At 66.6% G+C, this 221178-nt stretch carries 217 protein-coding genes, 2 tRNA genes and 6 pseudogenes (2 of these 225 only partly in view); 113 read left to right on the forward strand and 112 right to left on the reverse strand.

The annotated features are described in order from the left end of the window. Positions 1–2138: the 5' portion of an MMPL family transporter gene (locus AC6I6X_RS01115; RefSeq protein ID WP_497928677.1), read on the reverse strand. Its footprint begins 1030 nt before the window's first position; only the first 2138 of its 3168 coding nucleotides appear in the window; its start codon is at positions 2136–2138; its stop codon lies off the left edge, out of view. A 290-nt stretch (positions 2139–2428) separates the two neighbouring features. Then, positions 2429–3163: an MBL fold metallo-hydrolase gene (locus AC6I6X_RS01120; protein ID WP_497928678.1), complete on the reverse strand. Its 735-nt coding sequence runs from the start codon at positions 3161–3163 to the stop codon at positions 2429–2431. A gap of 109 nt (positions 3164–3272) precedes the next feature. Between AC6I6X_RS01120 and AC6I6X_RS01125 the strand changes: the two genes are divergently transcribed. From AC6I6X_RS01125 to AC6I6X_RS01145, 5 genes are all read left to right on the forward strand, one after another. Further along, a complete protein-coding gene (locus AC6I6X_RS01125) occupies positions 3273–4334 on the forward strand; it encodes a zinc-dependent alcohol dehydrogenase family protein (protein ID WP_497928679.1) in 1062 nt (353 codons plus the stop codon). Between the two features lie 59 nt (positions 4335–4393). Further along, positions 4394–7321: an ATP-dependent helicase gene (locus AC6I6X_RS01130; protein ID WP_497928680.1), complete on the forward strand. Its 2928-nt coding sequence runs from the start codon at positions 4394–4396 to the stop codon at positions 7319–7321. A gap of 137 nt (positions 7322–7458) precedes the next feature. After that, entirely contained in the window at positions 7459–8598 is a 1140-nt protein-coding gene (locus tag AC6I6X_RS01135) for an acyl-CoA dehydrogenase family protein (RefSeq protein ID WP_497928681.1), read from the forward strand. Continuing rightward, positions 8595–9485 (forward strand): alpha/beta fold hydrolase, encoded by an 891-nt coding sequence (locus AC6I6X_RS01140; RefSeq protein ID WP_497928682.1) that lies wholly within the window; start codon positions 8595–8597, stop codon positions 9483–9485. The genes AC6I6X_RS01135 and AC6I6X_RS01140 overlap by 4 nt, the downstream gene beginning before the upstream one ends. 27 nt (positions 9486–9512) lie before the next feature. Next, entirely contained in the window at positions 9513–10040 is a 528-nt protein-coding gene (locus AC6I6X_RS01145) for an Lrp/AsnC family transcriptional regulator (protein ID WP_497928683.1), read from the forward strand. 47 nt (positions 10041–10087) lie between these two features. Here AC6I6X_RS01145 and AC6I6X_RS01150 read toward each other — a convergent pair whose 3' ends face one another. The 3 genes from AC6I6X_RS01150 to AC6I6X_RS01160 form a co-directional block, all read right to left on the reverse strand. Next, on the reverse strand, positions 10088–10537 hold the full coding sequence (locus tag AC6I6X_RS01150; protein WP_497928684.1) for a MaoC/PaaZ C-terminal domain-containing protein: 450 nt from the start codon (positions 10535–10537) through the stop codon (positions 10088–10090). A gap of 1 nt (position 10538) precedes the next feature. After that, positions 10539–12497, reverse strand: a complete 1959-nt coding sequence (locus tag AC6I6X_RS01155; protein ID WP_497928685.1) for a 3-hydroxyacyl-CoA dehydrogenase/enoyl-CoA hydratase family protein — start codon at positions 12495–12497, stop codon at positions 10539–10541. A gap of 163 nt (positions 12498–12660) precedes the next feature. Continuing rightward, positions 12661–13722: a phosphotransferase family protein gene (locus tag AC6I6X_RS01160; protein WP_497928686.1), complete on the reverse strand. Its 1062-nt coding sequence runs from the start codon at positions 13720–13722 to the stop codon at positions 12661–12663. A gap of 273 nt (positions 13723–13995) precedes the next feature. Here AC6I6X_RS01160 and AC6I6X_RS01165 point away from each other — a divergent pair. Further along, positions 13996–14382: pseudogene (locus AC6I6X_RS01165) on the forward strand (acyl-CoA dehydrogenase family protein); the annotation flags it as partial. 346 nt (positions 14383–14728) lie between these two features. On the opposite strand, the gene AC6I6X_RS01170 reads toward AC6I6X_RS01165, so the two are convergent. Next, a complete protein-coding gene (locus AC6I6X_RS01170) occupies positions 14729–15481 on the reverse strand; it encodes an HAD family hydrolase (RefSeq protein WP_497928687.1) in 753 nt (250 codons plus the stop codon). Next, positions 15481–16665: a lactate 2-monooxygenase gene (locus tag AC6I6X_RS01175; protein WP_497928688.1), complete on the reverse strand. Its 1185-nt coding sequence runs from the start codon at positions 16663–16665 to the stop codon at positions 15481–15483. The genes AC6I6X_RS01170 and AC6I6X_RS01175 overlap by 1 nt, the downstream gene beginning before the upstream one ends. A gap of 198 nt (positions 16666–16863) precedes the next feature. On the opposite strand from AC6I6X_RS01175, the gene AC6I6X_RS01180 reads away from it, so the two are divergent. The 3 genes from AC6I6X_RS01180 (at position 16864) to AC6I6X_RS01190 (ending at position 19705) form a co-directional block, all read left to right on the forward strand. Beyond that, a complete protein-coding gene (locus AC6I6X_RS01180) occupies positions 16864–17640 on the forward strand; it encodes an SDR family NAD(P)-dependent oxidoreductase (RefSeq protein ID WP_497928689.1) in 777 nt (258 codons plus the stop codon). After that, positions 17637–18641, forward strand: a complete 1005-nt coding sequence (locus tag AC6I6X_RS01185; protein ID WP_497928690.1) for a TIGR04024 family LLM class F420-dependent oxidoreductase — start codon at positions 17637–17639, stop codon at positions 18639–18641. Before AC6I6X_RS01180 ends, AC6I6X_RS01185 begins: the two co-directional genes overlap by 4 nt. A 74-nt stretch (positions 18642–18715) precedes the next feature. After that, entirely contained in the window at positions 18716–19705 is a 990-nt protein-coding gene (locus AC6I6X_RS01190; protein ID WP_497928691.1) for an AIR synthase family protein, read from the forward strand. On the opposite strand, the gene AC6I6X_RS01195 is transcribed toward AC6I6X_RS01190, so the two are convergent. Both AC6I6X_RS01195 and AC6I6X_RS01200 read right to left on the reverse strand, forming a co-directional pair. Next, entirely contained in the window at positions 19669–20805 is a 1137-nt protein-coding gene (locus tag AC6I6X_RS01195; protein WP_497928692.1) for an NAD-binding protein, read from the reverse strand. The genes AC6I6X_RS01190 and AC6I6X_RS01195 overlap by 37 nt on opposite strands. A gap of 51 nt (positions 20806–20856) precedes the next feature. Next, the gene (locus tag AC6I6X_RS01200) at positions 20857–21663 is read right to left on the reverse strand and encodes a crotonase/enoyl-CoA hydratase family protein (RefSeq protein ID WP_497928693.1); all 807 of its coding nucleotides are present in this window, start codon (positions 21661–21663) and stop codon (positions 20857–20859) included. Positions 21664–21898: 235 nt separating this feature from the next. On the opposite strand from AC6I6X_RS01200, the gene AC6I6X_RS01205 reads away from it, so the two are divergent. Further along, positions 21899–22096 (forward strand): hypothetical protein, encoded by a 198-nt coding sequence (locus AC6I6X_RS01205; RefSeq protein WP_497928694.1) that lies wholly within the window; start codon positions 21899–21901, stop codon positions 22094–22096. Positions 22097–22099: 3 nt separating this feature from the next. Here AC6I6X_RS01205 and AC6I6X_RS01210 read toward each other — a convergent pair whose 3' ends face one another. From AC6I6X_RS01210 to AC6I6X_RS01220, 3 genes are all read right to left on the reverse strand, one after another. Next, complete coding sequence (locus AC6I6X_RS01210; protein ID WP_497928695.1) at positions 22100–23332, reverse strand: lactate racemase domain-containing protein; 1233 nt, start codon at positions 23330–23332, stop codon at positions 22100–22102. Between the two features lie 44 nt (positions 23333–23376). After that, positions 23377–24231 carry a phosphatase PAP2 family protein gene (locus AC6I6X_RS01215; protein ID WP_497928696.1) on the reverse strand — a complete coding sequence of 285 codons (855 nt, stop codon included), beginning with the start codon at positions 24229–24231 and terminating at the stop codon, positions 23377–23379. Positions 24232–24370: 139 nt separating this feature from the next. Next, on the reverse strand, positions 24371–27085 hold the full coding sequence (locus AC6I6X_RS01220) for an AAA domain-containing protein (RefSeq protein WP_497928697.1): 2715 nt from the start codon (positions 27083–27085) through the stop codon (positions 24371–24373). A gap of 164 nt (positions 27086–27249) precedes the next feature. On the opposite strand from AC6I6X_RS01220, the gene AC6I6X_RS01225 reads away from it, so the two are divergent. Beyond that, a complete protein-coding gene (locus tag AC6I6X_RS01225) occupies positions 27250–27795 on the forward strand; it encodes an SPW repeat protein (RefSeq protein ID WP_497928698.1) in 546 nt (181 codons plus the stop codon). 10 nt (positions 27796–27805) lie between these two features. On the opposite strand, the gene AC6I6X_RS01230 is transcribed toward AC6I6X_RS01225, so the two are convergent. Continuing rightward, complete coding sequence (locus AC6I6X_RS01230; protein ID WP_497928699.1) at positions 27806–28057, reverse strand: hypothetical protein; 252 nt, start codon at positions 28055–28057, stop codon at positions 27806–27808. A 189-nt stretch (positions 28058–28246) separates the two neighbouring features. On the opposite strand from AC6I6X_RS01230, the gene AC6I6X_RS01235 reads away from it, so the two are divergent. The 3 genes from AC6I6X_RS01235 to AC6I6X_RS01245 all read left to right on the forward strand — a co-directional run bounded on the left by AC6I6X_RS01235 (position 28247) and on the right by AC6I6X_RS01245 (position 29533). Continuing rightward, the gene (locus AC6I6X_RS01235; protein WP_497928700.1) at positions 28247–28798 is read left to right on the forward strand and encodes a hypothetical protein; all 552 of its coding nucleotides are present in this window, start codon (positions 28247–28249) and stop codon (positions 28796–28798) included. 61 nt (positions 28799–28859) lie between these two features. Then, positions 28860–29321 (forward strand): nuclear transport factor 2 family protein, encoded by a 462-nt coding sequence (locus tag AC6I6X_RS01240; RefSeq protein ID WP_497928701.1) that lies wholly within the window; start codon positions 28860–28862, stop codon positions 29319–29321. Next, complete coding sequence (locus AC6I6X_RS01245) at positions 29318–29533, forward strand: DUF8527 family protein (RefSeq protein WP_497928702.1); 216 nt, start codon at positions 29318–29320, stop codon at positions 29531–29533. The genes AC6I6X_RS01240 and AC6I6X_RS01245 overlap by 4 nt, the downstream gene beginning before the upstream one ends. A gap of 51 nt (positions 29534–29584) precedes the next feature. Here the strand turns inward: AC6I6X_RS01245 and AC6I6X_RS01250 are convergent, their stop codons facing one another. Together AC6I6X_RS01250 and AC6I6X_RS01255 are read right to left on the reverse strand one after the other, a co-directional pair. After that, the gene (locus AC6I6X_RS01250; RefSeq protein ID WP_497928703.1) at positions 29585–30541 is read right to left on the reverse strand and encodes a zinc-dependent metalloprotease; all 957 of its coding nucleotides are present in this window, start codon (positions 30539–30541) and stop codon (positions 29585–29587) included. A gap of 135 nt (positions 30542–30676) precedes the next feature. Then, entirely contained in the window at positions 30677–30979 is a 303-nt protein-coding gene (locus tag AC6I6X_RS01255; protein ID WP_497928704.1) for a hypothetical protein, read from the reverse strand. 108 nt (positions 30980–31087) lie between these two features. Between AC6I6X_RS01255 and AC6I6X_RS01260 the strand changes: the two genes are divergently transcribed. The 8 genes from AC6I6X_RS01260 (at position 31088) to AC6I6X_RS01295 (ending at position 37063) form a co-directional block, all read left to right on the forward strand. Next, positions 31088–31315, forward strand: a complete 228-nt coding sequence (locus AC6I6X_RS01260; protein WP_497928705.1) for an LSM domain-containing protein — start codon at positions 31088–31090, stop codon at positions 31313–31315. Then, a complete protein-coding gene (locus tag AC6I6X_RS01265; protein ID WP_250139943.1) occupies positions 31312–31488 on the forward strand; it encodes a 50S ribosomal protein L37e in 177 nt (58 codons plus the stop codon). Before AC6I6X_RS01260 ends, AC6I6X_RS01265 begins: the two co-directional genes overlap by 4 nt. Positions 31489–31672: 184 nt before the next feature. Further along, positions 31673–32866 carry a threonine synthase gene (locus AC6I6X_RS01270; RefSeq protein WP_497928706.1) on the forward strand — a complete coding sequence of 398 codons (1194 nt, stop codon included), beginning with the start codon at positions 31673–31675 and terminating at the stop codon, positions 32864–32866. Between the two features lie 427 nt (positions 32867–33293). After that, positions 33294–34292, forward strand: coding sequence for a M3 family metallopeptidase (locus AC6I6X_RS01275; protein WP_497928707.1), 999 nt, complete (start codon positions 33294–33296; stop codon positions 34290–34292). A 148-nt stretch (positions 34293–34440) separates the two neighbouring features. Then, positions 34441–35187 carry a class I SAM-dependent methyltransferase gene (locus AC6I6X_RS01280; RefSeq protein WP_497928708.1) on the forward strand — a complete coding sequence of 249 codons (747 nt, stop codon included), beginning with the start codon at positions 34441–34443 and terminating at the stop codon, positions 35185–35187. A 92-nt stretch (positions 35188–35279) separates the two neighbouring features. Further along, complete coding sequence (locus tag AC6I6X_RS01285; RefSeq protein WP_497928709.1) at positions 35280–35981, forward strand: phosphoglycerol geranylgeranyltransferase; 702 nt, start codon at positions 35280–35282, stop codon at positions 35979–35981. Positions 35982–36061: 80 nt separating this feature from the next. Next, positions 36062–36733, forward strand: coding sequence for a helix-turn-helix domain-containing protein (locus tag AC6I6X_RS01290; RefSeq protein WP_497928710.1), 672 nt, complete (start codon positions 36062–36064; stop codon positions 36731–36733). A 123-nt stretch (positions 36734–36856) separates the two neighbouring features. Next, positions 36857–37063, forward strand: a complete 207-nt coding sequence (locus tag AC6I6X_RS01295) for a hypothetical protein (protein WP_497928711.1) — start codon at positions 36857–36859, stop codon at positions 37061–37063. An 81-nt stretch (positions 37064–37144) separates the two neighbouring features. Here the strand turns inward: AC6I6X_RS01295 and AC6I6X_RS01300 are convergent, their stop codons facing one another. After that, positions 37145–37939, reverse strand: coding sequence for an SIR2 family NAD-dependent protein deacylase (locus AC6I6X_RS01300; RefSeq protein WP_497928712.1), 795 nt, complete (start codon positions 37937–37939; stop codon positions 37145–37147). A gap of 86 nt (positions 37940–38025) precedes the next feature. On the opposite strand from AC6I6X_RS01300, the gene aspS reads away from it, so the two are divergent. After that, positions 38026–39330, forward strand: a complete 1305-nt coding sequence (gene aspS, locus AC6I6X_RS01305; protein ID WP_497928713.1) for an aspartate--tRNA(Asn) ligase — start codon at positions 38026–38028, stop codon at positions 39328–39330. 263 nt (positions 39331–39593) lie between these two features. Here the strand turns inward: aspS and AC6I6X_RS01310 are convergent, their stop codons facing one another. Then, positions 39594–40922 carry a WD40/YVTN/BNR-like repeat-containing protein gene (locus AC6I6X_RS01310; protein WP_497928714.1) on the reverse strand — a complete coding sequence of 443 codons (1329 nt, stop codon included), beginning with the start codon at positions 40920–40922 and terminating at the stop codon, positions 39594–39596. Positions 40923–41032: 110 nt separating this feature from the next. Between AC6I6X_RS01310 and AC6I6X_RS01315 the strand changes: the two genes are divergently transcribed. From AC6I6X_RS01315 to AC6I6X_RS01330, 4 genes and pseudogenes are all read left to right on the forward strand, one after another. Then, the gene (locus tag AC6I6X_RS01315; RefSeq protein WP_497928715.1) at positions 41033–41866 is read left to right on the forward strand and encodes a pantoate kinase; all 834 of its coding nucleotides are present in this window, start codon (positions 41033–41035) and stop codon (positions 41864–41866) included. Between the two features lie 266 nt (positions 41867–42132). Then, positions 42133–45030 (forward strand): DUF1508 domain-containing protein, encoded by a 2898-nt coding sequence (locus AC6I6X_RS01320; RefSeq protein ID WP_497928717.1) that lies wholly within the window; start codon positions 42133–42135, stop codon positions 45028–45030. A gap of 53 nt (positions 45031–45083) precedes the next feature. After that, positions 45084–45341: pseudogene (locus AC6I6X_RS01325) on the forward strand (RNA-guided endonuclease TnpB family protein); the annotation flags it as partial. Between the two features lie 76 nt (positions 45342–45417). Next, on the forward strand, positions 45418–46194 hold the full coding sequence (locus AC6I6X_RS01330) for a 4-phosphopantoate--beta-alanine ligase (protein WP_497928718.1): 777 nt from the start codon (positions 45418–45420) through the stop codon (positions 46192–46194). Between the two features lie 21 nt (positions 46195–46215). On the opposite strand, the gene AC6I6X_RS01335 is transcribed toward AC6I6X_RS01330, so the two are convergent. Next, the gene (locus AC6I6X_RS01335) at positions 46216–46539 is read right to left on the reverse strand and encodes a hypothetical protein (RefSeq protein ID WP_497928719.1); all 324 of its coding nucleotides are present in this window, start codon (positions 46537–46539) and stop codon (positions 46216–46218) included. Between the two features lie 131 nt (positions 46540–46670). Beyond that, positions 46671–47324, reverse strand: coding sequence for a hypothetical protein (locus AC6I6X_RS01340; RefSeq protein ID WP_497928720.1), 654 nt, complete (start codon positions 47322–47324; stop codon positions 46671–46673). A gap of 123 nt (positions 47325–47447) precedes the next feature. Here AC6I6X_RS01340 and AC6I6X_RS01345 point away from each other — a divergent pair, with 123 nt between their 5' ends. Together AC6I6X_RS01345 and AC6I6X_RS01350 are read left to right on the forward strand one after the other, a co-directional pair. Further along, positions 47448–47732 (forward strand): HalOD1 output domain-containing protein, encoded by a 285-nt coding sequence (locus tag AC6I6X_RS01345; RefSeq protein WP_497928721.1) that lies wholly within the window; start codon positions 47448–47450, stop codon positions 47730–47732. A 242-nt stretch (positions 47733–47974) separates the two neighbouring features. Next, positions 47975–48955, forward strand: coding sequence for a tyrosine--tRNA ligase (locus AC6I6X_RS01350; RefSeq protein ID WP_497928722.1), 981 nt, complete (start codon positions 47975–47977; stop codon positions 48953–48955). Between the two features lie 24 nt (positions 48956–48979). On the opposite strand, the gene AC6I6X_RS01355 is transcribed toward AC6I6X_RS01350, so the two are convergent. Continuing rightward, the gene (locus AC6I6X_RS01355) at positions 48980–49798 is read right to left on the reverse strand and encodes a DUF7504 family protein (protein ID WP_497928723.1); all 819 of its coding nucleotides are present in this window, start codon (positions 49796–49798) and stop codon (positions 48980–48982) included. Between the two features lie 223 nt (positions 49799–50021). Here AC6I6X_RS01355 and AC6I6X_RS01360 point away from each other — a divergent pair, with 223 nt between their 5' ends. Together AC6I6X_RS01360 and AC6I6X_RS01365 are read left to right on the forward strand one after the other, a co-directional pair. Next, a complete protein-coding gene (locus AC6I6X_RS01360; protein WP_497928724.1) occupies positions 50022–50684 on the forward strand; it encodes a 5'-nucleotidase C-terminal domain-containing protein in 663 nt (220 codons plus the stop codon). Positions 50685–50902: 218 nt separating this feature from the next. Continuing rightward, entirely contained in the window at positions 50903–51838 is a 936-nt protein-coding gene (locus AC6I6X_RS01365) for a biotin--[acetyl-CoA-carboxylase] ligase (RefSeq protein ID WP_497928725.1), read from the forward strand. 41 nt (positions 51839–51879) lie between these two features. On the opposite strand, the gene AC6I6X_RS01370 is transcribed toward AC6I6X_RS01365, so the two are convergent. Next, positions 51880–52653, reverse strand: a complete 774-nt coding sequence (locus AC6I6X_RS01370) for a hypothetical protein (RefSeq protein WP_497928726.1) — start codon at positions 52651–52653, stop codon at positions 51880–51882. Positions 52654–52758: 105 nt separating this feature from the next. Between AC6I6X_RS01370 and AC6I6X_RS01375 the strand changes: the two genes are divergently transcribed. Beyond that, a complete protein-coding gene (locus tag AC6I6X_RS01375; protein WP_250139919.1) occupies positions 52759–52929 on the forward strand; it encodes a DUF1059 domain-containing protein in 171 nt (56 codons plus the stop codon). A 118-nt stretch (positions 52930–53047) separates the two neighbouring features. On the opposite strand, the gene AC6I6X_RS01380 is transcribed toward AC6I6X_RS01375, so the two are convergent. Together AC6I6X_RS01380 and AC6I6X_RS01385 are read right to left on the reverse strand one after the other, a co-directional pair. Next, positions 53048–53527, reverse strand: a complete 480-nt coding sequence (locus tag AC6I6X_RS01380) for a universal stress protein (protein WP_497929630.1) — start codon at positions 53525–53527, stop codon at positions 53048–53050. Between the two features lie 90 nt (positions 53528–53617). Beyond that, a complete protein-coding gene (locus tag AC6I6X_RS01385; RefSeq protein WP_497928727.1) occupies positions 53618–54640 on the reverse strand; it encodes an amidohydrolase family protein in 1023 nt (340 codons plus the stop codon). Positions 54641–54842: 202 nt separating this feature from the next. On the opposite strand from AC6I6X_RS01385, the gene AC6I6X_RS01390 reads away from it, so the two are divergent. Continuing rightward, positions 54843–55142 (forward strand): DUF7130 family rubredoxin-like protein, encoded by a 300-nt coding sequence (locus AC6I6X_RS01390; protein ID WP_497928728.1) that lies wholly within the window; start codon positions 54843–54845, stop codon positions 55140–55142. A gap of 71 nt (positions 55143–55213) precedes the next feature. Here the strand turns inward: AC6I6X_RS01390 and AC6I6X_RS01395 are convergent, their stop codons facing one another. Next, entirely contained in the window at positions 55214–56446 is a 1233-nt protein-coding gene (locus AC6I6X_RS01395; protein ID WP_497928729.1) for an HD domain-containing protein, read from the reverse strand. Between the two features lie 89 nt (positions 56447–56535). Here AC6I6X_RS01395 and AC6I6X_RS01400 point away from each other — a divergent pair, with 89 nt between their 5' ends. From AC6I6X_RS01400 to AC6I6X_RS01415, 4 genes are all read left to right on the forward strand, one after another. Then, complete coding sequence (locus AC6I6X_RS01400; protein ID WP_497928730.1) at positions 56536–56784, forward strand: hypothetical protein; 249 nt, start codon at positions 56536–56538, stop codon at positions 56782–56784. Between the two features lie 173 nt (positions 56785–56957). Beyond that, on the forward strand, positions 56958–58049 hold the full coding sequence (locus tag AC6I6X_RS01405) for an AI-2E family transporter (RefSeq protein ID WP_497928731.1): 1092 nt from the start codon (positions 56958–56960) through the stop codon (positions 58047–58049). A 72-nt stretch (positions 58050–58121) separates the two neighbouring features. Next, positions 58122–58766: a hypothetical protein gene (locus AC6I6X_RS01410; protein ID WP_497928732.1), complete on the forward strand. Its 645-nt coding sequence runs from the start codon at positions 58122–58124 to the stop codon at positions 58764–58766. After that, the gene (locus AC6I6X_RS01415) at positions 58763–59413 is read left to right on the forward strand and encodes a DUF2238 domain-containing protein (protein ID WP_497928733.1); all 651 of its coding nucleotides are present in this window, start codon (positions 58763–58765) and stop codon (positions 59411–59413) included. The genes AC6I6X_RS01410 and AC6I6X_RS01415 overlap by 4 nt, the downstream gene beginning before the upstream one ends. 152 nt (positions 59414–59565) lie before the next feature. Here AC6I6X_RS01415 and AC6I6X_RS01420 read toward each other — a convergent pair whose 3' ends face one another. Beyond that, a complete protein-coding gene (locus AC6I6X_RS01420) occupies positions 59566–60684 on the reverse strand; it encodes a Gfo/Idh/MocA family protein (protein ID WP_497928734.1) in 1119 nt (372 codons plus the stop codon). A gap of 108 nt (positions 60685–60792) precedes the next feature. Then, entirely contained in the window at positions 60793–61758 is a 966-nt protein-coding gene (gene lipP1 / locus AC6I6X_RS01425) for a LipP1 family hormone-sensitive lipase (protein ID WP_497928735.1), read from the reverse strand. Positions 61759–61953: 195 nt separating this feature from the next. Here lipP1 and kynU point away from each other — a divergent pair, with 195 nt between their 5' ends. After that, the gene (kynU, locus tag AC6I6X_RS01430) at positions 61954–63252 is read left to right on the forward strand and encodes a kynureninase (RefSeq protein ID WP_497928736.1); all 1299 of its coding nucleotides are present in this window, start codon (positions 61954–61956) and stop codon (positions 63250–63252) included. A 26-nt stretch (positions 63253–63278) separates the two neighbouring features. On the opposite strand, the gene AC6I6X_RS01435 is transcribed toward kynU, so the two are convergent. The 8 genes from AC6I6X_RS01435 to AC6I6X_RS01470 all read right to left on the reverse strand — a co-directional run bounded on the left by AC6I6X_RS01435 (position 63279) and on the right by AC6I6X_RS01470 (position 71866). Further along, positions 63279–64247, reverse strand: coding sequence for a sugar phosphate isomerase/epimerase family protein (locus AC6I6X_RS01435; RefSeq protein ID WP_497928737.1), 969 nt, complete (start codon positions 64245–64247; stop codon positions 63279–63281). Between the two features lie 194 nt (positions 64248–64441). Beyond that, entirely contained in the window at positions 64442–65524 is a 1083-nt protein-coding gene (locus AC6I6X_RS01440) for a Gfo/Idh/MocA family protein (protein ID WP_497928738.1), read from the reverse strand. 123 nt (positions 65525–65647) lie between these two features. Continuing rightward, complete coding sequence (locus tag AC6I6X_RS01445; RefSeq protein WP_497928739.1) at positions 65648–65851, reverse strand: DUF8005 family protein; 204 nt, start codon at positions 65849–65851, stop codon at positions 65648–65650. After that, complete coding sequence (locus AC6I6X_RS01450) at positions 65844–67055, reverse strand: ABC transporter ATP-binding protein (protein ID WP_497928740.1); 1212 nt, start codon at positions 67053–67055, stop codon at positions 65844–65846. The genes AC6I6X_RS01445 and AC6I6X_RS01450 overlap by 8 nt, the downstream gene beginning before the upstream one ends. A gap of 19 nt (positions 67056–67074) precedes the next feature. Next, positions 67075–68073: a carbohydrate ABC transporter permease gene (locus tag AC6I6X_RS01455; RefSeq protein WP_497928741.1), complete on the reverse strand. Its 999-nt coding sequence runs from the start codon at positions 68071–68073 to the stop codon at positions 67075–67077. A 1-nt stretch (position 68074) separates the two neighbouring features. After that, entirely contained in the window at positions 68075–69094 is a 1020-nt protein-coding gene (locus tag AC6I6X_RS01460) for a carbohydrate ABC transporter permease (protein WP_497928742.1), read from the reverse strand. Further along, positions 69094–70569 (reverse strand): extracellular solute-binding protein, encoded by a 1476-nt coding sequence (locus AC6I6X_RS01465; protein WP_497928743.1) that lies wholly within the window; start codon positions 70567–70569, stop codon positions 69094–69096. Before AC6I6X_RS01465 ends, AC6I6X_RS01460 begins: the two co-directional genes overlap by 1 nt. 220 nt (positions 70570–70789) lie before the next feature. Next, positions 70790–71866, reverse strand: a complete 1077-nt coding sequence (locus AC6I6X_RS01470) for a TrmB family transcriptional regulator (protein WP_497928744.1) — start codon at positions 71864–71866, stop codon at positions 70790–70792. Between the two features lie 202 nt (positions 71867–72068). Here AC6I6X_RS01470 and AC6I6X_RS01475 point away from each other — a divergent pair, with 202 nt between their 5' ends. Beyond that, a complete protein-coding gene (locus AC6I6X_RS01475; protein ID WP_497928745.1) occupies positions 72069–72908 on the forward strand; it encodes a DUF8054 domain-containing protein in 840 nt (279 codons plus the stop codon). Positions 72909–72926: 18 nt separating this feature from the next. Here AC6I6X_RS01475 and AC6I6X_RS01480 read toward each other — a convergent pair whose 3' ends face one another. Then, positions 72927–73892: a carbohydrate kinase family protein gene (locus tag AC6I6X_RS01480; protein WP_497928746.1), complete on the reverse strand. Its 966-nt coding sequence runs from the start codon at positions 73890–73892 to the stop codon at positions 72927–72929. A 165-nt stretch (positions 73893–74057) separates the two neighbouring features. On the opposite strand from AC6I6X_RS01480, the gene AC6I6X_RS01485 reads away from it, so the two are divergent. Further along, the gene (locus AC6I6X_RS01485) at positions 74058–74654 is read left to right on the forward strand and encodes a hypothetical protein (protein ID WP_497928747.1); all 597 of its coding nucleotides are present in this window, start codon (positions 74058–74060) and stop codon (positions 74652–74654) included. A gap of 102 nt (positions 74655–74756) precedes the next feature. Here the strand turns inward: AC6I6X_RS01485 and AC6I6X_RS01490 are convergent, their stop codons facing one another. Continuing rightward, positions 74757–75833: a methionine synthase gene (locus tag AC6I6X_RS01490; protein WP_497928748.1), complete on the reverse strand. Its 1077-nt coding sequence runs from the start codon at positions 75831–75833 to the stop codon at positions 74757–74759. Further along, on the reverse strand, positions 75830–76834 hold the full coding sequence (locus tag AC6I6X_RS01495; RefSeq protein WP_497928749.1) for a 5-methyltetrahydropteroyltriglutamate--homocysteine methyltransferase: 1005 nt from the start codon (positions 76832–76834) through the stop codon (positions 75830–75832). Before AC6I6X_RS01495 ends, AC6I6X_RS01490 begins: the two co-directional genes overlap by 4 nt. Before the next feature lie 200 nt (positions 76835–77034). Here AC6I6X_RS01495 and AC6I6X_RS01500 point away from each other — a divergent pair, with 200 nt between their 5' ends. Further along, on the forward strand, positions 77035–77865 hold the full coding sequence (locus AC6I6X_RS01500) for a VOC family protein (protein WP_497928750.1): 831 nt from the start codon (positions 77035–77037) through the stop codon (positions 77863–77865). 50 nt (positions 77866–77915) lie between these two features. On the opposite strand, the pseudogene AC6I6X_RS01505 reads toward AC6I6X_RS01500, so the two are convergent. Beyond that, positions 77916–78161: pseudogene (locus AC6I6X_RS01505) on the reverse strand (pyrrolo-quinoline quinone); the annotation flags it as partial. 54 nt (positions 78162–78215) lie between these two features. On the opposite strand from AC6I6X_RS01505, the gene AC6I6X_RS01510 reads away from it, so the two are divergent. Further along, a complete protein-coding gene (locus tag AC6I6X_RS01510) occupies positions 78216–79607 on the forward strand; it encodes a GntP family permease (protein WP_497928751.1) in 1392 nt (463 codons plus the stop codon). On the opposite strand, the gene AC6I6X_RS01515 is transcribed toward AC6I6X_RS01510, so the two are convergent. The 9 genes from AC6I6X_RS01515 to AC6I6X_RS01555 form a co-directional block, all read right to left on the reverse strand. Beyond that, on the reverse strand, positions 79604–80176 hold the full coding sequence (locus AC6I6X_RS01515) for a HemK2/MTQ2 family protein methyltransferase (protein ID WP_497928752.1): 573 nt from the start codon (positions 80174–80176) through the stop codon (positions 79604–79606). The genes AC6I6X_RS01510 and AC6I6X_RS01515 overlap by 4 nt on opposite strands. Continuing rightward, positions 80177–81388, reverse strand: a complete 1212-nt coding sequence (locus AC6I6X_RS01520; RefSeq protein WP_497928753.1) for a mechanosensitive ion channel family protein — start codon at positions 81386–81388, stop codon at positions 80177–80179. Between the two features lie 91 nt (positions 81389–81479). Continuing rightward, positions 81480–82316 carry a 16S ribosomal RNA methyltransferase A gene (locus AC6I6X_RS01525; protein ID WP_497928754.1) on the reverse strand — a complete coding sequence of 279 codons (837 nt, stop codon included), beginning with the start codon at positions 82314–82316 and terminating at the stop codon, positions 81480–81482. A gap of 121 nt (positions 82317–82437) precedes the next feature. Then, a complete protein-coding gene (locus tag AC6I6X_RS01530) occupies positions 82438–83034 on the reverse strand; it encodes a DUF655 domain-containing protein (protein WP_497928755.1) in 597 nt (198 codons plus the stop codon). 102 nt (positions 83035–83136) lie between these two features. Beyond that, complete coding sequence (locus tag AC6I6X_RS01535; RefSeq protein WP_497928756.1) at positions 83137–84393, reverse strand: MgtC/SapB family protein; 1257 nt, start codon at positions 84391–84393, stop codon at positions 83137–83139. A gap of 137 nt (positions 84394–84530) precedes the next feature. Further along, positions 84531–84887, reverse strand: a complete 357-nt coding sequence (locus tag AC6I6X_RS01540) for an RNA polymerase Rpb4 family protein (RefSeq protein ID WP_497928757.1) — start codon at positions 84885–84887, stop codon at positions 84531–84533. Between the two features lie 10 nt (positions 84888–84897). Continuing rightward, positions 84898–85206 (reverse strand): 50S ribosomal protein L21e, encoded by a 309-nt coding sequence (locus tag AC6I6X_RS01545; protein ID WP_497928758.1) that lies wholly within the window; start codon positions 85204–85206, stop codon positions 84898–84900. 152 nt (positions 85207–85358) lie between these two features. Further along, positions 85359–86213, reverse strand: coding sequence for a ZIP family metal transporter (locus tag AC6I6X_RS01550; RefSeq protein ID WP_497928759.1), 855 nt, complete (start codon positions 86211–86213; stop codon positions 85359–85361). Between the two features lies 1 nt (position 86214). Beyond that, positions 86215–87606, reverse strand: coding sequence for a selenium-binding protein SBP56-related protein (locus AC6I6X_RS01555; protein WP_497928760.1), 1392 nt, complete (start codon positions 87604–87606; stop codon positions 86215–86217). Between the two features lie 178 nt (positions 87607–87784). Here AC6I6X_RS01555 and AC6I6X_RS01560 point away from each other — a divergent pair, with 178 nt between their 5' ends. Beyond that, positions 87785–88951, forward strand: coding sequence for a cystathionine gamma-synthase (locus AC6I6X_RS01560; RefSeq protein ID WP_497928761.1), 1167 nt, complete (start codon positions 87785–87787; stop codon positions 88949–88951). Positions 88952–89050: 99 nt separating this feature from the next. Here the strand turns inward: AC6I6X_RS01560 and AC6I6X_RS01565 are convergent, their stop codons facing one another. Next, complete coding sequence (locus tag AC6I6X_RS01565; protein ID WP_497928762.1) at positions 89051–90046, reverse strand: hypothetical protein; 996 nt, start codon at positions 90044–90046, stop codon at positions 89051–89053. 159 nt (positions 90047–90205) lie between these two features. Then, positions 90206–90430, reverse strand: a complete 225-nt coding sequence (locus AC6I6X_RS01570) for a DUF7979 domain-containing protein (RefSeq protein WP_497928763.1) — start codon at positions 90428–90430, stop codon at positions 90206–90208. A gap of 249 nt (positions 90431–90679) precedes the next feature. Between AC6I6X_RS01570 and AC6I6X_RS01575 the strand changes: the two genes are divergently transcribed. Continuing rightward, positions 90680–91363, forward strand: coding sequence for an MBL fold metallo-hydrolase (locus AC6I6X_RS01575; RefSeq protein ID WP_497928764.1), 684 nt, complete (start codon positions 90680–90682; stop codon positions 91361–91363). Positions 91364–91383: 20 nt separating this feature from the next. On the opposite strand, the gene AC6I6X_RS01580 is transcribed toward AC6I6X_RS01575, so the two are convergent. Further along, positions 91384–92502, reverse strand: coding sequence for an RNA ligase (locus tag AC6I6X_RS01580; RefSeq protein WP_497928765.1), 1119 nt, complete (start codon positions 92500–92502; stop codon positions 91384–91386). A 135-nt stretch (positions 92503–92637) separates the two neighbouring features. Between AC6I6X_RS01580 and AC6I6X_RS01585 the strand changes: the two genes are divergently transcribed. Next, positions 92638–93078: a hypothetical protein gene (locus AC6I6X_RS01585; protein WP_497928766.1), complete on the forward strand. Its 441-nt coding sequence runs from the start codon at positions 92638–92640 to the stop codon at positions 93076–93078. An 86-nt stretch (positions 93079–93164) separates the two neighbouring features. Continuing rightward, positions 93165–93839 carry an RNA ligase partner protein gene (locus AC6I6X_RS01590; protein WP_497928767.1) on the forward strand — a complete coding sequence of 225 codons (675 nt, stop codon included), beginning with the start codon at positions 93165–93167 and terminating at the stop codon, positions 93837–93839. Between the two features lie 81 nt (positions 93840–93920). Here the strand turns inward: AC6I6X_RS01590 and AC6I6X_RS01595 are convergent, their stop codons facing one another. Together AC6I6X_RS01595 and AC6I6X_RS01600 are read right to left on the reverse strand one after the other, a co-directional pair. After that, on the reverse strand, positions 93921–94187 hold the full coding sequence (locus tag AC6I6X_RS01595; protein WP_497928768.1) for an elongation factor 1-beta: 267 nt from the start codon (positions 94185–94187) through the stop codon (positions 93921–93923). Between the two features lie 11 nt (positions 94188–94198). Beyond that, the gene (locus AC6I6X_RS01600; RefSeq protein ID WP_497928769.1) at positions 94199–94378 is read right to left on the reverse strand and encodes an HVO_2753 family zinc finger protein; all 180 of its coding nucleotides are present in this window, start codon (positions 94376–94378) and stop codon (positions 94199–94201) included. A gap of 374 nt (positions 94379–94752) precedes the next feature. Between AC6I6X_RS01600 and nreA the strand changes: the two genes are divergently transcribed. The 3 genes from nreA to AC6I6X_RS01615 all read left to right on the forward strand — a co-directional run bounded on the left by nreA (position 94753) and on the right by AC6I6X_RS01615 (position 96715). Next, positions 94753–96063, forward strand: coding sequence for a DNA repair protein NreA (gene nreA, locus AC6I6X_RS01605; protein WP_497928770.1), 1311 nt, complete (start codon positions 94753–94755; stop codon positions 96061–96063). Positions 96064–96130: 67 nt separating this feature from the next. Then, complete coding sequence (locus AC6I6X_RS01610) at positions 96131–96385, forward strand: preprotein translocase subunit TatA (protein ID WP_497928771.1); 255 nt, start codon at positions 96131–96133, stop codon at positions 96383–96385. Positions 96386–96493: 108 nt separating this feature from the next. Further along, positions 96494–96715 carry a hypothetical protein gene (locus AC6I6X_RS01615; RefSeq protein WP_497928772.1) on the forward strand — a complete coding sequence of 74 codons (222 nt, stop codon included), beginning with the start codon at positions 96494–96496 and terminating at the stop codon, positions 96713–96715. A gap of 140 nt (positions 96716–96855) precedes the next feature. On the opposite strand, the gene AC6I6X_RS01620 is transcribed toward AC6I6X_RS01615, so the two are convergent. The 6 genes from AC6I6X_RS01620 to AC6I6X_RS01645 all read right to left on the reverse strand — a co-directional run bounded on the left by AC6I6X_RS01620 (position 96856) and on the right by AC6I6X_RS01645 (position 101203). Continuing rightward, a complete protein-coding gene (locus tag AC6I6X_RS01620) occupies positions 96856–98025 on the reverse strand; it encodes an AI-2E family transporter (RefSeq protein ID WP_497928773.1) in 1170 nt (389 codons plus the stop codon). A gap of 89 nt (positions 98026–98114) precedes the next feature. Beyond that, positions 98115–98894 carry a PHP domain-containing protein gene (locus AC6I6X_RS01625; RefSeq protein ID WP_497928774.1) on the reverse strand — a complete coding sequence of 260 codons (780 nt, stop codon included), beginning with the start codon at positions 98892–98894 and terminating at the stop codon, positions 98115–98117. A gap of 105 nt (positions 98895–98999) precedes the next feature. Then, positions 99000–99464: a DUF302 domain-containing protein gene (locus AC6I6X_RS01630; protein WP_497928775.1), complete on the reverse strand. Its 465-nt coding sequence runs from the start codon at positions 99462–99464 to the stop codon at positions 99000–99002. Positions 99465–99584: 120 nt separating this feature from the next. Next, positions 99585–100025: an RDD family protein gene (locus AC6I6X_RS01635; protein WP_497928776.1), complete on the reverse strand. Its 441-nt coding sequence runs from the start codon at positions 100023–100025 to the stop codon at positions 99585–99587. Positions 100026–100210: 185 nt separating this feature from the next. After that, on the reverse strand, positions 100211–100909 hold the full coding sequence (locus tag AC6I6X_RS01640; RefSeq protein WP_497928777.1) for a CPBP family glutamic-type intramembrane protease: 699 nt from the start codon (positions 100907–100909) through the stop codon (positions 100211–100213). A gap of 6 nt (positions 100910–100915) precedes the next feature. Further along, a complete protein-coding gene (locus tag AC6I6X_RS01645) occupies positions 100916–101203 on the reverse strand; it encodes a DUF5789 family protein (RefSeq protein WP_497928778.1) in 288 nt (95 codons plus the stop codon). Positions 101204–101327: 124 nt separating this feature from the next. Between AC6I6X_RS01645 and AC6I6X_RS01650 the strand changes: the two genes are divergently transcribed. Both AC6I6X_RS01650 and AC6I6X_RS01655 read left to right on the forward strand, forming a co-directional pair. Next, positions 101328–102236, forward strand: coding sequence for a cell division protein CdpA domain-containing protein (locus tag AC6I6X_RS01650; RefSeq protein ID WP_497928779.1), 909 nt, complete (start codon positions 101328–101330; stop codon positions 102234–102236). 165 nt (positions 102237–102401) lie between these two features. Further along, positions 102402–103133 (forward strand): GNAT family N-acetyltransferase, encoded by a 732-nt coding sequence (locus AC6I6X_RS01655; RefSeq protein WP_497928780.1) that lies wholly within the window; start codon positions 102402–102404, stop codon positions 103131–103133. Positions 103134–103217: 84 nt separating this feature from the next. Here the strand turns inward: AC6I6X_RS01655 and AC6I6X_RS01660 are convergent, their stop codons facing one another. Further along, entirely contained in the window at positions 103218–103703 is a 486-nt protein-coding gene (locus AC6I6X_RS01660) for a metal-dependent hydrolase (RefSeq protein WP_497928781.1), read from the reverse strand. A gap of 79 nt (positions 103704–103782) precedes the next feature. Beyond that, entirely contained in the window at positions 103783–104310 is a 528-nt protein-coding gene (locus tag AC6I6X_RS01665) for a CinA family protein (protein ID WP_497928782.1), read from the reverse strand. 99 nt (positions 104311–104409) lie between these two features. On the opposite strand from AC6I6X_RS01665, the gene AC6I6X_RS01670 reads away from it, so the two are divergent. Then, on the forward strand, positions 104410–105510 hold the full coding sequence (locus tag AC6I6X_RS01670; RefSeq protein ID WP_497928784.1) for a pyridoxal phosphate-dependent aminotransferase: 1101 nt from the start codon (positions 104410–104412) through the stop codon (positions 105508–105510). Positions 105511–105562: 52 nt separating this feature from the next. Here AC6I6X_RS01670 and AC6I6X_RS01675 read toward each other — a convergent pair whose 3' ends face one another. The 3 genes from AC6I6X_RS01675 to AC6I6X_RS01685 form a co-directional block, all read right to left on the reverse strand. Then, a complete protein-coding gene (locus AC6I6X_RS01675; protein WP_497928785.1) occupies positions 105563–105970 on the reverse strand; it encodes a universal stress family protein in 408 nt (135 codons plus the stop codon). A gap of 54 nt (positions 105971–106024) precedes the next feature. Continuing rightward, positions 106025–106390 carry a hypothetical protein gene (locus AC6I6X_RS01680; protein WP_497928786.1) on the reverse strand — a complete coding sequence of 122 codons (366 nt, stop codon included), beginning with the start codon at positions 106388–106390 and terminating at the stop codon, positions 106025–106027. A gap of 119 nt (positions 106391–106509) precedes the next feature. After that, on the reverse strand, positions 106510–106764 hold the full coding sequence (locus tag AC6I6X_RS01685; RefSeq protein WP_497928787.1) for a hypothetical protein: 255 nt from the start codon (positions 106762–106764) through the stop codon (positions 106510–106512). A gap of 217 nt (positions 106765–106981) precedes the next feature. Between AC6I6X_RS01685 and AC6I6X_RS01690 the strand changes: the two genes are divergently transcribed. Together AC6I6X_RS01690 and AC6I6X_RS01695 are read left to right on the forward strand one after the other, a co-directional pair. Then, positions 106982–108157, forward strand: coding sequence for an ArsA family ATPase (locus AC6I6X_RS01690; protein WP_497928788.1), 1176 nt, complete (start codon positions 106982–106984; stop codon positions 108155–108157). Positions 108158–108314: 157 nt separating this feature from the next. Continuing rightward, a complete protein-coding gene (locus tag AC6I6X_RS01695; protein WP_497928789.1) occupies positions 108315–108536 on the forward strand; it encodes an Lrp/AsnC family transcriptional regulator in 222 nt (73 codons plus the stop codon). A gap of 140 nt (positions 108537–108676) precedes the next feature. Here AC6I6X_RS01695 and AC6I6X_RS01700 read toward each other — a convergent pair whose 3' ends face one another. The 5 genes from AC6I6X_RS01700 to AC6I6X_RS01720 form a co-directional block, all read right to left on the reverse strand. Then, on the reverse strand, positions 108677–108919 hold the full coding sequence (locus AC6I6X_RS01700; protein ID WP_497928790.1) for a TrmB family transcriptional regulator: 243 nt from the start codon (positions 108917–108919) through the stop codon (positions 108677–108679). 157 nt (positions 108920–109076) lie between these two features. Then, on the reverse strand, positions 109077–110438 hold the full coding sequence (locus tag AC6I6X_RS01705) for a glycerate kinase type-2 family protein (RefSeq protein WP_497928791.1): 1362 nt from the start codon (positions 110436–110438) through the stop codon (positions 109077–109079). Between the two features lie 8 nt (positions 110439–110446). Next, positions 110447–111415: an SDR family oxidoreductase gene (locus tag AC6I6X_RS01710; RefSeq protein WP_497928792.1), complete on the reverse strand. Its 969-nt coding sequence runs from the start codon at positions 111413–111415 to the stop codon at positions 110447–110449. Between the two features lie 124 nt (positions 111416–111539). Further along, positions 111540–112331 (reverse strand): endonuclease V, encoded by a 792-nt coding sequence (locus AC6I6X_RS01715; protein WP_497928793.1) that lies wholly within the window; start codon positions 112329–112331, stop codon positions 111540–111542. Positions 112332–112403: 72 nt separating this feature from the next. Continuing rightward, positions 112404–113354, reverse strand: a complete 951-nt coding sequence (locus tag AC6I6X_RS01720; protein ID WP_497928794.1) for a rhomboid family intramembrane serine protease — start codon at positions 113352–113354, stop codon at positions 112404–112406. Between the two features lie 123 nt (positions 113355–113477). Between AC6I6X_RS01720 and AC6I6X_RS01725 the strand changes: the two genes are divergently transcribed. The 4 genes from AC6I6X_RS01725 (at position 113478) to AC6I6X_RS01740 (ending at position 116395) form a co-directional block, all read left to right on the forward strand. Then, the gene (locus AC6I6X_RS01725) at positions 113478–113918 is read left to right on the forward strand and encodes a DUF5788 family protein (RefSeq protein WP_497928795.1); all 441 of its coding nucleotides are present in this window, start codon (positions 113478–113480) and stop codon (positions 113916–113918) included. Further along, on the forward strand, positions 113918–115669 hold the full coding sequence (gene polX, locus AC6I6X_RS01730) for a DNA polymerase/3'-5' exonuclease PolX (RefSeq protein WP_497928797.1): 1752 nt from the start codon (positions 113918–113920) through the stop codon (positions 115667–115669). The genes AC6I6X_RS01725 and polX overlap by 1 nt, the downstream gene beginning before the upstream one ends. A 28-nt stretch (positions 115670–115697) precedes the next feature. After that, on the forward strand, positions 115698–116168 hold the full coding sequence (locus AC6I6X_RS01735) for a DUF5615 family PIN-like protein (RefSeq protein ID WP_497928798.1): 471 nt from the start codon (positions 115698–115700) through the stop codon (positions 116166–116168). 68 nt (positions 116169–116236) lie between these two features. Then, complete coding sequence (locus AC6I6X_RS01740) at positions 116237–116395, forward strand: hypothetical protein (protein WP_497928799.1); 159 nt, start codon at positions 116237–116239, stop codon at positions 116393–116395. Positions 116396–116445: 50 nt separating this feature from the next. On the opposite strand, the gene AC6I6X_RS01745 is transcribed toward AC6I6X_RS01740, so the two are convergent. Continuing rightward, on the reverse strand, positions 116446–117210 hold the full coding sequence (locus tag AC6I6X_RS01745; RefSeq protein ID WP_497928800.1) for a PHP domain-containing protein: 765 nt from the start codon (positions 117208–117210) through the stop codon (positions 116446–116448). A 165-nt stretch (positions 117211–117375) separates the two neighbouring features. Here AC6I6X_RS01745 and AC6I6X_RS01750 point away from each other — a divergent pair, with 165 nt between their 5' ends. Continuing rightward, complete coding sequence (locus AC6I6X_RS01750; RefSeq protein ID WP_497928801.1) at positions 117376–117663, forward strand: DUF7565 family protein; 288 nt, start codon at positions 117376–117378, stop codon at positions 117661–117663. Positions 117664–117862: 199 nt separating this feature from the next. Here AC6I6X_RS01750 and AC6I6X_RS01755 read toward each other — a convergent pair whose 3' ends face one another. Together AC6I6X_RS01755 and AC6I6X_RS01760 are read right to left on the reverse strand one after the other, a co-directional pair. After that, complete coding sequence (locus tag AC6I6X_RS01755; RefSeq protein ID WP_265108032.1) at positions 117863–118300, reverse strand: transcription elongation factor Spt5; 438 nt, start codon at positions 118298–118300, stop codon at positions 117863–117865. Further along, positions 118300–118476 (reverse strand): protein translocase SEC61 complex subunit gamma, encoded by a 177-nt coding sequence (locus tag AC6I6X_RS01760; RefSeq protein ID WP_497928802.1) that lies wholly within the window; start codon positions 118474–118476, stop codon positions 118300–118302. Before AC6I6X_RS01760 ends, AC6I6X_RS01755 begins: the two co-directional genes overlap by 1 nt. Before the next feature lie 162 nt (positions 118477–118638). Here AC6I6X_RS01760 and AC6I6X_RS01765 point away from each other — a divergent pair, with 162 nt between their 5' ends. Continuing rightward, positions 118639–118842, forward strand: a complete 204-nt coding sequence (locus AC6I6X_RS01765; RefSeq protein WP_250139847.1) for a hypothetical protein — start codon at positions 118639–118641, stop codon at positions 118840–118842. A gap of 131 nt (positions 118843–118973) precedes the next feature. Here AC6I6X_RS01765 and AC6I6X_RS01770 read toward each other — a convergent pair whose 3' ends face one another. The 3 genes from AC6I6X_RS01770 to AC6I6X_RS01780 all read right to left on the reverse strand — a co-directional run bounded on the left by AC6I6X_RS01770 (position 118974) and on the right by AC6I6X_RS01780 (position 122681). Then, positions 118974–119954 (reverse strand): S1C family serine protease, encoded by a 981-nt coding sequence (locus AC6I6X_RS01770; protein ID WP_497929631.1) that lies wholly within the window; start codon positions 119952–119954, stop codon positions 118974–118976. Between the two features lie 348 nt (positions 119955–120302). After that, entirely contained in the window at positions 120303–121541 is a 1239-nt protein-coding gene (locus tag AC6I6X_RS01775) for a mandelate racemase/muconate lactonizing enzyme family protein (RefSeq protein WP_497928803.1), read from the reverse strand. A 72-nt stretch (positions 121542–121613) separates the two neighbouring features. After that, a complete protein-coding gene (locus AC6I6X_RS01780) occupies positions 121614–122681 on the reverse strand; it encodes a glucose 1-dehydrogenase (RefSeq protein WP_497928804.1) in 1068 nt (355 codons plus the stop codon). 463 nt (positions 122682–123144) lie between these two features. On the opposite strand from AC6I6X_RS01780, the gene AC6I6X_RS01785 reads away from it, so the two are divergent. Further along, the gene (locus tag AC6I6X_RS01785) at positions 123145–126855 is read left to right on the forward strand and encodes a CARDB domain-containing protein (protein ID WP_497928805.1); all 3711 of its coding nucleotides are present in this window, start codon (positions 123145–123147) and stop codon (positions 126853–126855) included. A gap of 80 nt (positions 126856–126935) precedes the next feature. On the opposite strand, the gene AC6I6X_RS01790 is transcribed toward AC6I6X_RS01785, so the two are convergent. Continuing rightward, positions 126936–127589 (reverse strand): bifunctional 4-hydroxy-2-oxoglutarate aldolase/2-dehydro-3-deoxy-phosphogluconate aldolase, encoded by a 654-nt coding sequence (locus tag AC6I6X_RS01790; protein WP_497928806.1) that lies wholly within the window; start codon positions 127587–127589, stop codon positions 126936–126938. A gap of 163 nt (positions 127590–127752) precedes the next feature. Further along, positions 127753–128811: a TrmB family transcriptional regulator gene (locus tag AC6I6X_RS01795; RefSeq protein ID WP_497929632.1), complete on the reverse strand. Its 1059-nt coding sequence runs from the start codon at positions 128809–128811 to the stop codon at positions 127753–127755. A 173-nt stretch (positions 128812–128984) separates the two neighbouring features. Here AC6I6X_RS01795 and AC6I6X_RS01800 point away from each other — a divergent pair, with 173 nt between their 5' ends. Then, positions 128985–131036, forward strand: a complete 2052-nt coding sequence (locus AC6I6X_RS01800; protein ID WP_497928807.1) for a DUF7997 domain-containing protein — start codon at positions 128985–128987, stop codon at positions 131034–131036. 122 nt (positions 131037–131158) lie between these two features. On the opposite strand, the gene AC6I6X_RS01805 is transcribed toward AC6I6X_RS01800, so the two are convergent. Next, complete coding sequence (locus tag AC6I6X_RS01805; RefSeq protein ID WP_497928808.1) at positions 131159–132283, reverse strand: ABC transporter ATP-binding protein; 1125 nt, start codon at positions 132281–132283, stop codon at positions 131159–131161. A 236-nt stretch (positions 132284–132519) separates the two neighbouring features. Between AC6I6X_RS01805 and AC6I6X_RS01810 the strand changes: the two genes are divergently transcribed. The 3 genes from AC6I6X_RS01810 to AC6I6X_RS01820 are packed head-to-tail and all read left to right on the forward strand — an operon-like array spanning position 132520 to position 135777. Beyond that, the gene (locus AC6I6X_RS01810; RefSeq protein WP_497928810.1) at positions 132520–133740 is read left to right on the forward strand and encodes an extracellular solute-binding protein; all 1221 of its coding nucleotides are present in this window, start codon (positions 132520–132522) and stop codon (positions 133738–133740) included. A 10-nt stretch (positions 133741–133750) separates the two neighbouring features. After that, entirely contained in the window at positions 133751–134779 is a 1029-nt protein-coding gene (locus AC6I6X_RS01815; protein WP_497928811.1) for a carbohydrate ABC transporter permease, read from the forward strand. Then, positions 134776–135777 (forward strand): sugar ABC transporter permease, encoded by a 1002-nt coding sequence (locus AC6I6X_RS01820; protein WP_497928812.1) that lies wholly within the window; start codon positions 134776–134778, stop codon positions 135775–135777. Before AC6I6X_RS01815 ends, AC6I6X_RS01820 begins: the two co-directional genes overlap by 4 nt. A gap of 230 nt (positions 135778–136007) precedes the next feature. On the opposite strand, the gene AC6I6X_RS01825 is transcribed toward AC6I6X_RS01820, so the two are convergent. The 4 genes from AC6I6X_RS01825 to AC6I6X_RS01840 all read right to left on the reverse strand — a co-directional run bounded on the left by AC6I6X_RS01825 (position 136008) and on the right by AC6I6X_RS01840 (position 141268). Beyond that, positions 136008–137777 (reverse strand): glycoside hydrolase family 13 protein, encoded by a 1770-nt coding sequence (locus AC6I6X_RS01825; protein ID WP_497928813.1) that lies wholly within the window; start codon positions 137775–137777, stop codon positions 136008–136010. A 285-nt stretch (positions 137778–138062) separates the two neighbouring features. After that, on the reverse strand, positions 138063–139301 hold the full coding sequence (locus tag AC6I6X_RS01830) for a mandelate racemase/muconate lactonizing enzyme family protein (protein WP_497928814.1): 1239 nt from the start codon (positions 139299–139301) through the stop codon (positions 138063–138065). A gap of 91 nt (positions 139302–139392) precedes the next feature. After that, the gene (locus tag AC6I6X_RS01835; RefSeq protein ID WP_497928815.1) at positions 139393–140679 is read right to left on the reverse strand and encodes an alanyl-tRNA editing protein; all 1287 of its coding nucleotides are present in this window, start codon (positions 140677–140679) and stop codon (positions 139393–139395) included. A gap of 49 nt (positions 140680–140728) precedes the next feature. Next, entirely contained in the window at positions 140729–141268 is a 540-nt protein-coding gene (locus tag AC6I6X_RS01840; RefSeq protein WP_497928816.1) for a transcriptional regulator, read from the reverse strand. Positions 141269–141411: 143 nt separating this feature from the next. Between AC6I6X_RS01840 and AC6I6X_RS01845 the strand changes: the two genes are divergently transcribed. The 3 genes from AC6I6X_RS01845 to AC6I6X_RS01855 all read left to right on the forward strand — a co-directional run bounded on the left by AC6I6X_RS01845 (position 141412) and on the right by AC6I6X_RS01855 (position 143176). Next, positions 141412–141496 (forward strand) — tRNA-Leu (locus tag AC6I6X_RS01845). Positions 141497–141943: 447 nt separating this feature from the next. Beyond that, positions 141944–142507 (forward strand): DUF420 domain-containing protein, encoded by a 564-nt coding sequence (locus AC6I6X_RS01850; protein WP_497928817.1) that lies wholly within the window; start codon positions 141944–141946, stop codon positions 142505–142507. Between the two features lie 81 nt (positions 142508–142588). Then, positions 142589–143176, forward strand: a complete 588-nt coding sequence (locus AC6I6X_RS01855) for a methyltransferase family protein (RefSeq protein WP_497928818.1) — start codon at positions 142589–142591, stop codon at positions 143174–143176. Between the two features lie 140 nt (positions 143177–143316). Here the strand turns inward: AC6I6X_RS01855 and purF are convergent, their stop codons facing one another. After that, positions 143317–144789 carry an amidophosphoribosyltransferase gene (gene purF / locus AC6I6X_RS01860; RefSeq protein WP_497929633.1) on the reverse strand — a complete coding sequence of 491 codons (1473 nt, stop codon included), beginning with the start codon at positions 144787–144789 and terminating at the stop codon, positions 143317–143319. Positions 144790–145107: 318 nt separating this feature from the next. Further along, positions 145108–146000 (reverse strand): annotated as a pseudogene (locus AC6I6X_RS01865) (ribonucleotide-diphosphate reductase subunit beta). A gap of 156 nt (positions 146001–146156) precedes the next feature. Between AC6I6X_RS01865 and AC6I6X_RS01870 the strand changes: the two are divergent. Next, positions 146157–147932 carry a MutS-related protein gene (locus AC6I6X_RS01870; protein WP_497928819.1) on the forward strand — a complete coding sequence of 592 codons (1776 nt, stop codon included), beginning with the start codon at positions 146157–146159 and terminating at the stop codon, positions 147930–147932. Between the two features lie 41 nt (positions 147933–147973). On the opposite strand, the gene AC6I6X_RS01875 is transcribed toward AC6I6X_RS01870, so the two are convergent. Further along, the gene (locus AC6I6X_RS01875; RefSeq protein WP_497928820.1) at positions 147974–148528 is read right to left on the reverse strand and encodes a DUF6735 family protein; all 555 of its coding nucleotides are present in this window, start codon (positions 148526–148528) and stop codon (positions 147974–147976) included. Between the two features lie 172 nt (positions 148529–148700). On the opposite strand from AC6I6X_RS01875, the gene AC6I6X_RS01880 reads away from it, so the two are divergent. After that, a complete protein-coding gene (locus AC6I6X_RS01880) occupies positions 148701–149366 on the forward strand; it encodes an HAD family hydrolase (RefSeq protein WP_497928821.1) in 666 nt (221 codons plus the stop codon). A gap of 115 nt (positions 149367–149481) precedes the next feature. Here AC6I6X_RS01880 and AC6I6X_RS01885 read toward each other — a convergent pair whose 3' ends face one another. Continuing rightward, positions 149482–150009, reverse strand: coding sequence for an SRPBCC family protein (locus AC6I6X_RS01885; protein ID WP_497928822.1), 528 nt, complete (start codon positions 150007–150009; stop codon positions 149482–149484). Between the two features lie 117 nt (positions 150010–150126). Between AC6I6X_RS01885 and AC6I6X_RS01890 the strand changes: the two genes are divergently transcribed. From AC6I6X_RS01890 to AC6I6X_RS01915, 6 genes are all read left to right on the forward strand, one after another. Continuing rightward, positions 150127–151416 carry a DUF7405 family protein gene (locus AC6I6X_RS01890; RefSeq protein ID WP_497928823.1) on the forward strand — a complete coding sequence of 430 codons (1290 nt, stop codon included), beginning with the start codon at positions 150127–150129 and terminating at the stop codon, positions 151414–151416. Positions 151417–151780: 364 nt separating this feature from the next. Further along, positions 151781–152500 carry an ABC transporter ATP-binding protein gene (locus AC6I6X_RS01895; RefSeq protein ID WP_497929634.1) on the forward strand — a complete coding sequence of 240 codons (720 nt, stop codon included), beginning with the start codon at positions 151781–151783 and terminating at the stop codon, positions 152498–152500. Continuing rightward, positions 152490–153776, forward strand: coding sequence for an FtsX-like permease family protein (locus tag AC6I6X_RS01900; RefSeq protein ID WP_497928824.1), 1287 nt, complete (start codon positions 152490–152492; stop codon positions 153774–153776). Before AC6I6X_RS01895 ends, AC6I6X_RS01900 begins: the two co-directional genes overlap by 11 nt. After that, positions 153773–155014: an ABC transporter permease gene (locus tag AC6I6X_RS01905; RefSeq protein WP_497928825.1), complete on the forward strand. Its 1242-nt coding sequence runs from the start codon at positions 153773–153775 to the stop codon at positions 155012–155014. The genes AC6I6X_RS01900 and AC6I6X_RS01905 overlap by 4 nt, the downstream gene beginning before the upstream one ends. A gap of 111 nt (positions 155015–155125) precedes the next feature. Further along, the gene (locus AC6I6X_RS01910) at positions 155126–155926 is read left to right on the forward strand and encodes an NAD-dependent epimerase/dehydratase family protein (RefSeq protein ID WP_497928826.1); all 801 of its coding nucleotides are present in this window, start codon (positions 155126–155128) and stop codon (positions 155924–155926) included. 133 nt (positions 155927–156059) lie between these two features. Further along, entirely contained in the window at positions 156060–156281 is a 222-nt protein-coding gene (locus AC6I6X_RS01915) for a DUF7535 family protein (RefSeq protein ID WP_497928827.1), read from the forward strand. Between the two features lie 26 nt (positions 156282–156307). Here AC6I6X_RS01915 and AC6I6X_RS01920 read toward each other — a convergent pair whose 3' ends face one another. Then, a complete protein-coding gene (locus AC6I6X_RS01920) occupies positions 156308–157315 on the reverse strand; it encodes a glutathione S-transferase family protein (protein WP_497928828.1) in 1008 nt (335 codons plus the stop codon). 306 nt (positions 157316–157621) lie between these two features. Here AC6I6X_RS01920 and AC6I6X_RS01925 point away from each other — a divergent pair, with 306 nt between their 5' ends. After that, positions 157622–158041, forward strand: coding sequence for a DoxX family protein (locus AC6I6X_RS01925; protein ID WP_497928829.1), 420 nt, complete (start codon positions 157622–157624; stop codon positions 158039–158041). A 73-nt stretch (positions 158042–158114) separates the two neighbouring features. On the opposite strand, the gene AC6I6X_RS01930 is transcribed toward AC6I6X_RS01925, so the two are convergent. From AC6I6X_RS01930 to AC6I6X_RS01945, 4 genes are all read right to left on the reverse strand, one after another. After that, positions 158115–159311 (reverse strand): iron-containing alcohol dehydrogenase family protein, encoded by a 1197-nt coding sequence (locus AC6I6X_RS01930; protein ID WP_497928830.1) that lies wholly within the window; start codon positions 159309–159311, stop codon positions 158115–158117. Position 159312: 1 nt separating this feature from the next. Then, on the reverse strand, positions 159313–160278 hold the full coding sequence (locus tag AC6I6X_RS01935; RefSeq protein WP_497928831.1) for a ring-cleaving dioxygenase: 966 nt from the start codon (positions 160276–160278) through the stop codon (positions 159313–159315). A gap of 224 nt (positions 160279–160502) precedes the next feature. Further along, positions 160503–161519: a calcium/sodium antiporter gene (locus AC6I6X_RS01940; RefSeq protein WP_497928832.1), complete on the reverse strand. Its 1017-nt coding sequence runs from the start codon at positions 161517–161519 to the stop codon at positions 160503–160505. A 161-nt stretch (positions 161520–161680) separates the two neighbouring features. Beyond that, positions 161681–162091 (reverse strand): high-potential iron-sulfur protein, encoded by a 411-nt coding sequence (locus tag AC6I6X_RS01945; RefSeq protein WP_497928833.1) that lies wholly within the window; start codon positions 162089–162091, stop codon positions 161681–161683. 194 nt (positions 162092–162285) lie between these two features. Here AC6I6X_RS01945 and AC6I6X_RS01950 point away from each other — a divergent pair, with 194 nt between their 5' ends. Beyond that, the gene (locus tag AC6I6X_RS01950; RefSeq protein WP_497928834.1) at positions 162286–163644 is read left to right on the forward strand and encodes a 4Fe-4S ferredoxin N-terminal domain-containing protein; all 1359 of its coding nucleotides are present in this window, start codon (positions 162286–162288) and stop codon (positions 163642–163644) included. Positions 163645–163721: 77 nt separating this feature from the next. After that, complete coding sequence (locus tag AC6I6X_RS01955; protein ID WP_497928835.1) at positions 163722–164789, forward strand: DNA methyltransferase; 1068 nt, start codon at positions 163722–163724, stop codon at positions 164787–164789. A 445-nt stretch (positions 164790–165234) separates the two neighbouring features. Here the strand turns inward: AC6I6X_RS01955 and AC6I6X_RS01960 are convergent, their stop codons facing one another. After that, positions 165235–165897: a potassium channel family protein gene (locus AC6I6X_RS01960; RefSeq protein ID WP_497928836.1), complete on the reverse strand. Its 663-nt coding sequence runs from the start codon at positions 165895–165897 to the stop codon at positions 165235–165237. 153 nt (positions 165898–166050) lie between these two features. On the opposite strand from AC6I6X_RS01960, the gene AC6I6X_RS01965 reads away from it, so the two are divergent. Continuing rightward, a complete protein-coding gene (locus AC6I6X_RS01965; RefSeq protein ID WP_497928837.1) occupies positions 166051–167475 on the forward strand; it encodes an NCS2 family permease in 1425 nt (474 codons plus the stop codon). Positions 167476–167561: 86 nt separating this feature from the next. Then, entirely contained in the window at positions 167562–167807 is a 246-nt protein-coding gene (locus tag AC6I6X_RS01970; RefSeq protein WP_497928838.1) for a glutathione S-transferase N-terminal domain-containing protein, read from the forward strand. 147 nt (positions 167808–167954) lie between these two features. On the opposite strand, the gene AC6I6X_RS01975 is transcribed toward AC6I6X_RS01970, so the two are convergent. Continuing rightward, complete coding sequence (locus AC6I6X_RS01975) at positions 167955–168920, reverse strand: transcriptional regulator (RefSeq protein ID WP_497928839.1); 966 nt, start codon at positions 168918–168920, stop codon at positions 167955–167957. Between the two features lie 170 nt (positions 168921–169090). Between AC6I6X_RS01975 and AC6I6X_RS01980 the strand changes: the two genes are divergently transcribed. Further along, on the forward strand, positions 169091–170410 hold the full coding sequence (locus tag AC6I6X_RS01980; RefSeq protein ID WP_497928840.1) for a TiaS agmantine-binding domain-containing protein: 1320 nt from the start codon (positions 169091–169093) through the stop codon (positions 170408–170410). Positions 170411–170516: 106 nt separating this feature from the next. On the opposite strand, the gene AC6I6X_RS01985 is transcribed toward AC6I6X_RS01980, so the two are convergent. After that, positions 170517–170651, reverse strand: coding sequence for a DUF7577 domain-containing protein (locus AC6I6X_RS01985; RefSeq protein ID WP_497928841.1), 135 nt, complete (start codon positions 170649–170651; stop codon positions 170517–170519). Between the two features lie 284 nt (positions 170652–170935). Here AC6I6X_RS01985 and AC6I6X_RS01990 point away from each other — a divergent pair, with 284 nt between their 5' ends. From AC6I6X_RS01990 to AC6I6X_RS02000, 3 genes are all read left to right on the forward strand, one after another. Beyond that, entirely contained in the window at positions 170936–172048 is a 1113-nt protein-coding gene (locus AC6I6X_RS01990; RefSeq protein ID WP_497928842.1) for an OBG GTPase family GTP-binding protein, read from the forward strand. Positions 172049–172170: 122 nt separating this feature from the next. After that, the gene (locus tag AC6I6X_RS01995) at positions 172171–173886 is read left to right on the forward strand and encodes a Na+/H+ antiporter NhaC family protein (protein WP_497928843.1); all 1716 of its coding nucleotides are present in this window, start codon (positions 172171–172173) and stop codon (positions 173884–173886) included. A gap of 48 nt (positions 173887–173934) precedes the next feature. Further along, positions 173935–174729, forward strand: coding sequence for a VOC family protein (locus AC6I6X_RS02000; RefSeq protein ID WP_497928844.1), 795 nt, complete (start codon positions 173935–173937; stop codon positions 174727–174729). An 86-nt stretch (positions 174730–174815) separates the two neighbouring features. Here the strand turns inward: AC6I6X_RS02000 and AC6I6X_RS02005 are convergent, their stop codons facing one another. After that, positions 174816–176018 carry a hypothetical protein gene (locus tag AC6I6X_RS02005; RefSeq protein ID WP_497928845.1) on the reverse strand — a complete coding sequence of 401 codons (1203 nt, stop codon included), beginning with the start codon at positions 176016–176018 and terminating at the stop codon, positions 174816–174818. A gap of 901 nt (positions 176019–176919) precedes the next feature. Here AC6I6X_RS02005 and AC6I6X_RS02010 point away from each other — a divergent pair. The 4 genes and pseudogenes from AC6I6X_RS02010 to AC6I6X_RS02025 form a co-directional block, all read left to right on the forward strand. Next, a pseudogene (locus tag AC6I6X_RS02010) lies at positions 176920–177021 on the forward strand (surface glycoprotein); the annotation flags it as partial. Positions 177022–177240: 219 nt separating this feature from the next. Continuing rightward, entirely contained in the window at positions 177241–179343 is a 2103-nt protein-coding gene (locus AC6I6X_RS02015) for a BGTF surface domain-containing protein (RefSeq protein ID WP_497929635.1), read from the forward strand. 327 nt (positions 179344–179670) lie between these two features. Beyond that, on the forward strand, positions 179671–181884 hold the full coding sequence (locus tag AC6I6X_RS02020) for a DUF7827 domain-containing protein (RefSeq protein WP_497928846.1): 2214 nt from the start codon (positions 179671–179673) through the stop codon (positions 181882–181884). 233 nt (positions 181885–182117) lie between these two features. Beyond that, on the forward strand, positions 182118–182294 hold the full coding sequence (locus AC6I6X_RS02025; protein ID WP_497928847.1) for a hypothetical protein: 177 nt from the start codon (positions 182118–182120) through the stop codon (positions 182292–182294). A gap of 79 nt (positions 182295–182373) precedes the next feature. Here AC6I6X_RS02025 and grxC read toward each other — a convergent pair whose 3' ends face one another. Together grxC and AC6I6X_RS02035 are read right to left on the reverse strand one after the other, a co-directional pair. After that, positions 182374–183693: a glutaredoxin 3 gene (gene grxC, locus AC6I6X_RS02030; protein ID WP_497928848.1), complete on the reverse strand. Its 1320-nt coding sequence runs from the start codon at positions 183691–183693 to the stop codon at positions 182374–182376. A gap of 60 nt (positions 183694–183753) precedes the next feature. Beyond that, entirely contained in the window at positions 183754–185067 is a 1314-nt protein-coding gene (locus AC6I6X_RS02035) for a TIGR00341 family protein (protein WP_497928849.1), read from the reverse strand. Between the two features lie 123 nt (positions 185068–185190). Between AC6I6X_RS02035 and AC6I6X_RS02040 the strand changes: the two genes are divergently transcribed. The 4 genes from AC6I6X_RS02040 (at position 185191) to AC6I6X_RS02055 (ending at position 187445) form a co-directional block, all read left to right on the forward strand. After that, the gene (locus AC6I6X_RS02040) at positions 185191–185487 is read left to right on the forward strand and encodes a DUF357 domain-containing protein (RefSeq protein ID WP_497928850.1); all 297 of its coding nucleotides are present in this window, start codon (positions 185191–185193) and stop codon (positions 185485–185487) included. A gap of 188 nt (positions 185488–185675) precedes the next feature. Next, entirely contained in the window at positions 185676–186656 is a 981-nt protein-coding gene (locus AC6I6X_RS02045; protein WP_497928851.1) for a transcription initiation factor IIB, read from the forward strand. Positions 186657–186759: 103 nt separating this feature from the next. After that, the gene (locus AC6I6X_RS02050; RefSeq protein ID WP_250139793.1) at positions 186760–186939 is read left to right on the forward strand and encodes a DUF7836 family putative zinc-binding protein; all 180 of its coding nucleotides are present in this window, start codon (positions 186760–186762) and stop codon (positions 186937–186939) included. A 269-nt stretch (positions 186940–187208) separates the two neighbouring features. Then, positions 187209–187445 carry a UPF0058 family protein gene (locus tag AC6I6X_RS02055; RefSeq protein WP_250139792.1) on the forward strand — a complete coding sequence of 79 codons (237 nt, stop codon included), beginning with the start codon at positions 187209–187211 and terminating at the stop codon, positions 187443–187445. 351 nt (positions 187446–187796) lie between these two features. On the opposite strand, the gene AC6I6X_RS02060 is transcribed toward AC6I6X_RS02055, so the two are convergent. Further along, on the reverse strand, positions 187797–188276 hold the full coding sequence (locus AC6I6X_RS02060) for a DUF555 domain-containing protein (protein WP_497928852.1): 480 nt from the start codon (positions 188274–188276) through the stop codon (positions 187797–187799). Positions 188277–188510: 234 nt separating this feature from the next. On the opposite strand from AC6I6X_RS02060, the gene AC6I6X_RS02065 reads away from it, so the two are divergent. Further along, positions 188511–189443, forward strand: a complete 933-nt coding sequence (locus tag AC6I6X_RS02065) for a DNA-3-methyladenine glycosylase family protein (protein ID WP_497928853.1) — start codon at positions 188511–188513, stop codon at positions 189441–189443. Between the two features lie 193 nt (positions 189444–189636). Here the strand turns inward: AC6I6X_RS02065 and AC6I6X_RS02070 are convergent, their stop codons facing one another. Both AC6I6X_RS02070 and AC6I6X_RS02075 read right to left on the reverse strand, forming a co-directional pair. After that, the gene (locus AC6I6X_RS02070; protein ID WP_497928854.1) at positions 189637–189885 is read right to left on the reverse strand and encodes a hypothetical protein; all 249 of its coding nucleotides are present in this window, start codon (positions 189883–189885) and stop codon (positions 189637–189639) included. Next, positions 189885–190874 (reverse strand): MBL fold metallo-hydrolase, encoded by a 990-nt coding sequence (locus AC6I6X_RS02075; RefSeq protein ID WP_497928855.1) that lies wholly within the window; start codon positions 190872–190874, stop codon positions 189885–189887. Before AC6I6X_RS02075 ends, AC6I6X_RS02070 begins: the two co-directional genes overlap by 1 nt. 467 nt (positions 190875–191341) lie before the next feature. Between AC6I6X_RS02075 and AC6I6X_RS02080 the strand changes: the two genes are divergently transcribed. Together AC6I6X_RS02080 and AC6I6X_RS02085 are read left to right on the forward strand one after the other, a co-directional pair. Then, positions 191342–192397, forward strand: a complete 1056-nt coding sequence (locus AC6I6X_RS02080) for an enolase-like domain-containing protein (RefSeq protein WP_497928856.1) — start codon at positions 191342–191344, stop codon at positions 192395–192397. 100 nt (positions 192398–192497) lie between these two features. Further along, the gene (locus AC6I6X_RS02085) at positions 192498–192776 is read left to right on the forward strand and encodes an acylphosphatase (RefSeq protein ID WP_497928857.1); all 279 of its coding nucleotides are present in this window, start codon (positions 192498–192500) and stop codon (positions 192774–192776) included. An 86-nt stretch (positions 192777–192862) separates the two neighbouring features. On the opposite strand, the gene AC6I6X_RS02090 is transcribed toward AC6I6X_RS02085, so the two are convergent. Further along, complete coding sequence (locus AC6I6X_RS02090; RefSeq protein WP_497928858.1) at positions 192863–193639, reverse strand: SDR family NAD(P)-dependent oxidoreductase; 777 nt, start codon at positions 193637–193639, stop codon at positions 192863–192865. Between the two features lie 118 nt (positions 193640–193757). Here AC6I6X_RS02090 and AC6I6X_RS02095 point away from each other — a divergent pair, with 118 nt between their 5' ends. Next, a complete protein-coding gene (locus AC6I6X_RS02095; RefSeq protein WP_497928859.1) occupies positions 193758–194069 on the forward strand; it encodes a hypothetical protein in 312 nt (103 codons plus the stop codon). A 378-nt stretch (positions 194070–194447) separates the two neighbouring features. On the opposite strand, the pseudogene AC6I6X_RS02100 reads toward AC6I6X_RS02095, so the two are convergent. After that, positions 194448–195351, reverse strand: a pseudogene (locus AC6I6X_RS02100) (thiolase family protein). A 166-nt stretch (positions 195352–195517) separates the two neighbouring features. On the opposite strand from AC6I6X_RS02100, the gene AC6I6X_RS02105 reads away from it, so the two are divergent. After that, positions 195518–196945: an NAD(P)H-hydrate dehydratase gene (locus AC6I6X_RS02105; protein ID WP_497928860.1), complete on the forward strand. Its 1428-nt coding sequence runs from the start codon at positions 195518–195520 to the stop codon at positions 196943–196945. After that, on the forward strand, positions 196938–197444 hold the full coding sequence (gene moaC / locus AC6I6X_RS02110; RefSeq protein ID WP_497928861.1) for a cyclic pyranopterin monophosphate synthase MoaC: 507 nt from the start codon (positions 196938–196940) through the stop codon (positions 197442–197444). Before AC6I6X_RS02105 ends, moaC begins: the two co-directional genes overlap by 8 nt. A gap of 53 nt (positions 197445–197497) precedes the next feature. Here the strand turns inward: moaC and AC6I6X_RS02115 are convergent, their stop codons facing one another. The 5 genes from AC6I6X_RS02115 to AC6I6X_RS02135 form a co-directional block, all read right to left on the reverse strand. Further along, a complete protein-coding gene (locus AC6I6X_RS02115) occupies positions 197498–198241 on the reverse strand; it encodes a beta-ketoacyl-ACP reductase (protein WP_497928862.1) in 744 nt (247 codons plus the stop codon). Positions 198242–198357: 116 nt separating this feature from the next. After that, on the reverse strand, positions 198358–199908 hold the full coding sequence (phaC, locus tag AC6I6X_RS02120) for a class III poly(R)-hydroxyalkanoic acid synthase subunit PhaC (protein ID WP_497928863.1): 1551 nt from the start codon (positions 199906–199908) through the stop codon (positions 198358–198360). Further along, complete coding sequence (locus AC6I6X_RS02125) at positions 199905–200453, reverse strand: poly(R)-hydroxyalkanoic acid synthase subunit PhaE (protein WP_250139778.1); 549 nt, start codon at positions 200451–200453, stop codon at positions 199905–199907. The genes phaC and AC6I6X_RS02125 overlap by 4 nt, the downstream gene beginning before the upstream one ends. A 42-nt stretch (positions 200454–200495) precedes the next feature. Continuing rightward, positions 200496–200981: a hypothetical protein gene (locus AC6I6X_RS02130; RefSeq protein WP_497928864.1), complete on the reverse strand. Its 486-nt coding sequence runs from the start codon at positions 200979–200981 to the stop codon at positions 200496–200498. 2 nt (positions 200982–200983) lie between these two features. Next, on the reverse strand, positions 200984–201298 hold the full coding sequence (locus AC6I6X_RS02135; protein ID WP_497928865.1) for an AbrB/MazE/SpoVT family DNA-binding domain-containing protein: 315 nt from the start codon (positions 201296–201298) through the stop codon (positions 200984–200986). Between the two features lie 357 nt (positions 201299–201655). Between AC6I6X_RS02135 and AC6I6X_RS02140 the strand changes: the two genes are divergently transcribed. From AC6I6X_RS02140 to cdd, 8 genes are all read left to right on the forward strand, one after another. Further along, positions 201656–202300 (forward strand): MaoC family dehydratase, encoded by a 645-nt coding sequence (locus AC6I6X_RS02140; protein WP_497928866.1) that lies wholly within the window; start codon positions 201656–201658, stop codon positions 202298–202300. A gap of 158 nt (positions 202301–202458) precedes the next feature. After that, a complete protein-coding gene (locus AC6I6X_RS02145; protein WP_497928867.1) occupies positions 202459–203856 on the forward strand; it encodes a phosphohexomutase domain-containing protein in 1398 nt (465 codons plus the stop codon). A gap of 187 nt (positions 203857–204043) precedes the next feature. Beyond that, entirely contained in the window at positions 204044–205096 is a 1053-nt protein-coding gene (locus tag AC6I6X_RS02150; RefSeq protein WP_497928868.1) for a BMP family lipoprotein, read from the forward strand. Positions 205097–205100: 4 nt separating this feature from the next. After that, positions 205101–206765: an ABC transporter ATP-binding protein gene (locus tag AC6I6X_RS02155; protein WP_497928869.1), complete on the forward strand. Its 1665-nt coding sequence runs from the start codon at positions 205101–205103 to the stop codon at positions 206763–206765. After that, positions 206762–208015, forward strand: a complete 1254-nt coding sequence (locus tag AC6I6X_RS02160; protein WP_497928870.1) for an ABC transporter permease — start codon at positions 206762–206764, stop codon at positions 208013–208015. Before AC6I6X_RS02155 ends, AC6I6X_RS02160 begins: the two co-directional genes overlap by 4 nt. Next, entirely contained in the window at positions 208008–209054 is a 1047-nt protein-coding gene (locus tag AC6I6X_RS02165; protein WP_497928871.1) for an ABC transporter permease, read from the forward strand. Before AC6I6X_RS02160 ends, AC6I6X_RS02165 begins: the two co-directional genes overlap by 8 nt. Positions 209055–209151: 97 nt before the next feature. After that, complete coding sequence (locus AC6I6X_RS02170) at positions 209152–210294, forward strand: CaiB/BaiF CoA transferase family protein (protein ID WP_497928872.1); 1143 nt, start codon at positions 209152–209154, stop codon at positions 210292–210294. Between the two features lie 68 nt (positions 210295–210362). Beyond that, a complete protein-coding gene (gene cdd, locus AC6I6X_RS02175; protein WP_497928873.1) occupies positions 210363–210761 on the forward strand; it encodes a cytidine deaminase in 399 nt (132 codons plus the stop codon). Between the two features lie 22 nt (positions 210762–210783). Here the strand turns inward: cdd and AC6I6X_RS02180 are convergent, their stop codons facing one another. Then, positions 210784–211224, reverse strand: coding sequence for a DUF488 family protein, N3 subclade (locus AC6I6X_RS02180; protein ID WP_497928874.1), 441 nt, complete (start codon positions 211222–211224; stop codon positions 210784–210786). A 59-nt stretch (positions 211225–211283) separates the two neighbouring features. Here AC6I6X_RS02180 and AC6I6X_RS02185 point away from each other — a divergent pair, with 59 nt between their 5' ends. Next, positions 211284–212105, forward strand: coding sequence for a nucleoside phosphorylase (locus AC6I6X_RS02185; RefSeq protein ID WP_497928875.1), 822 nt, complete (start codon positions 211284–211286; stop codon positions 212103–212105). Positions 212106–212111: 6 nt separating this feature from the next. Here AC6I6X_RS02185 and AC6I6X_RS02190 read toward each other — a convergent pair whose 3' ends face one another. From AC6I6X_RS02190 to AC6I6X_RS02205, 4 genes are all read right to left on the reverse strand, one after another. Continuing rightward, the gene (locus AC6I6X_RS02190; protein ID WP_497928876.1) at positions 212112–212879 is read right to left on the reverse strand and encodes a mechanosensitive ion channel family protein; all 768 of its coding nucleotides are present in this window, start codon (positions 212877–212879) and stop codon (positions 212112–212114) included. Between the two features lies 1 nt (position 212880). Next, positions 212881–213693, reverse strand: coding sequence for a diadenylate cyclase DacZ (dacZ, locus tag AC6I6X_RS02195; protein ID WP_497928877.1), 813 nt, complete (start codon positions 213691–213693; stop codon positions 212881–212883). 360 nt (positions 213694–214053) lie between these two features. After that, positions 214054–214138: transfer RNA gene (locus tag AC6I6X_RS02200), tRNA-Leu, on the reverse strand. Positions 214139–214184: 46 nt separating this feature from the next. After that, complete coding sequence (locus AC6I6X_RS02205; RefSeq protein WP_165874869.1) at positions 214185–214358, reverse strand: hypothetical protein; 174 nt, start codon at positions 214356–214358, stop codon at positions 214185–214187. A gap of 247 nt (positions 214359–214605) precedes the next feature. Between AC6I6X_RS02205 and AC6I6X_RS02210 the strand changes: the two genes are divergently transcribed. After that, positions 214606–214914 (forward strand): transcription initiation factor IIB family protein, encoded by a 309-nt coding sequence (locus AC6I6X_RS02210; protein ID WP_497928878.1) that lies wholly within the window; start codon positions 214606–214608, stop codon positions 214912–214914. Positions 214915–215158: 244 nt separating this feature from the next. Here the strand turns inward: AC6I6X_RS02210 and AC6I6X_RS02215 are convergent, their stop codons facing one another. Further along, positions 215159–215629 (reverse strand): phosphopantetheine adenylyltransferase, encoded by a 471-nt coding sequence (locus AC6I6X_RS02215; RefSeq protein ID WP_497928879.1) that lies wholly within the window; start codon positions 215627–215629, stop codon positions 215159–215161. 149 nt (positions 215630–215778) lie between these two features. Between AC6I6X_RS02215 and AC6I6X_RS02220 the strand changes: the two genes are divergently transcribed. The 4 genes from AC6I6X_RS02220 to AC6I6X_RS02235 form a co-directional block, all read left to right on the forward strand. Continuing rightward, complete coding sequence (locus tag AC6I6X_RS02220; RefSeq protein ID WP_497928880.1) at positions 215779–218034, forward strand: NADP-dependent malic enzyme; 2256 nt, start codon at positions 215779–215781, stop codon at positions 218032–218034. A 225-nt stretch (positions 218035–218259) separates the two neighbouring features. After that, positions 218260–219630 carry an outer membrane protein assembly factor BamB family protein gene (locus tag AC6I6X_RS02225; protein WP_497928881.1) on the forward strand — a complete coding sequence of 457 codons (1371 nt, stop codon included), beginning with the start codon at positions 218260–218262 and terminating at the stop codon, positions 219628–219630. A 95-nt stretch (positions 219631–219725) separates the two neighbouring features. Further along, positions 219726–221063 (forward strand): hydroxymethylglutaryl-CoA synthase, encoded by a 1338-nt coding sequence (gene hmgB, locus AC6I6X_RS02230; RefSeq protein ID WP_497928882.1) that lies wholly within the window; start codon positions 219726–219728, stop codon positions 221061–221063. 93 nt (positions 221064–221156) lie between these two features. Beyond that, on the forward strand, positions 221157–221178 hold the 5' end (the start) of the coding sequence (locus tag AC6I6X_RS02235) for an AI-2E family transporter (protein ID WP_497928883.1). It continues 1253 nt past the right edge of the window; only the first 22 of its 1275 coding nucleotides appear in the window; it begins with the start codon at positions 221157–221159; the stop codon falls past the right edge of the window.

Consider the following 221178-nt stretch of genomic DNA (forward strand, 5'->3'; position numbering starts at 1 on the left):
ACGTCACCTCTGACGAGCAGTTGCGCCTGGGCGTCCTGGCGCAGGAAGTTCTCGTTGACGTACTCGAGGTCGGACTTCGCGCTGTACTCGCCGGGCTTGAACGGTTCCGGCAGGTCCTGGGTCCAGGCGGGCGGGCTGTCCGCGAGGAAGTCGTCCTGGTCGAAGCTGGTGTCGACCTGGGTCGCGCCGTAGACGCCACCCGCGGTCACCACCAGGGTAACGACGAGGACCACGAGCGGGGCCTTCCGGGCGATGACCGCACCCGCCGAGAGCACGTCGGCGAGTCGGCCGCCGCCGGTGCCGAACGCGCGCTTGCGCCGATCGATCCCGCGCGCCTCGAGTCGCGAGTCGATCTCGACCTTCGCCGCGGGGATCATCGCGCCGAAGACGATCATCGCCGCGAGGATGCCGAACGCGCTCACGATGCCGAACTCGCGGATCGGACCGATCGGGCTGACGAGGTTCGAGAGGAAGCCGATGACGGTCGTCGCCGTCACCCAGACGAGCGCGACGCCGACGCCGGCGAGGGCGACGGACATCGATCCGCGCACGTCCGTCGGGCCGACGTCCCCGGCCTCGCGTTGCTCCCGATGCCGCATGAAGACGTGGATCGCGTAGTCGATCGACAGCCCGATCAGGAGCACCGGGATGGCGACGAACATCTGGTTGAACGCGATATCCGCCCAGCCCATGAAGCCGAACGTCCAGATCAGCACCGCTCCGATGCCCGCGACGCCGAGGACGATGTCGAGCGGATCGCGGTAGGCGATCAACAGCGCGACGACGACGAACAGCAGGGCGAGCGGCGAGACGATCGCCAGGCTGTCGCCCATCGATCGATCGATCTCGTCCGTGATGACCCCCGAGCCGAAGACGAGCATCTCCTGGTCGCGATCGTCCGCGAGTTCGCGAAGTTCGAGCTGGCTGTCGGTGATCCGCTCGTCGACCGATCCCGGGCCCTGGAAATCCCCGTCCGCGGTCGACTGCGTCACGAACAGCATCCGGGCGTCCGCCTCGGTCGAACCCGGATCGTAGGACGTCGGCATCAGGCGCAGGGCCAGATCGTTGCCCTGGCCGCCGTCGTCCGAGAGGACGCTCGTGAGCGTCTCCTCGTACTCGGACTGGTCCATCGATTCGAGTTTCTCGATCTGGTCGGAAAGCGGCGGCTGGCCGGCTTCCTCGAGTTCCTCGCGGTCTTCCTCGAGCCGTTCGCTGTCCTCCTCGAGTTGCTCGAAGTCTTCCTCGAGCTGCTCGTTGTCCTCCTCGAGTTGCGCGTACTCGTCCTCGAGGACACCCTGCGTGCCCTGGAGGTAGACGTCCTCGAGTTGGCCTTCGAGTTCGCTCGATCGCGCTTCGTACTCCTCGTCGGAGACGTCGCCGGCTTCGTTCGCTCGCTCGAGTTCGACGAGCGACGACTGGATCTCCCGCGCGTTCGACATGGCCGCGGCGAACTGGGCCGCCTGCTCGTCGTCGAGGTCGGCGGTCGCGTTCTCGTACACCGCGTCGAACTGGGCTTCGTACTCGGCCGCTCGCTGTTCGTACTCCTCGTCGGAGAGTTCGCCGGCCTCGTAGGAGGCGTTCAGTTCCGCGTACTCCGTCTCGATCCCGACGGTCCGGTTCAGTGACGCCTCGAGGCCGTCGGCGGTCTCGTTGAGTTCGGCCGATCGCTGTTCGAGTTCCGCTGCCGTCTCGTTGAGTTCCGCGCTGCGGTTCTCGAGTTCGGCGCCGCGCTCGGAGAGGTTCTCGCCCTGCTCCTCGCGGATCGCGGTCGTCGCGACGAGGTTCTCGACGCCGACGATCGCCTCGTCGTCGACCAGCGTCGAATTGATCGACTCGTCGTCCCGGAGTTCCTGCTGGAATTCGAGCGACGAGAGCAGCGAGTCCTTCGTGAGGACGTCGTCGCCCCTGACGATCACCTGTACCGTCGTCGTGTTCTCCTGATCGTCGGTCGAGAAGTTCTCGTCCGCGTATTCGAGGGCCTCACCCTCGGGCGAGTCGCTCTCGTACTGGTCGAGCGACGACTCGTCGTCGACCATCGGCGCACCCGCCCCGACCAGCGCGGTCGTCAGCACGAGCGCGGCGAGGACGATCGCGGAGTGCGTCGTGATCAGGTTCGCGATGCGATCGGGAAGGCTCATCGTCCGACACCTCCGGGTGGTCCGCACCTGGAAGGTAGTATCATCTGTTGTTACGATCCTACTAAACGCCCGGTGATATAGATGTTGGTAGGATAATACTAACAGATCGTGTTTTGACCGGGCCGGGACGCGATCGAATTCGAGGCTAGGGGCCCTTGAGCCGCGCAATCGTCGGCGCTCGACCGTGACGGGTTCCTGTTCCGGTCAGAATAACACCACTGCTCGGGTGAGTGTAGCACATTCTCACCAGTCGAGAGCCGATCCGATCGAGATCGGCGGCCGGTCCACGATCACTCGATCGAGACAGTCGTGAGGTCCTCCGCGAACCGGACGTCGCCGTCGTAGTGGGCTCCGATCGACTCGAGCATCTCCTCGTGGCGATCGTCGGTGTGGGGATAGAGGTGGGTCAGGTAGACCCGGCCGATCTCCCGACCGGAGAGTGCTCGGCCGAGCGTCTCCGGCGTGGGGTGATTCGAGACGTCGACGTCGTCTGGAAACGAGCAGTCGTGGGCGAGGATCGCAGAGCCCTCGGCGAAGTTGGCCAGGCCGGCGAAGGCCTCGCTGTCGCCGCTGAACGTGAACCGATCGTCGAACCGGTAGGCGAGACAGGGCAGCGAGTGGCGCGTCTCGTAGGCCGAGACGTCGAACCCCGCCACCGAGAACTCGCCGGGGACGACCTCGCGGACCTGCAGGTCGAGTTTGTCCTGCATGTACTCGTGAACCGAGAGGAGGTCGTCGGCCAGCGCCTTGGTCCCCTGCGGGCCGACGACCTCGAGGTGGTCCTCGCCGGCCAGCCACCGGGCTTTCATCATCGGGAGCAGGTCCGCGACGTGATCGAGGTGGTGGTGCGTGAGCAGGACAGTCGAGACGTTCTCGTAGCCGACGCCGGACTGCTGGAGGCGGTGGAGCACGCCCGACCCGCAGTCGATCAGGAGCGATCGGCCGTCCTCCTGTACCAGGATCCCCGTCTGGAACCGCTCGCCGGTCGGCATCGCGCTGCCAGTTCCGAGAAAGGTGACGCGCATACGGGCCTCTCGGACGGCCGGTCCGATAAGCGTGACCTCTCGGAAAGGCAGTGTCGCGCGCGAAATTGGTGTCGGATCTGTTAACTCGGCGGCGAACGATACCGACGATATGCGCGCTGCAGTGCTCGAGGAGTACGGCGAACCGCTCTCGATCGAGGACGTCGATCCGCCCGACCCCGCTCCACACGGCGTCGTCGTGGACGTCGAGGCGTGCGGCATCTGTCGGAGCGACTGGCACGCCTGGCAGGGCCACGGCGAGTGGGCCGACGACCAGGTGCCGATCGGACAGATCCTCGGTCACGAACCCGCCGGTCGGGTGGCCCGGGTCGGCGACCGGGTGGATCGACTCGCGGTCGGCGATCGGGTGGCGATCCCGTTCAATCTCGGCGACGGGAGCTGTCCCCAGTGCCGGACCGGCCACGGAAACGTTTGCGAGGACGGCTACGCGCTCGGATTCGAATCCAGCGTCCCCGGCGCGTTCGCCGAGCAGGTCCACGTCCCACACGCGGCGTTCAACCTGACCCGGCTCCCGGCCGACGTTTCGTCGACGGCGGCCGCCGCGCTCGGCTGTCGGTACGTGACCGCGTTTCACGCGCTCGCTCACCGCGTCGACCTCGCCGGCGGCGACTGGGTCGCCGTCCACGGCTGTGGCGGCCTCGGACTGGCCGCGGTCCAGATCGCGACGGCCCTCGGCGGGACCGTCGTCGCGGTCGACGTGCGCGAGGAGCCGCTCGCGATGGCGACCGATCTGGGTGCCGACGCGACGATCGACGCGTCAGACTGCGCGGACGTCCCTGCAGAAATCGAGGCGGTCACGGACGGCGGGGCCCACGTCTCCGTCGACGCGCTCGGTCGCGCCGAGACGTGCCGGAACAGCCTCGCCTGTCTCGGGATCCGGGGGACGCACGTTCAACTCGGCCTGACGACCGACGCCGAGCGCGGCAAGGTCCCGCTCCCGATCGACGAGATCACTCGCTGGGACGTCACGGTCGTCGGCTCGCGCGGGATGCCACCCTCCCGTTACGACGAACTTCTGCGAATGATCGATGCGGGCCGACTCGAACCGAATCGGCTCGTCACGCGCGAGGTCCCACTCGAAGACGTGACCGATCGACTCGCGGCGATGACAGATTACGAGACACGCGGCGTGGAAGTCGTCACCGAGTTCTAGCGTTCACTTTCGCTCCGGTAGCCAAACCCTCTTACATACCGGTCCCGCAGACGACGATGATGGCTGGGTCCAAGTCCCTCGACTTGCCGATCGCCGACGACGCCCTCCCGTTCGATCCCGCGGCGGTCACGATCGAGGACCGGGACGTCTTCGACCTGCTAGAACCTGCGGTCCAGCAGTGGTGGCTCGAGGAGTTCGGCGAGTTCGTCCCCGAAAACGACGGGTTCTTCACGCCGCCACAGCAGGGGGCGATCCCGAAGATCCACGCGGGGACGAACACGCTGATCTGTGCGCCGACCGGATCGGGCAAGACGATGTCGTCGTTTCTCTCGATCATCAACGAACTCTACAAACGCGATCGGGACTCGGAAGACGGCCTGGAGAATTCGGTCTACTGCCTGTACGTCTCGCCGCTCAAGTCCCTCGCCAACGACATCCACCGGAACCTCGAGATCCCGCTCGCGGGGATCGAGTCGATCGTCGAGGAGGGTGCGGCGCCACCCGCCGCGGAAGAAGCGAGCGGGCAGGGCCCGCGAGACGGCGACGAGATGGGCGAGATCCGTCACGCCATCCGCCACGGCGACACGGACTCGAGCGATCGCCAGCAGATGCTCGAGGAGACGCCCCACATCCTCAACACGACGCCGGAGACGCTCGCGATCCTGCTGAATTCGCCGAAGTTCCGCGAGAAACTCCGTACCGTCGAGTACGTCATCGTCGACGAGATCCACTCGCTGGCCGACGGCAAGCGGGGCACCCACCTGTCGGTGAGTCTCGAGCGACTCGAGGCGATGGCCGAGCGCGAGATCACGCGGATCGGCTGTTCGGCGACGATCGAACCCCTCTCGGAGGTGGCCGAGTTCCTCGTCGGCCGCGAGGACCCCGACGGACCGTCGCGGGAGAGCGAGGCCCCTCGGGCCTCCGAAGAGTCGAGTAGCGAGGGACGCGTCGCGTCCCTCGAACCACGCGAGCGGGTCGAAGACCCGCGAGCAGACGGTGAACCGCGAGACTACGAGATCGTCGACGCCCGCTTCGCCCGCGAGTTCGACATCGAACTCGAGTGTCCGACCGACGACCTGATCAACACGTCCCGCGAGGTCGTCCAGGAGCGGTTCTACCGGAGCCTCCACGAGCACGTGCAGGACCACACCAATACCCTCGTCTTTACCAACACCCGATCGGGTGCGGAACGGGTCCTGCACAACCTCCGCGAGCGGTTCGACGCCTACGACGAGGGCAACTCCGCCTGTCACCACGGCAGCCTCTCGAAGGACGTCCGCCAGGACGTCGAGGGGCGACTGAAGGAGGGGGACCTGGACGTCGTGACCTCCTCGACCTCGCTCGAACTGGGGATCGACATGCCCCACGTCGACCTCGTCGTGCAGGTCGGCTCCCCAAAGTCCGTCGCGGCCCTGCTCCAGCGGATCGGCCGGGCGGGTCACCGGGTCGGCCAGACCGTCACCGGCCGCGTGATCGCGCTCGATCGGGACGAACTGCTCGAGTGTGCGGTCATGCTGCAGAAGGCCGAGGAGGGGTTCGTCGACTCGGTGTCGATCCCCGAGAACGCCCAGGACGTCGCCGCCCAGCACGTCTACGGGATGGCGATCGCCGAGATCAGGCCCGAGTCCGAGGCGAAATCGATCCTCCGGCGGGCCTATCCCTACCGGAACTTCTCGGACGCGGAGTACGAGCAACTGATGCGGTATCTCACCGCGGAGTACGCCGGGCTGGAGGACCGAAACGTCTACGCGAAGGTCTGGCGCGACGAGAACGACCCGCCAGACGGCCAGCACCACCACGAGGAGTACCCCGTGGGCGAACCGCTGATCGGCAAGCGCGGTCGGCTGGCGCGGGTGATCTACATGACCAACATCGGGACGATTCCCGACTCCTTTACCTGCGACGTCCACACCCGCGCGAGCGACGAGTGGGTCGGCCAGCTCGACGAGAACTACCTCGACACCCTGGAGAAGGGCGACGTCTTCGTCCTCGGCGGCGATCACTTCGAGTACCGCTACCGGCGCGGCTCGAAGGTGTACGTCGATCGGACCAGCGCCCGTCCCACGGTTCCGTCGTGGTACTCCGAGCGGCTTCCGCTCTCGTACGATCTGGGGCGGGAGATCCTCGCCTTCCAAGCTGACCTGCTCGAGCGCTACGACGCGGGCGGTCCGCCGCGGGTCCGCGCGTGGCTCCGGGAGTTCCCGCTCGACGACGACAGCGTGCGCGCGATCGCCCGCCTGTTCGACCACCAGGTGCGCTTCGCCGGGGCCGAGAGCGTGAGCACGCCCGATCGGCTCGCGATCGAGGTCGAGCGCGATCGCGAGGAGTACGAGCGTCACTACTACGTCCACTCGGCGTACGGCCGCAAGTTCAACGACGGCCTCTCCCGCCTGCTCGCGTATCGCTGCGCCCAGGAGGCGACCGCGAACGTCCGGGTGGCGGTCGCGGACAACGGTTTCGTCCTCTCGATGCCGCTGAACCGCAAAGTCGACATCGAGGGCATCGTCGACGATCTCGACCCCGAGCAGGTGCGTTCGGACCTCCGTGCGGCCATCGCCGACACCGACCTGCTCCAGCGATACTTCCGGATCAACGCGACGCGATCGCTGATGATCCTCAAGCGGTACAAGGGGTACGAGAAGTCCGCCAGCGAACAGCAGGTCTCCAGCGAGATGCTGCTGGGCTTCGCCGAGGATCTCGAGGAGTTCGCCGTGATCGAGGAGACCTACCGCGAAATCTTAGAGGACAAACTCAACGTCGACGCGATCGAGGACGTCGTCGCGGCGATCGACGCGGGCGAGATCGCGATCGAGCGCCACCTGCTGGACTCGCCGACGCCGCGGGCGTTCGGCCTGGCGACGCTCTCTGCCAGCGACGTCGTTCTCGCGGAGGACGAGAGCGCGGCCCTGCAGGCGTTCCACGAGCGCGTCCTCGAAGAGATCGGGGAAGAGTCGCTGGCGGGGTTGTCGTCGGAGGACGACGATTGACGGGGCGAGCCGATCCGTGAAAGACGACAACACGGGACAGTCCGCTACTCCTTCCATCGATACTGCTCTAACGCATTCTGGTTAACAGTTGTAGCTCTCCCCCAAAATTACTTCATCTTGGAAATTGGAGTGTGAGTATGTCGTTCCAGTTATCGGAGGAACAGCGGGCGATCCGTCGAACCGTCAGGGAATTCGGCGAAGCGGAGATCGAACCGGTCGCACGCGAACACGACGAGAACCGCGAGTATCCCCACGACCTCGTCCAGCAGGCGGCGGAGATGGACCTGGTCGCGACCGGTATTCCGGTCGAGTACGGCGGTGCGGGCATGGATTTACTCTCGAGCGTCGTCGTCACCGAGGAACTGTGGCGGGCAGATCCCGGTATCGGGAGCGCGATCAGCAGTCGCGGCTTCGGCTCGACGATGATCGAGCGGTTCGGCGACGAGTGGATGAAAGACGAGTGGCTCCCGAAGATCGCCGACGGCGAGGCCGCGTGTGCGAGCGCGATCAGCGAACCGGCCCACGGGTCGAACGTCGCCGGGATGGAAACCCGCGCAGAGCAGGATGGTGACGAGTACGTCCTCAACGGGACCAAGATGTGGATCACGAACGGAACGATCGCCGACGTCGCCGTCGTGATGGCCAAGACGGACCCGGGCGCGGGCCACGAGGGGATCACCGCCTTCCTCGTCCCGACGGATCTCGACGGCTTCAGCGCCGAGAAGATCGACAACAAACTCGGCATCCGCGCCTCGGACCTCGCGGAACTGATCCTCGACGACGTCCGCGTCCCCGCGGAGAACGTCGTCGGCACCGAGAACGCGGGCTTCTACCAGCTGATGGACTTCTTCGCCGCCGGCCGAGTCAGCGTGGCCGCACAGGCGGTCGGGACCGCCCAGGCCGCGCTCGACGCGGCCCTCGCGTACGCCCGGGAGCGCGAGCAGTTCGACCAGCCGATCGCGGAGTTCCAGGCGATCCAGCACAAACTGGCCGAGATGGCGACGACCGTCGAGGCCGCCCGATCGCTCACCTACCGCGCCGCGACCCACGCGATGGACGGCGACGACAAGGTGGCCGCGAAGTTCGCCTCGATGGCGAAACTGTTCGCCAGCGAGCACGCGGTCGACGTCGCCGACGAGGCGATCCAGGTCCACGGCGGCGCGGGTTACGTCTCCGATCACCCCGTCGAGCGCTACTACCGGGACGCCCGCATCACGAAAATCTACGAGGGCACCAGCGAGATCCAGAAGAACATCATCGCCGACCAGCTACTATGACCGACCACGAAACCTGGAGCGACGGGCAGGAGACGGCGGCCGTCACGGTCGACGGACACGATCTGTCGGTCGCCTACCACGAGGACGGTCCGGACGCCGCGAGCGAATCGGCCGGCGGGACCGAGGCGGACGCTGGCGACGAACCGCCGGTCGTCTTCCTCCACGGCATCCCGACCTGGTCGTTCCTCTGGCGCGATATCGTCCCGGCGATCGCCGACGAGCGGCGGACGATCGCCCCCGACCTGCTCGGCTACGGCAACTCCGCGATGCACGACGGCTTCGATCGATCGATCCGCGCCCAAGAGGCGATGCTCGAAGGCCTGCTCGAGGACCTCGATATCGACCGGGTCGCGCTGGTCGCACACGACATCGGCGGCGGGGTCGCACTCCGTTTCGCGGCACACAACCCCGACAGGGTCGATCGGCTAGTGCTTTCGAACGCCGTCTGTTACGACTCCTGGCCCGTCGAGTTCGTCTCGAATCTCGGGCTGCCGTCGACCGCCGACGTAGAGCGCGACGAACTCGAGGCGCGCCTCGACTCGGCGTTCGTCGACGGTGCCTACGGCGAGGCAGATCCCGAGTTCGTCGAGGGGATGAAGGCGCCGTGGCTGACCGACGAGGGACACCGCTCGCTCGTTCGGAACGCCGTCGCGACGAACACGAACCACACGACCGAGATCGAATACGGGGCGATCACGGCCGAGACGCTGTTGCTGTGGGGCGAGGACGACGTGATGCAGCCGTTCGCGTACGCCGAGCGACTGGCCGAGGACGTCGCGGAGACCGAAATCGAACCGCTGTCGGACGCCTACCACTGGGTGCCCGAGGATCGCTCGGCCGCCTACGCCGATCGACTCGCGGCGTTCCTGTCCGATCCGAACACATAAACGATGGAACCAACGAATTCACAGACGATGACCAGGGACGAAGCGCCGGACTGGGACTTCAAGGATCGGGACATCGCGATCCTCTGTGAACTCGCGGCGGACCCGCAACTCTCGTCTCGCGAGTTGACGAGCGTGCTGAAAGACGACTACGACATCGACGTCTCGCACGTGACGGTCAGCGAGTCGATCCGTCGCATGCGCGACGAGGGCGTTTTCCGGGAGGCGATCATCCCCAACGAGGAGTACTACATCTTCGCGCTGTTCGAGTTCAAGTTCAACACCGAACACTTCGCCGAGAGCTGGTACGACGCGATGGAACACATCCGGCAGGACAAGCACACCCTCTTTTTCTTCCTCTCGGACGGCGAGTACCAGTGGAAGACGGTGATGATGTTCCGCGATCGCCAGCAGGTCTCGAAGTGGATCCACGACTGCTACAAGGAGTACGGCGACGTCATCGCGAACATCCGGAACTCGGCGGTCCACAACGTGCTCAAGTTCCGGACCGACCCCCGGATCTACGAGGACCTCGGGGAAGCACACGGCGACCGGTAACCGGCCGAGACGGTCGGCGATCGATCGCCGCCGCTCGCGTCGCCGTGCTAGCGCACGAGCGTCAGCATCTCACACGAGAGCGCGGTCTCGTCCTCGTCGGTCACCAGGCGCGTCTCGAACCGGGCGACGCCGTTCGCGACGGGGTGGTCCCGCGGCTCCTTCTCGATCAGTTCCGATTCCGCGTGTACCGTCGTCCCCATCGTGACGGGGGTCGTAAAGCGCAGGCCGTCCACGCCGTAGAACGCGATCGTGTCCGGTCGCTCGTGGCGGTGTTGCCACAGCAGGCCGCTGGCGATGCCGAACAGCAGGGCCCCGTGTGCGATCGGCTCCCCGAACGGCGTCTCCTCGGCGGTGAACCGATCGCTCAGGTGGAGCGGGTTGAAATCGCCGCTGACGCCCGCGTAGTTTCGCACGTCCGCCTCCGTGATCGTCCGCGAGTGGGTGACGACCTCGTGGCCGATCTCCAGGTCGTCGAACGACAGCGTCTCCTCGCTCATTTCACTGCCCCTCGAACTCCGGTTCGCGGTCCTCGGCGAACGCGGCGGTTCCCTCCATCACGTCGTCGGTACCGATCAGGATGCCGAATCCCTGGCTCTCCATCGCGAGCGCCGCCTCGAGGCTGGCGTCCTCGCCCTCGTTCATCACCTTCTTGGCGACCTCGAGGCCGATCGGCGGCCCGTTGCGCAGGTCGTCGACGAACTCGTCGACCACGTCGTCGAAGTCGTCGCGATCGACGGCCCGGTTGATCAGCCCCCAGTTCTCGGCGCGATCGGCGTCGATGTGGTTCCCGCGGAAGACCAGTTCCTTGGCCCGGGTCTCCCCGAGGACGCGCATCAGGCGCTGGGTGCCGCCGCCGCCGGGGATCAGTCCGAGGCCGATCTCGGGCGCGCCGAAGGCGGACCGATCGGTCGCGAGTCGCAGGTCGCAGGCCAGCGCGAGTTCGAGGCCGGCCCCGAGGCAGTAGCCGTCGATCTTCGCGACGACCGGCCGCGGGAAGTCGTTGACAGTCTCGAAGGCGGGCGTGACGTCCATCGCGTCGGTCGGGTCGAGCGACCCGAAGCCCGTAATGTCCGCGCCGGCGCTGAACGCGCGGTCGCCGGCCCCCTCGATCGTCGCACAGCGGATCTCGTCGACGTCGACCGCGGAGAACAGGTCGTCGATCTCCCCGAGGAGATCCGCGGAGAGCGCGTTCATCCGGGAGGGGCGATCGAGTTCGACCTCGAGGACGCGATCCTCGATCGTCGCGTTCAGGTGGTGATACCCCTCCAGCGCGCCGTCGCCGTCGTCGTACTCGTAGAAGCCCTCGCCCGCGTCCTCCCCGGTCTTGCCCGCTTCGACGAGTTCCTCGAGATACGGGTGCGGCTCGAACCGATCGTGGCCGGTCTCCTCGAGACGCGTCTCCAGTTTCTCGAGGACGATGTCGAGGCCGAGCTTATCGCCTCGGCGGCAGATCCCCTCGGGGAAGCCGAGTCCCAGCTGGACGCCGGTGTCGACGGCCTCGGGGGTGGCGACGCCCTCGCCGACGAGGTACGCGGCGCGGTTGACCATGCGGGCTTCGACCTGGAGCGTGTCGAAGCCCTCCCCGTCACCGGGTTCGTAGTCGGGGCCGTCGCCATCTTCGTAGTCGTAGTAACCCCTCCCGGTCTTGCGGCCGAGGTTCTCGTTCTCGACTTTCTCCTCGACGATCGGCGGCACGTCGTCGCCGGCCTCCTTGCGAACGTGGTAGCCGATGTCGATACCCGTCATGTCGGCGAGTTCGAACGGCCCCATCGGGTAGCCGCGCTGGTGGACCATCGCGGCGTCGGCCTGCCGGATCGTCGCGTCGCCCTCCGAGACCATCCAGGCGGGTTCGCCGCCGAACGGGCCGACGATCGTGTTCACGACGAAGCCGCGGACGTCCTTGCGGACGTAGATCGGCGTCTTGTCGATCGACTCGACCCACTCGTAGCCGGCCTCGGCGGCCTCGTCCGCGGTCTCCGCGCCGTAGATGACCTCCACGAGGTCCATCTTCACCGGCGGGTTGAAGAAGTGGAGACCGAGTACGCGCTCGGGAGTGTCGACGACTTCGGCGATGTCCGTGATCGGCAGGCTCGACGTGTTGGTCGCGAGGAGCGCGTCCTCGTCCGTGTACGCCTCCAGATCGGCGAAGATATCGTGTTTCAGTTCGAGGTTCTCGGGCGCGGCCTCGATTACGAGGTCCGCGTCTTCGACGGCCGTTTCGAGATCGGTCGTGGTGTCGATCCGATCGAGAATCTCCTCGGCCGGTTCGTCGAGTCGATCCTTCTCCGTGAGTTTCTCGAGGCTCCAGGCGATCCCCTCGTAGCCCTCCTCGACCAACTCGTCCTCGATATCCCGCATCGTGACGTCGTAGCCGGCCATCGCGGCCACTTCGGTGATCCCGTGTCCCATGTTGCCCGCGCCGAGCACCGCGACGCGATCGATGGTCTCGTATGACATGATCGTCACGTCGTCCGGTATCGTCTTAATACCATCGGACGTTTATTACCAATGTTAAGGTATTAGTGGGAGAATAGCCTAGGCCGTATTCTAGAACGGGACTGTATCGAACGTCGGTAATCTCGTACCGATCAGTCGGTAGGATGGGCCGATCGACGGATCGTTACAGCGGTTCGTCGCCCTCGATGATCCGCGTCGCCCGATCGGCCAGCGCGGGGACCCGATCCTCCATCTTCGGGTACATGGGATCGTCGCTGTTGCCCTCGAGGTAGCGCCGGTAGAACATCTCCCCGAGCGCCGCGAGTTTGTAGACCGCGAGCGTGCGGTAGAACCGCTCGTGATCGAACTCGTACCCTGTCCCGGTCTCCCAGCGCTCGACCAGTTCGCGGCGGGTCGGATACCCCTCCCGCTCCATGAACGTCGCGGTGAGTTCCGGTACGGTGGGGTCGGGATCTTTTGCATCCCGCCAGTAGGACAACATCCAGCCGAGGTCGGCGCGCGGGTCGCCGAGGGTGGCCATCTCCCAGTCGAAGACGCCGACTAACTCGGGTGGTTCGTCGGGGCCATACATGACATTATCTAGTTTATAATCGCCGTGGACGAGCGTGTGCGGGTACTCCTCGGGACAGTGCTCCTGGAGCCACGAGCCGACCTCGTAGAGGGCCGGCACCTCGCGCTCCTCGACGGTCACGTCGAACGCCCACATGAGTTGCTGCCCCCAGCGCTCGACCTGGCGCTCGGTGTACCCCTCAGGATACCCGAACTCACCGAGACCGACGGCCTCGTAGTCGACGTCGTGGATCGCCGCCAGCGTGTCGACCAGTTCCTCGCCGATCCGCTCGCGGGATTCGGGGTCGGCGAACCGACCGGGCTCTTCGAGTCGGAGGACGTCACCCTCGACCTGTTCCATCACGTAGAAGTCGCTCCCGATGACGTCGTGGTCCTCGCAGGCCAGCACCGGCTCGGGGACGGGGACGTCCGTCTCGACGAGCGCGTTCGTCACCCGGTACTCCCGGAGGACGTCGTGAGCGGTGTCGGCGGTCTCGCCCGGCGGCGGTCGCCGGATGACCAGGTCCTGGTCCCCCCAGGTCACGTACAGGGTCTCGTTCGAGTGGCCTTCCTCGTGGCGTTCGACCGCGTAGTCGTCGACCGATCCGAGGTGGTCTTCGAGGTAGGCCGTCAGTGCGTCCTCGTCGACGAGTCGCTCATAGTAGTCCTCGCTCATGGCGCGCACCTGCGTCTCGTGACGGTGCAGTCGGCCGGTACGGCCGTTTCCGTCGGCGTCCGGTTCGCGATCGACATGGGTGTGTACGATACTACCCTCGTACCGATTAACGAAAATAGTTACGCCGGAATTCTCGTTTTACAATGTTCAGTCAGGCTGCGCTATAGAGTATCACGATAGCCGCCGACGTCCGCGAATTCGTCGACGAGGTGGTGATCCCGGTCGAACGGGAGTGGCTCGGCGACGGTCCCGTTCCCGACGACGTATGTGAACGATCACGAGGGCTTCGGAAGCAAACTGTCCGAGACGCAGAGCCTGCGATACGACGTCGCCGAGGCCGAAACCCGACTTCACGCCGCCCGAACGATGGTTCGCCACGCGGCCCGCGAGATCACGTCGGGGAACGAGGCGCGCGTTCCAATCTCGATGGCGAAGGTGTTCACCGCGAACGTCGTTCAGGACGCGGTCGACCGCTCGATCCAGTGTTGCGGTGGCGACGGGATCGGCAAGGACCTGCCGCTCGCGGACTTCTACGAGAACGTCCGGGCGTTCCGGATCGTCGACGGAGCCGACGGGGTCCACAAGCGCGTGATCGCCCGCGACGCCTTCGAGGACGTCGACGAGAGCGAACTCGACCCCGTGACGCGGTTTCGCGGCTAGATCGCTGATACCTCCACCTCACGCGCAGGGTGCGTTCGGGATCGATCGTACATGCTCGTTTGTCGAACTAACTAGTCTAACCGGGGACGTGTTGTGCGTATGTCTAGAAATGATGCTATGAAATGTCGATAATCACAAAACACTTACCGCAGAACTGTTCGCGTTCGGCTGATGGTCACGAATGAAAATCAGTTCCGTATTGCCTGACTCGATCGGGCGACGTCTCGACGACGATCCATCGTCCGTTCACTACGAGTGCCGACGGTGCGGGACGACGCTGTCAGACGATCGGGGGGCCTGTCCGGCCTGCGGGTCGGGTGACGTCGCGGCGATTCCGCTGTAGTCGTTATGCTTCTTCATCGCGCTCCCCGTCGACGATCGCAAGCACGTCTTCCGGGGACTCGATGTGATAGGAGACGGCCGGGCCGTCCTCGGCCCCGAACGCGACGCCGTGTATGCCTATCTCGGCCGCACCGCGGACGTCGTGGTCGTACCGATCGCCGATCATCAGCGATCGCTCGGGCGTGACCCCGGCTTTCTCGATCGCAGTTTCGAACATCGCGGGGTGGGGTTTGGTGCGGCCGACTTCCTCGGAGGTGGTGATCGAGTCGAAGTGTCGGCGAAGCCCGAAGTGCTCGAGCATTCCCTTGCCCTCGGCGTCGTCGACGTCGCTGATGACGCCGACGTGGAGGTCCCGCCCGGCGAGGCGTTCGATCGTCTCCGGCGCGCCGGGGACGGGGTCGATCGACGCCCGGACGGCCTCCCGGAAGGGCGGTTTCCACTCGTCCATCGGCACTTCCTCGCCGACGATGGCCTCGATCCCCCGGTGGTAGCCCTCGCGAGCGGCCCGGAACTCCGTGCCGTCGCGCTCGCGGAAGTAGTCGCCGACGGTCGTGCGCCAGATGTCGATCGCCTCCTCGATGGTTCGGTCGACCTCGTGGCGCTCGAGCAGGTCGGCGACGAAGTCGGCGTGGGCGGCCTGAACGGACTCGAGGTCGAGGATGACGCCGCCGATGTCCCAGAAGACGGCCTTCCAGTCGTCGGAGTCAGCGGGCGGGTCGGGCGGCCGAACCCGGCTCTCGGTCCCGCCGTCGGCCATCAGTCCGCCCTCCGGATCGTCGATCGATCGACCTCGTCGATGCTCGCACAGCCCGCGAGGCCGACGGTGAGGTCGAGATCGGCGAGCAGGTTCTCGAGGACTGCACGGACGCCGTCCTCGCCGCCGATGCCCAGGCCGAAGGCGTATGGCCGCCCGAGCAGGACGGCGTCGGCACCCAGCGCGACCGCGCGGAAGACGTCGCTCCCGCGGCGGATGCCGCTGTCGAACAGCACGGTGGCCTCGTCGCCGACTTCGTCGACGACCGCCGGTAGCGCCTCGAGCGCCGGGATCGCGCCGTCGACCTGCCGCCCGCCGTGGTTCGAGACGACGACGCCGTCCATGCCGTGTTCGACGGCCTTCCGGGCGTCGTCGGGGTGGAGCACGCCCTTGAGGACGATCGGCAGGTCCGTGTGCTCGCGCAGGAACGCGAGGTCGTCCCAGGTGAGCGAGGCGTCGCCGAAACAGTCGATGAACGATTCGAGCGACGCTTCGGGGTCGGCCCAGGGATTGTCGGCCTCGAGCCGATCGAGGAACGCCTCGTCCTCGAAGTAGTTCCGGATGCCCTGGCCCGCGAGGAAGGGGAGGTAGGCGAGTTCGATGTCTCGCTCGCGCCACCCCATCTTCGGCGTGTCGAGCGTGACGACGATGGCGTCGTAGCCCGCGTCTTCCGCGCGCTCGAGGAAGCTCGCCGCGACGTCCCGATCGGCGCTCCAGTAGAGCTGGAACCAGTCGGGCCCGTCGCCGAGTTCGTCCGCGACCTCCTCCATCGTGTAGGAGGAGACGGAGCTACAGATCATCGGGACGTCGAGGTCGCCGGCGGCACGCGCGACCGCCAGTTCCGCCTCGTCGTGGAGGATCGACTGAACGCCGATCGGTGCCAGCATCACGGGCGCGGGAATGTCCTGTCCGAAGAGTTCGACCCCCAGGTCGCGCTCGGAGACGTCCCGTAGCATCCGCGGGACGATCTGCCACTCGTCGAAGGCTCGGTCGTTGGCCGCGACGGTCGATTCTGAGCCCGCGCCCCCCGCGACGTACGCGAACGCCTCCTCGTCGAGTTCCTCGCGGGCGCGCTCGACGAGGTCCTCGTAGGCGACGGGGAACTCGGGGGGCTCCCCCTCGAGCATCCCGCGGCGGTACACTTCCTCCTGCCTGTCCGGTCCGTACTGCGGATTGTCTGCTGTCATGAGTGTGGTCGTAGACGATCCGTCCGGTCCCCGCCCGGTCCGGGCCGGTCGACCGCGGTCTACGTATGCGTATTGCTGACGGTAGTCGGCCACGCACTTAACGACACGCCATCCAGACCCATCTTTATTAACAGTGTCTGCATATTGGCTGTTGGTGCTAACAATGGTAACAACAGTCCCGGTTCCGGGTGATCGCGCGTGAGTACCGACCAGTTCGGCGTCGACGGCGACGTCGCAATCGTGACCGGCGCCTCCAGCGGCATCGGCGAGGGAATCGCGGAGACGTTCGCCGACGACGGCGTCGACGTCGTCATCTGCTCGCGCGAGCAGGAGAACGTCGATCCCGTCGCCGATCGCATAACGGAGAGCGATCGTCCCGGAGAGGCGCTGGCGATAGAGTGCGACGTGACCGACCGCGAGGCGGTCGACGCGCTCGTCGAGGCGACCGTCGAGGAGTTCGGCGGCCTCGACGTCCTGGTCAACAACGCCGGCGCGTCGTTCATGGCGGGCTTCGACGACATCTCGGAGAACGGCTGGAAGACGATCGTCGACATCAACCTCCACGGCACGTACAACTGCCTGCAGGCCGCCGAGGAACACCTCAAAGACGGTGGCGGCGCCGTGATCAACTTCGCGAGCGTCGCCGGCACGCAGGGGTCGCCGTACATGAGCCACTACGGCGCGGCCAAGGCGGCCGTCGTCAACCTCACGACGACGCTCTCCTACGAGTGGGCCGGGGACGGCGTCCGGGTCAACTGCATCGCGCCCGGGTTCGTCGCGACCGAGGGCGTCGAGAGCCAGATGGGCATCTCGGCCGACGAGGTCGATCGGACCGAGGTCGAGCGTCGGATGGGGACCGTCGACGAGATCGCGGACCTCGCACAGTTCCTCGCGAGCCCCGCGTCCTCCTACATGGTCGGCGAAACCGTCACCGCGCAGGGCGTGCCCCGGATCGAGGAGTCGCCCGAGGTATGACCGATCGAGACGTCCACCTCCCGGTCGCGGCCCAGCCGACGGTCGACTCGCTGGTCGCGTACGCCCGGCGGGCCGAAGCGGGCGGCTACGACTGCGCGTGGCTCCCCGAGACGTGGGGTCGGGACGCCGTCACCGTCCTGACGGCGATGGCCGAGCGGACCGACGCGATCGCGATCGGATCGAGCATCGTCAACACGTACTCGCGATCGCCGGCCCTCCTGGGACAGACGGCCGCGACGCTCCAGGAGGTCTCTGACGATCGGTTCCGTCTCGGCCTCGGCCCGAGCGGCCCGGTCGTGATCGAGAACTGGCACGGACTGGAGTACGGCAACCCGCTCAGGCGGACCCGCGAGACGGTCGAGATCGTTCGGCAGGTGCTCTCGGGCGAGCGCGTCGAGTACGACGGCGACGACTTCTCGCTGTCGGGCTTTCGACTCCGGTGTGATCCGCCCGATCCCACCCCGCCGATCGAGGTCACGGGGATGGGGCCGAAAGCCGTCGAACTCGCCGGTCGGTTCGCCGACGGCTGGCACGGGATCATGCTCACCCCCGACGGCGTCGTGGAGCGCCTCGACGACATCGAGCGCGGCGCCGAACTCGGCGATCGGGATCCCGACGACGTGACCGTCACCGCCGGCGTCACCTGCTGTGCGCTCGACGACGCCGATCGCGCCCGCGACCTCGCGCGCCAGCACGCCGCCTTCTACGTCGGCGGGATGGGCACGTTCTACCGCGACGCGCTCGTCCGGCAGGGGTACGACGAGGCCGCCGAGATTCACGACGCCTGGCAGGAAGGCGATCGCGAGCGCGCGCTCAACCTGCTGACCGACGACCTGCTCGACGACCTCTGTGCCGCGGGCGATCCCGAGACCGCTCGCGAGGCGCTCGAACGGTACGAGGCCGTCGACGGGATCGACGCGATCGCCGTCAGCTTCCCGCGCGGTGCCGACGAAGCCGAGATCGAGGCGACGATGGACGCGCTGGCTCCGGACGCTTCCTGACGCCGGGTTCCCGGCCCCATTCTTCGACGATCGCCTCCGACAGCTACAAACCCCAGATCGTCCCAGTTCGTCGTATGCCTGGGAAGGTCGGCCCGGACGACTTGCTCGCGCACGTGTTCGATCGGACGGGAAGCGCCGCGGACGACGAGACGGTTCGACTGGGGCCAGCCTACGGCGAGGACGCCGCCGCGATCGACTGGCCGGGGGACGGATCGGACACGCTCGTCGTCAGTTCGGATCCGATCTCGCTCGCGGCGGAGGGGGTCGGGACGCTGGGCGTTGCCGTCGCCTGCAACGACGTCGCCGCCTCGGGTGCCGATCCCCGGTGGCTCACGGTCGTCATCCTGCTCCCGGACGCGGACGCGCCGCTCGAGACGATCACCGACGACCTGGACGCGGCCGCCCGCGAGGTCGGCGCCTCGATCGTCGGTGGTCACACGGAGTACGTCGATCAACTCGATCGGCCGCTGCTCTCGCTGACGGCGATGGGCGCGACCGACGCGTTCGTGCCGACCGGTGGCGCCGAACCCGGCGATCGGATCCTCCTGACCAAGGCCGCCGGTATCGAGGGGACGGCGATCCTCGCGGCCGACTTCGGGGACGACCTCGACGTCGACGCGGCGATCCGCGAGCGAGCGGAGGCATTCCTCGACGAGATCAGCATCGTGCCGGACGCGCGCGTCGTCCGCGAGTACGCGACGGGGATGCACGATCCCACGGAGGGCGGCGTCGCGGCCGGACTCGTCGAACTCGCACGCACCTCGAACGTTCGTCTCGAAGTGGAGCGGAAGGCCGTCCCGATCCGGCCCGAAACGGAGCGACTCTGCGAGGCGGCGGAGGTCGATCCGCTCCGCATCTTCGGCTCCGGGGCCCTGCTCGCGACCGTCCCGGAGGCGTCGGTCGGGGCGGCGATCGACGACCTCACGGACGCCGGCATCGAGGCCGCGGAGATCGGCACCGTCCGGGCTGGAGAGCCGGAACTCGTCCTCGACGGGGAGTCGATCGTCGGCCCGGTTGAGGACGACCTCTACCCGCTCTGGGCTGCGGCAGACGCGGCCGACTGACGAGCGGGCGACCCGAGCGCCGCCTCGATCGTCGCGTTCGCGAGGACCTGTTCGGGCGCGAGGACGACGTCCGCCCCGGCCCGTTCGAGCGCGCCGATCGCCTCGCGGTCCGCGACGGCGACGATCCGGGCGTCCGTGGCGTTCCGTGCGGTCAGTACGGCGTAGCTGTTCCCGGCGGCGTCGCTCGTCGCGGCGAGGACGACGTCGGCGTCGTCGATTCCCGCCCGATCGAGCGTGGCTCCGTCGGTCGGATCGCCGACCGTCACGTCGACGTCGCGATCCTCGAGGGTCGCGACCGCCTCGTCGTCGCTCGTCACGACGGTGATCGACGTCGACTGCGCGACGAGCGCGTCGAGGATGGGCGCGGCCCGCTCGTCGTAACCGAGGACGACGATTCTGGGGGCGTTCCGATCGGCGGCGATCGCTACCCCCCGCCCGGTCCGCGAGAGGCGGCGATCGAGCATCGGCCCGAACAGGCTCCCGGCCGCGACGGCGACCGTCGCCGGCCCGAGCAGGACCAGCGAGGCCGCGAACAGGCGAGCGCCCTCGCTCGCCGCGTGCACGTCGCCGTAGCCGACCGTGGTCGCGGTTACGAGGGTGAAGTAGACGGCGTCGGCGACGGTGTGGAGTTCGTCGAACTCGCCGCGCAGCGCGTAGGCGCCGACTGTGCCGTAACAGAAGACGCCGACGATCGTCACCAGGCTCCCGAGTTGCGTCGGCGTCAGCGCGCTCGATCGCGTGAACCGATCGCTCGTGACCAGGAGAACGACGAAACCGCCGGTCGCGGTGACGATCAGCGGGATCGACAGCGGCCGGAACTGGGCGACGCCGTGGACGGCCGCCAGCGCGACGAGGACCGTCGCGCCGACGTAGGCGATCCTGAACCCGCGGCGCATTCCCCAGGCGGAGACCAGTAGCGTGAACCCGAGGACGGTTCCGCTGAACTCGGCAACGGCCTGGATCGCACCGAGCGTACCGGTCGCGTCGACGGACGGTTCGGTCGGGATCGAGAGGATGCCGGTCGCGATCGAGACGAGTGCGATGATGACGACGATCCAGACGGCGACGGGGGCCCCGTGTCGTCGAACGCGGTCGAGCATAGCGATTCCACCACGCCGACGGCAGTAAATCCCCGCCAGCAACACCGCGAGCTACCCGTTCTTCTCGTCCCGACGATCGTCGGCGTCGCGCCCCCTCTCGCGGTGTCTCTCGACGGGGTCGTCGATCCCGTCGCCGTGACGGCCCTCGCCGGCCGCGAAGCGATCGGCGCCCTCGAACGCCGTCTCGAGCGCGCGACGGCCGTGCCAGGCCTCGATCTGTAGCCCCTTCCCGATCGGTTCGCCGAGCCCCTCGTACAGCGCCGCCCGGTCCGTTCGCACGGTCGTCTGGGGGAACGCCGCGATCCGCTCGCCGAGTTCGATCGCCGTCTCGAGGGCCGCGCCGTCGTCGACGACCCGGTTGACCAGCCCCCACTCCCGCGCTTCGGCCGCGTCGACGGGCCTCCCGGTGAGGATCATCTCGAGGGCCCGGCCCTGGCCGACGATCCGCGGGAGTCGCTGGGTCCCGCCGTCGACCAGCGGGACGCCGAACCGCCGCTCGAAACAGCCGAACGTCGCCCCCTCGCCGGCGACCCGGAGGTCACACCACAGCGCCATCTCGAGACCGCCGGCGACGCAGTGGCCCTCGACGGCCGCGATCGTCGGCTTTGCGACCTGCATCCGGGTGAAGCCGAGCCACCCGTCGTCACCGTCTTCCAGGTCCATCTCCTTCAGGTCGGCCCCGGCCGAGAACGTCTCCTCGTCGCCGGTCAACACGCCGACGAGCGCGTGCTCGTCGTCGTCGAACCGCCGCCAGGCGTCGCCGAGTTCGATCGCCGTCTCGCGATCGATCGCGTGTTTCGCCCCGGGTCGATCGATGGAGATCACCGCGACAGGGCCCCGTCGTTCGTAGCTGACCATACGTCCCGTCTCCGCGGCCGGATGGAAATAGCCTCGGCCGCGATCGGGCCGATCCGCCGACGCTATAGTAGCAACTGAAACGATTCACACACTGATCGCACAGCCGTCCTGCGATCAGGTGTACATTGACTTTCAGTTGCTACTATAGTCCCCGTCGCCTCCCGCGACGAAAACGGACGACGACGCCCGAATGCGCCTGCCTGCCACTTATTGACGTAGAGCGATCGCTAGCTGTATGGCGACGATCGCGTACGAGCGGCCGGACGGAACGGCCGAGGAGACGGTCGACGCCGGGAACATCACCGACTCCGGAAAGGTCCAGGGCCTCCGGATCAAACTCGAGGACGAGAGCTTCATCCACCTGCCGTACACCCGGATCTACTGGGTGCGGATGAGCGAGGACGAGGGCAAGGTGAACTACTCCTCGGCGTAGGGCTCAGGTCGCGTCGACGAGCAACGTGTTCAGCGCGTCCGGCACGACAAGGACATCGCTCCCGGGGTCGATCGCGTCCGCCACGTCGTCTTCGGCGTGCATGAGACGCTCCTCGACGATCGCCGGCGCGTCGCTGTTCGTCACGTAGAGATCGTGCTCCCGGAGGACGCGTGCCACGACGAACGCCCGCTGGGCGCCGGGTTCGTACCCCTCGCGCATGTCCTCGTAGAGCGACTCGGCGTCGTCTGCTTCGCGCAGTCGCCGGGAGAACCGTTGCTCTCCCGTCCCGTCGCCGGCCCCTTCGGGAAGCGCGGCGGGGACGACGAGTCGGCCACTTTCGCGGAGCGGATTCCGATCGCCCAGCGCTACGTAGGTCGCGCCCCGCGTCGCCTGGTAGAGGGTGGCGTCCTTCGGCGCACCGACGCCGCAGACGACCGCGTCGAAATCGCGATCGATCGGGACCGAGAGCGCCTCGCGGCCGATCGACGTGAGTTCGCGCACGACCCGCCGCCCCTCACCGGCGCGGACGCCGAGCACGCCTGCCGGGCCGTGCGTGAGGTTGAGCGAGAAGTCGAGACCGACCAGATCGCCGGCCGCGTCGATCGTCTCGCGGAAGGGGTTCCCATCGACGCGGCCGAGTCGAACGCCGTCGCGGGCCAGCATCTCGGGGCCGTGCGTGTACCTGATCAGTGACTCGCTCCCCGCACCGATCGCGACCGTCTTCGCGCCGCCGCTGAAGCCGGCGTACTGGTGGGGTTCGACGACGCCGGTCGAGAGCACCGCGTCGGCGTTCGCGACGGGGGTGCCGATTTCGACCGGGACGTCGTCCTCGCCGACCGTCCCGACCTCCACGACCGACTCGGGGTCGTGATTGACCGCCAGATCGGCGTGCAGGCCGAGCATCGCTTCGATCTCTTCCTCGGTCATCGGCCGGTGGAGTCCGAGGCCGATCACGACCGTCACCCGGTCTCGATCGACCCCGATCGACGCCAGCCGATCGAGCAAGACGTCCAGCAACACGTCGTCGGGTGCGGTACGGGTGACGTCGGTGACGACGATCGCGACCTCGTCCGCCGGATCGACACGGGCCGACAGCGACGGGCCCAGCGGTTCGTCGAGCGCGCGCTCGGCGGCCGCCCGGACCTCGACGGTGTCGCCGCCCGGCGGGTCGGCGATCGTCACGTCACAGTGATCGAGGCGTGGCTCGATCGTCCCGTCGCCCAGCGGGAGTTCCATGGGTGGCCTTCGTCGGCCAGTGGAAAAAGTCCCGCTCTCGCCGATCAGCGCGAGGCGTCGAGGGGACCGATCGCGAGGCGGCCGACCGCGGCGGGTGCCAGTAGGATGGCGACGAAGAGGGCGGCGTTGACGGCGACGATCGTCGCGGAGGCGAGGAGGCTCGAAAAGAGCGCGCCGACGATCGATTCGAGGGCGACCCCGAGGCCGATAGCCCCACCTCCGACGGCGACGAGCACGCCGCCTTCCAGGCGCGATCGAAGGTCGGGAAGCGACCCGAGGCGCGTCGAGGCCAGCATACCGCCGAGGCTCCCGCCGAGCGCGACCAGGGCGTCGGGGTCACCGCCGGTGACGAGAACGGCAGGAACCCCGAGGACGACACCGAGTGCGAACCCCCGTCGTGGCTCGCCGTCGACGATCGCGTGGACGGCGAGCAAAAAGCCCAGACCGACCAGCGCGCCGACGATCACGTCACCGAGGTAGTGGACGCCGAGGACGACCCGCGAGAGCGAGACGAGTGCGATCACGACGCCCGTGGCGGCGATTGCGACGGGGTCCCGGGACCGATCGAAGGCGAGCAACAGGCCGCCGTAGACGAGCGATGCCGCGAACGCGTGGCCGCTGGGAAAGCCGTACGGATCGCCGTCATAGGCGATCAGGTAGACGTCTTCCGGCGGTCGCGGGAGTCCGACGAGCGTCTTGAGAACGAGGATGAAGCCGACGCCGGCGACCGCGTAGCTGACGACGAGCGCCGTCTCGCGGCGGCGCGTGAGCCAGTACAGTACGGCGAGGACGATCATCAGGACCGCCGCGCCGCCGAACTCCGTGACGGCGACGGCCAGGTCGACCCACGCCTCGGGGAAGGCCTCCCTGATCGCGGCGCTCTCCGCTTCGAATCGCATTCGGGTCGAGAATGCGACGTCCGGAAGGAAAACGTATCGGTCGATCGGCGACGTCGCCCGGCCGATCGAAGTTGCGCATGCGGTTGCGCCTGTGTCGCCCTCGATTCCGCTCACCGCTTGCTCTGTTCGAGCATCCCGATCACCGCCTTGCCCACTCGAGCATCCGCTCGTAGACGGGGTCGGATGCGAGCGCCTGCGAGTCACCCACCAGCACCAGCGCGCGCTTGGGCCGGGTGAGCGCGACGTTGATCCGCCGGTAGTCCTCGAAGATCGGCCCCTCGAGCCGACCCGTCGCGGTGAAGGAGACGACGATCACCTCCTGGCTCGACCCCTGGAAGCGATCGACCGTGTCGACGGCGACGTCCGCGGGAACGTGGCTCGAAATCTCCGACACTTGCGCCCGGAATGGCGCGATGACGCCGATCGACGATCGCTCGAGGCCGGCCGCCTCGTAGCGCTCGATCAGGTCGGCGATGCGGGCCGCCTCCTCGCTGTCCGTGTACCGGCTGGGATCGCCCTCGACGTCGACGAACGTGACGGGATCTCGCAGTTCGACGGGGAGGTCCTCGCGGGAGACGCCCGCGAGGTCGTCCAGCGTCCGCGCGGCCACCCCCGGTTCGGCCGGCCGGAGGTTCCCGTCGTAGAACTCCGTCGACGCGAACGCCTGGATGCGCTGGTTCATCCGGTACTGCCGATCGAGCATCACCCCGGCGTCGGGATGCAGGTCGACCAGTCGCTCGAACAGCGACTCCGTGAGGTCGTTCTCGGCCCGCACGACCGGCGGCAACTGCTCGTGGTCGCCGACGAGCACGAACCGATCGGCGAGGTTGATCGCCGCGTACGTACCGGGTTCGGTAAGCTGGCCGGCCTCGTCGACCAGCGCGACGTCGAATGCCTGTTCTTTCATCACCCGCGACCCGCAGGTCGCGGTGGTCGCGGCGACGACCTGTGCGTCCTGCAACTTCGCGACGCGGTCCTCCGGATCGCCCGCCTGTTCGAGCCGGTAGGGTTCCATGTCTTCGCGAACGCCGCTCTCGGAGCCGACGCGGACGATCCGGTCCCGATCGATCACGTCCGCTAGCTGTTCGAGCAGCGCCTCCAGCGCGTTGTCGACCGCACGGTTCGTAAAGGCCGACAGCAGGACGCGTTCGCCGCGCTCGACCATCGCGCGGATGGCGCGAGCGATCGTGTAGGTCTTCCCGGTGCCCGGCGGGCCGTGGATCAGCGCGCAGTCGCGCGCGCCCACCGCCTTCGTCACGGCCTCGTTCTGCGCGTCGTTGTTGTCGATGAACGTCTCGTCGATCCGATCAAATTCGGGAGCAGTCCGCCCGAACAGGACGTCCTTGCGCCGATCGTCGCCCTTCAGCAGGCAGTCGTGGAGCGCGACGAGGAGCCGATCGGTCGTGAGTTCGGAGGGGTAGACGTCGAGGCGCGTGACTTCGACGGCTTCGTCGGCGGTCAGGACGACCTCGTCCTCGTCCAGCCGTTCGATGCGAGCCAGTTCCGACTGGCCCCGGACCGGGTGACCGTCGCTGGCCAGCACGAGGTCGCCCTCGCGAAGCTTCGAGGTCGCACCGCCCTCCCGGCGGGCCCGGAGTTCCCAGCGTCCGCCGTCGAGTTCGCGTTTCGCCTCGAACTGGAGGTCGATCAGCGCGCGATCGTCGTCGGCCCGCTCCTGGGCGTCTTGCTCCCAGAGTTTGGCGTACTCGCGGTGGACCTGGCGGCGCTCCTCCTCGATCGCGCGGTAGAATCGATCGAAGTAGTCGCGCTCCTCGGCGGGCAGGGGCTGGCCGATCTGACCGGCCTTCGACTCCTGATCGAGTCGACCCGAGACGACCATACAGGTGTCCTGTTCGAAACAGTACTCGCACTTCGCGTCGCCCTCGTAGCCGGTCGGGACGTCGCCCGCGATCTCCATCGCCGCGATCTCGTTTCGCAGGCGGACGACGAACTTCAGGAGGCCGTCGCCCATCGAGAACTCCTTGGCCGGCGTGAGGTCGCCGGTCTCCTCGTTGCGATCGAGCGCCGAGTTCTTCGTGTACAGCAACGTGCCGGTGTCGACGTCCCCGCCGTGTTCCTCGAGCAAGAGCGCGTAGCAAGCGGCCTGCACCTTGTCCTTGAACCGAGGGTCCTTTTTGAGGTTCTTGCCGGTCTTGAGTTCGACCGGCGCGCCCCGCCGGATGGCGTCGGCCCGCCCCCGGATGCCGAACGTCTCGCTGATGAGCAACTGTTCGGACCGCCAGCTGTCTTCCTCCGTGAGCCGACCCTGCTCGAGCCACCCCTCGATCGCGGCGGCGTTCTCGCGGACCTCCTCGGCGACGGCGTCGGCCGGTTCGCCCAGCAAGCCGAGATCGAGGCCGTGTTCCTCGACGCGGGCGTCGATCGACTCCTCGAGGTCCCGACCGCGGAGCAGGTCGCCGAACACCTCGTGGACGATCGTCCCTTTCACGACGGGGTAGTTCAGCGGCACTCCCGACAGCTTGTTCAGGTAGTAGAGCCGGGGACACTCGACCCAGTTCCGGATCGCCGTCACGTTGACGAGGAAACTGGGCTCGACCACGACGTAGGAGTCACCCGTCGTCGCGTACTGGGATTCGCCCCTGTACTCCTCTTCTTTGGCGTCGGTCACCAGGAGTTCCATCCCCGGTTCGAGCAACTCCGCGGACTCGGTCCACTTGTTCCAGAGGGTGACCGTCGTGGGGTCGTGACCGCCGTCGGGAGGGGCCCGTCCCGCCGCTCGATCGGGCCCTGCGTCGTCCACGAGTAACGGGACTTCGGCGAGGTCGCTCTCGCCGTACTGGGTCGACACCGATCGAACCTCGACCTCGCCCGCGACGGTTCCGCGTACGTGCACGGCTACTCGTCACGGGCGAGCAGTCAAAAACGCTATCGGTCGTCGACGGGAGACGGGGTCGCGCGACCGACGCGTAGTAACCCCGGATTACCCCGTCCGGAACGATCAGGTCCGGTGCAACGGTCGATACGGCTTTTGAGCGCACGCGGCGTAGCGCCCGCTGCATGAGTGACTCGAATCGCGACGAGCGACGCACAGAAACGTCCACCGACGTGACCGACGACCGGGCGACGAACACGGGGACCGACGTCGACTCCGGTACCGGCGTCGGCGATCGCGACGATCCGGGACGCGATCACCGCGACGAGTCGACGCAGATCGCGAGCGAAGAGCGGCGGCGCAAGACGTCGCTGGTCAGCCTGATCGTGGCCGTCCTCGGCGCGTGGGTCGCCGTGTCGGTCCTCATCTACGACGTCGCGGCGGCGACGCTCTGGAACAACCTCCTCGTCGGAACCGTCGTCTTCCTCGCCGCCGGCTACAACTACTACCGACTCACCAACGACGTGCCGCTCAGCGTCGGCGTCGCCGCGCTGGTCGCGCTGCTTGGAATCTGGTTGATCGTCGCACCGGCACTGCTCGGGATGGGAACCGGCGCGTTCTGGAGTACGCTGGTTACCGGGCTGCTGATCGCGGGACTGGCCGGTTACAACGCCTACGAGGCACGCGAGGCCCGGGCGGTCGCGACCGAACCTGAACCGGGAGCACCCTGATACGGACTGGTCAGTTCGCAGGTCCGAACTCGGACTCGAGCGTTCGACGGCGGTGTTCGGCAGCGTGATGGCCGGTGGCAACGACCGCGAACGCCACCATCGCGACGGCGAAGGCGACGGAGACGATCGGCGGGACGCCGTTTACGTAACTGTTGAGCAGTTGACCAGCGGCCAGTGACAGCGGACCGAACAGGAGCAGCGAACTCGTCGTCGGATCGGCACGAAACAGTGAGACGATCGAGGAAATCCGGCTGGCTGACATGGACAAGCGTCGGTTACACGTCCTGTCGAGTCCACCATCGTATCCTTTTTGGTTCAGTTGGCGTCCTTGCTCTCGTCCCACGGCTTCAGCCGCAGGCGTTCGCCTGTCCGTTCTGTAATCCCCCTGGAGTATCCGTTCGAATTCGTTCCAACCGATACGTTAATTCCGCCAGCCTCACAACGACTACGTATGCGGATTCGCGAGTGGCAGGACATCCTCGAAGACGTCACCGAGCGGGATGGAGACCCCGAGGACTGGCGGGCCGTCGCCGGTGACCGTGCCGGCGGCGTCGGCGAAGACATGTACCTCGCGCATCCCCGCGCTGGGGTCTTTTTCCTGAAGACCTACGCGAAGAACCCCTTCGAGGTTCGCGGTGTCGGCACGCAAGTCGCCCGGAAACTCGACGACGAGATCGGGTCGTTCATGCCCCGGGAGGAGTCCGGCGGCCGGTTCGCCGTCCAGTCGCCCCCGGAGGACGAGGACCACGCCGAGACCGTCTCGAAGCGTCTCGAGACCGTCCTCGAGACGCACTCCGACGCCCCGACCCGGCCCCAGGATCTCTTCGACGACGTGATGGAAGCGCTCGAGAGTCCCGCGTTCGGTCCGATGGAGTACGACCAGTACGATCGACCGAACGAACTCGACGACCTCGCCGATCGGTTCGAGGAGGCCGACGAACTGCTGGACGCGGAACTCGACGACCTCATCGAGACCGACGAGGTCGATCGCGGCTTCATGTGAGGACGCCCTGCGCTTGCGTCCGATGGGCCTTTGGGAGCGGACTCCGACACTCACGGTAGGAATGAGCGACACTGCCGAGGCCGTCGTCCGCGACTATTACACGGCGCTCCGGCGAGGGAACCCGCTGTCACCGTACTTCCTCGAGAGCGAGTCGACGGTCAAGTTCGGCGTCAGCGAGGCCCTGTTCGGGTTCGACGAGGTGCGCGAGGCCCTGCAGGAACAGACCGAGACGACCGGCGACTGGACCGTCGAGAGTTCGCGACTCGTCGTCGCCGATCGGGGTGCGAACGCCACGTTCGCCGACGACGTCAGGATGGCCTGGACCGATACGACGAGTGGCGAGGAGTACGACTTCGAGACGCGCTGGAGCGGGACGCTGGTCAGGCGGGACGAAGCGGATGGATCGACGTCGGTCGCGACCGGCGAGTCGAGGACAGCGGATGCAACGACTGGGGACGCCGGCGACGATCGGCCGGACTGGCTGTTCGCCTCGATGCACGTCAGCACCCCGCACGAGCTATGAGACGCAGTTCGGGTCGTGACCCGTCGAAACCGACCGGGTTGACGTCGTCGTCGACGCGGCTGGCGATCGGGTTCGTCCTCCTTATCGGCCTCTCGGGCGGGATGATCGCGATACAGGGCGGTGGGTCGCTGGCCGTCGTCGCGGCCGCCGTGCTGGGAAGTCTCGTCATCGGGAGTGCGTTGACGTGGTACCTGTACTGGATCCTCTCGTAACGCCGGCCGTGCCGATCGGGGTGACGGATGTCGTCGCCCTGTGACGGAGCGTCAGCGCTCGACGCGCTGGAGCCACAGCCCCGGCGTATCGAGTTCGTCGTGGGTCGGGAGGTTCTCCGGGTGGTCCCAGACCAGACTCGCCGTCTCGATGTCGCGGACGGCGACGACGTGCTCGAAGAAGTTCTTCCCGCGTTCGTACTGGCGCTGTTTGAGGCCCAGCCCCAGCAGCCGCCGGAACAGTTTCTGGAGCGGTCCGCGGCCCTGCCGGCGCGCGTCGAGTTTCCGGCGCAGGTCCTCGTACTCGTCGTCGAAGGCGTGGTCCATCAGCAGTTCCGCGTAGCCCTCGACGACGGTCATCGCCGCGTCGAGGTCCCGGAACGCCTCCCGGTCGAACGAGCCGTCCGACAGCGCCGCGATGCCGTCCTCCATCCGGTTCTCGAGGTGCGTCGAGAGCCACGGGGCGGCCCCGAACTCGGCGGCGTGGGTCACCTCGTGGAAGGCGATCCAGCGCCGGAACCGATCGGGGTCGACCTCCAGCATGTCGGCCACCTTGCGGATGTTCGGCCGGACGAAGTACAGCGCGTGCTCGTCTGCCGGCCGTTCGGCGAGCAACAGCGGGTCGTACTGTCCGAGGACGTTTCGCCCGAGAAAGGAGAGCAGGACGGTCATCGTCCCGGTGTTGATCGTCCGGGCGACGCCGGGGAACGTCTCGGTGTGGGTCTCGAGGGCCCCCATCACGCGTTCGAACGTCGCGACGTTGGCGTCGATCCAGTGGTGGCGGTTCTGGATCTCGACGGTGTCGGGGACGTCGAAGTCGACGCCGGAGATCGATCGGACCGCGGTGCGGGCGTCGCGGACGTCGCGTGCGTACCCCTCGCGCTCGCCGGGTTCGAGGTCGAGCGAACCGGCCTCCGTCGCGGCCTTGGCCGCATCGGCGGCCGACCGCCAGTCGATCGCGTCGGTACCGGACGCCCCGGCAACGGCCCGGGCGCTGCGATAGAGATTCACGAATACGGGTACGGGAGGCGGACGCAAAAGCGTTCGGCTCGTTCGGACCGGCGTCGTCCGGACTGCCGTACGGCGTTTCCGGTGCAGCCGCAGGGCGGTCGCGCTTGCACCGGTAACCCGTCACAGCAGACCGTATCAGCTGACGATGACGTCCGGTTCCTCCTCGAACTCCTGTTCTTCCGCCTCGTCGTCGCCGGCGAACTTCTTCGCGGCGATGGCGATGCCGACCAGGACGACGAGGGCGATCACCGCGCCGATCGCACCCTTGCCACCGGACTCCTCGTCGGTAACGGCGGCCTCGTCCTCGTCGGACTCCGATTCGACCTCCTCGTCCGTCCCGCTCTCGCCGATCGGGAGGGCGCTGTCGATCGCCTTGGGGCCGAACTGGGTGTCGCCGTCAAGATGCAACTCGATGAAGGTGAACTTCTTGTCGCCCATGGCCGAGGAGTCAACGAGCGTGTACTTAGCCGTTTGGTTGGCTGTAGACGACTGCAGTTCGGCCGCTGGACCGGTACGATTAAGTGTCCATCACCTGCGGTCTTTCGTATGAGTGGACGACCGCTGGACGTCCTCGAGGCGTCGCTCGGCGAACGCGTCGCAGTACGACTCAAGAGCGGTGACGAGTACATCGGCGATCTCGCGGGCTACGATCAGCACATGAATCTCGTCCTGGAAGACGTGACGATTCCGATCGACGGCGGCGTGGAGGAGGAAGCGCCGGTCGAAGACACAACGATTATACGCGGCGATAACGTCGTCTCGATCACTCCATGACTGGTGCAGGAACCCCGAGCCAAGGAAAGAAGAACAAGACGACCCACACCAAGTGTCGTCGCTGCGGAGAGAAATCCTACCACACCAAAAAGAAGGTCTGCTCGTCGTGTGGCTTCGGCAAGTCCGCCAAACGTCGCGACTACGAGTGGCAGTCGAAGTCCGGCGACAACTGAACGATCGAGCGCATCTTCTCTCGCTGTCCTCGACACCCGAGCGGTGCGGTTGTCCGAATCTACGATGGACAGCCATTATAGTAGCCACTGGAAGTCACTGTACACCCGATCGCAAAGCCGTCCTGCGATTGGTGTGTAAATCGTTCCAGTGGCTACTATAGTCTCGGGCCGCAAACACTCGTGTATGGAGACGACAGCCGCCTTCACCGGCCTCGAGTGTCGTGACTGCGGGCGTGCGTTCGACGCCGACGAGACCACGCACCGGTGTCCCGACTGTGACGGCATCCTCGACCCGGCCTACGACTACGACGCGATCGACCTCGATCGGGAGACGCTCGCGTCGCGGCCGTTCGACTCGCTGTGGCGCTACGAGGAACTGCTCCCGTTCACCCGCGAGTCGGCGGTGACGATGGACGAGGGGACGACGCCGCTGGTCGACTGCCCGCGACTGGCCGACGACCTCGGGGTCGATCGAGTCCTGCTCAAGGACGAGGGGCGAAATCCGACGGGGACGTTCAAGGATCGCGGCCAGACGGTGGCCGTGACCGCGGCCAGCCAGCACGGCGCGTCGGACGTCACGCTCGCCTCCGCGGGGAACGCGGGACAGGCCGCTTCGGCGTACGCCGGGCGCGCCGGCCTCGACTCGCACGTCTACCTCCCCGCCCGATCGGGCTTTACGAACAAGGCGATGGTCAACGTCCACGGCGGCGACATGAACGTCGTCGGCGGCCGGATCGGCGACGCCGCCGCGGCGTACGAGGAGGCCCTCGACGAGCACGACGACTGGTACCCGCTTCAGACGTTCGTCACCCCCTACCGGCACGAGGGCAAGAAGACGATGTACTACGAAGTCGTCGAACAACTCGACTGGGAGGTCCCCGACGCGATCTGTTACCCGACGGGCGGCGGCGTCGGCCTCGTGGGGATGTACAAGGCCGCCGTGGAGTTCCAGGATCTCGGGCTGACCGACGACCTCCCCGCCTTCTACGCGGCCCAAGCGTCGGGCTGTGCGCCGATCGTCGAGGCCGTCGAGTCCGATCGCGACGAGCACGAACCGGTCGAGAACCCGGACACAATCTGCGGCGGGATCGAAATTCCCGACCCCGGGGCGAGTCCGTGGATCCTCGAGGCGATCCGCGAGACCGACGGCGGCGCGGTCGCGACCGACGACCCGGACATCCTCGAGGCCGCGGTCCAGGTCGCCCAGCGGGAGGGCCTCGAGATGGCCCCGACGTGCGCGGCGGCGGTCAGCGGCGCGCTGGAACTCGCCGATCGCGGCGGGTTCGACGGCGACGAGACGATCGTAATTCTCAACACGGGGACCGGGAACAAGGAAGCGGACGTGCTCCGTAGCCATCTCATGAGCAAGGGGATCTGAGCCCTCCCGACTCGCTCGAGGGAGCGCTCCCCGTACTGGCTCGCTCTCGAAATCCGACGCGACGCCGTTCGGATACGTTGGGTAATCGGCACACTTTTGTGCAGGACGGATGACTAATCGCCAACGGTAGACGTCCGATGACCAACTAAGTTCTCTCTCGACTGGCTCCGCGCTTCCGTCGTCCAGTCAAGCCGCCGTATCGCGTTCGACCGCATGCCGACACCGACCAGCAACGTATGAGTCTACCGTCACGAGACGCTGTCGACGATCAGTATAGATTCGACCTGACCCGCATCTTCGAGACACCCGCCGAGTGGGACGACGCAGCGGAGACGCTGCGAGACCGACTCGAGGCGCTCGAGTCCCGTTCAGACCGCCCCCTTCGCTCGAGCGGCGACCTTCGCGACCTGCTCGCCCTGATCGAGGAGTGCCATCGACGAAAGCAACGCCTGGCGGCGACCGAGGCGGACTCCGCGGCTACGACTCGATCCGGGATCGCGACCTCCGCGGCACGTACCCCGAATCGGGGCTGGAACCGTCGCTCCCGACGCGGGTCCACGACACGCACCTCGAGACGATCCGGGCGAGCCTCGAACCGTACCACCGTGCTCAGGAACTGCGTCGCGAGCGACTCGGCGTGGATACGCTTCGGCCCTGGGACCGCGAGGTGTCGATCGCCGACCCGCCCGCCCCGGAGATTCCGTACGAAGATGCGATCGACCACATCCTCGCGGCGCTCGCTCCGCTCGGCGAGGCGTACGTCGATCGGGCGCGATCGTTCCTCGAGGGGCGGCGGATCGACGTCTTCCCGACGCAGGACAAGCGGACGGACATCCCCGCGTACTGTCCATCCTCGGCGGCGGACGGGGCATTCGTCCTCGCGAACTATCGCGAGGACGTCCGGACGATGTTCTTCGTCTGCCACGAACTCGGCCACGCGCTCAACGTCGCGTTCCACCGCGAGGGGCCGACGCGGTACGCGACCTGTCCGACGCCGATTTCCGAGATTCCCTCGATCCTCCACGAACTCCTTCTCGTCGACCACTGCCTCGAGGAAGGTGGTGCGCTCGCGACCCACGCTCGGAACCGGTATCTCGAGTGTATCGGGGGAAACTTCTACGACCAGGCGATGGACTCGGCGTTCGTCCATCGGCTGGCGACCGCCGTCGAGGCCGGTGACGAACTCTCTCCGGCGCGGATGCGCGAGGAGTACACGACGGTTCGGGGGGAGTTCTGCCCGGTCGTCGACACCGGCGACTGGGACGGACGAACCTGGTTCGGCAACGGACTGCGCGAGCCCTACAGCAGTTACCAGTACGTGCTCGGGGCGACGGGTGCACTCGTCGTCCACGATCGGCTCCGGAACGCTCGAACCAGAGGCGTACCGCTCGTTCCTCCGAAACACCGGGAGCGAACCGGTCCTTGAGTGTTTCGACCGGCTCGATATTGCGGTGACGACGTCCGAACCCTACGAGCGGGCAACGGAATCGTTCGACGCGTTCCTCGACCGAGTCTAGTCACCGCTTCCCACACCACGATCACGTATTTCACACGCCCCGGCGTCGAATACGCGTATGGATCCCGGCGACTACTTCGATGACCTCGCGGCGTTCTACGACGCCGTTCACGACCAGGAGGCAGACGACGTGGCGTTCTACCGCGATCTGGCTCACAGGGTGGACGGCCGGGTCCTCGAGGTGGGCTGTGGCACCGGTCGGATCTACCTCGAGTTGCTCCGTGCGGGCGTCGACGCCGACGGAATCGACGTCTCGAGCGAGTCGCTCGACCGGCTCCGCGAGAAGGCCGCCGAGTCGGGACTCGACCCGTCCGTCCGGGAGGCCGACGTCACCGCGTTCGACGCGAACCGGGAGTACGCGCTGGTGATCGTCCCCTTCCGCGCGTTCCTCCACCTGACCGAGGTCGACGAACAGCTCGACGCCCTCGAACGCATCCACGACGCGCTCGGTCCGGACGGTCGACTCGCGCTCAACGCGTTCGTCCCGAGCTTCGAGGTGATCTGCGAGCAGTACGGCGAGTGGGTCGAAGACGACCTCGAGATCGATGGCGATCGCTACAGGCGGCGGACCGTCACTGAACTGGCCGACGAAGTCGAGGGGACCGCTCGGATCCGGACGGTGATCTCCGACGCCGACGGCAACCGGATCGTCGACAGCAGCGACGAGTTGAAACTGCTCTCGAAGTCCGAGTTCGACCTGCTCTTCCGGTGTTCGCCGTTCTCGTCGTGGGAGGTCTACGGGGGCTTCGAATACGACTCGCTCGAGGACCCGAGCCAGGAGATGGTCTGGATCGCCGAAGGGTAACGCGACGACGAATCGTGTCAGTCAGTCTACCTGGTCTGCCATCTGGTGGCCGTTCCGTAGCGTTTTTGCTGGTTGTCCGGAAACGGGGGGGTATGACTGCGCCCTGGGACGACTGGAACCACATTCTCAAACTCGATCCCGACAAGGAACTTCCGGACGGGATCACCTACGGCGACCTCTGTGCGACCGGGACCGACGCGATCGAGGTCGGCGGTACGATGGGGATGACCGAGGAGAACATGACCGCCGTCATCGAGGCCTGCGCGGAACACGACGTCCCGCTGTACCAGGAACCCTCGAACCCGAGCGTCGTCGTCGACAACGACGCCCTGAAGGGGTATCTGGTACCGACGGTGTTCAACGCCGGCTCGCCGTTCTGGATCACCGAGGCCCACAAGGAGTGGGTTCGACTCGACGAGGATCTCGACTGGGAACGAACGACGCTCGAGGCCTACATCGTCATGAACCCCGAGGCCGACGTCGCGGAACTGACGGAGGCGAACTGCGACCTCGAGGCCGACGACGTCGCGGCCTACGCGACGGTCGCCGAGCGGATGTTCGGCCAGGAGATCGTCTACGTCGAGTACTCCGGGACCTACGGTGACGTGGACGTCGTCGCGGCCGCGGGCGAGGCCGTCGACGAGGCGACGCTGTTCTACGGCGGCGGCATCCGCGATTACGACTCGGCGTACGCGATGGCCCAGCACGCCGACGTCGTCGTCGTCGGCGACCTCGCACACGACGAGGGCGTCGAGGCCGTTCGGCAGACGGTCGAGGCCGCCAACGACGCCTGAGGTTCGTCTCACTCCGGCCCTCGCCTCAAAAATATCAGCGGCCTAAACTGTTTTGCGTCTCCATCGCTAATTACTGTGCCATGAGTCTCCTCGCGGAGTTCGAGGCGGTCTCTCCCGCCCTCGTTCTCGGGCCCACGCTGTCGGCGATGCCGTCGCTCGAGGTCACCCTCGAGCGACAGTACGCGATCGACCCCGATCGGCCGCTCGCCGTCTGTCGGATCCGGTGTGACGATCCCGCCCGACTCGATCGGGCGCTGGCCGACGACGGAACGATCGACGAGTTCGAACGGGTCGACGGCGGAACCGAGCGATTCCTGTACCGGTTCCGCCGGAGCGATTCGGGCGTCGTCGACGCGTACCGGCAGTGGGTCGCCGTCGGCGGCGAACTGCTGGTCGGACGCGCCAGGAACGGTCGGTGGGAGATCGAGATGCGGTTCCCCGATCGGGACGCCTTCAACAGCTACCACGAGTTCCTGCAGTCCGAAGACGTGACCTTCGAACTCCGCCGTCTCGCCGACGGCCCGTGGCCCGATCGACCCTGGGACGACGGGCAGGCGACGCTGACGGAGTCCCAGCGGGAAGCCCTCCGGGTCGCCTACGAGGACGGGTTCTTCGAGGTCCCGCGCGGGACGGAGTTGTCGGCTATCGCCGACGCCCTCGGAATTTCTGACCAGGCCGTCAGCGAGCGACTGCGTCGCGGACAGGCCCGGCTGATCGAGGAGCACGTCGTCCCGGACCGCCCCCGATCGTGAGGTCCCGGAACCGGCACGATTCTGGCGGAGGAGGACTCCCTCGGCCGCCGTCGCTGACGCCGGACGCGTACTGACGTCGGTTCGTCATTCTTATCCAGTGCGGCTACGTTAGACGGGTGTTCGATGAAATTCTGCCACGACTGCGACTGGTTCGCCGCCGTCGAGGACGCCGCGACGGAACGCGAACGATCGAAACTCGCGCTCGAACACTTCGTCGAAACGGGCCACTCGATCGACACGAGTGACTCGCTGGGCAGACCGATGCCGCCGGCGATCTGTGCGGAACTCCTCGTCCACGAACTCGTCCCGGCGGCCGATCGAGCGGACTGATACCGCAAACCGGCGCCGTGTGTTCGGCCGCCGTCTCGATCGTCGAGTCGTCGCCGACCGGTTGTCGTCCCGTGACGTGCGCTACGGGGCTTCGACGAGCGATCGAAGGTCCGGGAGTACCTCGACGACGTCGTCCCGACGGATCACGTCGGCGACGCCGTCACACGGCGTCGGCTCCAGGGTGACGATCCCGAGGGTCGCGCCGGTCGAGGCGGCCAGTCGCGGGAGCGACGCGGCGGGTTCGACGACGAGCGAGGATCCGATCGCGAGGAAGACGTCGCTTTCCCGGGCGAGCGATCGGGCGCGCTGGATGACGGCACCGGGGAGTCGCTCGCCGAAGAGGACGACGTCGGGTCTGCAGATTCCCCCACAGTCACAGGTCGGCGGGAGCTCGCCGTCGGCGACGCGCTCGAAGATCGGTTCCGCGGCGGTCCGTTTCCCGCAGTCGGCACAGCGAACCCGCCGGGCGTTGCCGTGGAGTTCGACGATCGGCGGGCCGTCGCTGTCGGCGGGTTCGTCCGCGGGTCGGTCGGTGATGGACTCCGCCGCATCCTCGTGGAGGTCGTCCGTGTTCTGCGTGAGGATCGCGTCGAGGTGGCCGTCCCGCCCGAGCGCGGCAAGCGCCTCGTGACCCGCATTCGGCTCGTACGCCTCGTCGAACAGCTCCCGATGGAGATCGAGCCGATCGGCCCAGAAGCCCGCGGGATCGGTCCGGAACCGGCCGTAAGTGAACTGTCCCTCGTCGAAGTGCTCCCAGACGCCGTCGTCGCCGCGGAAGGTCGGGACGCCGGACGGTGCGGAGATGCCGGCACCGGTGAGGGCGATGGTCGTCTCAGCACCTCTGACCGCCGCTGCGAGGCGTTCCTGATCGCTCATACGACGGCGATCGGTTCGCAACGGGAAAACGGCTACTCCGGATACGAAAGATTGCGCTTAAGTTTCGGCTACGTGAACCGGGAGGTATGCAGGACAGAACCTACACTGCCGACGCCGAGCCGGGCGACGACGTGACGGTCGCCGGCTGGGTCCACGAGATCCGAGACCTCGGCGGGATCGCCTTCCTGATTCTCCGGGACACCGCCGGAAAGATCCAGATCAAGTTCGAGAAGGACGAGATGGACGAGGACCTCGTCGAGACCGGACTAGGCGTCTCCCGCGAGAGCGTCGTCCGGGTCTCGGGCGCTGTCGAGGAGGAACCCCGCGCGCCGACGGGCGTCGAGATCACGCCCGAGGACGTCGAGGTCGTCGCGCCCGCCGACCCCGAACTGCCGCTCGACCCGTCGGGGAAGGTCGACGCCGACCTCTCGACGCGACTCGACAACCGCACCCTCGACCTCCGCAAGGAGGAGGTCCAGGCGGTCTTTGAGATCCGATCGGAGATCCTGCGTGCGGTCCGCGAGCGGTTCCGCGAGTTCCGCTGTACGGAGATCACGACGCCGAAGATCGTCGCCACGGGGACCGAGGGCGGCACCGAACTCTTCCCGATCACCTACTTCGGCGAGGAGGCGTTCATGAACCAGTCGCCGCAGCTGTTCAAGCAGCTCATCGCCGGCTCGAACGTGGAGCGGGTCTTCGAGATCGGCCCGATCTTCCGCGCGGAAGAGCACAACACGCCCCGGCACTTGAACGAGGCGACCTCGATAGACTTCGAGGGGGCGTTCTGCGACGAGAGCGACGCGATGGACGTCGCCGAAGGGATCGTCAGGGCCGCCTACGAAGCCGTGAACGAGAACTGCACCGAGGAACTCGAGGCACTCGGCCTCGAAGACGAGTTCGACATTCCTGAGGGCGACTTCCCCCGCCTCAGCTACGAGGAGGCGATCGAGCGCATCAACGCGACGGGCGAACTCGACGAGCAACTCGTCTGGGGCGACGACCTTTCGACGGAAGCCGAGAAGGCGCTCGGACAGGACGTCGGCGGCCACTACTTCATCACCGACTGGCCGAGCGAGATCAAGCCGTTCTACATCAAGGACCACGACGACGACGAGCAGCTCTCGACCGGCTTCGACCTGATGCACCCGCGCATGGAACTGGTCTCGGGCGGCCAGCGCGAACACCGCCACGAGCACCTGATCGAGGGCTTCGAACAGCAGGGCCTCGATCCCGACCAGTTCGAGTACTACACGAAGATGTTCAAGTACGGGATGCCGCCTCACGCCGGCTTCGGCCTCGGCGGCGAGCGGCTCATCATGACGATCCTCGGCCTGGAGAACATCCGGGAGGCTGTGCTGTTCCCGCGAGACCGGCAGCGCCTGTCGCCGTAGGCGGCGGCGCAACCGTCGAGTGGGTGCTCGCGGAATCTTCGATTCCGCGTCGTTCCGCGTGATCGTCAGCGTTTGTCGCCACAGGCGACGAACCTGAGAGCCAGCGAGACGAGCGAAGCGAGTCTCGCAGGACCGGCAGCGACTCAGTCCGTAGGTCTCGCGACGACCCGTCGTTCTTCGACGGCTGATTCTCCGTTTGTGGGAACGATCGGACGAGGCGACTCGATCGCCGATAGTAGTCGATACCGGTCCTCGCCCGCCGTTCACCGCCGTTCGACCACGGTCCCGTCCGCCCCGACGGCGATCGATCGATCGGGTCCGATCGCGACGCCGTGGAGCGGGCCGCTCGCACCCGTGAGGACCCGTTCCCAGTCTGCGGACGGTTCGGGGCGGTCGTAGACGGCTCCGTCGTCGTCGGTCGCGACGAATCGATCGTCGCGTCGGGCGAGCGCCGTCAGTACGCCGTCGGTGACCCGATCGGGTGTCCACGTGCCCCCGTCATATCGGTAGACGACGCCTGCATCCGTGGCGACGTGGAGGGCGTCTCCCGAACCGGTAGCGAGGGCCGTGAGCGTGCCGTCGGCCCCGTCGATCCCGATCGCATCGAACGTCCGTCCGCCGTCGTCGGTCCGAAAGACGCCGTCGTTCGTGTCGCAACAGTAGCCGATCGCGTCGTCGACCAGCGCGATCCCGCTCAGGCTGGAGCCGCTGCCAGGCGTCACGGGATCGTCCCACGCGAGCGCTCCGTCCCGGTACCGGCCCCGGATCACCTCGCCCGACCCGTTCGTCAGGAGGATCGTCTCGTCGTCCGTCGCGCCCGCTACGGCCAGGTCGGTCAGGTTGTCGGTTCGATCGGCCGGGGCGGAGTAGTCCGTGTGCCGGCCCGATCCGAGTTCGAATCGGCCGACCGCCCCGCCGTCGCCGGCTATCCAGGCGACGTCGGCGTCGGGCGTCGCGTCAACCGCGCGGAGGTCCCATCCCTGCGCGCCCGGGCCGTCCTCGAGTGCCAGGTCCCAGTCGTCGCCGGTGGTCGCGAGCGCCGCCCCACCGGCCCCGACGGCGACTGCGCCGCCGTCGGTGACTGCGACGTCTGCGAGGGCCGCGTCGGTCGGCACGTCGACGGTCGTCCAGTGGCGTTCGGTCCCGGATTCGGGCGCTTTCGCGCCGGTTGTTGACTCCGATTCGTCGTTCCCGGACTCCCGATCCGTCGTCTCACCGACGGGTGGCGACCGTGGCTCGCGTCCGTCGGGGGAGTGGACCTCCGGGGACGTCACCGTGGCGGGTTCGGATCGGTCGATCGTCGTGCCCCGGTCCGTGCGCGGTCCGGACTGGGCGGCCAGTGCGGCCTCGGTCGGCGATCGGGAGTCGTCGTCGGCCGCCGTGGTCGATGCATCGGGACTGCGCGCTCGCGAGAGATAGAGGGCGATCGGCGGCACGACGTAACTGGCGATCGCCAGCACGACGAACCCGCGGTGGACGATGGTGAGGGTCCCGAACGCGGTGAGTCCGGCCGTCGCGACCGCGTGCATCCAGGTCTTCGTGTATCGCCTGTAGAACGCGGCGAAGCCGTCGGTTTCGGTCCGGGGCGCCATCCGCTGATATTGCGGTATCGGCGGGGAAAAGTCACGGCCCTGTGTGTGCCAGAGCCGACCCGGGCAGCGAACCTATACGGTTATATCGGGCGAGGCGCAAACGGGGGCTAATGCGCGAGGAGGCGACGGCGTTCGTCCCGGGACACATCACGGGGTTTTTCAGTGCACATCCGGCCGAGGATCCGACGAAAGCCGGTTCCCGCGGCGCGGGACTGACGCTCACGGACGGGGTCGAGGTCACCGTCGAACCCGCGACGGGCCCGGAGCCGACGGTCGTACTGGACGGCGAACCGATCGACGTCGATCCGGTGACGACGGTGCTCGATACCCTCGACGCGCCGGCCCGCGTCGAGGCCGAGTCGGATCTCCCGATCGGGTCCGGGTTCGGCGTCTCGGGGGCGATGGCGCTCGGAACGGCGCTCGCGGCCAACCGCGTCTTCGAACGGAAACTCTCGCGAAACGAACTCGTGACGATCGCACACGGCGCGGAGGTCCAGGCCGGAACCGGCCTCGGCGACGTGGTCGCGCAGGCCCACGGCGGCGTGCCGATCCGACTCGAACCCGGCGGCCCGCAGGACAACAAACTCGACGCGATTCCCGCACGCGCACGCGTCGAATACGTCACGTTCGGCCAGTTGTCGACCTCGGAGGTGCTCTCCGGTGACACGGAGCAGTTGACGGCCGCGGGCAAGGAAGCCCTCTCCCGCGTCGTCGAGGAACCGACGCTGCTGTCGTTCATGTACGCGTCCCGGGCGTTCGCCCGCGAGGCGGGGCTCCTGACCGAGGACGTCGTCGGCACGATCGAGGACGTCACGGCGGTCGGCGGCCAGGCCTCGATGGCCATGCTCGGCGAGACGGTGTTCGCGCTCGGGACCGGGCTGTCCGACGCCGGTTACGACCCGGCCATCTGTGCGACACATCCTGCCGGGGCAGTCCTCAGGTAGTTTCTGCTCATTGGTATCATACCTCATGCGACAGTATCCGATCGCTGATTCGTCAGCGGTCCTGACCGTGCGACGAACGGCGACCGGTGAACGCGTGGGGTCCTGAGCCGCCCATCTGTGTTCCGTTCCGGCGTCTTCCGGACGCTGCCGTCCCGAGCGGTGGGTCGGATCGAACCCGGTATACTCAGTTGTACTAGATGACAGTTTTGAAAACAGTAGCCGAATCTTTATTATATTCCGTTCGAGTTATCGTTCCAAGTTTCGCAATGTCTTTCAACAGTGACCTTCACCAAAATCTGTTCCGACTGTACGAACACTACGTCGGTGAACCGGACTCAAAAAAGGACGTCTATGGCTATTGGCTGTTCATCTTTGGATACATCGTCGGCTCCGCCGGCGTGTTCGCGTTCGTCGTGGGGTACACCTCTGTCGAGGGCTCCGCGACGGAAACGATAATTAGGTGGGGAGGCGTCGCGGCGTCGTTCGGACTGGCCTTCTGTCTGTTCGGTATCGGCCTGATGCTTCCGGTGCGCAAGCGCGGGATTCAAGCGAGTATCGTCGGATTGTTGATTTCGCTGACCGGTGTCGCGATGTACGGTGTCCTCTACCCGGATAACTGGCGCGAGCGAGGAATGGGGATGGACGCCGAAGTGATCGCCGTCTACACGGCCGGTATCGCGATCATTGCGGGCGTGACGGCGCTCGTCCCCGTCCTCACGGGGCGGAAAGGGATGTTCGTCGAAGAGGAGGGGACGACCGAAGATCCGCCGGTGATGACCGGCGACGCGCTCGAAGGCGCTCAGTTCGCCGTCTTTCGGGACGAGAACGGCGACTGGACGTGGAACATTCTTCACCTCGAGGCGCTCGCGGGAACCGAGGACAGTGCCGTCACCCGGCCCGACGCGCGGGAGGGAATCGAGCGCGTCAAGTCCCAGATCAGTTCCGCCGGTCTGATGGAGTTGACGACCTCGGCGTTCCGCCTCTACGAGGGTCGCGACGGGACCTGGCAGTGGGCGCTCGCCCGCGACGACGGCAGCATCGTCGGCACCTGCGCCGGCGAGTTCGGCGAACGCGACGAGGCGGAGAACTCCGTGAGTTTTCTCAAGGACCGCGGGCCGAAGGCCGACGTCATCGAGATCGAGGACGCTGCCTTCACCTACACCGAGGAGCGCGATCAGTGGTTCTGGAAACTCGTCGACGACGATCGAACACCGCTGGCTACCAGCGAGGACGGCTACCACACGCAGGAACGCGCCGAGGAGGCCGCCCGGTCGTTCGCCGAGCGTTACGATCAGGCGCGGCTGCTCGACATCGAGCACGTCGGCGTCGAACTGCACGAACAGGGAGACGACTGGACGTGGCGGATCGTCGACAGCGCGGACGACGTCGTCGCGACCTGTACCGACACGTTCGGCTCCCGCCGCGGCGCGGAGGAAGCCGCGGAGGCCCTGCTCCCGGAACTCGGATCGGCGGCGGTCACCGTGGCCGGCGAACCGACCTACGAGCATTACCAGTCCCGTGACGAGTGGCAGTGGCGACTGATCGACGAGAACGAACACATCGTCGCCGAGTCTCCCGAGGGCGTGGCCGACCACGACGACTCGGAGCGACGCGCCGAGGCGCTCCAGACGAACGCGCGGGACGCGGACGTCGCCGAGATCGAAACCGCGGAGTACGAGGTGTTCCCCGCGGCCCAGAAACTGTCGTTCGACGAGGACGACGACCTGTCGACGGGCGCGGACGAACGGTCGGTGGTCACCGACGGCGGAGCGGCCGCGGCCGACGGCGAGAACACGACCGAGTGGCAGTGGCGACTCGTCACCAGCGATCGCGAGATCATCGCCGGGAGCAGGGAGCCTTCCGGGAGTCCCGCCGCCGCGGAGGACGCGATCGAGCGGGTCCGCCAGCAGGCCAGCGAGGCGGACCTCATCGAGTTCGAGAACGCGGCGTTCCAGGTGTACGAGGCCGACGACGGCGAGTGGCGCTGGCGGCTGATCGACGAGGACGGCAACGTGCTCGCCGACAGCGGCGAGGAACACACCTCCCGGGGCGAGGCCGCGGAGGCGATGATGACGCTGAAAGAGCAGGCACCAGACGCCGAACTGCTCGAGATCGAGACCGCGGCGTTCGAACTGTTCGTCAACGAGGACAACGAGTGGGGCTGGCGGCTGATCGACGAGGGCGGTAAACTCGTCGCCGAGGATCCGTCGACCCACCCGACTCGCGATGACGCGCGCGAGGCGATGAACCGGTTGCTCGAACACCTCGACTCGAACGTTCGAACGATGGATCAGGCCATCTTCCAGCCGTACGCGGACGACGACTGGCACTGGCGCTTCGTCCTTCCGTCGGGCGAGACCGTCGCCGTCGAAGGCGAGGAGCATCCGACTCGCGACGAACTGGTCGCCAGTATCGACTCGATCCGCGAGGCGGCCGCGTCCGCACAGAGCTACACGGTCGGCGACGTCGCCGTCCAGCTCTACGGCAGCAACGAGTGGCGGTTCCGCCTCCTCGACCGGGATCGCGAGGAGATCGCCGACTCGGATGGTACCTACGCCGACCGCGAGGCCGCAGTCGCGGCCGTCGAGGAATTCACGAGCCACGCAGACGACGCCCCGATCTTCGCGATCGAGGACGCCGCGATCCGCCTCGACAGCAGCGAGGGCTGGACGTGGGACCTGGTCGATCGGGACCGCGAGGTCATCGCAAACGGCGTCGGCACGTCCTCGAACAGGGACGCGGTCATGTCCGACGTGGAAAAGGTCCGCGAGCTCGCACCGATCGCTGGCCGGGTCGACTTCGACGTCGCCTCGTTCGAACTGGTCTCCGACGAGGACGACCAGTGGCGCTGGCGGCTGCTCGACGAGGACGGTCGGACCGTCGCGACCGGCAACGAGAGCCACGTCTCGAACGAGGCTGCCCGCGAGGCGATCGAGGACGTCCGTTCGTTGATCGAGAAAGCGAGCATCCTCGAGATCGACAGCGTCTCCTTCGAACTCCACAGCGCGGAGGACGAGGACGGCTGGGTGTGGCGGCTGGTCGACGAGTACGGCAGCTCGATGGCCGAGAGTACCCAGACCTACGAGACCAGAACGGAGGCGCGCGAGGCGATGAACGACGTCAAGGCCCACGCGCCCGAGGGCTGGATCACGTTCACGGAGTAACCGTCGTCCGCGCCGAATCGACCGCCGACTGACGACCGTTTTTTGCCGTTTTGAACCACGCGGACTACGACGCCGCGAAGAACATCGGGTGACGATATCTCCGTCGCAACCAGACTGAGGACGACGGAGGCGCACCCGTGGGCGTGCGCGTGAATGGCGCGGGACCAGAGGTCCCGCGGACCATGTGAACGGGCGCCACGCGCCCGTGAGCAGACACCGGGACGTCGAACGTGAACGGAGGCGATTCTCCTGCCGAGGAAACGGCCAGAACGGGAGTCCACGCTGAATCCCACTGCTTTAGCGGTGGGTAGCTCAACAGTGTGACGTATTCGGGAGCGAATTCGACGGATCGGTCTCTTTTTCACCGATCGAATCCAGTGAACGATCGTGACCGATTACGAGACCGTCGGAGCGGAGGTCGAAGACGAGGAGGAGATCCCGGAGGACCATCCCCGGTACCAGGATCTGCTCACTCGCCACCGGATCGAGGAGGGCGTCGAGAAGGGGATCACCCACCTCCAGGGGATGCACGCGGAGGGCCGCGGGAGCGCCTTCGACTACCTGCTCGGCGAGGAGACGATCCCGAGCGCCGACGCGGCCGAACGCGCGGCCGCCGCTCACCTCCTGCTCGCGGACCGACCGGTCCTCTCGATCAACGGCAACGTGGCGGCGCTCGTCCCCGGCGAGATGGTCGCACTCGCCGAGGCCACCGGCGCCGACCTCGAGGTCAACCTGTTCAACCGGACGCCCGAGCGGATCGCGGCGATCGCCGACCACCTTCGCGAGCACGGTGCCGATGACGTCAAAGGCCTCGAGGCGGACGCCCGGATTCCGAACCTGGACCACCAGCGGGCGAAGGTCGACGCCGACGGCATCTACGCCGCCGACGTCGTCCTCGTCCCGCTGGAGGACGGCGATCGCGCGGAGGCCCTAGACGAGATGGACAAGACCGAGATCGTGATCGACCTGAACCCCCTCTCGCGATCGCCGCAGGTCGCCGACGTGCCGATCGTCGACAACATCATTCGCGCCGTTCCGAACATGACCGCACACGCGCGGGACCTGGCTGACGCCGACGAGGCAGAGTTGCGGAAGATCGTCGAGACGTTCGATCGCGAGGCGGCGCTCGAAAACGCGGAAGAGCGGATTCGGAACGGATTCTGACGGGTCTTGCCGTCGGTGGCGTCAGTCGCGTCGCTCCCAGTACGGTGTCTCCTCCAGACGGGGGAGAACCGTCTGCAGATCCGATCGCGCAGCGCCGTAGAACCGTTCCCGGCCGACCGGCGTGCGAATTTTCAGGATGACGGTATTGTCAGTCACGCGGAACACCGTCAGCGTCCACGACGATCCGGTCCGCTCCCACTCGCTGTGACGCGTCGACTCGTCGTCGTCGACCACGCGTGATCCCAGCTCCCAACTCAATCGCGACAGGTAGGGTAGCGTAAACGGGACGACGTCGGGGAGTTCGGCACCAGCGTCGCCGCCGTTCTCCGGTGCATGGGTAGCCATACCACGTGGGTGCGTCTCCGTCACCAAAAATACACTCATTTTCTCGTCACCGGGGTCCACACCGGGTCCGGTCCGGGACCTCGTCGATCGACCGATCGATTCGACGCCGGTCTCCTCGCCCACGTGGTCGGTCAGGACCGATCGGCGATCCGCGGCGAAACCGTGTCCCGCTCGCCGTCCCGATCGGTCGTCAGCGACTCCTCACCGTCAGCGTACGGCAGACGTGACGTGACCGACGAGATGGCCTCCTCGACCCGGTAGTACGACATCGAGAGGTACTCGCTGGCCCGTCGCGTGATCGAATCGTCGATCTCGTAGTCGACGCCACGTCCCTCGAGCGCCGCACCCTCGTAGCTGGTGAGCCACCGCCGCGCGAGTTCGACCCCCTTCTCGGCGTCGTAGCCGCGGGCGACGTAGTGTCTGTAGGGATGTCGGATCCACGAACACTCCCAGTGGGCGTAGACGTCGACGCCCTCACCCTCGTCGAGTTCGTGGAGGACGACGTGCAACTGGTAGGAGGCGAGCGGGGAGGGTCGCCACACCCACGACCCCTCGGAAGTGTTCCCGTCCGCGCGCACTTTGAGGGCCGCGATCGGGTTCCGCGAGAACCCGAGGTCGTCGAGGATCGATTCGAGGGTCTCCTCCGAACAGTAGGTCGTCAGAGCGTACTCCTCGGCCGTCGTGTGGCTGATGGCGTAGCCGTCGAAGCGTCCAGCGAGCAGGTAGTGCACCTGCGGGAGGAAACTGCGCCGAACGGCGTTGACCACGTCCGTCGAAACTCCCATGCGTCGGCCCTACGGGGACCAGTCGGAAGGGGCTTGGGCAGACAATGTTCGATACGATCACCGATCGCCATGCATCAGCCAGTACAAGCGTTACCTCGATCGTGGGCTTCGATCCGATCACCGATGACCGAGTCGATCGATTCGACGGACGACGACATCGTCACGTGCCGCGAACTCGACACCGCGCGGGAGTCGCCGGCGATCCAGGTCGTGGAAGTCGTCGCCGAACTCGAGGATGCCGATCCGGCGGACATCTCGCCGATTTACAACTGCATCGACGGGCTGATCGCCGACCTCTTCTCGTCACCGCCGCCCGCCGCGGCCGACGCGGGACTAGCGTTCACGTACCAGGGGTATCGGATCCACGTCCAACAGGACGGCACCGCTACGTTCTGTCGCGCGCCGTAACCCTCCGCGATCGGCCGGTCTGGACTCCCTGCCCCCGATCGGTCGTCCGCAACCTGCCGGTCCACGATCGAGCCGCGTCGACGCGGAACCGGTACACTGGACTCGATCGACGCGCGGGCTTTCATACGGACTACTGTCGGTCAGTTCCGGTGCAACCGCGACCGCCGTGCGGTTGCACCGGGAAATCGGTACAGGAGGCCGTATCAGGAGGTATAAATTCCTCCTCCGGTTTCAATCCACACATGGACACCTACGACCTGATCACGCGAAACGCCGAGGAGGTCGTCACCGACGAGGAGGTGCGCAACCTCGCGAGCGAACCCGAGGGCAAGCGCGTCTACGTCGGGTACGAGCCCTCCGGCGTGCTCCACCTCGGTCACCTGCTGACGGCGAACAAGCTGATCGACCTCCAGGAGGCCGGCATGGAGGTCGTCGTCCTGCTCGCGGACGTCCACGCCTACCTCAACGGGAAAGGAACGTTCGAGGAGATCCGCGACACGGCCGAGCAGATGAAAGCCCAGTTCGTCGCCTACGGCCTCGACGAGGCGGAGACGGAGTTCGTCTACGGTTCCGCGTTCCAGCTGGACGAGGAGTACACCCTCGACCTCCACGAACTCGAACTCTCGACGACGATGAACCGCGCCCAGCGCGCGATGGCCGAGATCCAGGGCGACGAGACGGCGAAGGTGAGCCACCTCGTCTACCCGCTGATGCAGACGCTCGACATCGAATACCTGGACCTCGACCTCGCGGTCGGCGGTCTCGACCAGCGCAAGGTCCACATGCTCGCCCGCGAGAAGCTTCCGGAACTCGACTACGAGGTCCGGCCCGCCCTCCACACGCCGATCGTCGCCGATCTCACCACCGGCGAGGGGAAGATGTCCTCGAGCGAGGGCGTCACTATTTCGATGGAAGACTCCACGGAAGACCTCGAGGAGAAGGTCAATTCGGCGTTCTGTCCGCCGACGCGCGATCCCGAGGGCGACCTCGAGAACCCCGTACTCGAACTGTTCGAGTACCACGTCTTCCCGCGGTTCGAGACGGTGACCGTCGAGCGACCCGAGAAGTACGGCGGCGACCTCACCTACGAGTCCTACGAGGCACTCGCGGCGGACCTCGAATCAGGCGAACTCCACCCCGCCGACGCGAAGAGCACGCTGGCGGCGTGTCTCGACGAACTGATCGCACCGGGTCGCGAGAAACTCCGCGAACTGCGAGCCTGATCGCCACGTCCGCCGGGTGATTTTCTACGGGTTCCGGATCCGGAGTCCGGTCTCGTCCCGTTCGACGGTCGCGTCGACGATCGATTCGAGTGCGTCCAGGTCGGCCCCCGGGCAGGCGTCGACGTCGACGTGGTAGTGGGCGATCGCGTCCGCCGCCCGGACGTCCCCGGCGAGGGTCTCGAGAAATCGGCGACCGGCCGTCCAGTCGACGTGCTGTAACAGTTCGGAGATCGACTGGAAGCAGACGACGGTCCGATTGTCGTTCTCCTCCCACGCGGAGAGCTGATCGGTGATCACCGATTCGAGCGTCGTCAGATCGGCCGGATCCTCGACCACGGCGATCGACGGCGGGTCGGGTGCCGGGGCCGTCCGGACCGGTTCGGACGCCGATGTCGACCGCGTGAATCCGCCGACGGTAACGACGCCCATCTCGGCCGGACGGCCCTCGAGGTGAATGGACGGGTCGTCGAACGAGATCGTGAGAACGTTCTCCCACGCCGGCGGATACGGGGTCAGCAGTTCGGTACACGTCTCGGATCCTTCCGTCGCCGGCACGAGCACGTTCGAGACGCCGGTGAGTGTCGCGTGGATCGAGTCCGGATCTCGGACGACCAGCCGCGTCCCGTTCAGGACGGTCACGTGAACCCCTTCGTAGACGACGGACACGAATCGCGTGGGCCCGTCGCGGACGACCGTCTCCAGCACCTCCGGATCGACGGTCTCCTGGAGCGGCGCGAGTTCCTCTCGCCCCTCGTCGACGACCATCGAGACGGCCTGGACGATCTGTCCGCCCAGCGGCGGGTCTTCCTCGAGGTGAACGTACAAGGGGGTGTCGGCTGGCATGTAGCTACGTGCTGGATACTGTCACGCTTCCGTTTATAACGACTGGTCCGTTCAGCGACTCCCGGTCGCCGAGTAACGCCAGCGGGACGTCGATGCCGGGATCTGACGGCGTCGCGGGGACCATCCGTCGGAGATGGGCTGTCGACACCGGTCGTCGTGACGCTCGCGAAAACCGGACGATTCGCGACCTCGTGTCCGATACTCTCGTCGAGGAGCATGGTTGATGAATGTTCAGGTCGGCGGCGTCCAGTACGAGTGGACCGATCACTTCGGTGATGGGACGGTCGAGAACGTCTACGTGCAGGGTACACCCCTCGACCGCGAGGCGACGTACACGCTCACGACGAACGACTACGTCGCCGGATTCGACGAGTTCACCGACGCCGAGGTGATCCACGAATCCGACGACTTCCTCGGGTTCATCACCCTCGAGATGCTCGAGGAGAAGGGCGCGGTATCGCCCTCCGTCGACGATCGAATCAAACGCGTCGACGAAGACGTCGCTTCCCTCACGGACCTGGTTCGCCGTCGCGATCGGACGCGCGTCCGGTTCGACGCGCCCGAAAGCCGGGCCGCTATCGAAGGCGAGTCGTTCTACGCGCTGAACCGGCACGGCGAGCGCCTGGAGGCGACCCGTACCGACCTCGAGGACGACGATCTGTGGGTCAGTTTTCCCACCGGACGGGTACAGCAACTCGCTGCGGGCCCCGGCGACCAGGACGTTCGAGTGTTCGGCGGGTTCGACCCGGACGAATCGTGGTACGGGTACGAGGACGACGGCGAACTCCTCGAGTTACCCGTCGCGGCGGCCTGGGACCACTTCGTACTGAAAGGCGACGTCGACGACGAGGCCGTTCGAGGTTCCGGACCGTACAGCAACCACTGACAGTCGATGCACATCTGATCGCAGGACGGCTGTGCGATCCGCGTGTAAATCGGTTCAGTGGCTACTATAACTGCTCCGTCGATACCGACTCACGGCTCCGGTTTTCCTCGTAGATCGATCCCGCTCGTGTTCAAAGCGATCGCAAACGGGTCGGGTAACTGGGACGATCGATCGCGGATTCCTCCCGATTGAAGTACGAGCGGACCCCTTGCCAGCCTATGAACGAGACGCGACGGGCGATCCTCGCGGCGATCGACGACGGGCCGCTGTCGGGCCCGGAACTGGCCGCCGAACTGGACGTCTCGCGAGCGGCCGTCTGGAAGCACATCGAGGCGCTCCGCGAGGCCGGCTTCGAGATCGAGGGCGGTCCCGACGGCTACGACCTCGCCGGGGTCACGGCCTACAACGGCCCGGCGGTCGAGTACGGCCTCGACGCGCCGTTTACGGTCGAGTACCACGACTCGATCGGGAGCACGAACGATCGGGCGCGCGAACTGGCGACGGAGGGGGCCGCGGACGTCGCCGTCCTCGCGGACGAGCAGACCGGCGGGCGCGGCCGCCTCGAACGCGAGTGGGCCGCCCCCTCGGGTGGCGTCTGGGTAAGCGTCGTCTCGCGACCGGCGATCTCGCCGGCGAGGGCGCCGCTGTACACGCTCGCCGCGTCGGTCGCGATCACGCAGGCGGCCCGCGAGGCGGGCGTCGACGCGCAGATCAAGTGGCCCAACGACGTGGTCGTCCCGATCGACGGAACCGACTACCGGAAACTCGCAGGCATTCTCACGGAGATGGAGGGGGAGACGGGACGCGTCGAGTGGCTCACCGTGGGGATCGGCGTCAACGCGAACATCGACGCCGAAGACCTGCCCGAGACGGCCACCAGCATCCGCGCCGAGGCCGGCGACGTCGATCGCCGCGTCTTCGTCCAGCGACTCCTGGAGGAGTTCGATCGGTACCGCTCGGATCTCGACGCCGTCGTGCCGGCCTGGCGCGAACACGCGCTGACGCTCGGCCAGCGGGTGCGGATCGATCGGCCGGCCGGCGACCTCGTGGGGGAGGCGATCGACGTGACCGACTCGGGTGCGCTCGTCGTCGAGACCGACGACGGGCGTGAGACCGTCTCCGCGGGCGACTGCGAACACCTCCGGCCGGTCTGAAGCTGACAGCGCGCTATTCGATCCGGATCGCTCGCGTCGAGTCACATGAATCGGGACCAGATCGAGTCCCGCTCGACGTCGCGCAGGATCGATCGCATCGCCTCGAGATCGACCCCGTCGGCACTCGGCGATCCGGTCGGCGAGTCCCGGTGTGGCTCGTTACCGCGATCGGTCTCGGCGAACGGTTCCAGGTCGAGTTCTTCGATTAGCTCCGGCGAGGAGATCGACGCGATGAGGCGCAGTATCGATCGATTCACGCCCTTCATGGCTCGCCGCATCTGCCGGAGATCCGCCAGCCGTCGTCGGGTCTCCGCCGAGAGGTCGTCCTCGGTGACGGTCGCGTCCGGGTCGACGTCGAGTTCGGTCGGATCGATCACGATGTGGACGTTCCCGACGTCGTCGAAGTGAATCCGCTCCCGGTGCTGGCGCAATCGGTTGATCCGATCGATGGTATCGTACAACTCGAGCAACGACCGGCGGATCTCGGGCGAGAGTCGGAGGAACATGCCGGTGTGTTTCAACTGTTCGAACGCGGTGGTCGAGAGGGAACTGGGGAACGAGACGACGTATCGGATCTCCATCCGCGTTCCCGGCGGGACCTCGATCGGCAGGTCGACCTGCTGGCGTTGCAGGTCGGCGGTGAGGAGGTCAGCGAGTTCCCGGAGTCGATCGGCGTTCTGGTCGAGTTCCGTCTGCATCGCCCGGAGGGACTGGATCTCCTGCCACTGATTGCGCAGATAAAACGTGAGAAAGACGGCGAACAGCGCGGTCACCGCACCGGCGAGAACCGAGATCACCGTCCCCGTCGCTACCATACGTGTGCAATCGAGAGCGGAATACAAATGCTTCGACGGCGGCAGTGGGACGGGTCGTACCCCCGGAGGCAGCACCTACTTGATGCTTGCGCGACTCGATAGCGTATGGTCACGGAACGGTATCGGTTCGAATGTCGCGACGTCGCGGACTGCGACGTGGTCGTCTACAGCGAGTTCGAGGAGTCGATATACGAGGCCGCGCGGTCCCACCTGAAGGACGTCCACGGACGCGAGGTCACCGACGACGACGTCGCTCCCTACATCGAAGAACTCTGACGCGGCGTCCGTCGTTCCGCTGGCCGCACGTACCCGCGGCGGTCACCGATCGAACCGCAGACCAGCGCAGTCGCTGTGCGTGTCGACGGCACGACGCCCTTCTGCGAAGAACGCGCTCTTACTCGACGGCGACGGGCGATCGTTCGGCCGCTTCACCGCGTTCGTCGTCGTCGCCGACACGGACCGTAAGCACCGGGACGTCGGCCCGGCGGACGACCCGTTCCGCGACGCTCCCCAGGAGGAGGCGATCGATGCCGCCGCGGCCGTGGGTCCCCATCACGACGAGGTCGCAGTTCTCGGGCGAGGCCCGGTCGATGATCGTTCGACTCGGTGCCCCCTCGCGGATGCTGGTTTCGACCTCGACGTCCTCCGGGGCGAGCTCCTCGGCGCGTTCCACGGCGGCTTCGCCTTCCGTGTACAGTGCGTCGCTGATCCCTTCCCACGCCGTCTCCATGGGGAGGCCGCCGTAGCCGGCGACGTTGACCACGTACAGCACGCGGACCGTCGCGTCGTGGGCCCGCGCGAGGTCGAAGGCGTACTCGAGGGCGTGTTCGCCCTCTTCCGACCCGTCGGTCGGGACGAGGATACAGTCGTACATCTTGCTAGTAGATATCATACCGCACCCACGGCCATAACGTTACGTGAACGTGTGGTGTGGTTGATATCTCAGGCGCGGAGCGCCGCCCCGTCAGGGATCGAGCACGACCTCGCTGACGTCGTCGACGCCAGCGCGCCGGACGACGGCCCGGACCGGATCCCGCGCCCCCGCGAGGTTGTCCGAGTCGCCGTCGAGGACGAGGAATCGGGCCTCGCGTCCCGGTTCGAGGACCCCGTACTCGAGGTCCGCGAGTTCGGCCCCGTTGATCGTCGCCATCCGGAGAATCTCCGCGGCCGGCAGGTCCGCGACCTTCGCGACGAACTCCATCTCCCGGAACATCGACGGCGAGTTGAGCATCACGTTGTCCGTGCCGAGCGCAAGGGTCGTCCGCTCGGCCAGGTCCGCGACGGGCGGGAAGCCGACGTCCGTCACGAGGTTCGATCGCGGGCAGACGACGATCGGAACCTCGCTCTCGGCGACCCGATTCAGGTGATCCGGTTCGGGGTGGACCATGTGGACCAGGAAGTCCGGATCGAGGTCCAGCGCGAGAGCGACGTCGCTCGAATCGACCTCGCCGGCGTGGATTCCGAACGGTTTGCCCGCTTCACGGGTCGCGGCCCGCTCCCGATCGAAGGTGTCGTCGTTGGCGCCGCTCGCGCCGAAGCCGTCGCCCGCGTGCATGGCGTCGATCGAACCCCGGGCGAAGGACAGCGCTTCGACGTCGAGGTCGGCCGCGGCCTCGTCGAGCATCTCGACTCCAGCGACGTCGCCCTCGCGGAAGTCGAGGCAGGCCGCCGTCCCGCTCCGGTGCATGAATCGGAGCGATCGGCGCATGCCCTCGACCAGGTCCTCCCGGGAGGCCGCCCGGAGCAGGCGGTGTTTCAGCCCGTTCGGCGGCGCGACCAGTTCCTCGAGCGAGAGGCCGCCGCCCGCCTCCTTCGCGATCGAATCGCCGATGTGGGTGTGAGCGTTGACGAAGGCCGGAACGATGACGTCGGTGCTGTCGACCGACTCCTCCTCGATGGCCTCGATTCGGCCGTCGTCGTCCACGACGAGTCGTCCTTCGACGGGGTCGAAGTCCCGCCCTCGCAGTATCGTCCCCGTTCGTTCCATGGGGGAGTGTTCGTGGGGAGTCCCTTCAACAGTTCGACGTCGGATCGTCGACCGCGGGATCGACCCCGGTTCGATCGTCCTGCAAACAGCTTCGCCATCCGTCCGATCAGGAGCGAGCCCGGCGTCCGCGTCGGCGGACTGACCTGTCTCGGGAGGAGAGCCGTGGGCAACTACTATGCGTGAGGGTACCACACATTCGAGTATGAGTCAACGGGACGACCACCTGTACGCTGGCGTCACGGTTGGCCAGACGGTCTACGACGACGACGGCACGGAACTCGGCACCGTCCGCGGCGTCGACGACGACGGGTTCTACGTGCTCGCGCCCGACGCCGCCCCCGAGAAGACCATCGGCGAGGCTCGAGACATCACCGGGAAGGACTACGTCATGTGGCGGTGCTGGGAGTGTGGCGAACTGGGCCGGATCGAGGACGAGTTACCCCCCGAGTGTCCGGATTGCGGGGCACCGCGCGAGGAACTCTACTACTGGGCGGAGGACTGACCGCGACGGGGCCGATCGGCTGTCAGCGCCCGGGATCGATCGGCTGAGCACGGCCGGTCGTCCACCTGCGGTCACTCGGCGAACTGGTCCAGCGTCGCGTCCAGGCCGTTCCGGACCTCGCTCACCAGCGCCCCCTCGATGTCGAGTCCGAGCACGGAGACGGCGGCCCGGCCGACCCGATCGCGCACTTCGGCCGGCGAGTAGACGCCCAGCCGCCACTGCGAGTACTGGGCGGCCCGGAGCGCCCCGACCAGCGGTGACTGGTGTTCGAGGGGCCGAATCTCGCCGTTGACCATCACGCGCGTCGTCGACTCGGTCATCGACGGCCGACTCGGAACGTCCAGGATCACCCGATCGGGGTCGACACCGGCCTCGGACGCGATGTCGCGCTCGAACGCCCGGATCGACTCGTGCTCGGCCTCGATGACGCCGCCCGGCACGTCGTCCATCTCGGCCCACACTGCTCGCTTGAACAGGTCCCGCTGGTCGAGTCGGCGGGAGAACTCGCCGGTGTCCGCACACGATCGGAGCGCGACGATCAGGTCGTGATCGTCCATTCGCTGGAGGGTGGCGGCGTCGACGTCGGCGTCGGGCGACTCGAGCAGTCGTTCCGCCGCGCGACGGAGCATCGCCTTGCTGATCCGGGCGACGCTGTGGCTGTAGACGGTCGGGTTCATCAGCGCCCGGGCGACCAGCAGGCTCTCGGCCGTCTGGACGTTCCCTTCATCGAGGACGAGTTCGCCGTCGGCGAACGTCAGCTCCCGGACCAGCCGGCCGGTGTCGATCGTCCCGTAGGGGACGCCCGTGTGGTGGGCGTCCCGGACGAGGTAATCCATCCGATCGACGTCGAGTTCGCCCGAGACGAGCTGTCCGAAGCGGCCGTCGCCCGCGACGAGGTCGGCGACCGCGTCGGGATCGAGGTCGTGATCCCGCAGGACCGCCCCGACCTGTCCCTCGTTCAGGAGGTCGTGAACGTCGTCGTGGTACCGGCCCGTTCGGCGGTAGGTCAGCGACTCGAGGTTGTGACTGAACGGCCCGTGGCCCACGTCGTGGAGGAGCGCGGCCGCGTGGACGCGATCGGCCCGTTTCCCCTCGACGCCGAGTTCTTCGAGGGCCGCACACGCGAGATGGTAGACGCCGAGACTGTGCTCGAAGCGGGTGTGGTTGGCCGACGGGTAGACGAGCGAGACGGTCCCTAGCTGGGCGATTCGCCGGAGTCGCTGGACGGCCGGCGTATCGAGGAGGTCCCGCGCCACACCGTCGATCCGGATGTGGTCGTGGACGCTGTCCTTGATGGTTTTCATGCCCCTCCTTTTGGCGCTCTCACACAAAAACGATCGTGTCATTGCCGGCACCACCACTAATGGCGTCGCCGTGGTCTCTCCCATCGCCAATGACTGATCTCACTATCCCCTCGGACGCCGACCAGCGAGAGGCCGCGACGCTCGTCCAGCAACACGTCTCGGTCGGCGACGAGGTCGAGGTCTGGGAGGCCGATCGAACCGGGGCGGACGATCCCGAACGGACCGGAACCGTGACGGGGATCGAACCGGGCTACCTCGAACTCGACGGGCAACCGCTCGACGAAGGAAGCATTCGGTACGACGAGATTCACGTCGTCGTTCGCGTCGACACCGAGTGACGGTCGGTCCCGGCGCGACCGCGTGCCCCGGTTCCCGTGACGCCGGGCGTGGCAGATCCTCGCGCTCGTGACGGCCACACGCGCACTCGTCGCCCCCCGTGTAGCCGGAGGCCCTTGCAGTTGCGTGCAGTGTCACGCCGGTGGCTTTTGCTTCGCGCCCACGTTTCCAGACCATGTGCGCGTTCAACGGGTGGGACGGCCGCCGCGCCCTCTGGTCCGGCCTCGGACTGGCCATCGCCCTCGCGATCGGATTCGCCCTCTTCAGCTACCTCGGGACCCTGCTCTTCGCAATCTTTCTCTACTACGCCACTCGGCCACTCTACCGCCTGCTCGATCGGCGCGTCGACCACCCGAACGTCACTGCGTCGATCACGATCCTGTTCGTCGTCGTTCCGATGGTGGCGGTCGTCGGCTACGCCGGGCTCGTGGCGCTCGGCGAACTCGACCAGTTCCTCGCCGCGAGCGACCTCGAAGTCTACCGGTCGGCCCTCGAACCGTACCTCTCGGTGGCCCGCGAACGGGACGTGGGTCGCCTTCGGGAGGCGCTCGCCTCGGACACCGGCCGATCGGTCACCTCGGCGCTCCAGCAGGGGATTCCGGCCGCCTTCGGTCCACTCTCGTCGATCGCGGGATCCGTCTTCGGAGTCCTCGCGCGGATCTTCCTCATGATCACGTTCCTCTTTTACCTGCTGCGGGACGACTCGAAGCTTCGACGGTGGTTCTCGAGGAGCGTCGACCACGACGAGGACATCGTCTCGTTCCTCGAAGCGGTCGACGACGACCTCGAGACGATCTTCGTCGGCAACCTCGCGATCGTCGGGGTCGCGGCCGTCATCGCCGCCGGCACCTACCTCGCCCTGAACCTGTTCGCGCCCGGCGGTCAGATCGTCGCCACGCCGGTGTTGCTCGCCTTTCTGATCGGGATCGGGACGCTGATTCCGGCCGTCGGGATGAAAATCGTCTACGTCCCGTACGGGCTGTACCTCCTCGTCCTGTCGCTCGCGGGCCCCGCGCCGCTCTGGCAGCCGATCGCGTTTTTCCTCCTCTCGTTCACCGTCGTCGACACCGTTCCGGACTTCTTCGCCCGGTCGTTGCTCTCCGCACGGAGCGGGATTCACATGGGGCTCGTCCTCCTCGGATACTTCCTCGGGACGCTGGCGTTCGGCTGGTACGGCCTGTTTCTCGGGCCGATCGTCGTCGTCCTCGCGGTGCATTTCGCCCACCGGAGATTTCCCCCACTCGCGAGCACGCTCCTCGCCGAGTGATGCGCTCGGGATGGCCAGTGTGAATCACATAGCAGGCAACCGGTTTAGAACTACCCGGGCCGTACGGCTCCCATGGATGTTCTCGGTACCCTCGTCGAGAACGAGCGGGTGAACGCCGCGATCTCCTGGCCGATCGTCGGCGTGATCGCCGTCACCGCCGTCGTGACCGCTCTATCGGGGGCGTTCGTCTGGACTGCGCTCGCGACGGCGGTCGTCGTACTCGCGATGGTTCCGACGCTCCGACAGCGGGACGCGCTCGTGATGCTCCCGTGGGAGGTGCTGGCGATCGCGGCCGCTCCGCTCGGGCTTCGTCTGGTGAGACCGCTCCCGATCGCGGGCTTTCTCACGGTCGCCACCATCGCGTTGCTCGTCACCGTGGAACTCGACGCGTACACGCCGGTCGAGATGACGTCGCGATTCGCCGTGGTGTTCGTCGTCCTCGCGACGATGGCCGTCGCCGGCTGCTGGGTCGTCGTCCAGTGGGCCGCCGACGCGCTGCTCGGGACCTCCCACCTCACGGGGACGGTCGAGGTGATGTGGGATCTCGTCTACGCGACCGCGTTCGGAGGACTCGCGGGTGCGCTGTTCGTGCTCTACTTCTTCCGACACGACGCCGCGGGCGGCGTCCGGCGAGGGGACGACCGCGAACGGGGACAGCAGAGAGAACGCGATCCTGGCCGAGATCACGACCACGAGTCAGCGGGTGATGTACCGTGACGGCCGACAGCGAGACCGTTCTCGGACTCTCAGAGCGACGCTGCTGGCAGTTCGTCCACCTGCTACAGGGCGCACTCGCGCTACTCGTGGGCTACGCGATCTTCACGGCCGATCCGAATCTCGCAGCCAACGGTGCGGTCCCGCTCGCACTCACCTTCACGCCGGCGCTCGTCCGCCGCGAGTTCGACCACGAGATCGGGGGCGGACTCGCCCTCTGGATCGCCGCCGCCGCGTTCCTCCACGCGGTCGGCGCGGTCGGCCTGTACGCGTGGTTCGGCTGGTTCGATCAGTTCACCCACACCGTCTCGGCGACGCTCGTCGCCGGCGTCGGGTACGCCGTCGTCGACGCGCTCGATCGCTCGGGGAGCGCCGTGGAGTTCCCCGCCGAGTTTCGCTTCGTGTTCATCGTCGTCTTCGTGCTCGCCTTCGGCGTCTGCTGGGAGATCCTCGAGTTCGCCTCCGGGGGCCTCGCCAGCCTCGTCGGCGGTGAGGCCCTCCTCGCCCAGTACGGGACCGACGACATCGCGTTCGACCTCCTGTTCAACGCCGTCGGCGCCGTCCTCGTCGCCCTCTGGGGGACCGGGTACTTCGACGGCATCGCCCGGGTGTTCGCGAAGGGGATCGACGGTTCCCGAGACGCCCCCTAATTTCGATCTCGATTTCGACGCCGAACCCGTGGCGTCCACGTTCTCAGCGGTCGGTGCGCGTCTCGAGCGACAGCGTACTGCACGACGAAACCGATCCGAAGCGGAGACGATCGGGAAGAATCGGCCTCGACGTTGTCGGATCGACCCAGTCGCTACTCGATGGCGATCCACTCGCCGCGCTCGTCGCTCTCCTCGATCGCCGCGAGCACGCGCTGGGCGGCGAGGCCGTCCTCGAAACTCGGCGCGAAGTCGTCCCCCGCGGCGACCGCGCGCAGGAACTCGTAGTTCTCGTGGACGAAGGTGTGCTCCCAGCCGATGACGTGGCCCGGCGGCCACCAGTGGTCGACGTAGGGGTCGTCCTCGTCGGTGACGAGGATCGTCTCGTAGCCCCGATCGCCCTCCCGCAGGAGTTCGAGTTCGTTCAGGCGTTCGAGCGAGAACCTGAGACTGCCTTTCGAGCCGTGGATCTCGATCGTGTGGTCGTTTTTGTGCCCCGTCGCGAACCGCGACGCCTCGAGGGTCCCCATCGCACCGTTTTCGAACGCCACCTGCGCGGAGTAGGCGTCGTCGACGGTGACCGGTCTGGTCTCCTCGCTGCCTTCTACCGGCCGCTCCTCGACGAACGTCTGCAGGTGCCCGCTCACCCGCTCCATCTCGCCGGCGAGGTCGTCGTCGCAGACGAGGAACCGCAGGAGGTCGACCGTGTGCGCGCCGAGGTCACCGAGCGCGCCGGAGCCGGCCATCTCCGCGTCGTTGCGCCACGACCACGGCGCGTCGGGGTCGACCAGCCAGTCCTGGAGGTACCGCCCCCGGACGTGGTGGATCTCGCCGAGTTCGCCGTCGTCGAGCAGCCGCTTCGCGTACCGGATCGCGGGGACGAACCGATAGTTGAACGCCGTTCCGTTCGTGACGCCGGCGTCGCGAGCGGCGTCGGCCATCCGTTCCGCGTCCTCGAGCGTCGGCGCGAGCGGTTTCTCGCAGAAGACCGGGGTGCCGGCCTCGAGCGCCGCGATCGAGGGCTCGGCGTGGACGTGGTTCGGCCCGAGATTGTAGAAGACGTCGACCTCGTCGACGACGTCCGTCCAGTCGGTCGCGATCGAGTCGAAACCGAGTCGATCGGCCGCCTCGCTCAGGGCCTCCTCGTCGCGGCCGACGAGCACGCTCCGCTCGACGGCCGGGGCGTCCGGGAAGAACATCGGGAGCCGAGAGAGGGCGTTTGCGTGTGCTTTCCCCATGAACCGATAGCCGAGTACGCCGACTTCGAGCGTCATGTGTATTCGTTCACAACAGCTATAGTTAGAAGTTTTCGTCCCGACGATCGAGTTCGTGTCCGGATATGTCTCGAAAGCGGAAATGCCGACGTCTCGAGAGCCGAAACGTCACAGCAACGACGACCCGTTCCCTCCGATCGCGGTGGTTATCTCGTCTATCGCGACCGCGGCGCGGTCGACGTCGTCGGTGAGGCTCAGAAACCCGTGCGCGAGCGACGGATAGTGGAAGTGGTGGGTTTCGACGCCGGCCGCTTCCAGTCGGTCGGCGTACGCGACTCCCTCGGACCGGAGTACGTCGTGACCGGCAGTTGCGATCACGGCGGGCGGACAGCCGGCAAGCGTCTCGGCGCGCAACGGCGCTGCGAGCGGATCGTCGGCGTCGGTGGGATCCGCGAGGTACTGCTCCCAGAACCACTCCATATCCGCGCGAGAGAGGAGCACGGCGTCGGCGTGCTCGCGGTAGGATCGCGCGTCGAAATCGCGGTCGAGGATCGGATAACAGAGCACCTGCGCAGCCAGCGAAACGTCTCGATCGCGCGCTCGGAGCGCGACTGCGGCGGCGAGGCCGCCCCCGGCGCTGGTCCCCGCGACGCCGAGGCGATCGGGATCGACGCCGATCGAGTCGGCGTTGTCGCGCGTCCACTCGAGGGCGGCCCAGGCGTCTTCGACGGCCGCGGGAAACGGATGCTCGGGTGCCAGTCGGTAGTCGACCGAAATTACCACCGACCCGACGCGCGTCGCGAACCCCCGGCAGAGGTCGTCGGCGGAATCGAGCGTGCCGAGGACCCAGCCGCCGCCGTGACAGAAGACCAGCGCCGGCAGGGAACCGTTCGTCGCCTCGGCCGGCGTTTCGGGCCAGTAGATCCGCAGGGGAAGGTCACCGCCGGGTCCGTCGATATGCCGGTCGACGACCTCCTCGACGGGCGGCCCGGTTCCCGCCGAAAACGCCTCGTCTTCGACGCGTCGCGCTTCGGCGACGGACATGCTGTGCCACGGAGGGAGGTCGGCTACCCGGCCCGCCCGGAGAACGTCGGCGAACTGCGGGTCCAGTTCGTCGGCTGCGTCTCGATCCATACGCCGTTCCACGTACCGACTCCCAATTAGCGGTTCCCATCGCGTCGAGGCGGTCGGAGCGCGACGAGTGACGCGTGTCGTCGGTGCTCACCACTCCGCAACCCCGCGGGAACAGAAGGACGAGTTCCGTGAGCACGATACCAGTGAGCGTGCGGACGTCGAAACGTTTCAGTCGGACCCGTCCAACCGTACCCTATGGACGATTTCGACCCGGACCGAGCTCACGACGACGGCGTCGCGTACGCCCGCCGTCGGGACGCCGACGACCCGCTCTCGAGGTTTCGAGATCGGTTCGACGTTCCGGACGACATCTATCTGGACGGCAACTCGCTGGGACCGATCTCGGATGCGGCCGAGCAGGCACTCGAGCGAGCGGTCGAGGAGTGGCGGGAGTTCGGTATCAGGGGGTGGACGGACGCGGACCGGCCCTGGTTCTGGTACGGCGAGTCGCTCGGAGACGCCCTCGCGCCGCTGGTCGGTGCCGACGGCGAGGAAGTGGTCGTCGCAAATTCGACGACGGTCAACATCCACACGCTCGTCGGCACGTTTCTGGACGCTCGAGGGGACCGTCCGCCGGGGATTCTGGTCAACGAACTCGACTTCCCGACCGACCACTACGCGATCCGTGCACAGTTGCGCCAGCGCGGGTACGATCCGGACGAACACCTCCACGTCGTCGAGAGCCGAGACGGCCGCACGATCGCGGAGGCTGATATCGTTGCCGCGGTAGACGACCACGAGGTCGGCATCGTGTTCATGCCGTCGGTGCTCTATCGAAGCGGACAACTGCTCGATATCGAGCGCATCACCAGTGCGGCCCACGAACGGAACGCACTCGCCGGGTTCGACCTCGCACACTCGGTCGGCGTCGTCCCGCACGACCTCTCGGACGTCGGCGTCGACTTCGCGGTCTGGTGTCACTACAAGTACCTCAACGCCGGACCGGGTGCGATCGCCGGACTGTACGTCAACGACCGTCACTTCGGTACGACCCCGGCGCTGGCGGGGTGGTGGGGACACGAGAAGGAAACGCAGTTCGAACTTCGCGAGCGGTTCACGCCCGCCGATTCGGCCGGGGCGTGGCAAATCGGGACCGTCCCGGTGTTCAGTGCTGCGCCCCTCGCCGGGGTGCTCGAGCTCGTCGACGAGGCCGGTATCGACGCGATTCGAGCCAAGTCGCTCGCGCTGACCTCGTATCTCATCGCGCTCGTCGACGACCGGCTCGCGGATCTGGACTGTTCGATCGCGACACCGCGGGCCCCGGACAAGCGGGGCGGCCACGTGGCGATCGAACACCCCGAGGCGGAACGTGTCAGCGAAACCCTCCGCGAGCGCGGCATCGTCGTCGACTTCCGCCCGCCGAATATCGTTCGAGTCTGTCCGGCACCGCTATACACTCGCTTCGTCGACGTCTGGGAGTTCACGGAGCAGCTTCGAGAGGTTCTCACGAATCGCGACTACGAGAACGCAGACGTCGGCGACGAGGTGACGTGACGGGCAGAGAGAAAGACGTGTACTCCCTACTCAGCCCAGTAGGCTTCCCCGGGCTGTTCCCGGAATAGTGCCCGATCGAGCAGTTCGACGGCCTTCTCGAGGCCCTCGCGGGAACTGGTCAGCGAGTCCTCGTGTTCGATGCTCAGCGTGCCGTCGTAGTCGACCATCCGCAGGGTCGAGACGAGGTCCTTCCAGTGGGACTCGTCGTGGCCGTAGCCGACCGATCGGAACAGCCACGAGCGGTTCGGTTCGTCGTCGTAGGCGGTCGTGTCGAGGACGCCCTTCTCGCGGGCCTGTTCCTCGTAGATCCTGGTGTCCTTGGCGTGGAAGTGGTGAATCGCGTCGCGCTCGCCGAGGAAGCGGATCGCGTCGGTGATCGAGATGCCCTGCCAGTAGAGGTGCGAGGGGTCGAAGTTCGCGCCGACGCGCTCGTTGGTCGCCTCGCGCAGGCGGGCCATCCCGTGGGGTTCGTAGACCAGCATGTTCGGGTGCATCTCGATCGCCACGTCGACGCCGTGATCGTCGGCGAACGCCGCGAGGTCGGCCCAGTAGTCGACGGCGACCTCCCACTGGTACTCGTGGGCGTCGGCGTGCTCGGGCGGCCACGGGGCCGTGATCCAGTTCGGTACCTCGTCGTCCGGGCCGCCGGCGGGCAGCCCCGAGAAGCAGGTGACCGTGTTTACGTCGAGTTGCGCGGCGAGTTCGATCGCCTCCCGGAGTTCGGTATCGGCCGCGTCGGCCCGCTCGTCGTCCGGGTGAAGCGGGTTGTTGTGCGTCGCGAGCGCGCTGATCTCCATCCCGTACTCCTCGAGCAGGTCGTGGAGGTCCGTCTGGGCGTCCTCGTCGTCGAGATAGTCGTCGCGAACGAGGTGGTCGTCACCGGGGTAGCCGCCGACGCCGGGTTCGATCGCGTCGACGCCGATGTCCGAGAGGTACTCCAGCGCGCCTTCGAGCGATTCGTCCGCCAGCGGCGGGGTGTGAACGCCGATATTCATACGGTCGATTCGACGGCATCCCGGACCATAAATCCAGTGCCGGAAAATCGCACAATTTGACGAGTAACGCGGCTCTCGGGCCGTATTTCGTGCTTTCCGATCGGGGCTAACCGACGGTCGCGCCGTCCCGTCTCGTCGGGCGCGTCGACGCCGATCGGCGTTCCGGCTCCGGGCCGGTCCCGGACGCGTCCGGGTCAGATCTCCTGGAGTCGCTTCGCCAGCGAGATCGTCTGCCCCTCGTCGCTCGAGCGGTAGATGGCGTCGACGACCCGCTGTACCGTCAGCGCCTCCTCGACGCCGCTTCCCTCCTCGCGGCCGGCGTCGATCGCCTCGAAGAACGCCCGCTGTTCGGCCGCGTGCGGGTCGTTCTCGCGAGGCTCGATCGTCGCGTCCACGAAGTGGTCGGCGCCGTCGGCGCTCGCCGAGTGGATCGTGAGGTCGTCCTCCGTGAGGTCGAACCGCGCGGCGGCCTCGGTCCCGCGAACGACGAACTCGTGGGTCGGCGGTCGGTTGGTCGCCCACGCGACCTCGAGCGAGATCGTGTGGTCGTCCGCACAGCGAACGAACGCGCTCGCGGAGTCGTCGACGTCGAACGCGCCGGGTCCCTGGTCGTCGCCCCACATCTCGAGGTAGGCGTAGTCCTCGCGGGAGCCGAACTCCGATCGGGTGACGCCGGAGACCTCTTCGACGTCGGGGCCGCCGAGCAGGTACAGCGCGAGGTCGATCGCGTGGACGCCGAGGTCGATGAGGGCGCCGCCCCCGGAGATCTCGCGCCGGGTGAACCACGAGCCCCGACCGGGGACGCCGCGCCGGCGGACGTAGTTCGCCTCGACGTGGGTCACCTCTCCAAGCTCGCCGCGTTCGATCCGCTCCCGGAGCAACTGGACCGTGTTCCGGAAGCGGTTGTTGAACCCGACCATGCAGGTGCCGTCGGCTTCCCGTGCCGCGTCGGCGATCCGCTCGGCGCTCCCGATCGAGTGGGCCAGCGGCTTCTCGAGGAGGACGTGCAGGTCGCGATCGAACGCCGCCAGGGCGTACTCCTCGTGGAACTTGTTCGGGGTCGTGACGATGACGGCGTCGACGGCGTCGAAGAGGGCCGCGTGATCCGCGTAGGTCTCGACCCCGTAGCGATCGGCGAACCGGTCGCGCGCCTCGGCCGAGACGTCCATCCCGCCCACGAGGGGGACGCCGAGGTCCGCGAGCCGATCGGCGTGGTGGTGGCCGATGTTTCCGAGACCGACGATGCCGGTCCGGACGGCCGGGAGGTCCGACGTCATCGATCCTCCACTGGGTCGTCGCATCCGATCGAGACGGTCCGAACGGCGCCATCGCGCGACGGGAGGCGATCTGCGCCGTCGGTCGTGATCTGCGCTCGCTCACCGCGGAGGGCTCCGCTGCGATCAGTACAACTGCTCTTCGTTCTCCTGTCGTTCATTGTCGTGTTCCTGCTGTCGCTTGCGTCGGTGTCTGCTGCGTCGATACTGCCGGATTCCGGGGACGATCTTGTTCTTCACGTCGAGCGCGAACGAGACGATCCCGTAGATCCAGAAGAAAAACAAGACCGTCAGCCCGCCGTAGTAGACGATCGGAACGAGGCTACTCATGCTGGCCACCGGATTCGGCTTCCGCCGCGGCCTCCGCCTCGCCGCCGGCCAGGTGCCGGGCCGACAGGTCCGCGATGCCGTGGGTAATGGCGTCGCCCGAGGCCGTCTCGAACAGGTGAATCTTTGATCGATCGAGGACGACCGACACGGATTCGTCTTCGGCGATGTCGGTGTCCGGGTCGACGCTCATCAGGAGCTGGTTCGACGCGGCCGAGGCCTCGTCGCTGGTCATCATCTCGCCGCTCGTGCCGTCGAGCGAGAGGTAGACGAAGATCTCGTCACCCATCGGCTCGAGGACGTCGGTTTGGGCCTCGATCAGTTCCGAACGGCTCCCGACGGCGTCGGCGTTGCGCTCGAGGTAGATGTCCTCGGGGCGGATCCCCATCGTGATCCCGTCGTCGACGGGCTCCAGTTCGCCGGGATCGAACGCGAGGTCGAAGTGATCGGTCTCGAGTCCGTTGCCGGTCAGGTCGCCTTCGACGAAGTTCATCGACGGCGAGCCGATGAAGCCGGCGACGAACAGGTTCGCCGGCTCGTTGTAGCAGGTAAGCGGCGGGTCGATCTGCTGGAGTTCGCCGGCGTTGATGACCGCGATCCGATCGGACATGGTCATCGCCTCGGCCTGGTCGTGCGTGACGTAGATGATCGTCGTGTCCAGCTGCTTGTGGAGCCGCTGGAGTTCGGTACGCATGTGGACGCGCAGCTTCGCGTCCAGGTTGGCGAGCGGTTCGTCCATCAGGAAGACGTCGGGTTCGCGGACGATCGCGCGAGCGATCGCGACCCGCTGTTGCTGGCCGCCCGAGAGTTCGTTCGGCTCCCGATCGAGCATCCCCTCGAGCTGGACGACGTCCGAGGCCTGTTCGACCCGGCGATCGATCTCGTCCTTGTCGTAGTTGCGCAGCCGGAGGCCGAACGAGATGTTCTCGTAGACGTCCATGTGCGGGAACAGCGCGATGTTCTGGAAGACCATCGAGACCCCGCGGTCCTTCGGCGGAAGGGTCGTGACGTCTCGATCGCCGATGTGGACCGTTCCCTCCGTCGGTTTCGTGAGGCCGGCGATCGTCTCCATCGTCGTCGACTTCCCGCATCCCGAGGGGCCGACGAGACAGACGAACTCGCCGTCCTCGATGTCGAGGTTCATCTCGTCGACCGCGACGACGTCTTCGTAGCGTTTCGTGACGGTGTCGAGTGTTACGCGTGCCATGGGTTGTGTGTGAGTATCGTCATTCTTTGAGTGCGCCTGCGGTCAGTCCGCTCACGATTCGTTCCTGCGCGACGATGACGAGGATCACCACGGGGAGGACCCCGACGATGCTCGCGGCCGCCATCAGGTTGAAGTCGGTCGTGTACTGGGTCTGGTAGCTCAGGATGCCACCGACGAGCGGCGACCAGTTCTCGGGCCGGTTCTCCAGCGCCATGATCGAACTGAAGAAGTACTCGTTGTAGACCGAGATGAACGTCAACACGGCGGCGGTCGCGACGCCGGGGGCCGAAAGCGGCATGATCACGCGGAACAGCGCCCCGAGCCGCGTCGTTCCCTCCACCCTGGCGGCGTCCTCGAGCCCGTCTGGAATCTGGGCGTAGAACGTCGTCAGGATGAAGATCGCGAGCGGCAGGAACAGCGCGCTAAACGGCATGATCATCGATCCCGGCGTGTTCACGAGCCGCGGTGCCTCGAACAGTTCGATCCCGAGGAACGGGACGACGACCGCGTTCCCGAGGAACGCGTCGAACAGCGGGATGAGAAACGCCGCCGGCGGGAAGTACGAGATCACCAGCACCGCGAGCATCAAGGCCCCGCGGCCGGGGAACTCGAGGCGCCCGAACACGTACCCAGCGAGGGTCGCCACGGCGAGGACGATGATCGTGGTCGTCGTCGCGAGCACGAAGCTGTTGAAGACGAAGAGGTGGAACGGCACCTGCTGGAACACTTCCACGAACGCGTAGACGTTGAACCCCTGCGGATGCGGGAACTCGATCCCGATCACCGGCAGGGACCAGTCGCCCGTCAGGATCTGGCTGTTCGGCGTCAGCGCGAGGACGAGCAGCCAGTAGAACGGGAACAGCGTCGTCACGAGGAAGAACGAACACGCGACCCAGAACAGCGCCCTGTAGAGGCGCTGGCGCTTCGCTTCGTCCTCGAGGACGCCGCGAGCCCACCTGTTCAGCGGCCCCTCGTCGGCGTCCGCCTCGTCGTTCCGGGTGTCGGTTGCGGTCGCCACGTCAGATCCCCTCCTTGTACTGCTGGTAGATGACGACCGTCACGATCACGCCGATGATGCCGGCCGTCACGAACGCGACCGCGGAGGCCAGGCCGCGACTCGAGTAGAACGTCTCGACGACCATACACGACAGCGACGGCACGGTCGTACAGCTCGAGACGGAGTCGATCAGGCCGTAGATCCGCATCGCGTCGATCGTCCGGAACAGGACGGCGATTCCGAGCGACGGCAGGACCAGCGGGAACGTGATCAGCTTGAACTGCTGCCACTTCGAGGCCCCGGCGACCCTCGCGACGTCGTAGAGGCTTCGATCGATGCTCTGGAGCCCCGCGAGGATGAGCAGGGCCATGAACGCCGTCGTCTTCCAGATGTCGGCGACGGTCACGATCAGGAACGCGCTCGTCGGATCGTTGAGCGTGTTCGTCGGGGCGACGAGGCCGAACGACGAGAGGTACTGGGTCAGGAACCCGGTGCTCGGGTGGAACATCAGGTAGAAGATCATCCCCTGGATGACCAGCGGGATCGCCCACGGGATGATGATCGCCGCGCGAACCCAGCGCCGTCCGCGGAACTCCTTGTCGAGCACGAGCGCCTGCCCGAACCCGATCAGGGTCTCGAAGAAGACGCTCACGACGGCAAAGAGGATCGTCACGACCAGCGTACTACGGGCCCAGCCCTCGAGGTGGACGAACGGGAAGCTCCCGCTCGTCGAAACGTCGGGGAGGAACGTAACCGACCCGGGGAGATTCGAGTTCGCGTTCCCGGTGAACAGGTCGACGTAGTGCTGAACGCCGACGAACTCCGGCCCGGAGTTCCCCAGGATGCCCGTGTACATCGACAGTTCGAACGTCCGCAACAGCGGGTAGAGCGCGATCGTCGTCAACAGGACGAACACGGGTGTCAACAGCAGGTACGCGAACGCCGTCTCGCCCAGGTTCTCCAGCCACCGCGTGAGCGCGACGAGCGGTCCCGACTGGCGGGATTCCCGACCGCTGTCGACCGACTGTCGTTCTGTACTCATTATTCGTTTTCGATGTCTTCGATCGCGCTCTGGAGGTCAGCCGCAGCGTCTTCGGGGCTCTTCTCGCCGGCGACGGCCTGGTTGGCCTGTTCGGCGATCGCCGTCGCCTGGTTGGGCCACTTGGTCGTCACGGGTCGCGGCATCGCACCCTCGCCGGCGACGCGAAGCGTGCTCATGTAGTTGGCCACGTCCCCGATGGCGTCGGGATCGGTCGCCTCGTCGGAGTCGAAGAGGGCCGGTTTCGGCGGGAGCCACGCGATGGCCTCGAGCATTCCGAGGTTGAAGTCGTCCTCCGTCATGGCGGTGAGCACCTGCAGGGCCGCGTCTTTCCGCTCGGAGTTGGGGTTGAGCCCGATGTGCCAGCCGCCCTGGGCGGAGGTCGACCCGCCCGTTCCGGGGTACTCGCCCTCGCCCTCCTCGACGGCGTAGGGGAGCGGCATCACGCCGAGGTCGTCCGGCCCCTCGAAGTCGTACTCGCCGCTGAGCGCCTCGACGATCGCGTACGGCCAGTTGCGGTGGAAGGCCGCCTCTCCCTCGGTGAACGGTGCGAGCGCCGGATTCTCCGTCCACGAGGTGATGTCCGGCGACGCGACTCCCGTGGGGTAGTCGTCGAGCGTGGACTCGTCCTCCTCTTCGGCGGCCAGCGTGTACATCATGCTGAGCGCCTCGATGAACTCGGGTTCGTCGACGGTCACCGGCCGCTCGCCGACGGGGCCGGCCAGGTTCTCCTCGCCGCCGAAGTACGCGCCGCCGAAGGAGGTCATGACCTCGTTGAAGGTACAGCAGGCGGTTCCCTCGTAGACGTCCCACTGGGTCGAGAAGCCGAACTCGGCGTCAGACGCCTCGACGATCTCTTCGGCCATCTCGGCCCACTCCTGCCAGGTCATCGGCTCGGATTCCCACTGGTCGAAGTCCTCGTCGGAGTAGCCGGCCTCGCGGGCGTACCCCTTGTTGTACAGCATGAGCGCGTAATCGGGGAACAGCGGGACCCCGAAGAGGTTGCCGTCCGGATCGCGGGCCGTGTTGGTGAACGCGTCGAAGTACTCCTCGTCGATCCGGGAGAGGGTGTCGTCGTCCAGTTCTTCGGACAGGTTCGCGATGTATCCCCGTTCGATCAGGACGTTCGCCCACCCGGTGTCCATCATGAACAGGTCGGGCGAGGACTCCTGTGCCTCGAGGAGGGAGATGTACTGGTCGCGCTGTTCGCCGGTATCGTCCGACTGTTCGCTGAACTGAATCTCGACTTCGTCGTCGACGCCGTTCTCGTGGAGCAGGTCCGGGAGGTTGTCCTCGACGTCCGAGATGGTCGTCGACCCCATCGCGATCGTCACGGCGTTCTCGGCGCTTGTATCATCGCCGTAAATACAGCCAGCCAGGCTGGTCGCGGCCCCGCCGGCTCCCGCTGCCTTGACGAAGGTTCGTCGCGACACGCCCGCGTCATCGTTCTCGTTCCCCTGTGAGTATCTCTCACTCATAGAAAAGAGTATGAGGGTTATTCGTATTTATAACTAATGGATCAACTACAACAGGTGTAGTTAACCAGAGTTATTCTGTCAGCGGGAGACGACGATCGGGATTCCTGAACGGACCGACGGCTCGCGGATCCTGTCGAGACTCGCCTTCGCGTTCACAAGCACGCGTCTGCAGAACCGAGTTAAACCGTCGAAAACGGACGCACGACGCGTCGACTCAGCCTCACTCGATCGACTCGATCGTGATCCGCATCGCCTCGTAGTCCTCGATCATCGCGCCCCAGCCGCCGACGGTGAAGCGCTCGTCACCATCGGCGACCGTCAGCGAGGCCTGGCCGGCCAGCTGCGAGAGGGGCGTCGCCCGATCGTCGCTCGCGGAGATACCGGCGTACGTGGCGTCGACGATGGTCCCCTGTCGGGTCGCCTCGCGACCCGTGTTCGTCTCGAAGCCGCGGATCGTCGCCTCGATTTTTCGGTCGTCCTCGAGCAGCGGCATGACCTCCTGGAGACACTGCCGGAGATCGACGTAGGTGAGCGGCGGCTCCTCGCGGCGGGCCGAGTAGATCGTCTCCTGGACCTCCCAGAGGCAGGTCAGGAAGTACCAGTGGAAAACGTACGAGTGGGTCCGATCGTTGACGATGACGCCGTACTCGTTCGTCGACCCGCCGTGCGGTGAGAAACAGGTCCACGATCGATCGACTAGCGCGAGAAACGGCGAGGGGATGTCGCGGTACCGCGCTTCCGTGGACGCACGCGCCAGAGCGTCTTCTGAAGGAAGGTCCGGATCCTCGTCGAGCGGCGGGAACAGGCAGACCTTGACGTCGACGTCGTTCTCGACGGCGACCGCGAGCGCATCCGAGAGCTCCGCGAACTGGGCGGGCGTCAGGCCGATCTGGACCTGGTTCGTGGCCGATCGGATCAACTCGTCGGTTCGGGTCAGTACCGTATCGAGCCGTTTGACGATGCTGACCTTGTGATCCTCGATGTCCGGCCGACTCCACCGATCCTCGATCTCGTCGGCGGCGGTCTCGAAGCGATTCGCTCGGGATCGCAGGTCGGCGAGCACGTCCGCCGGATCGTGGGCCCGGGCGTGCAGGCTGTCCTGCTCGTAGGTCTCGATGTACCCCTCGTCCTCGAGGTCGCGCAACACGTCGTATATTCGCGGGTCGGGGACCGAACTGGCCTGTGCGATGTCGGTCGCCGACGCGGACCCGAGTTCCAGCAGCGTCACGAACGCGTCGGCCTGGTACGGCGAGAGCCCGGCGTCCTCCAGCGTCTCGATGAGTTGGTCGCCATCCATCGCGACTCACCACCCCGCGAGGTCGGGCGTCGATCGATCGCGTCCGCCGTCGATCCGGCGATCGGGGCCGCTCGCGGGGACGCGGTGTGATCGACTCCTGTGCGTGTTCGTCTCTTTCATTCCTGAAAGGATATAACACCTGTTGTAAAAAAGACTGTCGCTGGCGCCACACTCAAGACGGTCGGGGGGAAACGAACGCGCCATGACCGATCCACTCGAACGGGTACGCCGGCCCGAATACACCGGCGAGAACCGGTGCTGGCCGTGTACGATCACCAACAGTCTCCTGCTGACCGTCCTCGTCGCAGCGGCCGCGTGGCGCGGTCGACGGCTCCTCGCCGCCGCGATCACCCTCCTCGGGGCCGGCGCGATCGCACTCCGTGGCTACGTCGTCCCGTACACGCCCCGGTTCGCGCCGCGTCTCGTCGCGGCGCTCCCGCTCGACGCGTTCGATCACACCGATCCGGTCACGGAAACGGGGTCGCTCTCGGGCGCGGGCGAGGCGGCCGGGCACGACGAGGGAGACTCAGCGCCCACCGGCGAAGCGGTTCTCACGGAACTCCTCGAGGCCGAGGCCGTCGTCGCCGAGGGCGACGAAATCCGCCTCTCGGCCGACTTCCAGGACGACTGGCGTCGGGAGATGCGGGCGCTTCGCGAAGGAGACCTCGCGACGCTCGCACGGGTCGCCGACGAACAGACGCCGCCACGGATCGAATCGCGGACGAGAAAGGGCTGGGGCCGTCCCGTCCTGGTGCTCGAGAGCGAGGACGCCCCGCCCGTCACGCTCCGACGGGGGATCGCCGTCGCCGAACTCGCCGCCGCACGCGCCCTCGAGTCCCGCGTCGACTCCGGCGCGATCCGCCGCGCCGCCGGCCGCCCGTTGCGATCGCTCCTCGAGACGTGCCCACTCTGCGACGGCGAGTTGACCGTCGCCCAGTCGACCTGCTGTGGCGACGTGACGCCGATCGGAAAGACGCCACCGGAGAAACTGGTCTGTCCCGACTGCAACGAGCGGTTCTTCATCTTCGAGGACGAGCGCTGAGCGGATCCCGCCCCGCGATCACTCGTCCGCGATCGATCCGTCGCCGATCGAGCCGACGGTCTCCCGGTCCGGGAGCGCCGCCATCGCGCCGGCGGCCGTCGTCGCGGCGGCCCCGACCGCGTTGGCGAACGAGAGCGTCGCGGTCAGGTCGCGTCCCTCGCGCAATCCGACGATCGCCCCCGCGACGAAGGCGTCTCCCGCACCGGTCGTGTCGACGACGTCGGGATCGTAGCCGGGGTGACTCGCGGCACCCGCCCACTCGGTCTCGTCACCGGCGACGGCGATCGCCCCCGATCCGCCGCGGGTGACGAACACCACGTCCGGCCCGGCCGTCATCGCGTCCCTGGCGATCGCCTCGGCGGTCTCGCCCTCGAAGCCGAGCCGCGAGAGTTCCCCCTCGGTCGCTTTCAGCACGTCCACCTTCGAGAGCGCCTCCCGGACGACGCGCCGGTAGGTCTCCGCGTCCGGCCACAGTTCCGGGCGCTCGTTCGGGTCGAACGAGACGGTACACTCCAGGTCTGCGGCCCGATCGAGCAGTTCGAGCGTCGCCTCCCGGGACCGGCCGCTGGAGAGCGTCACGCCGCCGGCGTGGACCCACTCCCGGTCCGCGAGCACCGCGTCGTCGATGCGCCCCGGTTCGAGGCGCGTGTCTGCGGTTCCGTCCCGGTAGAACGAGAACTCCCGATCGCCGCGCTCGTCGTGCGTGACGAACGCCAGCGAGGTCTTCGCGTCGGGATCCAGTCCGAGGAACCGATCGGGGAGTCCCTGCGACGCGAGCGTCTCGTGAAGGTATCGGCCGAAGGGATCGTCGCCGACGCGCGTCCAGAACAGCGGCGCGTGCTCGAGTCTGGCGAGCGCGACGGCGACGTTCGCCGGCGCGCCGCCGGGTCGTCGTTCGAACCCCTCGACCGCCGCGATCGGGCCGGGTTCCTCGGGCAGGAAGTCGATCAACGCCTCGCCGGCGACCAGGATCTCGTGGTTCATGGCGCTCCCTTCGACCTGCCGCCCACAAGACGTTACGGGTCCCGATCGACGTTGCGAGTGTGGTCCCCGCCCCCTTCGTTCGGCGCGGTTCGTCCTGCGGGGTGCTTGCGTGTGACGCGCGATCCTTTCACTGTCGGAGCGGCGTACGACACCCCGGAGAGAACCATGAGCGTCACACTCCAGTTCGACGACACCGAGAACGTACGGCTGACGGAGACGACGGTGGAAACGCGATCGTCGAATCGAATCGAGTTCGTCGTGGACGGGCGCCTGACGATCACCGACGCGTTGCTCGGGCAGTTCGAAGGCGCGACGCTGGATCCCGTTCGCGTGACCGTCTCCGCCGACGGCACGGACGCCGTCCCGATCGACCTGACGGACCAGGCGTCGCTCCGCCTCGACGCCGTCGACGTCGACGTGGCGACGCCGGACGGGGCCGACGTCGCGGCCGGCATCGACGCGCTCGTCCCGACGACCGACGGGGGTTCCGACTCGCTCGATTCGCCGCCCGACGTCCTCTCGTTTACGGTCCACGGCGAGATCCTGAACGTCCCGACGGAGGCGATCGAGACGATCGCGAACGACGATCCACGGGTCGAGTCACTGACGTTCGCCGTCGAGAAATCGGTCAGGAGCGACGGCGGGTCTGGAACCGACGTGATCTTCGAACTCGGCCTGCTCGGTTACGGAATTATCGTCCGTCGCGACGGGTCGATCGTCGTCGGCAGCGGGGGCCCGCTGGCAAGCATCGACCTTCCCTGAGGAGTCGGATCGAGTCGTCTTCATACGGACTACTGTCAGTCAGTTCCGGTGCAATCGCGACCGTCCTGCGGTTGCACCGCGAACTCGGTACAGCAGACCGTCTCAGTCGTCCGCGGGTGCGGCCGTGCCGCGATCGACGTCGATGGTGCCCTCGTCGAGTTTCGCTTCGACGTTGCGGGCCGCCTCCACCATGTTCTCCATCTTGCCGTAGGCGACCTCGCGCGGGAGCAGCTTCACGCCGCAGTCCGGCGAGACGACGAGCTGTTCCGGCGGGACGACCTCCAGTCCCTTCTCGATGTTCTCCTCGATCTGTTCGACGGACTCGACCTCAGCGACGTGGACGTCACAGACGCCGAGCGCGAGGTCCTTCTCGAACTCGGGGTCCTTGAACACGTCCAGTTGCTCGTAGTCGCCGTTGGCGAGTTCGAGGTCGAACTCGTCGACCGGGAACTCGAGGATCTCGGGGTAGATCCGGGAGTAGTCGCCGTAGCAGACGTGGAGGCCGATGCGGACTTCGTCGGGAATGTCGGCGACGATGTGTTCGAGGGCTTCGCCCACGATCGCGTGGTCGTCGGGCGTCGTCGCGAGCGCCGGTTCGTCGATCTGGATGTAGCGTGCGCCGGCGTCGACGAGCTTCTCGATTTCCTCGTTGACGAGGTCGGCGAGGTCGTAGGCGAGTTCCTCGTCGTCCTCGTAGGCCTCGTTGAACGACCAGCTCGCGAGGGTGTAGGGACCCGTGATCGGAACCTTGACCGGTCGATCGGTCGCGCTCGCGGTGAACTCGTACTCGTCGACGAGCCAGTTCTCGTCGTACTCGACCTCGTCGACGACGCTCGGCTTGTCGAAGTAGTTGTGTCCCCAGACCTTGACGGGGCCGTTGAACTCGTAGCCCTCGATTCGGTGGGCGAAGAACTCGACCATCTCGTTGCGCCGCATCTCGCCGTCGACGACGGCGTCGAGACCCGCCCGTTCGTGTTCCTGGGTGATGAGTCGAGCGGCGTCGTCTTTCGCTTCCTGCCAGTCGTCCGCGTCGAAGTCGTGGTCGGGGTCCTCGTAGAGTTCCTTCGCGCGGTTGAGCCACTTCGGCTTGGGGTAGCTGCCGACGACGGTCGTCAGCAGGAAGTGGTCGTGCTCGTGGTTCTCGGGCCGGAACTGATCCTTGTTCTCGTTCGTGCTCATGCTGCTTTCACCTCCGCGAGGTCCGCGGCCTCTGCGAGGACCGCGAGTTTCTCCTCGAACTTGCTGTACGGCAGGTAGAACGTCTCCGTGTTCGTCGTCAGGTAGACCGTCTCGAACTCCGTGACTGGAAGCTGGTCGTACACCCAGTCGACCCGGTCGCGGATCGCCTCGGGGTCCTCGACGAGCGTGTTCTGCCCGTCGGCGAGCCCCAGCGAGACGCCGTCGGTCGCGCCGTACTCCTGGAGGTTGTACACGTTGTCCTCCTGTTCGGCCACGAAGTCGAAGCCGACCGCGTCGATATCGGCGTCGAGCAGGTGGGCGTAGACCTTCTCCTCGAGCGCGCCCCAGTAGGGTTGGACGACGACGTCGGCGTCGGTCGCGCCCGCGACCCGATCGATCGCCTCGCTGGCACGCTCGTCTTCGCCGTCCCCGGGGGCGTTCTCGACGAGCGACGGCTCGAGCAGGAACAGCGTCTCGTGGTCGGGGAAGGCGTCGACCTCGCCGGCGAGGAAGTCGGCGATCGCCGCGAGGAAGTCGGCATCGTCGCCGTAGTGTTCGTCCGTCGCGAGGTCGGCGAGCGAGTACGGGCCGGGGAGGACGGCCTGCAGGTCGTCGCCGTCGGCCAGTACCGCCGCAGGTTCGAGTTCACCGGCGACGTCGCCCGAGAAGCCGAGGTCGTCCCGGACGACGGGTTCGCGGTAGAAGTTGTTGTTGTCGTAGTAGCGGACGATCCCGCGCGTTTCGACGGCGTCGTGGACCGCCAGCGGGTGTGCGAGCATGTCGTCCCAGCGCAGTTGCCCTTCGACGATCCGATCGAGGCCGGCGTCCTGCTGGACGGCGATCACTTCCTCGCGGGCCTGCTCGTAGGCGGCGGTGATCTCCTCGCCCTCGTCACCGCTGATGAGGTCGCCCTTCTGGTGGCCCTTGAGGTCCGAGAGGTCGTCTTTCGCCCAGTCCGGGAGCGGATACAGCCCCGGCGTGGTCGAGACGTAATCAGTCATTCGTGAGGCGGGCTAGGCTATACCGACGCTTAATATTTTCCATCCCATCTAATACACGACAGTAATTCTCACGGGACGGTAGCGGCGGTTCGATCGATCGGTCGCCGCCGCGGTCGGCCGGGCATCGGGGACACCACCGCGATCGAACGCGAGACGCCGACCGGCAAGGGAGTTATCTCCCCGGCCGAGAGACCACCGGTATGGAACTGACCGTCGACCACGTCCCGTTCGCGGTTCGTGACCTCGCGGCGACGAGCGAGGAGTTCGATCAGCTCGGACTCGACCCCGAGTACGGCGGCGTCCACGGCAACGGCGTCACGCACATGTCCGTCCTCGGCTTCGAGGACGAGTCGTACCTCGAACTCATCTCGGAACGGGCGGACGGCGAGCACGACTTCTGGCCCGACCACATCCGCGCCGACGCGGGGCCGGCCGCCTGGTGCGTTCGGGTTCCCGATATCGTCGCGGCGTGCAAACGCGTCCTCGAGCGGGGATACCCCGTCCGGGGGCCGCTCTACGGCTCCCGCGAACGCGAGGACGGCACCCTCGTCGAGTGGGATCGGGCCGAGTTCGGGACGGACGCCGATCGACTCCTGTTCCCGTTCGCGATCGCGGATCGGACCCCGCTGTCGGCTCGCGTCGAACCTTCCCCGAGCGTCGCCGGCGGCCCGCTCACCGGGATCGGACAGGTCCTCCTTGGCGTAACGGACCTCGAGGAGGCCGTCCGGACGTTCCGGGACTGCTACCGGATCCCGACCCCGGTTCGCGACGAGGTTCCCGGGATCGGAACCGTGGCTTCGGTCCCCGGCCAGCCGGTAGCCTTCGCGACCCCGACGGACTACGGCTGGCTCGCCGATCGGCTCGACAGGTTCCCCGACTGTCCGTGTTCGTGTCTCCTGGCGACCGACGACCTCGCGGCCGCGCGGGCGGCCTATCCGCTTACCGACCCGATCGAGTGGCCCGACGGTCGGGTCGCGTTCTTCGAGTCGGAGACGCTCGGCCGTCGACTCGGCGTCGTCGAGCGATCGTGAGTCGATCGGTCGAAGCGACGACTCGCTCTCGGGCCGCGGCCGCCGTCCGCTCACTCTAAGGCCAGGAGCGCGTACGTCTCGTCTCGCTCGACTTCCGCGACGACGTAGAGCGTGCCGTCGTCGAGAACCGGACCCGGACCGACGCGACCGTCGAAGGACCGATCGAACCGGAGCGCCGGCCCGCCGTCCGGATCGCCGCCGGGGGTCGGATCGACCGCCCGGAGCCGATCGCCGCCGACGAACAGGGTGTCGCGGCCGAGCGCCGGCGCGGTGTGTCGCCAGTCGCCGATGTCGTACATAATTCAAACATCAATAAACACTAATAACAACGTTACTAAATATCAGGTCGTATGTTACCAGCAACCATGCCACTACAGATCGGCGGAGCAGGACCGCTCCTCGCGCTGGTCGCGGGGATCGCAACCATCATCCTCCTTCTCATCTACCTGGATTTGCCGCCGTTCATCGCGCTGGTTATCTCGGGATTCGTCGTCGGCGCGGTATCGCCCGCCATTCCGTTCGGCGAAGTACCCGGGGAGTTCGCCGGGGCGTTCGGCGACGGGATGGCCGGGATCGGTATCCCGATCCTGATGGCGGCGATCATCGGAAAGGCGATGATCGAAAGCGGCGCGGCGGACCGGATCGTCCGCTTTTTCAACGGCGTCTTCGGGCGGGACAACACCGAGTACTCGCTGTTCAGTAGCGGATTCATCATGGCGATCCCGGTGTTTTTCGACAACGTCTTTTACCTACTCGCGCCGCTGGCACGAGCGGCGCGGTCGCGCACGGGACGGAATTACGCGCTGTTCATCGTCGTCATCGGTGCGGCCGGTGCCGTGACGCACGGGTTCGTCCCACCGACGCCGGGTCCGCTGCTCGCGGCCGGCGAGTTTGACGCTAACCTGGGGACGACGATTCTCGTCGGCCTGCTGATCGGCGTGCCGACCGCGGTCGTCGCCGGGCTCGGCTACGGATACTTCATCAACCGACGGCTCGATATCCCGCTGCGCGACGCGATGGGGACGACCGTCGAGGAACTGAACGAAAAGGTCGACCGATCCACGAGCCAGCTTCCGGGTCTGCTCGAGGCGATGCTCCCGATCCTGCTGGCCGTCCTGCTGGTGGGTGCGGACACCTTCGTCACGACGTTCATCGGCGAAGACTCCTCACCAGCGGCCGTCACGAACTTCATCGGCGATCCGAACTTCGCGCTGACCGCGGCAGCGCTTGCTGCGGCGTTCACCTACTACCGCATGAGCGACCTCTCCGGAGACGTGTTCTCCGACGAACTGACCGAGGCGCTCAAGAGCGGTGGTAACATCGCGGCGATCACTGCCGCCGGAGGTGCGTTCGGGTACATGCTCCAGCAGGCCGGTGCCGGCGAACTCATCGCGAACAGCCTTCAGGAACTCGGCTTCGGCGTGCTCGCCACCGCGTGGGTGATCGCCGCGGGCGTGCGCCTGGTCCAGGGGTCGGCGACGGTCGCGATCACCACGACCGCGGGCATCACCGCACCGATGGCCGGAAGCTTCGGCGCGAATCCCGCCTACCTGGTGATGGCGATCGGCGCCGGGGCGACGTTCTGCTCGTGGTACAACGACAGCGGGTTCTGGATCGTCAAGGAGATCGGCGGCCTCACGCAGGGCGAGACGCTCAAGACGTGGACCGTTTCGACGATCCTCATCGGGATCGTAGGGCTGATCAGCACGCTGATCTTCTCGACGATCCTCCCGCTGGCCTAGTCGAATAGCTCGAGGACGGTCAGCGTCTCGAACGGGAACGACTCGTCGGCGACGGCGACGGCGCTGAACCCCTCCTCGCCTGCGCGTTCGACCACCTCGTCGACGCCGGTGAGGCTGCTGACGAGCAGGTAGACGACGCCGTCGGGGGCCAGCACGCGGCCCACGGTCGCGAGGAACGGGTCGATGACGGCCCGGCCGTCTTCGCCCCCCGAGAGCGCGCGTTCCATCCAGTCGTCCCACTCGTTTTCGGGATCGGTCGGCAGGTACGGCGGGTTGAACGCGACCGCGTCGAACGCGCCGTCGGCGAACGGCGACACCAGATCGGCCCGGACCGTCTCGACGTCCTCGCTCCGGGCCTGTCGGACGGCGTGGGGATTCAGGTCCGAGGCGATCACGCGGGCGCCGGTCTCCTCGGCGATTCGGGACGCGACGTAGCCCGACCCGGTGCCGACCTCCAGCACGAGCGCGTCGTCGTCGACCCGGTCCGCGACGGTCTCGGCGAGCAGCGCCGAGTCCTCCGCTGGCTGGTACACGTCGCGTTCGAGCCCTCGCCGGTCCTCGAGCCCCATCTACGATCCCTCCGGCCGGGATAGCCGGTGTTCGGAGCCGGATCGATCGTCGTCCCCGTCGGAACCGGACCTGGCAGTATCGGCTCCGGACGGAGCACCGCCGCCGCCGAACGATCCCTCCGGGCCGTCCGCGATCCGGAAGCCGCCGGTTTCGGCCCGGCCGGACAGTTCGCGCTGCGGGTAGGGGATCTTGATCCCCTCCTCCTCGAAAGCCGTTTTGATCGCCTCGATCGCGGCGGTCCGTGCCCGCCAGTGCCGTCGCGCGCTCGGCCTGTCGATCCAGAACCGAACGCCGAGCACCACCGCCGAGTCGCCGAACGACTTGCCGACCACCATCGGCGACGGCGCGTCGAGCACGAGGTCGACGTCCGCGAGCGCGTCCTCCGCGAGCGTGGCGGCCCGATCGATGTCCGACCCGTAGTCGACGCCGACCTCGACCTCGATGCGGAGTCGCCCCCGCTTCGATCGGTTCGTCACCGTGCTCGAGGCGATGACGTCGTTGGGGATCATGATGTACTCGCCGTCGAAGGACTTGAGCCGGGTGTTGACGATCGAGATGTCGGTGACGATCCCCTCCTCGTCCTCGACCTCGACCCAGTCGCCGATCTCGAACGGCCGGGCGAACATCAGGACGAACCCGGCGAGCATCGTCCCGAGCGTCTGGCGGGCGGCCATGCCGACGACGATCCCGAGGAAACCGGCCCCGACCAGCAGGCCGCCGAGGTCGTCGATCCAGACGCTGAGGATAACGACGAGCGACACCGACCAGATGATGACTTGCGAGAGACGGTGAGTCACCTCGCGCTGGTGATCGGTCACCACCGCGGCCGAACCGAGGACCTCCGCGACGACTCGGCGGACGAACCGCGTGATAATGAACGTCGCGACGAGGAGGATGAACGTGACGATCGACCGGGCGATCGCGTCGCCGCCGAGCCCGTAGTTCTGGTAGGTGGTTCTCAGGGTGTCGGTCTGGCCCCAGACACCGACGACGACGACGAGACTCACGACGCAACCCGCGGTGAGCACGACCATCGTGACGATGTCGCTGTACAGCGGTCGCGTCCGCTCGTTGAGCCACGCCTGGAGCCGTCGGGAAGCGAGCAACACGGCGAGCAGGAACCCGACGGCTGCGAACGTCACCGCGAGCCGCTGGGGTTGCGATTCGACGGACTCCGACAGCCAGTCGAGTCCCGTCAGGACACCGGTCATGGATCTGTGTGTTCTGTCGACCGATTCTACCGTCCAGCTTTGAGTATCCGTCGGTCGGGGCCGGCCGGGATCGATCGGTTGACAGGCGCGTTCACGCCGTCGGCTCACCGACCGCGATCGCCAGCGTCGCCAGTCGCGCGAACTCGGCTGGCGCCATCGCGTCCGGGCGTTTCCGGAGCAGTTCCTCCTCGGCCGCGTCGACGACCGCGTCGGGGTCCTCGAGGGACGTGATGTGGGCCGTGTTCCGGACGCCGTTCCGGACCGTCTTCCGTCGCTGCGTGAACAGTGCCTTGACGAACCGCAGGAAGAACTCCTCGTCGTCGACCTCGTAGTCCGGGTCCCGCGGTACCAGTCGGACCACCGCGCTCTCGACCGTCGGCGGCGGGGAGAACGCTTCCTTCGGCACCGTTTCGACGAGTTCCGGGTCCGCGTAGTGCTGGGTGGAAACCGAGAGCCGTCCGTACTCGCTGGTTCCGGGGTCGGCGACCATCCGCTCGGCGAACTCCTGCTGGAACATCAGGACCAGCGGCCGCTCCTCGGGAAGCAGTCGAAAGGTGATCTCGCTCGAGACGCCGTAGGGCAGGTTCGACACGGACGCGGTAAACTCGGGGAGGTCGACCTCGAGCGCGTCGCCCTCGATCACCGTCAGCCGGCCCGCGTCGATCGCGTCGGCGAACTCCTCGCGCAGGAACGCCGCGAGTTTCCGATCGCGCTCGACGACGGTCACCTCGTCGGCGACCGCGAGCAGCCGATCGGTCAGCGCGCCCGTCCCGCCGCCGATTTCGAGGACGTGGCTCGCGTCGGCGTCGATCTCCTCGAGATAGGTCGGCAGTCGATCGAGGACGCGATCGTCGACGAGGAAATGCTGGTCGCGATCCGGATCGCCCCGCACGCCCGCCCGGGCGATCAGTCCGTCTGGATCTCTCATTGGCGACGGTTGGGCGAGGGCAGGTGTAAACGCACCGTCTTCGGACTCGTCCGGTCGGTTCTGTCCGCTACCGATCGACGACGATCCGTCGCACCGACGCCGGTGGCGCCGAAAAACGGGGTTACTGGTTTTGTTCCTGTTCGCGCCGCCCGACGAACGTCTGGTACTTCAGATCGTCGTCGCGCAGTTCCTCGAGGATGCGCTCGACGAGGATCTCGTCGGGATCGTGCAGCCCCGAGACCCGATCGGAGAGGTCCTCGAAGCTCTCGAACGGCTTGCGCTTGCGCTCGTCGAGGATGCCGTTCCGGAGTTTCTTCCCGATCCCCGGCAGGAGATTCAACTGGTGGAGTCGCAACGTGATCGGCTGGGCGTCGTTGTAGAAGTCGACGAACCGCTCCTCGTTCTCCTCGACGAGGTCGGCGACGACGTACTCGAGTTCGGACCGGGCACCCGACGAGAGGTCCTCGTACTCGACGCGCGTCGCTTCGGTGACTACCTCGCGCTCTGCCGGCGGTTCGACGACGACTTCGCTCCCGATCGTCAGGCGTTCGTTCTCGTCGAACGCGACCTGGTAGAGGCGGAAGTCATCGACCTCGAGTGCGTACCCTGCTGGCGACTTCTCGTACTGCGGGCGGCCGTCGTCCGACAGACCGTGTGCGAGGTAATCCAACACGACCGCGCGCCGAACGTCCGTCTCGTCGCTGTCGGCTTCGCTCATTAGTTGTCGATACGGCCACGGCGTACTTAAAGAGTCGGCCCGGTTTCAGTGGATACGGAACCCTCGTTTCAGCGTTCGACCCCTGCCCGCCATCGTCGTCGTTCAGAAGGTGACGAGAGTAAATACGAGGCCGACGATCGAGACGATCCCGAGTATTGCCGTTACCAGGAGTGCGAGGCGTCGCGTTCCGAGCAACCACGCGAGTCCCGCTTTGACGAGGGTGTTCGCGATCGCCCCGATGACGATCCCCGTTGTCGCCACCTGCTGGGAGACCGCTCCCTCCGCCGCGAGTCTGCTCAACGTGATCGTGATCGCGTCGACGTCGGCGAGCCCCGAGAGAAACGCCGTCGCGTACACGCCCGACGTGCCGACCCGCGTCTGTGCTGACTCGGACACCAGCAAGACCACCGCGAAGACGACCCCGAAGAACAGCGCGGGTCGCAACCGGAACGGATTCTCGATGTCGGTTTCGATTCCGGCCTCCGGGGCGGACCGCCAGTAGACGACGCCGGCCACGAGCGCGCCCGCTACCGTCATCGCACCCAGCGGAACCGCAACGTGGGGGAGCAGTGCCGGATTGACGACCGCGATCTCGATGGCCGCACGCGGAAACATCACGATCGACGCGACCACCGTCGAGAACCCACAGATCCGGTAGAGCGAGGGGACGTCCGACGTCCGTTCGGCCATCGAAACCGTCGTCGCGGTCGAGGAGACGAACCCGCCGAGGACGCCGGTCAACGCGATGCCGCGCTCGGCACCGACGGTCCGGCTCAGGACGTAGGCGACGAAACTCAGGCCGGTGACGAACACGACCATGAGCCAGACGAACCGCGGGTTGAGTCCGAACAGGACTTCGAGTTCGCGATCGGGAAGCAACGGGAGCACGACCAACACGACGAGAACGAATTTGACCGAAGCCCGGCGTTCGCTCTCGTCGATCCGATCGACGAACCCGTGAATCGTCCCCTTGGCGGAGAGAAGCACCGTGACGACGCCGCCCGCGATGATCGCGAGTACCGTTCCGCGGTGTGAGTGGGTCGCCAGCGCGCCGAGGACGACGGTGAGGAGCGCTGCGGTCAGGGTCGTGAGGCCGATGTCGCCTTCCGTCAGTATCTTCGCGCCGTAGGCGACGGTCAGCGGAAGGGCGATCGCGATCAGTGCGACGGGGAGCAGGTCCGGAAAGAACGCCTGAACGAGTGCGCCGAAGAGCCCGAACAGCGGGAACGTACGGCTACCCGCGAACGACCCGCCGGATTCGCTCCGCTCGCGCTCCAGTCCGATGAGCGCCCCGACACCGAACGCCACAGCGATGCGCGAGACGAGCACCAACAGCGGCTCGGTAGTCGGGTCGACCATTCGTTCACCCTTTCGCTCCCGCTTCAGTCAAACTATCGGAACGACACTCGATATCGATCGACCGGTTCTTCCAGTCACGGTGGAGCGGTACCTGCCGACGGGCCAGCGATCGTAGAAACAACGACCGAACGTCGCTCTCAGCGATACTGCGCGACGACGTTGAGAATGTCGTCGAGTTCGTCGCCGGACAGCGAATACCGTTGCTGTGCGTACACCGATCGAAGTTCGTCCCGGTCGCGCGGCAGGAGGTTCGCGATCTTGTACGCCGTCGGTTCGTCGACCTTCTCGAGGTCCTGGAGGTCGTCGACCAGCGCCTGTGCCTCCTCGGGGTCGAGCGTGGTGAACCGGTTGACGTGTTCGATCGCGCGGGCGAGTTCGTAGCGGAGCTCGCGGTCCTCGTCCAGTGCGCGTTCGGCTTCGATGTCGGCGAGCAGCTCCTTCGTTTCCGAGACCGTCAGGAACTCCTCGTCGACGATCTCTTTGAAGATCGTCATGGGTCCTGGCTCAGACGTCGACCTGGTCCTGGTCCTGTGCGCGCATGTGGGCCGCGGTCACGATGAGCGTCTTGGTCTTGCCGCGGTCGTTGATCTCGACCTTGAACGCGTCCCCCTGTTTGCCGACGACCTCACCGGTGTGGCCGTCGAAACGCGGGTGGAAACGGCCGTTCGGGACGCTCGGGTCGATCTTCAGGTGGACTTTCTGTCCGGCGTCGTACTCCTGGATCGCTCGTTGTGGCGGCGACGCCCCGCGATCGCGGGGATCGTTGGAAAGTTTGTTCCGGGTTCCCTGACGAGGGCCATTAGATTTCGGCATAGTCGTACGCCCCTCTTACTTGGTGATGGTTATAAAACGCACGTTCCACCGTCGTCGCGGTCGCGAACCGGATTCGGGTCGAATTCGATCGTCGATCGCTCGATCGGGAGCCGATCGCCGCCCGCCGACAGACGAGGTGGTCGACCACCCTGCTACCCTGACCCCGGCGTCGCCCCGTCGAGTCGACGACGCCGATGCGTCGACGCCCGGAGTTCGGTGAGGCCCGTCACGAGAAGCACCCCGCCGACGCCGGCGAGGACGACCGTCGCGATCGGCGGCGAGACGACGCCGACGAGGTACCGTCCGACGAGCGCTCCGGCGAGGAACCCGAGGTTGACTCCGGTGACGCTCCCGATCGCCCAGCCCCGGCCGACCGGCGCGTACAGGCCGCCGATCGCGACGGTTTCGCCGACCGCGTGCACCGTCAGGACCGCCAGGCCGACCAGGCCGAGCGCGGCGCTCGCGACGTACACCCCCGCGACGAGGACGCCTTCGACCGATCGGTGGAGCGCGATCGCGCCGAACGCGGCGTCGGCACAGCCGTCGTGCGGCGAGACGCCCCGGGCGCGACCGACCCACGCGACCGCGCCGCCCAGTAGCACGCCGCCGATCGCGACGGCCGCGTACTGACCGACGACCGACAGCAACGCCAGGAGTCCGAGGAGGATCAGCAGGACCGACATCCCGATCCGGGTCGCCGCGCCGTCACCGTGCTCGCGGTCGCGATCCGGATCGGCGGGGTCGGCATCGGCTCCGGACGCGGGATCGGACGCGAGTCGCGATCGGAAGCCTCGAACCGCTCCGAGGCCGATCGCGACGCTGAGCAGGGTCGAGAGGCCGATCGCCACGAGGAACGGCACCGTCGCTTCGTGGGCCTGCGCGGTCGCTCCCGTCTCGTGGGCGCTGGCGACGGCCGGCCCGATCGAGAGGGCGACGAGCGCGATAGCGACCGCGACGGCGATCGGCCGGGGAGGGCGAACCCGTTCGAGCGAGGGTGTTCGGGGCACGTTACATCCAGATGTCGCTGGTGCAGTCTCCCTCGGGCCACCGGATCTCGTGGGCGCGGGCTGGGCCGTCAGGTAACTCGGCGAAGTCGACGAGGAAGTCCTCGTCGAGGGTCATCGTTCCCTTGCGGGGATCGACGTCGATCTTCAGCATGACCGAGCCCTCCTCACCCTCTGCGGGGAAGAACTGGTTGTCCCAGGTCGAGTACAGCGACGTCGTGAAGTAGAGGCGCTCGCCGTCGAGCGAGAGCTGGAGCATCTGCGGGCCGGCGTTGATCGTCCGCCCGTTCACCTCCTGGCGGTCGCTGAAGAGGCCGCCGACGGAGACCGTGTCGACCAGTCGCGGGTTCGACCGATCGGAGATGTCGTACATGCGGACCTCTCCGTGGAGCCAGTTCGAGAAGAACAGGTATTGATCGTCCATCGAGACCACGAGGTCGGTGATGAGACCAGGGACCGGCATGTCCCAGTCCTCGTGGTCGCGCGGCTCGACGTCGATGACCTTGCTTGCGTGCCATTCCTCGCCCTCCTTGTACAGGTGGAACATGTTCGACGAGAGCGCGGCGCCGACGTACGCGTGGTCGGAGTCGGGACTGTGGAGGAACCGCACTTCGAGCGGGACCATCCCTTCTTCGCCGAGGTCGATCGTCTGTTCGACCGTCCGGTCCTCCCAGTTCCAGAAGTGGAGCTTCTGGCCGTACTTTCCGGCTTCGACGTCCTCGAGGTCGAATCCCGGCTGGTAGGTCGCGGGAGCGGCCCACTCGCTCGAGACCATCACGTTCCGGCGCGGCTGGTACCAGAAGTCGTAGTTCATCTCGATGTCACCGGGCGTGTCCCACCGACCCTCGACCTCGAAGTCCGAATCGAGAAGGAGGAAGCCGCCCGGGAGGTCGCCGTCCGCGTTCCCGAGCATGCTGATCATGATCTTCTCGTCCGGGATGCAGTGGACGGTGTGCGGCGCCGAGAGGTCGTGTTCGAACACTTCCTCGGGTTCGATCACCTTCACGAGTTCGGGGTTCTCGCGGTCGTCGGTGTCGACGATGTGGATCCGGGACGATCGGTTGCCGGGAACGACGAGGTAGCGCCGCTGTGCGCCCTCGACGTGGCAGGACGAGGAGCACGCGTTCCAGCCGAAGTGGTGGAGTTCGTCGCCCTCGACCGGCATCTCGATCCGATCGACAATCTCGCAGTACGTCTCCGAGTCGGGGTCGAGGTCGACGACCGTCAGCATGTCGGGGGCGTCGACGTCCGTCCCGACGTAGAGGGCCGGGACGTACGCGATGGTCTCGCGGGCCGCCTGTTCGATGGCGGCCTGCGGCGTTGCATAGCCCACGTCGCTGGCGCGGTGCTCGTGTTCGCCGTGGGCGTGGCTGGCGTGTCTTGAGCTAGAGCCCATGGAGTACAGTACGCCACCAAACAACATAAATAAATATTATAGAAAGATATTTGCAAACCTTCGGTCCTGTGTTTCTACGGACCCGTTCCCCCAAAGCAAAGAGCGGGGTCGATAGTCGGGATCGACGCCCTGCGGCGGAGTCGTCAGTATAACTTACCTCCGCCGCGTCGGCCCGCGTATGGACGACGACCAGTTCCGGATCGAGACCCGATCGATCCACGCCGGCCAGGAACCCGACGCGGAGACGGGCGCGCTGATGACCCCCATCTTCGCCAACTCGACGTACGAGCAGGACGCCCCGGGCGACCACCGCGGCTACGAGTACTCCCGGACCGGGAACCCGACCCGGACCGACCTCGAGGAGAACCTCGCGAGCCTCGAGAACGCCGACTACGGCCGCTGTTTCTCGAGCGGCATGGGCTCGATCAACACCGTGCTCAACCTGCTCGAGGCGGGCGATCACGTGGTGACGGGCAACGACGTCTACGGCGGCACCCACCGCATCTTCACCCAGGTGTACGAGGACTACGACGTCGAGTTCTCCTTCGTGGACATGACCGATCTCGACGAGATCGAGGCCGCGTTCCGGCCGGAGACGGAACTGCTCTGGCTCGAGACCCCCACCAACCCGCTCATGTCGGTGGTCGACGTCGAGGGCGCGGCCGAAATCGCCCACGCGAACGACGCGCTCTGTGCGATCGACAACACGTTCGCGACGCCGTACCTCCAGCGTCCCCTCGATCTCGGCGCGGACGTCGTCTCCCACTCGCTGACCAAGTACCTCGGGGGCCACTCCGACGTCGTCGGCGGTGCCCTGCTGACGAACGACGAGGAGTTAGACGAGCGGTTCGGCTTCTACCAGAACTCCGTCGGCGCGACGCCCGGTCCGTTCGACTGCTTTCTCGTCCTCCGGGGGATCAAGACCCTGCCCGTTCGCATGGAGCGCCACTGCGAGAACGCGCGCGCGATCGCCGACTGGCTGGACGACCACCCCGACGTCGATCGGGTCTACTATCCGGGGCTCGAGTCCCACCCGGGCCACGAGGTCGCCCGCGAGCAGATGGACGACTTCGGCGGCATGCTGAGTTTCGAACTCGACGCGACTCTCGAGGAGGCCAGCGAGGTCGTCTCGAACACCGAGGTGTTCACGCTGGCGGAGAGTCTCGGCGGCGTCGAGAGTCTGATCGAACAGCCCGCCCCGATGACTCACGCCGCGATCCCGCGCGAGGAGCGCATCGAGGCCGGCCTCACGGACAGTCTCATCCGGGTGAGCGTCGGCATCGAACACGTCGACGACCTGATCGCCGATCTCGACGCCGCGATCGAACGCGCGCTCGGGACGTGACGTCGGGATCCCCGGTCCGTACGGACTCCCGTCAGTCGGTTCCGGCGCACCTACGACCCGCGGTACAGGGACGCGGGGACACAGCGACAGCAGACCGTTTCACAGCAGGCCCCTGCTCTCGACGTGGTAGACTAGGATCCGCTCGAAGGCCTCGAGGTAGGCGTCGCCGTCGACCGAGTCGAGGTCGCCGACGAGGGCCCCTGCGGCGTCGTACTCCGCCTGCCAGTCCGCGAGGAACTGGGCCTCGAGGTCGCTCCCCTCGATCGCCTCGATCACCGGATCGACGGACTCCGGCGTCGGAGACGCCCGAACCGCCTCGAGTCGATCTCGCGAGACGACGCCGGACTCGAGCGCGCGGACGACGATCCCGGAGACGAGATCGCCCTCGCGGAGTTCGCGCTTCCAGGTCACGAGCCAGTTGCTGATCCGAGCCATCCGTTGCGTTCGCCGGACCAGTTGCCGGAGCGCTCCGAGTTCGCCGGCGTCGAACGCCGGCGCGTTCACGAGGTCGAGATCCGCGTAGACGAAGATCATCATGTTGTGAACGTCGTACCGCCACAGATCGCGTTCGGAGACGAGCGCGGGGTGTGCGTCGGCGACCCTCGCGTACTCGATCGCCTGCACGACCTGTTGCAGGTCGAACCGCAGGACGTCGCGGAACGCTCCGAGACGGGGGCTGTCCTCGATCGTCGCCGAAAACGACGCCCAGACGCGCTGGAGGAATCGGATCGTCTCGTCGTCGACGCCACGGCGATCCGGATCCGCCCGACAGTAGTCGAACGGAACCTTGCTCGCCTCCTCGAACGTGGCCCGATCGCCGCGTTTCTCGGCGACGTCGTCGACGACGGTGACGAACAGCGACGAGAGGAGTTTCGCCTCCTGAGCGCGCCCGGCGTGGTCGTCGTCCACGCAGGAGAGCGTAAACTTCGGAAAGAGGTGCGTGAGCCAGCGCCAGAGGTACGGATCCCGGTTTCCGATCGCGTCGTCGTACGCCTCGAGCAGTGGGATGATCGATTCGGGGAGTTCCTGGCGGCGAACTGCCTCGACGATCGAGTCCCGTCCAGCGGTTTCTGACTGGAGGTGAGTACTCGTCACAGATGATTTTACCCAAACGAATAATTAAACCTACTGATGTAAGATTGCTAAAAATAGCCGGTCGCAGGTTCGACGACGGTAGTGGTGGGACGAACCCGCAGGGCCGGTGCGGGCGGGCCAGACATCGCGAGACCGGATACAGAAGGCGATCGATCGTGGTCAGTTGACCGAGATTTCGTAGTAGTCGGTGTACTTGACGAAATCGCATCGTCGCAACCCGTCGGCGGCGTCTCCGTCGACGGCGTCGAAATCGTCGTCAGGATCGCTCTCGCCGGCGAGGTCGGGGAACAGTTCTTTCGCCGCTTCGCTCAGTTCGTCGTAGTGACAGACCGTGGAACCGGCCGGGACGTCGTCGGTCGGCTCGAGCGTGATGCGCTGACTCATGGGACGGTGTCTCGTGGTTGTGGGTGGGAGATATTCAATTTTATCCCGGATGATCGACGAACGTACACAGTAGTGGCGTTGTAATCCGTTTGAATTGGACAAATGAGTCTTCAGGGCGGGTCCTCGTTCGACCACGCGCGTCACGTCGATCCGGGCCGATATCGGCTCCTCGCCGTCACGGAGCGTCCACGAATCCGATCGGGCCGGAAATGACACACACCTTTCTCGGTCCCCGACGAACGGCGTCGTATGAACGACCACGACGAAGCCGGTGTTCACGCACTTCCGATCGACGTCGCGTACGGCGGCCGCGAACTGACGATCACGCCGTCGGTCGTCGAGACCGATCGCGGACTGGTCCTGATCGACGTCGGGCCGCAGGATGCGATCGATTCGCTCGAGGTCCACCTGCAGAACCTCGGCTACGCGATCACGGACGTCTGGCTGATCGTCTGTACCCACCACGACGGCGACCACGTCGGCGGCCTGTCAACCGTGCTCGATCGCGTCGACGCCGTCGTCGCGACCCACCGCGACGAGGCACCGTACGTCAGGGGCGATCGCGACCCGATCAAGGGAAGCGGCGATCGGTACGCGCCGGTCGCGGTGGATCTCGAACTCGCGGACGGCGTTCGGATCCCGACGCTCGCGGGGCCGATGGAGGTCGTCGCGACTCCCGGACACACGCCGGGACACGTCTCGCTGTTGTTCCCCGAAGACGGACTCCTGCTCGCCGGCGACGCGCTCGTCGCCGACGGAGACGAACCGCTCGAGGGACCGAAACCCGCGTTCACGCCGGACCTGGATCGCGCCACGGAATCCGTCGGTCGGCTCGCCGAGCGCGACGTCGAGCACACGCTGTGCTTTCACGGCGGCTACGTCGACGCCGGGAGCGATCGGATCGCGGAGATTTTCGACCAGTATCGGAACTGACGGCGTTCGACCGTCTGCGGTCACTCCTTGACGATGTGGCCCTCGAGATAGTTCTCGATCTTGTCGTTCGTCGCCTGGGTCCGCTTGCAGAACGTGACGACCCGATCGCCGTCCTCGCGCCGGTCGTCCTCGACCTCGATCTGGAGGCCCTGACCCCGGAGGTGGTCGAAGAGGACGTCGATCGTCTCCGTGCTGGCCCGGACGGTGTGTCGTTCGCCGACAGCCCCGCCGTCCGCGACGGTCTCGATGCTGTCGCGCATCGAGAGGAGGATCGCCTCGCCAAGGTCGTTCGCGCGCTCGCGCGCTCGCTCGTCGGATTCGCAGCGCTCGACCGCCTGGAACGCCTCGCGGATGAGTCGGCGGAACATGAACGCCTGCCCGTAATCGAACGGGAGCGAGAAGGCGTACGCGAGGTCCCCCTGGTTCGCCGCCGACGTCGTGTACTTCAGTAGTCCGGCTCCGTCGGGCGATTTCATCACGACGCCCTCCCGGTCCTCGGCCTCGAGGTCGCGAACGATCCGATCGACCTCGCCGGCCGCGTCGTCGACGTCGTAGCTGCCGAAGTACTGCGTCTGCGGGATATCGAACCGATCGTACCGGCCCCGCCGTTCGTCGACCGGGAGCGGGTCGCCTGACTGCCGATCGCGCCAGTCGAACGCCCGGAAGGCCAGCGAGTCGACGTCGGGGTAGTCGTGGGCGGTGTAGGGGTTCTCGGGACCGATCATTTCGCCACAGACCATCGCCTCGGGATGGGCGTCGAAGAGCGGGTCGAGATCGACGAGGCGATCGATGAACCGGGTCGTGAACGGACAGATCATACCGCTCCGGGAGAACGCGAGAACGTCGCCGTCGATCCGGGCGAACCGGACGTTGTAGCCGTTCAGTTTCTCCTCGACGACGACCTCCCCGTCGAACCAGTTCGGGACCCCCGTCTCGAGGACGAGCGTCCGCGGAATCTTGGGGAACCCGCGGACGACCTCGCCCGCGATCAGGGCGGTACCGCGCTCGACGCCGCGACGGTAGTCCGGCACGTGCCGGTACTCGAGTCCGTCGTAGCTCCGCCCCTCCAGGTGCTCCACGAGCGAGTCGAACGCTTCGTCCCCGATCCCGAGCTTCCGATGGTACTCGGTATCACTCATCGTCCCGAGCTACGCCGTCCCGACGGAAGAATCACGCCCCCGATCGGGTCCGATCGGGTCCGATCGGGCCCGCGACGGTGGCGTCTCGATCGTCGAAACGGAATTCTCATCGGCGTCCAGCGAGTACGCGGTCGTATGCAGATCGAACTCCGCGTCTGCCAGCACTGTCTCGAGGGCGATCACGGCAACGAGCAGCGGACGCAGGTGATCAACGACATGGTCGACTGCGCCGAGCGGATCAAGGAGTACAAGGACGTCATCGATCTCGACGCGGTCCACATCCGCAGAGTCCGGGAGGACGAGCCCGGGAAACCGGCCTCGCTGCCCGTCGTCGCGGCGTCGATCCAGAACAACCAGGTCGTCTTGAACGACCTCCAGCTCGTGACGGAAGGTCAGGACGGCAACATGCTCATTTACGTCGATCCCCAGGACATCCTGACGGTGCTCGCCGGTAACGTCGACGAGATCAGCAAGGCCGTTCCCGGCGACGTGGCCGTCGACCTCTCGCCGACCGGGGCCGAGATGATCTCGGAGGCGGACCTCGGCGCGAAAGGGCCCCAGACCGGCGACAACTGACGGCTCGCCCCGCCGATTCCTCGTTCGTCCGTCTCCGATCCGCCCCGAGACCTACTTATTTCCCGGTTCGACTCCTATCGTGGACCATGTCAAGCGAGGCGTTCAAACAGCGGTTCGTTCTCGATACGTCGCTGTTCATCACCGAGGAGATCCGGCGAAACGACGAGTCGGTCGAGGACGCCGTGTGTCGACTGCTCGAGTTGATCGCGAACGCCCGCCTCAACCTCGGCATCTCCTGTTACGTGCCGCCGACGATCCACGACGAGTTGACGACGATGCTCGCCGATCGGGGGGTGAGCGAGGAGACCGTCGCGATGCTCAACACGTGGGTCATCCGCAAACACCCCGATCGGTACGAGATTTCGATCCCGGCGAACGTCGTCTACACGTTCGTCGACGAGATGAGCGATCGGGTCAACCGCGGACTGCGGGTCTCCGAGGAGGCGGTCCGTCGAGCCGAGCGAAGCGCCGACGAAACCCTCGACGAACACGAGTACAAGACGGAGGTCGACACCGTGATCTCGGACCTGCGGGACAAGTACCGCGGCGCGATGCGGACCGGCGTGCTCGACTCCCGCGAGGACTTCGACCTCCTGATCCTCGCCCGCGAACTCGACGCGGGAGTCGTCACCGAGGATAGGGGCATCATCGACTGGACCGAGGACTTCGGCCTGCGCTTCATCCGCGGCCGGGAGTTTCCCAACCTCCTGGAGCAGTACCTCGCGACCGTCGACCCCGAAACGAAGCGGACGATCGACTAACCGCCCGTCCCGGTGTGACGCGATCCGACGCGAGCGCCGCCGCTCGCGGAACTGCTCGACGGCGGCGAAAAAGGGCCTCCGTTAGATCCGGCCGACGTTCTCGACGCCGACGCTCTCGACGCCTTCGACGTCCGTGAAGTTCTCCTCGACGGTCTCCGTGCCGCCCGCGCCGTCGGGGACGATCACGGTCGGGTAGAGCGCGACGAGGCCGAATGCGACCTCTTCACGTTCGACGCCGTTGATCTTGGCACCCTCGGGGAGGGCGCTCTCGAGGCGCTCCTGGAGGGAGTCCAGGTCGATTTCGGGGCTGTCCGGCATGACCTTGATTTTGGCTGCGACTTTTCCCATGCTCCCTCACCTTATGGACCCAGGAACCCGCAGTCGGGGCACTCGTAGAGGTTGCTCTGTTTGCGACACTTGGCACAGCGGTAGATCTGCTGGCCGCACTCGGGACACTTGAACGCGGCGGCGTTCGTCCCCGCGATGTTGATCCCGCAGGAGACACAAGAGCGCGTCTCGCGGTTGTCGGTCGTACTCATACCCCTCCTTTCCCGCCCGTCGTTTTTAACCGTTGTCTTTCGAGGGTCGACGGCGGGGCGCCACGTTGAGCAACGATCGGCGGCGATCGAGTCGCGGCGGTGCCGGTCGACCGTGATCGACTGGGTCGATGACGGTATCATCGCCCGCGTTTTCCGAGCCAGAAAACGCGCCGGCGGCTACTTTACGGTGCGATCGAAAAAGGGTGACCGAGGTTCGGCCCGCGACGCCCGGTCGAACCTCTGCCTCTGACTTTACCGGCCCGCGAGCCGTGTCGTACCGGGACGCCAGTGGAACCGTACCGATCGCGTCCCCGAGCCACGGCGACGGGTTCGGAACTCAACATTCAAACCCGCCCCGCACCTACAGCCGGTGAATGCGCCTCGACGACTACATCGAGGATTTAGAACCCGACGAGGAGGCCGAGCGACGGCGCCTCGCGAAGGAGAAGTCCTACGCGATCACGGACCACCTCGAGGACTTCGAACGGCGGTTCGACGACGCCCTGACCGGCGATACGCTCGTCGGGTCGACCGCCCCCTCGATCTTCGTCGGGCGATCGAACTACCCCGACATCCCCGTGGGCCTGCTCTCGCCGGTCGGCGACGAGGGGGCGGCCGAGGAGTACGTCACCGACGGGGAGTGGTACCGGCAGGGGTACGCGATCGACGACGTCCTGCAACGCAGAACTGGGCTGTTGAACTCGAACAAGCGCGCGAACGTCGACTCGCCGAGCATCGCGAGCAGGCTGACGCCCAACGTCCACGACGCCTGGGACGGCTTCGTCGGCGTCCAGCGGGAGGTCGCGATCGCCGACCGGCCGGTCGACCTCGAGATCGGCCTCGACGACGCGCCCGACCTCGGTCTCGACGCGGGAACGGACGTCGCGACGCCCCGCGGGCCGCGGGCGACCGCCCGGAACGCCGACTTGCAGGAGAACCCCCACGTTCCCAGACCGGTCAAGAAGACCCTGGAGGACGACGACTGGCAGGCCCAGGGCGCGATGACCTACCTCTACCGGCGCGGGTTCGACGTCTACGAGATCAACTCGATCCTCTCTGCGGGCGCGCTCGGCGAGACCGACCAGCGCCGCCTCGTCCCGACGCGGTGGTCGATCACCGCCGTCGACGACACGGTCGGCCAGTTCCTGCGCGGGCGCATCCGGTCGGCGCCGAGCATCGACGAGGTCCAGGTCTGGGCCAACGAGTACATGGGCAATCGCTACTGGGTGATCCTCGCGCCCGGCAACTGGGAGTTCGAACTCGTCGAGATGAAAGCTCCCGGCAGCATCTGGAACCCCAACCCCGAGGACGACGTGTGGCTCCAGAGCGCGTACGAGGGGTTCGAGGGCCGCTCGAGCTACGTCGAGGAGACCGCCGGCGCGTACTACGCCGCTCGCCTCGGCGTACTCGAGCACCTCGAATCGATCGGCCGGCAGGCGAAGTGTCTGGTCCTGCGGGAGGTCAGCGACGACTACTGGGCCCCGGTCGGCGTCTGGCAGGTCCGCGAGAGCGTCCGCAACGCCTTCGAGGGAGCGTACGGCGAGGCCGAGACGTTCCACGGCGCGATCGCGGAAATCGCGACCCAGTTGCCGGTCTCCTACGCGCGACTCCGGCGAAAGTCCGAACTCGCGGCGGCGGTCCAGTCGAACCTCAGTGCGTTCTCGACGGGGGACAGGTCGTCGTAACAGGGGCCGACGATCGGCGTCGTTACAGCACACAAACACTTTTGTTGGCTCGGTCTGACGTATCGGTATGATCCCGCCTGTCACCCTCTTCGTCCCGGGCGCACCCGGGGGTCCCGAACTCCTGATCATGCTGTTCCTGATGTTTTTCGTTCTCGTTCCGATCGTCGCGATCGGACTCGTGGTCTGGATCCTGACTCGCGACCGCGACGGCGGGACCGGAGCGACCGCGCCGACCGATGGAGACGTCGCCACACTCGAACAACGCGTGGCGGCTCTCGAACGGCGCGTCGAGCGCCTCGAGGCCGATCGCGACGAGCCTTGATCGATCGGCCGCGTCACCGGCGGTCGACGACGTCCGCGACAGTGGAACCGCAGTCTCCGCGGTCCTCGATCCCCGGTGCCTAAGCCGTTCGAGCGCGTCTCCGGACGTATGTGGCTCGCGCTGGTCAGCGCCGAATTGCTCGCGGTGCTCGCGGTACTCGCCCTCCTCGTCGGCGTCCCGATCCTCGTCGTCGCCGTGATCGCGGTTGCCTCCGGGGTCCTCCAGTCCGACATCGATCGTCAGGTTGCGGCGCGAACCGGCAGGCAAGACGGGTCTCACGAGGACGGGTCGAGTGACCCATCTACGGGCCAGTCCGACGATGATCGATAATTCAGCATTCTCCGTTCGTCGGTCTCGTCCCCCTCGTCAGTCTGTTCCCGTTGCGTCGGCACGGGGAGTCCCCTCGCTCCTGGTTCGTCCCGCCCGATCGCGAGTCGATCGCGGGCACTCGCTCTACGGTTTACTGTAAGTCATTTCCGGCGCAACCGCGATCCGGGTGGCGGTTGCGCCGGTAACTCGTTACAGCAATCCGTATCGACCGTGGGGGCGCTTTCACCTTCCGAGACGGCGGTCGCGCTCTCGCCCCCGGACACCGACCGGGCGGGCGAACCGACCGCAGGGTCCCCGCTCGCCAGCGCGGTCTTGCTGAAGACGTTGAGTCCGGCCTTGAACACCGCGAGGAGTACCGGGCCGAGGAACAGCCCCATGATTCCGAGCAGGTAGATCCCGCCGATGACGCCGACGAGGACGGCGGCGCGGTGGAGCCCCGAGCCGTGATCGACGAAGACCGCCCGCAGGTAGTTGTCGACGAGCGACAGGACGGTCAGCCCGTAGCCGAGCAGTATCAACCCGGCAACCACTTCGTCCGCGGCCACGAGATAGCCGACGGCGGGACCCCAGACGAGCCAGATTCCGATCGCCGGCAGGAACGAGACGACGATCATCACGACCGTCCACAGCGCGACGTTGGGGACGCCGAGCAGGTAGAATCCGAGACCGCCGAGCAGGCCCTCGGCCAGCGCGACGAGGACGTGGCTCCGGATCACGGCCCGAGTCACGGTCTCGACCTCCGCGAACAGCTCGTCGCGAACGTCGTCCTCGAGGGGGATGACGTCGGCAAGCCAGTCGACGAACGCCGGCCCGTCCAGAAGCAGGTAGTAGAGGACGAACACGATGACGAGCAGGCCGACGCTCATCCGGATGCTGGCGTTCAGGAGTCCGATCGTCTCGCGGAGGAACAGTTCGACGGCGCTCGCGATCGATCCCTCGACCTCCGCGATGGCCTGTTCGCGTACCGCCGCAAACGCCACCTCGTCGACGCCGATCTGGAGCGCCACCTCCCTGAGCGAGTCGACGACGACCGACTCGTCGAACCCGTCGAGATACGTGATCGTCGTCTGGAGCAGGACGATCGAGACGTACAGCGTCGGGACCACCGTTGCGACGATCGCGACCCCCGTGATGACGAGCGCGGACGGGCGCGATCCGATCCGTTCCTCGAGTCGCTCGTGGGCGGGGTAGAGCACGAACGCGAGGAGCGCGGCGGCCATCACGTACTGTAACAGTGGGGCGATCATCAGGGTTGCAATGGTCCCCAGAGCGAGGAGCAGGAGGGCAAAAAACGTGGTCCGGACGTCCATAGTTCGTGGTTCCCCTTCACGTACGTAAATATTGACATTTCTTTGTACTAACCAGTGGACGGTTCGACCGCGCCCGCTCCGATATGGGATCAGCCGATCGGCGAGGTCGATTCGAGACCCGCCTCGACGAACCGGTCGGCGAGCAACGGGACCCGATCGACGAGTTCGTCCGGCCGGTGGGCGTCGGCCCCGGGGACGAATCTGATATCGCGATCGCGGAGGATCTCGAGAAACGACGGTTCGGGGTGGAACGATCCGTACTCCCGGCCGACCCGTCCGGCGTTGATCTCCGGGATGGTCGAGGACTCGACGAGCGCGTCGGCGACTCGGTGGTAGTGCTCGGTCGTCGCGTAGCCGCGCAGTTCCGGCGTCCGTTCGATCGCGTCGACGTGGCCGAGGACGTCGAACGCGTCGAACTCGAGCAGGGTGACGATTTTTCGGTAGTAGTCGTCGACGAGCGCCCGGCGCGCTGCCTCGGTCCGGTCGGCGAATGCCGATCGGTCGAAGAGACACGCGCCGTCGAGTTCGTGGACGCTGCCGATCGCGTAGTCGAACCCGGCCGTCTCGAGGAACGACTCGAGTTCGGATTCGTCACGGGGGTCGTAGTCGAGTTCGACGCCGTCGTAGATCGCGACGTCGGTCGCGGCCCGCAGGCTCTCTAGGGCCTCCCGACGTCGCTCGTAGGTCAGATCGAGGTTGAATCCGTGCTCGCGCTTGGCCCGCATCGGCACCGATCGGTTCGAGACGTTGCAGTGATCGGTGATCCCGACGGCCGCGAGGCCCGCGCGTTCGGCCGCCGCGACCATCTGGGGGATCGGCCGGCCGTCGGAGTAGTTCGAGTGGACGTGAAAGTCCCCGGACAGTGTCACTACCGGCCGGTAGGCCACGGGACGTTCTAAAAGTCAGGGTGGCAGTGGCCGACGGGTGCGAACGCCGATCGGTGGTCGTCACCCGCCTGTTCTCGATCGGCGCTCTCAGTCCGTGACCTCGGTCTCGACGGAGTCGAGTTTCGCGAAGGTCTCTTCGGTAAGTTCGCCGGTGGTCGCGACGATGTCGGCCCACGCCTCGTTGTCCGGCGCGATGCCGAGCAGGCGGGCGATCTTCATGATCGAGACGTGGTAGACGCGCTGGCGGCCCGGTTCCTCCTCCCAGATGACCATGTTACACGGGAAGAGCCCGCCCATGCGCATCGTCTCGTCGAGCGTTCGATCGGCGATTGCGGGGTTGCAGGCTCCGAGCACGTAGTAAGGGTCCCGATCGGCGTCGACCTTCTCGTTCAGCAGTTCCGCGGGCGAGAACTCGACGGGGATGCCGAAGCCGACGTCCAGGCAGACCTCGCGGACGTGTTCGATCGCCTCCTCGTGGCCCATCTCGAGGATCGCCTGTTTCTCGCCGTACTCGTCGGGATCGATCGTGGCAGGGTCGATGGGAAGGCTCATACGCGATACATCGGACGGAGGACCTATAACAGTGTGTGAGACGAGCCCGGTCTTCGGTGCCGGGGCCGAGTTTCGGCCGATCGTTTGACGCCAGTCGATCGGTTTCCCGACCGATCCTGGCTAGACGTTGACGACGATCGTCTCCCCGATGAGGTCGCCCAGACGCTGGTTCTCGTCCGTCGCCAGAATGAGAACGATCGCGACGATGACCGATAGAAACGCGCCGCCGCCGAGCACCTTTGTGATATTGCGAAGCACCGCCTCCGCACCCGTGCAGTCGCGCCCGTCGGTGCGGACGACGCGAATCCCCATTAGCATCTTTCCGGGCGTCTGCCCCCATTTCGCCTCCGACCCGGCGTAATACGCGATCGACAGGAACAGGACGACCAACACGGCCAACCCCTCGATTCCCTGTGCGTTCCTCGGACCGCCGCTCAGCAGGAGAAGCGGGATCAGCACGACGATCGCAATGACGAAAAGCGCGATGCCGTCGGCGAACCACGCGATCCCGCGTTCGAGCAATCCAGCGTAGTCGCGACGCCCGAAGTTCTGTCGGCTCATTCTGATACTCCAACTCATTAATCTTGTTGTATATCTCCATTGATTCTGCTCCGACCGAGCGGAATCAGAATCGATCGGCGAGGGACGAATCGGCATCGATCAGCGAAGGACGAATCAGCATCGATCGGCGAGGGACGATCGTGGAACATCGGTCGGCGATCGGAGACGAAACGTCGTCCCCCGACTCACAGCGGGAGCGGCAACCACTCGAGGTACTGCAGGTACGGCAGTGGATCGAACAGCGGGTCGTGCAACACCAGCCAGTCCAGCAGGACGAGGCCGGCGCCGTGGGCGATCACCGACGGGAGGATGGAGTTCGACTGGTAGTCGACCGCGCCGAAGAGGACGTCGGTCGGCCCCGACAGCAGGAACTCGATCGGGGGTTTCGTCGAGTGGTGGATCATGTAGACGACGGGGCTGATGAGCACGGCTTTGAACCCGATCTCCCGAACGCCGACGCAGAGCAGGCCGCGGTAGTAGGTCTCCGCGGCCAGCGCGAGCGTGAAGAGTTTCACCGCGTGGGGGAGAAACTCGCCCGGCGCGGCCGAGGTCTCCCACATCGGGTAGAACGCCCGGATGGTCGGCAGCGTCGACCCGACGAGGTAGAACGGCAGGACGAACATCGCGAGCAAGAGCGCGTTCCGGACGGCGACGCGATCGACGGTCCAGCCGATGTGCTTGCCGTGGGAGAATCCGAGCGCGAGCGGGCCGCCGATGAGCAAGACCGCGTCGACGATCGTTCGGCGGCCGAGGTCGCCGGGGACGACCTGCATCCACACCACGGTCAGGACGGCGCCGGTTAGTAACGACTTCTGAAACCAGGTAAGCCGATCGAACTGGGCGCGCGCCCACTCACTCGGGGCTCGATCCTCTTCAGTGGCCACGGGTCGTCACTCGTCTGCGGTCGGGATCGGCCCGGTGCCGACGACCCCGCGGACGTGTCGCTCGAACTCCTGGTGGCGCTGGAAGTACGTCTCGTCGACCTCCTCGAGCACCGAGGAGAGTTCCCGGGGCCCGTCGGGGGTCCGGATGACGCTGTCGCCCTCGAGCCGATCGACTTCGCTCTTCTCTTTGGGCCAGGTCAGCCGAGACGTCACACGTGCGAGGGGCGCTCCCTCGACGGGAGTGTGGTCTCCGAGCGATACGGCGGGCTCCGACTCGTCGTCCTCGTCGCTCATAGGCAGTGCTTCTCGAGCGTAGCGATTCAAGCTTTCGTTTCCGGGGGTCGCTCGAGCCGATCCTCTCTCTTTGACGAAACGTGTCTGACATACCGTTTTGTGGGCCGAGCGTGAATACGATCGCATGACTAGCCTGACGGAGGTTTACGACGGGGCCGCACGGGAGGGAGCGAGCCTCCGGCGGCTGTACGCGGGGACGGCCCTCGTCTGCCTCGGTGCGATACTCGCAGTCGTGGCCGTGCTCGTGGCGACGACCGATCTGTTCGGGGGGTACGTGGTCGAACTCACCGCGTGGGAGATGGCCGGCCACTACGCGGCCGTGCGCGTCGCAGGCGTCCTCGCCGGTCTCGGCGTCCCGGTCGCGCTCGTCGGCGTGTTCGTCGTGTTGCCGGCGGGACGACGCGTCCGAGCGGCCGCCGCGATCAGTGCGAGCCTCTGTCTGCTCGGCGTCGTTCTCTTCTGGTACGCCTATCCGCACCACTGGCGCGGATACGGTCAGGAACTCACCCTGGAGGTCTCCGCGATCTACCTGCTCGGGCTCATGACCGCGGTGTGGTGTCTGTTCACTGCCGTAGTCAACTTCAAGACCCGGAACGATCCCGGCGGCATGCTCGAGATGAACGTGACCCGTCGCAACCAGACGGTCGTCGAAGTCGACGAGAGCGACGACGCGACCGGCGTCGGCGGCGTGGGATTCCTCGGCAGAACGCCCGACGGTGACGTGGAGACGCAGACGAACGCGTCCTCGGGCCGCCGATCGGACCCCGCGGCCGTCGCCGGCGCGGCGACCAGCGACGGCGGGTCGACGACGGCGGACCTCTCGTCGCCGAGCGATCGCGCCCGCGACGGCCGCGACGCGGAGATCGTCGACCCGCCGGAGTCGAGGAGTGAGCCGGCGGATCGCTACTGTGGAAACTGCAGTCACTTCGAGTACGTCCGGTCCTCGTCGGGAATGGTCCCCTACTGTGGCCGTCACGAGTCCGCGATGGACGACATGGACGCGTGCGAGGAGTGGACGCCGAACCGCCGCTAATTCGGCGTCGGACAGTCGTCCTCGGGCCGAGGGATTCGTACCGATCGATCGAGGGTCTCCGTTTTGTTCCGCTCGACGTCGCCAGCCGGTGCGATCGGCGACGCGACACTATGCCGATCGGTACCAATAGACAAACACTAAGCGACTCGTTGTCGTACGGCGCCTATGGGCGCGAGTGAACGACCGGCGTTCTCGTCGGAGGACCGTAAACGCATCTACGAATACGTGGAACGCCACGGAACCGTGAAACGGCGCAAACTCCGGGAGATCGTCGAACTGCCGACGTCGGAATTCGAAGCGCACCTCGAAGCGCTGACGAGCGACGGCTATCTCAGGGAGGTCGACGAGACGTTACAGCTCGCTCTCGAGTTCGGTGCCGTCGCGACGTACGAGGAGAACGACTTCGAGTTCACGATCCGGCCGGCGCGCCAGCGGGACTTCGAGGGACTCGTCGAGACAATCCGGGACGTGACGGCGGAGGAGACGTACGTCGTCGCCGAGACGATCGCCGAGGAACTTCTCTACGAGAACGCGGTGAACAGGCACAACACGGTCAGATCGCGGATGTTCTTCGTGGCGACCGTCGACGGCGACGTCGTCGGGTGGACCCACCTCGATCTGCCACAGATCGAACACGTCCAGGGAACCGCACAGCAAACCGTCGGCGTCAAAGCGGCCTATCGTGGTCACGGGATCGGGAGCAAACTGCTCGGCCGCGGGATCGAGTGGGCCGAGGCGAACGGCTACCGGAAAGTCTACAACAGCATTCCGGTCGTCAACGACGGCGCGCTCGAGTTCCTGACCGTACACGGCTGGGATACGGAGGCCATCCGGCGGAACCACTACACGATCGACGGCGAGCAGGTCGACGAGGTGATGATGGCCTACGAGATCTGATACGGATTGCTGTACCGAGTTCCCGGTGCAACCACCGCCCGGATCGCGGTTGCGCCGGAAATGACTTACAGTAAACCGTATGACCTACGCGCCGATCGTCAGGCGGCCCAGTTCGAAGCCCCACCGCGGAAGCTGGACGACGATCGCGGCGACGAGCAGCAGTTCACCGAACGTGACGGCGACCGTCATGAGACTCGCGTGTTTACTGCTGACCGTCACCCCGACCGGAAGCCCGAACTCCTTCTTCCAGACCGGGTAAAACAGCGCGATTCCCCGTTTGCTGCCGGCGACGTCCAGCACGTAGTGGGTCAGAATCCCGATCCAGACGTACTCGAGGTTCCCGAAAACGTAGGGGAACGCGAGGAAGCCGACGAGGATCGGCAGGTTGTGCAGCGTCTTCCGGTGTTTCCCGAACGCCGTGTCGACGTCGGGAAAAAGCGCCCCGAGCGTGACCGGGACGCCGACCGCGACGATCGTCTCGAACGTCGCTAGATCGCCGGTCGGTTCGAGCAGATACCCCAGCCCGACACTCAGCAGTACGGCATTGAGAACGTGCCCTTTCTTGTTCACGTTCCACTACTGGACAGTCGACTACCGAATAAGTTTCTCTCCGTCCTGTCTCTCGGCCGAACTGACAGGTGTGCGCCTCTCAGTCGGACGACCGATCGACGGACTCGATCGCATCGAGCAGATCTGCGAGCGCCCGATCGACCGTTTTCGCCCGGACGGCGGCCCGATCCCCGTCGAACTCGTAGCGGGAGACGGTGCTGGTGGAGGTCTCGGACCCCCACGGCCCGGCGTAGGCGACGCCGATGTAGACGGTGCCCACGGGGTTCTCGTCGGTGCCGCCGGTCGGCCCCGCGATGCCGGTGGTCGCGACCCCCCACGTGACGTCCGCCACGTCTCGGACGCCGCGGGCCATCTCGCGCGCGACGGGATCGGAGACGGCCCCGTGTTCGTCGAGTGCCTCGCGGCTGACGCCGAGGTGGTGGCGCTTGGCGTCGTACGAGTAGGTCGTCAGCCCCAAATCGAAGTAGTCGCTCGCGCCCGGCACGGCGGTGATCGCCGCGCCGATCAGCCCGCCGGTACAGGACTCCGCGACGGCCAGCGTCTCCTCGCGGTCCCTGAGCGCGTCGGCGACGTCCATCGGCCGGTCGCGATCGATGTCGTCGTTCATACGTGCCCTCCACGCGCCGTCGATGTAAGCACGGGGGATGGAACCGACGGGTCGGCGCGTGACGAAAGAACGACGGTTCCGGCCCGCCCAGTACCGCGTATGGAGTACGAGACGCCGCTGTTCTTCCACGTGATGGAGTACGCGGCCCAGGCGGACCGCGACGTCGTCGACATGGTGAGTGGCAACCCGGACTGGGAGCCCCCGGAAGCGCTTCGGGAGGGACTGCGGGACTACGCCGAGTTCGATCCCGATCGGTTCCAGTACCCGCCGAGCGCAGGGCTCCGGGAACTGCGCGAGGAGATCGCCGCGCGGCGCGGGGTGGACGTCGAGCAGGTCGTGATCACGAACGGGGCAGGCGAGGCGAACTACCTCGCGATGGCGCGCGCACTCGAGCGCGATCGGGGCCGCGAGATCCTGCTCACGGACCCGGTCTACTCCTACTATCCTGGCAAGACGACGATGCTCGGGGGCGCGCAGTCGTACGTGTCGGCCGACGAGACCGGCCAGATCGATCCCGCGGACGTCCGCGCGGCGGCGAGCGAGGAGACCGCCGCGATCGTGGCTAACTCGCCGAACAACCCGACGGGCGCGGTCTACCCCGAGGAGACGATCCGGGAACTCGTGGCGATCGCGGAGGAGTACGACGCGATCCTGGTCAGCGACGAGGTGTACGACCACTACGACCTCTCGGGTCGATTCACGAGCGCGCTCCAGTTCGATTCGGACCACCGGATCGTCACCAACGCGTTCTCGAAGTCGCTGGCGATCACCGGCTTCCGGGTCGGCTACGGAGTCTTCCCGCCGCACCTCGTCGAAAACGCACGGAGTCGCCACATGCTGGTCAACGTCGCCGGCAGTCGACCCGCGCAGTACGCCGTCCTCCGGGCGTTGCGCGAGACCGGTCCCGACTACTACGAGCGGAATCGGGCGCTCCTGGCCGATCGAGTCGAGACGTTCACCGACGCGCTCGACGCGGCGGACGCGGAGTACACCACGCCGCAGGGCGCGTTCTACGTGATGGCGCGGTTCGACGGCTATCCCGGCACCCTCGAGAACGTCGAGAAACTGGTCGACGAGGCCGGCGTGGCCGGGATGCCCGGCGAGGCGTTCGGCGACTCGCGACGCGACTGGCTCCGGTTCGCGCTCGTCACGCCGCGCGTCGAGGAGGCGGCCGATCGGCTGGCGGCGTATTTCGAGTAGCGGCGCCGATCGCCGGGGATCGAGTCGGATTGCCTCACGCCCCGTCCGAACGCTAACTGACGACGAGTTCGGCGTTGAGCCGACTGTGGAGGACGGATTCGAGGTCGATGCCGACGCCGAGGCGATCGGCGAGCAGCTGGCGCCAGCGCGACCGCATCGATTCGCCGATGACGACGTAGTCGACGTCCTGCTGGGCCGCCTCCTCGAGAATCGCGTTCTCGATCAGGTACGCGTCCCGGACGTGACAGGTCGCGTTTTCGGGCGGATCGACCTCGGTTTCGAGGGTGCGACGGAGTTCCGTCCGATCGACGTCTTCCCCCCGGTGGAGGACGTTCACGTGCAGGACGAACAGGTGGGCGTCGTCGAACCCCTCCGCGAGGTCGACCGCGTCCTCCACGGTCTGCACGCTGGCCTCGTTCGGCGGATAGCGGATGGGCACCAGGAGCGTGGTCCGGCTCACGGTACTCGTACGATCGATCGGCATATGAATCTCGCTTCCACAGTTGGGCGACCGTTACCCGTCGTCCGCCTCGATCGTCTCCGGAATGGGATCGACCCGGAACACGTAGTCGGCGTAGACGTCATCGAGGTTCGTCGGGCTCTCTTCGGCGGTGTGGTCGCGGCACAGGGCGGCCTCCGCCTCTACGGCCCCCTGTCCGGTCTCTTCCTGGTATCGTTCGACCACGCGGAACGTCGCCGGCTCGGTGCAGCCGCGTCGGTGACACTCGCGAGAAGCGTTCGGATCGTCGTCCGCCTCGTTCCGTTCGTCACGCGGTTCGGCTTCGTCGCCCCGCTCACGCGCCTCCTCGAGTTCCCGCTCTCGCTGGCGGTTCTCCGCGTCGCGGGCCTGCTTGTCTCGACCCTTTCTGGTGTCGCCCATACTGTATACACGGGAATGATCGGGATAATGCTGTGGTCGTTCTCCGCAGGCCCACTGGTACCCCGTCATGGACCCACAACCCTCGGCCCGGACGTCGATGCGAGCCTGCCGTTCGCGCGTTAGCGGAGCGTCCCGGTCCACTCGCAGTCCGTGCAGGCGAACAGTCCCGCCCCGTCGATCGACTCACCGCCACAGTTCGGACAGTTCGTCGAGCCGGCAGCGCCGATCGGGCCGGCCGGATCTCGCGATCGGAGCACGCCGCGGGCCGTCGCCCCCGGGAGGAACCCGGTCCGATCGGAGCCGTAGGGGAAGGGATCGGTCGCCGTTCGGTTCGCCGGTTCGTCCGCAGGTCGCTGTGTGAACTGGGGTGTCATGGGTGCTGTGGGTGCATATCGGCCAGTTCGCGGCCGTCGGTAGTCGTCCGAATCGATACCGTCCTCGCATATAAGGATAGTTCTTAAACTCAGTAATGAATAAGGTAGTGGCCTAGCCAGACATAATATATAACCACATACTAGGATACGCTCGCTCGTCGCGGATCGATCGGGACGGACCGACGAATACTCCTGTCCGGACCGGGAATCGAGCCGCATGAGTGGAATCGACGTCGCGGCGGCCGACGAGGAGGAGGCGGACGGGTCGAGCGGCGGCGAGGCGGACGCGGACGAGGGCGCACACACGATCGAAGTGACGCCGACGGACTCCGTCGAGGAGACCGGGGACCATGAACGAATCGACGTCGAACCATCCGACGAACCGATCGACGGCCCGGAGTACGTGCTCTACGGCGGGAAAGGCGGCGTCGGGAAGACCACGATGGCGGCCGCGACGGCGCTTGCCAGCGCTCGCGGGGGCACCCGCACGCTCGTCGTCTCGACGGATCCCGCGCACTCGCTGTCGGATACGTTCGAGACCGACGTTCCCGTCGAACCGGGTCGCATTCGCGAGGACGTCCCGCTCTACGGGGCCGAAATCGACCCCGAACACGCGATGGAGCAGGGGAAGGCGGCCTTCGCCGGCGCGGGCCCCGGAGCCGAAGACGGCGCAGGACCCCTCGGCGGACTCGGCGAGATGTTCGGCGAGGAATCGCCGATGGACGCGGTCTTCGGCGGCGCGATGCCCGGCGCGGACGAGGCCGCCGCGATGCAACTCCTGCTCGAGTACCTGGACGACGATCGGTTCGATCGGGTCGTCGTCGACACGGCGCCGACGGGACACACGCTTCGACTGCTCCAGTTACCCGAGATGATGGATTCGGTGATGGGCCGGATCCTCCAGTTTCGCCAGCGGATCGGCGGGATGATCGAGGGGATGAAGGGGATGTTCGGCGGACAGGAACCGCCCGAGGAGGAGGCGGATCTCGAGGACCTCCAGGAGTTACGCGAGCGGATCGAACGACTGCGGGCCGCGTTGAGCGATCCGACCCGCACCGACTTCCGGATCGTCATGGTGCCCGAAGAGATGAGCGTCGTGGAGTCGAAGCGCCTGCGCCAGCAACTCGGGGAGTTCGACATCCCGGTCGGCACCGTCGTCGTCAACCGGGTGATGGAACCGCTCTCGAACGTCACCGACGACGTCGAGGGTGAGTTCCTCCAGCCGAACCTCGACGACTGCGAGTTCTGCCAGCGACGCTGGGACGTCCAGCAGACCGCACTCGCCGAAGCGCAGGACCTCTTCCGCGGAACCGACGTGCGGCGCGTCCCGCTGTTCGCGGACGAGGTCCGCGGCGAGGGGATGCTCGAGGTCGTCGCGGCCTGTCTCCGGTAGCGGACCGGACGTCAGCGAGCCGTCCGTCGTCACAGACGGGATCGGACGTCAGCGACGCCGTCCGCCATCGTCGACGGGACTCCGGGACCGTTCTCGACAACTGGGAATGCGGCGAACGGTTGATGATCGCCTTCGAGAACTCTCGAACGAGACCACTATGGGTGACACCGACACGATCGATCGGGAACTGATCCTCGATCTCCTCGACGAGTCCCAGCCCGCGACGATCCCAGACCTGGCGGCCTCTCTCGACGTGCATCCGATTACGGTCGAACGGCACTGTGAGCGGCTCCAGCGGGACGGCGATATCCGACAGTGTACCGGCGGAGCGTATACGCTCTCCGAGGGCGTCCGCACCGACCGAACGCCAGCCGATTGAGCGCGTCGGATGCCGGCCGATTTCCACGGCGGATCCACGCGAGGCCGTGTCAGTCTGATTCTCGCGACTGCGTTTCGCCGAAAACGGGTCGTCACTTCGTCACCGCGTGTTCCGATCGTCGATCACCGTGCGGTCGGTCCTCACGCGTCCACGATCCGGTACTCGTCCCCGTCCGTTCGAACCACGTCCTCCCGCTCGAGCAGTCGAAGGATGCTGTAGAGGCTCAGTTTCGGGACGTTCGTCACGCGCTGGAGGTCGTCGACCGTCTGCGCGCCGAGCAGGTCGAGACAGAGGTAGACGAGTTTCGCTCGCGGGGAATCGATCGCTGGCGGAACGCAAACCTCGGTATCGGTCCGTTCGAGGTCGTCCGTGGTGACTGTCATCGATCCCGACTCTATCATCGACGATAATAAATCCTTGTTACAACGATCGTCGAAACCAGGGCGAGTCGGCCGTTCGAGCGCCGTGCCTGTCTCGTGACGGCTATCGCACCTCGATCTGCGGTGGAGATCGCTAGCACAGGAATCGACTCGCCAGGATTCAGTCGGCTGCCGGAACGACGAGGACGCGGAGATCGTTCACGTTCGTGCCCGTGTATCCGGTCCGGAGGAGCGCCGCTCGATCGTCGAGGTCGTCGTAGACGTCGTTTGCGGCGAGCGCGCGTCGCGCAGGTTCGACCTCGTCGCGCGGGACCGTCTCCCGATCGACGATCGCCCCCGCGGCGTCCGTCGGGCCGTCGATGCCGTCGGTGTCGACGCTTGCGAGGACGGCGTCGGTCCCGGACTCGGCGAGTTCGAGCGCGGCCGCCAGGGCGAGTTCCTGGTTCGGCCCGCCGATGCCGTCGCCGTCGACGGTGACGGTCACCTCGCCGCCCGAGAGGACGACCGCCGGCGGTTCGACGGGCTCACCCGCGGCAACGATCTCCGCGGCGACGCTCGCGTGGACGCGGCCGATCTCGCTGGCCTCGCCGGCGAATCGGCTGGAGAGCACGAGTGGCTCGTAGCCGCGCTCACGGGCGACGTCGCGCGCGGCGTCGATCGTCGTGCGGCCGTTCGCGAGGGAGTGCCAGTCGCCCGCGGCCGCGGCGACGGCCCTCACGCCCATGTCGGGCGTCTCCTCGATTTCGCCGTCGACGCCCCGTTCGAGCCGATCAACGACGGCGTCCGGGATCGTCTCCCGGAGGTCGTATCGGTCGAGCACGGCGAGCGCGTCGCCGAACGTGCTTCCGTCCGGGACCGTGGGTCCGCTCCCGATCACCGCGGGATCGTCGCCGACGACGTCGCTGATCGCGAGCGTGACGACGGTCGCCGGAGCGGCCACGCGTGCGAGCTGGCCGCCCTTGATCGCCGAACAGTGCTTGCGGACGGCGTTGATCTCGTCGATCGACGCGCCGGACGCGAGCAACGCGTCCGTCGTGGCCCGCAGGTCGGAGAGCGCGAGGCCGGCCGCGGGTGCACACAGCAAGGCGCTCGCGCCGCCGGTGACGAGCGCCAGGACGAGCGTCTCGGCCGTGGCGGCATCGGCGCGGTCGAGAATCGTCCGCGTCGCCTCGACGTTCCGCTCCGTCGGCGTCGGGTGATCGCCTTCGCGGACCTCGATCGGCCCGGCCGATCCCGATTCGACGTCCGTCGTGACGACGCAGCCGTCGTCGAGGCGGGACCCGAGCCGATCGGCAAGCGCCGCGGCGAGCCCGCCGGCCGCCTTGCCGCCGCCGAGGACGAGGAGTCGGTCGAATCCCTCGAGAGAGTAGGTCGCGTCGCCGATCGCGATCGTCTCCCCGTCGAGCGCGATTCGGTCGGCGACGACTCGCTCCGGCAGGGTTGCCGCGATGCCGGCCTCGAGACACGTGAGGGCGGTTTCGTGGGCGGGCGTCTCCCCGGATCGATCGTTGTTGCGAAACATGCTGCGTCTTAGACCAGTCTCCGGAGCAGGCCGTAGCCCGCGTCTCGGAGCCGAGCGGGCAGGAACCGGGCGTAGACGCCGAACTGGGCTAACGGCCCGACCGGGTACCGCGCCGGCGGCTCCGGACAGGTACCGGCCTCGACGATCGCCGCCGCGACGTCCTCCGGTTCGGACGCGAACGGACCACCCTTCCCGCCGCCGATCAGCTGTGCGTCGCCGTAGATCTCGTACAGTGTTTCGTAGGCGGGCGTCCGATCGGACTCGGAAAGTTCATCGTCGGCCCGCTCGTCGAAGTTCGTCTCGACCGGCCCGGGTTCGATCAGGACGACGTCGATCCCGAATTCTTCGACCTCTCCGCGCAACGCGTCGCTCATCGCTTCGAGGGCGTGTTTCGAGCCGGCGTAGGCTCCCGCACCGGGAAGCGACACCCGGCCGATCGCACTCGAGACGTTGATGATTCGGCCCTCGCCCTGGGCACGCATGTGCGGCAGGGCGGCGCGAACGAGGCGGTGGGGGCCGTAGACGTTGACGTCGAACTGGCGGTGGAGGTCGATCGTCGAGACGTCCTCGATCGGTCCCATCTGGGCGTAGCCGGCGTTGTTGACGAGGCAATCGATCGCGCCGCCGTAGTCGACGGTCTCCTCGACGACGCTGGCGACCTGGTCCGGGTCGGTGACGTCGAGTTCGAGGGTCCGACAGCCCGCGTCGGCCAGGTCCGCGATGTCGTCCGCGTTCCGCGCGGTTGCGATCACCTGCCAGTCCTCCGCGAGGAAGGCCTCGGCGGTCGCCCGGCCGATCCCGGACGAACAGCCGGTGATCAGGACGCACTGTTTGCGCGTGTAGCGATCGTCGTCCGCCCTGCTCGTTTCGCGGCCGCGATCGTCGTCGGTCGTCCGCGCCGGGTCTCGATCGCGAGCGTCGACGGCGTGGCCCCCGTCGTCGGTCTCCGCTTCCTCGGCGTCCTCAGCGATGGCCATGCGAGAGTGGTTCGTGCGGCGATACCTAAGTAGCGACGGTTTGTCGCGCTCACCGGACTGTCTCGGTCGGCGAACCGACGGCGATCAGCCGGAGGGTCGGCGCCGACCCGCCTCGCGGGTCCGATCAGTCGCGGACGTCGCGCTTCGCCTCGTCGGCGTAGCTGTCCGCCAGTCGGACCGGCTCCGGCAGTTTGTACGACGAGGTGAGCGCAAGGACGACGTCCGCGGCCGTCTCCGGGCCGACGCGGTGGCCGGGGCTGACGTAGAGCGGGTTGATGTACCGATTCGGAGAGTCGTACTGGCGGGTTTGCACGGCGTATCCCAGCAGCGATCCGTCCGGCGCGTCGACCCTGTCGTTCGCCTCGATCGCGACTCGCGCTCCTTCGGGCAGGTTCTCGACGTCCGATCGCGGCCGGCCACAGAGGAGGCTCTTGGCGACGCCGATGCAGGGCGCGTCCAGCACGACGCCCATGTGCGTCGCGATGCCTGCCTGCCGGAAGTGGATGCGGCCGCTCCCGTCGAACAGGAGCAGATCGGGCTCGACCGACAGCGCCTCGAGCGCGGCGAGGATCGGTCGGCCCTCGCGGAAGGAGAGCAGTCCCGGGATGTACGGGATCTCGAGGGGCGTCACTGCGTGGACGCGCTCGATCACCTCGCCGCCCTGCATCGCGACGACGGCGCTCAGGGCGCGATCCTCGGTCCCGTCCTCGTCCTGGAGGAAGGACTGGTCCACGCCGGCGACGATCGGCGACTCTCCCTCGCTCGCCGCCGACGCGAGCGGGTTCGAGAGCCGATCGGGATCGATCGCCACGTCGTCGACGAAGACGGCGGCGTCGGCGATCTCGCGCTGGAGGGTCTCCATCTCGTCGCGCGATAGCTCGGCGTCGGGGACGAGGTCCGGGCGAACGGGTTCCATCGATGAGCGTGCGTAGCGGCCGCGAGAAAATCAGTGTCGGGGTTCGGTGCGAGGGCAGACGGGACGGTCGTCTCAGAACCGGCCGCGGCCGGGGCCGCCGGGACCGCCCGGCCCACCGGGGCCGCCCGGACCGCCGGGACCGCCGCCGCCGAGCTGGAACTGGTTCGGCGCGTGCACGTTCTGGGTCCGCTTGATGTACTCGCCGTAGCCGAGGCCGATCGCGAGGCCGACGAGGTGGGCCATGTGGGCGATGTTCCCGCCGCCGCCGGTGCTGATGAAGAAGATACTGAAGATGGCGTAGCCGCCCGCGATGACCCAGATCGGTACGGGGAGAATGAAGTAGAGGTACACCTTCAGGTTCGGGTTCAGGATCGTCAGGACCCCCAGGATCGCGAGTGCAGCACCGCTCGCCCCGAGAACGCCCGGGGTGAGCGGCGTAATCGTCGCGGTTTCCAGTATCTGGATCGTGATCTGGCCGAGCCCGGCCAGTGCACCGCTGACGAGAAAGAGGATCGCGAAGTTCCGCGATCCCACGTAGCGCTCGACGAGCGGGCCGAAGAAGAATATCACGATGCTGTTCCCGACGATGTGGTAGAAGCCGCCGTGTGCGAAGATGGAGGTGAACCAGGTCCAGACGTACTCCGGATAGTAGGGCCGGAGCACGAAGAGGGTCCGGAACGCTTCGACACCGAAGACGGCACTGACGAGAAACTGGGCGATGAACGTGATCCACATCAACGCCAGGAACGTGTAGGTCATGTTCCCCCGGAAGTACCCGAGCGGGCCGCCCGGTCCAGTGTCGATCGGCAGTTTGTCGGCCAGACTCGCCGATTTCGACGTGCCGCCCGAGTCGACGCTGTCGTCGAACCCGCTGTCGAAGACGCCCTGCGGATCGTTCCAGTCGTTCAGACTGGTGCAGTCGTGGTTCTCCGGCAACCGGTGCTCCGAGCAGTAGGTGCCCCCGCAGTGCCGGCAGTTGTACGGCATGCTTTCGTCTTTCCCACACACGTCGCACTTTGCCATTGCGGTGGGGTATGCGTGGCATAGCTAAGGGATTTGGGGTTTCCCCCGGTCGATACCGGGACTCGATCGAGGCGCGATCGATCCGACGGACGTTTTTTTACGCCGCGGCCCGCAGTTCGACCCGTGCAACCGTACGAGCGCAAGCAACTGCTCGAACGCGTCGAGCGCGAGGGCGCGACCGTCGGCGCGGACATCCCGGAGACGATCACGGTCCAGGGGGAGGCGATCGACCTCCAGCAGTTCGTCTTCGAGATCAAGCGCCGCGAGACGGTCCCGCCCGGCGAGCGCGACCGCGTCGAGCAGGCCAAACGGAACCTGCGCCGCGAGCGCTTAGAACGCTTGGAGCGCATCGAGGAGGCCGACATCAGCCGCGAGGAGGGCGAGGAACTCGCCAGGAGCGTCATCGGGATCGATCGCGCGCTGAACGCGCTGGAGAGTCTCGGCCCGACGGACCTCGAGCGCGAACAGCAGGCGAAGCAGGCCGCCGACCGGAAGCGCTGGATGTCGTTCCTCAAGAAGGCCCTCGGGGAAGAGGAGTCGGGCGCCACACGGAGGGGACGCTGATGGCGACGAACGCCGAGATCGCGGGCCGCTTCGAGGAGTTCGCCGACTTGCTCGAGGCCGACGACGTCGAGTACAAGCCCCGCGCCTACCGCCGCGCGGCCGACAACATCCGCGCGCACCCGACGCCGATCGCCGACTACGTCGAAGCGGGCGACCGCGACACGATCGAGGACATCGACGGCGTCGGGGACGCGATCGCGTCGAAGGTCGTCGAGTACGTCGAGACCGGCGAAATCGAGGAACTCGAGGAACTGCGCGCGGACCTCCCGATCGACATCGCCGACATCACCCGGATCGAGGGTGTCGGCCCGAAAACGGCGGGCAAACTCTATCGCGAACTCGGGGTCGAAACGCTCGACGACCTCGAGGCGGCCGCCGAGGCCGGCGAGGTTCAGGAGGTCTCGGGCTTCGGTCCCAAAACCGAGCAGAACATCCTCGACAACCTCGAGTTCGCCCGGACGATCGGCCAGCGCCAGTTGCTCGGCGAGGCGCGGCCGCTGGCCGACGACGTGCTCGCCTTCCTCGAGTCGATCGACGCGGTCGATCGGTGCGAGGTCGCGGGGTCGATCCGCCGCTGGCGTGCGACGATCGGCGACGTCGACGTCCTCGTCGGGACCGAGTCGGCCGACGACGTGATCGAGCAGTTCGTGAACTGGGACTCCGTCGACAGCGAGATCGAGTCCGGTCCGGAGAAAGCGAGCGTTCGCGTCGGCGAGATCCGGGTCGACCTGCGCGTGGTCGTCCCCGAGGAGTTCGGATCCGCCCTGCAGTACTTCACCGGCAGCAAGGACCACAACGTCGCCCTGCGCAACTACGCGATCGATCGGGGGAAGAAGCTGAACGAGTACGGCGCGTTCGACGTCAGCGAGGTCGACGATCCCGACGCCGAACAGCGCGTCGGCGAGCGAGTCGCCGGCGAGACCGAGGCGGGGATGTACGAGGCGCTCGACCTCGAGTGGATGCCGCCGGAACTGCGCGAGGACCGTGGCGAGATCGACGCCGCGGCGGCCGGCGAGTTACCGGACCTGCTCATCCGAGACGACGTTCGGGGCGATCTGCACACCCACACCGGCTGGTCGGACGGCAACAACACTATCTCTGAGATGGTCGAGGCCGCCGAAGCGCGCGGGTACGACTACTTCGGGATCGCTGACCACGCCGAGGGGCCGGGCGTCGTCGGCGACATGGGGCTCTCGGATACCCAGATCGTAGAACAGGTCGAGTCCATCCGGGAGGTCGACGCCGCGTCTGATATCGAGGTCTTCGCCGGGATCGAGGCGAACGTCGACGCGAACGGCGAGATCGACCTCGGCGACGAGGTAATCGCGGAACTGGACGTGATCGTCGCTTCGCCCCACAGCGCGCTCGACCAGGACGCCGGGACGGCCACGGAGCGACTCGTCCGCGCGATCGAGAACCCCGCGATCGACGTGCTCGGCCATCCGAGCGGCCGACTGCTCAACGAGCGATCGGGGCTCACGTTCGACGCGACTGCGCTCGGGGAGGCCGCCGCGGCCGCCGACACCGCACTCGAGGTCAACAGCAATCCCCGTCGACTCGACCTCTGGGGGAGCACCGTCCAGGCCGCGATCGATGCCGGGGCGTCGATCGCGATCAACACGGATGCCCACCAGCCAGCGACGCTCGAGTTCATGCGCTGGGGCGTTCACACCGCGCGTCGCGGCTGGGCCGAACCTGCGGACGTGATCAACACCTGGGATCTCGCGGACCTGCGCGAATTCCTGCACTGATCGACCCGTCCACCCCGATCGACTGTCCATGCAACTGCTCCTCGACGTCATGTGCGGCGGGATCGACGCTTACCTGCGAATGTGTGGCTACGACACCGTCTACGCGGGCGAGCGCGGTCTCGAGGACGACGACGAGGTGCTCGCGTTCGCCCGCGAGGCGGACCGGACGCTGATCACGCGCGACGTCGACCTCGCGGCCCGCGCCGACGAGTCGATCCTGCTCGAATCCCGCGAGGTCGAGGCGCAACTCGCGGAACTCGTCGACGCGGGGCTGGACCTCTCGCTCACGTCCGATCCCGAGTTCTGCGGCCGGTGTAACGGCCCGCTCGAACCGGTTCCCGAAACCGACTCGACGCCGGAGTACGCGCCGGGTCCCGGATCGACCGACGTCTGGCGGTGTGCGGCCTGCGGCCAGTACTTCTGGCGGGGGAGCCACTGGGATCGGGTGGCGCAGACGCTGGCGCGAATCGAGAACGGGAACGCGAGCGAAACGGAGTAGCGGATCGCGTCTCTCCGATCGTGCGATCGGTCCCGAATGCCTTCACGGTGGACGACGATTGTCGGCACATGACGGAGGACACCGATCGCCTCGACGCGGCCGGCAAACGGGCTGCGTACATCGCCAACGAGTGGAGCGACGATCCCGCGATCATGCAGACGCAGGCGCTGTGTTACGTCGGATTGCAGCTCGAACGGATCGCCGACGCGTTGGAGGAAGGAGACTGACGCCGCGACGGGGAGCGGCCGACGGCGGCACGGTTGCGGCGAGTGAACGATCAGTAGACCGCCACGTCGTCGAACCGGCCGTCGTACGCGATGTGTCGCGGGTGTGTGGGTTCGATCCCCGAGAGGAAGAGCCGATCGGCCTTCTTCCAGGTGTTCTCGTAGCCGAGGTGAGCGAGTTCGCCGGCGGTCGTGCGAAGCCGACGCAGGCCGTTCTTGTAGACGACTCGCCGGGCGACACCGTCGGCGAGCGCGTCGATCAGTTCGGCTTCGGTCTCGATCGCGTCCTCGAACGCGGTGTAGGAAATCCCCACGGAACTGGGGAGGTGTGCGTACGACGAGGAAAACGGCGGGATCGAGAGCGTTTCGGAGAGGGTTCGCGCGTTGCGGTTGTGCGTCGGGAGGTGTTTCGGATTGAAAATCTCGACGGCGTCGATGACGTCCGCGTACTCGTGGACGTCGGCCTCGGTGAGGCTCACGGTCGCGAAATCGGGGTGTGGCGCGAGGATCGTCGCGTCCTGGCGTTCGAACTCGGCCATCGCCGCCTCGAGCGAGATGAAATCGGGCACCGGCTCCCGGAGTCCGAGCGCGAGGACGTGCTTGCGGTTCTTCCACGATCCGGTGAACACCTCTCGAGCGGGAACGACCAGCAGGTCGTCGCTCGAGTACTCGGCCGCCTTCCGGCGAATCTCGGGTAGTCGAGTGAAGTGCGGGGCGTAGACGATCGCGTCGAGGCCCGCCCGCCTGGCCCGTTCGACGACGCGATCGTCGAGCACCTTCACGTGACAGTCGACTCGAAACTCCGCTCCATCGCTCACGAGTACGGTACAGTTTCGAGGGTGACGAGTTATGGGTTCTGATTCGAGAGGTCGTCGCGATCGGTCCGGATCGCGTCGGCGATCGGTACGGGGACCCGCCGGCGGAGGCCACGGCCGACTCGCTGCGAAAAGATCTTTAACTCGTCCGCTCGATTTTGCGAGCGAATGGCCTGGCAATGCGGCATCGGCGGCTGCGGTGCGGTGTTCGACGACGTCGAGTCGGCGGTGGTCCATCAGGCGACCGAGCACGAGCGCCGCGAGTGCAAAGTCTGTGGCACCGTCGTCCCGGACGGCTATCTCGCGATCCGTCACGCGTTCACCGAACACAGTCGCGCCGAGTACGTCCGCGCCTACGGCGCCAGTTCCGAAGCGGTCCGCGAGCGGGAGGACCTCCTCGACGAGATCACCGAGGTCGCCGACATGGAGACGATCGCCAAGCGACTCAAGCGATAACCGGATCCGGAATCTCGACCCGTCGCGATCGATGGAGCGTCGCCGCGCGATCCTCTTCCAGTCGCGCGCAGAACGAGTTGCGATTCGCTCGCGATCGGCCAGTCGCGAGTCAGAATCGCGGGCCGTCCGTTCACGGGCCTCGCCCGTTCACGTGGTATGCGAGACCGGAGGTCTCGCACGATTCGCATGGTCCGACGAACTACCGTTCGTCGCTATCCAGCACGCGAATCTGGTCACCGCGAACCGTCACGGGGATCGGGACCGTCGCCTCGTACAGTTCGACCGTGACCTGGTCTTTGCCCTCGTCGATCCGCTGGACCTGTGCCTTCTCACCCTTGAACGGGCCGGCGATGAGTTCGACGATGTCGCCCTCGGCGATCCCCTCGACGTCCGGTTTCGGGGAGAGGAAGTGCTCGACCTCCGAGATGTCCGACTTGCCGGGGACGATACTACGGGCGTGGGGGATGTCTTCCAGCACGCGCTCTAAGACCGCGTCGCCGTCGGCCTCGACCATCACGTACGAGGTCAGCGAGTCCGGCGCGAGCGCGGCGTGGATCTCGTTCTCCTCGCGGTTGATGATCATGTCGGCGACCGTTCGCTCTTGACTGGCCGTCGTCTTCACGGCGAAGATGCCCATTACGCGCCACCACCGGGGAGATACAGCATGACGGCACCGATGAGGAAGCCGATGAGGCCGACGAGGACGATCCCCGCACCGGCGATTTTCGATACCTGAAGGAACTCCTCGGTCGTGGGTGTCGTCGCCATTTTCAACACCCGAACGTACGAGGTGAGGTCGTACGGAACGTCCATATCTGTCTATTCACAGCGGGGCGTCTTTTATCTGTCTTTCGTGTCTTCCGGACGGTCACTCGCAGTCGATCGATCGGGAACCCCGATCGCACCCGCGTGGTCGGCCGACGTTGCACTCGACGGCCCGGCGTCCAAACCCATCGATCCCGAACGTCCACCGTCATGGCAGAAGACGATACCGACAGGGCCGACGAGTACGAGGCGGAACGAGACGCCGAGATCGAGGAGGAACTCGAACGCGTCGACCAGGATCCCGACCAGGTCGACGACGGCGACGACGATCTCGGTACGCAGAACGCCCCGCGCGAGGACGAGGAGATCGAGGATCTGGAGGACGCCGAGGAGGACCTCGAACGACCGGAGTAGCCGGCGGCCGATCGCCGGCACCACGGATTCCTCGTAGCACTCGACGCGGTCGTGCGGGTCGTGCAGTTCCGCGGCGAGTGTGAGACCGATCCGCGTCGTGGGTCGGTGCGCGTCGTCTCCGCCCGGAGTCGTCAGGGGGACTCTTCCTCCGGCCGCGGGGCGAGCGTCAACTCGACCGATTGGCGCTCCCCATCCCGGACGACGTTGACGTCGATCGTCTCGCCCGGCGACGTCTCTAACGCGAGCACTGACGACAGCCGATCCTGGTTCGGAATCTCCTCGCCGTCGATCGCGACGATCACGTCACCGCCGACGGGAACCTCGGCGCCGTCGACGTCCGCCGTCTCGTCGGCGGCTTCGAGGACGCCGTCGGCCGGTCCATCCGGATCCGTTTCGACGACGAGGACTCCCTGCGATTCGTCGAGGTCGTTCGCCTCGGCGAGCAGCGGCCCGACCGGGAGCACCCCGACGCCCATGTAGGCGTGTTCGTACTCGCCGTCCTCGACGAGCGCCGGGACGACCCGATCGGCCAGCGCGGCCGAGATCGCGAAGCCGATCGTCTGGCCCGCGCCCGCGAAGACGACCCCGAGGACGTCCCCGTCGAGGGTCACGAGCGGCCCGCCGCTGTTGCCGGGGTTGACCGGCGCGTCGGTCTGGATGGCCGCCGGGATCGCGAACCCGGTCGGACTCGGGAGCGATCGATCGACCCCGCTGACGATCCCCTGTGAGATCGACGCGTCGAACCCGAACGGGTTGCCGAGGGCGAGCACCTCCTGCCCGATCACCGGATCCGCGTCGGTGAACGAGAGGCCGTCGGGACCGTCCGGGAGGTCGTCGACCTCCAGGACGGCGAGGTCGCTGTGGACGTCCGTTCCGACCACCGACGCCGTCCGCCACTGCTCGTCGCGGAACTGGAGTTCGATCTCGCTCGCCCCGGCGACGACGTGATCGTTGGTCACGACGAACCCGTCGTCGGTGACGAACCCGGAACCGAGTCCGCCAGGGCCCTCCGGCCCCTCCGGCCCCTCGCCGAACACGTTGACGAGTACGACGTCGTCGATCGTCTCTCGATAGACGCCCGCGTACTCCTCGCCGGCGTCCTCTTGCTGTATCGATTCAGCGGCGTTCGTCCCGCCGGAGATCCGATCGCCGTCGAGGGCGGCCGCGGAGTCGCCGCCTACGCTCGCGGCGAGCGCCGCGCCGGCCACGCCGAGCAATCCCCGTCGAGTGAGTTTGTCTGACGTCACGCGGGGTTCCACCCCGACGAACGGGATAAATCATTCACCAACACCGGCCTCCTCGGCTCGTCGCGTACAGGCTGTCCCGTCGACTGACGGAGGGCCGGTTCCGAGGCCCGTTCGGGCGGTCTCGTCGCCGACCGACGATCGATCACGACGAGACGGCGTTCCGGTGCGGCGAGACGCGGCAACAGCGATGACCGATCGGGTGGCCCGGCGCCGCTACGCCGCGTCGAAGAGTTCCTCGCCCTCGACCATGTGCTCCGCGACGGCGTCCATGTCGAGCGTGACGCCGAGGCCGGGTTCTTCGGGCACCTCGATGTAGCCGTCCTCGATCACGTCCTCCTCGACGAGGTCCTCCCACCAGCCGAGTTCGTAGGAGTGGTACTCCACCGCGAGCGAATTGGGAATCGCCGCGCCGACGTGGACGCTGCCCATCGTCGCGACGGGCGAGGCGACGTTGTGCATCGCGACCGGCACGTAGTACATGTCCGCGAGGTCGGCGATCTTCCGCGTCTCGCGCATCCCGCCGACCTTGGGCATGTCCGGCGCGATAATGTCGACGGCCTGTTCCTCGAGCAGGCGGCGCTGACCGTGCTTGCGGTAGACGTTCTCGCCGACGGTGATCGGGGTCGTCGTCGACTGGGTGACCTCCCGCTGGACGTCGTGGTTCTCCGGCGGGACGGGGTCTTCGAGCCACCAGACGTCGTACGCTTCGAGGCGCTCCGCGAGTCGCTTCGCGCTGCCGCCCGAGAACGTCCAGTGGCAGTCGAATGCGACGTCGGCCCGCGAGCCGACGCGCTCGGTAACCGCCTCGACGATCGAGGCCTTGTGTTCGATCTCGGGGTCGCGCAGGTGGCGGTTGGCGCGATCCTTCTCGTGACCCGAGGGGACGTCCAGGTCGAACTTCAGGGCGTCGTAGCCGAGTTCCTCGACGACCCGCTCCGCTTCCTCGGCGCAGGCGATCGGATCGGCTTCCTCCTCGGTGTGACAGTCGCAGTAGACGCGCACCTCGTCGCGGTACTTGCCCCCGAGCAACTGGTAGGCGGGAACCTCGAGGATCTTGCCGGCGAGGTCGTGGAGGGCGACCTCGATACCCGAGATGGCGGTGACGGTGACGCCGCCGATCGAGCCTTCGCCGGACATCTTCTGGACGAGATGTTCGGTTAGCCGGTCGATGTCGAGGGGATTCTCGCCCCGCAGGAACGGCGTCATACGCTCGATCAGTTCGGGCGCGCCCGCGCCCCAGTAGGCTTCGCCGGTACCGACGATTCCGGCGTCCGTGTAAATGCGAACGAGGGTCCAGGGGAAGTTGCCGTCGACCATCGTCGTCTGGACGTCCGTGATCTCGACGTCTCGATCGCCGCCGCGCTCCCGCGTGACCTGCATCGTCTCCGCCGAGAGGTCTCGCATCGTGTACTCGGCGTTCGGATCGTGTAGCTGTGTGTAATCGACTCCCATGTGGGAATAACTTACTCGAAAGATAGTAATAGTTTCTATCTCGCCGATCGAGTCGGTTCCGCGATCCAGACGTCAGATCGCGGCAAACTCGACGGCCGTTTTGATGACGTCGTCGTCGTCAGTGAAGGCACTCTGGAACTCGTCGAGACCGTAAATCCCGGTGACGAGGTCGTCGGTGAACGAGACTGGCAACTGCGAGAGGGTGTCGACGGCGGATTCGAAGTGACCGCGGTGGGAATTCACCGTCCCGAGGAGGGCCTTGTTGTGGAGCACCAGTTCCCGGTGGAAGCGACCGCCATCGATGTCGAACTCCCAGGGTTCGGGGACGCCCAGCAGGACGCCGACGCCGTTCGGTGCGAGCGCGTCGACCGTCTCGACGGCGTGTTTCGCGTAACCGGTCGCCTCGTAGACGAGGTCGACGGCCTCGTATTCGTCGGGAATCTCCGGAACGGGTGTCTCCCGGGAGTCGACGTACGTCGCGCCGAGGTCCTCGATGAGGTCGATCGACGGGTCGGGCCGATCGCGCCGTCCCAGGCAGTAGGTTCGGTCGACGTCGAGGACCTCCTCGAACATGGCGAGCGTGACGAGGCCGAGCGAGCCGTTCCCGAGCACGATCGCGGATTCGAGGTTCCACTCGAACGCCGATCGGGAGGCGACGGCGTGTTCGATCGCCTTCTCGCTGATGCTGATCGGTTCGACGAGGAAGCCGAGCGGGGCGAGGTCCTCGGGGATCGGGACGAGGTACTCGGCGGGGCTGGTGAAGTACTCCGCCATGAAGCCGTGCGCGCCGACGATGCCGCGCTCGACGTACTTCCCCTCGGGGGCCATGTCGGGTTCGCCGCGGTCGAAGTACTCGTTCGTGCCGTTCGGTCGGCGACGGACCGTGGGGACGACGTACTGGCCCTCCTCGAGGTCGGTACCGGTCGCGTCTTCGACGACGCCGACGGCCTCGTGACCGAGGACCAGCCGATCGTCACCCGCGGGAACTTCGCCGTGGTGGCCCGCGATGACCTCGTGGTCCGTCCCGTCGACGCCCACGCGCAGGGTCCGGACGAGGGCTTCGCCGGGTTCGGGATCGGGGCGGGGCCGTTCGACGATAGTAGGCTCGCCGGCCCCGGGCTCGACTGCGATCGCTTTCATGTCCCCACCAACGGGAGCACGGGCTAAAAGATTTACCCTATCCGTAGTAAATATTTGAACAACGGCGGAGTCACCGTCGATAACTATTCGACGTGGTCCGATAGCGCCTGCAATCCGCGGCCGTGCGTGCCTGGGTCACTGGAGGACTGCGCCGAGTATGCTTCCGATACGCCCTCGCTGGTCGGTGAGAGGACCGATCGTGATTCCCGATTCGCCCCGGGGAACGGCGAACCAGACGAGGGCGTCTCGATCGGATCGTCATTGACCGCCGTCGCATCGATGACCTGCCCGTTCTGACGATCGATTTTTATCGAGTGTAGTAAATTTCTTGAACATCGATCGGCGACCGTCGGTAAAGAATTCGGCCCGTTTACCGCGGCCGGACCCGTCGACGTATCGACGACGTTGACAGTCACCGCGATCGTGACAATGGTATTATGGACTCTTCGTGGTACTGGATAGCATGCGGAGGCGGCGGTTCCTCGCCGGCTGGGGGACACTGTCGGCAACGGTCACTGGGGGCGTATCGACGATCAGCGACCGGGTCAGAGAACGGGCGTACAGTGCACTCGTCGCCGTCGAAGACGTGGACCTGCGGATCGCGGACACGAACGCGCCGGTAGAGGGCGGGATGCCACTCGAGGTCACCCTGGAGGTAGCGAACACCGGCGACACGACGGCGAGGCCCGACATCGAGAGCTACTTCGACGGCGATCTGTACGTGACCGTCAGGACCACCGTCGAGCCCGGGGAAACGAAGGCGCTCGATCTCTTCAGCTACCGAACCCGCCCTGTCGAATCTGACGGAACCCTCACGGTGCGGTTCGAGACCGAATCCGACGCGGTCGAGGATCGCGTCAACGTGCTCGCGATCGAGGCGCTGGATCCGGCGCAGACGGCACCCGAGCCGGAACTCGCGGTACAGCCCGGAACCACGGTCCACTTCGAGGTCGAATCCGACCTGCTGGGGGAGTACGGCGGGCGAACGCGGTGGTTCGTCGACGGGGAGTTTGCGGGCCAATCGATGGGTCCCTGGGACGCCGCGTACTACGGCCACCGGGGCGCGGATCACTGGCAGACGACGTTCGAGTCGCCCGGTACCCGCGAGGTCGCCGCGGCCGTCGTCGGCAAGGACGACGTTCGCCGGGCCTCGTGGATGATAACCGTCACGGACGACGGGATCGGGGCACCCGTCGTCGAGGGGACAGATCCGGCCGACGAATCGATCGAATTCGTCCGCGGCGAGTCGATCGACCTCTCGCTGGACGTGGCCTTCCCGGACGGGGAACTCGATCGGATCGTCTGGTGGCTCGGCCACGCGGACGTCATCCTCGGTGAGAGCGACGTCAGCGGGAGCGAGGATACGGCGTCGCTGGAACTCGAGCGACCCTGTTACGGTTGTCCGATCGTCACGTGGGTGCTCGGTACCGACGGAACCGTGACGTCGGAGCGTCCCTGGGTGATCGACGAGATCGTCGACGATCCCGAACCGGACTTCGACCTGACGATCCTGGAGACGAACGACCCCGTCGACACGGGCGAAACACTCGAAGTGACGGCCGAACTCGAAAACCGCGGCGCGGGCGAGTTCACGCGCGAGATCGACCTGATCGTCGGACACGATCCGGAACTGGTCGACAGCGAGTCGGTGACGGTCGACGGGGGTGAGAGCGCGACGGTCGACCTCGAGTTCGAGACCGCGATCGTCAGGCGAACGCAGGCGTTCCCGGCCCGCGTCGAGACCGAAGACGCGTCCGACGAGGTCACGGTCGAAGTGATCGGCACGGCGGACATCGGACTGGGCGTCGAGATCCTCGAGACCAACTCACCCGTCGAGACGGGCGATCCCCTCGACGCGGTCGTCGAGGTCACGAACGAGCACGACTCGACCCTGGGACGGGAGGTGCAACTCGTCGTCGGCCACGATCCGGACGTGGTCGACGCGGAACTGGTGACTCTCCCGCCGGGCGAGTCACGAGTCCTGACGATGGGGTACGAGACGGCGATCGTCGAGCGATCACAGCGATTCCCGGCCCGTGTCGAGAGCGAGGTCGACGCGGACGAGCGATCCGTCTTCGTCTACGTCGACGGGCCCCCGCTGCTGGTTTCCATCCTCGAAACGAACGATGCGGTCGCCGCGGGCGACGTGCTCGAAGTCACCGCCGCGGTCGAGAATCCCGGCGAGACGACGGTCGCGGATCGCATCGAGTTCATCGTCGGCCACGACCCCGACCTCGTCGACGTCGCGGACGTCGAACTCGAAGGCGGCGAGCGCGAGACGATCGACCTCGGGTTCGAGACGGCGATAGTCCCCAGAACGCAGGAGTTCCCCGTCTACGTCGAGAGCGCCGGCGACAGGGCCCAGCGGACGGTCAAAGTGATCGGGACCGAGGACGACGAGGTCGCGATCGGCTTTCCCGACTGCACGCGGGCCGAGGCCGTCGGCTCGTTCGAGGCGGGCGACGACCTCACCGTCGAGACGCTGTTCGTCGACACCGCGGGGGTCGGGAACGACCATCCGGGACTCACGATCGGGAACCAGATCGATCCGTTTTCCGGGACGATTCGCTTCGAGGTCGGCGAGGAGAACGGAATCGTCGACGCGTCCGGTTCGGAAGCCGTCGTCGAACTGGCCGACGAGGGATTCGGGACGACGATCGGATCGGTCATCTACAACTGGTTCGAGGCGGACGAGACTCGCGGGAGCAACCCCAACGACTGCGTCGACGAGCGGCGTCCCGAGCAGCCGACGATCGCGGTCGAGGACGTGAGCGGCGGCCGGGACAGTCACGACGTCACCTTCGCGTACGAGAACCCGAACGAACTCGAACTACACGGCGGTGCGTTCGTCGAGGGAACGACCGACGACGGACCACCGGAACTCGTGCCCGGAACCCACTCGTTCACGGTCGAGTGGACGCCCGACTCGGACGACGAGCGGCTCGTCTGGGAAGTCGATCTCGAACACTATCTCTACGACGAGATCCTACGGGCGGAGACCGATCGCGCGGGCGAGTACGCACTCCGACCAGCCGCGGAACTGACCGTCAGCGACCAGGAGGGAGACGGCGAAACCCTGCTCGTCGACGAGGCGACGGCGAACGTCGAGTTCCTCCTCGAAGCGCAGTACGACGGTGAGGCGAGCGAGAGCGAGGACGTCGACGCGGAGACGACGATCGAAGCCCGCGAACTCGAACTCGACCCGGTGCTCGAGGACGACGCCACCGTAACGGTCCGCGTTCGCGATGCGGAGACCGACGACGAACTCGCGGCCGAGACGATCGAGTACACCCTCGATCTCGAACCGGCGGTGATGGAGATCACGGGTCTCGACGCGCCGGACGCGATCGTCGCGGGCGAGACGCTCGAGGTGACGGCCGAACTCGAGAACGTCGGGGAGGAGACGGCGACGCAAGAGATTGCACTCGACGTCGGGGCGCAGCAGGCCGTCGACGCGGACTCGATCGAACTCCCGGGCGGCGAATCCAGTACAGTCACCCTGTCGCACGAGACCGATCCCGACGATGCGGGCGAGGTCCAGGTCACCGTCCGGAGCGAGGACGACGAGGCGTCGGTCGACGTCCTCCTCGAGGAACCGGGCGAACCGGCGTCGTTCGCGGTGGCGAGCGTGGACGCGCCGGGCCAGGTGGAAGCCAGCGAGTCGTTCACCGTTACCGCGACGATCGAAAACGAGGGTGACGAGTCCGGGGACGCGACCGTCGAACTGGACGTCGGCGGCCAGCAGGGCGTCGACAGCCGATCGATTTCGTCGCTCGCTGGCGGCGAGTCCGAGTCGGTCTCGTTCACACATCCGACCACCGACGCGGACGTCGGCGACCTGACCGTCACCGTCCGGACGGACGACGACTCCGAGTCAGTGACCGTCGCGGTGTCCGATTCCGATCCGGACAAGCCGCCGGAGGAACCGGAGCCAGAACCACCGGAAGAACCGGACGAGCCGCCGGAGGAGCCAGAGCCCGAGTCGCCCGAGGAACCGGAGCCGCCGGAGGAGCCAGATCCCGAGCCGCCCGAGGAACCGGAGCCAGAACCACCAGCCGACCCACCCGCTGAGCCGCCCGAGGAACCACCCGAGGACGCACCTGCTGAGCCGCCCGACGAGGCACCGCCCGACTCACCCGAAGAACCACCCGAACAGGGGGCCGGAGACGAGTAATCAGTTTCCGAACGGGTGTCCCGATCGTCCCGCGAGAAGTGCCGTACCGCCGTACGCTCTCCCGCCGGACGTCGTGGTCCTCAGTCCTTCCGCGCGTCCTCGACGGCCGCGACGAACTCGGCCGCCGTCTCTCGGACGCCGCCCATGTCGCCGGCGGCGATCGCTTCGTCGTCCAGGATCGCGCCGCCGGCCCCGACGGCGACCGCACCGGCGTCGAAGAAGTCGGCGACGTTGTCCGGCGAGACGCCGCCGGTCGGGATGACGTCGACGTCGCCGAGCGGCCCGGTGAGCGCCCCGATGTGGCCCGGGCCGACGGTCGAGGCCGGGAACATCTTCAGGACGTCCGCGCCGGCTTCCATCGCGGTGACGGCTTCGGTGGGAGTCATGACACCGGGTGCCGCGAGGACGCCGTGGCGGTTGCAGGTCCTGACCATCTCGGGACTGGTGTGTGGCGAGACGACGAACTCGGCGCCGGCGTCGATCACCGACTGGGCGCTCGCGGCGTCGAGAACGGTCCCCGCGCCGACGATCGCGTCGGTCCCCGCGAGTTCGCGATCGATCGCGGCGATCTTGTCGCTCGCGTGTGGTTCGTCGGCGGTAATCTCGAGTCCGCCGACGCCAGCCTCGTGTAACGCTCGCGCGACCGGGGCGGCGTCGTCCGAGTCGATGCCGCGCATGACGGCGATGACGCCGTTCTCGACGAGTCGTGCCTTGATCGCCGCTTTGTCAGTCATCGGCGAGACCTCCGTCGCTGGCTGGTCGATCGACGGCGAGCGGAACTGTCGGTCGGGTCGTGTCGCGGGTCATCGTATCCGATCGTTCATCCCCGACTCAAATAAATTCACTCACGGGCGAAATAGTATCAGCGACAGTGTCGGTCTCGTTCTCGTGACCGACTCAGGACTCGAGGGGCCGGATGGTGACCGATTCCGCCTCGACGTCCTCGAGGAACGCACCGCTACCCCCGATCGAAATGCGTTCGCCGTCGACGGCGATCGTGAACGAGTTCTCGATCGGGACCGTCGAGGTGACGGGACGCACCAGGCTCTGGCGGACGTCGACGATTTCGCCGGTCAGTTCGACGGAGTCGTCGCGGTCACCGACCCACGTCCCGCTGACGGTCGCCTCGATCCGCGTCTCCGCGGCGCGGTGCAGCGCGATCTGGAAGACGGCGTTCCGGAACTCCTCGTAGGTCCGGGGCAACGCGGCGGGTGCGGTGACGTACCGTTCTTCGGCCGTCGGCCAGTAGTTCGCGAGGAAGGAGCCGGCGAGCACCGGCACGAGCTGTTCCTGCGAGAGGGTGATCGCCCTGGTGTCGCTCCGGGAACTGGTGAGCATCTGGCTCGGCGCGAGCAGGCCGTGCTGGCGATCGACCGTCAGCATCGTCGGGACGAGCGCGTCCCACGTCCGAACCGTGCTCGCGGTCCCGGCGAGCGAGGCGATGTCGTGGTCGGCCTCGGTCCCGCCCAGCAGGAGCAACACGAGGACGTCCCGGTCGACCGTCTCCTCGAGCGTCGATCGAACCTGGGGGAGGATATCGGCGGGGAGCGAGAGCGTCACCTCGTTCTCGGCGTTCGCGAGCAGGCTCTCGATCCGCTTGAGCACCGTTTGGCGGGATTTGATTACCTCGAACTGTTCGCCCGTGCGCTCGGTGCTCGTGAATCGCGATCGAATTCCCGGCTCGATCCGTTCGACGCTGTTCGTGAGCCGATCGACCACCTCGTCCGGGTCGACGGGACGGATCACCGTCGGCACCGCGTGATCGTCGACTTCGACGAACCCGCGCTTCTCGAGTTCCTCGCTGATGCTGTAGACGTACCGCTTGGAGACGTCGGCCGCGTCGGAGATCGTACTGGCTTTCGATTCGCCGTGTTCGAGAATTGCGAGATACGTATCGATTTCCTTTTCAGAGAGGCCGAAGCGTTCGAGAAGTTCGGCGAGATCGTCGTCGTCCATGTGTTCGTAGTACGTCACGAAAGGCACCGGCGTGAGTAAAAGATTCCGGGTCTCGTCCTTCGTTTTGAACCGAATCGACGGCAATCGGAGCGTGGCGGGCTGTCGCCGGGTCGGAAAAGTAGGAATACATTTTTCAACAAAGCTTAATGGCCCGGGGGCGAACAATCGAAACGATGGAACTGCACGGCGCTCTCAACGACTTCAAGCGTTCTCGGGGTGATCCACACCTGTTCCCCGGCGAACGTCGATCGACGACGGGACTGTTCTCCGGTCTCGACGACCGACTCGTGCACGTCGCCCCCGACGGCTCGATCAGGGACTACTCCTACCCGCTCTCCGGTCTCTCCGGGATCGAGCGATCGCGGTTCGGCCTCGAACGCGACGGTTCGGTCGACTGGTTCGCGGACGGCGACCAGCGGTACGTCCCCGGGACGGCGATCGTCGAAACCGTCCACGACCTGGGCGGGCGGACGTGTCGCCGGTACGACCTCACGATCGATCGACTCCACCTGACGCACGTCGAACTCGAGTCGGCCGTCGATGGCGACTCACCCCCGACGCTCGAGGGGTGTTTCGGGTTCGCCCCGGACGGCCGAGCGAACCGGATCGGGCAACTCCAGCACGACGACGCGGTCGAGGTATACCACGACAGCGAGCGGGACGTCCTCGCCGCCTCGACCGACCTCGACGTGACCGGGCAGGTTCCCGAACGGTTCGAGGAACTGCTCGCGTCCGACCCGATCGAGTTTCCCCGATCTGCGGCCGACGACCGCTACGAAGAGGACAGGCTCAGCCCGATCACCAGGGTGAGCGTCCCCCTGACCGGTGGGACGCCGAGTGCGACCGTTGCGACGTTGCTCACGGACGGCGGCGAGCGGACGGACGCCCTCGATCGCGTCCGGAGCGGCGCCACGGAGTACGACGACCGGGAGGCCATACTCGCGGCCGGCCGGCGACAGGCCCGGGACGCGCTCCCGGACCCCGATTCCGGGACCGGCATCGAGGACGGGTTCGCGGACCTGCGCGCGCTCTGTCTGTTGCGCGCCCCGTCCGGTGCGCGGATCGCCGGTCCCGAGTTCGATCCGTTCTACCGCTATTCGGGCGGCTACGGCTACACCTGGTTCCGGGACGACGGAGAGATCGCCGGGTTCCTGCTCGAGGCGGATTGCGCGTCGGGACTGGACCTCTCGTCCTGGCACGCGGCGAGCGCCCGGTTCCACTGCGAGACCCAGCTTCCGGACGGGACCTGGCCACACCGCGTCTGGCCGCACAACGGCGAACTCGCCCCGGGCTGGGCGAACGCCCGACTCGAGGACGGGAGCACCGCGGATTACCAGGCCGACCAGACCGCGAGCGTCGCCGCGTTTCTCGCGACCTACCTCCGCCGGATCGACCCGGACGACGATCGGGTCCGAGAGACGGTGACGGCGGCGCTCGACGGGATGGACGCCACGCTCTCGGCCGACGGCCTCCCGGGCCGCGTCCAGAACGCCTGGGAGAACATGACCGGGCGGTTCACGCACACGGCCGCGACCTACCTCGAGGCCTACGCCGCGATCGCACGTGCGCCGGTCCCGGACGACGTCGCCGACCGCTCACGGGAGAACGCCCGCGCTGTCTACGAGGCACTCGACGACCTCTGGGTCCCCGAACGAGGAGTCTACGCGCTTCGCCTCGACGCCGACGCCGTCGACGATCGGCTGGACGGCAGCACGCTCGCGCTCGCCTCGGCCCACCGGGAGTACGACGCGATCGCATCTGTCGACGACGCCCGACTCGATCGGCTCGTCTCCCACGTCGAGACGACGATCGAGGGGCTCTATCGCGATCCGGACGGGCCGGTCGCGGGCCTCGCGCGCTTCGAAGACGACCCCTGGCGGACCCGGAGCCAGGACGAGGCCAAGATCTGGTCGGTGACGACCGCCTGGGGTGGCTACGCGACCGCGGAACTCGGGCAGTTGCTCGCCGCGAACGATCGCACCGAGTGCGAGTCGTTCGAGCGCCGCGCCCGGGAGTTGCTCGCGCTGGTCGCGCCCGGCGGCACGCTTCGCCGATCGGGCGAGTACCTGCCCGAACAGGTGTTCGACGACGGAACCCCCGACAGTGCGACGCCGCTGGGCTGGCCGCACGCGATCAGGCTCGCGACGGCGAGCGTGCTCGAGACGACCGGGCAGACTGAGTTCGTCGAGAGCGACGTCGCCGACTACGCGGTCAGCCACGAGTAGGAACGAGAAGCGTCGCGATCGTTTTCCGCCGTTTCGCGTCCGAGCGAGAACAGCCGTCAGTCACCGCGAACGGCGATGTTCGAACCGGGTAATTCGAGACCCCCCGTCCGATCGCCGTCCGTTCAGGCTCCGGGCGTCGGCATCGCCTTGCTCGAGTGGAGCAGCGACTCGCCGGTTTCGACGTCGAAGAGCCTGAGCTTCGATTCGTCGAACGTGATCTCGATCGACTGGTCGACGTTCGGTTCGTAGTCCGCTCGCACCCGGGCGATGAAGTTCTCCGAGATGTCGAGATAGAGGTAGTTGTCGCTGCCGATGGGTTCGACCACTTCGACGGTCGTCCGGATCGATTCGCCGCCGTCGGCCGGGTGTACGTCCTCGGGTCGGATACCGAGGGTCGCGGAGTCGCCGTCCTCGATCGCGACGCGGGACGCGTACTCCGGCGACAGGGTGTACTGGAACGATGCACCATCCGTCAGTACCAGGGCCTCTCCCGAGGATCGAGCGGTGACGTCGACGAAGTTCATCGAGGGCGAACCGATGAAGCCGGCGACGAACTCGTTCGCCGGTTCGTCGTAGACCGCTTTCGGCTCGCCGATCTGCTGGAGGGTCCCCCCGTTGAGGATAACGATCTTGTCGCCCATCGTCATCGCCTCCTCCTGATCGTGTGTCACGTAGACGGAGGTGATCCCGAGTTCGTCCTGTAGCCGCTGGATTTCGGCGCGCATCGAGGTCCGAAGCTTCGCGTCGAGATTGCTGAGCGGTTCGTCGAACAGGAACACTTCCGGTTCGCGAACGATCGCCCGCCCGAGCGCGACGCGCTGTTTCTGGCCCCCGGAGAGTTCGTCGGGCTTCTTTTCCAGGAGTTCACTGATGTCCATCATCTCGGCGGCCCACTGGACTTTCTCCTCCCGCTCGGGCGTCGAGAGATCGGTGCTCATCCGGAGTCCGAACTCCATGTTCTCGTACACCGACTTGTGCGGATACAGCGCGTAATTCTGGAACACCATCGCAATGTCCCGGGTCTTGGCACTCTCGTCGGTGACGTCGGTTCCACCGAGGTGAATCGTTCCGCTGGTCGGTTCTTCGAGCCCAGCGATCATCCGCAGCGTGGTCGTCTTTCCACAGCCGGATGGCCCGACGACGGTGACGAACTCGCCGTCGTTCACCTCGAGATCGACCCCGTCGACCGCCACGATCGACCCTCTGTTGTACTCTTTCCGAAGGTTTTCGACTCGAAGGGTTGCCATTTGTTAGTCCTGGGTGGAATTCACACATAACTCTTTCCCAAGATGTCTAATATAGGGTGCATTATTTCGTCATAAATTATTTGATGGCGGGGAATCCCTCGTCTCCGGCACCGGTGTAACCGGGTGAGAGATGGGGAATCTGCCACGTATCGTTCTCTAAACCGTGAAACGCGTCCGTGAACGAGCGACACCCGAACTTCTAAATACCTGAAGTCATTATTCATCACATATTCACTATGACAGTGGATCGACGACGGCTACTCAAAGGGGTTGGTGGTATCGCAGCGACCAGTGCGTTTGCAGGCTGTCTCGGAAGCCTCCTGGGCGGCGGTGAAGACGGACCGCGACTCTGGTCGGACATGAGCGAACCGCAGGAAGAGGACCTCCAAAAATTCATCGAGCAGTTCGAGGAGGAGACGGACCACGAACTCAGTCAGGAAGCGGTCAGCGACATGGACGACCAGCTCGAGACGACTATGCCCGCCGGTGACGGACCGGACACGTGGGCGTGGGCACACGACTGGGTCGGTCGCTACGCCGGCCGAGACGACCCGCCGTTCCTCTACGACGGCGGTGACGACATCGACGTCGACCTCGACGCGTTCAGCGCCAGTGCCCAGGAGGCGGTGTCCTGGGACGACAGCGTCTACGGGCTTCCGTTCGGATCCGAGACGGTCACCCTCTACTACAACAAGGACATGGTCGACGAACCGCCCGAGACGGCCGAGAAGATGGACGCGATTATGGAAGAGTACCACGACCCCGATCAGCGTGGAACGTACGGGATTTCGTACAATCTCGACGGCTACTTCTGCAGTCCCTTCCTCCAGACCTTCGGCGGCACCCTCTACGACGCCGAAGCCGACGAACTCGGCGTTGCAAGCGACGAAACCGTGCAAGGGCTCGAGTTCCTGAACGACTACATCTTCCCGTACATGGCCGAAGACCCGGATTACGAGGCCCAGACTGCGGTGTTCAACGACGGCAACGCACCGTTCGCGGTCAACGGCCCGTGGCAACTCGGCGGCTTCCGCGACAACGTCGACGTCGGCGTGACCACGCTACCCACGGTCGACGGTAACGAGCCCACCCCGTACACGGGGGTCCAGATGTGGTACTTCAGCGCGACGCTCGCGGACGCGGACGAGGAAATCTTCGACGCGATCGTGGACTGGATCGAGTGGTACACCACCTCCGAGGACGTCATCCTCAACAACGCGGATCGTCACGGGATGATCCCGGTCCACACCGAACACGCACAGAGCGACGAAATCGATCCGGCGGTCCAGACGTTCGCGGAGGTCGTCGAGATGGGGATGCCGATGCCGGCCCACCCGAAGATGGACGACGTCTGGGAACCGACGGAGGACGCGATCAAACGCGTCTTCAACGGCGAACAGGAGCCAGCCGAAGCGCTGGATCAGGCGGCCGAGCGAGTCCGCGGCGCGTGGGAATAACCGCATACCAATGTCGTTTCTTCGCTCTGACGACCGCCTTCCGTATGCGGTCGATGGGTTGCCGTTCAAGCGGCGTGACTGGGCGTTACTGCTCGTTCTCCCCGGGATTTTGCTGTTCTCGGCGTTTATGCTGTACCCCCTCTTCTATCTCGTCTACATCTCGCTGACGGACGCGACCCACGCGGGGACGATCATCGGCGGCGGTTCCGAACTCATCGGCTTCGACAACTACGTCGAGTTGTTCGGCGACTCGCAGTTCTGGACGTCGATGGGTATCACGTGGCTGTTCGTCGCCGTCGCGCTCGTCATCAAAGTGTTCCTCGCGACCGGGATCGCCCTCGTACTGAACCACGCACGCGTGATGGGGAAACGCCACATGCGCGCTGTGGTCATCGTCCCGCTGGGCTTTCCGCCGATCTTCACGATCACGGTCTGGCGAGGGATGTTCTCTAGCGCCCGATTCGGCGTGTTCAACGTCTTCGCGAGCTATTACAACGACGTCGTCCGATCGGCGGCCGGCGTCGTCGACTCGATCGTCGTCTGGACGTCGATCTCGGCACCGGAGGTTCTGCTCGTCAGCGTCCCCATCGGCTGGCTGAGCGGCCGCTGGACGGCGTTTTTCGCGTACGTCGTCACCGAGGCGTGGCTCGCGTATCCGTTCATGGTGATCATCATCGTGAGCGCCTTGCAGGACGTCCCGACGGAACTCCACGACGCGGCGAAAGTCGACGGCGCGGGGTTCCTCCATCGCTTCCTGGCCGTGACGCTACCGGCGATCAGACGGCCGGTCCTGTTCGCATCGATCCTGACCGCGGCGACCTCGTTCCAGCAGTTCCTGGTGCCGTGGGTGTTCAACGAGGGTGGCCCGGCGCGGCAGAACGAACTCATCCTCGTCTACGGCTACCGCGAGGCGATCTCGTTCCAGCAGTACGGCATCGCGTCCGCGATCATGGTCACCGCGATCGTCTTCATCGGGATGTTCATGTGGCTCTCGGTGAAGTACGGTGATCTCGCCGAGGGGGTGCGAGAAGACCGATGAGTCTCCCACAGGCTATCGCCGACAAGGTCCGGACCGATCTGCGAACGGCAGCGCTGGCGCCGGTACGGGTCTATCGGACCATGCAGACCGCGGTCTACGACGTCCGAACCGGACAGCGGACCGCCGCGGACGTCGCCAAAAGCGCCGGTGCGACGCTCGGCGCGACCCTCATGGTCGTGCTGTTGCTGTTCCCGATTTACTGGATCGTCGCGGCATCGCTGGCGGCGAACGCACAACTCATGTCCTCGGACGGGATCTTCCCGGACCTCGCCGAGTTCGGTCTCGGCGCGTATCGATGGGCGATTTTCGAATCGAATCTCCTGTTCCGGGGCGAGTTCGGGGACTTCAGCCGGCCGGGGGCGCTGTTCAACAGCCTCCTCGTCGTCACCGTCACCATCACCGTCGGGATGGCGATGATCATTCCGAGCGCGTACGCGCTCTCCCGGCGGGAGTTCCTCGGCCGCAAGAAGATCCTCTACGGCTACGTTCTGTTCACGCAGGTCGGCGCCGGGCTCGGGATCGCGGCGCTGATCGCGCTGTACGCGCTGTTCTCGAACGCCGGGCTCACGAACAATCTCGTCGTGCTCGGCGTGTTCTACGCCGCCACGGCACTCCCGTTCAACATCTGGCTGCTGAAGACCTACATGGACAACATCCCGGTCTCCTACGAGGAGGCCGCGATGGTCGACGGCGCCGGACTCTGGGATACGATCCGCGAGATCATCATCCCGCTCTCGAAACCGGGACTCGCGGTCGTGCTCATCTTCACCTGGCTCGCCGGCTGGAACGAGTTCATCATCGCCCAGACGTTGTTGCGACCGGAGAACTACACCCTCTCAGTGGAGCTGTACCAGCTCGCGACGGCCGGCCGGTACGAGACGCCGTGGACCGAGTTCGCGGCGTTCGCGATCCTGTTCGCGATGCCCGTCGCGATCATCTACTTCTTCGCCCAGCGCTACGTCGAGAGCGGGCTCTCCTTCGGCGGCATGGAGGGGTAACCCGTCCCGCTTGTCCACGTTCGATTTTCGGGCGCTCTCGATCGCGTTTCGAACGAAGACACTGGGAACGGTCGGCTCCGTCGCCCCAGTGGCGGTCGTTGCCGCCCATCCGTCGCGTCTTCCGTGAATCGTCTCCGAAACGCCGGTCGATATCCCGGATCGAGACATCGTCCGAACTCGATCGAGCACAGTCGCCGAAAAAACGAGTCGCTCGAGACTGCGACGCCGTATTACCGCCAGACCGCGCCCGACGTCGGGGGGAGCGTGACCCGGCGGTCCTCGCCCCGCACCAGATCGGATTCGCCGACCTGGAAGAGCAGTTCGCGATCCCGGGCGTCCGTCGGGAGGGTGACGTCGACCGGTTCTGGGCCGCGGTTGATGGCCACCGTAATCTCGTCACCGTCGTCCGCGATGCGACGATAGACCACCTGATCGCCGTGACACTCCTCGCCGACGAACCGGAGCGTGCCGCCCCGAAGCGCGGGCTGGCTCGATCGCAACTCGATCAGATCGGCGACGAATGCACGCAACTCGCGGTCCTGTTCCGATCGATCCCAGACCATCGGCCGCCGACAGTCCGGATCCTCGCCGCCGGTCATCCCGACCTCGTCGCCGTAGTAGAGACACGGCGCGCCGCGATACGTGAACAACAGCAACAGCGCCAGCCGAAGCGTTCGTTTGTCGCCGTCACAGCGACGGAGCAGTCGCGGCGTGTCGTGGCTGTCGAGCAGGTTGAACAGGACCCGATTGACCTGCTCGGGATAGCGTACGAGGAACCGGCTGATCTTGTCGGCGAACTCGGTTCCGTCGATCGATTCGTTGGTGAGGAAGTCGTATACGGCGTAGGTGAACGGGTAGTTCATCACCGCGTCGAACTGATCGCCGCGCAGCCAGGGTCGCGAGTCGTGCCAGATCTCGCCCAGAATGTACGCGTCGGGCTTGACCGCTTTGACCTCCCGACGGAGTTCCCGCCAGAACTGGTGATCGACCTCGTCGGCCACGTCGAGACGCCAGCCGTCGATACCGACCGTCTCGGTCCAGTAGGTGGCGACGTCGAAGAGGTACTCCTTGACCTCGGGGTTCCCGGTATTCAGCTTCGGCATGTAGGCTTCGAAGCCGAAAGTGTCGTAGTTCGGGCGGGGCTCGAACTCGATCGGGAACTCGTGGACGTGGAACCAGTCCGCGTACGGCGAGTCGGCGCCGTTTTCGACGACGTCCTGGAAGGGTTCGAATCGGCGCCCGCAGTGATTGAACACGGCGTCGAGCATCACGCGAATGCCGCGGTCGTGGGCGGCGTCGACCAGTTCGCGCAGGGTCTCCTCGTCGCCGAAGTGTGGATCGATCCGCTTGTAATCGGCCGTGTTGTACTTGTGGTTCGACGAGGACTCGAAGATCGGGTTCAGGTAGAGCGCGGTGATGCCGAGGTCGTCGAGGTAGTCTAGGTTGTCGATGATCCCCTGCAGGTCGCCGCCGAAGAAACTCTCGCGCGTCGGCCGGCCGCCCCACGCCTCGACCGACTCGGGATCGAGTTCCGGGTCGCCGTTGGCGAACCGCTCCGGAAAGATCTGGTAGAAGACCGCGTCGGACACCCACTCCGGCGGCTCGTGGACGTCGGCGGGGTTGAGAAACGGGTACTCGAAGTAGTGGAGCGATCGGTCCGTCCCGGCCGTCGGCAGGTCATTCTCGGCTCTCGATTCGAATCCCCACTCGGTGTACCACAGGGCCTCGTCCCCGGTTTCGAGGAGGAACGCGTAACAGAGCCGGCGGTTGTCCGGATCGACCGCCAGCTGCCAGTAGTCGTAGTGAGCGTCGCTGTGGACGCGTTCCATCGGCGTCAGTTCCGTGCTCTCCGGCCACTCGAACTTGTCACCGTGGAGAAGCCGGCACTGATCGACGTCTCCGCGTTTCGTCCGCAGTCGAACGTGGACGGTCGTTTCGTCGAACGCGTAGGCGTAGTTGCTCTTCGGCTTGTGATGAACTGCTTCTCGACAGATTGTCATTGGATTCCTCCGGTCGTATCGCGGAGTCGTTCCCGATGTGTGCGTCCCCCTTGCAGGGGACTAGCGTCTCGCGAACGGTCGTGCACCGTGGTTCGCCTCAGAGGCACAAATAACCTGTGAAAAATTTCATCACATATTCTGGAGCGGGACGATGACCCCCCTTCCGACCGGAACGGCGGCTGTCGACGGTGACTGCGGTTCGATACGGGATCCCTGGACCGATCGACGCCGATCGCTCTTCGTCGTCGAACGGCGCAAATCGGGGCTTCGCTGACTCGAGGCGGCTTACGCCGCGTCGAAGAGTTCCTCGCCCTCGACCATGTGCTCCGCGACGGCGTCCATGTCGAGCGTGACGCCGAGGCCGGGTTCTTCGGGCACCTCGATGTAGCCGTCCTCGATCACGTCCTCCTCGACGAGGTCCTCCCACCAGCCGAGTTCGTAGGAGTGGTACTCCACCGCGAGCGCGTTCGGGATCGCCGCGCCGACGTGCGCGCTCGCAACGGTGGCGACCGGCGAGGAGACGTTGTGCATCGCGACGGGCATGTAGTACATGTCCGCGAGGTCGGCGATCTTCGCCGTCTCGCGCATGCCGCCGACCTTGGGCATGTCCGGCGCGATAATGTCGACGGCCTGGCCTTCGATCAGTCGACGCTGGCCGTGCTTGCGGTAGACGTTCTCGCCGGCGGCGATCGGCGTGCTGGTCGACTGGGTGACCTCGCGCTGGACGTCGTGGTTCTCCGGCGGGACGGGGTCTTCGAGCCACCACACGTCATAGGGTTCGAGCGCACTCGCGAGCCGCTTCGCGCTGCCGCCCGAGAACGTCCAGTGGCAGTCGAAGGCGACGTCGGCCCGCGAGCCGACGGCCTCGGTGACGGCCTCGACGATGCTCACCTTGTGGGCGATTTCCGGCTCGCGCAGGTGGCGATTCGCACGATCCTTCTCGTGGCCCGAGGGGACGTCCAGGTCGAACTTCAGGGCGTCGTAGCCGAGTTCCTCGACGACCCGCTCCGCTTCCTCGGCGCAGGCGATCGGATCGGCTTCCTCCTCGGTGTGACAGTCGCAGTAGACGCGAACTTCGTCGCGGTACTTCCCGCCCATCAGCTGGTACGCCGGCAGGTCGAGTATCTTGCCGGCGAGGTCGTGGAGGGCGACCTCGATGCCCGAGATGGCGGTGACGGTGACGCCGCCGATCGAGCCCTCGCCGGACATCTTCTGGACGAGGTGTTCCGTGAGCCGATCGATGTCGAGCGGGTTCTCGCCCCGCAGGAACGGCGTCATGCGCTCGATCAGTTCGGGTGCGCCCGCGCCCCAGTACGCCTCACCCGTCCCGACGATGCCCGCGTCAGTGTAGATTCGGACGAGGGTCCAGGGGAAGTTGCCGTCGACCATCGTCGTCTGGACGTCCGTGATCTCGACGTCTCGTCCGCCGCCGCGCTCCCGGGTGACCTGCATCGTCTCCGCAGAGAGATCCCGCATCGTATACTCCGCGTTCGGGTCGCGCAGCTGTGAGTAATCGATTCCCATACTCGACCCTCGACCGCACGGCAGTAATAGGTTGTACCGGGCGATGCCTGACCGGCGCGCCATCGCGCCGATCGTTCCGCTCGGGAGCGCGTTACTCGAGCGCGTCGAGCAGTTCGTCCGCCGTTGTGTCGAACCCGCCACCCTGCGCGATCGTCTCCGACCCGCCGCCACCGCCGCCGAACTCGCCGGTGAGGTCGTCGAGAACGGCCGCCGCGGATCGTGACCCGGACGCGCCGACGACGGCGAACGGGGGCCCGTCGTGATCCCCGCCGACGGCGACGACGACGGCCTCCGTCTCTGCCTCGGCCTCGTCGCCGTCCGCGGCGATCGAGTCGGCCCGTTCGCGGACCGCGTCGCTCACCGTCTCCGTTGGAAGATCACCGACGCGCGCCGTGAGCCAGATCTCGCCGTCCCGATCGACCGGGTCGGCGTTCGCGAGCCGTTCCGCGACGAGCGCCCGCTCCCGCTCCGCGAGGGTCGCGGCGAGGGCGTTGCGTTCGTCGGCGAGCCGATCGAGTTCGTCTGACACGTCCTCGATAGCGACCCCAAGGGTCCGCTTCGCGTCGTACGCGGTCCGCTTTTCGGTGGTCCGGCGATCGATCGCCCGCGGGCCGACGGCCAGTTCGACGCGCGTCAGTCCCTCGCCGGGGTTCGATCGGTCGAGCACCGTCACCGGACCGACCTCGCGGGTGTTCCGGACGTGCGTGCCGCCGCAGGCGGCGACGTCCCACGGCTCGCCCGCGTCGCCGTTCGAGGTCCCGTTCGGCCGTCCGCCGTTCCCGTTGTCGTTCTCGCTGCCGATCGTGACGATCCGGACCCGCCCCTTCTGGAAGGCGCCCTCCTCCGTGGCCTCGTTGAACGCGATCTCGTCCCGCTCGCGGGCCTCAGCGACGGGCACGTCCTCCCACGAGACGGGCCGGGACTCCCAGACGGCGCGGTTGACCAGTTCGTTCAGTTCGATCAGGGTCTCGTCGTCGATCGCGGTACTGGTCTCCAGGTCGACCCGGACCTTCTCGTCGCTGATGTCGAATCCGCCGTAGCCGAGGTCGTCGAGGAGCCGCCTGCCCGCTCCGTAGAGGACGTGACTGGCCGTGTGAGCCCGCATGCAGTACATCCGGAACGACCAGTCGATCGAACACAGCACGCGCTGGCCGGTCCTGAACGTCGGTTCCTCGGCGAGGACGTGGACCTGTTCGCCGTCGACGTACTGGACGTCCTCGACCGCGACGTCACCGATCGTCCCGCGATCGGCGGGCTGGCCGCCGCTCTCGCCGTAGAAGTAACTCTTCTCGAGCCAGACCGTCCGCCCGTCGATGGCGGTCACTTCCGTCTCGAACCGCGTGGTGTACGGCTCCGCTGCTGCCGGTTGCCCACTCATCGAAGCGTACTCCGTGGGCCGCCACCAAAAGTCTGCTCTCCGATCGGGGCTACTCGGCGAGTTCCACGTCGAGTCGGTCCTCGAGCGCCTCGATCAGGCCGCCGCCGACGCCCGCCTGGGTGGCTCGCCCCTGTTCGATCGCGAGGACGTCTTTCTCGCGCGCGCCGAGTTCGTCGGCGAGTTCCTCGCGCTGGAGTCCGGCCTCACGGCGGGCCTCGACGAGGACCTCGCCGTAGTCGGAGACGAGGTACGGCAGGGGATCGTCGTCGTAGTTCGTCCCCTCTTTCTCCCAGTGTTTGGAGTCGCCGTCCCAGACCGGGTTCGCTTTCGCGACGTTCTGGGCTGCCTTCTTCTTTCGACTCGTCTCGTCCCGGGAGCCGCCGGAACTCCCGGAACCGCCGCCCTGACCCTGGCGCCCCTGTCCGCCCCGGCCGCCGGTCTGGCTGTCGTCGTGGGGCGCACAGTCGGGACAGACCTCGAGTTCGGCCCCGGCGACCTGTGCGCGGCGCAGCGAGTCGCTCTCGGTACCACAGAGTTCACAGCTCGTCCCGCCGCCGCCGGAGGACGAACCGGTCGAATACTTGGCCATGTTAGTGTTTGGCAACTATCGCATTTCAAATCTCCGCTTGGCTCGGTCCCGTGTGACCTCGCCGCAGGCGCCGACCCAAAGGAAAGGGCTTTTATAATCACACTGGATACGTTCGAGTGCAGTAAGCCAGAAAGAGTACGCGAGCGTGGGTAGCCAAGCCAGGCCAACGGCGCAGCGTTGAGGGCGCTGTCCCGTAGGGGTCCGCCGGTTCAAATCCGGTCCCACGCATCGCATAGGTGGACGGCGTCCACCCACACACGATGCAGGTGATCTCCCTTCGTGGACATCACCCACGCATAATTCCTTCCGACGCTACTACCGAAAAGCGGCAAGACTCCGTAAACCGGGTGCTGTCCCGTAGGGGTCCGCCGATGAGCGATTGGCAACGCCAATCGCGAATGTCGTCGTGGAGCGAAGCGGAACGACGGAAGTTCAAATCCGGTCCCACGCATCGCATAGGTGGACGACGTCCACCACACACGATGCAGGTGATCTCCCTTCGTGGACATCACCCACGCATAATTCCTTCCGACGCTACGATCGACAGCGATCGTGCCGTTCATTTCGCACCGTTCCGGGAGCCGATCGGCCGTCGATCACCGTTCGCCGCCACCGCGACGAGGGCGGCACTTCCGAGACAGTAACCCATTTCCTTTATCGCTCTAACGATCGGGTATGGAATACGTTCCGCGCGAACGCGTCCGTCCCCTCGCCGCGATCCTGAGCGTGGTCTCGCTCGCAGTGGTCTTCGCGGCGGCCGGCGGCCGAATCCCCTCCTCGACGGTGCCGACCGCGCCGGAGTGGGTGCTCGACCTGATCCCGCACGTCAACGTCGTCATCAGCGCGACGGCGATCGGCACGATCGCGATCGGCTGGCGAGCGATCCGGCGCGGCGACGTCGATCGACACCGCAAATCCATGGTGGCTTCCTTCGGCCTCTTCGTGGCCTTTCTCGCGTTCTATCTCTACCGGCTGGTCGCGACCGGCGGCCCGCAGCCGTTTCCCGGCCCCGACGCCGTCTACCAGTTCGTCTACCTGCCGGTGCTGGCGATCCACATACTCCTCGCGATCGTCTGCATACCCCTGGTGTACTACGCGCTCTTGCTCGCCGCCGCGTATCCGATCGAGGACCTCCCCCGTACCAGCCACGCGCGCATTGGGCGGATCGCGGCGAGCCTGTGGCTGATCTCGTTCTCGCTGGGGATCGTGGTCTACCTGCTGTTACACGGCGTGTACTGACGATCGGCGTCGCGCTCGCACCGGTCGGTGCCGAGTGACAGATCAGCAACAATTATGGCGACAGGTCCAGAGGGATTCGGTATGCTCCAGACTGGACCAGAACTGCCGTCGACGGCCGCCTTCCTGGTCGTGGTCGGGATCTGGATCGTCGCGGACTGGTCGATCGCCCTGCGCCATCGGCGTGCGTCGGAGGGGATCCAGGATCGCGGTTCGAAACGCGCGATCGGGATCGCCGTCGGCGGTGGCGTGCTCGCCGCGGCACTGGTCCCCCTGGCGGTCCCTGCACCGCGGGTTCCCACGCCCGTCGGCGCGTTCTGGACGGCTCTCGGGATGATCCTCGCCGGGGTCGTCGTCCGCCAGTACGCCGTGTGGACCCTCGCGGACGACTTCTCGCTCGTCGTGTCGGTCGACCCCGCGGACGACGTCGTCGACTCGGGACCCTACCGCTTCGTTCGCCATCCATCGTACACGGGCGCCTTGCTCGCACTGATCGGCGTCGGCGTCGCCATCGGGAACTGGGTGAGTATCGCCATCGTGACCGCGTCCGGACTGCTCGGCTACGGGTACCGGATTCGCGTCGAGGAGCGCGCCCTGCACGAGACGATCGGGGACGCCTACGCGGCGTACGCCGATCGAACGCCGTACCGTCTCGTACCGGGGGTCTGGTAGCGACGCGAGACGGGGTGGTGCGGTACGAGTCCGACTACCCGCGGTCGCGACGTGAGAATCAGGCGGTCTACCGTACCGAGGTACTGGTGCAACCGCCGCCCGGATCGCGGTTGCGCCGGAACTGACTACAGGAGGTCGTCTCAGTCGTCCGCCCGGAGCGGCTGGCCGCCGAGGTCGGGACGGGTCACGTCCCGATCGGTCTCCTCGCCCTCGATGTCGTAGGGGTACTCCCCCGTCACGCACCCGAGACAGAGGTCGATTCGGTCGTTCCCGAGGACCTCGGCCACGGCGTCGGTCGAGAGGTACGCGAGGCTGTCGGCGTCGATCGCGTCGCGGATCTCCGCGGTCGACTTGTCCGACGCGATGAGTTCCTCGCGGGTGGCCATGTCGATGCCCATGTAACACGGGGCGACGATCGCCGGCGCGCCGATGCGAACGTGGACTTCTTCCGCGCCACAGTCTTTGAGGAGCTGGACGAGCTGGGTCGAGGTCGTTCCGCGGACGATCGAGTCGTCGATGACGGTGACGGTCTTGCCCTCGATGGTGGACTTGATCGGGTTGAGCTTCAGCCGGACCGCGCGCTCGCGTTCGTCCTGGGTGGGCATGATGAACGTCCGGCCGACGTAGCGGTTCTTCATCAGTCCCTCGGCGAACTCGACCCCGTCGTCGTCCGGGTCGCGGGGGTCGCCGTCGGGGGTCGTCTCGCTCGCGGCATCGGCGTAGCCCGAGGCGAACGCGCGACCGGAGTCGGGGACCGGCATCACGACGTCGGTCTCGACGCCGCTTTCCTCCCAGAGCTTGCGCCCCAGATTTCGGCGCGCCTCGTAGACCAGCGTCTCGTCGATGACGCTGTCCGGGCGGGCGAAGTAGACGTGTTCGAAGAAACAGTGGGCCGTGTGCTCGTTCTCGACCAGCTGGTAGGAGTCGAATCCCTGGCCGTCTTCCTGCAGGACGACCAGTTCGCCCGGTCGAACGTCCCGGACGAGGTCCCCGTCGAGAGTGTCGATCGCGGCCGATTCGGAGGCGAGGATGTAGCCGTCGTCGAGCTTCCCGATACAGAGCGGCCGATTGCCCTGCGGGTCGCGAACGCCGAGGATCGTATCGTCGTGGCTGATCGTCAGCGCGTAGGAACCGTGGATGCGCCCCATCGTTCGCTTGACGGCCCGGACGAGGTCCTCTTCGAGGAGGTTTCGCGCGAGGTCGTGGGCGATGACCTCGGTGTCGCCGTCGCTGGTGAACGCGTGGCCCGCGGCGGCGAGTTCCTCGCGGATCTCGTCGGCGTTCACGAGGTTCCCGTTGTGCGAGAGTCCGAGCGAACCGCTCTTGAAGGAGACGGAGAACGGCTGGGCACAGGAGGAATCGACGGAACCGGCCGTCGGATACCGGACGTGGCCGATTCCGGTCGAGCCGTTGAGGACGTCGAGGTCGGCCTCGTCGAAGACGTCGCCCACGAGCCCCATCTCGACGTGGCTGTGCTGCTGGAAGCCGTCGTGGGTGACGATGCCCGCGGATTCCTGGCCGCGATGCTGGAGTGCGTAGAGCGCGTAGTACAACGGACGTGCCGCGTCTCGACCGGCCAGTGAGACGCCGACGACGCCGCACTTTTCGGTCATCCCTGTTCGCCGGGGAGTCTCGCCCCGCCCATCAGTCATGGTCGTCCGTAGGGCACCGAGCGGATAAAAATCCCCGTGTTTGTGCTTTCCCGGGCGCTATTCACTCCGAAATGTATCCACGTTTGTGCATACCTGCGGCGTCGTCGGCGGACGGCACCCTTTCCGTGCGGAGACGGATCAGGACGATGCAACGCGTGGGGGCGATCGCTCCGCTCTCGCGATCGTGGGTGCTAGGCCGCCCGGCCGCGATCGGAAATCGCGATCGAAGACGGGACCTGTCCGGTCACCCGCGACCGTGCGGATTTCGGCCGGTTACCCTTACCGCTCCAGTTCGACGAGTTCGTCGACTTCGGGCATCGCCGCGTCGGCGTCGGTGATCTGTTCCATCCGCTGGCCGTGTTTCTCGGCGGCGTAGCTCACGAGTTCGGCTTCCTCGATGCCGACGTCGTCGTCGCCCGTGGTGTTGCCCACGATCTGCTGGGTGAGCTGGGCGAGTTCGCCCACGGTGCTCGTGACCAGGTCGGGATCGACCCCCTCGTCCCGGACCAGGGTCTTGAGTTTCCACATTCCGAAGCCGACGTGGCGACCTTCGTCGCTCCGAATGCTCGAGAAGCCCTCGCGACGAGCCCGGGGAGCCGGGGAAACTCCTCGTAGTCGCCGCTGAAGTTCCCCTGCACGCCGTAGTACCCCGTCTGGGCGAGGATCCCCTCGATCGTCATGTGGTAGTGACAGTACGCGAGCGCGCGATTCTCCGGCGTGTCCTCGACCAGCAGCCGGTGCATCGCCGTCTCGTTGCGCTCGAACAGTTCGTCGTAGGGCTCGCTGAACCACCGGTCCTCGGTCGGCGACGATGGTTCGAGGCCGCGCCGTTCCTCTTCGGGGTTGATCACGGTCCGCCAGTACCGATCGAAGAAGTCGGCGTGTTTGGCCTCCTCGTAGAGCTGGGTCGTGACGAACAACTGGTCGGCGACGTCGTCCAGGACGACCGCGAGCGGGGAGAGGTCCTCCGTGACGGCTTCCTCGCCAGCCCCGAACAGTGCGAGCGTCTCGCGGAGGCCGTCGAAGCCCACCTCGGGCACGTCCTCGATCGCCTCCCGATCGGGCTCCAGATCGATCTCGTGGGGGTCCCAGTGGCGCTCGACAGCGTTGCGGTAGTAGCGAAACGATCGGCGATCGTGATCCAGCGTCGACCGTGTGCTGTCTGCGCTCATATCACGTTCTTGGCAAGCTGACGAAAAAACCGTATCGACTAGCGCCACCGTGACCTCAAATGGACGGTCACGCCGGGTCGTGGCCGATCGGGCACGTCTACGGCCCGGACCGCGCGATGACACGGTTTCAAGACGATCGACGCGAATTCCCCGGGTATGCGACTCGAGGAGTACTGGGGGGTCGGCCCGAAGACGCGGGAACGGCTGGTCGAGGAACTCGGCCGAGAACGAGCGATCGAGGCGATCGAGAGCGGGGACGTCCGGGCCCTCTCGGACGCCGGCCTCGCTCGCGGTCGGGCGACGCGGATCCTCCGCCGGGCGACCGGCGGCGACGGGATGGCGGTGCTGGCGACGAGCGACGCCCGATCGGCCTACAAGGACCTGCTGGACCTGGCGGTCGACCACGCCGTCACGCAGCGGGCCGCCGATCGAATCCGGGTGCTCACGCCGCTTCCCGGCCGCGAAGACATGGAGAACCGACTCGACGACGTCCTCGCCGCCCGCGACGCGTGGGCGGCCCTCGACGACACCGATCGGGAGGCCGTCCTCGCGGCCTACGGGCGCTACGACGAGCGCGACGGGAGCGAACGCGCCGCCGTCGAGGCCGCGCTCGCCTTGCTCGACGCCGGGGTCGACTCCGGTCCGTTCTCGGCGATCGCCGACCTCGAGCGGGCGACCCTCGCCGAGGCCGCGGACGCGCTCGCCGCACTCGACGGCGATCGCGGGCGGGTGCGCGAGGGCGCGGACGAGGAACTCGATCGACTCCGCGACGCGCTCGGCACGGTCGAGGACATCGACGCGAACGCCCTCGAACTCATCGAGGACCTGCGATCGGAGGGGGTCCGCGACGTCGAGGGGTTCCGCGAAGCCTTCGAAGACCACCTCCTGAACGAGGCCGACGTGACGATCGACCGGGTCAGAGCGGCGATGCCGACCGACGCGGCCGACGCGACGGACTTCGTCGGCGGGACCCTGCGGACGCTCCGCTCGGACCTCACCGCGGCGATCGACGAGCGCGAGGAGACGGTCGCGAGCGAGTTCGAGGAGACGCTCGACGAAGCCCGCGACGCCGTCGATCGGGCGGTCGAGGCCGTCGACGACATCGCGCTCCACCTCTCGCTCGCCCGGTTCGCGCTCGAGTACGACTGTACGCGACCCGCCTTCGTCGAGGGGGACGAGGCGGCCGTCTCCGTCGTCAACGCGCGCAATCTCACGCTCGCCGCCCGCGACGAGGAGTCCGTCCAGCCCGTCACCTACGGCCTCGGCGACCACGGCGTCTCGTCGGTTCCCGAGAGCATCGAGGCACCCCCCGGCGAGGAGCGCATCGCGGTCCTGACGGGTGCGAACAGCGGCGGGAAGACGACCCTGCTCGAGACGCTGTGCCAGGTCGTCCTGCTCGCGACGATGGGGCTGCCGGTGCCGGCCGATCGGGCCGAAGTGACCCCCGTCGATTCGCTGGTCTTCCACCGCCGGCACGCGAGTTTCAACGCGGGCGTGCTCGAGTCGACGCTCCGATCGATCGTCCCGCCGCTCTCGACCGGCGGGCGCACCCTGATGCTCGTCGACGAGTTCGAGGCGATCACCGAACCCGGGAGCGCGGCGGACCTGCTCCACGGACTGGTCACGCTGTCGGTCGATCGGGACGCGCTCGGCGTCTTCGTCACGCACCTCGCGGACGACCTGGAACCGCTCCCGCCCGAGGCGCGGGTCGACGGCATCTTCGCGGAGGGGCTGAACCCGGACCTCGAACTGCTGGTCGACTACCAGCCGCGGTTCGACACCGTCGGGCGGTCGACCCCGGAGTTCATCGTCTCGCGGCTGGTCGCGAACGCGGCCGATCGAGGCGAACGCGCGGGCTTCGAGACGCTGGCCGAGGCGGTCGGAAACGACGTCGTCCAGCGGACGCTGGCCGACGCTCGCTGGACGGAGTGAATACGGTCCCCTGTACCGTTCGCCGGGTCGATCGCGGCCCGTTACCGCCGCTCGTCGTCCGGCCAGTGGTCCGGTCGCGACTCGTCGCCGGACTCGGTCGCGTCGATCGACCCGCCGTAGCTGTAGACCGTTCCGCCCCGTTCTTCGCAGATCCGGGCCTCGAGGTACGCAAGCGCGGCGCGTCTCGAGAGCGCCCCCATCTCGACGACGTCCCCGAGAACGGTCTTGGTCGCGCGAAACCAGGTCAGGAAGTCGCGATCGGCCGGCCCCGGTTCGACGTCGACGATCGCGCCACGACCGCCGTCGCGACCGTCGCCCCACTCGAGCCAGCAGACGCGGTAGGGCGTCACCGCGTAGTCGTTCGCGGGCGCGACGACGTACAGCGCCTCGTGGACGCAGGGATCGAGGTGGTCGGCGAGGACTCGATCGCGAGCGATCCCGTCCGCGAGCAGGTCGGGCGCGACCGCGCCGTCGGCAAGCGGCGACTCGGCGGTGATCGCGTCGGCGAGCGAGAGGTCCTCGCCGCCCCAGTGGCTGTACCGCAGGTCGTAGAGGTGGTCGGGTCGCCGGTAGGCGACGAGCGCTCTATGGCCCATCGCCCCTCCCGTTGCCGATCGCGTGACGATCGCGTCCCGAGCCGACTCGCGCGGGCAGTCGGTGCATCGGGGCTACTGGCCGCGGTTCCCTACTTGAACCTCCGGACGACGTGCGGTCGTGCCGGCGAGCACAACGAGGATACGTCTCCAGTCCCTAGGCACACCACCGAGTATGCAGACGCGATACGATGCGATCGTCTTCGACAATGACGGCGTGCTGACGACGCCGACTGAGCGCGACGCGCTCGTCGACGCGATCCACGACGCCTTCGAGAGGGTCGGCATCGTCGAGCCATCGGACGGGCACGTCGAGACGTTGCTGGGGCCGGACGTGGAGTCGCTCCGTCAGCTGGCCGGCGAGCACGACGTCGATCCTCACGACCTCTGGACCGCCCGCGAACGCGCGGCGATCGAGGCCCAACTCGAGGAGCTCCGGGCCGGCCGGAAACGCCTGTACGACGACGTCGACGCGGTCGACTCGCTCGCGTCGACGAACGCGATCGTCAGCAACAACCAGCACGAGACGATCGGGAACATCCTCGAGCACTTCGACCTCGGGGTCGAGGTCTGGTACGGCCGCGAGCCGACGCTGTCGGGGATCGATCGCAAGAAGCCGACGCCGTACTACCTCGAACTGGCGCTCGAGGACCTGGACGCGACGAACCCGCTGTACGTGGGCGATAGCTGGGTCGACGTCGAGGCCGCCGACGCGGCCGGCATCGATTCGGCGTACCTCTGGCGCGACCACGCGAGGGGATACGAGGAGTGGACGACCGCCGAACCCGACCACGAGATCGACTCCCTGGACGCGCTCGTCGACCTCGCCACGTCGTCGTAGTCGGTGGCTGGTCGCCGCCGATCGATCCGCCCTCATACGGTTTACTGTAAGTCATTTCCGGCGCAACCGCCGCCCGGATCGCGGTTGCGTCGGTACATCGGTACAGCAATCCGTATCAGGCCACGACCTGCGCTTCGGCGCGCTCTTTGAGCGCCTCGTTCATCTCCCGGAAGCCGCGTTCGATCTCGTCCCTGTCGAACAGGAGCGGAACGAGCGCGCCGCGAACGGTTTCGCGCTGGAGGAGTCGCGTTCTCGTGGCACCGTCGGCGTCCTGCTCCGACCAGGAGTGCTCACTCCCGGACGATCCGCGGTCTTCCGACGGTCGCCCCGCGCCGCTCGGCTCACCGCCGCCGATCGGTTCGAGGTGAAACTCGTGGTAGCCGTCGAAGGCGAACGGGACCCCCAGTCGGCCCAGCCAGACGAGTCGACGGTTCTCTTCGACGAAGACCACTTCCGGTTTGAACGTGAACGCCCGCGATTCCGGCGGGTCGATCCGGACCCGAAGCCGCTCGCCCGCCACCGGTGCTCCCTCGATCGATCGGATGAACGGGTTCCACGAGGGATAGGCGTCGAAATCGAGAAGCACGTCCCAGACGACGGCCGGCGGGGCGTCGATCTCCTCGAACACCTCGACCTGATTCATGGTAGCACCCTACAGTCCCGGCGAACATGCCACTGTCGATCGTGACCGGTCCGGCGACGTCGATGGGCGCCCGATCGCACCAAAACCCCCTTTATCGCTCGCCCCCGAGGGGCGACTATGACAGGGTCCGGTCCCCGATCCGGTCCAGCCCGGGGTCTCTCCCGCCGGGCGTTCGTCCGCACGGCCGTGGCGATCGGCGGCGCGAGCGCGCTCTCGGCGTGTCTCGGGCGCGAGGACGCCGACGTGCCACAGGCCGACCTCGCTCCGGCGGAGCGCCCCGATCGCCAGCACGCGTGGAACGAGTTCCTCTCGACCGACGATCACGGGAACGTCCGCCCGCCCGAGCATCACCTCCTGCTCGGCCTCGAGTACGTGGGCGAGGGGCCGACCGACGAGGAGCGCGACCGGGTCGAAACCGCCCTCCAGGGCCTCGAACGCGCCTACCAGTACGGCAACGACGGCCTCGTGCTGACGGTCGGCTACGGTCCCGCCTACTTCGATCGGTTCGACGACGACCTCCCCGGGTCGGTCGACCTCCCGGAACCCGAACCGCTCACCCGGATCGAGGACCCGGAACTCGACGAATTCGACGCGCTCGTTCACCTGGCCAGCGATCACGGCCAGGTCGTCCTGAGCGCCGAGGAGGCGCTCACCGGCGACCTCGACGCGGTCAACGGCGTCGACGTCGATGAGACGGTCGACGGGATTTTCGAGGTGGCCGATCGCCGAACCGGGTTCTTCGGGGAGGGACTGCCGGCCGAGAACCAGTCGGGCGTCACCGGGATTCCGGACACCGAACCCGTCCCGGAGGAGTCGCCGATGTTCATGGGATTCAAGAGCGGGTTCGATCGCAACCAGGCGAGCGAGGACCGCGTGACGATCGCGGAAGGCCCCTTCGCGGGCGGCACGACCACCCACCTCTCGAAGATCGACCTGCGACTCCAGCAGTGGTACGAACAGGACAGCCGCGACCAGCGCGTCGCCAAGATGTTCTGTCCGGCCCACGCGTCCGAGGACCGCGTCGAGGGTGCCGGCCACAACCTCGGCACCGCAAGCGGTGTCGAGGACTGTATCGACGACGCGGAGGACGACGCCCGGACCACGGGTATCGTCGGGCACGCGCAGAAGGCGGGCCGGGCGCGCGAGGACGGCGACCCGATCATCCTCCGCCGGGACTTCAACTCGACCGACGACGACCAGGCCGGCCTCCACTTCCTCGCCCACCAGCGATCGATCGCCGACTTCGTGAAAACCCGGGAGGCGATGACCGGGAGCGATCTCACGGACGGTGCGGTCGGTCCGGTCAACAACAACGGCATTCTCCAGTACATCTCGGTCACCAGGCGGGCGAACTACCTGGTCCCGCCGCGCCCTCACCGGGCGTTACCGACGCCGCAGCCGGAGTGACCGATTGTCGACACCGATTCTCGAGTCTCCCCACGTCGATCGGAGCGATTGCAGTCAGTGTGACTGTTCCCGACTGCTGTCTTTCACGGCCTGTGACGTGACGAACTGGCCGCTTCCGGATCGGGACGGTTCACGGGAGGCTACAGCGTCGTTTGTACGGCTCCACCGGTAAGCGGCCACGGTCTCGTCACTTCGTCGTGACGGGTGTAAGATCTGCAAAATCCAGTTTGTGATTCTGTACGGTCGATAAACAGTCGCCTGTTTGCGGGAAGTCGGACCGAAACAATAGCGCATCGGGACGTTCGTCGAGACGAGACTCTCCGTGACAGTATCCAACCGGAACGCACGGACGGACGCGGCCGAACTGGTCGACGACCGCGACGCGTCGGCGATCGTCCGTCTTGAGGACGTTTCACACGTATACGGGTCGACTGGCCGGGGACTTCGATCCCGGCAGGATCGATCGGTGACCGCGCTCCGCGACGTCTCGGTGAGCGTCAGGGAGGGCGAAATCGTCGGCCTCCGGGGACCGAGCGGGAGCGGCAAGTCGACGATCCTGCACGCCATCACCGGCCTGCTGGTGCCGACCGAGGGACGCGTCGAACTGTGTGGCACCGATCTCGCGGCGGTTTCGGGCAACGAGCGGACCCGGTTGCGCCGTCGGCACGTGGGAATCGTCTTCCAGCGGTTTCACCTCCTGCCGTCGCTCTCGGCGCGGGCGAACGTCGCCCTGCCGCTCGTCCAGGAGGGCGTTCCCCGATCGCATCGACGAGAGCGGGCGACGACGCTGCTCGAGCAGGTCGGTCTCGGGGACCGGGTCACGCACCTCCCCGGCGAACTCAGCGGCGGCGAACGACAGCGCGTCGCGATCGCCAGGGCGCTGTCGACGGATCCGGACGTGCTCGTCGCCGACGAGCCGACCGGCGAACTGGACACGGAAACCGGAACGGACGTGCTCGAGTTGTTGACCGACGTCGGCCGGGACCGGGCGGTCGTGGTCGCCTCGCACGACAATTCGACGCTGGCCGTCGCCGATCGGGTGGTCACGCTCCGAGACGGGAGGGTGATCGAGGATGGCCGATGACGCCGCCGACCCGGATCGCGACGCGATCGACGGCCGGCGACGGACGAGGTGGGCCGCACTCGTCGGTCTGACGGCGACCCGGCTCTGGAAACGGGCGACCCGCACCGTCACGGGCCGGATCGTCTCGACGATCGTCGCGGTCGCGCTCACGATCGCGTTCCTGCTCGTCATCACGGGCGTCGCGCTGGCGCTCGCCGAGGGAGGAGTCGCGTCCGAGACGGACGCGGACGTCCGAATCACGCCGGCAGAGGGCGGCACGCTATCGACCGTCGACGGCCTGGAGGGCCCTCGACTCGGGACGGCCAACGAACGGGCCGCCACGATCCGCTCGCAGTCGGGGGTCGACCACGCGTCTCCGATCCTGCTCGAGACGGTTCGACTCGAGTCGACCGAGGGCGAGCCCCGGACGATTCTCCTGGTCGGCGTCGTCCCCGACGACGAGCCGCGAACCGTCGCGGGACTCCCGACGTCCGAACTCGCGTCGTCGAATACGGGATCCGACGGCGGGACTGACGGCCGACAACCGAATTCGTCGATCGTCCTCTCGGACGCGGCGAGCGACCGTCTCGAGGCGTCCGCGGGGGACGAGGTCGCCGTCTCGAGCGTCTACGCGGACGCGGAATCGGCGTCGCCGTCGCTCACCGTCGGTTCGGTCGAGGAGTCGAGTGCGGACCCGGAGGCGGACGTTCCCGTCGCGCTCGTCCGACTGTCGGACCTGCAGACCTTCACCGGTGCGGACGAGGGCCAACTCGCCACCCAGCTCCTGGTGTGGGGCGAGTCCGACGCGGCGACGGCGGCCGCCGAGGAGGCGTATCCACACGACACGATCGAGTCGACTGACGGCGGCGATCCGTCGACGCTACTGGGCGACGGGCTGGCGCTCGCGACGAGCCTGCTCGCGCTCGTGGTCGGCGTCTCGATCTGTGCGGCGTTCGTCGCGACGACGATGGGCATGACCGTCGATCGGGATCGCCGAACGCTTGCCGTCCTCGAGGCGGTCGGCTTTCCCACCCGGAGCAGACTGGCGGTCGTCGCGCTGACGACGGGACTCACGACGCTCTGTGGTGCGCTCCTGGGGATCGGACTCGGCGTCCTCGGGATCGCTGCCGTGAACGCGGTCGCGAGTGCGACCCTCGCCGCGGACACGGTCGCGATCGTCACCCCGCTGTTCGTGCCGTACGCGCTCGCCGTCGCGCTGCTGTCCGGGCTGGTAGCCGTCCCCTACCCGCTGGCGGTCGCCAGTCGGACGACCGTCCTCGAGGAGGTGAGCCGATGAGCATAAGCGGGCTGGTCGTCCGGACGTACGCCGTCGCGGGGATCGGGTTCGCACAGCTCCGGCGAGCGCCCGGCCGGACCGCGCTCACCGTGCTCGCAGTTACGCTGGCGGTGCTCTCGGTAACCCTGCTCGCCGGGCTGGGCATCGGCGTCGTCGAGACGGGCGAGGACGGACTCGACAGCGCCGATCGCGACATCTGGATGGCAGGCGAGCCGGTCGACCCGGCCGCCAGCGGGACGGAGAACTCGATCGCCGACGCCCACGGCGTCACGCGGGAGATCGAGGCCCGGGACGACGTCCAGTCCGCGACCCCGATCGCGATGCACGCCGTCTACGTCGGGACGGAGCCGTCGGACCTCGAGCGGCGATCGGCGGTCGGCATCCACGAGACCCACGACGGATTCGACTTCCAGGCCGGCGGGGGGTTCGACCTCGACCCGGAGAACGTGATGACCGAGGAAGGGGCACCCCCCGACGAGCCTCCGACCGGCGAAATCGTGATCGATCCGCGGATCGCCGAGGCACACGACGTCGGCGTCGGCGACACGATCTACGTCGGCGCGAGTCGCGAGGGGGAGGGAGCGAGGGAGTTCACGGTCGTCGGCATCTCCGGGCACCACTCGCAGTACCTGGGGACGCCGTCGATGACGATTCCACTGATCGACCTGCAGGTCCTCACCGGAACGGCGGGAACCGATCGCGCGACGTTCGTCACCGCCGACGTGACCGAGGACGCCGATCGTGACGCCGTTCGCGACGACCTCGCGGCGACGTATCCGTCCTACGACGTCCGGACCAGCGACGAACAGGTCGAAGCGATGATCGAGGAGCGGCCGATCGTGCTCGCGAGCGGGTTCACGCTGGTCGGCCTCGCCGTCGTCGGCGGGGTCGTGCTCACGGCCAACCTGTTCGTCCTCGTGACCGCACAGCAACGCGAACAGCTCGCGGCGCTCCGGGCGATCGGACTCTCCCGCCCGCTCCTGGCCGGCACGATCGGCGTCCAGGGCCTGTTCGTCGGCGTGCTCGGCGGACTCGTCGGGATCCTGGCGACGCCGCCGATCGCGGCCGGCCTGAACCGGCTCGCGGCCTCGGTCGTCGGCTTCGAGCGGCTCCTGCGGACGTCCGCTAAGGTCTACGCCGTCGGCTTCCTCCTCGCCGTCGGCGTCGGGACGCTGGTCGCGCTCGTCACCGGCTGGCGGGCCGGACGGTACGCCCGCATCGAGCACCTGGAGGAGTGATTGCGGCGCGACCGCCCGATCGAGGGTGACGGATCGATCCCCGCTCGCCGCTACTGAGCGACCGGAACGCGCTGGGCCGACCTATTTCCGTCGGGTCGGTGTCGACTCGCTATGACCGACGTCGCGATCACCGGCGCGTCCGGCCGGGTCGGCAGACAGACGATCGAGGCGCTGTCGGACGAGGACCTGACGCTATTCTCGCACAGCGAGACCGAGGATCTGGAGACGATGCCGATCGAAATCGCCGATCGGGACGCGTTCGTCGAGGCGCTGGGTGACCAGGACGTCCTGATCCACCTCGCGGCCAACCCCGATCCGCGGGCCGAGTGGGACGCGGTGTCGGGGCCGAACGTCGACGGCGTCTACAACGCCTTCGAGGGGGCCGTGGAACACGACCTCGAGCGCGTCGTCTTCGCGAGTTCGAACCACGCGGTCAACATGGGGAACGCGGTCTCCGCCATCCGCCCGGAGTCGACGATCGGCACGCCGGGCGTCGTGCGACCCGACGACCCCCCTGATCCGGACACCTACTACGGCGTAACGAAGGTCTTCGGCGAGGCGATGGGATGGTACTACGCACACCGGACCGGCATGGACGTGGTCAACCTGCGGATCGGCTGGCTCCTCTCCCGGGACGAACTCCGCGAGGAGGTCGCGGACCGCGACGCCGCCGAGGAGCGCTACGCCCGCGCGATGTGGCTCAGTCCGGACGACTGCCGGCGGCTGATGCGGGCGGTCGCAACCCGATCGCTGTCGAAGACGCCGACGGTCGCCCACGGTATCTCCCGGAATTCCGGGCGGTTCCTCTCGCTGACGGAGACGATGCTCGAGTTCGACTATCGCCCGCAGGACGACGCGGCGGCGGTGCTCGGCGACGCGGACGACGGTCGGGACGGACTGTCGACGACGTGACTGAATTCGGAGACGCGTTCGTCGGACGGCCGGTCCGGCTACCGATCGACCCCGGCAGTCGGTGACGCGACCGGTTTCGGCCGCCGCTTTCGAGACCGAAAGACGGAATATCGGAACGGTCCTACCCTCTCACATGTCAACCAAGGTGTCGGAGTCGACGGGCTACACCGAGAACTTCCAGATGTCCGCCTTCGGCTACATCATGGCGACACTTCTCGCTATCCTGTTGCTCCCGTTGCTTCCGGTCTTCATAGTGGCGTGGCTCGTCTGGCGCGTGGTCCGATCGGACGAGGACGTCGAGGATAGCTTCGAGTCGTGGCGGGAGGGCGGCCAGCGGCCACCGAGCGGATCGTAAACTGATTCTCCGATCGACCGAAACGCTCAGTCGTCGGCGCTCGCCGCCGCGAGTGCCGCCGGCGGACTGCCCGACAGTTCGTCCCGATCGTGGGGCGCGCCGAACGCGAGGTCGGGTCCCCGGGCGACGATGCCGTGCGGGTTGACGTCCGGGTGCGTCGTGTAGTAGTGTTCCTTGATGTGGTCCATCGCCACCGACCGGCCGATGCCGGGCGTCTGGTACAGGTCGCGCAGGTACGGCCAGAGGTTGTTGTACTCCCGGATGTACTGGACGTTACACATGAAGTGGGTGTGATAGACGCTGTCGAACCGGACGAGCGTCGTGAACATCGCGACGTCGGCTTCCGTGAGCCGATCGCCGGCGAGGTAGCGATGGTTCGCCAGCACCTCGTCCCAGTGATCCAGCGCGGCGAACAGGTCGTCGATCGCCTCGTCGTAGGGTTCCTGATCGGTCGCGAAGCCGGCCCGGTAGACGCCGTTGTTGATCGGTTCGTAGATCTCGTCGAGGATCCGATCGACCTCGTCCCGGTACCCCTCGGGATAAAGGTCGACGTCCCGCGTCGCGAGAGCGTCGAACTCGGTATCCAGCATCCGCATGATCTCCTTCGACTCGTTGTTGACGATCGTGTCCCGCTCCGTGTCCCAGAGCACGGGGACGGTCACCCGGCAGGTCGCGTCGGGATCGGCCCGGACGTAGAGTTCCCGGAGGAAGTCGGCGTCGTGGACGTGATCGCGGGTACATCCCTCTTTCTCGGGAGTGAACTGCCAGCCGTCCTCGTCGCGATAGGGATCGACGATCGAGACGGAGATGGCGTCTTCGAGGCCCTTCAGGGCGCGGGTGATCAGGGTCCGGTGGGCCCACGGGCAGGCGAGGGAGACGTAGAGGTGGTACCGGCCCGCGTCGGGCTGGAACGCCGCGTCGGGGTCGTCGCGGACCCAGTTCCGGAACGGCGTCTCCTGGCGCTCGAACGACCCGTCGTCGCTGGTCGATTCGTACGCGTCGGTACGCCACTCGCCGTCGACGAGCATGTTCATGCTCCCGGGTACGAACTGGAGAAAGATAGGCGCTCGCTAACACGCGTGTTACCGCCGTCGAGAGCCCCTCCGCGGCCATCGCCCCGCGTCGACGGAGAGAGCGTCGCGCACCGCCTGCCGTGCGCGCCTCGTGCCGTGAACGACACGCGCGTCGTCGGTAACACGCGTGATAGCTGGTAACCCTAGTATCAGATAACGCATATGTAGGTTCGAAAACGAACTAGGTAACGTCGTGATACCGAACATCGACGCACCGAACACGTACCGACCCACAGACGACGCGCCCGGCCCAGCGGGGTGGTCCTGATGGTCGTCGACGGCGGCGTCGGCGCGATCGCGTTCGTGCTCGCAAGGGTACTCTTCGGCGGGCTTCTCGCTTTCCAGGGGCTCAACCACTTCACGAGCGCCGACGCGATGACCGGCTACGCGGCGTCGAAAGGGCTCCCCGCGCCGCGGCTGAGCGTCCTCGGCTCGGGTGCGGTCCTCGTGGCCGGCGGACTGGGGATCGCGCTCGGCGTCTTCCCGGCGATCGCCGCGGGCCTGCTCGCGGGGTTCTTGCTCGTCGCCACACCAGTCATGCACGACTTCTGGGCGGCGCCGGAGGACCAGCGCCAGTCCGAGATGACCGACTTCATCAAGAACGTGGAACTGTTCGCCGGCACGCTCGTCTTTCTCGTCCTCGCACTCGGCGAACCGTGGGCGTACGCGGTGAACGTCGGACTGTAGCGCTCCCGTTTCCACCCGATCGAGACGGGACAGCGTGACGAATCGTTTTTTCGCCCTTACCGTCGGGTGGACGTCAGTACGCGTCTTCGAGGACGCCCTCGATCGCGTCCCGTGTCGGCTCTAGCCCGGCCGGCGCGTTCGTCATGAACGAGTCGGCCAGAATCGCCTCGGCAACCGACGGGAACTCCGCCGGTTCGGGGCCGTCGACGTCCCGGAGCCGCGTCGGGAGATCGAGCGCGTCGCGGACGTCCGCGACGGCCCCGACGACCGCCGCCGGCCGATCGGCCGCATCACCGACGCCAAGCGCGTCCGCGAGTAGATCGCGCCGGCCGTCGACTTCCGCGAAGAGGTACCGGAGGACGTGCGGCGCGACGACGCCGTGGGCCGCCCCCTGCTGGACGTCGTACGATCGGGTCAGGCCGTGACCGAAGGCGTGAATTATCGAGAGCGTGGTCTCGCCGGGGCGGGCGATGCCGTACTGGACGAGCATGGTTCCCTCGAGCACCGGGTCGAGCACGTCCACGGTCGGCCCCTCCTCGCCGAGTCGGCGGAGGCCGTCCCGGAGGAGTTCGAGGCCGCGCATCGCCGTCGCGTCCGTCACCGGCGTGGCGTTGCGGGCGTAGAGCGTCTCGATCCCCTTGTCGAACCCGTTCATCGCGGAGGCCGCGAGGATCGATTTCGGCGTCGTCGCGACGAGCGCGGGGTCGTAGACGATCGCGCTGGGCATCAATCGCGGGTCGCCGACGCCGCCGCTCGTCGGCGCGTCGACCAGCCCCGACTCCGGCGCGGCCGTCACGCCGGCCACGGTCGAGAGGTCGGCCCCGGCGAGCGTCGTCGGTACCGCCACGATCGGCGGCATCGATCCCGCCGGGACCGAGATCGTGCCGCGCTCTTCGAACTCCCGCCCGATCGCCGCGGGGTCGCGATCGTCTCCCGCGAGCACGCTGAGGACTTTCGCGACGTCGAGGCTGCTCCCGCCGCCGAGCGCGACGAGGACGTCCGCGTCGTGGTCGCACATCGCGTCGAGGCCGTCGAACGCCGTCGCGAGCCGTTTCGCCGGCGTCGTCTCCGCGAAGACGCCCGCCAGCCGATCGCCCAGCCCCTCCGTGACCGGATCGATCACCTCGGGGGTGGTTCCGACCGTCGAGCCACAGACGACGAGCGCGCGATCGAACCCCTGCCGCTCGAGTTCGTCCGCGAGGGCGGATACCGATCCGAACCGCAGGACGCCGGGATCGTACTCGAACCGGAACTCGTTCGTCCGCCCCATCTCACTCGCCTCCGGTCTCGACGGGCGGCCCGTCGAACGCGGGCAACTGGGCCTCGATGCGCTCGCGTTCGTCCTCGAGCCACTCGGGGAGAGCGAGCGAGGAGCCGAGTTCGTCGACGTCCTCGTCGACGGTGAAACCGGGCCCGGTCGTCGCGACCTCGAAGAGCACGCCGCCGGGTTCCCGCGAGTAGATCGACTGGAAGTACGTCCGATCGACGACCTGCGTCACGTCGAGTCCGTACTCCTGGAACGCGTCCCGCCATCGCTCTTGCTGGTCGACGTCCGCAGCCGCGAACGCGACGTGGTGGACCGTGCCGACGCCCATCCGGCCGCGGTCCGCGTCGGTCTCGACGAGGTCGACGATCGATCCCGGTCCGCCGTCCGGCGTCCGGTACCGGCGTCGGTCGTCGTCCTCGGCCTCGAGGTCGTACCCGAGGAGGGCCGTGAGCACGTCCGCGGTCGGTTCGAACGCATCGACGGCGAGGGTCACGCTGTGAAAGCCCCGGAACTGGTGGTCGGCGGGGACCGGGCTATCGGCCCACGGTTTCGCGTCGGCGGTCGCGGCGTCCTCGCTGGCGACCAGTTCGAGCCCGATCCCGTCCGGATCGTCGAACCCGAGCACCGGTTCGCCGAATCGCTCGGAACGATCGACCTCGATCCCGGCGGACGCGAGTCGATCGACCCAGTAGTCGACGGAGTCGGGGCGGATCAGGTAGGCCGTGTCCCGGGTCTGGCCGGCCCCGAACTGGCCCGGATGGCCGCGATCGGACCACGGGAAGAACGTAACGTTCGTCCCCGGCGTCCCCTCCTCGTCGCCGAAGTAGAAGTGGTACGTGCCGGTGTCGTCGTGGTTGACGGTTTTCTTGACGAACCGCAAGCCGAGCGTTCCGACGTAGAAGTCCGCGTTGGCCTGTGGATCGCCGGCGATCGCCGTCACGTGGTGGAGACCGGGTGTCGTCGGTGTCATCGTGGCCCCAGGTAGGTCTCGGATACGGGTATCGTTTAGCGGACATCGGTGTTACCGGGAGGCCCGCGACGTCCCCGGAGTCTGCTCCCCGCGCAGACGCGAGACGAAATGAATTTGTCCGGTTTGCTACCGCCGATCGAGTCATACGGATTGCTGTAACGATGTACCGGCGCAACCGCCGCCTGGATCGCGGTTGCGCCGGAAATGACTTACAGTAAACCGTATCAGGCGATCGTCCACGTCCAGTAGCTCGCCCCGATCGCGAGCAGGACGAGTCCCTCGAGCCGGGTCAGTCGCCGGCCGGTCGCGAGGACGACCGCGGCGATCGCGGTGACGACCGCGAGCCACGCCAGCCCCGGCAGGACGGCCGCGTCGACCGACAGCGGGCGCACGAGCGCGGCGGCGCCGAGGACGACGAGGACGTTGAAGACGTTCGAACCGACGACGTTTCCGGCCGCGATCCCGAGGTTCTCGCGGCGCGCCGCGACGATCGAGGTCACCAGTTCCGGGAGCGACGTCCCCCCGGCGACGACGGTGACGCCGACGGCCCACTCCGAGACGCCGATCGAGAGAGCGATTCCGGTCGCCCCGTCGACGAGGAGTCGACCGCCGACCAGCACCAGCGCGAGTCCGAGCAGTAGTTTCACCCCCTCGGCGCGGTATCGAATCGGTTCGTCCGATCGAGTCGGTTCGGGAGCGCCATCGCCCGTGGGGGTCGAGGACGGCGAATCGACGTCGGCACTACCGGCGTCGCAACTGTCGGCGGGAGGAGCGTCCGGCCCTGTCGATCGGGTCGCGGTACGCCAGATCCAGCCGAGGTACGCCGCGAACAGCGCGAGCAACAGGGCGCCCTCGCGGCTGGAGACGGTCAGGTTCGCGAGGACGGCGACCCCGACGACGGTCGTCGCGGCCATCGCGACGGTGTCCCGCCGGACCAGTTTCTCCGTGACGCGGAACGGCCGCACGACCGCGACGAACCCGAGCGTGAACGCGAGGTTGAAGACGTTCGAGCCGACGACGTTTCCGGCCGCCACGTCGGCCCGTCCCTCGAGTGCCGCGCCGATCGAGACGACGAGTTCCGGCGCTGACGTGCCGAACGCCACGACGGTGAGTCCGACGACGAGCGATGAGACCCCAACTGCGCGGGCGAGCGTCGACGCCGCCGTCACGAGCCAGCGGGCGCCGAGCCACAGCGCGAGCACCCCGCCGAGGACGAGCGCGGCGTCTCCGATCTGGCTCATTCGTGCGCCTCCGAATTCGACGAGCCCGGGCAAAAGCCTGCGCCCTCCGTACGAGAGGTGGTTGGAGACGCGGAGTCGCGTCCGATCGGTTTGTCACGAATCGGGCGGACGCTGGGCCCGGATCGTTCGATCACGGGCACCTCCCCTCGGTCGGTACCGACTCACTCCTGCGATGCCTTTTCCCTCGCCGCCCAGATGCCACACCAGTCGACCGATCGCACCAACCCTTCGACTTCGGTACACGCGCCGATCCCGTCGCCGTCCTTGTCGTCGATGTAGAACGTGCAGTTGCCACACAGTTGCCCGTCCTGTGGACCACACTGGTAGGCGGCGTCCTCCTTCGACAGTAATTCGCTCTCGTCTTTCCGCTCGATGCCGTCGGTGCTCACCGCGTTCCGTTCGACCTCGGGAACGGAGCCCTCCAGTTGGTCGAAACACCAGTCTGCCGGGCGCTCTTCGTCGGTGTCCGCGTCCTCGTCGTCGCTCAGACAGCCCGCGAGTACGATGACCGGGCCGGTCCCGGCGAGACGAAGGAATCGGCGGCGTGGTTCTCGCGACTCGCCGTCACTCATGTTCTGTGGTACGGCCTATCACGCCAAAAACCCCCGGTATGAACCGCAATGGCGGGCGATCGCGGCTCTCGACCGGGGCCGCATTTGCATCCCCGGCATCTGCATGGTGGCCGCTTATTCGAACGGGGCTGGACAATTCTATGTCACACGATATCTATGACCATGCACGACGAAACGAACGGGGGACGGGTGCGATGACGTCCGAGGAGGACGTCGATTCCGGTGCGGACGCGTTCCACCCGCTCGGCGCCGAGTGGCAGGATGAACTCGAGGCATCCCTCGAGGAAACCGAGTACGACGCGGAACTCGGGCTGCAGATGGCCGAAGACGCGATGAAGGTGACGAAAGGGGAGCTGTCGGAGGAAGCCTTTCACGATCGGTACCACGAGGACGTGCTCGCCGAGTTCGGCGAGGACGAGCGGCCGATCGAGTCCGGGAACGAGGGACGGGTCGAGCAGGCGCTCTCGCGGATCGGGGTCGACGAAGAGTCCCGACGCGAGGTGATGAAGAAGATGGGCGCGGGCGCCGGTGCGGTCGGACTGGGCGCCTGGGGAACGGCGGAATCGGACGGCGAACCCGCAGTCGCGGCCACCCAGGAGGACGAGGAGGAAGGCGTCGAGTACGGAGACGGCGAGGGGACCCAGTGGGGCATGGCGCTCGACCTCGAACAGTGTGACGGCTGTCTCGCCTGCGTGGTCTCGTGTGCGGAAGAACACGACTGGGACCAGGGCGCGAACTGGATGTACGTGCTCGACTACGAGGACACCACGCCCGGCGGTCGAAACCGGCTCATTCGCCCCTGTCAGCACTGTACGGACGCACCGTGCGAGAAGGTCTGCCCGACGACCGCACGTCACACCCGAGATTCGGACGGACTCGTCCTGACCGACTACAACGTCTGCATCGGCTGTCGGTACTGTCAGGTCGCCTGTCCGTACGGGGTCAACTACTTCCAGTGGGACGAACCGGACGTGCCGGCCGAGGAACTCGAGGAAGACCACATGTTCGACGAGCGCGGTCGATGGGTCAGCAGTCGCGGCCCGCGGGGTGCCATGCAGAAGTGTACGTTCTGCGCCACGCGTCAGGACGGAAGCAAAGGCGAGGAGTTGATCGGACGCACCGCCTGCGAAGACGCCTGTCCCCCGGAAGCGATCCAGTTCGGCGACATGAACGATCCCGAGAGCGACCCGCGGCAGTATCTCGACGACCCCGCGCTGGCTCGCGTGCAGTCCATGAACTTACCTGACGAGGAGGTGCAGGAAGCGATCGACGTCGTCACCGGCGAGACGGAACCGGCAGAGGACGAAGACGGCGACGGGATGACCGAGCGCGAGGCCAGGGGAATCATCCAGGCCGAAGCCGGGTCCGGCGATTCGACGTTCAGGCTGCTCGAGGACATCGGCACGAACCCGAACGTCGTCTACATCGGCAACGAACCGGGACCGGAAGCCGAGCAGGTCGAGGGGGAGATCTCCTACGCCGACGTCGGCCAGACGGACAATCGCAAGGACGTCCTCGACGACGAGACTGTCGACCTCGGCTGGTTCGCCTGACGTGATCGCTCGACGACCGACCCGACGACCGGCGAAAAGCGGCCAGTTTTTACGGTTTCGGGGGAACCACTCCCGGTATGGCAGACGACGGGGATCGCCATCGACAGAGTCGGCTGTTCACCGACGAGGACGGGTCCTTCGACGCCGATCGGGCGCGAGACGAGTCGCTCCCGGTCGAGGACGGCGAGGTCGTCGACACCGACGCCCTCGCGGATCACCAGCGGTACGTCGAAGGCCGGGGTATCTACGACGAGCGAAACCGGGTCAACGACCTCACGGGTAAAGAGTGGAAGTACGCGACGAAATCCGTGATCGCGGAGGGGTACCCGCCGGACGTCCAGCACGACCTCCGGAGCGAGCACGGCGGCCAGAAGCCCCCGCGGCTCTGTGCCGACCTCATCGGCCGATTCAGCAAGGCCGGGGACACCGTCCTCGATCCCTTCGCGGGCGTCGGTGGCACCCTCCTAGGGGCGAGTTTCTGCGAGCACGAGGGGACGGGACTCCGGGAGGCGATCGGGTTCGAGCGCACCGACCGGTGGATCGAAATCTACGAGGCGGTCCTCGAACGGGAAAACGAGGAGCGTCGCACTCGCGGGGAGCCACCTCTCGCCCCGCAGGACATGCGCCACGGCGACTGTGCCGACCTGATCGCGGACGTGCCCGACGACTCGATCGATCTCCTGCTCACGGACGTCCCCTACTGGCACATGGACGAACTCGAGCAGACGCGGAACGAACGGCGGACCCGCGAGAGCAAACTCGGGTCGTTCGACGGAGGCGACGGCGACGGCGACGGTACCGGCCTCGATCACGATGCGGCCGACGAGGAGTCGACTGGGGCGACGAAAGCCGAGTGGCTCGCGGACATGGCGGCCAAGTTCGATCGGTTCGCCGACGCGGTCACCCCGGACGGCCACGTCGTGGTCTTCATCGGCGACATGTACCGCGACCAGTCCTACGAGTTCCTCTCGGCGGACCTCGCGCGGGCGATCGAGTCGTCCACGCCGCTCTCCCTGGCGGCGAACCTGATCTGGTACGATCCCACCAAGGACCTCCACGTCTACGGCTACCCGTTCTCGTTCGTCCCCTCGATGGTCCACCAGAACGTGCTGGTGTTTCGGCTCGAAGACCACGACGGCGACTGATACGGATTGCTGTAACTATTTACCGCCGATCACCAGGACGGGATCGGCGATCGGCGGTAATTGACTACAGCAGTCCGTATGAGAACCGTTCGACGTGTATGCTCTCTGACCTCTGTCATCCGATCGTCTGACGCGGTTTTAACTTTCTGGGGTAGCGAGTGGAAGATAGGCGCGCTGTCGGACCCCCCTATCCCCCCGTCCGCGCGCCTACCCCCAAACTGCTCCCATCCCCTTCCTCGCCCGTTTCGGTCCCCGGGGCCGCCCCGAACGGGGCGGCCCAGGCACCCGGACCGAAACGGGGCAGTGGACCTCTCGTCGACGTCGATCACTAGTTACGCGCTCCCGTCCTCGGACCGTATCCGTCTCACACGGACTACTATCAGTCAGGTCCGGGCAACCGCAGGACGGTCGCGGTTGCACCGATATATCAGTACAGCAGACCGTCTCAGGCGCTCGTCGGCAACAGTGCCGATCGGACGGCCTCGGCCTCGTCCGTCTCGACGATGACGGCGACCTCGTCGCCGGCCGCGAGTTCCGTCCCGGGAAGCGGGATCGTCAGCGACTCGCGTTCGCGTCCGTGGGCGTAGATCCGCGCGGCTTCGGGCAGGTCGAGTTCGCTGATCCGCTTGCCGACGGCGGGCGATCCCTCGCGGATCTCGAGGACGGTCAACTGGAGGTTCGTCGCGAGGTCGGCGACGACGTTGAAGTCGCCGCCGAGCATGGCGGTCTTGGCACCGGCCGCGCCGAGCCGTTCCGGGTAGACGATCTCGTCGACGTCCTCGGCGTACTTCTGGTAGATGTCCTCGCGGTAGTCCTCGTCGATCCGGAGGACGGTCCGACAGCCGTGGTGGGTGCCGACCATGCAGGCCGCGAAGTTGGCGTTGAGGTCCGGCGTGAACGCGCCGATCGCGTCCGCGTCCTCGATCCCCGCGTCGACGAGGACCGACTCGTCGGCACCGTCGCCCTGGACCGTTTCGAACCCCGCATCGCTGGCCCGCTCGATCCGATCGGGATCGTCGTCGACGACGACGACGTCGTGGCCCTCCTCGGTGAGAATGCGCGCCGTTCGCGAGCCGACCCGGCCGTATCCCACGATGACAAACCTCATGATATCGTGATACACGCTCCGTGGTCAAATACGTTCGTTCGGCCGCCGATCGACAGCGTGACACTCACACACTATCCACTCACGTGCATACTCGGGCGCGGATTGAGAGGAAAACACTTAACTGAGCGCTATCGGTATGCCTGACCATCCAATATGGGGGTCGCAGAGTACTTCGAATTCGACGAGTACGGGACCGATCTCGAGACAGAACTGCTCGCCGGCCTGACGACGTTCCTCGCGATGTCGTACGTCATCGTGGTCAACCCGGCGATCCTGAGCGAGGCGATCCAGATCGAGGGCTACTCCGGCCAGGAGGTGTTCCAGATGATCGCCGTGGCTACGATCCTCTCGTCGGTCGTGGCGATCCTGGTGATGGCGTTCTGGGCCAACCGGCCGTTCGGCCTCGCGCCGGGGATGGGGCTGAACGCCTTCTTCGCGTTCACCGTCGTCCTCGGCCTCGGCGTCCCCTGGGAGGTGGCGCTCGCGGCCGTCTTCGTCGAGGGCGTGATCTTCATTCTCCTGACGGCGATCGGCGCCCGGCGGTACGTCATCGAACTCTTCCCCGAACCGGTCAAGTTCGCTGTCGGGGCCGGTATCGGCGTCTTCCTGCTCTTCCTCGGCCTCCAGGAGATGGAGGTCGTCGTCACCGACGAGGCGACGATGGTGACGCTCGGCAACGTGGCGACCAGTTCGATCGCCGCGCTGTCGCTTGCCGGCCTCGTCCTGACGCTGGTGCTCTGGGCCCGCGGCGTCCGCGGGTCGATCGTCATCGGGATCGTCACGACCGCGCTCGCTGGCTGGATCCTGACGCTCGCCGGCGTGGTCGCGCCGGGCGTGCTCACGCCGGGCAACAGCTACGAACAGGTCACCCAGGACGGGCTCACCGGGATGATCGCGAGCGTCCAGTACGACTTTACGCCGCTGATCGCCGGCTTCATCGACGGCCTCGGACAGATCACCGAGGACCCGCTCGTCTTCGTGCTCGTCGTGTTCACGTTCTTCTTCGTGGACTTCTTCGACACCGCGGGGACGCTCATCGGCGTCTCCCAGATCGCCGGCTTCCTGGACGAGGACGGCGACCTCCCCGAGATCGAGAAGCCGCTGATGGCCGACGCGATCGGCACCACGGTCGGCGCGATGATCGGGACGTCGACGGTCACCACGTACATCGAATCCTCGACCGGGGTCGAGGAGGGCGGCCGCACCGGCTTCACCGCGCTCGTCGTCGGCGTGCTCTTCGCACTGTCGCTGCTGGTCGTCCCGCTGATAGCCGCGATTCCGCAGTACGCGACCTACATCGCGCTCGTCGTCGTCGGGATCATCATGCTCCAGGGTGTCGCCGACATCGACTGGAGCGACCCCGCGTGGGCGATCTCCAGCGGGCTGACGATCACCGTCATGCCCCTGACGACCTCGATCGCGAACGGCCTCGCCGCCGGGATCATGAGCTATCCGCTGATCAAGGCGTCGATGGGCGAAGCCGAGGAGGTCTCGCTCGGCCAGTGGGTACTGGCTATCGCCTTCGTGGTCTACTTCGCGGCCTACTTCGCGGCCACGGCCGGCATGCTCGCCTTCTAGGTCGCGTCGCGCCGGCCCGTTCTCGAGTACCGGCAACGCGACGGCCGACCGGTGGCCTCATAGGGTTTCCGTGGCAACGATCGATAATGGCCGACATCACCTACTACGAACTGCCCGGATGCCCGTTCTGCGCGAAAGTCCGAACCAAACTCGAGGAACTCGACCTCGAGTACGACACGATCGAGGTCCCGCGATCGCACGCCGATCGCACCGAGGTCGAAAACGTCAGCGGGCAGACCGGCGTCCCGGTCATCACCGACGAGGCAAACGGCGTCGAGGGGATGGCCGAGAGCGACGCCATCGTCGAGTATCTGGAAGAGACCTACGCCTGATACGGATTGCTGTGACGATGTACCGGCGCAACCGCCGCCCGGATCCCGGTTGCGCCGGAACTGACTTACAGTAAACCGTATGAGAACGGACTCGGAAGAAACGGGGCGCTACCGTGTCACGTCACCGGAAACCGGTCGGATCGCCGATCAGGCCGCCTCTTCGCGTTCGGCCCGTTCCCGGATGACGTCCCGGAGGTCGTCCGCGTCGCGCAGATCTTCGAGTTCGTCGCGTTCGACGAGCGCCGTGCCGTCGACGGACTCCTGTTTCGCCCGATCGACCACGTAGACCGATCGGGTTCGGGTGACGCGACCGATCGAACTCATGATGCGGGCGCGTTTCTCGGCGGCCTTCGTGAACTTCGAGTGGCCGGTGAGGACGACGTCGCTGTCGTCCTCGTCCTCGCTGACGGCCTTGAACGGCGATCGGACCGTCGGGTGAACCTGGTAGCCGGCCCGTGTGAGGACGGCGACGACCTGTTCGTCGTCGGGGTCGGCCTGCGGGTCGTCGGGCGTCGACTCCGGTTCGTGGACGTCGTCGGCACCCTCGAGGACGTCGACGGGGCTGGTCAGTTCCGAGTCGAACATCTCTTCTAAGGCCATCGCGACCTCGACGGAGGCGTTCATGCCGTCCTCGTACTTGGAGACGGTTCGCCGAGAGACGCCGAGTTCGTTCGCGAGTCGGCCGAGACTCCAATTCCTGTCCTCGCGTTCGTCGGCCAGCAGGTCACCGTCGATGTTGACGTAGAGGCCACCGGGTGCGGCGTAGATCAGCGGCGGCACGTCCTCGATGAACAGGTTGTACGCGGTGTCGGGACTGAACACCGGCACGCCGTGACGGAAGTAGACGACGTCCGGTTTGAGGTCCTCGTCGCGACTCCGGAGTCCGATCACGAGCGGCGTCGCGTGGAGGTAGTTCCCCAGTCGACGCATCTCGTGGCCGGTCGCCTCGGTGAACGCGTCGATGTTGCCGAGGATCTTGACCAGCAACAGGTCCTCACCGCGCCGTGCTGCGACGTCGAAACTCTTCGGTCGAATCGCACACCGGTCGCTGACCACGAATCCCGCGTCTGCTAACATCGCGGTCACGTTGCCGACCAGTGCGGAGCGGGACATACGGGGATGTAAGCTATTCCTCGTATAAGAAGGTTACCCTGCTCAGACCGTGGTGCTGGCACGCGATTCCACGATCGTTCCGACACCATCCTTATATATTGGTTCATGATTCTTCACGCCGTCGGCGCCGTCCCGAAAGGCGTTACTCCGCCGGGTTCCAACCACCGCCGATGACCGTCGTCGGGATCGACGATACGGACTCCCGCGAGCGGGGGATGTGTACGACCTACGTCGCGACGCGGATCGCACAGCGACTGCGCCGCGAAGCGGGGAGCGCAGTTTCCAGGGTACTCCTCGTTCGACTCAATCCCGCCGTCGAGTACAAGACGCGGGGCAACGCCGCGCTCGCCATCCACACCGACTGCGATCCCGATCGGGCGTTCGAACTCGCCCGCGATCGGCTCGCCGCGCTTGCGGAGACGGCGGACGGGCGGACGAACCCGGGCCTCGTCGTGGCCGGCGGGAGCCCCGACGCGGTGCCCGACGACGTGCGCGAGTTCACGTGGCGGGCGATCCGTGACCAGCTTTCGATCCCGGACGCGACGGCCCTCCTCGATCGCCACGGCTATCGATCGTGGGGTGCCGGCAACGGGCGCGGACGAGTCGGCGCGCTGGCGGCCGTCGGAAGCTGGGCCGCCCTCGACGAGTGGACCGCCGAGTACATCTCCTACCGCGAACCCGATCGGTGGGGGACCGACCGCGACGTCGACCACGAGAGCGTCTTCGCCGCGGCGGAGTGGGGCTACCCCGAGGTGTGGGACACCGTCGATCGCGGCGAAGACGAGACGGTCTGCGTGCCACACACGCCGGGACCGATCCTCCACGGGATTCGCGGCGACGACCCCGACACCGTACGCGCCGTCGCCGATCGGATCGAGAGCGAACCCGTCCGCGCGGGACGGCTGTTCCTGACCAACCAGGGGACCGACGCCCACCTCCAGGACGGGACGATCGAGTCGGTCGCGGACGGCCGCGCCTACCGTGTCGACGGCCGGGTGGCGACGGCCCCCGAAACGCGTCGGGGTGGCCACGTCTTCTTCGCGCTCGAGTCCGAGAGCGGTGGGCCGTCAGCGGACGACGCGACCGACGGCGGATCCGGAACGCGACCGCGACTCGACTGCGCCGCCTTCGAACCCACGAAGCGGTTCCGCGATCGGGTTCGGACGCTCCGGGTCGGCGATCGACTCACCGTATGCGGTGAGGTCTCACAGGGCACGCTCAAACTGGAGAAGTTCGCCGTCCGGGACCTCGTGACGACCGAGCGCGTGACGCCGACCTGCCCCGACTGCGAGCGGACGATGGAGAGCGCCGGTCGGGACCAGGGGTACCGGTGTCGGGACTGCGGGACGAGCGCCGACGGGAAGGCCGAGGTCGAGATCGATCGCGACCTCGATCGGGGCTGGTACGAGGTACCGCCCTGTGCCCGCCGGCACGTCGCGAAGCCCCTCGTCCGCGGCGAGTTCGATGCACCCACGCATCCGGAACGGTAGGTCGACGGACCGGCCGGTCCCCATTCGTCGAAACTGGCCGATCCCGTCCGCCGCTCGGGTAGTGGCCGACGGTCGGACGGCCGGTGGGCGTCGACCCGCCGACCGATCAGAAGATGCCGCGCCTGCCGGGGCTCGCGCCCGATTTCGTCCGGGAGACGGCACCCGGAAGAGTCTCGATGCAGCCGTGACAGTACGTGTACCCGAGTTCGTTCTCCGCGCCGCACTCGGGACAGACGATCACGCCCTCCTTGCGATCGACGATCGCTTCGTCGTCCGTCGACGCGCCGACGGCCGGCGTGACTCGGCCGGTGAGATAGCCGATCGACAGGTGGAGGGCGACGAGCAGGGTGAACCCGCGAGCAGGTACGTTGGGTCCATCCTCGTTCGATAGTAGTTCGCGAATGTCATTATATAGTTTGCAGATCAGGAGATATTATTTCCCGTTTCGGATCGTGACGGCGATCCGATCGCACCACGTACGCTTCTCGAAAGGGTTTTTCGGCGCGACCGGTTTGATACGGGCAAATGGGGCTCGAGGAGGAGATCGAGGAGATCGAGGAGGAAATCGCCAACACGCCCTACAACAAGTCCACGGAGGCCCACATCGGCCGGCTGAAGTCGAAGCTCGCGGAGAAAAAAGAGAAACTCGAGAATCAGCAGTCGGGATCGGGCGGTGGCGGCGGCTACTCCGTCGAGAAACACGGCGACGCGACCGTCGCCCTCGTCGGGTTCCCGAGCGTCGGCAAGTCCTCGCTGTTGAACTCGCTGACGAACGCCGAGAGCGAGACGGGATCCTACGAGTTCACCACCCTCGACGTCAACCCGGGCATGCTGAACCACCGCGGGGCCAACATCCAGATACTCGACGTGCCCGGCCTGATCGAGGGTGCGGCGGCCGGCAAGGGCGACGGCCAGCAGGTGCTGGCGGTCGTGCGAAACGCAGACCTGATCGTGTTCGTCCTCTCGGTGTTCGAGATCGACCAGTACGATCGCCTGCAGGAGGAACTGTACGACATCAACATCCGCGTCGACCAGGAGCCCCCGCGAGTGACCGTCCGTCCGAAGATCAAAGACGGCATCAAGGTCACCTCGAGCACCGACCAGGACCTGGACGAGGACACGATCAAGGAGGTCCTCCGCGACCAGGGCTACGTCAACGCCGATCTGAACCTCCAGGAGAACGTGACCATCGATCGGCTGGTCGACGGCCTGATGGAGAACCGGGAGTACATCCCCTCGATCACCTGCGTGAACAAGGTCGACCTGATCGACCCCGACTACAAGGAGACGGTCGACGAGCAGTTGCGCGAGCGCGACCTGGATCCCGACGACGTCACCTTCATCAGCGCGGAGGCGGAGAAGGGCCTCGACGTCCTCAAGGACCGGATCTGGGAGAACCTCGGCCTCATCCGCGTCTACATGGACAAACCCGGCCGCGGCGTCGACTGGGAGGAACCACTCGTGGTCGAGGAGGGAACCACCGTCGGCGAAGCCATCGAGAAACTCGGCGGCGAGATGGAAGCGCGGTTCCGGTTCGCCCGGGTCACGGGACCGAGCGCGACCCACGACCAGCAACAGGTCGGCAAAGAGCACGTCCTCGAGGACGAGGACGTGCTCAAACTGATCCTGCGGCGATAGGTCGACCGTCGATCGCGCTCGCGTGACACCCGGCCCCGACGAATAATCGTCGAAACCAGCGGATACGATCTGTGAATATCACGGACAGTAACATTATCTGCCCGTCCGGTGTGTACCGAGGTATGGTCGAGTACGGAGCTCTCTCGCTCGTGCCGCCGCTGCTGGCGATCGCGCTCGCGATCTGGACGCGCCGGCCGATCCTGTCGCTGTTCGTCGGGATCTGGTCGGGCGGCGTCATCGCGACCCGCAGCATCGGCATCGGGAAGACGTTCGACTGGATCGCCAAATCGATGGCCGACGTGTTCCACGCCCAGATCCTCATCTTCACGCTCCTACTAGGATCGGGCGTCGCGCTCATCTGGCGCCTCGGCGGGGCGGCCGCCGTCCGCAACTGGGCGACGACGCGACTCGAGACCCAGCGCAACGTCGGCGTGGCGACGTGGATCCTGGGCATCCTCCTGTTTTTCGACGACTACGCCAACACGGCCATCGTCGGGAGTACGATGCGCGAGATTTCCGACCAGATGCGCATCTCCCGTGAGAAGCTCTCCTACATCGTCGACTCGACCGCCGCGCCCGTGGCGACGATCGCCCTCTCGAGCTGGGTCGCGTTCCAGCTGTCGATGATCGACGAGGGATACACCGCGCTCGTCGAGAGCGAGGACTACAACGTCGCCGCGGCCGACACGCCGGGCATCTTCGAGACGTTCGTCGGGTCGATCCCGTTCAACACTTACTCGCTGCTCGCGATCGTCATGGTGGGAGTCATCGTCCTGTCGCGGCGGGACTTCGGCGAGATGTTAGACGCCGAACACCGCGCCTGGCAGACGGGGAACGTGAACCGCGACGACGCGCAGCCGCTCCAGGAAGTCGAGAAGGACCTTGGCGCGCCGATCGAGGACCGGCCGATGCTCCGGACGTTCTTCGTTCCGATCGTCGTCCTGATCGCGGTCACGCTGGCCGGCGCGTTCTGGACCGGCTACGAGTCGTGGCTCGGCGAGCAGGCCGACGCGGGAGCGACGACCTCGATCGGGACGGCCGCGGGCGAGGACGGCGTCGTGCAGGTGCTGGTCGACGTCGTCGGCGCCGGCGACTTCGCGGCCGCGCTCGTCTGGGGGTCGTTCGCGATGGTCGCGACCCTGATCGCGATCGGCCTGGCCTACGACCTCTTCGATCTCGGCGACGGCATCGAGACGGTGCTCGAGGGGTTCAACCTCATGCTGACCGCGGTGACGATCCTGGTGCTGGCCTGGTCGATCAGCGCGGTCGCCGAGGAACTCGGCACGGGAAGCTACGTCGCCGGCGCAGCGGAGGGCGTCGTCTCGCCGGCCGTCCTCCCGATCGTCGTGTTGCTCGTCTCCGCGTTCGTCGCGTTCACCATGGGCTCCTCGTGGGCGACGATGGGGATCGTGACGCCGATCGCGATCCGCGTCGCCTACGAACTCACCGGGACGTTCGACCTCATGCCGGTGATGGTCGGTGCGGTGTTCTCGGGAGCGATCTTCGGCGACCATTCGTCGCCGATTTCGGACACCTCCGTGCTCTCCTCCACGTTTACGGGGGCCGATCTCATCGATCACATCCGCACGCAGCTGTACTACGCCGGTACCGTCCTGTTCGTCGTGGTCGTCTGCTACGCGCTCTACGGCTTCCTCTCCGTGCCGCCCGTCGTCTTCCTCCCGCTGGGCGTCGTCCTGCTCGTCGGCCTCGTCTACGGCCTCTCGGAGTTCGACGCCCGCCGCAAGGGGGTCTCCCCCATGGCCTCTTCGATCGAGGCGGAGTTCGCCGGCCGCGGGGCGGACACGGAGCCCCGCTCCCCCTCCGAAGAGGTCGACTAGACCGCCGGCTCCGCCACGTTTTTGGCCCGCGCAGGAGAGGTTCCGGGTATGGACGGAACGATCGACCACACGATGATCCGCGTCGCGGATCTGGAGGAATCGCTCGACTGGTACGGGACCCACCTCGAGTACGAGGAGAAAGACCGCCACGAGGGCGACGGCTTTACGATCGTCTATCTCGGTCCCGAGGACATGCACGAGGACGGCGCGATGCTCGAGATCACCCACAACGAGGGCGAAGCGCCCGAGGTCGGCGACGCCTGGGGGCACATCGCCGTCCGCGTCCCCGAGGGCGAACTCGAAGACTACTACCAGCAGCTCATGGACGAGGGCGTCGAGGACTACCGCGACCCCGAGTCTTGCGGCGGCCGCTACGCGTTCGTCAAAGACCCCGACGGCCACGAGATCGAGATCGTCCAGCGCGACCCCGACGAGGGCGCGCTCTGGTCGCTCGATCACACGATGATCCGCGTCGAGGACGCCGACGAGGCGCTCGGCTTCTGGACCCGGAAGTTCGAGTACGACGAGGTCGGCCGCTGGGAGGCGGACACCTTCGCGAACTACTTCGTCGAACCCCGCGACGCCGCCCCCGAGGAGATGTCGCTCGAACTCACCTACAACTACGACGGCCGGAGCTACGACATGGGCGACGCCTGGGGCCACCTCTGCGTGCGCGTCGACGACCTCGAGGCCGACTGGGACCAGCTCGTCGAGCGCGAGGCACCGGAGTACCGCGACCCCGAGAGCAACGACAACATGTACGCGTTCACGAAGGACCAGGACGGCCACGAGATCGAACTGCTCGAACGCGATCCCGAGGCCGAATCGCTGTTCCCGTTCTGATCACCCGCCAAGAATCGGTCCGCGATTTTTCGTCATCGGTCTCCGGTCCCGATCGCCTCGGTACTCGAGCCCTACGAGAGCGCCGGCTACGGCTCTTCGGAGAGCACGTCTTTGGTCCAGGTCGCCGAGACGGTCACCCGATCGCCCTCGACGTCGTGTGAGACCTCGTCGGCGGAGGCACCGAATTCGTCCTCGATCGTGGCTTCCGCGTCGTCGTCCAGATCGTCGAAGACGGCCGCGAGTTCGCCGGTCGACTCCGCTTCGCCCTCGATCGTGAGCGACGCGACGACCCCCGTCGCCCCGTCGAGTTCCGAGAGTTCGTCGGACGGTTCGGGATCGACCTCCATCTCCTCGTCCACGCTCGTGTCGTTTTCGTCGTCCTCGCGCTCGTCGAAGTCGCCGTAGCCGCCGAACGCGACGTGACCGTGGCCCGCCGTCTCGAGCAGCCACGCGAAGTCGTCGTTCTCGTCGGCGGCCCGCGCGCCGTCACCGGCAGCGGCCTCGATCGGGCCGCGGACGGCTTCGATCGCCTCGGTGTCCTCGGCGCCAGCGGTAAAGACGATCGCGTCGTCGCTGACGGCGATCGCGTCGTCCCGTTCCATGCCGAACGAGGTGTCGTCCTCGTCGGTTTCGGCGGGTTCGTAGACGGTGAACCCGTCGATCTCCTCGGTCTGTTCGTAGACCGTCTTGAATCCCCACTCGCTCTCGGGGGGTTCGGTCAGCGTCTCGTCGATCTCGCCGGTGTCGACGTCGCCGACCAGGACGAACGCGTCGTTGACCATGAGGAACGCGTCGACATCCGTCTCGAAGTCGGAGGCGTCGGCGGTCACGCCGGTTCCGAACTCGGTTTCGTCGGTGGATCCGTCCGATTCGTTGTCGGTCTCGTCGGCCGGGGTGAGAATCCCGGACAGGCCGGTGCCCATGAGCCCGAAGCCGCCTCCGAGTGCGACGAGCAGGATGCTGACGGACGGCAGTGCGAGCATCGGGTCGTCGTACCCGAAGGTGTCGTCGAGGTCGTCGCCGGTACCGTCCTCGTCCCCGAACGACTCGTTCAGGTCCGGTTCGGACTGGAGGTCGTCGAACTCCGAGAGCGCCTTCCAGTCCACGTACGCGTAGAACGCGTCGGCGTCCTCGCCCTCGTCCCACGCCACCCAGCGGGCGTAGTCGGGCGTCCCGGATCCGTCGTCGTCACCGAGTCCGACCGTGTCGAGACAGCCAGCCGTCCCGCCCATCGTCGCGACTGCACTCGCGCCAGCGAGTTCGAGGAGGGTTCGCCGATCCAGTTTCATGTTCACGATGTTTGAAAGGTAATGCCCATAGTCGTATCGGTTCCTGTGATCGTCACCGAGGGGATCGCTCCGACGGGGCCACACCAGTCTCCGGGACGCTCCACCCCCGAAGATCTGTCTCCGCCTCCGTGTCATCGTCCCAGGTCGCGAGACGGCGACCCGATCGTCCTCGATCGATCGACCGCGACGGATCGATCGGGTTCGATCGTCCTTGCCAGCCAACGCGCGTACGGCAGACTAAATTTGTTATTCGATCTACTGCCGAGCGATCGTCGACTCCTGCAGTGGCGTCGGCGTCGGTCTTGACCTCGTCGTCCGTCCTGCCCGTGCCGAGCCGGATGGCGACGATGGCGATCGACGTCGATGCGATCGCGTCGGTGGCCGCGAGCAGGTCGTGGCGGTCCCCCGCCATCCACCGACCGTGAGTGGCCTGCGATCGAACACGTTCTGCTGACTCGGAGACGCCTCGATAACCGTCGACGGAGTCGTGTTCTCACCACCGTCGTCGATTCCGACCGTCGAGGACCGGACCGACTGCCACGGGCGTCGATCGGCCTCGATCGTCGCGTAATCTGCGTTTACTACGTATCAATCCTCATGAATATATGAGGTTACTATCAGACACGTGTCCGTACACTCACGATCGAATATAGGTCGGACAGGTGGTGAAAAACCGTATTTTGGTCGACGATCGGGCTTCCGTCGTGCGGTAATCCTGCATTGCGTGCTCTAGGAAAATCAACCTGTGATGCAGAAAGCTTATTACGGGCTTGGATAATGTTTCGGATACCCCTACCCGGTGCGGGCTAACCATCACGCCGGCAGTCTCGATGGTTGGCTCGCTCTCCAGGCGAATCGCGCGCTAACTAATGCAACACGATACACGATTCAAACACAACACATGACAAGCGAACCAAATTATCGCGAAAAGGGACGTGCCGCGTTCCTGGCTGCGCTTATGGTTCTGTCCGTGTTCGCCATGTCCGCAGCGTTTGCGGGCGGGGCGGCCGCGGCCGGTGACCAAGGTGACGTAAACAATGGTGAAAAGACACTCACTGACGGCCGTCTCTTCCAGGGACAAGTCGGCGTTATTTACGAAAACAGTAGTGACGCCACCGTCGATATTTCCCCCAACAGTGATGGGGTCGTCGAACTCGAAAATGAGGATGGCGATTGGATCCGCGACCTGGATGTGAAAGGGTCTGACGGAGACGAATACGTCGTGGTTGATACCTCGGAACTCGATACCAGCACCTACAACATCTCTGGTGTCACTGTTGAGGATGAAGAGCTTTCGTTCGACATCCGTACGCACGACGTTGAGGCTGAATTCGCCAGCGATACGGTGAACAACATTGAGGGCACCGACTCGTCCGAAACTACGCTCGACATCGACTCCGCTCGCTCGGGCATTCACACGAACGTGAGTGCCGACGGCCTCGATGCCGACGACCTCGCACAGATCTTCGTCAAGGGCGCTAGCGACTACGATGAGGCTGACGAGTTGGGTAACCTCTCAGAGCAGGGTGTCCTGTACCTCGACGACGAGAACGACGAGATTGTCCTCGAGGGACGTGACAGCTTCGATGCGGACTTCAGCACGCTCGATGCGGATACGTACAACTTCACGGCCTCAGTCAGCGACACGACCGCTGAAGATACCGCCCAGATCGAAGTTATCGACGAGGAAATCACTGCCGAGTTCGCCGAATCGACGTTCGTCGAACAGCGCAGCAACGTCGCCGAGGTCACCGTCAACCTTGACAACCAGCGGACTGCGCACGTCAAGATCGGTGACGAAGACGCCGTGAACTACGAAACCAACGTCGCCGTCACCGACGAGAACGAAGACGGTGAGGTCACTCTGCGCGTGGACACCACGGACATTCACGACCTCAGCGAAGGCCAACACGACGAGGTCAGCGGAATTACCGCTGCTGACGACGACTCCGTCGACAGTGTCGATGTCAAGGCTGGTGAACTCACCGATCCGCTCGCGGCCGGTGACTACGAACTCGCTCTCGCACTCGACGAGGACTTCGAAGACGAGCGTGACACCGCGTACCTGTCGCTCGAATCTCGCGAAGCCCTCGCTGACGACGCCGTTGCGACGCACACGGCGCCTGACTCCGTCGGGGACCGCGAGGACTACGAAGACACCACCGTCACCGAGACGGACCAGATCGCCAACGGCGACGAACTGCTCGTTACCGTCGAAACCGAAAGCCTCCACGCTTTCTTCGATGACGACAACGTTCTCTCGAACGGTGATCTCAACCTCACGATCGCGGAACAGGACTCCTCGCCGAACGCTGACCCGAAGACGTGGAGCACTGACGCCGAAGAAGGCAGCATCAGCGACGCTGTCGACATCGTCGACGCCAACCAGTCCGAAGGTCTGGTGATCCTCAGTGTCGACTACGACTCTGACTCCTTCGGTGACAGCCTTGAAGATGACAAGAGCTACGACGTTAACTTCAACGTCGACGCGGACAACGACTTCGCCACCGATGGAGAAGTCGAGACCGCGACGAGCGCGATCGACGTCGAAGAACCGTACCTCGAGTGGGACGACAGCGCTGCCGAAGCCCCGGCTACCGCTGACTCCGAAGTGACGGGCGAGACGAACGTCGCACCCGGTACCGAGATCGAGACCAATGCTCGATCGTCGGGTAACTTCGTGATGCCCGCAACCGTCGAAGTCGACGGCGACCGCCACTTCGCGGCCGAATACGACTTCAGCGAGTACAGTGCTGGCACCGAGTTCGAGCTCTCGGCTGATGGCTCGCACGACACCAGTGACTCGATCGACTCCGTCCTCACTGAGGGCGAACCCGAAGAGGAGCCGGAGCCGGCTGAATTCAGCGTCAGCGCTGATGCACCCTCCTCGGTCAAGGTTGACGAGGACGCCTCGCTCGATGTGACCGTCACGAACGACGGTGACGAAGAGGCTTCGACCAACTACACGGTCGAGATCGATGGTGAGGAAGTCGACAGCGACGAACTCACCCTCAACGGTAGCGACTCCGCCGAGGACTCCTACGACTTCGACACCAGCGAAGCAGGCGAAATCAGCTGGTCGGTCTCCACCGACGACGATGACGCCTCCGGCACGCTGACCGTCGAAGAAGAGGAGGACGAGAAGTCCGACGAGGACGAGAAGTCTGACGACGACGAGAAGTCCGACGAGGACGAGACGTCTGACGAAGACGAGACGTCTGACGACGACGAGACGTCTGACGACGAGACGCCCGGCTTCGGTGTCGCTGTCGCCCTCGTCGCACTGCTCGCGGCCGGCATGCTGGCACTCCGCCGCCAGAACTAACTCGCCGATCTAACCACCGGACTCGTTCCGGTCCTTGCGGTACATTCCTTTTATTGGACGTCACGGCTCGTAGCGACAGCACGATCGCGGGTTCACACGCGGACCGATCGCCTGGCGCTGAACGACGATCGATCGTCGAATCGATCGATAGACGCCGACCGACGCCGGCGAGACCGCGACCACGCGAACTCGACAACGATAAACAGAAGGTTTATTTATTATTACAGATCAGTTCTGATAGATCCTCGCGATCGTCGCGGGGAGGGGAGCGTATGGGCTGGCCGGGTCGCGGTGTGACCCGGAGTTGACGAGGACCAGCCACATACCATGATTCGAAACCGATTGGACGCAGACGCTCACCGCCCGATCGTCGCGACGCTCGTCGTGTTCGGGGCGGTTCTCGCCGGGAGCGTCGCGTTCGCCGGCGCGGCGAGCGCGGAGTACAGTACCCCGGCACCGGAAAACGCATCGTTCGACGACGGAGCGGCGCTTGCCGAGGCCGCCCCGATCTGGCTCGGCCAGACGGTCGTCGTCGAGAACTACGGGAGCGACGCCCAGATTCACGAGGGGTTCGACGACGACGGCGAGGTCGTCGCCACCGTTTTCGCGGGAGATCACGAGGCCGCCCCCGACGGCGTCGTCTTCGACACGGCCGACCTGGAGACGGGCCGGGCGTACACGATCGTCCCGCAGAACGAGAGCGCGCCCGGCGCCGCGGAGGCGACGTTCCGGTTCGAACGCGAGAATATAGACGCCGCGTTCGGGGACGACGTCGTGACCAGGGAGTCCGGAACCGTCGCGCTCGCGTTCGAATCCGATCGCGACGCGCAGAACGTCGAGGTCACGGCGGACGGGCTCTCCGCCGGCGATCTGGCGGACGCGTTTCCGAGCCACGCCGCGATCGACGACGAGGCCGACGTCCTGACGCTCGGCTCGCTGGACGGTGCGGAGACCCTCACGCTCGACCTGTCCGACGTCGACCCCGGCGCGTACGAGTTCGAGTTCGCCGTCACCGATACGAACGCGGCGGCGACGGCCACGATCGAGGTGGTCGACGAGGAACCGGAGCGGGCGTTCGCCGACGCGCCGGTCGCCGGCGAGCGCGGGTCGATCGTCGAGGTGCCGATCTCGCTCGCGCACGTCGACGAGGGAGCGATCCGGCTGGGCGACAGAGAGGCGGTCGGCTTCGAGTCGATCGTCGAGTTCAGCGTCGAGGGCGATCGCGACGAGATTACCCTCCTGTTCAACACCCACGTTGCCGGCAGCGAGCCGCAGACCCAGTACGACGAGGACGGCTGGGACGTCGTTGAGGACGACGTCGAGATCGACGCCGAAACGATCTATCCCGACGAACCCTACGAGACGCCGCTCGAGGCCGGCGACTACCCGCTGGTGCTCGGCGATCGTCGGTCGGGCGAAGGAGTCGGGACGGTCGAGGATCGCTCGTCGCTGGCGATCGATCGGCGAACGCCGCCCGGGAGGTTCTCGGTGTACACCGCACCGGCCGAGGACGAGGTCGCCGGCCTCGAGAACCTCCGGGCGGCGACGATCACGGACGCGGACGAGGGTCGAGTCGCGCGCCACGACCACCTCCTCGTGCGGGTCGAGGACTTCGGGGCCGGCGGTGCCGTCGACCTGGTCAGCAGGCTGGCCGAGGGGATCGGCGAACGGGGCGAGAGCGACGGGACGGACGTCAGTCCCCTCATCGCGAGCGAGGGGATCTATCTCGAGATCGTCGAGGTAGAACCCGGGCCGAACGAGGACCCGACGGTCTGGAACTCGAGCGACGACCTCGCGGTCCGTGCCGCGAACGTCGAGGACTACCGGGGCGACCTCGTCGGCGTGATCGCGTACGACGACCTCGACCTCACCCCGTTCGAATCCTACGAGGTCCGGTTCACGGTGACCCCCGAGAGCAGCTACATCGACGATCCCGACCTCGTACTCGAGCAAACGGCCGAGTTCGAGTTCGTCGAACGGGGCTTCGAGTGGAGCGAGGACGCCGAAACGCTCGGGAACACCGCCGAGGCGAGTCCCCGTGGCTGGACGAACGTCGCCCCGGGGACGACGATCGAGACGTCGCTGCGGACCCACGACGGGTTCGACACGGCGACTGCCACGGTCGAATCGCGGGACGACGGCTACCGGTACGTCGAACCGACGTACGACCTCGGCGACCAGTCCCCGGGAGCCGAGTACGAACTCACCGCGGCGGACGCCGTCTACACGGACTTCGAGGCGAAACTCGTGGGTGACGTGGTCGAGAACGCACCCGCGGAGGAACAGAATTCGAGCGAAGACGGCGGCTCCGACGGGAGCGACGACGGGACCAACGAGGGCGAGAGGGCGGACGAGACCGGTGACGACACCGGTGGATCCGACGCCGACGAGAACGGGACGGCGTCCGACGCGATCGACGACGCCGTCGAATCTGGCGAGGACGGGGACAGCGACGACCCGACGACCGGGTTCGGCGCGGCCACGGCGCTCGTCGTACTACTCGCTACTGTCGCGATCGCGCGACGATATAGTACCAACTGAGACGAGTTACACACCGATCGCGTCGGCCACGATTCTCACTCGCTCCGAATCGCGCTCCGTAGTTCGATCGGGCGTGCAGTGGCTTGCAGTGGCTACTAGAGGCCGACCCCAACAGGCGACCGCGGCCGATCGCGCCGGGCGTACCAGTATCCAATCGCGACCAGCATACTGAAGCAACGGGCCGTCCCAGGGACGGCCGTGATGGTGACTGGACGGACCGACGGGGTGGAGACGTGAACGAATCGTCCGAACGAACCGTCAAAGCGCTCGCGATCGGGGTGCCGATCGGGGCGCTGATCGGTGTGGCGTTCGTGCTCGCCTTCGAGGACCTGTTTCTCGGGGCGTCGTCCGCCCTGACGTTCGGCGTCGTGATCGCGGCGCTGCTCGCCGATCGCTGGAGCGAGGAGTAGTCCTCGTACGGTGTGGTCGGTTCCGGTCCACCCACAGGACGGTCGCGGGTGCACCGGGAACGCGGTACAGCGGACCGTCTCAGTCGTCCGCGGCGGCCGGTTCGGCCTCGCTGCTCGAACTCGCCCGTTCGAGGTCCTCTAAGTACTCGTCGGCGTCGAGCGCGGCCTTGCTCCCCATGCCCGCGGCGGTCACCGCCTGCTGGTAGTGGTAGTCGACGACGTCGCCGGCCCCGAAGATGCCGGGCACGTCGGTTTCGGTCTGGCCGCCCCCGTCGCCGCCCTGCGTGCGGAGGTAGCCTTCCGCGTCCGTCTCGACGCCCGTTCCCTCGAGATAGTCCGTGTTCGGCGTGTGGCCGATCGCGTAGAAGACGGCACCGACGTCGAACTCGAACTCGTTGGTCTCGGGATCGTCCAGCCGATCGGTCGGGTGGCCCTGCTCGTTCTCGACGAGAGTGACGTGGTCGACCCCTCCCTCCTGGGAGCCGTGGATTTCGATCAGTTCCGTGTTCTTCATGATCTCGATCTCACCGGCCTCGACTTTCTCCTGGACGCGATCGACCCAGTAGTCCTCGGCGCGGAACTCCTCGCGGCGGTGGGCGATGTAGACGGTGTCGGCGAACTTCGTGAGGAAGGTCGCCTCCTCCATGGCGGCGTCGCCCCCGCCGACGACGAGCATGTCCTCGTCGCGGAAGAACGCGCCGTCACAGGTCGCACACGTCGAGAGGCCGTAGCCCATGAGTTCGTCCTCGCCGGGGACGCCGAGCGTTCGCGCGCTCGCGCCCGAGGCGGCGATGACGGCGTCGGCGGTGTAGACGTCGCCGTTGGTCAACTCGACGCGGAAGGGCCGGCACGTGTCGTCGACCGACTCGACGATGCCGTTCTCGAGTTCGGCGCCGAACTTCCTGGCCTGCTCTTTCATGTTGTTCACGAGGTCGGGACCGCTGATCCCCTCGGGGAAGCCCGGGTAGTTCGCGACGTCGGTCGTGAGGGTGAGCTGGCCGCCGGGTTCGTCGCCCTCGATAACCAGCGGTTCGTTGTTCGCCCGGCCCGCGTAGATCGCGGCGGTGAGGCCGGCGATTCCCGTGCCGGCGATGATCAGTTTGCGGTGTTCGACCGCATCGCTGTCACCGTCCGCGATCCCCAGTTTCTCGTCGAGTTCGCCGCGTTCCTCGAGTTCGCAGGTGTCGTCCCAGCCGCCGATCAGTTCGTCGTCGATGAAGACCTCGGGGGCGGTCGTTCGACTGTCAGCCCGTTCGACCATCTCCTCGAAGCGTTCGTCGTCGCCGGTGACGTTGTACTCCTCGTACTCGACGCCCTTGCTGTCGAAGAGGTTCTTCGCCTTGTCACAATAGGGACAGTCGTCCTTGGTATAGATCTCTACGCGGGGCTGGTCGCTCATGCCAATGCATTGGGAAACTGGGCCTAAACCGCTTGCGTTCTCAGCAACGGCTCCCGATAGCTACGACGGGGCGGTCTCCGCCTCCCGCGGCGTCGACCCCTCGACGTACTCGACGACGATCGAGACGGAATGGCCGGTTCGATCCTCGAGCGATCGTTCGAGATCCACTGGGAGCGACGGGTACGGCGCGTCCGCGGGCCGTCGAACGACGACCGTGACCTCGGTCTGGTCGCTGATCGCCTCGCCGTCGTGGAACTCCGTCCGGAGTTCGACGAGCGCGAGGTCGCTGTACTCGTCCTCGGCGAGGACGGTTCGAACCTCCTCGTTGGCGGCGTTCTCGAAGGCGACGTGCTGGCCGAGGACGAGTCCGCCCCCGGCGAGAACGACGGCGCCGACGAAAAGCACGACTGCGAGGGTCCCGACCCGGCGCGACGAGAGATTCGCCCGGAGATTACCGCCCGTCCACCCCTCGGGCCGGTAGCCGAGATACCAGAAGACGGCGAGTCCGGACAGGAGGATCGACGTCGCGTTGACCGCGAGCAGGACGAACGCACCGATCGCGACGCCGGCGTTGCCCCAGGCCAGTCCGATCCCGACGGCCGCGGCGGCGGGAATCAGCGCGACCGCGATCATCACGCCGACCAGCGACACCGGAATGGCGGTCGCGAGTCCGAAGGCCCCCGCGGCGCCGGCGGCGGCACCGACGAGAAACGAGAGCACCCCCGGCGAGATCCGCTGCTGGACCTGCGTGATGGCCGTGATGTCGATCGTCATCGGGACGATCCCGCCCGATCGGATCAGCCACGAGAACGCGAAGGCCCCGCAGACGGCGACGACGAGGCCGACGACCAGCGAGGTAAGGCCGTCGAGGAACATCCGCCGATCGTTCAGGACGAGACCGACGGTCCCGGTCAGTGCGGCGCTGACCTGCGGGGCGATCACCATCGACCCCACGACGATCGCGGGCGAGTCGAGCAACAGGCCGGCGGTCGCGACGAACGCGCTCAGAAGCGTCATCGCGTAGTACGTGGCTCGACCGGGCGTCATGTTCATCGCGCGCGAGCGGATCTCCTCGGGCGCGATACTGTCGTCCGTTTCCGCACCGTTGACGTATCGTTCTTCGAGGGCCTCGATTCCCGGCGTACGAGCCGTCTCGATCGAGGAGACGACCACGAAGTCGTCGTCGATGCCGACCTCCCGAAGCGACGTCAGGACGTGTTCGACCGCCTGCGTCGGGATCGGGAACGTGACGAGTTCGGCGTCGAAATCGGTACTGTGCTCGGTCGTCCGAACGTAGTCGATGTCTTCTGCCTCCAGTATTCGGAGCGCCTCGTCCCGTCTGGCGATCGGTACGAGGACCTGGACTAATCGCATTCACGGTCGATACGACGACACGGGTGAAACCTATCCGGCGACTAAAACCGATCCAGCGGTCACGGGTGACGATTCTCCAGGTCTCGACGACGCACTTACGGGCCTGACCGACGAGTATCGACTATGGCCGCGGACCTCGAGGAGAAGACGGATCGCTACGGCCGACTGCTCGCGGAGGCGCTCGAGGAGGCGTCGATCGCCCCGCCCGAGGGAACGCCGATGGCGGCGGCCGCCGCCGACTGTCGGGAGATGGCCGAGTCGTATCTATCGGACGGAACCCACTTCCGGGAGAACGGCGACCTCGTCAACGCGCTGGCGTCGTTCTCCTACGGGCACGCCTGGCTCGACGCCGGAGCACGCGTCGGTCTGTTCGACGTGCCGACGGAGGGCCACCTGTTCACGGTGGACGACCCGGCCTGACTCGCCGGCCCGGAATCCTACACGATTAATCTCAATATAACCAAAACATATATAACAGTTGTGGCGAGTAGTTTATAAAGTAGGCGAAACCTTTATATGGTTTACGGCCTTACAATATGTTAGCTGAGGCGACCGGGTTTCTTCTGGTTACCCCACCCGGGAGCCCCGAGTAACCCACCCGATACACAATGACAGATACGACCATCAGAACCTACACGAACGAGCGGGAAACGGAGGAGGAAACCGAAGAGACCACCCGATCGAGCGAGCGCGAGCAGTGTCCCGAGTGTGGCGGCCGACTGGTCTCGGACTCGGAGCACGCCGAGACGGTCTGTGAGGACTGCGGCCTCGTCGTCGAGGAGGACGAGATCGATCGCGGGCCGGAGTGGCGCGCGTTCGACGCCGCCGAGAAGGACGAGAAGAGTCGCGTCGGGGCCCCCACGACGAACATGATGCACGACCAGGGGCTCTCGACGAACATCGGCTGGCAGGACAAGGACGCCTACGGTCGCGCGCTCTCGAGTCGCCAGCGCCAGAAGATGCAGCGGCTCCGCACCTGGAACGAGCGGTTCCGCACCCGCGACTCGAAAGAGCGCAACCTGAAGCAGGCGCTCGGCGAGATCGACCGGATGGCCTCGGCCCTGGGTCTCCCCGAGAACGTTCGCGAGACCGCCAGCGTCATCTACCGCCGTGCGCTCGAAGAGGACCTGCTCCCCGGCCGATCGATCGAGGGCGTCGCGACGGCGTCGCTGTACGCCGCGGCTCGCCAGGCGGGTACGCCGCGGAGTCTCGACGAAATCTCGGCGGTTAGCCGCGTCGACAAGATGGAACTGACTCGCACGTACCGGTACATCATCCGCGAACTCGGCCTCGAGGTCAAGCCGGCCGATCCGGAACACTACGTGCCGCGGTTCGTCAGCGACCTCGATCTCTCGGACGAAACCGAGCGGATGGCCCGCGAACTGCTCGAGTCGGCCCGACAGAAGGGCGTCCACAGCGGCAAGTCGCCGGTCGGCCTCGCCGCGGCGGCGGTCTACGCCGCGGCCCTGCTGACCAACGAGAAGGTCACCCAGAACGACGTCAGCGAAGTCGCGAGCATCTCCGAAGTGACCATCCGCAACCGGTACAAGGAACTGCTCGAGGCGTCGGATACCGCCGCTCCGGCCTGATCGGCTCGCCCGATACAGGCGGTCGACTGTCAGCCGATCGGGGACTCCCATCACGTGCGAACGCGCGACAAAGTTTTTCCCGCCTCGTGTGCACGTAATTACCATGGACGAAACGACTATTCAACTGTTGTGTCCAGAATGTACGAAGGACTGGCAGGCCTCTCCGGACGACCTCCCCACTCCCGCGGACATGTTTCACTGTCCGAACTGTCACGCTTCGCGTCGGACGTCCGAGTTCATGCGGACGGACCGCGACCTCCAGACGCTGAAACAGCTGGGCTAACTCCGCCGTCGGCAACCCTCTCGTTTTGCTGTCGTTCCCACGGTAGCGACGGTTTAACTCTCCGACCGTCCAGTGTCAGAAACTGCAGAGTAATCCGTTCCTACCCGAGTAATACTGGACTACAGCCGCGACGTGCCAGTCGATCGGTCCGGGTAGGCAGTGCTTTCTCTCGCTCTCGAATAGTGACACACCAGTAAACGGACAACGGGTGCGTGTTAACGCGACTCAAGATAATAATATAACCCTGCAGTGGGTAGGATTGGATGGTTATGAAGAAGCAGGAGCTCATTCACCTTCACGGCCTTCTCGCGGAGGTATCGAACCAGTGTGCAGAGTGGAACGACTGTCAGATCGACCTCGAAGAATACGAGTCGCGCGGTATTCGACCGACATCGATCCACAAATCGAAAACCGACCACAAAGCTGCTGTTTTTGCGCTCGCGGGGGGAATCACGACGAACATGCGAGAGGGGGAGCAGGAAGCCGTCGCAGCCACCGCAGACTGAGTCTACCGTCGTATCCTCCGACCGGACACCGATCGTCGAGTCCTGTCTCTCTTCGTCGGGCGAACTCGATTCATCCGGCACCGATCGACGCGCCCAGCGGACTCTCGACCCTACGCTTCGCTCCTGCTTCACCTGTCAACGATCGATTCGTGACCGTCCGCCGACTACCGGTCCGGCGACCGATCGCCCGTCGATGAGCGTGCTCCGACGACGGTCCTGGCGGTGGTCTCGAGTACGAGCGGTATCACCGGGAGATTGCCGGCGACGCGAATCGAAAACGGATCGTAAAACGGCACTGCAGGCCTGTGTGAACCGTGCTTTGGGGACGTCCGTTCGCGTGGGACCGGGCGATTACTCGACGAGGTCCTCGAACTCCGGCAGGATTTCGTCGTCCTCGTCGGACGACGACGTCTCGTCGTCCTCGGTGTCAGGAGTGTCGGACGAGTCGGCGTCGGCTGATGACTGCTCCTCGGTCTCTTCGACCTCGTCGTCCTCGTCTTTCAGGACGTCGACGCGGGTCACCTCGAGCGGGATGTTTTCGAGCCGCTGGCCGATCTCCTTGCGTGCGATGCGCGAGGCGTGTTCCTCGCGCTCGACGTTGAAGACGGTCATCTCGAGTTCGAGGGCGACGAGCGCCTCGTCCGCAGCGATGAACGCGGGCGGGAGTTCCTCGCCCGATGGGGAGGTCCGCTCGCCCATGTTGATCTCCACGTAGTTCAGGTCAGGGTTCAGCATCTCGCCCGTCTTCGAGATGGCGATCCGAATCGCCTCGTCTTCCGTCTCGACGTCGAATACCGGCACGGCAGCTTCGACGACAACCCTGCAGTTCATACATGGTTATTGTATCGCATCCGGTATGAAGGTTCGCCTCGCGTGACCGAGAATCGGGCGGCAACGACGATACGGACCTCCTGTCCGTCAGTTCCGGCGCATCCGGAGATGGGTTGTGGGTGCCTGGGTACAGCAATCTGGAGAGTCAATGGGTCGGAGCAGGGCCGTCCGAGTACCACCGGGCGAGATCCCGCTTCGAAAGGCCCAAGCCGTCGCTCGCCAACTCTCCGGCGAATGCAATCGGGTGCGATCCCTGTCGCCGACTTCGCTGGTGGGCTCGACCTGTACCGAACCCTCGAGAGCGGGCAGAGCTACCTCTGGCGTCGATCGGACGGCGAGATGTACACCGGCGAGCCGGCACCCGGAGCGTGGTACTACACCGTCATCGACGGGGCCGTCGCGGGCCGCGCCAGCGACGGCTCGCACGTCGAGTCGGCTTCCGACGCCGTGATCCGCGCCCGAGTGCAAGACGGCAGGCTGGAGTGGCAGTCGTCGATCGATGCCGAATCGCTCCTGCGCCGACTCCTCCGACTGGACGACGACCTGGACGCGATCGCCGCGTCGGCCCCCGACGATCCGCTCGTCCGGGAGGCCTACGACGCCCATCGGGGCATGCGACTGGTCGAGGATCCGCCCTTCGGGACGCTGATCTCCTTTATCTGCTCAGCCCAGATGCGCGTGAGCCGCATTCACTCGATGGTCTCGACGCTGGCCCGCGAGTACGGCGACCCGATCGAGTTCGACGGCGAAACGTGCCACGCCTTTCCGACGCCGGACCAGCTCGCGACCGCGACCGAGGCGGAACTCCGGGACCTCGGACTCGGCTATCGCGCCCCCTACGTCGTGCGGACGGCCGAGATAGTCGCCGACGGCGAGGCCCACCCCGCCGAGGCCCGGGCGCTCGAGTACGAGGCGGCCAGAGAGTACCTGACGCAGTTCGTCGGCGTCGGCGACAAGGTGGCCGACTGCGTCCTGCTGTTCTCGCTCGGCTTCGACGAGGCCGTACCCCTCGACACGTGGATCAGGTCGGCGATCGAGGAGTACTACCCCGACTGCGATCGAGGCTCGTATGCGGCGACGTCGCGGGCGATACGCGATCGGCTGGGCGGCGAGTACGCGGGCTACGCCCAGACGTACGTCTTTCATCACCTCCGGACCGGCGAGTGAACGTCCTACGCGAGCAGATGAAACGCCGAGTTCGACGCACGCGGTGCAGTCTGGATCGGGTTCGTCCTTCGGAGTGGGGCTCCTGACCGGCCGGATGATCCGCGGCGCTCGCCGATACGAAGCGGTTTCCTGACTGGCCGTCTGCCACCCACTCCCCCGCTGGCGATCGGTCGGCACCGCCGGCCCGTTCACGCTACTCGTCGTAGTCCTCGCGGCCGGTCACCGCCCAGTAGGCCTGCGACGCGATCGTCACCGCGAACACGACCCCGAGGACGGCGGCGACGCCGATCGCGACCGATTCGCCGAGCAGGTAGTACGCGAGGCCGCTCGCGACGAGCAGGAACGCGATCGACCCGACCAGCAACTCGACCAGTTCCCGGAGCGTGGCACGCCGGCCCGAGACGTCGAGGAATTCCTCCTCGAAGCGATCGATGAGCCCCATCAGAAAAACTCCTCCAGCGTCCGCTGATCGCGTTTCAGCGGCCGTGCGCGATAGCCGTACTCCGTCGCCAGGTGGTCCGCGAACGCCTCGTCGAAGCCGTGGTGCGTGTAGACGACCTCGGGGTCGATCTCGCGAACCGTCGCGACGAGTTCGTCGAAGTCGCAGTGGTCGGTCAGCGGGAAGACGACGTCGTAGTTGCCGCGATACAGGAAGGAGTCGTCGACGGCCCAGCCCGAAAAGCCCACCTTCAGCCCGTTCTCGCGATCGACCGCCCGCTCGACCCACTCCGATCGGGCCTGGTTCGACGGCAGGATCACGATCTCGTCGGCGAGTCCCCGCAGGGAGTCGTACGGCCGCCCCGGGAACGCGAGGTCGGTCGCCGACTCGATCGCCCGCGTGACGTCGTGGATCGCGTCCGAGACGAGGATCTCGCGATCGGTCGCGTTCCCTGCGAGCCACTGGAGTTTCTGGGCGCGTCCCAGCGAGTACCCGAAGAGGAACAGCGGTCGATCGTCGTTGTCCTGGAGCCAGTCCGCGATCGCCCCCTCGAGTTCCGACTGGGCGGGAAACCGGTACGCGGGGCTACCGTAGGTGGTCTCGATCACGAGCACGTCGGCGTCGACGGCCGCGGGATCGAACCCCTCGAGATAGCACCGATCGCGCGTCGAGACGTCGCCGGTGTAGCAGTAGCGGCGGCCGTCCGCGTCCGAAAGCAGGGCCGCCCGGGAGCCGACGACGTGGCCCGCCGGCACGAGGTCGATTCCCGGCGCGCCCTCGACGAACTCGAACTCCGTGCCCGTCCGGGCCGCGGCGATCGCCGCCGTCTCGGCCGAACAGACCACGGTCTCGGGGGTCGATCGGAACGTGTGATCGGCGTGGGCGTGACTGACGACGTTGATCTCGCCGACCGCGCTTCGCGCATCTGCGACGACGTGAGTGTCGTCGCCCGCGAACTCGAAGTGGATCCCGTCCCGGTGGCGTACGGTCACTGTAGGCGAGTAGGGACTGGAACACCGTCGGGTTGTCGCTTCTGCGGTCCCGATGGACCGGTCGGGGTCGCGTCGCGCGAGTTCCGATCGGTGCAGTGCATTCGTTTCGTGGACATCAGCACGAATGCCTTTCAGCGGATCAGGGACGGGGACACGACCGCACCAAAGCGGAACGGCACGATCGGAATCGTGTAGCGGTCGACCCAGATCTTTTTGTAAATTATTTCCATTACCACACATAGCTGTCCGGGTCTCATCGAGAAATATGCTCTCTATGAGGGTATTTGAGCGACTATAGAACGATCGCATCCCAACAGATATGTATTATTCACACCATACTATTCGACGATGAGGTCTCTGGTGAATCACCGTCGTTCGTCCCGTCCGTTCTCGCGCGCATTCGGCCGTACCGGCAACGCCGTGACTGTCTCGACGCTCGTGAGCGTCCTCGCTCGTCAGCCCACGCGATGACGCTGTACGACCGCGTCGCGGACCTCCCGCTGACGATCGCGGCCTCGGAACGAACCAGCCGTCGCCGGAGGATCTCGGACGGATCCACCCGCGTTACGTCGACGTTCGTCCTGCTTTCGGGGGACGAGTTCGGCGCCGGCGAAGACGTCACCCGCGAGGCCGTCGACCACGAGGCGTTGCCCGAACCGCCCGCGTTCGACTTCGCGGGCGAGTACACGTTCGACGAGTTCTCCCGGTCGCTGGACGACGTGGACCTCTTCCCGACGAAGGAACCCGAACGCGAGGTGTCACGGAACTACCGGCGCTGGGCGGTCGAGAGCGCCGCGCTCGACCTGGCGCTCAAGCAGAACGACGAGACGCTCGCGTCGCTGCTCGATCGCGACCGATCACCGGTCCGGTTCGTCGCCAGTACCGGGCTGCCGGACGGCGATCTGTCGCGCATCGAGGAGACGCTCGCGGCCAATCCCGACTGCGAGTTCAAACTCGATCCGTCCGCGGAGTGGACCGCGGGGACGTTCGCGACGCTCGCCGCGACCGGTGCGGTTCGCGTGCTCGACCTCAAGGGGCAGTACGAGGGGACGGAGCCGGACCTGCCGCCGGATCCCGCGCTCTACCGGCGGGTCTTCGACTCGTTCCCAGACGCCGTCGTGGAGGACCCGGCGGTCACCGACGACGTCCGGGACCTTCTCGCGGCGAACGCGGATCGTCTCTCGTGGGACGCACCGATCCACGGCGTCGACGACCTTCGCGAGCGGCCGTTCGAACCGGCCTGGTGTAACGTCAAGCCGTCGCGGTTCGGAACCGTCCGATCGCTGTTCGAGACGATCGAGTACTGCGAGGACCGCGAGATCGACATGTACGGCGGCGGTCAGTTCGAACTCTGCGTCGGGCGCGGCCACATCCAGTTGCTCGCGTCGCTGTTTTACCCCGACGGCCCGAACGACGTCGCGCCGCGATCGTACAACGAACCGGAGGTCAGAACGGAACTGCGCCGGAGTCCGCTCGAACCCCCCGAAGACCCGGTCGGCATGGAGTGGAAACAACTCGATTGAGGCGGCGCGAGGCGCGACCGAGGCAGGGGTTGGCCGAACGACAGGCGCCGATCGGACACGACGACCATGATTTTTGCCGATCGCAGTCGATAACTCGCACATGACCGATCGAACCCGCGCTCACGTCTTCGTCTCGGGAACGGTACAGGGCGTCTACTACCGGGCGACGACGCGCGATACGGCCCGCGAGCACGGCGTCGACGGCTGGGTGAAGAACTTAGACGACGGACGCGTCGAGGCCGTCTTCGAGGGGCCCGAGGACGCCGTCGAGTCGCTGGTCGAGTTCTGTCACGAGGGCAGTCCCGCGGCCGACGTCGACGACGTGACGGTCGAGTACGAGGAACCGCAGGGAGCGGACGGGTTCGAAATCCGGTACTGATCGGCACCCTCACGTCCGGTACGACCGCACCGCCGAGAACTGGGAACGGGGACGTGCTCCGCCGCCGGAGAACCCGATCGCCCGGGTCAGTAGGTGAACAGATCGACGCCGCCGGTGACGCCGACGACCTGTCCCGTGACGAAACTCGCCTGCTCGCTGGCGAGGTAGGCGACGAGGTTCGCAACGTCCTCCTCCCGACCGAGGTGGCCCGCCGGCGTCGCGCGGGCGATGTCCGCCCAGTGCGGGTTGACGTTCTCGATCTCCTCGGGGTCCATGTCGGCGAGTTGCCCGACGACGATCGAGGGGGCGATGACGTTCGACGTGACGCCGTCGGTGGCCCCCTCGAGCGCGAGCGTCTTGCCGAAGCCGACGAGTCCCGACTTCGTCGTCGAATAGGACAGTTGACCGAAACCGCCGTGGGTTCCGGCGACGGAGGACATCGAGATGACCCGCCCCCAGCCGCGATCGCACATCGCCGGGAAGACCTCCCGGGTGACGTTGTACGTCCCGGTGAGGTTGATCTCCACGTCCCGATCCCAGAGGTCCTCGTCCAGGTCGCCGGCGCGGCCGACGGCGTCGACCATCCCCGCGTTGTTGACGAGGACGTCGACCCCGCCGGTCTCCTCGCGGACGTGATCGACGGTCGCGGCGACCTCGTCGCGATCGGTCAGGTCGCACGCGACGGCCATGGCGTCCCCGCCGTCGGCCTCGATCTCGTCGGCGACGTCCTGCGCGCCATCCTCGTCGACGTCGAGGACGACCACTTCGGCCCCCTCCGCGGCGAGTACGTGACAGTCGGCGCTCCCAATTCGTCCCGCGCCCCCGGTCACGAGGGCAGTCCTGTCGTCGAGTCCGAACTCCATACCGGTTGAGATTCATGACGATGTATGTTAACGTTTCGTGAACCGGGTTCCGTAGAGGGGCGCGTTTCCACCCTCGCCGACCGGTGGGTTGATGCGCGATCCGACAGTTCACCGTGGTATGGTAACACGGGACCAGGTGTCCGGCGTCAGTTTCGGCGTCGACGAGGAGACGCGACTCGTACTCGACAGCCTCGACGAGTTCGTCGCGCAGGAGGTCGATCCGATCGAGTTCGAACTGGGCGAGACGTGGTCGAACCCCCGGCTTCGCCACCGGCCGGACGGGCGCTACGTCGACGAGGTGGTCGACGCGATCGATCGGATCCGCAGTCGGAGCGCCGACGCGGGGTTCATGGCCCGGATCCTCCGGATCGTCGAGGGCACCGACGAGATCCAGTTGAACACGATCGCCGATCAACTCGGCGTGAACTGATACTCGCGATCGGATAGGGCAGGCCAGTCTCGAATTGCTTACGAACACCACGAAAGCCCCTGACCCGCTCGACCTCCCGAGGCTCGCTGCGCGCCTCGCTTCGTCCGGTGCTTACTTCGCCTGGGAAGGATCGATCGGGTCAGCCCCTTTCATTCCCACCCGCGGTGGCCTGTCCGACCAGCCGTCACGGGCGGGAATGAAAGGGGCTGGCGGCTCCGGGAAGACGGACGACGCAAGCACTACAGCGAACGAAGTGAGCGAAGCGCACAGCGAGTCCATCGACCGGAGCCGCCAGGGGCTTTCGTGGTGTTTGCAGGTCCTACAAATTACTCGCGATCGGCGCTGAAAGCGTCGTCTCGGAACGCGATAGATGGGGCCTCAGATGCGCTCGACGATCGTCGCGATCCCTTGCCCGAAGCCGATGCACATCGTCGAGAGGCCGACGTCCCCGCCGGTCCGCTCGAGTTCGTGGACGAGTTTCGTGAGCAGGGCCGATCCGGTCGCGCCGAGCGGGTGGCCGTGGGCGATCGCACCGCCGTTGACGTTCGTCCGCTCACAGAGGTCCTCCCGGGGTGCGTCCATCTCGTCGAGCCACGCCGCGACGACGGAGGCGAACGCCTCGTTGACCTCGAACAGGTCGACGTCGTCGATCGTGAAGTCGGTCTTCTCGAGGACGCCCTCGGTCGCGGGGATCGGCCCGGTGAGCATCGTGACGGGGTCGACGCCGACGACCTCGGTCTGGACGATGCGGGCCATCGGCTCCCAGCCGTGCTCGTCGGCGGCGTCGCGACTCGTGACGAGGACCGCGCTCGCGCCGATCGAACCCCCACTGCTCGGCGATCCGCTCCGCACTCTCGCCCTGCTGGACGAGTTCGTCGTAGTGCTCGAAGTAGGTCTCCGTCACGCCGCCGAGGTCGCTCCCCATCGGGATGCGAGTCATGTGCTCGACGCCGCCGGCGACGATCGCGTCGTGTGCTCCCGTCGCGATCGCGCCCGCGGCGAAGTTGATCGCCTGCTGGCCGGAGCCGCACATCCGATTCAACTGAACGCCCGGCACGTCGTCGCCCCAGCCGGCGACCAGCGGGGCGATCCGCCCGACGTTGCCGCCCTGCTCGTCGATCGGGCTCACGCAGCCGTAGATGACGTCCTCGATCGTCCGCTGTGGGTCGAATCCCAGTCGCTCCTCGAGCGCGAGCAACGGCTCCGCGGCGAGGTCCTGCGGGTGCATCTCGGCGAAGGCTCCGTCTCGCGCCCCGAACGGCGTCCGTACTGCGTCGACGATGACAGCTTCTCACATACGGCATTCGTCAGCATCCATCACAAAGTACACTTCGGGACCCGGAACCCCAATCGGCACGTCTCGCGCAACGAGTGAACGAGAACACAACGTAACGCAACCACCGCGGGCGTCCGCAATCTTGAACGGCCGTCCGGTCGAATCCCCGCGTATGATTACAGGCGAGCGGATGGGAGCCGTCGACGAGAACGCCGCCGCGCTCGGCGTCCCGCGAAAGCAGTTGATGGAGTCGAGCGGGAACGCCGTCGCCCGACAGGTCCGGGCGATCGCGGATCCCGGCGATCGGATTGCCATCGTCGCGGGACGGGGGAACAACGGCGGGGACGCGTTCGTCGCCGCCCGCTTTCTGGACGCGTACGACGTGACGACGATCCTGCTCGGCCGATCGGCGGCGATCGGGACCGAGATCGCCCGCGAGAACTGGGACGCGCTCCAGCGGGCCGACTACGAGACCCGCGAGGTGACCGACTCGCGGACCTTCGACCTGCCCGACTGCGACGTAATCGTCGACGCCATGCTCGGGACCGGGATCAGCGGCGAGTTGCGCGAGCCAGCCGCCACCGCCGCGGCGGCGATCAACGAGTCCGACGCGACCGTCCTCGCGGTCGACGTCCCCTCCGGATTCGACGCGGACGGCGGTGACCACGCCGAAAACGGCGTCGCGGCCGACCACGTCGTCACCTTCCACGACGAGAAGCCCGGCCTCGCCGACCTCGACGCCGCCGTGACCGTCGCGGACATCGGCATCCCGGCGGCGGCGGAACGGTTCGCCGGCCCCGGCGACGTTCGACTCGCCCGCCCGGCCGATCGCGACGGCCGGCCGTACATCATCGGCGGCGGCCCCTACACGGGCGCGCCGGCGCTGGCCGCACAGGCGGCGCTGCGGGCCGGCGCGGAACTCTCCTTCGTCGCCGCACCCGACGTCGTCGCCCGGGAAATACAGGGGTACGCCGAGGATCTCATCGTCCAGCCCTACGAGGAGGACCGCCTCACGCCCGATCGGGCCGAAGAGCTCCTCGAGGTAGCCACGCAGTACGACAACGTGGTCGTCCTGGGGCCGGGGCTGGGGACCGCCGACGAGACCCTCGAGGGCGCTCGTCGGTTCCTCGAGTCCTACGATGGGAGGGTGGTCGTCGACGCCGACGCCCTCGCGGTCGTCCCCGACGTCGAGACCGACGCGACGCTGGTCTGTACGCCCAACCGGGGCGAACTCGCGCGGATGGGCGGGCCGGAGACCGACGACCTGGCCGCCGTCGCCGACGAGATCGAGGCCTTCGCGGCGGACCTCGGCCACGTCGTCCTCGCGAAGGGGGCCGACGACGTCGTGACCGACGGCGATCGAACGCGGATCAGTCGCTCCGGAACGGTCGGCATGAAAGTCGGCGGCACCGGCGACACGCTCGCGGGAATCGTCGCGGCGCTCCTCGAACACGCGGACCCGATGGACGCCGCGACGGCGGCCGCCCACGTCAACGGACTCTCCGGCGAACGCCTCGCCGAGCGCGACGAACACGGCTTCCTCGCGTCGGATCTGCTCGCGGAGATCCCCGCGGTCCTGTGGGGTGAGACGGATGAGTGAGGACGCCCCGGCCGACGACCTCACCCACACCACCGCTGAGGGCGACGTCCAGATGGTCGACGTCGGCGACAAGCCCGACAGCGATCGCCGGGCCGTCGCGGCCGGCGAGATCCGCCTCCGGCCGTCGACGATCGAGGCGATCCGCGACGACGAGATCGGGAAGGGCGACGTGCTCGCGACCGCCCGCGTCAGCGCGATCCAGGCCGTCAAACACACCTGGGAGACGATCCCGATGTGCCACCAGATCCCGATCACGAACGTCGACACCGCGTTTGATCTGGGCGACGATCGGGTCGAACTCGAGGTGGCCGTCGAGACGACCGGCAAGACGGGCTGCGAGATGGAGGCCCTGGAGGGCGTCACGACCGGGCTGAACGTCGTCTGGGACATGGTCAAGGCCGTCGAGAAGGACGAAGACGGCCAGTACCCCGAGACGGCGATCGAGAACGTGCGGGTTCTCGCGAAGGAGAAACGTCGCGAGTCCGATCGTGACGCCTGACGCGGATTATACTCCGTCCGAGTGAATCGCCCGGTCGGACGAGATCGTGACCTCTAGAGGTCCATCCCGCCGTTGACGTCGATCACTTCGCCGGTGACGTACGAGGAGTTCTCGCTCGCGAGGAACTGGACGACCGCCGCGATGTCCTCGACCTCGGCGAGTCGCTCGAGGGGGATCCCGGCGATGATCCGATCGAGGACCTTGTCCGGGACGGATTCGAGCATGTCGGTGCGCGTGAAGCCGGGGGCGACGCAGTTCGCCGTCGACCCCCCTTTCGCGAGTTCGAGCGCGATCGTCCGGGTGAACCCGAACATACCGCTCTTGGCGGCGGCGTAGTTCGCCTGGCCGAAGTTCCCCTGCTTCCCGACGACGCTCGAGATGTTGATCAATCGTCCCTCGTGAGCGTTCCAGATGTCGTCGTAGAACACCTGGGTACAGTTGAACATCCCACCGAGGTTGACGTCCATCACGCGATCCCACTCCTCGCGAGTCATCTCCGTGAACTGTTCGTCGGCGGTGATTCCCGCGTTGTTCACCAGCACGTCCGCGGGCCCGAACGCCTCGTGGCAGACCTCGTGCATGTGTTCGACCTCGTCGCGTTCGGAGACGTCCGCCTGGGCCGCGACCGCCTGACCGCCCGCCGACTCGATCGCGTCGACGGCTTCGTGGGCCGGCCCTTCCGACGATCGGTAGTTGACGACCACGTTCGCACCCCTTTCGCCGAGGTACTCCGCGATGCCCCGCCCGATGCCGCGTGCCGATCCCGTGATGACACAGGTGCGTCCCTCCATAGACATACGGGACCGTTCCACCTCCGATACTAAATAACGACCTGTGGGATACCAGAACATACAGCAATTCGAACGTGTTTCCGGTCGGACCTTCCGGATGCCAGGCACCGACCCCGGACCGGCTACCGGTCCGCGGCCTGCTCGATCCAGTCTTCGATCCGACTCGGCGAGATTCCGGTCTCGGTCGCGAGGTCGGCGACATCGGCGGCCGCGAGATCGTCGAACGTCTCGATGCCGGCCTCGGAGAGATCCGTCGCGTAGGCCTCGCCGACGCCGGTGAGGTCGGTGAGATCGTCCGCGGAGTCTTCGACGATCTCCTCGTCGGTGACGTCCTCGGCGATGTCCTCGTCGACGGCCATCTCTCCGGGTTCCGCGGGCGTTTCCTGGACGTCGTCTTCGGCGCGTTCGGCGATCTCTTCGTCGGAGCGCGCTTCACCGGGGAGGTCGTCGGCCCTCCGCTCGACGGTCGCGCCGCCATCGGTCAGGTCCTCGGCACCGTGCTCGTCGCCCGCGACGTCCTCGGCGAGCGCGGCGTCCGGTTCGTCGGACGTCGGCGTCCCGGTGTCGGCTGCTTCGGCTTCCTCCTCGACGACCGATCGCGCCTCGAACCAGTCGCAGACGTCGGGCCAGAGTTCGGCGTGGCTCCGCGAGGAGACCGACATTCCGATGTGCCCCGTCGCGAACTCCATGATCTCGGTGTCGTCGGAGGGGATCTTCTCGTTGAACGGCTTGGAGGCCCCCGGCGGGATCAGGTGGTCGTACTCCGCGACGATCTGGAGGACCGGCATGTCGATGTTGGTGATGTCGACGTGCTTGCCGTTCAGGTGGAGTTCGTTCTCGTACAGCTTGTTCTCCTGATAGATGTCCTCGATGAACTCCTCGTACGCGCCGCCAGCGACGTCGATCCCCTCTCCGAGCCAGCGCTCCATCCGGGCGAAGTTCTCGACGAAGTCCTCGTCCTCAAGGTTGTCGTAGAAGCGGACGTACTTCGTCAGGTTGTTCGCGATCGGATCCATCAGCGCGAACCCGATGTCGAGGAACTCCGCGGGCACGTTGTCGAAGGTCTCGGTCACCGTCTCGGGGTCGTAGTAGTCCTCAGCCCCCCAGAGTTCGAGGACGCCGCCGTCGCCGGCGAAGCAGAGACCGGCGGCCATCAGGGCGAGGTTCTCGACCTTCTCGGGGTAGAGCGAGGCGTACATGGCCGACTTGGTGCCGCCCATGCAGTAGCCGAGGATGTTGATCGCGTCCTGCCCGGAACGATCGCGCACGACGTCGACGCAGTTGTCGATGTACCGGTTGACGTAGTCGTCGAGCGTGAGCGATCGATCGAGCTTCGAGGGCTCGCCCCAGTCGACCATGTAGACGTCGAAGCCGGCCTCGAGCAGCGTCTGGACGACCGATCGGTCCGACTGGAGGTCGAGGATGTACGGCTTGTTGATCAGCGCGTAGACGACGAGGATCGGAATGTCGTGTTGCTCCTCGGTCATCGGCTCGTAGTGGAGGAGCCGAAGCTTGTTCTCCTCGTAGACGACCTCGCTCGGGGTCTGACCGACCTCGACGTTCTCGAGCGTCTCGGTGCGATCGGGTGCGATCCGGCCCTTGTCGGCCAGATCCGCCGCGTTTTCCCAGGCCTGGCGTTGCATGTCCAGGACGGTTGTGTACGGGTTGATCATTGCTCGTCGAGGTGTTCGAGGACGCGGTCGAGTTTTTGCTCGACGGCGTGCTGACGACGCTCGAGTTCGACGAGGCGGTCGCCGATCTCCACGACGTCGCCCTCGGTCGCGAAGCCGAGGCTGTGCAGCGTCTCCTCGGCGGCTTCGTCGGCCTGCTGCTGGAGTTCGAGGACGTCGCCGACCGTTTCCCCGGTCATCTTGGCGAACGCCGTCGTCGACATGACTTCCTTGAACGCCTCGTTGGCCGTGTTGAGCCAGACGTCACGGAACTCCTCCATCTCGACGTCTTCGCCCTCGAGCGCGTCGTTCATCCGCTCGACCATCTGCTGGGAGGCGTTCATCCACGTCTCGTAGGCGCGGGCGTAGCCCTCGACGCCGTCGGAGATCTCGTTCTCCTCGCTGACCTCGCCGACGGCTTCCGACCAGCTCTCGACGAACTGGGCCTGGGCCTCCATGTTGTCCTCGAGCGATTCGATGAACTGTTCGTTCCACTGTTCGACGAGTTCGTTCCAGTTCTGCGCCTGGGGCTGCTGTGAGTCTGCCATTGGCTAAAATTGGGGAGCTAGTGTGAAAAGGCTGAGGCTACGTTACGCCGAGACGTCGAACTCGTCGGCCGCCTCTTCGACGTTTTCGGCGACGGCCGTCACGTTCTGCTCGACCTGCTCGTGGGCCTCGAGGAAGGCGTCGAACGAGGAGTCGACGACCTCGGAGTAGTTGCCGGCGAACTCGTCGTAGGCGGCTTCGGACTCCTCCATCGCGTCGAGGACGGCCTCGAGCGACTGCGACTGGGCCTCGGTGGCGGCGTCGAAGCTCTCGTCGACGAGTTCGCGAGCCTCGTCGAAGTCTGCGGCCTCTTCGGGGAGCGAGGCTTCCATCGCGTCGAAGTACGCGTGGATCGCACCCTTCGTGAGTTCGGCGTTGGACTCGAACATCGCGCCCGAGGTCTGGACGGCGTCGGAGACGGCGCTGATCGAGGTCTTCTGGGCCTCGAGGGCGTCGTGGGTGAGGTTCTGGGACTGTTCGACTGCGGTGCGCTGTGCGTCGAAGACGGCGGTGAATGGGTTCTGGGTCATGGTTATTCGTCTCGGTTGCGTTTGACGGGGACGACGATCGTCTGGACGATATCGCCCTCCTCGATGTCGAGGGCTTCCCGTTCCGGGCCGGGAATGCTGATCCGACCGCCGCTCTGGACGCGAGCCTTGAACGTCGCCGTTCCCATGTTCATCGGGCCGAGTGCGGACGATCCCTCGAACGGGTTCGCTGAACTCGCCTGCATCAACTGTCGCATCATCTCCTGCTGGGATTCGGCGACCTGCTCGCCTGCCTCCTGCATCTGTTCGGTGAACATCGCAGGCGGGAACCAGAGCGATCGGTCGGAGTCGTCCGTCATCACCTGTACGGAGGTCCCCGATCGTAATAAAGGTTGCCCCCAGAAACCATCTGATGCCATGAGATGGAACACATGGTATTTCGTGGCCCAGAGAGTATCGGGTGGCGCACCCGTCCCGGCCGCGAAGTCCGGGGTCGGCGAGGACGAAGTCGTGTGCTGCGAGTCCGCGATAGGAGTCACGTGGAGGCGAGTCCGCGATGACTGTCGGCCGATTCCGGAATCCGGATCGCCACCCGGCCTACGATCGAACCGCGGTACGGGATCGGACTGAAAGCCGGTAAAACCGGATTTCGGAGAGTAAGTGCGGTTTGCTTCGGCCAAAGAAGTCATAACCCCCACACGCTTATGCGCGGGTAGATGTCACACCAGAACTCTGGGGGGAGTAACTTCGCTGCCATGACGAACGCGTGGACGGCGATGACCCAGACCCTCCTGCAGAGTGCGACAGCCGCGAACCGCGCGGCGGTCTCCGCCATGCTGCCCCCCTCCGATAGCGAGGACCGTACGGACAGCGACACCGTTCCCGGGTCCATTCCCTCGATCGATCACTCGAGCCTCGACTGGCAGTTCGATCGGACCGTCGACGATCCGGACCAGATCAGCGTCGGCGACGCCGTGACCTTCGAGAAGGTGCTGTCCGACGAGGACGTTCGCGCGTTCGCCCACGTCAGCGGCGACACGAACCGCCTTCACCTGGACGAGGAGTTCGCCGCCGGGACGCGCTTCGGCGAGCGCATCGTCCACGGGACGCTCGTCTCCGGCCTGATCAGCGCGGCGCTGGCCCGACTCCCCGGTCTCACGATCTACCTCTCGCAGGACCTCGAGTTCAGCGGCCCCGTCGGCATCGGCGATCGCGTCTCCGCCCGCGTCGAGGTCGTCGAGGACCTCGGCAACGACCAGTACCGCCTCGAGACGGTCATCCGGAACGAGGACGACGACGCGACGGTGATCAACGGCGAAGCCGTCGTGCTGATCGACGAGATCCCGGCGGACGACGACTAACCGCCGGTTCGACCTCCTGCCGGAGTCCCCGTTCTCGCCGTGACTCGATCGCCGCCAAGTCACGGGACCGACCGTCCCCGATTTCGCGGCCCGGCCCACGGATGGCGGACGACGCTCCTTCTCGGACATATAAGTAGTTCCTCGCGGAACGGGCCACCATGACACTGTTCGGGACAGCAGGCATCCGGGGTCCAGTCGAGGAGGTTACGCCGTCGCTCGCGCTCTCGGTCGGACAGGCGGCGGGCGATCCCGGAACGACGTTCGTCGTCGGCCGCGACGGTCGGGAGACGGGGCCGGCGCTCGCGGCCGCGATGGAGGCCGGCCTCGAGAGCGCCGGTGCGGACGTCCGCCGCGTCGGCGTCGTCCCGACGCCCGCGCTCGCGTTCGCCTCGCGCGGACGCCGGGGCGTGATGCTCACGGCGAGCCACAACCCGCCCGAGGACAACGGCATCAAACTCTTCGCGGACGGCGTCGAGTACGACCGCGACGCCGAACGGGCGATCGACGACCGCGTCACCGGCGAGGACAGCGGCATCGCGCCGTGGGACGAGTGGGGCGAGTCACGTCGCGACGAGATCCTCGATCGGTACCGCGAGGCCGTCGCCGCGTACGTGCGCGATCGATTCGCGGGCGACGGCGAGTCCGCGACGCCGACCGATCGGCCGCTCGCAGGGCTGTCGGTCGCCGTCGACTGCGGCAACGGCGTGGGGGCGCTCGCGACGCCGCAGGTCCTCGACCGACTCGGCGCGGACGTGGTCGGCGTCAACGCGTCCGTCGACGGCCACTTCCCGGCCCGGCCGAGCAAACCGACCCCCGAGACGCTCGCCGAGTTCTCCGCGTTCCTCGCCGCCGGCGCGTTCGACCTCGGACTGGCCCACGACGGCGACGCCGATCGGCTCGTCGTCCTCGGTCCCGACGGCGACGTGATCCACGAGGATACGGTCCTCGCCGTGGTCGCGGCCCACTACACGGCCGAGAGCGAGGCCGACGACCCCGTCGTGGTCACCACCCCGAACGCCTCGGCCCGCATCGACGAGCGGGTCCGCGAGGTGGGCGGGCGCGTCGAGCGGGTTCGCCTCGGCGCGCTCCACGAGGGGATCGCCAGGGAGCGCGATCGGGGCGGCCCCGAAACCGAGGTCGTCTTCGCCGCGGAACCCTGGAAGCACGTCCACACCGCGTTCGGAGGCTGGATCGACGGCGTCGCGAGCGCCGCCACGGTCGCCGCGCTCGTCGCCGACGTCGGCGACACCGACACGCTCCGGGCGCCGATTACCGAACGACCCTACCGGAAGGTCAGCGTCGACTGTCCCGATGCGGCCAAGGCCGACGCGATGGCCGAACTCGAAACGGCCCTCCCGGACGCGTTCCCGGAGGCGACGGTCGACACCGACTACGGCATCCGCCTGGAATTCGCCGATGCGTCCTGGCTCCTGGTCCGTCCGAGCGGAACCGAACCGTACGTCCGGCTCTACGCCGAGAGCGACGACGTCGACACCCTGATCGACGACGCCACCGAGCACATCGAGACGGCGGTTGCAACCGTTAGCTCGGCGTGAGAGGCCGGATTTCGTTCCCCTCGAGAGTGTCCGATCGACTCGTCCGTCGTGGCCCCGATCGGCGCCGACGCACACGCCTCCGTCCTCGATCGAGTCGCCGGCCGGACGGCCCGGGTGCTCGATCGTAATGAATCGACACATGTCCGTTTCGATGGGTATAAAATGATGGTTTGCGCTAGTCTGCCCGATGGTACGAGATCGACGGACGATTTTGAAGGGAACAGCGATCGCAGGGCTCACCGCCACGGCGGGCTGTGTCGGTGGGTTCGGCGACGAAGGCAGTGCGGACGTTCAGGTCGGGATGGTGTACGCGACCGGCGGCCTCGGCGACGACTCGTTCAACGACATGGCCAAGCAGGGCGTCGTCGACGCTCGGGACGAGTTCGACCTCTCGTTCGACGAGACCGAACCGGAGGCCGCGAGCGAGTTCGACGGCGCGCAGCGCGACTTCGCCGAGTCCGGCGACTACGATCTGATCTGCTGTATCGGGTTCGCGCAGGCCGAAGCGCTCGGCGGGAACGCCCCCGAGTATTCCGACCAGAACTTCATGATCGTCGACTCGGTCGTCGAGGCCGACAACGTCCGGAACTACGTCTTCGGCGAACCGGAGGGATCGTTCCAGGTCGGTCACCTGGCGGGCCTGCTCACCACCGAGGAGTTCTCGGCCGGTGCCGGCGAGACGAATCCGGACGAAAGCGTCGTCGGCTTCGTCGGCGGCCAGGAGTCGCAGTTGATCGAGTCGTTCCAGGCCGGCTTCGAAGCCGGCGTCGAGTACGCCAACGAGGACGCCGAGGTCGTCTCGTCGTACGTCGGTGACTTCAACGACACCGCCGGCGGACAGGAGGCCGCTCGAACGATGTATCAGGACCAGAACGCGGACATCGTCTTCCACGCGGCCGGACGCACCGGCATCGGCGTCTTCCAGGCGGCCCAGGAGGAAGGCCGGTTCGCGATCGGCGTCGACGACGACCAGTCGAAGTCCAACCCGGACTTCGCGGACGTCATCCTCGCGAGCATGGTCAAGCGCGTCGACACCGCGGTCTACTCGGCGGCGGAGTCCGTCGTCGACGACGCGTTCGAGGGCGGCCAGACGGAGACGCTTGGCCTCGAATCGGAGGGCGTCGGCGCCGTCTACGGCGACGAACTCGGCGACGAGATCCCCCAGGAGATCAAAGACCAGGTCGCGGAGTCCAGACAGGCGATCATCGACGGCGAGATCGACGTCCCGAGCGAACTGTAATCGCATGACCGAGTCGGGAACGGGAACGACTGACGGGACGGGAACGTCCGAGGGAGCGGCAGGTAACTCCGCGACTCCGGACGAGACGGGTGGCGAGCTCGCCGTCCACCTCGACGGCATCACCAAACGGTTTCCCGGCGTCGTCGCCAACGACGACGTGGTCCTGCGCGTCGAACAGGGGACCGTCCACGCGTTGCTCGGCGAGAACGGCGCCGGCAAGACGACGCTGATGAACGTCCTCTACGGGCTCTACGAACCCGAGGAGGGGCGCGTCGTGGTCGACGGCGAGGAACGATCGTTCGACACGCCGCGGGACGCGATCGACGCCGGCATCGGGATGATCCACCAGCACTTCATGCTCGTCGACCCCATGACGGTCGCCGAGAACATCGCGCTGGGGAACGAACCGACGAAGTGGTTCGGTATGGCGGTCGACCGCGATCGGATCGACGCCGAGATACGGGACCTCTGCGATCGGTACGGGTTCGACGTCGATCCGACGGCGACGGTCGAGGACTTGAGCGTCGGCGTCCAGCAGCGCGTCGAGATTCTCAAGACGCTCTACCGCGGCGCGGACGTCCTTATCCTCGACGAACCGACGGCCGTCCTCACGCCCCAGGAGGTCGAAGGGCTCTACGACGTCCTCGAGGAGCTCACCGATCGGGGGAAGACGATCATCTTCATCACGCACAAACTCGAGGAGGCGACCCACGCCGCGGACGCGATCACCGTCCTCCGGGACGGGGAGTCCGTGGGGACGGTCGACCCCTCCACCACGAGTCGGACGGACCTGGCCGAGCGCATGGTCGGTCGGGAAGTGATCCTCGAGGCCGAATCCGAACCGGTCGAGACGGGCGACGTCGTGCTCTCGACCCGGGACGTGACGGTCGAGGACGCTCGCGGCGTCGAGGTCGTCTCCGGGATCGATCTCGACGTTCGCGCCGGCGAGATCGTCGGCATCGCGGGGGTCGACGGCAACGGGCAAGCCGAACTGATCGAGGCGATTACCGGCCTGCGAACGCCCGAGACGGGGACGATCCGCTACGAGGACCAGGACGTCACGGAGTGGCCCCGCCGCCGGCGGATCGAGTCCGGGATGGCCTACGTTCCCGAGGATCGCCACGAGCGCGGCCTCGTCATGCCGTTCGATCTCGTCGAAAACGGCCTCCTCGGCAGTCAACGATCGCCGGAGTTCGCCGACGACGGTCGCATCGACTGGGAGGACGTCCGCGACCACACCGAAGAACTCATCGAAACCTACGACGTCCGCCCGCCGGATGCCGACGCCGCTGCCCACTCGTTCTCCGGGGGCAACCAGCAGAAGTTCATCGTCGGTCGCGAGTTCGAGCGCGATCCGTCGCTGGTCGTCGCGACCCACCCAACCCGGGGCGTCGACATCGGGTCGACAGAATTCATCCACGATCGACTCCTCGAACTCCGGCGCGAGGGGGTCGCAATCTTGCTCGTCTCCTCGAAACTCGACGAGGTCCGCTCGCTGTCCGATCGACTGGCGGTCATCTACGAGGGGGAGTTCATCGACGTCACCGATCCCGACGCCGTCACCGAGGAGGACCTCGGTCTGCTCATGGCCGGCCACCGTCCCGGGGCCGATCGTGCCGACGACGGCGGCGACGGTGCGACCGGCGACCTCGAGGGTGAGACCCGATGAGTGCAGCAAAAGAGCGATTCGAACGGCTTCTCGAACGGCTCGTCCGGGCGTCGGTCCTCGAACGGGTCGTCATCAGCCTCGCGGCACTGCTGGCCGCCGTCCTCGTCGGCGGCGTGCTCGTGTTCGTCTCCGGCGGTTACGCCTCCTGCCGGGCCGGCCTCGAGCTCGCCGGCAGGACGTTCTGTTACAACCCGATGCAGGTCTACTACGAACTGTTCCTCGGCGCGCTGGGCCACCCGCTCGAGGGCGGGTGGAGCGTCACCAACTACAGCCTCGCGGAGACCCTCCAGCGGACGACGCTGCTGATCTTCGCCGGGCTGTCGGTCGCGGTGGCGTTCCGCGCCGGCCTGCTCAACATCGGGACGCAGGGGCAACTCGTCATCGGCGGACTCGCGACGGCCGTCACGGTCGTCTACGCGGGGGCAGTCGTCCCCGGCGGCTTCGTCGGGACGGTCGCCCTCATCCCGCTGGGCGTGCTCGCCGGGGCGGTCGTCGGCGGGTTGTGGGGCGCGATACCGGGGGTCCTGAAGGCCTACGCGGAGGCCAACGAGGTCATCACGACGATCATGCTCAACTTCGTCGCGGTCGGCATCACGTCGACGTTGCTCTCCTGGCAGTTCCAGGACCCGAACAGCAACAACTCCCAGACGGCGCCGGTCCCCGAGTACGCGGAGATCCCGACCGTTCCGGTCGTCGGCTTCGAGCCGCGGATGGACTTCTCGCTGCTCGCGCTCGGCTTCGCCGTCGCGCTCATCCTCGGGATCGCCTGGCTGTTCGCGCGAACCTCGTTCGGCTACGAACTGCGGACCAGCGGCATCCAGCCCGCGGCGGCCGCCTACGGCGGCGTCGACGAAAAGCGGATGACCGTCGCCAGCATGACCCTCTCCGGGGCGCTCGGGGGTATCTCCGGCGCGTTCTGGGTGCTCATGGTCCACGGCCGCTGGCTCGAGAACGTCCCCTCGATCGGCTTCGACGGCATCGCCGTCTCCGTACTGGCCGGCAACAACCCGCTCGGCGTCGGCGCGGCGGCGTTCCTGTTCGGCGTTCTCGATAGCGGCTCGAACTCGATCGGGACCGCGACGGACGTCCCGCCGGAACTCGTGGGCATCCTCTCCGGCCTGATCATCCTCTTCGTCGCGATGCCGGAGTTCTTCAGGATGCTCGGCCGACGCTACACCGACGTCGGCTCGCGGGAACCGGTGCGGGCGGACGGCGGCACCGCCGACGACGGAGGTGAGACCGATGCGTAAGCGACTCCGCGCCGCTCGCGACCAGGTGGCACAGCGCCCGCTCGAGGCGGCGATCGGAGGAAGCGTCCTCCTCCTCGCGTTCCTGTGGGTCACCCCGGCAAGCTGGCAGGCGGCGACGCTTCGGCTGGCCGTCCCGATCGCGCTCGCGGCGATCGGCGGCATCTTCGCCGAGAAGAGCGGCGTCATCAACATCGGGATCGAGGGCCTGCTCATCGTGTCGGCGTTCAGTTCGATCATCGCCGTCCACTGGCTCGGCGACGGCGCCGCGACGATGGGGCTCTCGAATCAGTGGTGGGGCCTGCTGGTCGGCGTCCTCGTCAGCGTCCTGCTGGCGCTGGTCTTCGCGATCGTCTGCATCGACTTCGAGGCCGACCAGATCATCGCGGGGTTGGCGGTCTGGCTAATCTCGCTCGGGCTCGCGCCGTTCGCCTCGCGGATCGTCTTCGGCAGTCCGAACACCGCGAACGTCACGCGCTTTGGTTCGGTGACGGTTCCGGTGCTGTCGGAGATCCCCCTAATCGGCCACTTGCTGTTCGACACGCCGCCGCAGGTGTACCTCATGCTCGTCGGCGCGGTCGCCGGCTGGTACCTGCTCTCCCGGACGGCGTTCGGACGGTGGGTCGTCGCCAGCGGCGAGAATCCGAAGGCGCTGGACACGGCCGGCGTCGACGTCCGCAAGGTCCGGTACGCCGCGGTGCTCCTCTCCGGCGTCTTCGCCGGCCTCGGCGGCGCCGGGTTCGCGCTGGGCCACCTCGGGACGTTCGCCGGCGGCGGCGACACGGCGATCGGCGGCCGGGGGTTCATCGCGATCGCGACCTATCTGCTCGCGAACTACCACCCGATCGGCGCGCTGCTCGGCTCGTTCCTCTTTGCCGGACTCAACTCGATGCAAACCGGGCTCCAGACGGCGGGCTACGCCATCCCGACGGAACTCATCCGGACGATCCCGCACATGACGGTCATCGTCGTCCTCGTGTTCGTCGGTCGCACCCGCCTCCCGGAAGCCGCCGGCGAACACTACGAGTCCGGCGAGGACTGATACCGGATCGGCGGGCGAGCGCTTCGCCCGATCCACTCGAATCCGGTTTCGGTTCCGTATACCGACGATAAAGTACTGCCCCGTCGTGACTGCAGGTATGAACCTCGATTCGATCGGCGTGATCGATCTGACGCGGCTCCTGCCCGGTCCGTACGCCACCCAGTTGCTCGCCGACCTCGGCGCCGACGTGATCAAGATCGAAGAGCCCGATCGCGGCGATTACGCGCGGGACCTGCCGCCGATTACCGACGACGGCACCGGCGCCGTCTTCGAGGCGGTCAACCGCGGGAAACGCAGCGTCACACTGGACCTGAAGCGCGAGGACGGACGCGACGCGTTCCTGGAACTCGCCGAGGACGCGGATGTCCTGATCGAGAGCTTCCGCCCCGGCGTCGTCGATCGGCTCGGAATCGACCACGAGACGGTACGCGATCGCAATCCCGACCTGGTCTACTGCTCGCTCTCCGGCTACGGGCAGGCGGGACCGTACCGCGATCACGCCGGTCACGACCTCGGCTACGTCGGCCTGGCCGGTCTGCTCGACGTGACCCGAACGGATCGCGACGAACGGCCCCGGATTCCAGGGTACCCGATCGCGGACATGGCCGGCGGACTGTCCGCCGCGTTCGCGATCGTCTCGGCCCTGCTCTCGCGGGAACTGGGGGACGCTGGCGGCACCTACCTCGACTGCTCGCTCTCGGACGCGGTGCTGTCGTTCTCGCAGGCGGTCGCGACGCCCGCCCTGTACGGCGACGAGCCCCGGCCGGGCGGCGGCTTCCTCACCGGCGGCCACCCGTGGTACAACGTCTACGAGACGGCCGACGGCCGGTACGTCACGCTCTCGGCGCTCGAACCCAAGTTCTGGCAGGCGTTTTGCGAGGCGATCGATCGCCCCGACCTCGCGTCCGTCCACGGGACCGACGACGAGGCCGAACGGGCGGCCCTCCGGGCCGAACTCGAGGACGTGTTCGCCGAGCGAACCCGCGACGAGTGGGTCGCGTTCGTCGACCCGGACGTCCCAGTCGCGCCAGTCCTGACGCCGGCGGAAGCGCTCGAGCACCCCCAGTTCGCCGACCGCGGGATGGTCAGGCGGGGCGACGACCCGGCGATCCTCTCGCCGATCAGGGGTGCGTCGCCCGCGCCGTCGGAGACGCCGGGCCACGGCGAGCACACCCGGGACGTCCTCGCATCCGTCGGCTACGACGGGGCGACGATCGAGTCCCTGCTGGACGGAGACTGATTCCGGGAGCGGCCGCCGATCGCGATCGGGTCGGTACTTTCTTCCTCGAACCCGAGATACCTCTTGCCATGAGCGCAGACGAACTCGTCGCGGCCGCCCGGGAGATCCAGTCGCAGTCGCACGTCCCCTACTCCGAGTACCGCGTCGGGGCCGCCCTCGAGACCGCCGACGGCGAGGTGTTCGTCGGCTGTAACCTGGAGAACGCGAACTACAGCAACAGCCTCCACGCCGAGGAGGTCGCGATCGCGGAGGCGGTCAAGAACGGCCACCGCGACTTTTCGCGGATCGCAGTCAGTTCCAGCCGCCGCGACGGGGTCACCCCCTGTGGCATGTGCCGCCAGACGCTGACCGAGTTCTGCGACGACGACCTCGTCGTGATCTGCGACGAGGGGGACGAAGAACCCGCCTCAGAGTACGCGCTCGGCGATCTGCTGCCGAACACGATTACGGAGGAGACGCTCGAGTAGCGCCGCTGGCCCGTGGTCCCGCTCAGTCGTCGGCCAGTTGCGTCTCGAGCCGATCGCGCAGGATCGTCCGGTGACACCGCTTCTTGTCCGTGTTCTCGAAACAGACGAGCGCGATCGACTCGCCGCTCTCCAGCCGATCGCACAGCGACTCGAACGCCGCCCAGGCGTCCGGGGATTCGTCTATGTGCTCGCGGTACCGCTCGTCGAAGTCGACCCGATCCCACGCTGCGTTGTGCGCGCCTTCCTCGCAGAGACCCTGCATCTTGAACTCCTCCTCGACGTCGTTGATCTCGTCGAGCAAGGCGGACGGCAGCCCGAGTTCGGGTACGTTCTCGTCGACGGCCGCGTGGAACCACCCGGTCGGGCTCCGGACGACGCCGACGAGCGTCGCGTCCGGCGGAACGTCGGCCCGATCGTGCTGGATCGCGGCGACGTAGGTGTCCGAGAGCGTCGCGTCTCCCATACGCGGGCTACGTCCGCCCCGCATTTATATACAGTGTCGGTGCGAAACGCCGCTATTCAATGCCAGGGGACAGCGAAGATCCCAACGCTGACGTACAGTATCACCTGGAGGTCGGCCCCGAAGACGTCGCCGACACCGTACTCTTGCCGGGCAACCCCGAACGGCTCGAGAAGATCGTCGCCCACTGGGACGACCACGACGTCGTCGCCCACCACCGCGAGTACCGGACCGCGACGGGGACCGCCGAGGGGACGCCGATCTCCGTCACCTCGACCGGGATCGGGAGTCCCTCCGCCGCGATCGCCGTCGAGGAACTCGCCCGCGTCGGCTCGGACACGTTCATCCGGGTCGGCTCCTGCGGCGCGCTCCAGGCCGAGATGGACGTCGGCGACCTCGTGATCACGACCGGGGCCGTCCGCCAGGAGGGGACCAGCGACGAGTACGTCCGCGAGGATTACCCCGCCGCAGCGGACCACGAGGTCGTCTCGGCGCTCGTCGCCGCCGCCGAACGGCTCGGCTACGACTACCACACCGGCGTGACGATGAGCGCCGATTCCTTCTACGCCGGGCAGGGCCGCCCCGGCTTCGACGGCTTCGAGGCCGCGGGCGCGGACGACCTCGTCGATCAGCTCGCCGAAGCCAACGTCAAGAACATCGAGATGGAAGCCAGCGCCATCCTCACGCTCGCGACTCTCTACGGCCTCCGGGCCGGCGCCGTCTGTACCGTCTACGCCAACCGCGAAACGGGCGAGTTCCGGACCGAAGGCGAGTCACGCGCGGCCGAGACGGCAACCCTCGCGACCCACCTGCTGGCGAAGATGGACGCGGTCAAGCGCGAGGCGGGTGTCGATCGCTGGCACGCCGGCCTCTCGATCGACTGAGACGGGTCACTCCCTGACCCGGACGATCCCGTTCTCGAACACCTTCCGGTTGGGAACGATGTACTCCTCCGAGTCGCTCTCGATCTTCGTCACGAACAGATCGACCTCCTGGACGATGCCCGACTGGTCGCCGATCTCGATCTCGTCGCCGATGCTGTACGGCTGGTTGAGCAACAGGTAGATTCCCGCCGCGCTCGAGACGAGGAAGTCCTTGAACGCGAAGGTACCGACGATCACGATCCCGGCCGCGTAGATCGTCAGCAAAATCATCAGCGCGATAACGTGGACGCCGATCTGGCCCAGCGCGATGATAAACGCCACGTAGAGGACCGAGTACTTGACGATTTTCGGAATCACCGACACCTCCGGGAGTTTGACCCCGCGGAGGTACTCGCTGACCACCAGTTCGGACTTGTCCGCGATGATGAAGCCGAGAATGAGCACGAGGACGGCAATGAACACCTGCGGGATGAACTCCGTTACGCGCAGCCAGAACGCGTTCGTATCGAGCAACTGCGCGATGTGGATCGCCGTCAGGACGGCGATCCCGTAGATGAACCACGAACTCAACCGCGCGACGATCTCGACCGTCGAGGTTCCGATCGACTGGGCGGTCCGCTCGAACGGTGTCCCTTCGACTGCGTCGGGAACGCCGGAGGCGGTGAGCAACTCCTTGTTCAGTCGGCCGACGAGATAGCCGATCACCAGCCCGAGTGCCAGCACCGCCGCTGCTATGACGGCCGGTTCGTCGATCAGCGTCTGCCAGTCCACCATATCAGTACGCCTCCGGATCGACCTCCAGGATGAGTTCTCCCGCTTTGAACGCGCGCACCAGCCCGTCGCTCTCCGAGAGCACGATCGCGATCGCGTTCGTATCGCGGGTGATGGCTCCCCCGGCCATGTGCCGCGCACCCAGCCCCTTCGGGATGTCCACGCCTTCCGCCGACGGTTCGAGGTAGCGGTACGCCGAGACGATCTTGCCCGCGTCCGAGATCACGAACGCGCCGTCGAGCCGCGAGAACTCCTTTAGCATCACGTTCACGATCGGATCGCCGACGTGAACGTGGGACTTCTCGAAGGGATTGTACGACAGCGGCCGGGACTTGTTCATCACCTTGCCCGCGTCGCCGACGACGAACAGCGCCCCGACCGGCTTCCCCTTCTGGCCCTTCTTTCCGAGTTCGATCGCCAGTTCCAGCACCGCCTTGATGACGTCCGGCTCCGCGCGCGATTTCGCGAAGAGGTCGTAGATACCGGTGTGCTGGTCCGCGCTCGCTCGCACGCGAGAGACGGTGTCGATCTCGTCGCCGAAGACGCCCGTCGCGCACGCGAGCACGTCGCCGTCCTCGATCAGATCCTGTTCGAACGCCCCTTCGATTCCGAACCGAATCCGTTCGGACATCTCGTCGAACGCGAGCGGGAGTTCGACGAACGTCTCGGCCCCCACGGCGTTTTCGGTTCCCACGACGATCAGGTCGAGATCGTCGAGATTCGAGAACCGCTCGTAGTACGACCCACTCGGCGAGAAGAGGACGACCGCGTCCACGCTCGAGAAGATGTCCCCGAACACGTCGTCTAATCCGGCCATTGCTCATAACACCCAGTCGCGCGCGAATAAACGTTGTGAAGCGTCAGACGTGTGTCCGTCGTCCGAGCGATCGGATCTGGGGGCATCCGAGCGGTTCGCCCGCGATCGTGTCGACCGATCGCGATCCGGTGGCGGATCGATCGCGGTCGATCACGTTCCGATCGACAGCGCTCGCGATCGGTTCGAGTGTTGGGATCTGGGACGCGATCGAGACCGATCGCGCGGGCCCGGATTCGAACGACAGTGCGGGACCGGATTCGAACAACGTCAGAGAACCTGCTCCCTTCGGTCGCAGAACCTCTGCCTCGTTCGAATCCGGTCGGCGATTTTTACGGCTCACGGAGTTGTTCGCCGTGAAAATGCGCGGGACCGGATTCGAACCGGCGGACCCCTACGGGACAGCGTCCTAAGCGCTGCGCCGTTGGCCTGGCTTGGCTACCCGCGCTCACGTCCCGCTTTTTTCGAATCGAGTAAGAAGCTGTCGATCCGTCCTACTCGTGTTTGACCGGTTCCTCCGGTGACCAGTCCGGGGGCACGATAAACGTCACGTGCTCCGGATCACGGAGCTGGTGGAGTTCGGCCGCCTGTTCGGCCAGCGATCGGTCCCGGTACGGCATCTCGAGACCACAGCCGGTACAGACGAGTTTGCACGTTGGTTCTTTCATAGCGGAACGCGAGCCGCAGACCGGGATCGAACGACAAGCGTCGTGCTACCCTTGGCTCTTCCCCGGCTTTAGTAGTCGTCTCCTAGTGAAATCGGCTGTGAACGGCCGTTTCCCTGAGTCGTTCGTAGCTGAACGTTGCCCCGCGTAGCTCCGTATTGGGCATCGTTTCACCGGCTCTCAGCGGACTGGGTCGACGATCCCCGGCCGTGTCCGTGGGTTTATCCCGGATGACGCGATAGGTCGTCGTATGCACAGCGCCCGGGATCGCATCGAGTACGAACCGTGGCTCGAGGAACTCGAGGCCGTCGCCGATCGCCTCGACCTCGCGGACGGGGCACGGTCGTGTGCCATCGATCTCTTTCTCGCGGACGTTCCCGAGACCGATCGATCGAAACGGGCCGTCCTCGCGGCCAGTCTCTACGCCGGGTCGCTCGTCGCCGGCGACGGGCGGACCCAGGGGGCCGTCGCCGATGCCGCGGACGTCTCGCGACTCTCGATCCAGTCGCGCTGGAAGGACCTCCTCGAATCGGCCGGGCTCGAGCCACCGCGCTGGTAGGGACCGTTTCACCGGTCAGCGGATCGCTTATCCTCGTAAGTGTACGATACGCTGACGAAACGGTCGCAGTCGATCGCGGAATTGTTCGATAGGAAATGAGACGCGCCCGTTCGAGCGCGGTGACGGGCCGCGATCGGCGGGACCGAGAACCGCGGGGCAACTCATACGGATTGCTGTAACGATTTACCGGCGCAACCGCCGCCCGGATCGCGGTTGCGCCGGAAATGACTTACAGTAAACCGTATCAGGCGTCGTCCGAGAGCAGGGCCCCGTGTTCGTCGATCTCTCCCTCGACGATCCGGGTACTCGAGATGATGTCCCCGTCCTCGGCGCGGACGTGGGGCACGACGACGACCTCGAGCGGGTCGTGCCCGCGCTCGCGTCGGATCTCGTTGATCCGCTCGCCGCCGTCGCGGGTCTCCGGCGAGACGACGAGGTAGTCGAACTGGGGCTCGGTCGCGATCCCGGTCGGCTCCTCCAGGGTCCGGATCTCGAACTCGCGATCGTACTCCGCCGCGAAGGATTCGAGTTCCGCTTCGAGTCGCCGCTCTCGTTCGTCGTACGGCCTGACCCGCCGTTCGACGTGCCGTGTCCTGGGTGCGAGCTCGTCGCTGGTCAGCCCGACGGTCACGTCTCCGAGTTCGAACGCCCGCTCGAACAGCCGTCGGTGGCCGTCGTGAACGGGGTCGAACGTCCCACCAAGCGCGACGTCCATATCCCATCCCAGTTGGGCGGAGCGTATAAAACGGTCGAATCCCCGACTTCCGGGCTGGTTCGCCGTCGGCCACGTCCGGCCGGGGATTACGACAGGTGTCGAAACTCCCCTTCGCATTGTTTTTAGTCCTGCCCCGCACTGTCACCGGTATGGGATTAGACGAGGACGCACTCGAATACCACCGGACGGATCCGCCCGGAAAGATCGAGATTTCGACCACGAAATCGACGAACACCCAGCGTGACCTCTCGCTCGCCTACTCACCCGGCGTCGCGGCCCCGTGTATGGAGATCGACGCCGACCCGACGGACGCCTACACCTACACCGCGAAGGGGAACCTCGTGGGCGTCGTCTCGAACGGCTCGGCCGTGCTGGGACTGGGAGACATCGGCGCGCAGGCCTCCAAACCCGTCATGGAAGGGAAAGGCGTCCTGTTCAAGCGCTTCGCCGACATCGACGTCTTCGACATCGAACTCGACGAGTCCGACCCGGACAAGATCGTCGAGGCGGTGAAGATGATGGAGCCGACCTTCGGCGGGATCAATCTGGAGGACATCAAGGCCCCCGAGTGTTTCACCATCGAGGAACGGCTCCGCGAGGAGATCGACGTCCCCGTCTTCCACGACGACCAGCACGGGACCGCCATCATCTCCGGTGCCGCCCTGCTCAACGCCGCCGACATCGCCGGGAAAGACCTCGAAGACCTCGAGATCGTCTTCTCGGGCGCCGGCGCGAGCGCGATCGCCACGGCCCGCTTCTACGTCTCGCTCGGCTGCAAGAAGGAGAACATCACCATGTGTGACTCCTCGGGGATCATCACCCGGGAGCGCGCGGAGCGCGGCGAGGTCAACGAGTACAAGCGACAGTTCGCCCGCGACGTACGCGAGGGCGACCTCGCGGACGCGATGGAAGGAGCGGACGTCTTCGTCGGCCTCTCGATCGGCGGCATCGTCAGCCAGGAGATGATCCAGTCGATGGCCTCGGATCCGATCGTCTTCGCGATGGCCAACCCCGATCCGGAGATCGGCTACGAGGAGGCCAAGGCGGCCCGCGACGACGACGTTATCATGGCGACCGGCCGATCCGACTACCCGAACCAGGTCAACAACGTCCTCGGGTTCCCCTTCATCTTCCGCGGCGCACTGGACGTCCGCGCGACCGAGATCAACGAGGAGATGAAAGTCGCCTGCGCCCGGGCCCTCGCCGACCTCGCCCGCGAGGACGTGCCGGACGCGGTCGTCAAGGCCTACGGCGACGAACCGCTCCAGTTCGGCCCCGACTACATCATCCCGAAACCGGTCGATCCGCGCGTGCTGTTCCGCGTCGCGCCGTCGATCGCGGAGGCCGCGATGGAGTCGGGTGCCGCCCGCACCGAGATCGATCTCGACGAGTACGAGGAGGAACTCGAGGCCCGCCTCGGGAAGTCCCGCGAGATGATGCGGGTCGTGCTCAACAAGGCCAAGAGCGATCCGAAGACGGTCGCGCTCGCGGAGGGCGAGAACGAGAAGATGATCCGGGCGGCCTACCAGATCCAGGAGCAGGGCATCGCGCTCCCGATCCTCATCGGCGACGAGAGCGAGATCCGCCAGACGGCCGCGAACCTCGGCCTCGACTTCGATCCACAGGTCGCCGACCCCTCCGTGGGTGACTACGAGGCGTACGCCGAACGGCTCCACGAACTCCGCCAGCGCAAGGGGATCACCCGGTCCGAAGCGGGCGAACTCATCGAGCACGACACGAACTACTTCGGCAGCGTGATGGTCGAACAGGGCGACGCCGACGCGCTCCTGACCGGCCTCTCCCATCACTATCCCTCGGCGCTTCGGCCGCCCCTGCAGGTGGTCGGCACCGACGAGGACGTCGACTACGCCGCGGGGGTCTACATGCTCACGTTCAAGAATCGCGTGATATTCGTGGCCGACGCGACGGTCAACCAGGACCCCGACGAGGAGGTCCTCGCGGAAGTGACCAGACAGACCGGGAAACTGGCCCGTCGGTTCAACATCGAACCCCGCGCCGCACTGCTGTCGTACTCGAACTTCGGGAGCGTGGACAACGAGGGAACCCGCAAACCGCGGCGGGCCGCGAAGATGCTCCAGAACGACCCCGAGGTCGATTTCCCGGTCGACGGGGAGATGCAGGCCGACACTGCGGTCGTCGAGGACATCCTCGAGGGAACGTACGGCTTCTCCGAACTCGAGGAACCCGCGAACGTGCTCGTCTTCCCGAACCTCGAGTCGGGGAACATCGGGTACAAACTGCTCCAGCGTCTCGGCGGCGCGGACGCGATCGGTCCCATGCTCGTCGGCATGGACAAACCGGTCCACGTCCTCCAGCGCGGCGACGAAGTCAAGGACATCGTGAACCTGGCTGGCGTGGCCGTCGTGGACGCCCAGCAGGAGTAGCAGTCGCGATCGACCGCCGTCCAACTCGGTGAAAGGCCGTCGATCCGTGGGGTCGACGAGTGGCGGCCGAACGGGACCGCCACTGTCCCCGGTTTGCCTGCTCTGGACGAACCCAGCAGAATCGTGGTTTATTTTGCTGGCCGGCGTTCTCGACACACAGAAGAACTCCACATGCACCCGACGAACCAGTCTCGAGCGCCCGGGAACGATCGGGGGCGTTCCGTCATGCCATCTCGACGGCGCCTCCTTCGACTGACCGGCGCGACGGCGGTCGCGGGCCTCGCCGGTTGTAGCGACGATACGGGGGTCCTGGACGACAGCAGTACCGGGACCGACGAGACCTGTGGTACTGGCGCGGATCCGGCCGATTCGGTCTCGGCGTACGCGACACACCCCGACGACGACGTCTCACTGTTCCGTCGCGGACTGCGTCGACTCGGGTACTACCCCGACGAAGTCGTCCCGTCGTCCGTGCGCGTCAACTGGACGTTCCCGATCAACTACGTCGGACACACCGCGGCGAAGTCGAGTCCCGTCCCGTCACCCGACGGGGAGACGATCGCGATCGCGGGCGACTCCGGGTGGGTCCACGCCTACGCGCCGACCGGGGAACTCCGCTGGTCGACGCGGACGGGTGCGACGGAACTCGGCTTTCACGGCTCCCCGGCGATCGTCGAGGACACGGTCTACATCGGCGGCTACGACGGCGACCTCTACGCGCTCGACCTCGAGACCGGCGACTTCGTCTGGCGGACGCGATCGGACGATCTCGGGGGGACGCTCGCGGTCGGGTCGAGTCCGGCCTACTACGACGGGACGCTCTACGTCATCGCGGAGTACGGATCGCCCTCGTCGGGGGCTCTCTGGGCGATCGATCCGGACACCGGCGATCCCATCTGGAGCGACGATCGCGTGTGGGGCCAGCCTCACCCGTCGCCGACGATCGATCTCGACGCGGGACGGATCCTCGCCGGGTCGAACGACGGCGTCGTCTACTGCTGGGAGTTTCCGTCCCTCGAGTTCGCCTGGGAGTTCCAGGCCGAGGCGGACGGCGAGGAGCGGGAAGGCGGCGCGTTCTACGCGGGCGCCGAAATCAAGGGGACGGTCGCCGCTCACGACGGCTACGGCTACGTCGGTTCCTGGGACGAGAGATTCTACTGCCTCGATCTCGAGGACGGGTCCCAGGAGTGGGTCTTCGAGACGGACGGGTCGATCATGTCGAACCCGGCCGTCGACGTCGACGAAGACGTCGTCTACATGGGAAGCGACGACGAGTACGTCTACGCGATCGACGCTGCGTCCGGCGACGAGTTGTGGTCGACGAACGTCGGCGGGCGCGTCATCGGTGCCCTCTCCGTTACCGCGGGGACGGTACTCGTCGGATCGTACGACGGTCACCTCTACGCCCTCGATAAGGAGACGGGCGACCGATGCTGGCGGGTCGAGAACCGGGGTCGCGTCACCAGTGCGCCGGTTCCCGTCGACGGGCGGATCTACTACGCGGAGCGGGCCGTCTTCTCGAACTACTACGACGACGACCGGGAGACGGTTATGGAGGAACCGGGCCACGCGTACTGCCTGGTCGGCGACGAGTAGCCGGTCGGATCGCGACTCGAACGCCGACGCCCGATACGTCGATCGTCGAATCCTCAAACGACAATACCATATAGCGTCGGCAATAGTCTCCACCTATGACAGCAGTCGGTATCGACGCGATCGAGATCTGGACGGGAAATCTCAAACTCGACCTGCCCGGCACGTTCGCTCCCGAGAAGGGCGAAGACCCCGAAAAGTACACGAAGGGGCTCGGGTTGACGGCCAGTTCGTTTCCCGACAGTTACGAGGACATCGTCACGATGGCGGCCAACGCGGCCCACCGGCTGATGGAACGCAAGGGGCTCGAACCCGAGGATATCGGCCGAATCGACGTCGCAACGGAGAGCGCGTTCGACAACTCGAAGCCGGTTTCGACGTACGTCGCGGGGTGTCTCGAGCAGGTCTACGACGGTGACTTCCACCACGCGAACAAGGGCGAACGGAAGTTCGCCTGTATCGCCGGGACCCAGAGTCTCGACGACGCGTACAACTGGATCCGGGCGGGACGGAATCGCGGCCGCGGGGCGCTCGTGATCGCGACCGACACCGCACTCTACGCGCGCGGCGACGCCGGCGAAGCCACCCAGGGAGCGGGCGCGGTCGCGATGTACATCGCCGAGGATCCCGACCTGGTCGAACTCTCGGCCGAACAGGGTTACGGTTCGGCCGACGAAACCGACTTCCTCAAACCCAACCAGCAGTTCCCCTCGGTCGACGGCAAACGCTCCGTGCAGGTGTATCTCGCCCGGATGCGCGAGGCGCTCGAGGACTACGAGAGCGTCGCGGGCGACGTCCACCCCGACGACATCGTCTTCGCGCCGTTCCACACGCCGTTCCCGGGGATGGTCCGCAAGGCGGCGATGCTCGCCTACCGCCACATCACGCGCGACACCGCGATCGAGGACGAACTCGCGGAGGAGATCGGCCGCCAGCCCCGTCCCGAAGCGTTCGATACCGACGACGCCTACCGCGACGCGCTCCGCGAGTACATGGACGCGCTCAAGGGGACGGCTCGGTACCAGGAGTGGTACGACGCGACCATCGACCCGACGCTGACGATATCGCGCGAGGTCGGCAACTGGTACACCGGGTCGGTTCACGTCGCCCGCGTGAGCGCGCTCAAGACGGCCCTGGAGGCCGGGCGCGATCTGACGGGAGAGCAACTGCTGGTCGGCTCCTACGGCAGCGGTGCCCAGGCCGAGATCCACGCCGAGACGATCCAGCCCGGCTGGGAGGACGAAATCGCGGCACTGAACGTCGACGAACAGCTCGCGAACCGGTACGACATGAGCTGGGCGGACTACGAGGAGATCCACGACGCCCACAACCACGACATGGACGTCGACGTCGAGGAGTTCACGACCCCCGGCGAGGAGTTCGTTTTCGACGGCTGGGGTCGAATGGGCGAACGGAAGTACCGCTACGTCGAGTAGCGCGATCGCCGTCGGTTCCCGTTCGCGGATTCGATCGCCGATCGTCGCCATCTGGCCCCGGGGATAATGTAGCGTGTGCCCCCAAGTGAGGGTATGGCCGACGACGCCGATTCCT

The sequence above is a fragment of the Halosolutus sp. YCN4 genome (genome assembly GCF_059736495.1).

Excerpts from the sequence above, each read along its gene's own strand:
- AC6I6X_RS01120 (WP_497928678.1), bottom strand. The coding sequence starts at position 3,163 with ATGCGCGTCACCTTTCTCGGAACTGGCAGCGCGATGCCGACCGGCGAG.
- AC6I6X_RS01125 (WP_497928679.1), top strand. The coding sequence starts at position 3,273 with ATGCGCGCTGCAGTGCTCGAGGAGTACGGCGAACCGCTCTCGATCGAG.
- AC6I6X_RS01130 (WP_497928680.1), top strand. The coding sequence starts at position 4,394 with ATGGCTGGGTCCAAGTCCCTCGACTTGCCGATCGCCGACGACGCCCTC.
- AC6I6X_RS01135 (WP_497928681.1), top strand. The coding sequence starts at position 7,459 with ATGTCGTTCCAGTTATCGGAGGAACAGCGGGCGATCCGTCGAACCGTC.
- AC6I6X_RS01140 (WP_497928682.1), top strand. The coding sequence starts at position 8,595 with ATGACCGACCACGAAACCTGGAGCGACGGGCAGGAGACGGCGGCCGTC.
- AC6I6X_RS01145 (WP_497928683.1), top strand. The coding sequence starts at position 9,513 with ATGACCAGGGACGAAGCGCCGGACTGGGACTTCAAGGATCGGGACATC.
- AC6I6X_RS01150 (WP_497928684.1), bottom strand. The coding sequence starts at position 10,537 with ATGAGCGAGGAGACGCTGTCGTTCGACGACCTGGAGATCGGCCACGAG.
- AC6I6X_RS01155 (WP_497928685.1), bottom strand. The coding sequence starts at position 12,497 with ATGTCATACGAGACCATCGATCGCGTCGCGGTGCTCGGCGCGGGCAAC.
- AC6I6X_RS01160 (WP_497928686.1), bottom strand. The coding sequence starts at position 13,722 with ATGAGCGAGGACTACTATGAGCGACTCGTCGACGAGGACGCACTGACG.
- AC6I6X_RS01170 (WP_497928687.1), bottom strand. The coding sequence starts at position 15,481 with ATGGCCGACGGCGGGACCGAGAGCCGGGTTCGGCCGCCCGACCCGCCC.
- AC6I6X_RS01175 (WP_497928688.1), bottom strand. The coding sequence starts at position 16,665 with ATGACAGCAGACAATCCGCAGTACGGACCGGACAGGCAGGAGGAAGTG.
- AC6I6X_RS01185 (WP_497928690.1), top strand. The coding sequence starts at position 17,637 with ATGACCGATCGAGACGTCCACCTCCCGGTCGCGGCCCAGCCGACGGTC.
- AC6I6X_RS01190 (WP_497928691.1), top strand. The coding sequence starts at position 18,716 with ATGCCTGGGAAGGTCGGCCCGGACGACTTGCTCGCGCACGTGTTCGAT.
- AC6I6X_RS01195 (WP_497928692.1), bottom strand. The coding sequence starts at position 20,805 with ATGCTCGACCGCGTTCGACGACACGGGGCCCCCGTCGCCGTCTGGATC.
- AC6I6X_RS01200 (WP_497928693.1), bottom strand. The coding sequence starts at position 21,663 with ATGGTCAGCTACGAACGACGGGGCCCTGTCGCGGTGATCTCCATCGAT.
- AC6I6X_RS01205 (WP_497928694.1), top strand. The coding sequence starts at position 21,899 with ATGGCGACGATCGCGTACGAGCGGCCGGACGGAACGGCCGAGGAGACG.
- AC6I6X_RS01210 (WP_497928695.1), bottom strand. The coding sequence starts at position 23,332 with ATGGAACTCCCGCTGGGCGACGGGACGATCGAGCCACGCCTCGATCAC.
- AC6I6X_RS01215 (WP_497928696.1), bottom strand. The coding sequence starts at position 24,231 with ATGCGATTCGAAGCGGAGAGCGCCGCGATCAGGGAGGCCTTCCCCGAG.
- AC6I6X_RS01225 (WP_497928698.1), top strand. The coding sequence starts at position 27,250 with ATGAGTGACTCGAATCGCGACGAGCGACGCACAGAAACGTCCACCGAC.
- AC6I6X_RS01230 (WP_497928699.1), bottom strand. The coding sequence starts at position 28,057 with ATGTCAGCCAGCCGGATTTCCTCGATCGTCTCACTGTTTCGTGCCGAT.
- AC6I6X_RS01235 (WP_497928700.1), top strand. The coding sequence starts at position 28,247 with ATGCGGATTCGCGAGTGGCAGGACATCCTCGAAGACGTCACCGAGCGG.
- AC6I6X_RS01240 (WP_497928701.1), top strand. The coding sequence starts at position 28,860 with ATGAGCGACACTGCCGAGGCCGTCGTCCGCGACTATTACACGGCGCTC.
- AC6I6X_RS01245 (WP_497928702.1), top strand. The coding sequence starts at position 29,318 with ATGAGACGCAGTTCGGGTCGTGACCCGTCGAAACCGACCGGGTTGACG.
- AC6I6X_RS01255 (WP_497928704.1), bottom strand. The coding sequence starts at position 30,979 with ATGGGCGACAAGAAGTTCACCTTCATCGAGTTGCATCTTGACGGCGAC.
- AC6I6X_RS01260 (WP_497928705.1), top strand. The coding sequence starts at position 31,088 with ATGAGTGGACGACCGCTGGACGTCCTCGAGGCGTCGCTCGGCGAACGC.
- AC6I6X_RS01265 (WP_250139943.1), top strand. The coding sequence starts at position 31,312 with ATGACTGGTGCAGGAACCCCGAGCCAAGGAAAGAAGAACAAGACGACC.
- AC6I6X_RS01270 (WP_497928706.1), top strand. The coding sequence starts at position 31,673 with ATGGAGACGACAGCCGCCTTCACCGGCCTCGAGTGTCGTGACTGCGGG.
- AC6I6X_RS01280 (WP_497928708.1), top strand. The coding sequence starts at position 34,441 with ATGGATCCCGGCGACTACTTCGATGACCTCGCGGCGTTCTACGACGCC.
- AC6I6X_RS01285 (WP_497928709.1), top strand. The coding sequence starts at position 35,280 with ATGACTGCGCCCTGGGACGACTGGAACCACATTCTCAAACTCGATCCC.
- AC6I6X_RS01290 (WP_497928710.1), top strand. The coding sequence starts at position 36,062 with ATGAGTCTCCTCGCGGAGTTCGAGGCGGTCTCTCCCGCCCTCGTTCTC.
- AC6I6X_RS01295 (WP_497928711.1), top strand. The coding sequence starts at position 36,857 with ATGAAATTCTGCCACGACTGCGACTGGTTCGCCGCCGTCGAGGACGCC.
- AC6I6X_RS01300 (WP_497928712.1), bottom strand. The coding sequence starts at position 37,939 with ATGAGCGATCAGGAACGCCTCGCAGCGGCGGTCAGAGGTGCTGAGACG.
- aspS (WP_497928713.1), top strand. The coding sequence starts at position 38,026 with ATGCAGGACAGAACCTACACTGCCGACGCCGAGCCGGGCGACGACGTG.
- AC6I6X_RS01310 (WP_497928714.1), bottom strand. The coding sequence starts at position 40,922 with ATGGCGCCCCGGACCGAAACCGACGGCTTCGCCGCGTTCTACAGGCGA.
- AC6I6X_RS01315 (WP_497928715.1), top strand. The coding sequence starts at position 41,033 with ATGCGCGAGGAGGCGACGGCGTTCGTCCCGGGACACATCACGGGGTTT.
- AC6I6X_RS01320 (WP_497928717.1), top strand. The coding sequence starts at position 42,133 with ATGTCTTTCAACAGTGACCTTCACCAAAATCTGTTCCGACTGTACGAA.
- AC6I6X_RS01335 (WP_497928719.1), bottom strand. The coding sequence starts at position 46,539 with ATGGCTACCCATGCACCGGAGAACGGCGGCGACGCTGGTGCCGAACTC.
- AC6I6X_RS01340 (WP_497928720.1), bottom strand. The coding sequence starts at position 47,324 with ATGGGAGTTTCGACGGACGTGGTCAACGCCGTTCGGCGCAGTTTCCTC.
- AC6I6X_RS01345 (WP_497928721.1), top strand. The coding sequence starts at position 47,448 with ATGACCGAGTCGATCGATTCGACGGACGACGACATCGTCACGTGCCGC.
- AC6I6X_RS01350 (WP_497928722.1), top strand. The coding sequence starts at position 47,975 with ATGGACACCTACGACCTGATCACGCGAAACGCCGAGGAGGTCGTCACC.
- AC6I6X_RS01355 (WP_497928723.1), bottom strand. The coding sequence starts at position 49,798 with ATGCCAGCCGACACCCCCTTGTACGTTCACCTCGAGGAAGACCCGCCG.
- AC6I6X_RS01360 (WP_497928724.1), top strand. The coding sequence starts at position 50,022 with ATGAATGTTCAGGTCGGCGGCGTCCAGTACGAGTGGACCGATCACTTC.
- AC6I6X_RS01365 (WP_497928725.1), top strand. The coding sequence starts at position 50,903 with ATGAACGAGACGCGACGGGCGATCCTCGCGGCGATCGACGACGGGCCG.
- AC6I6X_RS01370 (WP_497928726.1), bottom strand. The coding sequence starts at position 52,653 with ATGGTAGCGACGGGGACGGTGATCTCGGTTCTCGCCGGTGCGGTGACC.
- AC6I6X_RS01375 (WP_250139919.1), top strand. The coding sequence starts at position 52,759 with ATGGTCACGGAACGGTATCGGTTCGAATGTCGCGACGTCGCGGACTGC.
- AC6I6X_RS01380 (WP_497929630.1), bottom strand. The coding sequence starts at position 53,527 with ATGTACGACTGTATCCTCGTCCCGACCGACGGGTCGGAAGAGGGCGAA.
- AC6I6X_RS01385 (WP_497928727.1), bottom strand. The coding sequence starts at position 54,640 with ATGGAACGAACGGGGACGATACTGCGAGGGCGGGACTTCGACCCCGTC.
- AC6I6X_RS01390 (WP_497928728.1), top strand. The coding sequence starts at position 54,843 with ATGAGTCAACGGGACGACCACCTGTACGCTGGCGTCACGGTTGGCCAG.
- AC6I6X_RS01395 (WP_497928729.1), bottom strand. The coding sequence starts at position 56,446 with ATGAAAACCATCAAGGACAGCGTCCACGACCACATCCGGATCGACGGT.
- AC6I6X_RS01400 (WP_497928730.1), top strand. The coding sequence starts at position 56,536 with ATGACTGATCTCACTATCCCCTCGGACGCCGACCAGCGAGAGGCCGCG.
- AC6I6X_RS01405 (WP_497928731.1), top strand. The coding sequence starts at position 56,958 with ATGTGCGCGTTCAACGGGTGGGACGGCCGCCGCGCCCTCTGGTCCGGC.
- AC6I6X_RS01410 (WP_497928732.1), top strand. The coding sequence starts at position 58,122 with ATGGATGTTCTCGGTACCCTCGTCGAGAACGAGCGGGTGAACGCCGCG.
- AC6I6X_RS01420 (WP_497928734.1), bottom strand. The coding sequence starts at position 60,684 with ATGACGCTCGAAGTCGGCGTACTCGGCTATCGGTTCATGGGGAAAGCA.
- lipP1 (WP_497928735.1), bottom strand. The coding sequence starts at position 61,758 with ATGGATCGAGACGCAGCCGACGAACTGGACCCGCAGTTCGCCGACGTT.
- kynU (WP_497928736.1), top strand. The coding sequence starts at position 61,954 with ATGGACGATTTCGACCCGGACCGAGCTCACGACGACGGCGTCGCGTAC.
- AC6I6X_RS01435 (WP_497928737.1), bottom strand. The coding sequence starts at position 64,247 with ATGAATATCGGCGTTCACACCCCGCCGCTGGCGGACGAATCGCTCGAA.
- AC6I6X_RS01440 (WP_497928738.1), bottom strand. The coding sequence starts at position 65,524 with ATGACGTCGGACCTCCCGGCCGTCCGGACCGGCATCGTCGGTCTCGGA.
- AC6I6X_RS01445 (WP_497928739.1), bottom strand. The coding sequence starts at position 65,851 with ATGAGTAGCCTCGTTCCGATCGTCTACTACGGCGGGCTGACGGTCTTG.
- AC6I6X_RS01450 (WP_497928740.1), bottom strand. The coding sequence starts at position 67,055 with ATGGCACGCGTAACACTCGACACCGTCACGAAACGCTACGAAGACGTC.
- AC6I6X_RS01460 (WP_497928742.1), bottom strand. The coding sequence starts at position 69,094 with ATGAGTACAGAACGACAGTCGGTCGACAGCGGTCGGGAATCCCGCCAG.
- AC6I6X_RS01465 (WP_497928743.1), bottom strand. The coding sequence starts at position 70,569 with ATGAGTGAGAGATACTCACAGGGGAACGAGAACGATGACGCGGGCGTG.
- AC6I6X_RS01470 (WP_497928744.1), bottom strand. The coding sequence starts at position 71,866 with ATGGATGGCGACCAACTCATCGAGACGCTGGAGGACGCCGGGCTCTCG.
- AC6I6X_RS01475 (WP_497928745.1), top strand. The coding sequence starts at position 72,069 with ATGACCGATCCACTCGAACGGGTACGCCGGCCCGAATACACCGGCGAG.
- AC6I6X_RS01480 (WP_497928746.1), bottom strand. The coding sequence starts at position 73,892 with ATGAACCACGAGATCCTGGTCGCCGGCGAGGCGTTGATCGACTTCCTG.
- AC6I6X_RS01485 (WP_497928747.1), top strand. The coding sequence starts at position 74,058 with ATGAGCGTCACACTCCAGTTCGACGACACCGAGAACGTACGGCTGACG.
- AC6I6X_RS01490 (WP_497928748.1), bottom strand. The coding sequence starts at position 75,833 with ATGAGCACGAACGAGAACAAGGATCAGTTCCGGCCCGAGAACCACGAG.
- AC6I6X_RS01495 (WP_497928749.1), bottom strand. The coding sequence starts at position 76,834 with ATGACTGATTACGTCTCGACCACGCCGGGGCTGTATCCGCTCCCGGAC.
- AC6I6X_RS01500 (WP_497928750.1), top strand. The coding sequence starts at position 77,035 with ATGGAACTGACCGTCGACCACGTCCCGTTCGCGGTTCGTGACCTCGCG.
- AC6I6X_RS01510 (WP_497928751.1), top strand. The coding sequence starts at position 78,216 with ATGTTACCAGCAACCATGCCACTACAGATCGGCGGAGCAGGACCGCTC.
- AC6I6X_RS01515 (WP_497928752.1), bottom strand. The coding sequence starts at position 80,176 with ATGGGGCTCGAGGACCGGCGAGGGCTCGAACGCGACGTGTACCAGCCA.
- AC6I6X_RS01520 (WP_497928753.1), bottom strand. The coding sequence starts at position 81,388 with ATGACCGGTGTCCTGACGGGACTCGACTGGCTGTCGGAGTCCGTCGAA.
- AC6I6X_RS01525 (WP_497928754.1), bottom strand. The coding sequence starts at position 82,316 with ATGAGAGATCCAGACGGACTGATCGCCCGGGCGGGCGTGCGGGGCGAT.
- AC6I6X_RS01530 (WP_497928755.1), bottom strand. The coding sequence starts at position 83,034 with ATGAGCGAAGCCGACAGCGACGAGACGGACGTTCGGCGCGCGGTCGTG.
- AC6I6X_RS01535 (WP_497928756.1), bottom strand. The coding sequence starts at position 84,393 with ATGGTCGACCCGACTACCGAGCCGCTGTTGGTGCTCGTCTCGCGCATC.
- AC6I6X_RS01540 (WP_497928757.1), bottom strand. The coding sequence starts at position 84,887 with ATGACGATCTTCAAAGAGATCGTCGACGAGGAGTTCCTGACGGTCTCG.
- AC6I6X_RS01545 (WP_497928758.1), bottom strand. The coding sequence starts at position 85,206 with ATGCCGAAATCTAATGGCCCTCGTCAGGGAACCCGGAACAAACTTTCC.
- AC6I6X_RS01555 (WP_497928760.1), bottom strand. The coding sequence starts at position 87,606 with ATGGGCTCTAGCTCAAGACACGCCAGCCACGCCCACGGCGAACACGAG.
- AC6I6X_RS01560 (WP_497928761.1), top strand. The coding sequence starts at position 87,785 with ATGGACGACGACCAGTTCCGGATCGAGACCCGATCGATCCACGCCGGC.
- AC6I6X_RS01570 (WP_497928763.1), bottom strand. The coding sequence starts at position 90,430 with ATGAGTCAGCGCATCACGCTCGAGCCGACCGACGACGTCCCGGCCGGT.
- AC6I6X_RS01575 (WP_497928764.1), top strand. The coding sequence starts at position 90,680 with ATGAACGACCACGACGAAGCCGGTGTTCACGCACTTCCGATCGACGTC.
- AC6I6X_RS01580 (WP_497928765.1), bottom strand. The coding sequence starts at position 92,502 with ATGAGTGATACCGAGTACCATCGGAAGCTCGGGATCGGGGACGAAGCG.
- AC6I6X_RS01585 (WP_497928766.1), top strand. The coding sequence starts at position 92,638 with ATGCAGATCGAACTCCGCGTCTGCCAGCACTGTCTCGAGGGCGATCAC.
- AC6I6X_RS01590 (WP_497928767.1), top strand. The coding sequence starts at position 93,165 with ATGTCAAGCGAGGCGTTCAAACAGCGGTTCGTTCTCGATACGTCGCTG.
- AC6I6X_RS01595 (WP_497928768.1), bottom strand. The coding sequence starts at position 94,187 with ATGGGAAAAGTCGCAGCCAAAATCAAGGTCATGCCGGACAGCCCCGAA.
- AC6I6X_RS01600 (WP_497928769.1), bottom strand. The coding sequence starts at position 94,378 with ATGAGTACGACCGACAACCGCGAGACGCGCTCTTGTGTCTCCTGCGGG.
- nreA (WP_497928770.1), top strand. The coding sequence starts at position 94,753 with ATGCGCCTCGACGACTACATCGAGGATTTAGAACCCGACGAGGAGGCC.
- AC6I6X_RS01610 (WP_497928771.1), top strand. The coding sequence starts at position 96,131 with ATGATCCCGCCTGTCACCCTCTTCGTCCCGGGCGCACCCGGGGGTCCC.
- AC6I6X_RS01615 (WP_497928772.1), top strand. The coding sequence starts at position 96,494 with ATGTGGCTCGCGCTGGTCAGCGCCGAATTGCTCGCGGTGCTCGCGGTA.
- AC6I6X_RS01620 (WP_497928773.1), bottom strand. The coding sequence starts at position 98,025 with ATGGACGTCCGGACCACGTTTTTTGCCCTCCTGCTCCTCGCTCTGGGG.
- AC6I6X_RS01630 (WP_497928775.1), bottom strand. The coding sequence starts at position 99,464 with ATGAGCCTTCCCATCGACCCTGCCACGATCGATCCCGACGAGTACGGC.
- AC6I6X_RS01635 (WP_497928776.1), bottom strand. The coding sequence starts at position 100,025 with ATGAGCCGACAGAACTTCGGGCGTCGCGACTACGCTGGATTGCTCGAA.
- AC6I6X_RS01645 (WP_497928778.1), bottom strand. The coding sequence starts at position 101,203 with ATGAGCGACGAGGACGACGAGTCGGAGCCCGCCGTATCGCTCGGAGAC.
- AC6I6X_RS01650 (WP_497928779.1), top strand. The coding sequence starts at position 101,328 with ATGACTAGCCTGACGGAGGTTTACGACGGGGCCGCACGGGAGGGAGCG.
- AC6I6X_RS01655 (WP_497928780.1), top strand. The coding sequence starts at position 102,402 with ATGGGCGCGAGTGAACGACCGGCGTTCTCGTCGGAGGACCGTAAACGC.
- AC6I6X_RS01665 (WP_497928782.1), bottom strand. The coding sequence starts at position 104,310 with ATGAACGACGACATCGATCGCGACCGGCCGATGGACGTCGCCGACGCG.
- AC6I6X_RS01670 (WP_497928784.1), top strand. The coding sequence starts at position 104,410 with ATGGAGTACGAGACGCCGCTGTTCTTCCACGTGATGGAGTACGCGGCC.
- AC6I6X_RS01680 (WP_497928786.1), bottom strand. The coding sequence starts at position 106,390 with ATGGGCGACACCAGAAAGGGTCGAGACAAGCAGGCCCGCGACGCGGAG.
- AC6I6X_RS01685 (WP_497928787.1), bottom strand. The coding sequence starts at position 106,764 with ATGACACCCCAGTTCACACAGCGACCTGCGGACGAACCGGCGAACCGA.
- AC6I6X_RS01690 (WP_497928788.1), top strand. The coding sequence starts at position 106,982 with ATGAGTGGAATCGACGTCGCGGCGGCCGACGAGGAGGAGGCGGACGGG.
- AC6I6X_RS01695 (WP_497928789.1), top strand. The coding sequence starts at position 108,315 with ATGGGTGACACCGACACGATCGATCGGGAACTGATCCTCGATCTCCTC.
- AC6I6X_RS01700 (WP_497928790.1), bottom strand. The coding sequence starts at position 108,919 with ATGACAGTCACCACGGACGACCTCGAACGGACCGATACCGAGGTTTGC.
- AC6I6X_RS01705 (WP_497928791.1), bottom strand. The coding sequence starts at position 110,438 with ATGTTTCGCAACAACGATCGATCCGGGGAGACGCCCGCCCACGAAACC.
- AC6I6X_RS01710 (WP_497928792.1), bottom strand. The coding sequence starts at position 111,415 with ATGGCCATCGCTGAGGACGCCGAGGAAGCGGAGACCGACGACGGGGGC.
- AC6I6X_RS01715 (WP_497928793.1), bottom strand. The coding sequence starts at position 112,331 with ATGGAACCCGTTCGCCCGGACCTCGTCCCCGACGCCGAGCTATCGCGC.
- AC6I6X_RS01720 (WP_497928794.1), bottom strand. The coding sequence starts at position 113,354 with ATGGCAAAGTGCGACGTGTGTGGGAAAGACGAAAGCATGCCGTACAAC.
- polX (WP_497928797.1), top strand. The coding sequence starts at position 113,918 with ATGGCGACGAACGCCGAGATCGCGGGCCGCTTCGAGGAGTTCGCCGAC.
- AC6I6X_RS01735 (WP_497928798.1), top strand. The coding sequence starts at position 115,698 with ATGCAACTGCTCCTCGACGTCATGTGCGGCGGGATCGACGCTTACCTG.
- AC6I6X_RS01740 (WP_497928799.1), top strand. The coding sequence starts at position 116,237 with ATGACGGAGGACACCGATCGCCTCGACGCGGCCGGCAAACGGGCTGCG.
- AC6I6X_RS01750 (WP_497928801.1), top strand. The coding sequence starts at position 117,376 with ATGGCCTGGCAATGCGGCATCGGCGGCTGCGGTGCGGTGTTCGACGAC.
- AC6I6X_RS01755 (WP_265108032.1), bottom strand. The coding sequence starts at position 118,300 with ATGGGCATCTTCGCCGTGAAGACGACGGCCAGTCAAGAGCGAACGGTC.
- AC6I6X_RS01760 (WP_497928802.1), bottom strand. The coding sequence starts at position 118,476 with ATGGACGTTCCGTACGACCTCACCTCGTACGTTCGGGTGTTGAAAATG.
- AC6I6X_RS01765 (WP_250139847.1), top strand. The coding sequence starts at position 118,639 with ATGGCAGAAGACGATACCGACAGGGCCGACGAGTACGAGGCGGAACGA.
- AC6I6X_RS01775 (WP_497928803.1), bottom strand. The coding sequence starts at position 121,541 with ATGGGAGTCGATTACACACAGCTACACGATCCGAACGCCGAGTACACG.
- AC6I6X_RS01780 (WP_497928804.1), bottom strand. The coding sequence starts at position 122,681 with ATGAAAGCGATCGCAGTCGAGCCCGGGGCCGGCGAGCCTACTATCGTC.
- AC6I6X_RS01785 (WP_497928805.1), top strand. The coding sequence starts at position 123,145 with ATGCGGAGGCGGCGGTTCCTCGCCGGCTGGGGGACACTGTCGGCAACG.
- AC6I6X_RS01790 (WP_497928806.1), bottom strand. The coding sequence starts at position 127,589 with ATGACTGACAAAGCGGCGATCAAGGCACGACTCGTCGAGAACGGCGTC.
- AC6I6X_RS01795 (WP_497929632.1), bottom strand. The coding sequence starts at position 128,811 with ATGGACGACGACGATCTCGCCGAACTTCTCGAACGCTTCGGCCTCTCT.
- AC6I6X_RS01800 (WP_497928807.1), top strand. The coding sequence starts at position 128,985 with ATGGAACTGCACGGCGCTCTCAACGACTTCAAGCGTTCTCGGGGTGAT.
- AC6I6X_RS01805 (WP_497928808.1), bottom strand. The coding sequence starts at position 132,283 with ATGGCAACCCTTCGAGTCGAAAACCTTCGGAAAGAGTACAACAGAGGG.
- AC6I6X_RS01810 (WP_497928810.1), top strand. The coding sequence starts at position 132,520 with ATGACAGTGGATCGACGACGGCTACTCAAAGGGGTTGGTGGTATCGCA.
- AC6I6X_RS01815 (WP_497928811.1), top strand. The coding sequence starts at position 133,751 with ATGTCGTTTCTTCGCTCTGACGACCGCCTTCCGTATGCGGTCGATGGG.
- AC6I6X_RS01820 (WP_497928812.1), top strand. The coding sequence starts at position 134,776 with ATGAGTCTCCCACAGGCTATCGCCGACAAGGTCCGGACCGATCTGCGA.
- AC6I6X_RS01825 (WP_497928813.1), bottom strand. The coding sequence starts at position 137,777 with ATGACAATCTGTCGAGAAGCAGTTCATCACAAGCCGAAGAGCAACTAC.
- AC6I6X_RS01830 (WP_497928814.1), bottom strand. The coding sequence starts at position 139,301 with ATGGGAATCGATTACTCACAGCTGCGCGACCCGAACGCGGAGTATACG.
- AC6I6X_RS01835 (WP_497928815.1), bottom strand. The coding sequence starts at position 140,679 with ATGAGTGGGCAACCGGCAGCAGCGGAGCCGTACACCACGCGGTTCGAG.
- AC6I6X_RS01840 (WP_497928816.1), bottom strand. The coding sequence starts at position 141,268 with ATGGCCAAGTATTCGACCGGTTCGTCCTCCGGCGGCGGCGGGACGAGC.
- AC6I6X_RS01850 (WP_497928817.1), top strand. The coding sequence starts at position 141,944 with ATGGAATACGTTCCGCGCGAACGCGTCCGTCCCCTCGCCGCGATCCTG.
- AC6I6X_RS01855 (WP_497928818.1), top strand. The coding sequence starts at position 142,589 with ATGCTCCAGACTGGACCAGAACTGCCGTCGACGGCCGCCTTCCTGGTC.
- purF (WP_497929633.1), bottom strand. The coding sequence starts at position 144,789 with ATGACCGAAAAGTGCGGCGTCGTCGGCGTCTCACTGGCCGGTCGAGAC.
- AC6I6X_RS01870 (WP_497928819.1), top strand. The coding sequence starts at position 146,157 with ATGCGACTCGAGGAGTACTGGGGGGTCGGCCCGAAGACGCGGGAACGG.
- AC6I6X_RS01875 (WP_497928820.1), bottom strand. The coding sequence starts at position 148,528 with ATGGGCCATAGAGCGCTCGTCGCCTACCGGCGACCCGACCACCTCTAC.
- AC6I6X_RS01880 (WP_497928821.1), top strand. The coding sequence starts at position 148,701 with ATGCAGACGCGATACGATGCGATCGTCTTCGACAATGACGGCGTGCTG.
- AC6I6X_RS01885 (WP_497928822.1), bottom strand. The coding sequence starts at position 150,009 with ATGAATCAGGTCGAGGTGTTCGAGGAGATCGACGCCCCGCCGGCCGTC.
- AC6I6X_RS01890 (WP_497928823.1), top strand. The coding sequence starts at position 150,127 with ATGACAGGGTCCGGTCCCCGATCCGGTCCAGCCCGGGGTCTCTCCCGC.
- AC6I6X_RS01900 (WP_497928824.1), top strand. The coding sequence starts at position 152,490 with ATGGCCGATGACGCCGCCGACCCGGATCGCGACGCGATCGACGGCCGG.
- AC6I6X_RS01905 (WP_497928825.1), top strand. The coding sequence starts at position 153,773 with ATGAGCATAAGCGGGCTGGTCGTCCGGACGTACGCCGTCGCGGGGATC.
- AC6I6X_RS01910 (WP_497928826.1), top strand. The coding sequence starts at position 155,126 with ATGACCGACGTCGCGATCACCGGCGCGTCCGGCCGGGTCGGCAGACAG.
- AC6I6X_RS01915 (WP_497928827.1), top strand. The coding sequence starts at position 156,060 with ATGTCAACCAAGGTGTCGGAGTCGACGGGCTACACCGAGAACTTCCAG.
- AC6I6X_RS01920 (WP_497928828.1), bottom strand. The coding sequence starts at position 157,315 with ATGAACATGCTCGTCGACGGCGAGTGGCGTACCGACGCGTACGAATCG.
- AC6I6X_RS01925 (WP_497928829.1), top strand. The coding sequence starts at position 157,622 with ATGGTCGTCGACGGCGGCGTCGGCGCGATCGCGTTCGTGCTCGCAAGG.
- AC6I6X_RS01930 (WP_497928830.1), bottom strand. The coding sequence starts at position 159,311 with ATGGGGCGGACGAACGAGTTCCGGTTCGAGTACGATCCCGGCGTCCTG.
- AC6I6X_RS01935 (WP_497928831.1), bottom strand. The coding sequence starts at position 160,278 with ATGACACCGACGACACCCGGTCTCCACCACGTGACGGCGATCGCCGGC.
- AC6I6X_RS01940 (WP_497928832.1), bottom strand. The coding sequence starts at position 161,519 with ATGAGCCAGATCGGAGACGCCGCGCTCGTCCTCGGCGGGGTGCTCGCG.
- AC6I6X_RS01945 (WP_497928833.1), bottom strand. The coding sequence starts at position 162,091 with ATGAGTGACGGCGAGTCGCGAGAACCACGCCGCCGATTCCTTCGTCTC.
- AC6I6X_RS01950 (WP_497928834.1), top strand. The coding sequence starts at position 162,286 with ATGACGTCCGAGGAGGACGTCGATTCCGGTGCGGACGCGTTCCACCCG.
- AC6I6X_RS01955 (WP_497928835.1), top strand. The coding sequence starts at position 163,722 with ATGGCAGACGACGGGGATCGCCATCGACAGAGTCGGCTGTTCACCGAC.
- AC6I6X_RS01960 (WP_497928836.1), bottom strand. The coding sequence starts at position 165,897 with ATGAGGTTTGTCATCGTGGGATACGGCCGGGTCGGCTCGCGAACGGCG.
- AC6I6X_RS01965 (WP_497928837.1), top strand. The coding sequence starts at position 166,051 with ATGGGGGTCGCAGAGTACTTCGAATTCGACGAGTACGGGACCGATCTC.
- AC6I6X_RS01970 (WP_497928838.1), top strand. The coding sequence starts at position 167,562 with ATGGCCGACATCACCTACTACGAACTGCCCGGATGCCCGTTCTGCGCG.
- AC6I6X_RS01975 (WP_497928839.1), bottom strand. The coding sequence starts at position 168,920 with ATGTCCCGCTCCGCACTGGTCGGCAACGTGACCGCGATGTTAGCAGAC.
- AC6I6X_RS01980 (WP_497928840.1), top strand. The coding sequence starts at position 169,091 with ATGACCGTCGTCGGGATCGACGATACGGACTCCCGCGAGCGGGGGATG.
- AC6I6X_RS01990 (WP_497928842.1), top strand. The coding sequence starts at position 170,936 with ATGGGGCTCGAGGAGGAGATCGAGGAGATCGAGGAGGAAATCGCCAAC.
- AC6I6X_RS01995 (WP_497928843.1), top strand. The coding sequence starts at position 172,171 with ATGGTCGAGTACGGAGCTCTCTCGCTCGTGCCGCCGCTGCTGGCGATC.
- AC6I6X_RS02000 (WP_497928844.1), top strand. The coding sequence starts at position 173,935 with ATGGACGGAACGATCGACCACACGATGATCCGCGTCGCGGATCTGGAG.
- AC6I6X_RS02005 (WP_497928845.1), bottom strand. The coding sequence starts at position 176,018 with ATGAAACTGGATCGGCGAACCCTCCTCGAACTCGCTGGCGCGAGTGCA.
- AC6I6X_RS02020 (WP_497928846.1), top strand. The coding sequence starts at position 179,671 with ATGATTCGAAACCGATTGGACGCAGACGCTCACCGCCCGATCGTCGCG.
- grxC (WP_497928848.1), bottom strand. The coding sequence starts at position 183,693 with ATGAGCGACCAGCCCCGCGTAGAGATCTATACCAAGGACGACTGTCCC.
- AC6I6X_RS02035 (WP_497928849.1), bottom strand. The coding sequence starts at position 185,067 with ATGCGATTAGTCCAGGTCCTCGTACCGATCGCCAGACGGGACGAGGCG.
- AC6I6X_RS02040 (WP_497928850.1), top strand. The coding sequence starts at position 185,191 with ATGGCCGCGGACCTCGAGGAGAAGACGGATCGCTACGGCCGACTGCTC.
- AC6I6X_RS02045 (WP_497928851.1), top strand. The coding sequence starts at position 185,676 with ATGACAGATACGACCATCAGAACCTACACGAACGAGCGGGAAACGGAG.
- AC6I6X_RS02050 (WP_250139793.1), top strand. The coding sequence starts at position 186,760 with ATGGACGAAACGACTATTCAACTGTTGTGTCCAGAATGTACGAAGGAC.
- AC6I6X_RS02055 (WP_250139792.1), top strand. The coding sequence starts at position 187,209 with ATGAAGAAGCAGGAGCTCATTCACCTTCACGGCCTTCTCGCGGAGGTA.
- AC6I6X_RS02060 (WP_497928852.1), bottom strand. The coding sequence starts at position 188,276 with ATGAACTGCAGGGTTGTCGTCGAAGCTGCCGTGCCGGTATTCGACGTC.
- AC6I6X_RS02065 (WP_497928853.1), top strand. The coding sequence starts at position 188,511 with ATGCAATCGGGTGCGATCCCTGTCGCCGACTTCGCTGGTGGGCTCGAC.
- AC6I6X_RS02070 (WP_497928854.1), bottom strand. The coding sequence starts at position 189,885 with ATGGGGCTCATCGATCGCTTCGAGGAGGAATTCCTCGACGTCTCGGGC.
- AC6I6X_RS02080 (WP_497928856.1), top strand. The coding sequence starts at position 191,342 with ATGACGCTGTACGACCGCGTCGCGGACCTCCCGCTGACGATCGCGGCC.
- AC6I6X_RS02085 (WP_497928857.1), top strand. The coding sequence starts at position 192,498 with ATGACCGATCGAACCCGCGCTCACGTCTTCGTCTCGGGAACGGTACAG.
- AC6I6X_RS02090 (WP_497928858.1), bottom strand. The coding sequence starts at position 193,639 with ATGGAGTTCGGACTCGACGACAGGACTGCCCTCGTGACCGGGGGCGCG.
- AC6I6X_RS02095 (WP_497928859.1), top strand. The coding sequence starts at position 193,758 with ATGGTAACACGGGACCAGGTGTCCGGCGTCAGTTTCGGCGTCGACGAG.
- AC6I6X_RS02105 (WP_497928860.1), top strand. The coding sequence starts at position 195,518 with ATGATTACAGGCGAGCGGATGGGAGCCGTCGACGAGAACGCCGCCGCG.
- moaC (WP_497928861.1), top strand. The coding sequence starts at position 196,938 with ATGAGTGAGGACGCCCCGGCCGACGACCTCACCCACACCACCGCTGAG.
- AC6I6X_RS02115 (WP_497928862.1), bottom strand. The coding sequence starts at position 198,241 with ATGTCTATGGAGGGACGCACCTGTGTCATCACGGGATCGGCACGCGGC.
- phaC (WP_497928863.1), bottom strand. The coding sequence starts at position 199,908 with ATGATCAACCCGTACACAACCGTCCTGGACATGCAACGCCAGGCCTGG.
- AC6I6X_RS02125 (WP_250139778.1), bottom strand. The coding sequence starts at position 200,453 with ATGGCAGACTCACAGCAGCCCCAGGCGCAGAACTGGAACGAACTCGTC.
- AC6I6X_RS02130 (WP_497928864.1), bottom strand. The coding sequence starts at position 200,981 with ATGACCCAGAACCCATTCACCGCCGTCTTCGACGCACAGCGCACCGCA.
- AC6I6X_RS02135 (WP_497928865.1), bottom strand. The coding sequence starts at position 201,298 with ATGACGGACGACTCCGACCGATCGCTCTGGTTCCCGCCTGCGATGTTC.
- AC6I6X_RS02140 (WP_497928866.1), top strand. The coding sequence starts at position 201,656 with ATGTCACACCAGAACTCTGGGGGGAGTAACTTCGCTGCCATGACGAAC.
- AC6I6X_RS02145 (WP_497928867.1), top strand. The coding sequence starts at position 202,459 with ATGACACTGTTCGGGACAGCAGGCATCCGGGGTCCAGTCGAGGAGGTT.
- AC6I6X_RS02150 (WP_497928868.1), top strand. The coding sequence starts at position 204,044 with ATGGTACGAGATCGACGGACGATTTTGAAGGGAACAGCGATCGCAGGG.
- AC6I6X_RS02155 (WP_497928869.1), top strand. The coding sequence starts at position 205,101 with ATGACCGAGTCGGGAACGGGAACGACTGACGGGACGGGAACGTCCGAG.
- AC6I6X_RS02160 (WP_497928870.1), top strand. The coding sequence starts at position 206,762 with ATGAGTGCAGCAAAAGAGCGATTCGAACGGCTTCTCGAACGGCTCGTC.
- AC6I6X_RS02165 (WP_497928871.1), top strand. The coding sequence starts at position 208,008 with ATGCGTAAGCGACTCCGCGCCGCTCGCGACCAGGTGGCACAGCGCCCG.
- AC6I6X_RS02170 (WP_497928872.1), top strand. The coding sequence starts at position 209,152 with ATGAACCTCGATTCGATCGGCGTGATCGATCTGACGCGGCTCCTGCCC.
- cdd (WP_497928873.1), top strand. The coding sequence starts at position 210,363 with ATGAGCGCAGACGAACTCGTCGCGGCCGCCCGGGAGATCCAGTCGCAG.
- AC6I6X_RS02180 (WP_497928874.1), bottom strand. The coding sequence starts at position 211,224 with ATGGGAGACGCGACGCTCTCGGACACCTACGTCGCCGCGATCCAGCAC.
- AC6I6X_RS02185 (WP_497928875.1), top strand. The coding sequence starts at position 211,284 with ATGCCAGGGGACAGCGAAGATCCCAACGCTGACGTACAGTATCACCTG.
- AC6I6X_RS02190 (WP_497928876.1), bottom strand. The coding sequence starts at position 212,879 with ATGGTGGACTGGCAGACGCTGATCGACGAACCGGCCGTCATAGCAGCG.
- dacZ (WP_497928877.1), bottom strand. The coding sequence starts at position 213,693 with ATGGCCGGATTAGACGACGTGTTCGGGGACATCTTCTCGAGCGTGGAC.
- AC6I6X_RS02205 (WP_165874869.1), bottom strand. The coding sequence starts at position 214,358 with ATGAAAGAACCAACGTGCAAACTCGTCTGTACCGGCTGTGGTCTCGAG.
- AC6I6X_RS02210 (WP_497928878.1), top strand. The coding sequence starts at position 214,606 with ATGCACAGCGCCCGGGATCGCATCGAGTACGAACCGTGGCTCGAGGAA.
- AC6I6X_RS02215 (WP_497928879.1), bottom strand. The coding sequence starts at position 215,629 with ATGGACGTCGCGCTTGGTGGGACGTTCGACCCCGTTCACGACGGCCAC.
- AC6I6X_RS02220 (WP_497928880.1), top strand. The coding sequence starts at position 215,779 with ATGGGATTAGACGAGGACGCACTCGAATACCACCGGACGGATCCGCCC.
- AC6I6X_RS02225 (WP_497928881.1), top strand. The coding sequence starts at position 218,260 with ATGCCATCTCGACGGCGCCTCCTTCGACTGACCGGCGCGACGGCGGTC.
- hmgB (WP_497928882.1), top strand. The coding sequence starts at position 219,726 with ATGACAGCAGTCGGTATCGACGCGATCGAGATCTGGACGGGAAATCTC.